The sequence below is a fragment of the Bacillus sp. OV166 genome (assembly GCF_900177675.1).
Taxonomy (GTDB): domain Bacteria; phylum Bacillota; class Bacilli; order Bacillales; family Cytobacillaceae; genus Neobacillus.
In genome coordinates this window covers 2,865,964-3,096,649 of record NZ_FXWM01000001.1, presented here as the reverse complement: position 1 = coordinate 3,096,649, position 230,686 = coordinate 2,865,964, and the positions used below count along the sequence as shown (strand labels likewise).

Genomic DNA, 230,686 nt, shown 5'->3' with positions numbered 1-230,686 from the left:
GTTTGCACTTTCCTTTGCATAATACCAAGCATCCCAGACTGTATACACAAAGAAGCCTGGATAAAATAACATACCATCATAAATAACTACCTCTAATGCTTGTTGATGGAAACCATTAAAATCAAGTTGAATAGCTTTGTTTATTTTTCCAAACATATTATCAAAATGTTCAATCCCCACGAAAATAACACCTTTTAAAAATTGTCCATTATATATTTGCCCAAACCCTGGCATAAGTATTGAAAATAACGCTGAAATATTCCTCATAACAAGCATTTCCTTTTTTTGTATTTTATTGTTATCATCTCCTAATTTTTTACATTTTAAAATAACTGTTACAAAACAAACCTGTATCGTTAGTGGAACAAGTAAAAAGAGCTGCCTCGATGACAGCTCCGTTCTTCAACTCAAGCACCCGTTAGTTGAATAAGGGTATCTTCATATTTCAAGGAATCTCTTTGTGTTTACCTCTTCCTGTCCTTCCTTGATGGTAGCCGAGAACGTAACAAACAAGTCCTAAGATACAAAAAACAACATCCTCAGAAACACCTATCTCTCCAACAAACAAACAAATACAAAAAATGATTACAATAACAATTATCGAAATAAAGGTAATTTTATTTTTTTCTCTGATGGACTCCTTGTGTTTACCTCTTCTTTTCCTTCCGTGACGGTAGCCTATAAAGCCGAGAACCAGTGCTAAAATACCAAAAACATCCTCAGAAATGCCTATCTCTCTAAGCAATAAACAAATACAAATAATGATTACAACAACAATAATCGATATAACAGTCATTATTTTGCTTTCTCTAATGGATTTTTTTATATTTTTTCGTTTCGCCACACTCCTTCACCCCTCTCCTGAAGTATACGAGTGTATTGAATAAATAACCCCTTTTATTAGGCAAATTTCTTTGTTTCTAGATATAACTAACCTGCTTCGTTAGTGCAATAAAAATAGGGATCGCCGCAGCCATCCCAATCTTTAACTCTTGCACCAATTTACTTTAAGTACATTCCTTCACAATGTCTTTGAAAAGTTGTATTTGAATCATTTTAAGGTCAAAAATTATTGGGTCCGAAAGGATTTTCTGGTGGATATTCCTCTAACTTATCAGCTGTTCTTTCATCTGGTGAAGTCGCCCCAGATTTTTTGTCAAAATAAATGGCTATTCCAACCAATATAATGATAGGTGTAAATATATAAATCCAAATCATCATAACACCTCCAAACTAACCAAAGAATTACTTATATTATATTACAAATTTAACTTTTTTTTACAATATTTTTTAACAAAACTGCCCCGTTACTTTAAGTACATTCCCTCACATTCTTATGCTCTGAGTAACCATTTCTACGATGCTGTTTATTGGCACAAAAAATGATCGTCTTTTTGCCGTTCCTTTTGTGACTAACGCACCAGATAGTTTAAGTACAATGTTTCACAATCAATCAATTATTCACTGTGGATTTCAAAACAAAAATAACCGAATGCCAAGTCTTCATCAGTAAGCTTCAAGTCAATCTTCGCAGATTCAAATAAACGAGGTAAAATCATATCTAAAAACTTACAGTATCCTTCGAGTAAGGATTTATAAGTTTTGGGGTCATCGTATCTGCACAAGGGGGTAAGAATTTTCCCTGTTTCAAATTCATCGGATGTTACAGTATTAGCATCCAAATTTTCTAAAATATGAAATTTCTCATCTTGGACGGTAAACTGTTCCCTACATTCCAAATAGAACATATATTCATCAAATTCACGTTGTAATTTAACCTTTTCATTTAAATAAAATGGTGTGATTCTGATGTATTGGGTTGTAACTTTGGAACGAATAATTTTATTCAAAAGTAAATACAAATCTGAAATGGTTGGGAAGATACTGTACTTCCCATTACGATAAGAGGTAAATTCATAGACAATTTCATTGATTGTGCCTTCTCTTTTTTCCAACATACAAAGAATCACCTTTTTGTTTGCAAAATTGTAAAGCCCATTAAGACAAAAGGAAAATGCCTTTTTACCAATTATTATTCTATTCTGCCCCGTTAGCACAAGAAGAAAAGCCGCCAAAATGGCAGCTTCAATCTTAAATTATCGCACCCGTTACTTTAAGTACAATACTTCACAATCTGCTTTGTTGAAAAGACCAAAATAGGCGATGCCTTGTTTAAGCATCGCACGCGTTAGTTCAAATAGTTTTACCATTCTCTCCATTCTTCAGTTATGTCTTCTTCAGACTCAAAGCCAGCTATTCGTGCTGCTTCAGTAATAAACTCATATAGTTCTTCTCTCTCCATTGTCTCAATAAAGTAATCATAATTTTCATTTAGTTCATTTAAACTGATAACTACTTTTTTAACACATTCTAATATTTCTTCCTCAGTCGGATTATCTCTTAGAACTTTTAGGCTATTGATGTATGAATCAAGAACCTCATTAGTTGCATTTATATTTTCGTCAGTAAATAGGTCATCATCTTCATCCATTCTTTGTTTCCATTCTAGCGTTGGTTTGTTTTTAGTTAACTCTTCAAAAGTCATAATATCCTCCAAATTTTTTACTTCTTGTTTTGGATTTTCCTCACCCTCGGCGGATTCCTTGTTTTCGCTACAAGCCCCTAAAACTAAAACAGATGATAAAATAGAAATTAATAATAGCTTTTTCATAGTTGTAAAACCCCTATTATGTCTTATACAAAAACAATTATAAGTGAACTTTTTGGAAAATGGTACAAACTCTTTTATCAAATTTCACTTTAATTTTTCTTATTAAACCGCTCCGTTAGTTGAACAAGCACCTTCTCTTCTATTGCACATTCCTCGAAATACGTATTAATGTTATTCATATTTAATTTGATTTCATTTATAATGAAATCAATAAATTCAAGGGAGAGAACAGAAAAAATTATGATAGATATTCTTTGGTATTGCTACTTAGTAATTTTAGCAATTGCTGCTATTGCAATACTCATAACTGGCTATAAAAAAACTCTTGGTATAATAGATTTTCTATTTTCCGTAATTACTTGGATAGGTTTATTTGGTTACGTTACTAATACACAGATTCTTACTCCTCTTGTATGGAAATTTGTATTTGTAATTGGTTTGATATGGGATGTTTATTTTAGTTTCAAAAAGTTCAATGAAGAGGTTGAAGGTGACGATGATACACCTCAATCCATTAAACTAGCAATTATCGGAATTACATTAATTTTCTTAGTTGGACCTTTATATTTCGGCTTATTTAATTATGCGTTTAAATAAAGTGTTTATTTTTTCTCGGTCACTAATACTATTATTTTAACCACTACCAGAGTACCCCACAAGGGTACTTTGATTATTTATTGAGATTTTATTTTGCTCCTTCACAATATGGTTCAATTCGAAATAATAAGACTTTCCTTGTTGAATTAACCTGCTTACGTTAGTTGAACAACAGAAAAAAGACCCTACTCCGTATTGAAGTAAAGCACCCGTTAGTTGCACAAGACTCTTACTCAATCATCTGGATTTTTTTTAAGAACCCAAGGCATTTTAGCATCAAAGCTTACCTGTAGGATTGGGGTTGGGAATCCTTCTGGCACAAACTCTAAATCCTCTGAGAATCCAACTGTGAAATTCTCTATCTTATAAGTATTCATTTCATTAAAGTTAGTTAATGTACACAATTCTCCTTCTAACACTCTTCCTACTAGATGATAATGCCCAAAGTACAACCTTTTACTCTCTTCCTCGGTAGGTAGTTCAGAGAGATGTGCTGGTTTTGCTGGATTTATCCCAAGTTTGGTGAATACATCAGAAACAGAAGTCTTTAAATTCTTACAAGCTTCAACATAATTTTTACAGTATAAGCAATTACAGACTGGTATATCTTTGCTGTAAAATTCTCGTGTCTTATCAATATCAGCTTCTATTAACCATTTTCCTATTCTAATCTGGTGTAGCATTTTCATACCTTCTTCCTGTCAAATCCCCGAATATTCTCCTTTTAACAAATATAAAATTCGACGACTCGAATTAACAATCCTTCTTGAGCTAACCTGCCCCGTTAGTGGAAGAAGCAAAAAAAAGCCCACCGAAAGCAGGCTTACAATCTTCAACTATTGCACCCGTTAGTTGTAGAAGAACGCCTCTCAATAATGAGTAAATCCTAAAAACTACCCTTTGGAAAAATATTATTAACTATATCTTCAATGTGCATTTTCTTCTCCGCGTTTATACAAGATCGGTTATATAAATTAATTTCTTCTTTTAAATTTTGTATAGCATCTTCTTCGTTACGTCCAATCCCTTTGCACCTATTGTATCCATAGCTTCTGGCAGTATAAAATTCATCTTCTTTTTCAATTAAAACAGGCATAAAAATTGGCATTTCAACGATTCGAACTGTTGTCATACTTTCCAGTGTATCTTTAAATAAATCAAACACTTCTTCAGGTAAAATTGGAGAATTCTGTTTGGACCTATCTGAAATTTTTTTTGCTACCTCCTGTAAAAAATCCAGGTCTTTTTGACTCTCTTTCATTTAGATACAACTCCCTTTAGGGCTTAATTATTCATATAATATCACTTTTCACATAATTTTTATTAAACTAAACTGCCAGTTAGTTTAAGAAGAGACGTTGCTTGAAATGGCAGCCGGAACTAACCCTTTAGTTGAAAATGATATTTAACAGTTCTTTTCCCATTGCTTTAGTAATTCAATAATTTCTGTTTGGATATGATCATCCCAACCTTGTTTTGCTCTTTCTAAACAACCATCCATCTTTGCTCCGTTTTCTAACAAATATGAAGCAATGTCAATAAAGCCGAAATAACACGCAATTAACAACGGTGTCCTGCCTAAACGGTCACATAGGTTCAAATCAGCACCTTGATGAACCAATTGTTTTATAAATTCAAAATTATCGCTATGAACTGCCCAGTATAAAAGACTTTGACCTTGAAATTCCTCATTTACATCGTGTGTTTTTAAAAATTTATTTAGACCTTCACTATCTTTTCTATGTAATAAATCGGAATAATTCATTAGTAACCAGCCTCTTTTCTTAATTATTGCAGCCCCTTCAAACTAAATCCTACCATAAACTTCACCTTTCTTATTAAATTAACCTGCTTACGATAGTTGAAGATTGCCGTACTGTATCAAAATTAATAATCAGGTCAATAATTCCTCTAAAAATAGAATTTTTAGGGAGAGATGTATTTTGCTAATATCAAAAGCCTGGGAAATTTATGAATCTGATAAACGAATTGAAGGGTTCTCCCAACAGACTTTAAAGGCCTATAAACTTCAAGCGTTGTTGGTGATACGGTATTTTGAGGATGTAAAACTCGAAACCATTACTACTATCAAATTAAAAGAATACTTGGCAAAGTCAAGTGAAAATCTAAAGCCATCCAGCTTAGCTCACCGTATTCGTTTTATAAAATCACTTTTCCGTTGGTCACACGAGGAAGGACATATTTTAAAGAATCCGGCTGCTAAATTAAAAGAGCCTAAAGCAGGAAAACGAATCCCCAAATTTTTAACGGAAAGAGAAATCGAATACTTAAGGGAAGCCTGTGCCACTCCTATGGAAAAGGCATTATTCGAATTTATGTTTTCAACAGGTTGTAGAATAGGTGAAATTGTTTCGCTAGATAAGAACAGGATCAATTGGTCAAACCGATCAGCGATTGTTCTAGGCAAAGGTGATAAAGAAAGAGAAGTATATTTTAATATTCGTTGTGAAATTTGGCTTAAACGGTACTTAGATAATCGTCAGGATAATGATCCGGCCATTTTTGTTACAGAACGTAAACTACATAGAATGAGCATTGCTCAAATGAGATACATTGTTAAGCGGATTTCTGATAGGGCAGAGATTAGTAAAGTAATTCATCCACACCAACTTAGACATAGCTATGCAACACATTTGTTGAATAATGGAGCACCTCTTGATGTTATCCAAAGTCTACTTGGTCACCAGAAGAGCGAAAACAAAAATTTATGCCCAATTAAGTGGTAGTCTTAAACAAGAATTGTATAGAAAATATTTTTAACCAATGGCTCAAATATGTACAAAAGCAACACCTTTAAAGAGTGTTGCTTCGTTTAACTCTTTTATAATAACCACCAAAATGGTAACGGGGTGTTAAACTCTTGCACCCGTTAGCTTATGTGAAATGGTTCACATATCACTTCAATTATCTCGCCTGAATAAACCTTCAGTTTTTCATTAGCAATTGCCATTGCACTGTTTAAGTTGTCAGTAAGTGAAAAGCTAGTAGACTTTTGAAGCCAAGTTTCCCATTCACTATCCCAAAAATAAACGTCAATTTCTAAAAGTCCATCTCTCAAACGTTTATAAATTTCCACTTTATATGCCTTACTAGGTGAGTATATTTCTTTAACAAGTTCAAGCATTATTCTAAACTCCCCTATGAATATGTTTTAACCGCAACTCCTTGTTCAACTCTGTCACCCGTTAGTTGAACAACTCTCCTCTATAATAACCGTTTCCAATTAAGGTCTTTAACGTCTTTTTCATTAGGTTTTCTTACAAACTCAATACACCTTTCTTCACAAGCTCCATATACAATAAAGTTTTTTTGTGCTTGCCTTAAGGATGGAATATTAGCTCCTCCTTCATAATCAGGGTCATCAAATTGAACTCCATCATCTTCCCAAAAACAAATTTCACATATATCGTAAGTACCTGGTGGTTCTTCGTCTAATGTTTTATATCCACAACAAGGACAAGTATATTTCATATAATCTCTCCGACGCTTTTTTAATTGAATTTTATCATACTACTTATGCAACTAAACTGCTTCGTTAGTTTAAGTACAGGATTTCACAATCTTACTATAATAATGGTTCACTTTGCCTGAATTGACAGCTCCTCCTCTCACATTAAATAACAGACCAGACCAACTAGTTGAATAGCAGTCATACCTACCTTTCCGTTGCAACAGTAGTAATGGCTGTTAATTGCTGTAGTATTTCCTTAGTTATTACTGTATTTATCTCGGTTTTATTAATAGTTAATGCCGGTATTAGAAGTAAGACAACTGAATGTCTGATTTTCAACATGTTCCCATTAAAATTAGAACGTAAGTAGTTCTCTTTAATCGAGTTTTTTACAATTGATTTACCCAATCGGTAGCTTGGCTTGCTAATATTTTTTAAAAACTGCTAATCGAACCATTCTATAAAGATAAAAGACCCCACTCCCAAAACTTACAACCTTGTGCAGCGAAAAAATGGTCAAATCATTTATCAAATTAAAGTTTAAATAGCCGTTTGAATCAACTAATGTTCCACCATTATCTAACCAATAAAGTGAACCTTTATTCTCAGTATCTGGTTTAATAACTAGACTGCAACCATCAAGTCCATCCCTATTGGATACCATCCAGGAGGATAATCTATATATTTGGGAATAACTCCGATTAGTAAAGACGCAAAGAAAGACAGTTACTGATACCACTCAAAATACGGAAAAACAGCCTTATCGCTAATGGACAAGGCTGTTACTCTCATACCAATTCAATTTTCGCCACAGCCTCACAATGTGCAGAGTGTATGTAGCAACACAAGGGTGCTGGTGGGTTTATTACATTCTTGAGACCTTTTTCTTTCAGAAAACAGACTTTATCAAAACAAAAGTTGCCGGCTGCAAAGGAACTTGAAACTGAATAAAATAAGTACACATGAGTTGATGTGATTCATTTTTACTCTAACTTTTTGAGAGTTACGTCATTTCACTGTCCCCGTCCCATCAACATTCTTTTCCAAAGTTATCAAGCAATCCACGCACTTCATCTGTTGATTTCGTGTTCATCAATTGATTTCTTAATTCACCAGCTCCACGGAATCCTTTGACATAAATTTTGAAAAAGCGATGAAGCCCTGTGATTGAACGTGGCAGTGCTTCCGCATATTGATCTTGAAGATCAAGCTGCAGTCTTAAAAGATCAAGGTACTCTTTACTGCTATGCTCTTTTGGCTCTTTTTCAAAAGCAAAAGGATTTTTAAAAATACCTCGCCCAATCATAACGCCATCAATACCATATTGTTCAGCAAGCTGCAGCCCAGTTTGACGGTCAGGAATGTCTCCATTGATTGTTAGTAGCGTATTTGGTGCGATACGGTCACGTAATTTTTTGATTTCCGGAATTAGCTCCCAATGCGCATCTACTTGGCTCATTTCCTTTCTTGTACGTAAATGAATAGAAAGGTTCGCAATATCCTGTTTTAAAATATGCGTTAGCCACTCCTCCCACTCATTTACATCCTTATTGCCAAGTCGTGTTTTCACGCTGACAGGCAGTCCGCCCGCTTTTGCTGCTTGAATAAGTTCTGCCGCAACGTCTGGACGCAGAATAAGGCCACTACCTTTCCCTCTCGAAGCCACATTCGGTACAGGGCAGCCCATATTAATATCGATGCCTTTAAATCCTAGCTCTGCCATGCCAATACTCATTTGACGGAAATATTCTGGATTATCCCCCCAAATATGTGCCACCATTGGCTGTTCATCTTCTGTAAAAATCAAACGACCACGCACACTTTTCATGCCCTCTGGATGACAATAGCTATCCGAGTTTGTAAACTCTGTGAAAAATACATCCGGTCGACCGGCTTCACTTACTACGTGACGAAAAACAACATCTGTCACATCTTCCATTGGTGCAAGTACAAAAAATGGTCGTGGTAAATCACGCCAAAAATTATCTATCATTTCAAACTCAAATCCTCTCACTATGGATACAACTTCAAACTCTCGGGCAAAAAATATAAAGCCAAATGTTCCACTTCTTTTACACTTATATCATGCTAAATAACTTATTATCAAACATAAGTACATTTGGACATTTATAATTTGTGAAAAGCGGCAATGTTTATTTTAACGAAAATCGGTCCTGAATGGTATTTTTATTAACAAAAAAGCAGATGGTATAGATTTTTTCTATATCAAATGCTTTTCTATTATACAAACTCCAACCACGCGACCGCTTCACAATGTGTGGAGTGTAATTGACAACACAAAAGGGATTTTGGTCGGTTTATCAACATTCTTTGAATTTTTTTAAAACAAGTACTTTTTCAATAAAAGCACCCGTTAGCTAAATAAGAAATCAAATTAAATTTGCTGAGTAGAGAGCAAGTATTGCATCAACAGCGTGACTGCTCCATTATAATTGAAAGTTTATTCTCATTTCCAGATAGCCTCTTTGTGTTATTTTTTCTAAAGCAAAAAAACAAGTTATTTTCATAGCTTGTTTTAAATGCTTTCTATCATTCTATACCCAACACCCATTTCAGTTAGAATGTATTTTGGCTCAGCAGGATTTGATTCTAATTTTCTGCGGATATTTGCCATATTGACTCGTAATGCTTGCGTTTCATTGGTGTATGGTCCCCATATTTTCTTAATGATAAAGTCATGTGTTAACACTTTGCCAGCATGCTCAGAAAGCAAAGTAATGATTTTGTATTCAATTGGAGTAAAATGAACTTCCTTCCCTTTGATAAGAACTTTTCGCTTCTCAAAATCGATTTCAAATTCTCCAACGCTAAACTTTTTGAGACTTTGATCATCACTTTCTATAGCTTTCTTATTTCGCCTAATAGCAGTCCGAATTCGAGCAAGCAACTCTGAAGTGCCAAATGGTTTAGTAATATAATCATCCGCACCCAGGTCAAGCGCTTCTACTTTTTCCCGTTCATGCCCACGAGCTGAAACAACAATAATAGGCACCTCGCTCCATTGTCTAATCGCTTTTAAAACCTCGATTCCATCAATATCTGGCAATCCTAAGTCCAACAAAATTAAATCAGGCGAATGAGAAGCCATCATTGAAATGGCTTCATTCCCCTTTTTAGTTTTTATGATTTGATAATGATTTGAAGTTAATATTGCAGAAATAAAATTGCTTATACCTGCTTCATCTTCAACGATTAAAATCAAAGTTTTATACACCATTTTACACAGCCCTTCTTTAGCTTACCTATTATTTCTGAACCTGGTTTACTTGTTATGATAGTGGTAAATAAAATCGGAATACTGCTCCACCTGACTTTCGGTTTTCTGCACTCATTTTACCTTGATGTGCCTTAATAATTGACATACAGATGGAAAGACCTATTCCCATCCCTCTTGATGAATCGGCACTTTTCTTTCCATTTGGTACAAAACTTGTAAATAAATATGGTAAATCTTCAGCGGCAATTCCTTCTCCGTTATCAATTACCTCAATTACTGCATAATTCTTATTCTTTTTCACATTTACATCAATTGCTGTATTGTTTTGTGAATGTTTGACCGCATTTTCAAGAAGATTAATCAGGACCTGTGCAATTAATGTGCCATCCATGGGAACAATTAAAAGTTCATTAGGTACCTTTACAGAAATATTGCTCTCTGGAAATCTCTTTCTAATTCGACTTACTGCTTCTGCAACAATTTCCTCTACAGCCTCCGGTGATTTGGAAACATTCATTGTTCCTTCATGGATTCGTGTTACAGACAACAAGTTTTCTACCATTCGAATTAACCATTGGGAATCTTCTATTATGTTCGCAATCAAATTGTTTTTTGTAGACTCATCAAAAGATGCTTGATTTTCGAGAATGGCAGAACTCGCACCTAGAATAGCTGTTAAGGGTGTTCTTAAATCATGTGAGATTGCACGCAATAGATTACTTCTCATTTTCTCTTTTTCAGATTCTACCAGAATTATGCGCTGTTCATCTGATAAATACTGGCGTTCTAAGGCCATTGCTACTTGTGCAGTAATCATTTGTAAAAAAAGACGATCATCATGATAGAGAAGGCTTTTTTCACAGGATATTCCCATTACACCAAGTATCTTTTTTTGTGATACTACAGGAAAATAATAAGCTTTTGCTCCCATTAGTGTGTCAGCTCCAGCTCCAGCTGGTTTGTGGTTGACAAATACCCAATGTGCGACTGCTTTTTCACTCTCAGATTGTAAAATGTCGTCCTTTATCTCCTCTGAAAATTGCTTCAAGTAACCTATTGTCCCGTTTTCGGGATCTTCTGTGTAAAAAATTACTGTTCGATTGAACAGTTTAACTACATATTCATTTGTCAGATTCACAATACTATCAAGCCCTCTGGCAGCTAACAACTTTTTGTTTATTTCATAAAGAACCTCTGTCCGACGCTCTCTTTCTACAGCAAGTCTTGCTTGTGTTTTAATACGAACCGTCAAAGCACTTGCAAACAATGCGACTAACAACATAATGAAAAAGGTAACTGGATATCCTGCTTGAATAGCATTAAATGTGTAATAAGGTACAGTAAAAAAGAAATTAAATGCTAGAACACTTAAAAATGAAGAAACTATACCATAGAGATACCCTATTGTGATTCTAGAGATAACGAGTACCGACAGAATATAAACCATTATCACATTTTGTTCACCGATTCCAAGCGCACGAAGTTCAATTGAAACAATAGTTGCTAACATTAATAATACAATAGACTTAAGAACATCTCTCCAAAAAAACTGTACTTGACTACGGAAATGAAATCTTCTCGTTTTTCTATAAGGTCGGAGTGTGTTACTATCAGGAATGATATGAATCTCCAAACCTGGTAAAAGCGATATAAGCTGGTCTTCAAAATCCATTTCAAAGACGTTCTTAAATGATTTCTTATTTCGACTCTTACCAATCACAATATTCGTGATACCTGATAGCTTTGCATATTCTGCAACAGCTGTTGCAATATTGTCTCCATTAATTGTTACAATTTCAGCACCTAATTTCTCTGCTAAATCCATATTCATCCTAAGCGATTTTTGTTGTTGTTCTGTAAATCGACCACTATCCATATTTTCTACATAAACAGCTACCCAAGGTGCATGAAATGCTTCAGCCGTCCTCGCAGTCCATCTAATGCATTTCGCTGACGAAGGAGAGGGACCAATACAAACTAGAAGTTTTGTATTGGCCATTTTAGCGAAACTACGTCGTGTATTCAGGTTCTCATGGCTGATTCTATCCGCAACTTTCCGCATGGCTATCTCACGTAAAAGTCGAAGATTTTCCACTGTAAAAAAGTTATTAATAGCTGTTGCAACTCTGTCAGGGCTATATATTTTTCCTTCTTCAAATCGTTTTAATAATTCTACAGGATCAATATCAATCAGTTTTACAGAATCTGCGCGATCAAAAAAGGTATCTGGTACAGTTTCTCTTACAGTAATCTTTGTTATATCTTGAACAATATCGTTCAAGCTTTCAATATGTTGGACATTTACGGTTGTATATACATTTATTCCAGTATTCAAAAGTTCCTCAATGTCCTGATATCGTTTTTTGTTACGAAGACCATGAGCATTAGTATGAGCAAGCTCATCAACTAAAATGAGTTCAGGCTTCCTGATTAAAGCTGCATCTAAATCAAATTCCTTCAGCTCTATGTTTCTATAAGAAGTCTTTTTTGAAGGTAACATTGGCAAACCTTCAAGAAGTTGCGTGGTCTCTGGTCTCGTATGCGGTTCAACATATCCTACTAAGACATCAACACCATTGCCAAAATGTTCTCTTGCCTCGTCTAACATCGAATAGGTTTTTCCTACACCTGCTGCATAGCCAAAGAAGATTTTTAGTTTACCAACTTTCTTTTGTTGTTCAAGTATGTCTTCTAAAAGCTTATCCGGATTTGGACGTTTATCTTCTTGCATCATACGAAATCACTATCCTTTATAGAGACCATCAAGAGCTAAATTTACCTTTAAAACATTTACCCCAGGTTCTCCAATGAATTCTAGAAATCTGTCGGTAGTATATTGATTGATGATTTTTCTAACATTATATTCACTTATTCCTCTTGTTTTTGCAATTCTTGACACCTGGTATTCAGCTGCTGCTGGTGAAATATATGGGTCGACTCCACTACCTGAAGCTGTAACTAAATCCATCGGGATATCAGATTTGTTGTCTGGATCAAATTTATGCCACCAATCAATTCGCTCTTGGACAAGTTTTTCTTGTTCAGCGCTAACAGGTGAAAGATTTGTTGTACCTATTGATCTCCCAATTAAATATTTTGGTTCAGTAAATTTTTGAGCAATTAATTCGGAACCAACGTCCTTCTTTGTTCCATCTTTTAGTGTAACAGTGACAATGCTTCCATTTGATTGGTTTGGAAATATTAGTTGAGCAATTCCAGTTACAACACTCGTATACACCACACCACAAAGAATTGTCATTGCAATAAAAATAAATAAAGCTGGTCTAAATGTTTTTGATATGTTTGTCATCAGTACCACCTCACACAAGACCGCTTACGGTCAGAATCATATCTATCATTTTGATTGCCAAGAAAGGTGCAATTACTCCACCCAGACCATAAATCAAAATATTTCTTTTTAGTAGCTTTCCAGCTGGCAATTCACGATATTTAACACCTTTTAATGCTAATGGGATTAAAAAGACAATGATTAACGCATTGTAAATGATCGCTGACAATATCGCGCTCGTTGTACTTGTGAATCCTAAAATATTTAGCGTTGTTAACTGTGGAAATATACCAAAAAACAGAACTGGGATAATGGCAAAATATTTTGCCACATCATTTGCCACACTAAATGTGGTTAAAGCGCCCCTTGTCATTAAAAGCTGTTTTCCAATTCTAACTATGTCAATCAACTTCGTAGGACCAGAATCTAAGTCAACCATATTTCCTGCTTCTTTCGCTGCTTGTGTACCAGTATTCATTGCCACTGCAACGTCTGCTTGCGCCAATGCAGGTGCATCATTCGTTCCATCACCCGTCATTGCTACTAAATGTCCCTTTGCTTGGTAATCTCTAATCAGTGCTAATTTGGCTTCAGGTGTTGCTTCTGCCAAGAAATCGTCTACACCTGCTTCTGCTGCAATCGCTGCAGCTGTCATCGGGTTATCACCTGTAATCATGATGGTTTTGATACCCATTTTACGCAAGTCACCAAAACGTTCCTTAACACCGTTTTTAACAATGTCTTTTAAGTAAATAACACCCAACACTTTTGTGTTATGTGCAACAACCAACGGTGTACCTCCAGCTCCTGCAACTCGTTTGACAATTTGGTCACATTCAGATGGGTATTCCCCACCCTTTTGTAGAACATAGTTTTTAATTGCGTCAACAGCCCCTTTTCGGATTCCATTTCCCCCAAAATCAACACCACTCATTCTAGTTCTTGCTGAGAATTCAATGAAGTTTGCATTTAATTGACTAAGATCTCGACCACGAATATCAAACTTTTCTTTTGCAAGAATAACGATACTTCTGCCTTCAGCTGTCTCATCTGCTAAGGAAGAGAGTTGAGCTGCATCAGCTAATTCTCTTTCTTCAACATTGCAAACTGGAATAAACTCGCTTGCTTGACGATTTCCTAGTGTAATTGTCCCTGTTTTATCTAATAATAGGATATCCACATCACCTGCAGCTTCAATAGCACGACCACTCATTGCTAAAACATTCGCTTGATTGAGTCGGCTCATGCCTGCAATACCTATTGATGAAAGTAAGGCGCCGATTGTTGTAGGTGCAAGACACACTAACAGAGCAATAACATTTGTAATTGAAATCGCAGTACCCGAACCTGCTAACTTACTTACAAAGTTCGAAAATGGGAGTAGTGTAGCTGTTACAACAAGAAAAATAATCGTCAATGTAACCAAAAGAATTTGGAGTGCAACTTCATTTGGCGTTTTCTTTCTAGATGCACCTTCCACCATAGCTATCATTTTATCAAGAAAGCTTTCACCTGCCTCTGCTGTTACTTGAATAATCAACCAATCTGAAACGACTGTTGTACCTCCTGTAACAGCACTTCTGTCCCCACCAGATTCACGAATGACAGGCGCAGACTCGCCAGTGATCGCACTCTCATCAACAGATGCTGCCCCATCAATTACCTCACCATCCATTGGGATCTGATTACCAGCACTGACAAATACAAGATCACCTTTTTTCAATGTGTTGGATAATACTTCAGTGTACTCATCGATATTAGTTGCTGATTTTAACTTCTTTGCTTTTACATCCTTTTTTGCACTGCGTAGACTATCTGCTTGCGCACGGCCACGTCCTTCTGCAATCGACTCTGCAAAATTAGCAAATAAAACTGTAAACCATAAAATGAGAGCAATGGCTAAGGTGTACCATGAATTCTCATCTTTGATCCCCATGAAAGAAAGAATGTATAGAAATGTTGTAAAGATTGCTCCAATATATACCACCAACATGACAGGGTTTTTTAACTGTACACGAGGTGATAGTTTTACCAAAGACTGACGAAATGCGTCATTTAAAATACTCTTGTTATTATGCTTTCCATTCATCGTTTTCACCTCAGATTAATGTGTAAAATAATCTGCAATCGGGCCCAAGGCTAAAACAGGTAAGAAACTGAGGGCTCCAATTAAAAGAATGACTGAGACTAATAATCCAACAAACATGGTATTACTAGTTGATAAAGTTCCTTCACTTGCAGCAGTTGTTTTCTTCCGAGCAAGATTTTCTGCCAGATAAAGAATAGCTCCAATTGGAATAAAGCGAACCAATAACATCACAATTCCACCAATAATGTTTGTGAAAACTGTATTGGATGTGAATCCACCAAATGCACTTCCATTGTTATTAGCCATTGAAGAAAAATTATAAAGGATTTCTGAAAATCCGTGTGCTCCTGAATTGTTAAGCCATGACGAAGCAGCTGGCATAGAAACTGCAAGTGCTGTACTTAATAGTGTTAAGAGCGGTGGTGCAAGAACAATTAAACAAACCATCTTCATATCAAACGGTTCAATTTTCTTACCTAAATATTCAGGGGTTCGCCCAACCATCAATCCTGCGATGAAGACAGTCAACATTACGAAAGCCAACATTCCGTAAAGCCCGCTTCCTACACCACCAAAGATTATTTCCCCCAATTGCATAAGGAACATGAGGACCATGCCAGCGAGTGGAGTAAAACTGTCATGCATGGCATTCACGGAGCCATTTGAAGCTGCAGTTGTTGCTGTACCCCATAAGGCTGAAGCACCTACACCATGAATGACTTCTTTTCCTTCTATACTTCCTGAAGTTACTACTCCATGAAAAACTGGTGCAGCAAATTGCTCACTGATGGTTACAGCTACGATTGATACCACAAATAGAATCAGCATGGTAATGTATAGTGATTTACCTTGTTTGCTATCATTTACTGCTTTCCCAAATGAAACACAAAGTGCAGCAGGGATAATTAGTATAGATAGCACTTGTATAAAGTCGGAGAACGATGTTGGATTTTCCAATGGAAAAGCTGAGTTCATTCCAAAAAATCCACCACCGTTTGTACCAAGTTGTTTTATTGCAATCTGACTTGCGGCAGGTCCTAATGGAATAATTTGATTTACCCCATTCTCCAACATCGAAACAACTTTATAATGGGCAAACGTTTGCACCACACCTTGTGAAGCAATAAGTAGTGCCACAACTAGCGACAGAGGAATCAAAACATAAAGTGTTATTCTCGTGATATCTACCCAGTAGTTACCTATCTTTTGTTCTTTTTTGAGAATGAAACCTCGAATCAGTGCGAATAGAACAGCGATACCTGTTGCCGCTGAAACAAAATTTTGAACTGTCAGTCCAATAGACTGGGTCAAATATGATAGAGTGCTCTCGCCAGAATAGGCTTGCCAATTCGTGTTAGAAACAAAACTTGCTGCTGTATTGAACGCTAGATGCCAACTAGTCCCCTTCATCCCTTCAGGATTTATAGGAAGGAAACCTTGAATCATTTGTAATCCCCAAAGAAAGAGTAGCCCTATTGTGCTAAAGGTCATAACAGAAACTAAATATTGTTTTGCTCCCATGCCTTCTACATTCCAATTACCGATGATTTTATAAACACAATTCTCTACTGGCGATAAAATTTTGGTCAAAAATACTTTTTGACCAGTCATCACCTTATAAATATAAACACCTATTGGAATTGATAATCCGACTAAAACAGTAATAAAAAAAGTATCTTGTAAAATAATATTGGTCATAGATTTTCACCCTTAAATAAGATGTACAACAAGTAAACAAATAACGACATACCAACAATTCCAGCGAAAAGTAAAACAGCATTCACCTTTACAACTCTCCTTTTCAATTTTTCCAACTTCACGAAATCGTCGGAAAATTAATCAATTTATCTTCTTGTAATGATTTTATTGAATTTGGAATAAAGATAGTGTTCAGATACTGGAGGATGGTGTAAAGATTCTGTTAAGACTTGATAATAAAATTAATAAGTACACACAATTTTTTCTTCAAGCAACCTATTATGAAAGAAAAAAACCAGTAGATTATTCTCTACTGGTTTAACACCTATATAGCCACCACAAAAAACGGTATGTGTTCAGTTTATGAAATTGGTACCACCGAAGGTTAGAAAATCATTGGGATACTAGCAATGGAACGTACCACTCCATTATTGTTATAAATTAACTCAACTGGATCAATCGCCAATTTTAAATCTGGGAAGCGGCTAAGCAAAGTACCAAAGGCAACTTTTGCTTCCAATCGGCCGCCAGGGGGCTGACCGTTGGGTGTCGTGGGTTGAGGGCGGGCGTACCAGGGGCGGGCTCGGTGTTAGTCTTCGATTGCCTGGTAGACCGTGGTCCAGAAGTCGTGGATAAGCCACGATGAATCCGGAGTGGACGCCCCGACCTGGGTGAGCAGGATTCCGGTGAGCTGTTTGTCCGGGTCGGCGTACGTCGCGGTGCCGCTTCCGCCGTCCCAGCCGAACTGGCCGATGGACGCGTAGTCACCACGGTAGGTGCGCACCGCCATCCCGAAGCCCCAGCCGCCGTGTTGCCCTTGGCCGAATGACACATGGACGTTGTTGCTGGCCATGGCGTTTCGGGCGGCTTGTTGCTCGGGCGTGAGGCGGTTGGTGGTCATCAGCTGGACAGCGGGCTGGGACAGGATCCGTTCGGTCCCGTGCATCCCGTGATTCAGCAGCATCCGGAAGTAGGCGTGGTAGTCGTCGACGGTGGAGACCAGTCCGCCGCCGCCGCCCTGGAACGCCGGAGGCTGGCTGTAGCGTCCCCCCTTGGCCTCGTCCCACACGATGAACTCTCCGGTCTGCGGGTCGGGGGCGTAGAGGGTTGGCAGCCGGTCGATCTTGTCGGCGGGCACGTGGAAACCGGTGTCCTTCATGCCCAGGGGGTTGAAGATGCGTTCGCGCAGGAACGTCTCGAACGACTGGCCCGTGACCCTGGCGACGAGCACGCCGAGTAGATCGTTGCTGATGTGGTACTGCCAGCGCTCTCCGGGCTGGTACATCAGCGGAAGCGTGCCAAGGCGGCGCATCCACTCATCCGGCTCGGGCACCGGCTCCGGTAGATTGGGCGTGAGCCCCTGCTCGAAGATCGCGTTCATGATCGGAGTGCCCAGCGACGTCATATCCATGCCGAGCCCGAACGTGGAGGACAGCAGGTCCCGTACGGTGACCGGCCGCCGCGCCGGCACGGTATCGTCCAGCGGGCCGTCGATCCGCTTCAGCACCCGCCGGTCGGCGAGTTCCGGCAGCCACTGCTCTACCAGGTCATCCAGCCGCAGCCTGCACTCGTCGAGCAGGATCATCGCCGCCGCGATCGCAACCGGCTTGGAAGTCGAGGCCATCCGGAAGATCGTGTCCCGGCGCATCGGCGCGCCACCGTCATGGCGCATCGTGCCGATGGCTTCGACGTGTGTCTCACCGTGTCGGCTGACCAGAGCAACGAGCCCAGGAATCTTCCCGGAATCGACATACCTTGCCAGCACGTTGCGCATTCTGCGCAGCCCTGTTTCGGAGAATCCGCTGTTGCTTTGTCCCGTTGTAATCTTTTTCATTTGGTCTCCCTCTCTTTACTTTTTTATCAGCCCTATTGTTCTACAAATTCTCTTTTGTTATCAATGCTTGAAAGCGTGTTCGATGCATCAAAGAGACCGAATATTGGCAATCAAAAGATGACTCACTTCCTGTTCTGGGTGATCAGAATCGAGATATTTCCTGCACTTAGCATAGAGCCATATGTTCATCGGACGTTTATTCTCGGTTTCATCAAATTCAAAGTCACCATTATTCCGTAAGTAATCTTCTTTGACAACCGTTGTCTTGCCCGCCCCATTGGAGCCGAGCAGGGCGAAAATACTGCCCTTATCCATAAGCTCCCACCTTCACATTCCCTAATTATGTATATTCTAGAAGTAAATACATATTCCTTCTTCAACTATCCTGCCACGTTAGCGGAACAAGGAAAGCGACTGCTATTATTGAACAATCGCACCCGCTACTTTAAGTACAATTCTTCACAATCTGCTTTGTGTATCAAACCAGAAAAGGGCGATGCCTTGTTAAATCATCGCACCGAATATGGAATACGTAAATACACCAAAACTAGATTAACCTTGGGATATATAAATCGTTTTTAACCTTTAATTTTCAATAGGCGTAGAGCATTTAAAATTACAATTATGGCAGCACCAGTATCACTTAGCACTGCTATCCATAATGTTAGCCATCCAGGGAAAATTAAAGCTAGGGCAATAAACTTTACAATTAATGAAAACCAAATATTTTGTTTAATTATTTTTAATGCTTTTTTACTTAGATTGATTGTATGGGGTAGCTTTTCGAGATTGTCTGCCATTAAAACAATATCAGCTGTTTCCATTGCTGTGTCTGTTCCGGCACCACCCATAGCAATCCCCAAATCAGACGTTGCAAGTGCTGGCGCATCATTTATGCCGTCACCAACCATTGCTACTTTATAACCTTCATTTTTTAATTTTTTAATAGAATTTACTTTATCTTCTGGCATTAATTCAGCAAAATAACGGTCAATTGGTGTTTCAGAGGCAATCACTTTAGCTGTTCCTTCATTATCTCCAGTCAACATTATGGTTTGATTAATGCCAACTTGTTTTAAAGCATTTAAGGCATTAACCGTTGTCTTACGTAAAGTATCAGAGACAGCAATTATACCCAATAACTTTTGTTCACTACCAATAATAACTACCGTTTTTCCTTTTCTTTGAAACTCTTCTGCTATGGTTTTTATATTGCCTAATGAAACATTCATTTCTTCAAACAGTTTAAGATTTCCTGCATAATGAATGACTCCACCAATAGTAGCCTGAACCCCTTTACCAACTATACTTTTAAACAACTGGCCATTCTTTGATTGTATGCCCTTTTCTTTTGCATAGTTTACAATTGTTTTAGCTATTGGATGAGTTGAATAATCCTCTAATGTCAAAGCAAGGGATAATAACTCGTCTTCTGAAGTGCCTAGAGCCTTTATTTCAGAAACCGTAGGCTTTCCTTTAGTTAATGTACCTGTTTTGTCAAAAGCAATGGCATTTATAGATCCTGCGATTTCTAAGAATGATCCACCTTTAATTAGAACACCATTTTTCGCTGCATTGCCGATTGCAGATACAATCGTTACAGGTGTCGAAATAACCAGAGCACAAGGACAAGCAATTACTAATAGTTCCAGTGCCTTATAAAACAATTCTCCCCAAGTACCTAATCCAAGAAGGGGAGGTATCACCATAATAGCTATTGCTAATACGAAAACAATAGGTGTATAGATACTTGCAAATTTATCGACAAATGCCTGAGTAGGTGCTTTTTGTTCTTGAGCCTCTTCTACCAAGTGAATAATCTTTGATATAGTAGTATCTTCAACTAACTTAGTTACTTTAATTTCAAGAGAGCCACTCTCATTTATCGTACCGGCATAAACTGTATCACCAATTGCCTTATCAACTGGTATTGACTCTCCTGTGATAGGAGCTTGGTTTACGCTGGATACACCTTGAACAATTTCTCCGTCTAATGGAATTTTATCGCCTGGTTTAACAATGATTATCTGACCAATTGAAATCTCTTCAACTGGCTTTTTAACCAATTCAGTGCCAATTAACACCCACGCTTCTGGTGGAGCTAAATTCATTAAATTTCGAATAGAATTTCTTGTCTTCTCGATTGATCGATTCTGTAGAACAATTCCCAAAGAAAATAACCATACAACGGTTGCTCCTTCTAACCATTCACCAATTAATGCAGCACCAATTGCCGCAGCTGACATTAATACATTCATATCAAGTGAACGGCTTTTTAAAGCATAGTAAGCACTCTTCACAGGCTTATATCCAGTTAATACGATTACTATCGCGTACAAAATATTGCTCATTAATGTTGAGATACCATTGTATGACCCAATAAACCCTAGAGCTATTAATACCCCAGAAAAGATGATTAAACCATTTCCTTCGAAATTTTTAGGAGCTTCGGGAGCTTTGCTACTCTTCGTAAGCAAGGACGCTTTATAACCGATTTTAGCTACTTCTGAAATGATATCTTCAACGCTATTGTCGTGATCAACCTTCATTTTTCCAGTAGAAAAATTCACACTTACTTTTCTTACTGAAGGTAAAGTATTCAAATGGTTTTCGATACTTTTTGCACAACTACCACAATCCATTCCTTCGATAGTGTACGTCATCATATTTTTGTTCCGTTCAAGTGATTCGATCGTATAACCAAGTTTTTTAATTTGATTTTCAATTTGATCAAAAGAACCGATATCTCCAACCACCTGTAGTTTTGCTGTGCTGTAGTTCACTGTTACATCTCTAATCCCTTTTAAAGCACTTAACCCTTTTTCTATTGTGAGACCACAAGCTGGACAATCCATTCCGTGTACACGATATACAACTTTTTCTTCAGAAGTAGCTGGCGAAAGAGGAATGTCTTTTGATAGTTCTTCAACCATGTTGCTACAACAAAAGCTTTTTGGACCGTTAGGTTTTTCTAAGGCAATTGAATCACTGCTACAGCAAGAGCTTTTTGCCTCATTAGGTTTTTCTAAAGCAAGAGATTCACTGCTACAGCAAGAACTTTTTATCTCATTAGGTTTTTCTAAAGCAAGAGATTCACTGCTACAGCAAGAAGTCTTTACTTCCACAACATTTTCTAATGCTTTTAAGTTATCGTTGCAACAACTTTTATTTTCATCTATTTCATTTTTCTGTATTTCTTTAGAACTGCAACATTTATCAGCCAAAGTACTTCACCACCTTAATCGATATGATTCTCACAACAAGCTATATCAGTTTGCACTTCTTCGAACACTGTGTGGAACATTTTTAGCAACTCTCTTACTTGTTGATTTCGTAAGCTATATTTAATGTATTTTCCGTCTTGTCTGCCAACAATAAGCCCACATCCTTTTAAACAAGCTAGATGTTGAGATATATTTGATTGCTTGCCATTGAGGTCCTCTACAATTTCTGAAACAGTTTTTTCTTGTTCTTTAATTGATTCAAGAATTTGAATCCTTGTTTTATCTGAAAATCCCCTTAGAAACTTTACCTTCAAATCAACATCTGTTTTTGCCATCGGTAACTTTACCTCCAGTCATATTAGATAGCACTAATATGTTCTAACATTATCATATTAGCAACCACTAATATGTGTGTCGAATATTAAGTGAAAATTGGAATAATTGTTTTTGTTCAGTTACAGTAGCAGTAGATGTCAGTGGTGATGTGAAATAAAAAATTTGGGAACTACTCCTACTCCGGTGCCAAAATAATAACAAGCAAAAAAGCACTCACAAAATTGTGAGTGCTATTAATATGTACCCTTTTTATAAAATTTTTTGAATGCTTATGAGATAAAGAAAAGTAACTATTTACCTCGCTGTATATACTGCTAGTGAGGAATTTCAATGTTTAACCCCCCATTTATCTTCAAATTACTTGTACAACTCACTGCACTTTTACTTCAACAAAAAGGAGCAGTTCTCCTTCTTGAAGAAATGCACCCGTTAGTATAAGTTCAAAGTTTCACAAAAACATAATAAAGAAAGGTCCTTCAAGATAATTCTCATAGGACTTCTTAAGAACAAACTTTTTAAAAGAATTTTTTCACACTTTCCAACTAATTTTAAAAAGCATCCAAGGAATTTCGATAAACTACCCCTGGTTGACAATAGTTCGATGGTTGGAGGAAATAATTCTTCCCCACGACAACCTCGTAGAAAATTAATTGGTCAGATAGAACTCTAAATGTTTTTTTATATAAGTTGGTAACAGCTTCATCACTTAGGTAAGTTTCTATCAATTCTTTTTCGCCATTAATTGCTTCCCCTCTTGCTTTTATAACAGCTTGTGTAATCTCAGCTGAGTGGTCGTAAATTGTCTTGTACATAGTAATCACCTCCACAACTATATGGATAAACAAATCTACTCTTATTTACCTGTTTTTTGGGTAGTAGGAAAACCCGGGATATTTCACAACTGGCCATTTCTCCTTGCGTAGAGAATCGAGCAATTCTGATCCAACCTTTAAGTTGCTTTGAACTAATTCTTTAGAAGTCAGTGCCATCCATTGGTTCAGCGACACATCTTCAAAGCGGTCGCTTTTGAACATCTCTAAAAACCATAATGTTTCTGTACCGGTGTTTTGAATATAGTGTCCAGTTGCAAAGGGTACATATCCGACATCACCAGCCCTATAATCAAATGTACGTGCTGCACCGTTTCCAGCAAACACAGTCATTCGCCCTTGTCCGGTAAGGTAATACTGCCACTCGTCGTTATTGGGATGCCAATGAAGTTCTCTCATTGCACCCGGTTCAATCTCAACAAGTGCTGCTGCGATTGTTTTTGAAATTGGAAAGTTGGAAGAATCCACAATTCGTACACTACCACCAGGCGTTTTGATTGGTGTTTGTTTCAACAGCTCGTGCTTAAAGGTTAAAGGGACTTCTCCGTAGGGTGACTGGACTTCTTGACTTTCCAGTGAACCTGGTACCTCCCCCTGATAGATATATACCTGTTCAGACGGAATGGAGTTAAACGCACTCTCTGGTACTCCAAAATTTGCCGACAGAACATCTTTTGGAGTATGAGCAAACCAGTCGGAGATGGATAAGGTGGAAAGATCGGAAAAGTTTCCGTCATCGAAGACGAGCAGAAATTCGCAATGTTCCAACCCTTGAATCGAATGTGGGATACCTGGGGGGAAGTACCAAAGGTCACCAGGACCCACGTCGGCAATAAAATTTCGTCCTTGTTGGTCAACCGAGGTTATACGTGCCCGTCCCAACAGCATATAAGACCATTCTGCCTGTTTATGCCAATGGAGTTCACGAACTCCGCCGGCCGTTAAGCTCATATTTACTCCAGCAAGAGTAGTCGCTATCGGAAGTTCCCTGGCGGTGATCTCCCGTGACCATCCCCCGTGATTTAATGTCATAGAAGTGTCTGAGAATGAGAATTTCAAGTTAGGAACTAATCCTGCATCTGTAATAGGTGGGACGAGCATATTCGGATTTTGAAGATCCCTCAGGATATTCCGAGGTCCGGAGTCTATCGTGCCAGCTCCATCACTACGGATAGGTTGTGGCACTTTTCCGTTCACTTGATTAATTGTTCGGTTGTCCATCAAAATGCACCTCATTTATGGGATAGTTCAGGAAAAATCTTTTATCGTATTCTTATGAGTTGGGCAACGAATATGTGCCTATTTCAACCAACCTACTTTGTTAGCACAACAAGAAAAGAGATTACCGCTTGCAGTCCCCCTCTTTAACTAGTTGACCTTTTTTCATTTGGTCTTAATATAACTTGGAAAAACTGGTCACCGACCTTCGGTTGTTTTGGAGATATACAATACTAAAATTTTTTCACAGTGAACTCTTTTTTGATACCTCCTAAGCCCAACATGCATAACTTAATAATAGTTCAAGAAAACAAGGAGTATTAAGTATGAATGTTATTTCTGATGGAAATGCAAAAGCATTATAGATTTTCTAAAATTGGAAGGGCAAAGGTTCGCATGACGGGAATTGAAAAAATGAGAAAATGGGGGAATCTTAATGAATATTAATGATGGCATTTCTCATAACTTGCACAACTTATCCAAACACAGTACCAACCCGTACTGCAAAAATCCAAATTGTAAATGTGGAGATCAATGTAAATGCACACCAAATAACCATTGTGGTAGTAAGGAAGCAAATCCGCCAAAAATAATTCTCACTAAATTTGTAGACGAACTTCCAATCCCACCTGTTTTAAAACCTCGATGGACAGATCAGTTATATACGTATTATGAAGTGAATATGACGGAATTTAAACAATCTCTCCATAGTGAGTTAAATGATACAACGGTATGGGGCTATGAAGGCAGCTATCCAGGTCCTACCATAGAAGTAGAAAAAGGTAAAATTGTATTTATCAAATGGATCAACAATCTTCCTGATAAGCACCTGTTTCCTGTAGATCATACGGTGCATGGTGCCCATATGGACGTACCGGAAGTACGGACGGTGGTACATGTACACGGAGCTTGTGTTGAATGGGAAAGCGATGGCTATCCAGAGGCTTGGTTTACAAAAGGATTCAAACAAGTCGGTCGATATTTTAGGAAGCAAATCTATCGATATGATAATTGCGGGCATGATTCCACACTTTGGTATCATGACCATGCCCTAGGTATCACTAGGCTTAATGTTTATGCTGGATTGGCGGGATTCTATTTAATCAGAGATCAACGGGAACGCATCTTGAATTTACCAAGTGGGAAATACGAAATCCCTATTATGATACAAGACAAGACATTTAATAAAGATGGATCCCTTTATTACCCAAAGCAGCCAGATAAACCAATCCCGGAATTAGAAACGTCAATCATTCCTGAATTCGTGGGAAAAACGATTTTAGTGAATGGCAAAGTACATCCCTATTTAGAAGTCGAACCATGTAAATATCGATTTAGGTTGCTAAACGCATCCAACACTCGTTTCTTTAGAATTAAACTTGGCTCAGGACAACTTATGTATCAAATTGCAACGGATGGAGGATTTTTACAGCACCCGATAGGTGTAAAAGAAATTATGTTAGCACCTGCAGAACGAGCAGAGGTGATCATTGATTTTACCAATCTTGAGGGTAAGAATATTATCATGACAAACGATGCGCCTGCTCCATTTCCAACCGGAGATCCAGTTGATGAAAATACAGGCACAGTGATGCAGTTTAGAGTAACTCATCCATTGTCTAGTGTGGATACGAGTGCTATTCCGGCTTATATAATGCCTGTTCCCAAAATAAATGAACAGTCAGCTTCCAAGATACGATACCTAACATTAAATGATAATATGGATAAGTACGGTCGTGAATTTATGTTATTGGATAATAAACAGTGGGATGCCCCCATCACTGAAAATCCAAAATTAGGATCAACTGAAATATGGTATCTCATTAACTTAACTACGGATACACACCCTATTCATCTTCACTTAATTGATTTTCAAATCTTAGATAGGAGAAATTTCGATGTAGAAAAGTTTAACAAGGAGAAAATGATCCATTATACGGGTCCGGCGATTCCTCCGGAACCATACGAACGAGGATGGAAGGATACCGTTCGAGTAAATCCTAACCAGATTGCTAGAATTATCATGAAGTTTGGTCCTTTTACCGGATTGTATGTATGGCACTGTCATATCTTGGAGCACGAGGATTATGAGATGATGAGACCGTTTATAGTTATCGATAAATAGACTGTGTTCTGTCAAATTGAATTGCTTAAACACCTTTATTTAATTTAAAATAATGCCTTAGATTTTCCGGAAGTACAAAATTAATCTACAAAGAACATTGGGATTTAACACCCAATGTTTTTTACTTTAATAATCTAACCTGATCCTTTAGTTCAATAAAAATAGCAGCCTGACTTGGCAGCCGTATCTTTAAGAAAAACAAATTTGATGTAGTTTAATTGTTTTTCTTACGGTGAGACAGGAGATTGTTGTTTTTCCCAATTAGTTGGTCCCTCAACTTGATATGATCACTACGGATCAATTAAAAGCTTATTTAGCAAAATCAAGTGAAAGCCTTAAGCCTGCAAGTTTGCCATAAATAATATCCTTTCAAATAAGTTTTACTACAAAATTCAACGAATAAATAAACTTTCCTTCTTCAACTATCCTGATCCGTTAGTGCAATAAGAAAAAGCCACCAAGACTGGCAGCTAAATCTTCAACTCAAGTACCTGTTTGTGTGGTTAATAGAAAACTAAATCTCAGCAAATTTATTTACTCTACTCAACTTGTGACAAACAAGGTAAATTAAACAATATATCGGAAATGAATAAAAGAGACTCCACTTTATCAGAACATAAAACCCTAACCATAAAAATAAAGGTTCTCCTATGAAAGCACTAACTCCTGCAAAGATTAATGCCTTAAGAACAGGAGATGTGTTAGGTTTATACTGGATAAGGAACATTGCAAAAACAGGAAGAATAGAAGTATCCCAAGGAATATAACAAGGCATAGTTGGTACAGCTTTACCTGAATATAGCCAGAATCCATACATAGATCCCAAAAAATCAAGCCACGAAGTTATCATTAATACAAAAAAACCAACAAATAATAAACGGCTGGTGCTTTCCTTTTTTCTAAATATTAACCATAAAACCCATGGTAAAAATGTTAAAAATAAAGATAAGAAAAAATCCCAGTGAAATAAAATGTGGTTAAGCCAATAGTCTAAAAATTCATAATGTGCATCTGATAATTTTTTATAAAACTCTTCAGTTACTCTAATCGTTTGAGGATTCTCTAAAGTTTTCATTTCTTTCTCCCTAGCTATATTTACATTTTTATCCTATCCACACGCTTCCCAAACAATACTATAACCGACTAGTTTGTTGGACTGATTTGTTTTCCCATTTGTTGTCTAAATTTATTTAGATCGCTATCCATCTGAATTAGTTAACAACAACTTCCTTACTGGAATTTGTCTAAACCTTAACGGTGTATGTTTTATTTAACTGCCGCGTTTGCCTAAAGTGACATAAATGAGTCATTTCTCTACTTCAACTAAACTGCCAGTTAGCTCAATAACAAAAAATGATCGCCGCAGCGATCATTTCTTAAACACAAGCACCCATTAGTTTAAGTGAACTTATTCACAATGGCACATTTCTATTGCAGAATGAGAACAATGTCATTTATCTTTAAACCTTAAACATATATAACCCCGTCTAGGTTACATCTATTTCTACATAAAGTTACTGCTGCAATATCTGAATAAGGTTGCCGCATGTATCGTCGAAGACAGCAATTGTGACTTCGCCCATTTTTGTCGGCTCCATAGTAAACTTCACGCCGTTTTCCAATAATCGTTTGTACTCTTTATGAATATCTGCAACGCCAAACATTGTTGCTGGGATGCCCTCTTCAAATATCTTCTTTTGATACTCCTTTGCGGCAGTATGCTCATTCGGTTCGAGTAAAAGCTCGGTACCTTCATGAGCATCGGGAGAAACAAGCGTAATCCACCTAAATTTTCCCATGGGAACGTCATGCTTTTTTACAAATCCCAGCTTTTCTGAGTAAAATTCCAGTGCCTTGTCTTGGTCTTGTACGAATATACTGGTAACAATGATTTTCATAATGTTTTGCCTCCTTTGATATTTACCACGTTGGTGGCCTGCAAACAATCTGGCTCCAAGCAGAAAAACCCCTACATTCGTCAGAAGTTTTTAAATAAATTACTCTATCCATCCTTTTAGCAAATTTTTAAGTGGTTCGTTGTTAAATATAACTACTCGATATTTTCCCTTTCGTTTTGATTTTACGAGCCCTGCATCTTCCAGTACAGAAAGATGTTTAGCTATCGCCTGCCGCGTAATAGAAAGGTCGTGTTTCGTAATGAGACGTACCGTAAGTTCATACATCGTCTGCTCGTTGCGTTCGGAAAGTTCGTCTAATATTAGTCGCCGAGTCGAGTCGCCAAGTGCTTTGAATATAGCATCTCTGTCCCAATTCATATATCGAGTATAAGCAACTCTACGGTTGCTTGTCAAGTATAAGCAACTGAATGGTTGCGTGATAAAGGAACCGTATCATGCAACCATTAAAGTCACATAATAGTAGTTTGATCCATTATAGAAAAATAAATTTTTAACACTTTTCCTATTCAACTAAAGCACCCGTTAGCACAAAAAGAAAAGCCGCCAAAATGACAGCTCCGATCTTTAACTCTTGCACCCGTTACTTTAAGTACAATCCTTCACAATCTCTTTTATTAACATAAATATCGGCTTTACTAAAAAATTAATATGGTTTAGGTTGATAAAAATAGTTGGGCTTTATAATTTCATTAGTATATGGTTTGTGAAAAATATGTGTTGTAGCTGGTGCTAAGGGTGGAATGAGCCAAGTCCAATCGCCTGAAACTGATCTTCCAATCTCCATTTCTTTTTCTTCAAATTTTTTAAACTGTTGAGCAGCCGTATGATGGTCTACTATACTAACCCCATCTTCCTTAAAAGAATGTAAGACTGCTGTATTCAATTCTAAGAGTGCCCTATCCTTCCATAAAGATATATTACTTTTAGTATCCAATTCCATTAAATTTCCAATTTGAGGAAGCATATTATACCGCAATTCATCTGCTAAGTTTCGTGCTCCTATTTCCGTGCCCATATACCATCCATTAAAGGGAGCCGCCGAATAAGTAATGCCTCCAATTTCAAGAATCATATCCGAAATAATTGGTACTGCATACCACTTCAAGTTTAAATCTTCAAACCATTTGTATTGAGGATGACGAATTGGAACATCAAGAAGAAGTATTTCTGGAATCTCGACTAATTTTGGATGATTCTCATTAATTTGAATGACTAAGGGCAAGACATCAAATTTTCCAAACTTCGGTTCCCATCCTAGATGATTTATACATGTCTCTGTAAAGGATACGGAGTGTGGATCCCCTAAAACACCTTGTTCAGTTTTATAACCTGCATAGCGAACCAATTGGTGATTCCATATACGTACGGTTTTATTAGGAGCTTTCTGTGAAAAAATTGTAATTGTAGGGCGTATACGACCCTTATTAGTTGCATATTCGATGTGCTCAAATAAAGCTTCAATAATTTCCTCTTCAGTATTTACGCTCCTCTTATCGATAACGGTTAAATGATCCCAAAATAATCTTCCTATACAACGATTACTATTACGCCAAGCCACTTTTGCCCCATATTCTAGTTCCACGGCTGTGTGTCCATAATAACCTTGGCTTAGTATCTGTTGATTAATTTCATCCAACCTATTTTCCAGTTCCTGTTCAGTTTTATTTAATTCCCTAAAACAAGAACGAATAAATTCCTCTGCTTCCTTAAGTAAATCGTTAATCAAAATAAATCCTCCTATGATAAATTATGTTCTAATAATATCATAGTGGAGTTGAATAATAACAAACCCTATTTTTTTGTAAAAATCATCATTACCATATAACACCAACCAGATTCACTTTTTTTAACTAACCTGACAGTTAGTTCAACAAGAAAAAAGCCACCAAGAATGGCAGCTTGCTCTTCATCTCTTGTTCACGTTAGTAAATTAATTTATTACATTCATTACTCCTACATATCTGATGCTTTTTTCTCTAATTTCTTTAACTCATTCAAGTAAAGCACTCCGTTAGCCATCTATGCAGCACAAAATCAGTGCTGCACCACAGAGAATGAAAATGGTTAGGTAGTGTCAATTCTGTTACTGACCTTAATCCAGTCAACCCTAATCCATAGACTTATTAATTATCGCTCTCCTCTTTTTTTTTAACGATTGAGCAGGTCTTTTTAAGTTTTGTCATTTTTCTTATCTTGAAGAAACTTATTTTCATGGTAGAACATCATTGGCCCGTGTTACTTAATCGTTCCCATCCCGGCAATTGTTACACGTACCTTGACGTTTACATCAGCCTTCGAAAAGGCTTTCCCCCATTGATTTTGGACTTTTTTCCACTCGGGATACGTATAGGCTCTTGCATAAATCCCAAATCCAAACGGGTCAATGGTGGCGGTTTGCGTTTTCTTTATTAAGCGCTCGAAATCGGCTTGCAGTTTCGTTTCTATACTCTTTTGCAGTTTCGCTGTGTCCTTCCTTACATTGAATGGAAAAAGCCGTTCTGTAATGGCAATTCTCATTTTTACGTCTGTGTCAAAAATAAAATGACCGTCATACCTTACCTTTGTTTTTACCTTGACGTTCGGCGTACTAAAGCTGATCCAATGTTTATCCTGTCCATTCGATTCCAAAGGGACTGAAATGGTAAATGGGAAATCACCTTTTGTTTTATGCTGCAGGATGCGTAATAATTTGTTTTGATGCGGTTTGATGCTTAACTTATATCTGCTCTGTTCATCCAGCAGAGCCGTGCCGGTCAACATGATTTTGTGGTCTTTTTTCATTTCGGTGATGCTTGCTGTCATCCCTTTTTCCGTCTTTTGCTCATGAAATTCTTGAATGGTGGTTTTTACAGTGACATTTCTTCTGTATGCCGTATCCACTAAATTTGCCAAATACAAAGGTAGACGCGGCTTGTCTTTTGGCCTAAAAAAAATGACGTCAGAAACAGGCCCATCTACGGCGACGACTCTTGTGGTTACCGTATTTTTGGGGTCCCGGTAAAAGGGATCGATATAATCAATCCAATTTTTTCGTTTTAGCAGCTTTTTCCCGATTAAGATTAATTGCGTTTTGCTTCCTGATGTCAAAGCCATTACCGTCGTATCAAACAGTTCCCTGGAATCTCGAATCGTAACAGCTTTCACCTCGACCTTCTCCTCTTTGAACTCTGCTTCTTTATTAAACACCGGACTTGACATGAACACCACTAAATGATCCTCCTCATCCAAATCTAAACCTAGGATGAGTGACAGAGTGACATCTTCAATATTTATTTGGTCCACGCATCCGGTCATCATCATAGCCAAGAGCGATAGGCAAAGTAGTATCTTCCTTTTCAATGGCTTACCCTCCGACGGAACTTTTCATATATCCAGCTATAGATCCATAAAAATGGAGGAGCTACGTATGCCAATTGCAGCCCTCCTTTGGCAACCATTTGCTGCCACTTTTCCGATTCATTCCAAGTAGGATCACGCCAAAAGACCAATCCAATAATGATCAATAATAAGATAATGACGTGCCGGCTGTGATCCTGTTTTCCCAGCAATTGACTAGAACAAAAGGCAGTAAAGAATACACAAGATATCCAGGCTGTGGAAACAACAATCAGATAAACAGCCAATAAAACCATGTCAAAACGCTCCAAAAAACGAAATTCAATTAGTTTAAGCAAATTCATGACGGGTTGATTAAATTCGATAATCCCATCGGGGCTAAAATAGGCAAAGCAGGCAATCGTCACTAAAACATAAAACAACATCGTTAAGGTGTTCGCAATCGTGATTCCGAGAACCGCATGCTGCTTTTTTTGCAAAAAGGGGTACAGGAAGAAAGCGACTTCAAATCCCAAAAAGGAAAAAACAGTGGTCGGCACAGCGGATAATACTGGTCTCCACCCTTCTTTAAGTACCGGAAGAAAGTGCAGCCAATTTCCGTCCCTTAGCGGTATCAGGAAAAACAAAGGAAGCCAAATGACCATGTAAAAAGACAGCTCGGAGTATCTTGCTAAAACGCGAACCCCGTTACGGGCTACAAAAAAAGTAGGAATCGAAAATAACAGTAAAATGATATAATTAGGGGTTTTAGGCATGAACCATGCCTTGATATATAGACTGCCGTTCACAAAAATGGACCATGAGTAAAAAGCAAAGTACATCATGTAAACGATGACGACTGCTTTTCCCACAATTTTTCCGAATAAACGGATAAGAATTTCGATAAGGGTTTCATCAGGATATTTTTCGCACGTTTTAACCAAAATAATGCTGGCAGCGGCAGAGAGAAACCAGCCAATCAGGATAGCGATCCACCCGTCGGTTCCTGCTTTTTCCGCAAGTATGCGCGGGAGAGATAGGACGCCTGTCCCGACCTGTGTTCCATTTATCAAAAAAATATACTGCATGAGAGTGATTTCATTATTGGCATATTTTTTCATCGTTTCACCTTTTAGTGCGATTTCGCCCTTGTCGAATAGTTGAAATAGCTCCTGTGCCTTTAGGGCGACTTTTCATTACCCATAAAGGAAAGCGCAGAAACGCATCCTTCATATCGGCGAATCGGAAAGGAGCTAGAGGAGTTCCATAGGGTGTTCCTAATGATTCAAGACTAGCCAGGTGACCAACTATGGTCATCCATCCGATCACAATCCCTACAATTCCAAACATGGCAGCAGATAACATCATAGGAAATCTTAATAGTCTAATGGACGAACTCATATCATAATTAGGGATGTTATAAGAAGCAATCGCTGTAACAGCAACGACAATAATCATTATGTTGCTGACAATTCCCACCTGAACAGCCGCCTGCCCAATGATAATGCCGCCCACAATGCCAATGGTCTGACCGATTGGAGTCGGCAGCCTTAGTGCCGCTTCCCTCATCAACTCCAGGATCATTTCCATAATCACCGCTTCCAGCACGGGTGGGAACGGAACTTGTATCCTTGATTCTGCAATCGAAAGTAAAAGCTCCATCGGGATAACTTCAAAATTATAGGAAATAAACGCAACATAAGTGGCGGGCAAAAATAAGGCAATCATAAAGGCAAAAAAACGCATTACCCGGATAAAGGAAGAAACTAACCAACGGGAACCGTAATCATCCACAGCCTGAAAAAAGGAAATAAAGTTTGTCGGAGCAATCAATACGCTCGGAGAACGATCCATAATAATCACAAATCTCCCCTGAAGAATTTGGGATGCAGCTGTATCAGGTCTTTCAGTCAACATAATTTGCGGAAAGGGTGAATAAGGATTGTCTTCAATGAACTCGATAAGTTCGCCAGTATTAATGATAGCGTCCACTGTAATATTTTGAATCCGTGTTTCCAGTTCTCTTAGCACGTCTTCAGAAGCAACATCTCTCAAATATAAAAGGGAAACCTTTGTTTTCCCTCGAATACCGACGGTCATCTCTTTCAATATTAATTCCTGGTGGGGAATATACCTGCGAATTAGGGCGATATTTTGACTCCCTGTTTCCACAAATCCTTGATGAGCACCTTTTAGAGATATTTCATTTTGAGGATTATTAAGCTGTCTTTGCGGCCACCCTTTTGTATCTAATTGATACCCGGTGATTTGCCCGTTTAACAATAAAACGCTATCTCCTCCTAGAATCGCATTTTCGATCTGCCCCCACGTATAGACCATATCGATCTTTCCTATTGTGATTGGCAGTTCCTTATTAGGATCGAAGGAGCTATGCATCAATGGCTTTAGAACATAATTTTGGATCGCATCTTTATCCGTCAATCCGGGCAAGTACACCAAAGCGGCCTCCGTTTTACTCGCTGCGATGGGAAAGCGACGAATCACTAAATCCGGTGCTTGAGAAAATAGCAGTTGGAGATTCTCTGTATTTTGGGATAAATCAGAGTCCAGGACATCATCTTCCATATTTTTTTTATGAAGATTAGAATTATTGCTTGTTTGATGGAACCGAGAAGAGCGCTTTCCTCTTAAAAACTTCAGAAAATAAGACATCAACTCCTTCCCTTTCTGCATTTGCTTTAAATTATGTTTATAGTATGCATTGTCTAAGGAAAAATATTCTAATCCTTCCCCTGATTCATCATTCAAGAACAACAGTGAGCAGTTGACAAGTTTACTATTTTAGACATCGCTTTTTATTTTTGCCATTATAAACTACTTCAATTAAAGAGGGTTAATTCTTGTAATTAGCTATGTTCTTCTATCTTGACATGTGTAATTACTTGAATCGTTGTTTTTTAGACTCTAGTTGATTTTTTGGAAAAACGGGTACATACCCAAAGCCTGTCCTATTCGTGATACATATAAATACAGTACAACAACACAAGAGGGATAGATGGAAGGGGGGGACAAGAGTGGACTAACTATTGAGGGGGTTAGGTCGTCTCATGGAACCATCATGAAAAACTAGCTAGAAAGAAGGAGAAAAAAATGCAACCAATGGTTTGGATAACCGTTTTATCTTTTTTGGTTACCCTCGGATTGATTCTTTGGAGACCTAGAGGCATTAATGAAGCTATACCTGCCACGATAGGTGCGATTATTGTCATACTCAGTGGAAGTGTTTCTCTAACAGACCTCGGTATAATTGCAGAAACGATAAGCGGTGCTGCGATAACTATTATGGCAACGATTGTAATGGCGATTGTCTTAGAGAGTTTTGGATTCTTTAACTGGGTGGCAGAGAAGCTTGCGGAAAAAGCAAATGGGTCTGGCATCAGATTATTCTGGTATGTCAATCTTTTATGTTTTCTCATGACACTCTTTTTTAATAACGACGGCAGTATTTTAATCACAACTCCAATCCTAGTCATGTTATTAAACAACATGGGCTTAAAAAACCATCAAAAAATTCCGTATTTGCTGTCTGGAGCCTTAATTGCGACTGCTTCGAGTGCTCCAATAGGTGTAAGTAACATAGTCAATCTGATCGCTCTAAAAATCGTGCATATGAGCTTGTATTTGCATACGGCGATGATGTTTGTTCCTGCCACGCTTGGTTTACTACTGCTGACTTGGCTCTTGTTCCTTCGCTTCAAAAAAGTCTTACCGAAAACCGTTCCTACTAAGATTACTGGGCGGTCACTCCCTTCTTACCATCCACTTAAGCCAAGTCCTATGAAACATGGTACAGAGAAGGAACGTTCAAGGTTTATGCGAAACGTCCTCCTGTTTGTATTTGCAGTCCGTGTCAGTCTATTTGTAGCTTCGTTTCTTTCCATTCCAGTCTCTCTTATGGCTGTAATTGGCTCGCTGGTCCTTTTAGGATGGAGATGGGCTTATTTAAAAATACCTCCAACTGATATGCTGAAAAAAACGCCGTGGTATATTATCGTGTTCGCTTTTAGTATGTATGTGATTATTTACGGTCTGAATAATATCGGACTAACAGACTGGTTGATCCAATTTATGCGTCCAATGGTTTCTGGAAGCCTGCTCAATGCAAGTGTGATGATGGGTGTACTTCTATCAGTACTCTCAAATATTTTTAATAATCACCCTGCACTCATGGTTGGAACCCTCACGTTGACGCATATGAATCTAGATCTACTCTCCTTGAAAATCGCCTATCTGGCGAACGTCATTGGCAGCGACATGGGTTCCTTACTACTTCCTATGGGAACGTTGGCTACGCTGATGTGGATGCACATTGTAAAGCGTGGAAAAGTAAGAATCACTTGGTGGGAATATATAAAAGTAACAGCTGTCGTTATACCGCCTACTGTATTATTCACATTAGTGGTTTTATATTATTGGGTTTCTTGGCTCTTCGGTGGAGCACTCCAAGGATAATTTGAGAAAAAAGGAGAATTAAGATGCTTATAGATTTTATAGATTCAATAGGAATTCAAATTGAGGTTGAAATTTCAGGAGGCGTTATTCACAAGGGAATCCTAACAGATGCTGGGTTGGACATCATTGTTTTATACGATGGCAGGACCGATTCATACCTCTATATTCCATTTGTTCATGTGCAAAGATTGAAAGAAACCATTTTAGATGAAGAATATACCTCTTATAACCCTCCTTCAGAAAAACCAATTGAAACGGATGTAATATCGTTTCGTAAATCATTAACGATTGCTAAAGGTTTGTTTGTCAAGGTTTACGTCACAGGGAATAAATCAATTCATGGTTATATAACTAGCATTATGAACGACTATTTTGTCTTCCACTCCCCTGTGTACAAAACAATGTTTATTTCGATGAATCATGTTAAATGGCTAATTCCGTATCCCCCTAATACAATACCATATTCTTTAAACAAGGAAAATCTACCCCTTGTGCCTATACCCACTCCTTTAGCCAGATCCTTTGATGAACAGTTGAAAAGATTAGAAAATCAACTAGTTATTATAGATGGTGGAGAAAACACTGAAAAAATAGGCTTACTTCAAAAGATTCGTAATAACAAAATGATTCTTATAACAGCTGAAGGGGAAACGGTTTGTCGCAATTTAGAGCATATCAAAACAATACAATTACCGTAGATACTTTATGTAATAGATAAGGAACTTAATAAACTCATCTTTAACCAAAAATAAGTAAGTAGGTGATGTCCACATGAGAAAACAAAAGAAACAAAAAAAATAATCCAACCAGAGTTTGCCGACGAGGATGGATTACTCAATCACTTCTAAAGTTGTTTGTTAGACCGTGTCGTTCAAGTCACGGTCTTCTTTATGGTGTACCACATATTGTATTATATGTTGTTTGGTTTAATTTTGTTTAAGGTAAAAAAATATTGTAGTTCTATCTTGCTGTATTATCTCCCCTAAACTAATAAAGTCAATCTTAATTGGCACACCTAATAAATTAACTTTTGGAAATCCCTCGTATTTAAATATTTATGCATTTATTCTTCAACTAAACTCCTCTATATAGAAAGGAAAATATTGAGATACCATCAACAATGAAATTGGGATAGACTTGAAAAGCTTAATATTTCCCCTTTCTGGTAAAATAACTTCAAGTAATCCCTTCTCATCCTTTTCACCTCCCAGTATGAAAAATTACTTTCCCTTCTTAAACACTCCTGGACCGTAAATACAATAAGAAAATGCCGCTTATACTTAATAGACACTTAAGTTAATTTTAATCAGTTTTTAATAAATAGCCCCCCGATTTCTATTATAGTAGAGAAGTAGAGACTAACATCATCACAAATGAAAATGAGCGATGGAAACAATGACTACTTCCAAAAAGGAGATGAGTTCCTTTTTAAGAAAACTCAGCATTTTCTGAACAAACTGAAATAGTCCAACCTTCAGATCGGTAAATGATAAGCAAAGAATCACAAGTCACCATATTTTTTGAAATCGTCAAGATTATAGCAACCATTGTGGGAGAAACAGCGCGGACTTCCTAAATGATAAACCTAGATTTGGATAGGTATCCTTATTTAGAGAGAGAAATAAAATTAAGTTGTGGGCAACCACTTTAAAGAAAGGAAATTATATATGCAAGAAAACCAAAATAAAATGAAAATTTTACTTAACAAAGTGCCACAAGTGACGATTTTCTTTTGGATCATCAAAATTTTGTGTACAACTGTTGGTGAAACATTTGCTGATTTCATCAATTTCAACATTGGACTTGGTTTAACTCTTACAACCATTATTATGGGAGCTGCATTTTTAATTACATTGTTTTTTCAATTTAAAGCAAGCAAATATGTTCCAGCGATTTACTGGGTAACAGTTGTTCTTATAAGCGTATTTGGAACATTGGTAACGGATAACTTGACAGATAATATGGGCGTAGCACTTGAGGTTAGCACAGCTGTTTTCTCGGTGCTACTAGGACTGACTTTTCTATTATGGTATCTTAGTGAAAAAACACTATCGATCCACTCGATTTTTACTAGAAAAAGAGAGGTTTTCTACTGGCTTACGATCCTTTTCACCTTTGCACTTGGAACAGCGGTCGGCGATTTATACTCCGAACAACTTGGTTTTGGTTATCTTAACACAGGAATAGGCGTTGTTATTATTATTGCTCTTGTGTTCTTAGCTTATAAATTTTTGAAACTTGACGGAGTATTAGCTTTCTGGATTGCGTATATTTTAACTCGTCCGCTTGGAGCGTCAATTGGAGATTACCTATCTCAATCAAAAGTAAATGGCGGATTAGGACTCGGGACAACCGGTACGAGTGTGATTTTTCTTATCGCTATTTTAGCGATCATCGTTTTCCTTGCCGTTTCAAAAATTGATACAAATGTTAAAAGTGATATAGCGGAAACAAACCAAAGAAATGCAAATAAGAAACATGTGCTAACACAAACGATTGTTGTACTCGTAATTTTCTTAGTTGTTGGTATAGGTGGTTATAACTGGCGCAGTAATAATATTGCATCACAAGGTGCTGAAGAGCAAGCTACATTAGCAGGTCAATTAAACGATTTTGTTAAAATTGAAAATGATATGCTAAACGCTGTAAATAAAAACGACTTTGCTTCAGCGAAAAATGGGGCAGATGAATTAGAACATCAATGGGACACACTGGAACCTAAGCTTCGAAAAATCGATGGCGCTACATGGACAAATATTGATGGAACAATTGATGTTGTATTAGCAGCAGTTCGTTCATCGAATCCTGATGTAAACAAGTGTAAAACAGCACTTAACAATTCATTTAGTACCCTAAACGTAGAAAATAAATAATAATCTTAGGAATCGCCAATCGCGGTTCCTTTTTAAATAGAACTCTTTTTAAACTGCTTCGTTAGTTCAACAAATACCTTAGTTTCCTAACGCCAATTGAATAAAAAGAAAAATTAGCCAATAATTTCAATTTATTCGTTTTAATTTATCTCTCAACAAAACCCCGTTCCTTACATATGGTAGTTTATGTTCTCAAAAGGTGGTGTTAAATATGAGCGAAGGTACTAATTTCGGATCCGGATTTGCTTTTATTGTTGTACTGTTTATTCTTTTAATCATCGTAGGTGCATCCTTTGTTGGTGGTAGCTATGGCGGTGGCTACGGTGCTGGCTACGGTGGCGTTGGTTATGGTGGAGGCTTTTGTTGGTAATCCCCTCACGTCAAAACAACGTTAAGATTTCGTACTCTGACAGGTCGTTATGACCTGTCTATTTGATTAACTTTAAGGTACTTTAACATGCTTTCCGATTCCTCTTTTGAACAAATCAATCTTTTAGTTTACATAATTTTTATTTCAAAATTAGGTATCAAACTAGTCCACACAATAAAAGTTCACATAGACTAATGATGTAACAAGACAAATTCATATGGAGGTCATTTAATGATGAATAGACAAAGTGGGTTTGGTGGTTTTCCACCCAATATAATGCCAAATCAGATAGCTCCATTACAACCGATGCAAGCCCAATACTTTCCACCACAAGGATGTCCACAATACTGCCCACCTCAAGTGTTTCCTGCTCAGTATGATCCACCGTTGGTTTCACCAGGACAACAATATGTTAAGACAAATATATTCAATAAAGTTGTAACGCATTTACATCCTTCTCACACTACTACAGTCAATAAGCAAATGATTAATCATCAACACTATTTCCCACATACCGAGTCATGTGTAAATGAATGTTGTGAAACACATACAATGTGCGGAGTTCCATACAATCCTTGTTGTCCGCCAAGACCATTTTAATTCTAGCTTCTTTTATCCCCCCGGTTAGGGGGGGATTTTGTTAGCAAATACAAAACAATTGCATATTCTTTAAAAGTTCTGAGAAACAAATTCTCCTTAAGTACCTTTTTTACTGAAAATTAATAAGTCGTTCTTCTTCACAATATGGGTCAATAGGAAGAAAAATAAAACAATACAGTTCCTAAAAAATTTCAGCTAAGGTTGTTGCTAATCCCATATAAGTACTGGTTTTGACCGTACTATACTTCTAAGCCTGCAATTCCGATACCACCAGGTCCAGCATGTGTAGAAATCATTGCGCCTGCTTGAATCCATTTTACATTTTTGAAACCTGTTTCTTTTGCGAATTCATTCATCCCCTGCTTAATACTTTCATCAAGTCCGATAGAGTAAAGTAGATAGAGTTGTTCTCTATCAATTTCGTATTGATTTAAATAATCTCGCATAAGTTTCTCGGAAACAACATCCATTTTCCCACGATATTTTTTTGTTGAAACAAGATTTCCATCAATTAGTTCAATACGCGGCTTTATTTTTAACAAAGCCCCACCGAGATAAGCTAGATTACTGACTCGTCCTCCTGCCCTTAAAAATTCTAAACTTCCGGGAACGAAAGCCAGTCTTGATTTAGGAACTTTTGATTCAATCTTCTTTACTAATTGGGCAGGGTCAATTGAAGGTTCATTCGCTAATAAGGTAACCGCATACATTACAATCGCAGTTAATCCACCTGTTACGTTCAAAGCATCAATTAGAAAAATATCATTCAAATCTTCCGTTGCGATGATTGCATTTTGAAAGGAAGACGATGCCTTTGACGTATAACCAATATGTATAATGATGCAATCTGGAAAATCATTTTTTATCTTCTTGAAAAATTCAAGATATTCATGGGAATTTGTCGATGTTGTAGAGGGTATTTTCTTTGTCCGCTCGTAGTAGTCATAAATATCCGTTACAGGTATCGTTCCATCTAAGTAATCCTGCCCATCGATAATCACGTGCATCGGGACCACCTGGACATTATGTTTATCAGCTAATTCTTCAGGTAAATCCGCACCACTCTCTGTCGACAAAATAATTCTTCTCATAAATATCCCCCATTTCTTACTTTAATTTCTCTCCAGTCCTTCGGAGACATCCTTGGAATGTTTACGCAATACTGGGACCTAACGGTGTGAATGTATTTTTGCCATTTCTATTTTCATTACTTTTCTTATGATTTTTACACATGTAATCACACCCTGTTCTCTTTACGGCTCAAACCCTTTCTGGCTCAGATAAACCTGATTTTCCGGAAAGATATCTATAAATCTCTTATATACTTTTTTAATAACTTGCGGTCCATACCATTCTTCTAAACCAAGTTGGGCATATTTTTTCTCGATTCTAAGTTTTCTTGTGCGTTTTCCTCCACTGCCATCCCCCATAAAGTAGTCATCCATACATATCCGATCGACGAATGGCTTCAATTTCTCAGGAAAATATTCTCCACTCGGTAATATGGGTGCAATCGCCACTTGGGTTGGTATACCTGCATCCACTAATTTTTCCAATGTCTTGAAGCGTGCCTGAATAGGAGGGGCCTCTGGAGTAAAATGTTTACGTATCGTTTCCGAATCCGTTTCAATCGTCATACTTACCCGGACTTTATCTTTTAAATGCCGCAGCAAATCGATATCTCGACTTACAAGTGGGCTTCTCGTCTGTACTAATAAGAATTCAGGGGGATCTTCTACCATAACCTCTAGTAAAGAACGTGTCACTTTTTCCTTATGCTCTACGGGTTGATACGGGTCTGTACTTGATGACATGAAAATGGTTACATTCCCTTTGGCTTTGGCGCGATGAAGCTCCTTCCTTAATAAATTCGCAGCTCCGTTTTTAACATCAACCCAATTTCCCCATTCCCCTTCTCGAAAGAGGGATACAGGCATTTGACGTACATAACAGTATGAACACCCAAATGAACAGCCTGTATAAGGATTTAGTGAATGAGTATATCCAGAAAGAAAGCCTGTACCTTTATTAAGTATGGTTTTCGGGGTTTTATAGAACAATTCACTTTTCATTTTGGGACCTCCTTTCCATTCAATGTACCTAAATAATCACTTATTGCTGGATGAGATCTGTCTTTCCAGATTCAAATGCAATTTCTTCACTTCTAATTCACCACGATAGCTGGTTAATGATCGATACTTAGAGGGTTGGTTTATTCTTTGATTCCCTTTTACATTTTCTCCATTTTACTCATTTGACGAAATTGTGCTGGTGTATGTCCGGTTTTCTTTTTAAATAATGTAATAAAATAGGACGCATTAGGCATACCTACACATATGGCGAGATCCGCAATCGCTTTATTTGTGTGAATCAAATACTCTTTAGCAGCGTTTACTCTCACCTGTTGGATATATTCAACTGGTGTGATGCCTTTAATTTTTTTAAACGTTCGATGCAAATGATAGGGACTCCCATGAGCAATATTTGCTAATGTTTCTAGAGTTAATTTTTCTATGAAATTTTTATCAACGTATTCAGTGATAAAAGCCACCCACTCACTATCAGGCAATCTCTCATTAGTAGGCTTGCATCGTTTACAAGGGCGAAAATTTGCACGGAGCGCTTGTTCTGCGTTTAAAAAAATACGTATATTTTCTTTTTTGGGAATGCGAGATTTGCAAGATGGTTTACAGAAGATTCCTGTGGTCTTTACAGCATAGAAAAATTGATTATTGTACGAAGCATCATTGTCTATAATTGCTTGCCACTTTTCATTTGTCATCATGTCCACGTCAGTCAAAATTCCATGTTCTTCACACTCTTGTAATTCATTACTGATACGATCCGGCATTTATCTCACCTCTCCTTACATTATACCCCCTATAAATTCAGAATTTACAATTCTAGGAATGAAATAGCAAGATATAAAAATTTAATATTTATTTTGAATCATGAAAAATGATTCCAAGACCGTATCGTTCTCCAGAGGTAACCGTACTTACTCCGTGACGAACCGTATTTTTGTAATACCCTTTTTTACCAAGAGCAGGTCTATGGTTACTAGGAAAGATTAGAGCACTGCCTTGTTCTAGAGTAATCACATGCCCCCTGCTCTGAGCACGAGGAATTTGTTCCACTAATAAGGACTCTCCACCGCAAAAGTCTTTATCTCGTTGATTTAATACAAATACTACTTGAAATGGGAAAAATACATCTCCATATAAATCTTGGTGCAAACAATTAAACCCGCCTGTTTCATACTTTAATATTAGGGGTGTCGGTCTAGTTTGTTCATATTCTTCACATGTTCTCAAAAATTCTTGAAGATGATCTGGAAACAGTTCTGGTTTCTTTAAATAGCCCAACCATCGATTTGCTGTTTTAGCCAACTCTGGATAAAAGGACTCTCTTAAACTTTGGATGATCTCAGGTAATGGATAGGAAAAATATTTATACTCCCCATTCCCAAAGCGATATCTCGTCATATTGATTGTCGTTCTGTATGACTCTTCCTTACTATAAAGTTTCATGAAGAAGTCGCATTCCTCTTTTGTTAATATTGCTGGAAGCTTTGCAAACCCTTGCTCATCTAATTCGTTTTGAATTGAATCCCAATTTAAACTTTTTACACGTGTTTTTATATCTTGGACCATTTTTATCGCCCCTATTTAGCTTTCTTGATGATTTATACTATAGCCTAATAAATAGAAAAAAATAAGGTGTTTAGAATATAATAGCAAGATAACAAAGGGCCATGGTGACGGTTCCTGTGGACTTAAAATTACATCCTTTGAGCCATATGAGAGTATTTCTGGTAAATAAAAAAGTTCCTTACAAAATGTAAGAAACGTTGAAAAATAAGCTTTTCTTCTTTTTACTTATTTTCCAGCAAAAGATAATTGTTTTCCTTTAAGAGCTTCATTCAGTATTCGCACCGCTTTCGGTCCAACACCATGTAACTTCAGTATTTCTGACTCAGTAACCTTGGTCAATTGATCAAGTTTATAGTAGCCAGCATTGATAAGGGCTCTTGTAGCAGGTTTACCAATATTGGGGAAATCATTTTCTAGTGGTATATTATTGAATTTGTCCATATTTTCTCCTTTCATTATTGAAGAACTAAATATTTATTTTTTTACTTCGTTTCTCAGTAATATATCAAACTAAATCTATAAATAAAGAACTAAGGTATCGATTTTCACACATCCAATTCAATCCCTTAAATAATCATATTAATGATGTTCCAGGAATTTTATGGCTGACCGAATAGACCGAATAAGACTTGGTCCGATTAATTCTGCTATATCCAAAAAGATATCAAGGAATTCCCACCATATGGATTCCTTTCCTTCTTCTTTTCTCTTGTCTCTTCGGGCTTTTCTTCTCTCTTTAAAGGTATTCACCGTACTCCTCTCCTATCTCGTATCTATTGTTTTAACATTAATAAAAGTATATTTTTGCAATTTTTATTTTTTGTTTGGCATGTGAAATAAACCTATGACCAATTTAATTATATGGTAAATGTTGAGAATTTCAAAGCACTCATTTATAGTAAAAATAGATAAGTTAGAAGGAGGAGTATATATGAACCTGGGAGCTTTTTCAGTGAGTTTAAACGTTAAAGACATTCATCTATCTAAGTCATTCTACGAAAAACTGGGATTTCAAGCTTTTGGTGGTGACATTAGTCAAAATTGGCTTATTATGAAGAATGAAAATTGCATCATTGGGCTATTCCAAGGAATGTTTGAAAAGAACATTCTGACCTTTAATCCAGGATGGAATGAAAGTGCCGAAAATCTTGAATCGTTTACGGACATTCGAGACATTCAAAAACAACTTAAGGCTGAAGGAATAAAAATGCTGACTGAAGCAGCTGAAACAAAAGAGGGACCAGCACATTTTATCATTGAAGATCCAGACGGGAATCAAATTCTTGTCGATCAGCATCGGTGAAAAAAGAGGAAATAAAGGCAGAAGAGTTTTAGTACCTTAAACTTCTATTATTTCTAACAGTTTAATTCTTGAAAGGAAAGGATGATTGAAATGAGTACGGATCAGCAGTCTACATCGAACTCAAAGAGAAAGCTGTGTCTTTTCTACAGCTCGTAGCTTCAGGGAAAGTTCGTGAAGCATACCAGACATACATAAGTCCTGACTTTCGTCACCACAACCCCTATTTCCGTGGCGATGCAGAATCACTCATGCTTGCGATGGAAGAGAACTCAACTATGAACCCTCATAAAATACTTGAGGTCAAACTTGTACTTCAAGAGAGAGATATGGTTTCAGTTTACTCTCATGTGAAACAAAATCCAGAGGATCTTGGAGGAGCTGTTGTACATATCTTCCGTTTCCAAGATAACCAAATCGTTGAATTGTGGGATATAGGACAACCCCTACCAGAGGATTCCCCTAATGAAAACGGCATGTTCTAACTTAATTAAATGGATGTGCTGCTAAAACACGTTTATCCTTTTTGTTACTTGTTTGTTCCGAAATTTAATCTGACAAATTAGGAGATTACGTGGATTCGTTTTTCATGAAAACAGGTAACACATTTAAGCAAATGCTTATGTAAAAAAGGTGCATTAATCCGTTTCTGGATTTAAGCACCTTTTTGTTCAACTATTTGGACTAACCTTTCCAATAAACATTGGATATTCCTTTTATCAAAATTCAAACCAAACGGAATTCAATGTGTAGTTTTAAAGTACTCCATTAACTAGCTGCTTCATCGCGTTTAATTCCGCAGAAAGCGCCAAAAACCATTCCTTATCCCCTGTTGATAAAGCCAGATCTAGGAGGAATTCAATTTGTGACTTGTTGGTTACATTAGAAACAGGCAGTTTTTTCACCCGTTTACTTAAAAAAGGAATTGTTTTGCCAATCGCTTGATTATTGTCACTTGTAACAACCGTTACCTTCACTATTCCTTCTATACTTGACAGTGATTCAATATAACCAATGATTAATTCGCCCTCCAGTGATTCTGCCTTAATCCAATCCCCTGTTTTTAAAATCGTATTATTATTGGAGAACATAGTTTTTTTCACCTTCTTAATTTTTTTTCGTTTAATCCTAGGATATGCCAGCATTAATTAATCTGTAATCTTTTTTATTACATTTTACTTAAAGAAATCTGCAGTTCTAATCCGGGCACTCACGCTTATTAACAAAATGACAATCTCTTTGATTGAATACACCTTTAAATATTCTCCCAGATGTTCTTCTACTCCGAAGAAAATGTTACAGAGAACTCTTTTAAAATTAATAACGTACTGGTCTACTAATCATTACAGATTGGCAAGTCAAGAATATAGCTTTTCTAAGTCCGTGGATATGCCGATTTATTTAAATCTCCCATTGTTTTTTGACTTGTTCTTCTGCGATCCGTTTAATTTTTTCCCATGTCATATCTTTTTCCGCTAGGACATTGGTATGGTAATTCCGATTTTTATAATTTACTGTCACGAAAACTTCAATCATCCGGTATTCCTCCTTTTAAAAACATATATAAAATTTAATATATTTTGGCTTTAGTTTTAAGTGTAAAGACTAAGGATTTTGCCCTTATTATTTCAATTTAATTGGCCTCTTTTTGCAATTCGGTGTACAAATAATTTCGTATCCTACGGGGCAAAAAACTACGAATTTCGTCCTCGTTATATCCAACCTGTAATCTTTTTTCGTCGAGGATAATTGGCCGGCGCACCATTTTAGGATGCTCCATTATTAATTTATACAATTCATTAAGCGGAAGAGTTTCAATATTTACGTTTAATTCTTGGAACGCCTTCGAATTAGTTGAAATAATTTCGCTCGTCCCCTCTTCCGTCATGCGAAGAATCGATTTAATCTCATCGACTGTAAAGGGCTGAGATAAGATGTTTCTTTCCATATACTCAATTCGATGCTCTTCAAGCCAAGCTTTCGCTTTTCGGCAAGAACCACAACTCGGTGTGGTATAAACAGTCACCATACTTTTACACACTCCTTAGTGTATTTTGGCAAGTATTTTTAAATGTAATAAAAAATCTTACAGTTACCATACTGTAAATTTAATCGATACAGTTCATTTTGTCAATTGTAAAGTTTTGGATTGATTATCAAATGTATATGGAAGACATTTTGACAAAGCTATCATTATACCATCTATAACCATCTTCGGTTTTAGTTTTTCATCAATATTTATTGAATGTTTGCCGAAGGAAGAAGACGATTTAGTAGCAGGATAACCTCCATCTACTATGCGGAAGTTATTAACAAATAAAGGCAAAACGAAACAAACTTCAATAACTAGGAGGATTCGTTATAACAATAAAAAAATACATCTCGACTTATTGTAATAATGCACCCCGTTAGCTGAATAAAGCATAATATTTTTTCTTCCTTATTTTTCCTTAGAATGGATTTTCCCCTTTTATAAAAGTGATAAAAACTACATATATTAACGGTCTTTTTGATTTCCATTCTTAATATTTTGATTTTATAGAGGAGTTTGCTAACATGTTAATAGGAATAGCCAATTACAATTAAATGGAGGGGATCGCATGGCGTTAGAAACTCAGTGGGTTCGTTATGGAAAAAACAAAGAACATATTGGATATATGGCAAAGATGGATCGTGCAAATGAAAACCTTCCAGCTGTCATTGTTATCCAAGAAATCTGGGGTGTGGATGCACACATTCAGGACATAACCAATCGATTTGCACAGGCTGGATACCTTGCGTTTGCGCCTGATTTATATGCCAATGACGGAGAGAGAATCGAGGATCTACGGACGGAACGAGTGGAAGAGGTTAAGGCATTTCTGGACTCTTTACCTCATTCCGCGTGGAACAATCCAGGCGAAAGAGATAAAGCGTTAGCTGAACTGGATGCAGAAAAACAAGACCGTGTGACCAAAACCTTTGAAAGAATGTTTGGAGGCATGCACTCTTCTGACTATATCGAGAAGCTTTTAGCCACCACGAAATACATAAGGGAAGAAAATACTTCGACCAAGGGTCAAGGTGTTGTTTCGATTGGATTCTGTATGGGTGGAGCCCTATCCGGACTTTTGTCCTGCCGTGATGAGCAGTTAAATGGAGCGGTTATTTTTTATGGGAATGCACCGTCTGAGGACGAATTACAGAATATTAATTGCCCGGTATATGGATTTTACGGGGATCAAGATAAACGTATTACGGACAATGTTCCTGCTTTTGCAGAACAGATGAAACAAAACGGTAAGACTTTTGACTATCAAATTTATCCTCAAACAGGACATGCGTTTTTTAACGATACACGAGCATCCTATAATGTCGTTGCAGCTAGGGATGCTTTCCAAAGAGTATTAAGCTTTTTCCATGGAATTTTGAATCCGAAAGGGAATAATATTGGTTAAAGTAAATAAAACACCACATAAGTGAAGTGAAGTGAACCAAAAAAATTAGACATATATATTTTAGGCAACCTGTTGGACCTGAGACCTGTATTCTACTGGGCTCAGGTCCATTAACTTTTTCTTCATGCGGATATTGTTGTAGTAGTGAATATAATCATGTAATTCCTGTATAAAATGCTCAATACTTTCAAACTCCTGGAGATAGAGAAGTTCTGTCTTAAGGATGCCAAAGAAGTTCTCGATAACGGCATTATCGAGACAGTTTCCCTTTCGGGACATGCTTTGTGTAATATTCCGGTCTTCTAGAGTTTTCTGGTACTTGGCCATCTGATAATGCCATCCTTAATCTGAGTGGAGGATTAACTTATCTTCTGGAATTAAAACCTCTAAAGCTTGTTCCAGCATGTCGCCTACTAACCGTGCTTGCGCTATTAACGCACACGGCTCCTCCTAGTTATCATTTACAGAATGTAGCTAATCTCTTTTCTTAAATCATATATATTCACTTTTATTCTTGGTGATGGAAGTGGATATTTATTAAGAAATAGACTGAATTTATCCCATGTAAAGGATTTCCTTTGGCTTCTTCTATTGAGCCACTTAAACAATAACTTTTCGATTTTGTCTTTGAAGTTGTTAACATTTTGGGTATTATCAGAGATGCAATAATAGTTGTAATAACCTATTAGTGAGCGTTTAAATCTATCCATAATCGTATGAATATCTTTACTTCTATTACTCTTCAGCCATTCTTTCGTTTCTTTTAGTTTACCTTGTACTTTCTTTCTACTTGATTTCCGTTTTACTCGAAATTTCCCTTGTTTACTTTTCCCACAATAGTGTGTAAACCCAAGGAAATCAAAAGTTGCTGGTTTATTTCTCCCCTGTTGATTTGCATTTTGCTCCGCAAACCGCCCGAAAGGAATAATTTTGGTTTTATCCTCGGCTATTTCTAGATTAAATTTCTTTAATCTAAACTTTAATGAATGGAAGAATTGCTGGGCTTCACTTTTATATTGAAAACAACAAACAAGGCAAGTAGGCCACTGGAACCTCCCCAGTAGCCCCTCTCAGAACCGGACGTGAACCTCTCAGCTCATCCGGCTCCCATTATTCAGCCGTAGGCTTGATACCTATTTCCCAATGTTTAAATAGTTTTGGAATCTGTTTTGCAATTCTACCTAATAAGTATTCAGCTCTTTTCTTGTGACGAGCTAACCTTTTGTATTTCTTCCTTGCCCACATTATTAAGGCTTTATTGATGTGTCTTAATGTTGAGTACATTTCAGATTTGTAGAACTTGCCATAGTAATTAATCCACCCTATAATCTGTGAGTTAAACATATTTGATAGGTCCGTAAGGTCCTTTTCGGCTTTTAACTGTAGCTTCCAGTCCCTTACTTTTTGCCGAATTGATTTCTTAGACTTATTACTAATCGCTGGTGTAAAATTAATAAAATGCTTTCCCCATCTGTTTTTGGAACGTCTTGGTCTGAACGTATATCCAAGAAAATCGAACGAAATATTTTCGTGATTTTCTTTCCTATCTGCATCTTTACAATACACAATTCGTGTTTTGGTTGGATGTAGTTCCAGTTTACATTCCTTCATCCTTTTGTTAAGTGATATAAGCAATTCTGTTGCCTCAGCTTCTGATTCGCAGTGGATAACTGCGTCATCTGCATATCTCGCAAAAGGATTATTTGTATGGTTTATAGTCATCCACTTATCAAATGTGTAATGAAGAAATAGATTTGCTAGAACTGGACTTATAACTCCACCTTGCGGTGTACCAGAAGTCCGTTCTACTATCCCTTCTTTTGTTTGAAAAGGTGCCTTTAGCCATCTATTAATATAGAGTTTTACCCATTTATTACTTGTGTGCTTTTCCACTGCTTTCATTAGTAAACCTTGGTCAATGTTGTCGAATAGTCCTTTTATATCGAATTCTAGAACCCAGTTGTATTTCCAGCACCTTTTACGGGTTATCTCTAATGCTTGAATTGCACTTTTATTGGGTCTATAACCGTACGAATCCTTGTGAAAGAAAGGTTCCACCGAGGGTTCAAAGTACAACTTCACGACCATTTGTGCAATTCTATCTTCAACAGTTGGGATCCCTAGTGTCCTAGTACCGCCACCTTTCTTCGGTATTTCTACAGCTTTTACTGCTGGAGGAAAGTAGCTTCCTGAGGACATTCTGTTCCATAGTTTGTAGAGATTATCTTTTAGATTCATTTCGAATTCTTCAATCGACTCTTCATCAATACCGGCTGACCCTTTATTTGCTTTTACTCTTAGAAAGGCTTCATAAACTACCTTTTTGGATATCGCAAACGACTTTGTTTTATTCATAAGTTCCTCCCATTTAAATGGTTGACTTGGTCATAAAACTGAATAACATAACCCCTTTGCTCCTCCTCCGTTAGGAGGTTTCATTACTACTACGGGTTATTCCGCCCCTATACATGGCATTGGTACTCTGATTCTTGTGGTGCATCCACTTGAATTTCTCCCTTGGCATCCATGTCGTAGGTTCCCACGTTCCACACTCAAGCCTGTATTAAGTTCACGCCGCCTTTATACCGGTCACCGAACGGACAGTAAACAGGTTCCCTCCGAACTAATCCTGAGTTAACGACTCCCCCTCAGTTTTGATGACATCACTACGCTTTCGATACTTCCTCAGCGGTTCAATGGTTTTCGTCTCCTTAATACGTACCTGACAAAGTCTTGCTCTGCCTTTTCCTTAACGCTCAATACCATAGCTTTTGACTAAAGCACCTTAAGGTGGTTTGCAACCTCTACCTGTATAGCGATTGCGAGAGGCCTACTCTCATCTTGAGTGCAGCACAACTAGTTGATTGTGCCTTTCAGGCACACCTCGCCAGTTTTCGTGGCACACAATCATCTGCATATCTCACTATGTATGCTTGTCCCTTGCACTGTTTCCTTTCCCTTTTCTCAAACCATAGGTCGAGGACATAATGGAGGTATACATTGGCTAATATCGGAGATATTACTCCACCTTGCGGTATGCCATTGTCTGTTTTACATTTCTTACCTTCCTCCATGTATCCACCTTTAAGAAACCTACCAATTATCCTTAGTAGGTTAGGGTCAGCGATTCGCAGTTTTAAGAACTCCATCATCCAAGTGTGGTCAACGTTGTCGAAGAAACCTTTGATATCTACATCTACTACATAATTTACTGCCCTCTTTTCAATATAGTGGTTCAGTATTTTCAACGCATCATGGCAGTTGCGATTTGGACGGAATCCAAAGGAACAATCTAGAAAATCATTTTCATAAATGGTATTTAGTATCTTTGTAATACCTTTTTGAACAATTTTATCTTCATGTTCTGGTATTCCCAATGGTCTTTTCTTGTTTGAATTGAGTTTTGGAATATACATTCTCCTTACTGGAACAGGACGATAACTTTTGCTTTTGAGCCTACTTACTAAATCCTCTATGTTTTCTTCTAAACTCTCACCGTACTGCTCTTTGGTTGTACCGTTAATCCCAACTGCCTTCTTATTGGGTAGTTCAAGATGGCATTTAACTAATGCTTTTTTATTTAATAAATGTACAAGAGATGTAAATTTCATTTTAGGATCAGATTTTGCTAATTCTGCTATCCTTATTAGTTTTGTTTCCATTTATTATACCTACCTCTGTGTGTAGTAAATGTGTCCCTAGTAAGGGTGATAACTGGTAGCTAGCCTTTCCTCCATCGGCATTACCCAACTTCATTGGTACTACGCTGCTATCCGACTCCCTACACGGCATTTGGTTTCCTCGCTTTTTATCACTTGTAGAACATACTCTTCTATTAAAATAAGAAAAGACCGGTAGGGTCTCCCGAGTTGCCGTATCATATCAATGTATAACGTGCCAAGGTCACTGACTCCAGAGAGGTTTTATCCTTCTTGCCTTTAACGAATGATAAAATGTAGCTTTCTGCAGTGCTTAAAGCATCAGCCCTCTCGGTTTACTAACATTATGGAGCTCAATCCCTTCAACCATTTGGCTTTCGGCCCGTCACCTAACTGTCTACGCTTAAAGACTAAAGTTACCTTTAGCCCTCCAAGACTCGCTACGAGCGAATGGCTAGTTCTTACTCGACGGGAATCCCACCTGCTATATGATACGACCTAGGCTCGGCCGCACAAGCACCCGTTTGTTTAAGTTCAATCCTACACAAATTAACATGTATTCTTGAGAATAACTTGAATGTCAGGAAAATGAAGGTAGCTAATTGAAATTTTCATTTATAATGGCATTTTCCCCAATTTAAAACAAGGCTCTTCCAACAGGAACAAGCATCCATGTTATCCAATAAAATGATATTAGCTTAGCTAGTACGATTTTATGGATCTTTAACCAAGGGAGTAGGTAAATTTGGGAATCATTAATGGAAAAAATTTTATTGATCGTTTAAATAAGTTGGAAAATGAGATTTGGTTTGATGGTGAAAAAATTAAGGGAAAAATTTCTGAGCATCCTGCCTTTAAAGGGATTATTAATGCAAAAGCTTCCCTTTATGATTTACAAAATAATCCCGTTCTAAAAGATGAGATGACTTTCTTTTTACCTGATAAAGAAGAACCTATTGGACTTTCATATTTGCAGCCCAAATCGAAAGAGGATTTGAAGAGAAGAAGAAAAATGATCGAAAATTGGGCAATACACACTCATGGAATGATGGGAAGAAGTCCTGACTATATGAACACGGCTGTAATGAGCTTTGCCTCCTCTGCCTCACTAATAAAAGGTAGAGAAAATTGTTTTCCTGAAAATATTAGATTTCTATATGAAAGAGCGATGGAACAAGACCTCTCGTTAACACATACATTTATTACTCCCCAGGTAAATCGTTCCCAGCTTTATTTGGATTTTTCTGAAAAGCCTATTTCCGCTAAGATTATTGATAGAAATGAAAAAGGAATAGTCATAAAAGGTGCCCGACTGCTCGCTACTCAAGGCGGGTTAACTGATGAAGTATTGGTTATTTCTGCCCCAAGATTATTTGATAGTGAAGAAGCGTTCGCCTTTTCTATCCCTTCTAACACGAAAGGATTAAGATTTATTTGCAGAGAATCTTTTGTGGGAGGAGAATCTTCTTTTAATCATCCCCTCAGTTCAAGATATGAAGAAATGGATTCAATCGTTGTCTTTGACAATGTATTAGTTCCATGGGATAGAGTATTTTTTTACGATAATATTGAAGCTGCTACTGACTTCATGAATCAAAGCTCTTTTTACACCTTTGCATACCATCAAGTTGTAACCAGACAAATTGTAAAAACAGAATTTATTCTTGGGGTTGTTCAACTTCTTGTCGAGACGATTAATGTTAGTGAGTATCAACATATACAAGAAAAACTTTCCGAAATGATTATTGGTCTTGAAACAATGAAAGCACTATTAGAGAAATCAGAAAATGATTCAGAATTAGATGAATGGGGATATATGCGACCTAGTATGATACCATTACAAGTCGCTTGTAACATCTTTCCTAGAATTTATCCCCGCTTCAGTGAAATTATCCAATTAATTGGAGCTAGCGGAATGGTTTCCTTACCTACTGAGAGGGACTTTGATTCTGATATTAGAGAAGACCTGAACCAATACCTTCAAGCGGCAAACAAGACAGCTAATGATCGGGTTAAAATTTTCCGATTGGCATGGGATCTTTCGATGAGTTCATTTGGTACAAGACAAACCCAATATGAAAGATACTTTTTTGGTGACCCCATTCGATTATCAAGTGCTTTATATAAGAACTATCAAAAAGATAAATATGTTGAAGAAATTAGCAAATTTTTAGATCTAAAAAATTAAGAGTGTCTGGTCAAATTGTCATAATACAGTATCGACCAGTAATAATTTGTCAACTTTTTCCATCCCTTACAAGAAACAGGCGTTTCTACAATTATGGAAACATCCTGTTTCAGAGAAACTTCATCCCATTATTATTTGGAAGTTTTTATGAGATAATTTTAATAATGGTGGTAGTACGGGTAGTGGTGGTGGTGTGGGTGCGGATAGCCAAAACCAAGTCCTGGATAAAAACCAAATCCTGAACCTGGTCCACCTAAGCCAAGACCTGGAGAGAAACCAAAACCTGAGCCTGGTCCTCCTAAACCAATACCTGGATAAAAACCTGGTCCTAATCCTGGTCCAAAATCCTTATTGAATCATCACTCCCGTTATGCAGTAATATTCAACGTTATTATTTTAGGTTTGCTATCATTAAAAATGAAATCTGTTGCTCATCTGTACTTGAAATCTGTTCCAATTGATTAACAATTAACTTTTGTCGCTCCGATGAATGGTTTTGACTTAACTTTGCTTTCCCTTCTATTTTGTTGATTTTTATTTTGAATCCTTGAACTCCCTTGTTCATGCCAGCGAGAAACTCACCATCAACATCTTTTAAATTGTATGAACTGTCAGGAGCTTCGTACTTCAATACCATATCATTTAAGGAGTTCATTAACTCATGTTCATCCTCTAATAGTTCGACTTCTCCGTAAACATGAACAGTTACATAATTCCATGTTGGTACTGCTTTATTCGTCTCATACCAAGATGGTGAGATATAACAATGAGGACCATGAAAAATAGCTAAGACGGTTTGATTTTTGATATCTTTCCACTGAGGATTAGGACGAGCAAAATGTCCATATAAGTATGAATTATCCTTGTTCAAAATTAACGGTAAATGAGTCGCAAATGGCAACCCATTATGTTGAGAAAAAAGAGTCGCAAAACTATGTTCCTTCATAATGTCGAAGGCAAGTGTTTCGTCTTTAATTTTAAAATGTGCAGGAATATACATCTTTTTTTTCTCCTCTCAGAATCTTTTCTTATCATTCAATTAATAATTCCCTATACGATAACCGTTTTTTAACCACAATCCTAATTATCAATGAAAACTTCTTCATCTACTACAATTCGGTCATTCCATAAGCTATGCTATAAGATTTATTCCTTTTCAGATTTAATTTTTTAGCTATGTCAATTAAACATGAAGTTAGTTTTTCACTGATACAGAGCCTTTTTTTGATACGCGAGCATTTTTGCCTAATATACTGAAAAAACAACAATCACTGCTATTACAAGAGTGAAAAGTGTGATGGATTCATCTAGAAATACTGTTGCAAATAGAATCATCAAAAATGGTTGTAAGTATTGAATCTGACTAACTCTTGCTATTCCGCCCATAGCCATTCCGCTATACCATGCAACATATGCTAGAAACTGACTAACCACTGAGAGATAAATAAAACTAACCCAAGCTTGTAAAGGTGCATGGAGCATTTCAGTTGTAATGTTTAGCCCAACTGGAATAATGAAAAATGGAGCACCGATCATAATTGCCCAAGCAATCACTTGCCAACTACCTAATTCTTTCGCTAATCTTCCACCTTCTGCGTAACTAAGTCCAAGTATAATTACTGCTGTTAGTAAAGCTAAATCGGCAAATTGTAATTGACCGAATCCAAGATGAAGTGCATACATAATAACAGCTAAAGAGCCGATTATACTTGAAATCCAGAATTTGAGAGAAGGGATTTCACCTGCTCTAAACATAGCAAATCCTGCTGTTGCTTATGGTAACAGGGCTAATTCCACAGCTCCATGAGAAACAGGCAAGGACTCCATAGCCCAAGAAGTGAGGAGAGGAAATCCTAAAACTGCACCAACAGCAGCAACAATAAGTAGACTTTTGAATTGGCGAGGAGAAGGTAGTTTTTCTTTTCGAACAATCAATACCCCAGCTACTAAAATAGCAGCAACAACTGTTCTTCCTAAACCGACGATCGTAGTCCCAAAATACTCTACTGCAATACTTGTAGAAGGGAGCGTTAAGCTAAAACAAATGACACCTACTAATCCCAACAATAATCCAAATTTCTCGCTGGTTTCTCTCTGCATCTTATCCTACCCCTATTTTTTATTTTGTTTCAAATCTGTACCATTTTTAATTTCCTTAAAAAACAGTTCTGATATAATTAAAATATTAATAGGTACACACACTAAAAATAAACCATTTTTTTACCCATCTGTCCTGGTTCAGTTAAAGGAGGATCAATATATGAGCTCAAAATATATTAAGCTAATGGAAGAAATTAAGCTTCAGCTATCAGATGGATCGCTCATTGCAGGTAGTAAACTCCCTTCTGTTCGTCAGTTATCTGAGTATTTTTCATGTAGCAAAAATACGGTCATTAAAGCATACGAAGAACTAGAAAAAGAGCATTTAGTTTATTCTGTTCCTAAAAGTGGCTACTATGTTGTGAATGAATTACAAAATGCGACGAAAGAAAATGAGGTGATTGATTTCTTATCTGCTGGTCCAGATAAAAACGTAATGCCCTATGTTGAATTTCAACATTGTATGAATCAAGCAATTGAACAATATAAAGAAGAGCTTTTTACATACTCTGATCAACAAGGGCTTTACTCATTACGAGTACAGGTAGTGAAATATTTGCAGAATTTACAGGTGTTCACTCAACCTGAAAGAGTAGTCGTTGTATCTGGCTCGCAGCAAGCCCTAAATTTATTAGTTTCTATGCCGTTTCCAAATGGAAAAAACAATATTCTAATTGAGCAGCCTACTTATTTCGGGTTTATTGAGTCCATCAATCTGCACCAAGCTACTACTTTTGGAATTGAGTTATCGATGGAAGGGATTGATCTTGATCGTCTGGAATACATTTTTCGAAATAATGATATAAAATTTTTCTATATTATCCCGAGATTTCACAATCCTCTTGGACATTGTTACACGAATAGTGAAAAGAAAAAAATCGTTGAGTTAGCTGAAAAATACGATGTATATATAGTGGAAGATGATTTTTTAGGAGACCTGGATCCAAATGCAAAATCAGATCCTTTATTTTCTTTTGATCCTTCTGGAAGAGTGATTTATATTAAAAGCTTTTCGAAAATTTTTCTCCCAGGGTTAAGGATTGCTGCTGTCGTTCTTCCTACATTAATGATTAACAATTTTTTACGATATAAATTTAGTTCGGATTTTAATAGTTCAGCACTTTCTCAGGGTGCATTAGAAATCTATTTAAAAAGTGGTATGTTTAATAGCCATCTCAAAAAAATAAAAGAGGTTTACCGTACTAAAATGCAAATCCTTCAAGAAGCCTGTGAATTATTGCTACAGGATAATACTCATTTTTCTAAACCGACTTCAGGATTCTATCTTTCCATCAGTTTGCCCGAGAATGTAACAGCAAAACAGGTAGTTCATATGCTAAACGAGCAGCATATATATGTCGATGATGCCTCTAGAATGTTTTTACCAGAATATAAAAAGGAAAATCTCCTTCGATTAAGCATCTCTCAAGTGAAAGAGAGTCAAATTAAACTAGGAGTAGAGCGATTGGCTCAATGTATTGCTTTAATTAACAGTAGAAAAAATCATATTACTCCGAATAACTTTTTACTCTTTTAGTATGGGTAAGTGTATATAGAGGGTAGCATCAGGATTATGCGGATTTCCAACTTTTAAATAAAATAAAACCTTCTCAAAACGATGATTTTTGAGAGGGTTCTTCAATTAACTTGCCTCCGAAGTATTGAAAAACTGCTCCGTTAGTAAAAGAAGTTCATATAAAAACTTAATTTGTTTAAGAAATTTTACTTATCTTCCCTTTCATTCAATAATCTTTATTCCATTATAATTTGCCCATATACGAAAAAGACGCGTTCCTAAATAAACGCGCCCTATAATGGAATAACAACATATAGAAATAGATACTACTTAGCTTATTTTTCTTCAAGTAATGCCTCCGTTAGTGTAATCAAACGGTAGTTTAAAAAAGTTGTGAAAAATATGACTTTATTAAATTAAAATTAGTGACAAAAGGTTATTTAAATACTACTACGGATAGATGAAATAAGAGAATTAAGAACTGCTTTTAACTGTTCTTTCGTAGTAGAATCTAGGATTTCTGCTTTACTATTAATCTTGGCCCCAACGACACCAAAGCAGTGATGAACCCCTCGCCGCGCTCTGTGGATGCCTCGTACTCTTTCGCTCCCATTGAGAGCAGCTTCTTAAAAGTTGATGTTACATCGTCGACGTGCCAGTAGACTATAGCACCTGCCGGGCCGGTCGCTGAACCATCGGGCACGTAGCGTTTTTCGATCAGGCCCAGCTCGTACTGGTAATCGCCGAGGCGAAACTCGGCATATCCTGGACGTTCAAAGTATGGTTCGATGCCCAATAGCTCGGCGTACCACTTCCCTGCCGCTAAGTAGAACATCCGTCCAAAAATTGACTGTAGCAAGCCCTCGTATTGTCTGTCTGTCGCTCATAATCGATTTCCTCCTTATGTTGAAGAGAGGTAACCAAAGTAAAAAAGACTTTTAATGATCGAGCTAAAAACTTGAAAAAGGCAAGGCGTGCTGCGGAACTTTTGGATAAGCGTCGAGAAAAAATCTAAGTGTTTGAGTGAGGAAATTTCCCACTCTTTTTTTATTTTTCAACTTTATATTAAACTGTGTGCAAAAGAAAAAGCGATTGAACTTAAAGCTGCGGCGTCCCGTAACCCTTTTGAAAAGACAGTTTATCAGAGTCATATTTTAAGCCTTGGTATGTATATAAATATGATTCTTCAGTAAAAAAAACATCTATCAAAGTAAGAGTCGGAGATAGATGCCCTCGCTAAGGAAATTGAAGAATATAATATCCTCAAATCTATCCCTGGTATCGGAGAAAAGATCGCTGCAACGATAATTTCTGAAATTGGAGAGAAAGATCGGTTTAATGATACCAAGAAGTTAGTTGCATTCGCTGGAATAGATAGATCCTAGTTTGTGTACTCTTCAGGAAAGTTTACTGCATCGGTAAACCGTATAACCATACATGGCTCGTGTAGATTTCTCCACGCCTAGTATATGGCTGTTCAAATTGGTATTCGGGATGCCTGTAAAAAGAAAACGACTGAGGAGATCATTCCACGCAATAGACGACTACGAGTTTTACGATAAGAAACGAGAAGAAGGAAAACCCTTTATGCATGTGCAAACAAACTATTAACTGGTTTAGCTCAAATTAAAAATAACTAGTATAGTTAGATAATTTCGATACCTAATTCCATGTACTTGTTTAAATTATGACTTAGTGGACCGTCTTCCGTAATTAAGTAATCAAGTTCTGAAACGGGACCAACCAAGTAATTGGAAATAGTATTAAGTTTACTTCTTGTTACCAGGGTTGCGATCTTATTTGAACTTTTAATCATCTGACGTTTAGAATGAGACTCTTCTATATGAGGGATGCTGATACCAAAGTCAGGGTGCAGGGAATACACTCCTAAAAAACAGAGATCGGCTCTAATATTTTTAAGCACATCAATTACATCCAATCCTACAGTCACAAAAGATTCCTTAAAGAAGGTTCCGCCCAAAAGGATGATATCTGTATTTGGATGCTTTGATAATGCCAAACTAATAGAGGGACTATTCGTAATAATGGTTCCTTTAAACTCCATTGGAATTTCTTGAGCCAGAAAAAGATTTGTTGTACTTCCATCGATTAAAAGAACTTGTCCATCTTTAATAATTTCCACTGCTTTTAAAGCCAATTTTTTTTTTGCATCTATATTTTCTTCCGTTCTTTCAGAAAAAGTTAAAGCACTCGCTGATGCAGGAAATGCCCCGCCGTGTACTCTTTTGAGAAGACCAAATGAATCCATTTCCCTTAAATCTCGTCTAATTGTGTCCTCGGAAACATCCCATTTCATGCTTAATTCTTTAGCAACGACTTTCCCTTCCTTTTCAAGTATTTGTAAAATTTTGCTTTGCCGTTCTTTTCTAAGCATAATAATGATCAGCCTCCGTGTTTTTGCATGTTTTTTCTTATATTATATTATTTTTTCTGGAATTCACCAATTTTAAAAAAATTTCACGAAATTATTCTTGTTTTTTCTTGTTTATAAAGATAAAATATTCTCAAACACGAAAAAACTGGCTTTAAGATGCAAAAACAAGAAATTATTCGAGGCAAGAAATCTAATAACTGACATTTTGTACTAATTTTAAAATTACATGAATAAAGAGGAGGAAAAAAAGATGAATTACAGTATTGAAACACTAGCTGTAAATACGATTCGTACCTTATCAATTGACGCGATCAACAATGCTAATTCCGGTCATCCAGGGCTTCCTATGGGGGCTGCTCCAATGGCATATGCACTCTGGGCACATCATCTAAATCATAATTCTGCAAATGCAAAATGGTTTAATCGAGATCGATTTATTCTTTCTGCCGGACACGGATCTAGTTTGTTGTATAGTTTGCTTCATTTAGCTAGGTACAATGTATCTTTAGAAGATTTAAAAAGTTTTAGAAAGCTTAATAGCAAAACACCTGGTCATCCCGAATTTGGTCACACAGAAGGTGTTGAAGCGACAACTGGGCCTTTAGGGCAAGGAATTGCAAATGCAGTAGGAATGGCGATGGCTGAAGCGCATTTAGCTGCAAAGTTCAATCGGGATGGATACTCTGTTATTGACCATTATACATATGCTCTAGTTGGCGATGGAGACTTAATGGAAGGCATCTCTTATGAGGCCATGTCTATGGCCGGTCATATGAAACTAGGGAAATTAATTGCATTATATGACTCAAATGATATTTCTTTGGACGGTGAATTAAACCTTTCATTTTCAGAGGACATTCAAAAAAGAACAGAATCTGCTCATTGGCAATATTTACGAGTAGAAGATGGCAATGATGTAGCAGAAATCTCAAAAGCTATTACATTAGCTAAACAAAATACAAACCAACCAACTTTGATCGAAATTAGAACCACTATCGGTTATGGAAGTCCCAAAGTTGCAGGAACAAACAAGGCACATGGAAATCCCCTTGGAGCAGAAGAAGCTCGTGCAACAAAACAAGTATATGGCTGGCACTATGCAGAGGATTTCTTTGTACCGGAAGAAGTTAAAGCCCATTTTGAAGAGCTAAAACAAAGAGGAATTAGCCAAGAACAACAATGGAATGCATTATTCCAGTCTTATCAAGAGACATATCCTGAATTAGCTAAGGAACTGCAACATGCCATCACGGGAGAAGTTTTAATCCATACGGAAGACATCCTGACATTTGATACGGGTAAAACAATTTCAACTCGTGTAGCCAGCGGAGAAGCCATTAACCATTTTGTAAAATCAGTTCCTTCTATTTTTGGAGGAAGTGCGGATCTTTCTCACTCCACAATGACAGATATAAAGGAAGACGCAGCATTCGCAGTAGAATCATTTAGCGGACGAAATATCTACTTTGGTGTTCGGGAACACGCAATGGGAGCGGCTGGCAATGGTTTGGCTCTTCATGGCGGGGTAAAGCCTTTTGTAAGCACATTCTTTGTTTTCAATGATTATCTCAGACCGTCAATTCGTCTGGCAGCCTTGCAAAAGCTTCCAGTCACTTATGTATTTACACATGATTCGATTGCGGTTGGTGAAGATGGTCCAACTCATGAGCCAATTGAGCAGCTAGCTTCTCTTCGTGCGATCCCAGGGCTAACTGTGATTCGCCCATCAGATGCAAACGAAACAGCAAGTGCTTGGGCTTATGCACTACAACAAATAGACGGCCCGGTTGCCTTGGTACTAAGCCGTCAAAACCTGCCTGTGTTCCAAGGAACACAAGCCAATATAGACAACCTTTCTAAAGGAGCTTACGTATTAACGCAAACAAATGAACAACCAGAGGTTATTTTGATCTCTACCGGTTCAGAAGTGTCATTAGCCATTAACGCGAAAGCTGAACTTGAAAAGGAAAATGTGTCGGTTCGCGTTGTCGCAATGCCAAGCTGGGAACTTTTCGATCGTCAACCGAAAGAATACAAAGAGCTTGTCTTCCCTGCTTCTATTACGAAGCGTGTGGCACTAGAAATGGGTATCTCTCTTGGATGGGAACGCTATGTAGGATCAGAAGGGAAAGTATTATCTATTGAAACATTCGGTGCTTCAGGAACGGGCACTGCAGTCATGGAGCTATTTGGATTTACGACAGAAAATGTTGTTCGAACTGCAAAAAGTCTACTGAAATCTTAAATTGGAGGAAATATACGATGAAATTATTTATTGATACTGCAAATCTTGTTGATATTAAAAAGGCATATAAAATTGGCGTTTTATCTGGTGTTACAACCAATCCTTCCCTAGTTGCTAAGGAAGGCGTAAAATTCGAAGACCGCATTGAAGAAATCTGCCAAGCAGTTCCACAAGTAGAGTCTGTTTCCGCTGAAGTAACTCCAGAAGCCATTACAGCTGATGAAATGATTGCCCAAGCTGAAGAGCTTATTAAAATTAACGGCGGAGATGAGAAAATTACAATCAAGCTTCCTATGACTTTAGCTGGCTTAGAGGCTTGCCGTTATCTTGCTGATAAAGGCGTTAAAACAAATGTCACACTTATCTTTACAGTAAACCAAGCACTATTAGCAGCTCGTGCTGGTGCAACGTATGTATCTCCATTTTTAGGCCGCTTAGATGATATTTCCGAAGACGGTGTCCAATTAGTATTAAAAATAGCTGAATTGTTCCGCATTCATAATTTCGACACACAAATTATTGCAGCATCTGTTCGTCATCCTGATCATGTAACTCGTGTAGCAATGGCAGGTGCACATATTGCAACGATTCCATTTTCAGTCATTGAGCAAATTTCTAAACATCCACTTACTAATCAAGGAATCGAAAAATTTGCTGCTGATTGGGAAATTACTCTTAAAAACTAAGTTAAATAAAAAACACGACAGGAATTCTGAACTGCCCCCCGTCAAGTAGACAGTGGAAATAATAAAAATGCACTAAGCGGCTTTAGCTCTATATTCCATAGGGCTAAGGCCGTTTAGTCGTTTTTGATATCTTTCATAATTATAAAATTTAATGTAATCGTCTATCGCAATAGAAAGTTCTTCGAATGTCTCATACTTATGTAAATAATACTTTTCACATTTAAGTGTTCCCCAAAAAGATTCCATTGGCCCGTTATCAATACATCTACCCACCCGCGACATACTATGCGTCATCTCTTCGGCATCTAACTTTCGTTTAAATCCATGAGAGGTGTATTGATACCCTCGATCACTATGAATAAGTGGTTTGTCTCCATCTAAATGGGTTATTGCTTGGTCTAGTGTCTTAAAGACAAGGTTATTATTATTTGAATGTCCTAAAACATAGCTAACAATCGACCCATCATATAGATCACGAATCGCACTTAAATAAGCCTTTTTTGATTTGCCATATTTAAATTCGGTGACATCCGTAACCCATTTTTCATTCGGTTTTTCCGCTGTGAACTCACGATTGAGCACATTTTCTGCAACGTGTTGGGGAGTTGAGGGCTTATAACGTTTCTTCTTTTTCCGAATGACGCTTTCAAGGCCAGATATCTTCATTAGTCTATAAATTCGCTTATGATTGAGGTCCTCCTCGAATTTTCGATTCATATTTAAAGTCATTTGACGGTATCCATAGATTCCATCAACTTTCTCATGAAGAGCCTTCATTTCCTTTATAATTTCTTCATTTCGAATCTCACGAACAGAAGGTGTGCGATTTAGCCACTTATAATAAGCAGATCGTGCAATTCCTGCAACCTCACAGAGTAAGACAATAGCGAGATTTTCTTCCTGATGTAGCTCTTGAATTGCGATATACTTATCTTCAAATCGAATTTGACTTATCTTCGCCTCCTTTCGATCTCCTCTAACTTTTTTAAGAATTCGTTCTCTGCACGTAAACGTTCATTTTCTTTTTCCAGCTTTCGCATCTCGAGTTTAACCTTCTCTTCTGGAGAAAGCTCTGCTTCTACTTTATTCTTTCCTCGCTTATCCCTAAGCGCTTCGTCTCCACCATCTTCATGCTTTTTAACCCACTGATATACTTGTTGATAAGAAACTTGATAGGTCTCGGCTGCTTTTTGATAATCTTTACCGTTCTCCAAGCAATAATAAACAATTTGTTTCCGTTCATCTAAAGTGGTTTTTCTTCCTTTAGTCATAGAGCTCGTCCTTCCGTGTGACGTATCCTTTAATTCACTATGACTATTATACTTGTTAATCCATTTCCTGAGGACCGATAAATCCGATATTTCATACCTTCTTGTAATCTCTCGTAAAGAATATTTACCAGAAAGGTAATCCCTTATGGCGGATAGTTTTAGTTCCTTAGAATACCTTTTCCAAGTGGAAGACTCCTTTAGACCGTCCGTCCCATACTTATCAAATTTATGTTTCCATTCCAAAATAGAGGAGTGGTGTACTTTATAAATTGATGCGACTTCGTTTATCGAATATTGATTATCCTCCAACACTTTCAATATCTCGAATTTTTCTTCTACAGAATAGGACCTTTTAGACATAATAAATACTCCCCAATAAGTAGCCAGATTTTTTATTTTTTAATCTGTCTACCTATTGGGGAGCATATCATTCCCCTGTCGTGTTTTTAATACCTAATTTGTTATATAAGATTTTCAATTGCCGCTCTTTCAATTTCAAGTCCGTTGGAATAACGTTTCATAAATTGCTCAAAGCCCTCCACATCCTTAGAATCAGGAGACATAATCTCACCAGCTTTTTCTGCAAATACTATCTGACTTAAATACGTTTCCAGTGTTTCATTATCAGCTTTATTAATCATATAGGATGCAAGCAAAGCGATCCCCCCATGCTCCGCCTCTTAGAGCGTGTGCGATTCGTGCCGCTTATGAAGCGCCAAATCGTCAGAAGGATAATGAGACTCTTTTTCAAGTCCTATCTATAGGTACCATATTATTTAATCTTGGCCTCTTTTTTATTTCATCGTATCGAATATAAGTTACTTTCCTCATTCTAAACTCCTTTTAAATAAAAAAATCCGAGAACAACCATACTATCAAAGTATGGTTGTTCTCGTGATTTCAGATTGTAGACAAAAGGCATCCGGATGCCTTTTTGTTGTCCTTTTGCTCGTAAGAGCAAAATTTAGGCCTATCCTATGCCTATTATTACGCCAATTCTGAACTTTTTCATGTACAGGTTGCCATCTTTTCGAAGCTCACCAAAAATCCCCAACTGGCGTCCATTGGTAAGTTTCTTTATAAGTTTTTCTATTCGATCTTCCGAAACATTCATGGCTTTGGCAATTCTAGGTACCTGTGCCTTAGCTGCTTCCGGAGTTAAATCCGGATCATAACCAGAACCGGAAGTTGTCACTAGATCTGGTGGAATCGTGTCACCTAAATTTCCATTTTCCTTTTTTAATTGATTCACATTGTCTTTCACTGTTTGAATGTATTCTTTTGATGCAACGGCTGCATTCGTTGCTGCAGATGCTTTTGGGTCATATTTTGCCGCGGATGCTCTTGGATAGAACCATTGCGGACCCTTAAACTGTTGAGCCAAATGCTCTGAACCCTTAGTCGATTGACTAGCCAAATTGTGTAAACAAAATGCAAAGATAACGATTTAAGACTCCCAATTTGATCAAGCTCGCTTTTGTGCCAAAAAACCTTGGTTGACTATCTTTTTATTATTTAAGAAACGTGATAATCCAAATGTTGTAATACTTGCAAACACAATACTTAACGCACTGAACCATGTAATTGATGATAATGATATTTGCCCCACAATTACTCCACCTAAACCTGCACCAACTGCAAAACCTAATTGCATCATCGATTGGTTCAGACCTAGCAACACATCTGAGGATTCAGGTGATATCGTTGCTAAATTATATTGCTGAGTTGCACCTGATGACCATCCTGCAAATGACCAGACTGTCAATATAATAAATACTGCAATAATTGAATGTGATGTGAATGAAAGCACGACTAAAGATGTTCCGTTTACAAGTAACCCTCTTTTTAATGTAAAAATTACGCCTCTTTTATCTGCACTAAAGCCACCTAGCTTAGAACCAAATAAGCTTGCAACTCCAAGAACAAGTAAAGTAATGCTTAAAAGATGATCACTCATACCTACAGTATTTACAAGGAATGGAGATAAATAAGTAAAAATAATCCCGTAACCTGTCATTAAAAAGAAGGTGATTGATAATGCTAAAGCAATTTTTGGTTTTTTGAACATAGCAATTTGTCTCGTTAAAGAGATTGAAGCTTCACCATTCATTTTTGGTATTGTATTTAAAATAATAAAAATCACAAGTAAAACTAATAATGCGATACCGATAAAAACAAATCTCCATCCATACATAGATGTAATAAAACGTCCAATAGGAACACCAATGATTAATGATCCGGTAAATCCCATGACAACTGTTGCAATTGAACTTGCCTTTTTATTAGCAGGTGCAACCTTTGCTGCGATACTTAAAACTGTAACGACCGCTACACCTGTACTTAAAGCCATAATAATGCGAGCAATCATAAATAATCCATACCCTGGAACAATTACTGAAAGTAAATTTCCTATAATAAAAACAAATAAAGTATAGATCAGTAATTTACGTCTTTCCATTTTAGCCGTTAATACCATTAATATAGGTGTACCGATTGCATAGGCTAATGAAAAGACTGTAATTAATTGACCAGCCGCTCCAATTGACACTCCTAGGGCATCTGCCATTTTATCCAAAATACCTGAGATGATGTACTGAGAAGTACCAACTAAAAAACTTATCAAAGCTAAAATATAAATCTTTGCTTTATTTGACATGTGAAATTTCCTCCTCAATATCACTATTAATTTCTATATTTCTATAAACACTGAAATAATAAACAAAATGAAAGAAGCTATTTCAGCTTCATTCTATTCTAATGCTTTAAATTAATGTATTAAGATGCTTCTTAACATCGTATTCTTCCAATTCTTTACCACTTTTTAAACGATGAATAAAATCAGGATTAGAAATTAATGGACGTCCGAAAGCAGCGACATCAATTATTCCCTCTTCAATCGCCTGATTCGCCCTTTCTGGACTTAATGTACCTACCCCAATAATGACACCATCCCAGTATTTTCGGACTAATTGATGCATCGTTTTTCCATTTGCAAGCACTCGATCAAATTGCATAATTGATGGGTGAATCATTGTTGCACCCGCTTCCTTAAATGCCTCAACAAATGTACGAATAGCCATTTCTGGATCTTCCCACATGTAATTTGATATATCTGCTTTATGAGCAGAGAATCGGATCATTGTTCGTTCTGTACCGATTGCGTCGATAACTGCTTTAATTACTTCCTTCATGAACGTTAATCTTTGAGCAAGGTCACCCCATATTCGTCTGTACGATGATTTGTTATATCTGAATTAAATTGGTCAATTAAGTATCCGTGGGCACCGTGAATTTCCACACCATCAAAACCTGCTGCTATTGCATTTTTCGCAGCTTGCGCATATTGATTGATTACTTCATTAATATCTTCAATTGTCATTTCTTCAGGAACATCATATGGCTTTCGGAATCGAGAGACTAGGCCTTCAGCTGGAATAGCTGATGGTGCTTGAGGAGGCAGATTTCCAGCAAGCTCGTGATGAGATAAACGACCAACATGCCATATTTGAGCGATCATTGTTCCTCCCTCTTTATGCACAGCATCAGTTACTTTTTTCCATCCCTTAATTTGTTCGTCTGAATAAATGCCTGGAATTCCAGGATAGCCTTTTCCACGAGGACTAATGACGGTTCCTTCTGAAATGATTAAACCAACTCCATCGGCAGAACGTTTTCGGTAATATTCAACAATATCCTCTCCTACTACGCCCGTCTGATCATCTGCAAAGGATCTTGTTAACGGTGCCATTGCGATACGAGAGCGTAAATTCCAAGCTCCGATTTTTATCGGTTCAAACAATTTACTTTCTATCCCATTTTTTAAATTTCTCCAAGAATTTGTTTCTTTGCTAATATGACCCATACATTTTCCCCCGTTTATTTCAATTATACGGTATTTCTATAAATACTGAAATAAAATTAAAATTATTCCGCTTTAACATTAAAGTAAAGCGGGAGCGTATTGTTCAAGGACTTCTCGTTGTAAACTGTAATATCTGAAGGTTCCCTCTCTGCGAACTGCTAATAATCCGCAATCGAGTAATGGTTTTAAATGATGTGTCAATGTTGAATTGGCAGGGACTTTTAATTGATTTGCCATTTCCAGGCAAGCTAACTCTGATTGTTGAGCAAGTAATTTTACGATTTGTAAACGAGTCGATTCACCTAGTGCCTTATAGACTTTTACTGCAATATCATCACTCACCGATAAAAACCTCCTTTCAGCAATTCTTATTTCAGTATTTCTAGAAATATTGTATTTAATCAGAGATGCTCTGTCAAGATATATATATATTATATGTCTAGTTAAATACACTCATTAAGGATTAGAACAAACCTACAAAGAGTTGCTCAATTTTTTTATTAATTAGATTCGGGTTGTACCCCACAAAACTATTAAACAAAAAACCCTGTCAGATATACTTACAAGAAAGTTAATAGAAAGTCCACAAAGTTGTATATTCAATTTAAGAAAAGCAGAAAGATGCCGAAAGTCGACCATCATAATTAATATAGTTTTTTATCCTTAACAAAAACAGCATAATACTAAGGGAGTTGCTTAATATGGCGTTCTTAAAAAGCGCTTTTAATTTTACCATTTATTTTAATAGTCTTATCACTAATGCTTCTACCAGTTTTACTTTTAACAGATAATGTAAGTGCTTTTCCATCCTTAATGGATCTTTAGGTGTTGTATAGTCCTTAATATTAGGCTCATCCAAAAAACCTTATCATCACTTGTGATAAGGTTCAGCGTAAAAGCGGTAAGTGCAAAAAATCACCTGACAATAAAAAGCAAGGGTATACATTTATACACTTGCCTATAAATTTCGCGTTTAATAAGATTAGCCGATGAATGCTAATTCGTCATTTTCTATTGTCTAATTTTCATAACTTTATTTATCCGAACTGTTAAACATATAGTCAAGTCTGAACCTGGCCCTTGAGCTTTCCTCATATTTCCACGTGGCTATTTCATCATCAACCTAGTCAAATCTTAGATGTTTTACGTGATTTTAAAATTCAAGGTGGTAAGAAAGAGAATGCTAAGCGAGCCATGTTTATCAGCCCGATGGAGTTATCGATGTTGGATGCCGTCATCAGGTTAGCACGATTGCTAGACAATCCGACCGATATTCTGACACTTGCTCCTCTATTTACCAAGGAAATTCTCTATATCATTAAACATTAATCTTTTTATACCAAATCAAATTAAAGTATTAGTTACAAGACATTGTGATGGGAGCAATGAAAAGAACCTCCATTTCTAGAGGTTTCTCATTCATTAAATATTATAAATAAAATCCTCAGGTATGACCCGTCTTAAGAAATGCTGGGTTCTTTCTTCTTTTGGTCTTGAGAAAATCTCCTTTGGAGAATTCTCTTCTACGATCACACCGCCATCCATAAAGATGACTCTGTTGGCTACATCCTTTGCAAAAGACATTTCATGCGTCACCACTAACATGGTTGTTCCTTCTTTTGCAATATTTTTCATGACGGTTAAGACTTCACCGACTAATTCTGGATCCAGTGCAGACGTTGGTTCATCAAATAAAATAATATCTGGATTTAACGCAATCGCTCTAGCAATGCCAACCCGCTGCTGCTGCCCGCCAGACAGTTCACTAGGGTAGGAATTCAATTTATCTGCCAATCCGACCTTCGCCAAGGCCTGTTGCCCCAGCTCATTGGCTTCTGCTTTCGGCACCTTTCTTCCAATGATAAGACCTTCTGTCACATTCTCTAAAACTGTTTTATTCGTAAACAGATTATAATTCTGAAACACAAAAGCAATCTTTTGCCTGATTTGATGTATTTGTTTTTTGGTTGCCGATTTAAGGTTTACATAAATATCACCAAAAATGGCTTGCCCCTGATCGGCTCGTTCAAGAAAGTTAATGCACCGAAGCAATGTGGTCTTACCAGAGCCACTCGGGCCAAGAATGACAACCACATCACCCCTATCAATCTGTAAATCTACTCCTTTTAAAATCTCATTCTTACCAAAGGACTTGTGGATATTTTTAATCTCTAACATGACTTTGCCTCCAATCATGATCTTAGGCAGCGGCTGCTTTATACTTCCTTAACCGTTTTTCATACAGCTTAAATAAGGTTTCCACTAAGCTGCATAAAATGAGATAGACAAGAAAGATATCGATGTACGCTTCAATAAAATTGTAGCCAACATTGGCTGCCACTTGAGCTTTTAACGTAATCTCTCTCAATGACAAAGCATAACCCAAAGAGGTAGCTTTAATAAGATTGACCGTTGCTGTACAAATATTGGGCAATGCCACCACTAATATTTGTGGAATGAGTATTCTTCTAAACGCTTGCACATTGTTCAACCCAACAGAATAAGCTGCTTCCAGCTGCCCCTTACTGACCGTGCTAATAGCAGAACGAAATACTTCAATTAAAATAGCCGTTGTATTCAACGAGAAAACAATAAATGCGTACCAAATCGGATTGATATCGTAGATACTCGTTTTAACATGATACTTCTCGAATATGGGAGCCAATAGTAAAGGAACACTTGTAAAAATAATAAAAATTTGAACAATAACAGGAGTCCCTCTCACAAATGAAACATAGACTCGTGCCAACTGGCTTATCACTGGAATTCTATTAATCCGCGATAAGGCGAGCAAAAATCCTGAAGGCAGAGCAATGAGTAAGGAGACAATCGTAATGAGTAAGGCTATAGGCACTCCAGATAATGCAACAAAAAAGGTTTTAACTAAAAATGAAACATCCAATCCGACCGACATGCTGTCACCCCCTATGTCGTTTTTATAACCAGTTTACCTTTACTAAAAATCTTTTCTAAATTTGAAAAGAACTGTTCAATCAAAATGGATAAAACCCAGTATATAAGAGATAAGGCAAGATAAATTTCTAACGAATGAGAATTATAGTTATTTGAAATAATAAGGCTTGCTTTCCCCATAATATCAACCAAACCAATGGTATACGCTAATGATCCTTCTTTCATTAATTCAAGGAGGCTGTTGCCGAAATTGGGCAATGCGACAACAAATGCTTGCGGCAACACAATTCTCCGAAATGCTTGGGCAGGACTAAGCCCGACACTAACCGCTGCCTCATATTGTCCACGGTCGATCGCTTCATAGGCCGTTCTCATCACCTCAGACATGAAGGCCCCAAATTGCAGCGAAAAGGTAATCACAACATAAATCAAAGTGTGAAGATGATTCAGTTCTGTACCAAAGTTACTGGCTATTGCCGGAAGCCCGTAATACACTAAAAATAAAAGAACAATAGAGGGGGTACACCTTAAAATGGTGGTATACCCATTGGCGATTTTTCTGGCAGCCGTACTCGTTCCGAGTTTCATTACGGCTAAGATAAAACCTAGAATCGTACCGAACAAAACCGATAGACCTGCAACCATAAAGGTTACGTGTAGAAACGAAAGAAGTTGTGGCAATGCTCCCCAAATGTAGGTACTATCAAAATACGTTTGCATATTCCACCTCTTTTTAGATGGTTACCTTTTAACAGTATCCAATAGTTTAAATAAATCAGTATTATAGAACTTAACCATCAGTTTGTTTGTCTTCTTTTCCTCTTTTATTTTCTTGATGGCTTGATCATAGGCATCTGCAAATTCTTGTTCTTTTTTGTTGAATAATGGCCACGTTTTGACAACCGCAAACTCATTATAAACAAGGTCATTTGCTAAATTATGATAAGGACCATCCTTTGCAAGAACTTGCTTTTCATACGTTGCTCCCAAATAAATGCCTCCATCTACACGTCCTTCATTTACCCATTGAACGACATCCACTGAGAATGCATCTCCTGCTTCCAGTTTAACTTTATTGTCTGGATTGGCTTGGTTATATTCATCTACAATGGTATATTGAGCATTACTTGCCGCAATAGGTGCTAACGAAAGCTTAGCTTTAGCAAAGTCTGATAAGTCTTTTATATTATCGTTTTTCTTTTTTAACAAAATGCCAACTCCGCTAAGTCCGAGGAATTCTTTCGGAAAAATATAACTCTTCGTTCTTTCCTCTGTGAACCAGGCATTTTTTACCCCTACTTGATATTTTCCTTGCTGCACCCCTACCAATAAATCTTCACTGGATGTTGGCACATATTCGAATTCATATTCTGGCAATGCTTTATCCACTAATTTCATGACTTCAATTTCATATCCGGTTGGGTTGCCCTTTTCATCTAGGTATCCGATTGGTTTACCGCCTTGATCAAACGCTACTTTTACTTTTCTTACTTCTTTCTTAGCAGCTCCCTCATCCGATTTTGCCCCAGTTGTTGACGTTGAGCCGCAGCCCGCAATGAGGGTTACTAAAGCGATTCCTGTAGCTGCGATTTTAAAAAACTTATTCATTTTCATTGTCTTTTCCTCCCTTAGATTCATATTGTTGAATAGCTGTTTGAGCTAATTTTAAAATAGTTAGATCATCCATCGGCGGATTATGCAGGCCTGCCCGGACATCTCGGTAATAACGCTGCAGTGGATTGGTCAGCTGTAAGCTTTTTGCTCCGACTAATCGCATAGCTTTGTCGACCACGGTAATCGCGGAATTGGTCACAAGATGTTTGGCTACAAGTGCTTCATTTGTGATATCCCGTTGACGATCCTCATCAATGTAAGCCTCTGCCGTACCATATAGGGCAAATCTTGCTTTGTATAATTCCAAGTCCATCTCGCCTAATAAAGCCTGCACGTTCGACAGCTGAGCGATTGGACCCTTAATACTATTGGGCGAATGGGTATTGGCAAATTCGAGTGCATAGTCCCTGGCCGCCTGCGCGATCCCTAAATAGGTGGCAGGAATCAGCAGACCCCAGCCATTCAGTTTAAACCCCGTATGATAACTGGGAATTTCGACTAAGTCCGACTCATCCACTTCCACGTTTTCTAATACTAGATCATGGCTGCCGGTACCTCGCATCGCGATTACATTCCAATTTTCCTCGATGGTTAGTCCTTCCGCTTCTTTTGGAATCAGCAAAAAGCCTACCGTTCCTTTTTCTTCGATCCAAGCAGAAGTTAAAAAATAATCCAGTTCCGGTGAACAGGTTGTATAGTTCTTCCGCCCATTAATCACCCATTTTCCAGCTGCCCGCTTAGCACTTGTTCCGGGCCGGCCACCGCGAATGGGACTGCCTGTAGCCATTTCGCTTACTGCTCGGTTAATGATGGCCCCATTGTTCACCTCTTCAGCAAAAAACGCTAACTTTTCTGGATTCCAATACCGATTTTCAAATAATTCTCCAACGGTCATTAATGTCCATCCAATCGATAACGCGGTGCTGCCATCATAGCTTCCCAGCTTTTCTTGTAAGAGAATGGAATCGTATAGAGAAAATCCTGACCCGCCAAATTCCTCTGGTAAGGTCAATTTGGTATAACCGATTTTTCTTAACGCTTGGATATTCTCTCTAGGGAAGCTGCCCTCCTTGTCGATTTGCGAGGCTTGTGCTTTAAAGTCCGCTTCTAATGGGTACAGCCGTTCAAGCCACTTACGCTGCTTGCTATTTTTTACAAATAAGGCATGCATGCTCTTTGCTCCCTCCTAACATTTAATAAAAAAGACTGCCCCCATTTAGAATGGAAGCAGCCTTCAGTTGACTGATAAGCTAAGCTCACAAGTTTTTATATACATTATTTGGAATATTATGTATCTATTACATTATAATAAGCATATTAATCCAATGTGTCAACTAGGAATTTAAATTTGAATTTCCATTAACTAATTTACATACTCCAGATTCATATGAATCATCAAGAAGATCTGTACCGTATTGAGATTTTAAATTTTCAATTTTATATAGGTTCTCTTTATTATCTCCATACTGAATATACTTCTTAATAAACGCACGAGGTTTGCACGCTTGTCCCTTTACAAATACTGGAGCCTCATCTATATAATATTGATAAACCTTATCGGTAAGTGGATCCTTCTCGCCTTGATCAATATAATTATGTAAGTAGGCACAACTTTTGAACGAAAAAGGCCATGAAAACCGTCCCTGTGGTCCTTTAACGTCTAATTATATTTGCCATTACTAAACTAAATTAAAAACGGTAAAAATTTTTTACCTAGTAGTAAAAAATTTTTACCTCAAATTGTATTTTTCCAATTTATAATTTAATAATTGTTTGGAAATTCCTAATCGTGTTGCCAGTTCTGTTAATTTCCAATTTGTATTTTTATATTCACTAATAATGATCGATTTCTCAAACTCCTCAATCGCATTTTTTAGAGTCCATTCCTTGGTATTCTTTTGATTACTTATTGCTGCCTCATTGTATTTTCTAATTCTCTTAGGTATATCCTCAATAGAAATCTGATTAGAAGTAGCATTATTATAAGCTGTTTCGATTGCATTCTTTAATTCTCTAATATTCCCTGGCCATGGATACCTTTTAAACCATTCCAACACTTCGGGTTTTACACCTTCAATAAACATATTCATGTGATTATTGTAAAAATGAATATAATACTCAAGCAATGTTTCAATATCTTCTTCTCTTTCAGCTAAAGTAGGTAAATCAATTTGGACAACTCCCAATCTGTAGAAAAGATCCTCTCGCAATCTTTTTTCAGAAACTAGGATTTCTGGATCTTCATTTGTTGCCGAAATGATCCTTATGTCAACATAAATATTTTTGTTCCCGCCAATTCTTCTTATCATTTTTTCTTCAATCGCTTTGAGCAGTTTTGCCTGAAGATAATAATCTAAAGAATTAATTTCATCCAAAAATAATGTTCCACCTTCAGCTTGTTCCATTAATCCTGGCATATCTGTGGAGCCTGTAAAACTTCCTCTCACCGTACCAAACAAAGTACTCTCCAGCAGGTTAGGTGGAATCGCACTGCAGTTTAGTGAAAGAAAAGGAGAACCATATCGATCACTTAAATTGTGTATCGACTGGGCAACAACCTCTTTTCCTGTGCCGGTTTTACCATTTATTAGGACAGTAGAATTGGTTTTCGCAATTTTCTCTATCTTATTCTTAATGGCTCTCATATTTGGATTGGCAGTAATAATATTTTCAATTGTATAAATGGTATTATTTTTTCGATAAACTTTATGGCTTGCCATTTTTTCCAAAGACTGAATATTTTCCTTGGAATAAATGTGTTTTGAGAACTCAATTGCTCCAACCACTTTATTGTTGTCAATAATCGGATATGTGGAGTTTATTGACTCAAAATGATTTCCACTTTTTGTAACCAACAGTTGTCTAACATTACTTTCGGCTTTTCCACTTTTTATTACTCTCATAATGGTGCTGTTTTCATTTGTAAGGTTTTTATAAAATGAGGTAATATGTTTTCCCATAAATTCCTCAGGTCTAAGACCAATTTCTCTAAGTACATTTAAATCGGCTAGATCAAAAAAAATGATTATTCCTTTTTTATCGGCAACTAATATATTATCATAATCCACTAATTTTTCGATATTTCTGATATCTATTTTCAAGATTCGACCTCCATTCCTCTATTGTTAAAGGAAGAACACAATCCTTATTCAATTTTTCAAAAAAGTTATATTACCATTATTATAGGGTATATTTAAATTCAAAGGAATACAAAGAACAGCCCTTTTTAAAGAGTAGAAAAAGATACCTTTTCACTTTGATTTCTTTAGTAATAAGGTATCTTTCATTTAGGAAAATATATTTTTAGTTATTATTTATTGGAATAATGGTTCAACCAATTTATGGCTGTCTGAACAACGACTGCTACTCCCAATGGAATGACGCCTTCGTCCATTATAACGTTCGGATTATGGAGCGGATAATTGTTCTCTCCTAAACCGTTGGCACCAGCCCACATAAACATCGTTGGTACAATATTGCTGATATAGGAAAAATCTTCTGTGCCAGCCAACGGCTCCTTGTTGACCTCCAAATTGTTCTCTCCAATGACTTCTTTTACATAAGGTGCCATTTGCTCACACAATTCCTCATTATTAAATAAAGAAGGGGTTGAGACTGTTTCAAGGCTGTAGGTACCGCGTAACATTTTAACAGTTGCATCAATAATCTCTGGAACTCTTTTAAATAAATAATTCCTTACTTTCGGATTAAATGTACGTAAAGTGGCATCAAGGTGGGCAGAATCAGGAATAATATTTGCGACAGTTCCTCCACCCATCTTCCCGATAACAAGAACGGCCATTTCTCTTGGGTCTACTTCTTTCCCAACTAAACTATTTAATTGCGTGTAGACCGCATTAATAATCATTAAAGGATCGATGGCTTTTTGTGGTTCAGAGCTGTGCCCGCCTTTTCCCTGTACTTTTAGGAAAAAGCCATCCAATGACGATGCTGCAATCCCCGGCTTATATCCGAATTTTCCGACCTCTAAGCTTGGATCAACATGCAGGGCCAGTGCCGCATCTACTTTTGGGTTTTCCAATAGCCCATTCGCCACCATATCCTTAGCACCTGCGCCAATTTCCTCGGCTGGTTGGAACATGATCTTGACCGTTCCGTTAATCTCATTTTCTTTTTCCTTTAATAACTTTGCCGCACCGAGCATGAATGTCGTATGGATATCATGACCGCATGCATGCATAAATTCATTAGTGGATTTAAATTGCAGATCTGTATTTTCCTTTAGAGGTAAAGCATCCATGTCTCCTCTTACCAAAAGAGTTTTACCTTTTCCCTTACCAATAGTTACAACTAATCCCGAGGTCCCTACCTTTATAGGTTCAAGACCCATGTTATTTAAAATTTTTTCCACGTAGGCAACCGTTTTTGGTAAATCAAAGCCGATTTCAGGATTTTGATGGAGATATCTACGATATTTGATTAGTTCCTCTTTTATTTCCTCTGCACGTGATAAAATATAATCTTTTCCTAGGGTTCTATTCATAGAAATGCTCCTTCACTTTTTGCTCTATCATCATTAAAAGTATTTAATTCAAACTTTGGTTTTATTTTAGCTGCAATGGAAAATAATCCAAATTGGACAATAGAAAGAACCATTAAAACAGTTAGAAGTGAACCGTATGAATGGCTTATATGGTAAAGAGCACCTGACACGATTGGCGTTATGGCTGCACCTAATGAAATAAAAATGGCTACAACTCCATATTTTGCACCAAATTCCTTCTCACCAAAAAGAGCTCCTGTCATGTAGGCAGGTGTAACGGTAACCGCTGTTGAGCCAATTCCTGAAAAAACAGTATAAAGAATAGCTGGTAAGATTATGTTTGCTTTCATTAAAAATAGAAAACTTACCATACTTCCTGCAGATATAATAAGTAATGTTGTGACTAATCCCAACTTGTCAAATAACCGACCTACTACCAGTTTTCCAACAATTACCATTCCCGAGCCTAAAGATAATAGCAATGCAGCTGTTTTGGCAGTTGTACCTATACTAGCCAGATAGGGGGCAAGATTGATTAGCATTGCGTTAACAACGAGCCCGCCAACTAAGATAGCTAAACAAAGAGTCCAAAATGATAGGGACTTTAATGCTTCGCCCTGAGTTGTACCTGTTAATTCTTTCTTTTGTGTACTTATTAAAGTGGATTCTTCACTAAGTGGTGATAGACCTTTGTCAGCTGGATCTAATCTTATTACAAATACAGCCAACGGAACTAATACAGCAGCTATTAAAATTCCTAAGACTAGATAAGCTGATCTCCATCCGTAGGCTGTAATAAGCCAATTAACTAAAGGGCTAAGGATTACGCCCCCAAATCCGCTGCCTGACAAAGCAATTCCTAAACATAAACCACGTTTTTTATTAAACCAATTGGTGATGAGAACGGATGCTGGAATCATTGCTCCTCCTGCCATACCTGCCCCCATTAGTATGGCAAATAGATAAAAATGAATGAGTTTAGTTGAAAATGAAAAACCAACAAATGCAACAGAAGCAATTAAAATAAATAATGTTAGATATACTCTTACATCCATCTTTCTCATTAATCTACCTGCTATTGGACCTACAGCCATGGCAGCTAAAGCCATTATGGTAAAATATAGCATAAACTGAGATGGACCAAATCCGAGTTCTTTCGTAACAGGCAGAATAAATAATGAAACCAAGTTGGCAATCGGAGCATAAATTAAAGTCATAATCAAAAAGGTTGCTACAACAATCCACCAACCATAAAAAACCTTCCCCTTTTCTTTCATACCATCCCATCCTCTTTTAATTGAAATTTTAGGATTCTACTACTAATTTTTCGATTGAATCTAATTTATAAACCAAATTACCAGCTATATAGGTTTCCACTACTTGTATCTGATCAATTTCCTCCGGATCTATGACCAATAAATCTATATCCAAGACAATGAAGTCGGCATGGAAGCCTGGTTTCAGCTGGCCAACATTTGGGATCCGGATGATTTCCTGTGCCGCTCGGGTATACAGCGTAATCGCTGTTTCAACATCTACCCTTTGTGTTTTACCGGTATCTGTTCCGTCATGAGCAAGACGGGTAACGGCCGATTTAATTCCGACGAAAGGATTTACGGGCTCAGCCCATGCGGTGGCGGGAGCATCGGATGAAAATGCTACTTTTATTCCAGCCTCTAACATAGCTTTAAATGGATAGGTTTGCTTAGTTCGTTCCGCACCTAAATTACGAAGATAGGTTTCAATTTCTGCGAACAGGAAGATGGGCTGCGAAACAAATGCAATTCCCGTTTCTGCTGCCCGCTTCAGTGTACCTGGTGTTGGCATGGCCGCATGCTCAATTCTGATCGATGGTGCGTCTGTCAGCCAGCCTATTTGCCCATAGAAGGTAGCAACAATCAAATCAATTGCCTGTTCACCCATGGCATGGATCACAAGCTGGATGTTATGTTTTTTTGCTGCTTCTGCGGCAGCCAATAATTCTTCCCTGGTAGTCATTTGGATGCCATAATTTTCTTCTTCCCCTAAAAATGGCGGGTTGACCCAGGCTGTTTGGCCGGAGACACTTCCGTCAGAAAACAATTTAATTCCGCCAATGTGTATTTGATTTTCTCTTACCATTTTTTGCTGTTCAATGAAAGGATGTTCTTTTAAATCTTCCCAAATATAATAAAGAACGGAACGCTGCTTTAGTCCTTTTTCAGTAGCCAATTGATACATTTCTAAGTAATCATTTGGCTTTGTCCGCCCCATTAATTCCGTAATGGCTGTAATCCCGTGTGAAAGTAAAACAGGGCTGAGTTCTGCAAGTAATGCAGCATCATCTTCCAATGTCGTTTCAGGCATGACTTGATTAACAAGATCTTTGGCATTCTCACGTAAAATACCTGTGGGCTCACCGTTTTCATCACGGTCAATTTTGCCGCCCTGCGGGTCTGGAGTATCCTTCGTTATTCCTGCCAATTCCAATGCTTTACTGTTGACTGATATGATATGGGCGCAAGTTCGAGTAATGACAACCGGAACATCGGGTGCTGCCAGATCCAAATCCCTGCGAGTTGGGGCTCTTCCTTCTAATAACTTACCTTCGTCATAGCCCCAGCCTTGAATCCAGGAATCTTGACTTTGTGATGCACGCACCAAACGAATTTGTTCTTGTAAATCTGATATTGAATGAATTAGAGGCTGGGTACAGGCTATTTGCTTGGCAGCTCCAGCCAAATATAACGGATGTAAATGTGCATCAATCAATCCGGGCAGAACTCTTTTACCATAAAGGTCGACACACTTTCCTTCTATATTTTTCAAATCTTCTTCTTCACCGATCCAGGCAATCCTGCCATTACGGACGACCATGGCACTGGCATAAGGCTGTTCTGGATTGGATGTAAAAATTTTCCCATTAATAAATGTTAATTCATTGCTGCTTTGGCTCATGTTTTCTTCTCCTCTCATTTTGTCAATACCGAAATCGTTTACATAGGAAGGATGAAATCATCATTTGCTCCTCGCTTTTAGATATTGCAATAATTGTGCCAACTTTTTAAACATTATTTGTAGATTTTGTGAATGTTCTTCTTACAACCTTAAAATCTTTTATTCTCGGCAAAATTAATCACTCAATTCCCGAAGATTTAGTAAATTAAAACAACAAATATACCAAAAAATTTGAGACTCTGTAAAATATTTTTGATTTTTCGTAAAAAAATTTTTACCAACAAATTTGCGTTTCAGGTAAATCAATTTCCCATCCTAGGTGTTCTAATAATTCTACCGATGCCTTTCCTACTTTACTTTGAAACATGTCTACTAGACAGGTAGCAAATAGCAACCAAAGCAGCATAATTGAGTGATTATGACACACACCAACTAAATCCCCACTTTGTCACAAAGTTCGGCCGGCTCCAGATATTTAATTTCTCTCTTCTTGCCAGACTCTCATCGTCTCTATATAAATCTAGATATCTATAGGGTGGCTTCATAATGTACCCCACTCGTGCGAATCCTTCTTTTAGCAAGGTTTCTTGCACCGATTTGCCATCGACATAAACATAGGCTAGTAGTCGTCCGTAAGAATCCTTAGTGTTCTCCTGCTCCAGTTCTATCGTTAGAATTCCACTCTTTACTAACTCGTCATTCCTTAAGTAAGCTGCCATTGCGTAAGGCTGGATACACATGTCTGGCTTTTTTGATTCCGGTGTATCGATTAATAAATAACGAACCGTTTCGATTTTCCCCTTCACTCTTACCTTTATGGTATCACCATCAACGGTATCGACGAATGTGACGGGTACTTGTCCTATCGGGATGACCAACGCTTCATCCATACGTGTGGTACTCGCTGGAGTCTCATCCTGCTGTAGGCTGACCCTTGGTTTTATTTCTTCTTGCTGAAATGATGGCGGATGTAAGGCTAGAAGCGTGGCTGCTACTAATGCGACTCCTGTTATTCTTTTTCGCAAAATAAATACCTCCCTAATTTCAAGCTTACAAGTCTACAAACTGTCCATAGGATTCGTCCAAAAATCAGTACGTACCATTCTAAACTTTGCCATCTTCCACCACTGCCTTTCTTCTAATAAAATTCCTTCATCTTTGATATATAGATTAATGAGGTAAGTGGTCATATGTTATTCATTAGAATATGAATAGTTTATGACACTCCTTCATCACCTTGTCCTTTGCGAGGGCTTTATGTAAAAGCCTATGTCTATTAGCACTTCTACCATATCGAGATTTTGAGAGGTAAAGCGAATTTCACTTTTTCGAATTTGAGGGCACTTTTAGCGCTCAACAGCAAAAAAACGCCTTCAAATTTCACATTTGAAGGCGTTTTTTGCAATTTAGGACGAATTTTGAGCTTTTTTTGTGAAGACGTTTATCTTTCTTAGGTTATGTGAAAATCTTGTTTCTACTATTCTTTTAACCTTACTTTCATTTATAAGTGGTTTATATTCATCTATACCAATAAGGGACGACAAAAAGTATGATCCTTTTGCCCCGTTTGAACCATTTCAGCCTTCATCCGCCGATTCCAGACGATGGTCAAGTTTCCTTCGAGCCATGACGGAATCTGATCTAAACTTGTAAGCGTTATGCCTTTCTCGTTTACCATCACTTCGGTCTGAAAAGATTTGCTCTTATTTTTCAATGTTACATCATATCTTCCAGGAGCAGGGAGTGTATAGTGTGAATACGGAGTTAAAAAGGTTCCAGCGCCTTCGCATATTATTTCGTAAGAGTGCCCGATCAGATAGGGCAGCTCCTCGACATTCCCATCTAACAGTAGTTGTCTGATACGAGTCGAACTGATTTTTTCCCTTTTGTGCTCCACCTTGTCGACCGTAGTTATATCAATCCGATCTCCGGAATCTTGTTTTAGTGTATCCATATTTCCTGCACCTAGGCTTCCATAAGAAAAGTCATATCCCGCTACTGCATGAATAACACCCAGATTAACCAGGTATTCCTTAACAAATGCCTGAGGTGACAACCCTGCAAAGTCACTATTGAACTCCACAAGGTAAAAAGTATCAACACCTAGTTCACAAAGCCTTTTTTCTTTTTCGGACTGCGGCATTAAATAGTGAAAACACGCTTTCCCCCCGATGACCGTTTTCGGGTGAGGAAAGAAACTCATGACTGAGAGAGAGACTTGTCTTTCCTTTGCTTTCTGCCATGCGGTTTGAATCACTTTTACATGCCCATGATGGAGACCGTCAAAACATCCAAGTGCCATAACATTTGCGCTTGCCATTTCCTGATAAGCAGCCAAATTCTCCTTATTTAAATAGATTGTTTCCATCCAGTCTCCTTTCATGTTCCAAAAATGAAGTCAGCTTATACTTCTGCCAATGCACGATATTTTCCGTTGAAGAACACAAGTGGTTCCTTCTCTTCAAGGTGAATATCGGTTACTTTTCCTATAAACAAAGTATGATCTCCTTCCACATGCACCACGGATACTTCACAAGCAACCTGTGCACACGCTCCATCTAACACGGGTTTACCATCTAAACGATCAAAAACAACTTCACGAGGTTCCTTGATTTGTCCCGCAAAAATCATCGATAGCTCCTGTTGATCTGCAGCTAAAATATTCACGGTAAAGATCTTGCTTTCCTTAATCTTATTTAATATTTTTGCTCTTTCTCCAATTGAAATGACAACGAGCTTTGGATCAAGGGATACAGACATGAAGGCATTTGCTGTCATACCATGTATATCTCCATCAAGTTCTGTAGTAATCACGGTTACCCCTGTTGCGAATTTTCCCATTGCCGTTCGAAATTGGCGATCATCCATCACTATAAACCTCCCAAGATTATTTTTATCATAGTGGCAATATTGATATTGCCCATTTTACTTTTCGAAATCCTCCATCACTCGTAGGGCTCATCTTTAATAGATTCATCATTTAATAAATCTTAAAATATTCTCCACGAACGGCTCAGTTTTTTCGATTTGTGTCCAATGCCCGCACTCATTAAATACATGTAGTTCTGCATGCGGAAGCAATTCAATAAGACGATAGCTTGTGTCTGCAATGGGGATAACCTTGTCATTCAAGCCATGGAATAATAGTGTTTGTACGTTTATGCTTTGAATTTGTTCATCCGTTAACGCCAATTCGTCCAGTTTTTGTTGGCGAGGCTCTGGGAACATGGCCGAAAATGCCTCTTTCCCCTCAGGTTCAATACTAGCTTCATAGCGAAGACGGACTAATTCTTCATTTTTCGCTGCTTTTTCATCGTACGAGAATAATTCAATTAATTCTCGCATGGACTCCAAACTTGGCTCATACCCCCAAACACGTTCTAATCCTTCTGAAATTTGGTGCTTGATGCCAACACTACCCATTAAAATTAATTTTTTCACAAGGTCCGGTCTTTGATAGGCAACATGAAGCGCTAATGCGCCGCCCATTGAGTTACCGACTAGGTACACAGGCTCATCCGACACGGATTCAATAAAGCTAATTAAATGTTGTACCCACAATTCAACGGTATATTGATGATTGGGGAGTTTATCCGTTTTACCAAAACCAATAATATCTGGTGCAAATACATGAACGGATTCACTTAAGCGTGGGATAATTAAGCGCCAGTTTGCGAAGGCAGATACACCTGGTCCTGAGCCATGTATTAAAATAATATTTTCTGCTCCTCTCCCCTCCTCATGATAGTGTGTGTTAATCCCATTCACATCCATATATTTTGAGATAATCGTCATAACGCATTGCTCCTTCCATCTATTAATAAAGATAGAGGAAACTATCGAAAGCTTCCTCTATCTTTTACATTCCATACATGGTGAGCTTGTACATTGGAGAAGCTCACCTGTAACTATTCACCAGCATTTATTTTAGTGGTGCAACTGCCTTTTTCTTCACTGGTGTTCCATATTCAAAGAACTCCTGTGGTAGATTAGAGCCGTACCAAATAATTGCATGCTCTAAATCTTTCCCTTTCCATTCAACCGTTTTCCAGTCTGGGTCAAAAATTTGATAACCCGTGTCACCAAATAATTCAACACGATTACCCCCAGGTTCGATCACATATAGGAAGTAAGCCTGAGAGACACCGTGCTTGCCAGGACCTGCTTCAATTTTAAACCCATGCTCCACCAATAATTCACTTACATCCATTAAATGTTGGGGATAGCCGTACCAGTAGCAAATATGATGTAATCTTCCTTTTTCAGCCAATGCGTCTCCCATGATGGCAACTTCGTGCACTAATGAGTTGGAACTTAACCATGCTGCTACATCTGTATTATCATCATTTAGAATACGTTCGCGCACTTTAAATCCAAGTGCATTTTCTAAGAACTCAACGTTTTTATTTGTTTCGCTCGCCAGGACATTCACATGGTCTAATCTACGTACTGGCACACCGCGACGTGGACGCCTTTGTGGACGGTTTAAGAGTGGTGTAGCTTGGTCCTCATTCGCTTTGAAATATTCAACCTCCCAAAGAATTTCCATTTTATGCCCATCTGGTGTGGTAAATTGATAGGCTGGTCCATGACCGACATCGCCTTCAATCCACCCCATACCATAACCTGTCGCTTCGATTTCTCGTACACGACGCTCTAGAGCTTTTGGTGAAGTGGCACGCCATGCCACATGCCCAAGACCCGCTTCATCATTTTTCGTAATGATCAATGTATGATGATAAAAATCCTCGTAAGCACGCATATAAACAGACTCACCTTGACGGTGCGATTCTTCCATCCCTAAAATTTCTTTAAAAAACCAAACAGACTCTTCTACTTTAGGACTATAAATTTCAATATGTGCCAGATGTGCCACATCAAAAATAGGTTCTTTCATCATTTCACATTCCCTCCAAAGTTTTATTACCAAATTGGGTTTCCTTTAAAGCCAAAGATTGACTTGCCATATGAGCCAAGCGCATCTTCGTAATGGTGCGTCGGATGAGAAGCCGCTGTCATAATGTCACGCACAAACAGTTCAGTAGGTTGTCCTTTAAATACGGAGTTTCCACCTAAAGTAAGTAAAATACGGAGCGCCATCTCAGAAGTCGTTTTTGATATATGCCCACGAATCCCAAACAATCTTTCACGCTCTTCTTCATCCAATGTACGAATACGATTTTGTTGATAATACGTTAACCTTTCTACATAATCCTTTGCTAAGCCTTTTAAAGAACTTAATTGTAGTTTTAATTCCGCCATTACGCGTTGACTACTAGCTGCTTCTTTTTCATTTGAATTATTGTTAAAAATACGAATACGATTTTCTGTTTTTTCTTGGAAAATATCAATCAATCGTTCAATGCCACCAATCTGAATAAATTGGAAGCCCATTAAGAACCATGGGATATATGGTACATTGAAAATTTGATAGTCAGGCTCAAAATTACCATCTACTGGGCCTTCACCGTTAATGACACGTGTAGCATGGAAAATTCGATTCGGCGGTATGTAAACGTTGTCAACTTTCACCGCGTTACTTCCTGAGCCACGCAAGCCCATTGCATCCCAGTTATGGACGATTTCCGCTTCCTCTTTATTCAAAATAAATAAACAATATTCCGGCTCTGTCCCATCCTTTAGCTTGGTGATTGCGCCTAGTCCAATCCAATCACTCCAAAGCACTCCACTACAGAAGTTCCATTGCCCTGAAAGGCGATAGCCTTCGCCATCTTCTGTTACTTTCCCGACAGGGGCAAATACATCTGCCATTAAGCCACCATGTCCATACAATTCATCACGGCTTTCTTTTGGTAAAAACGCAACCCAGGTTTCATGAATAACAAAGAAATAACTTAACCATGCAGCGGCGATACTATGATTCGCGATCGTGCGGATCATTTCACCAAAAGTAAAGTAATCTAAATCTTGGCCGCCATATTCTTTTGGTCGTAAAAGTTTATGAAACCCAGCTTCTTTTATTTTTTCAATTACTTCATCTGGAAGCTTTGAATCTTGATCTGCCTTTAAAGCGTATTTTTCAGCTAATAAACCAACCTCCTTTGCCATCATAAGAAGTTCTTCTTTGTTGGGAGTCTTTTTAACTTCTAAAATATTAACTGCCATATACCTTCCTCCTCTTAAGTAAACGTTTTCAAATCCTATCATGCATCTACTACTGATTTGAATTATAATATTTAGAATATTTTAAATATACCTACAGAAGATACTGAATTTAGATTGTTTTTAACACGTTTTCTATTAAATATTTTCTTTATATATTTAATTGGATTGCGTAAATCATGATAAGTTTATATTTCTAACCGTTACAAAAGAAACGGAGTTAGTTTGATAGTTATTGTAAAATGATGAATCAAACAAACTTTTTTCATTATTTAACTACGAAAAAGCCTTGTCCATCAACAAGTTAATGGGCAAGGCTTATAGTTACATCTCAATTTTTCCTTTTGCTTTTAAAATATTGATTGCTAAATAAAGTGTGAAGGCATATTTTGTATCATTAAGATCATGGTTTAAAATCTCACTAATTTTGGCCAGTCGATAGCGTAATCCGCTAATCGACATGGATAATTCCTTCGCAGTATCGTTAATACTGCTTCCATTATCTATATATGCAAATAACGTTTTTATTAACTCAAATTCATTACTATCTACTTCTAACAACCTACCAATATGTTGATTCACAAAGCGCTCAATCAACACATCATCCTGTATTTGGAATAAAACACTTTCAATGCCTAGCTCTTCGAAGTAATATACATTTTTTCGATTGTTAGTTGCACGTAATGCCGCCAATGTTTCATTGTATAGCGTGACAGTTTGTGAAAACTCTTGGATGACAGAGCTAACACCGACAGAAATCCTATATTTTGGGAAGCGCCGTGAACAATGCTTTAACAATTGATCAATAAACGTAGACTGTGATATATGCAAACTTTCAAAAGTTGGGTACTCAATTAATATAATAATTTTGTTGAGTTTTTGTGAAACGATTGAATTGATCGTTCGCTCTTTCAAAAATAGATGAATATGACGAATCAATTCTTCATTAAACGCTATTTCATGTTCAATTTTTGGTTCCTTTACAAATCGTTCAAACGTTAACATCCAATAGGTCGAGGAAGGATTGAAATCTAAATAATAGGCGATTTTATACATTTCTTCCTTTGCTAATCGACCTTCCAAGATATCATTTAAAAAGCTCCGTTTAATCGTTTGCTCCGTAGTAACTTTTATACTTTCATTCAATGATATAAGCGAAGAGGTTATTGCTGCCTTTTCAATAATCATATAATCAAGCTCATTCGGCTGATTCTCTCCAGTATAAACAAAAGAACAATAGCCTTTAATTTGCTCTCCATAAAAAATTGGGGTGCGTAACAATGAAAGCTTTTCTGAATAACGTACAAATGTAGTGTTCGAATCTCTAAATGTATTTAAAGAAAGCGGATTCGGAAGGTTTCCTGATTTTACAATGATTTGATTATATTCATCTTCAATAAAGACTGTTAAACCAGTCGTTTCAAATAAAATATCAACAACTTTTTGTAACCCTTGGTTCGACAGTAGTTCCTCAATTAATTGCCGGTGTATATCGCTCGCTTTACTTAAATGGTCCCGTTCCATTTTTAATTTCGCTGTTATTTCATCGAGTTCCTTGATCATGCTATTCGCTTGATAGTAACTCAGGTCACTCGTAATTTCTTCTCCCCATTTTTCAATTGGCATACAAATACATTTGCATTGCTCGTGGCCCATCGCGCGACATTCTACTTCCTTAACAAGGATGGGCTGTTGCAACACTTTTGACAGGTAACCGCTTGCATATCCACACAAGGTGTGACAAACAGGCCCTTCACTGAGGCCTTTGTCTTTTAAATATTGAGACGCTTCAAACGTATTAATCCAAAGGACTTCAATAAAATTGCATTTCTTTTGCTCATCAAAGCTCATTTCCAAAATTTCCACTTTATCTAAGTAACCATGCAACCTGTGAAATTTAGGACCTGCATTTACCAAATCCATCTCATCGTCCCATTGCAATGACATGGCTTTTTCCGCATCACTCACACCACAATGCCAGCCGTAGCGAATAAACACGCCCCTTGTTCGTTCATCGCCAATGACGGTAATGAGCTCATTTTTCAAATTTGTTCTTGCTTCAATAGGGATTGAAATAATTCGTTCATAAAATTCATTTAAAACGGTTTCTTTAGGTAATTCAAAAGCATCTTTTATGTGCATTTGGTTAAAACTCATATTTACTCGACCCCTTAGTCTGTGCTCCTGAAAAAGTGCCTGTCCCACTCGAAATTTGTAGCATTCGACAAGTGACAGGCACCATTTTATATTTCATGTTTTTTCCTAAATTAATGATGGAAAGACTTTCATTATGTAATATGTAATTATTCAAACAACTAAGAATAATTAATTATTTTAAAAGTATTATAGCATAATATTCATAATATTATTTACTTTGTTTGAATAGTAGGCTTTTTGAGTATCTCTTTTTAGCTGATTAACTGAATTTGACAATTTATTTCACTCCTATTTTTATATTTTTTAGCCTTGAATAAGGTTATTTTTTCCCCATGGTCCGATGATAGATCGTTATTCCCTTTCTCTTTTATTGAAAAAATAAGAGGCCCTCATTTCAAGATAATCTCACCTTGAATTGAGATCCTCTAGTTAACCAGTCGGCATATGAATTAACTACCGCCTTCATCAATGTCCAGTATTGATATCGTTTTCATCCGTTTTACCCCAATGGCTTGTCAGTTGGTCAAGTCTTTCCATACAAACTTTAATTCGATAAACCTCAGTATGGAGTAAAGAAATATGGTGGTGTAGACTAGCTTCTCTTTCCACAATGGCCCGCTTCATTTCCTTCGGTGCTGGTCCACCAGGCAGCGACCGAGTTTTAACAAAGTGTTCTGGGTCCATTGCTGTGCGAATGATCTCCTCCGGTAAATTCAACGGAATTCCGACAACTGCTTTTGCCGCTTCATCCACGAGTACAGATGTGACATGAGTAGCATTCAGTCCTCTGGCCAAGGCAATTTTCACCACCTGGCTGGCAATGGAATGAGAGGTTCGAAACGGGATGTTTGCTTCCCTAAACAGGGTGTCGGCTAATTCCGTTATCGTCGAAAAACTTTCTTGGGCCCTTCTTTTTAACAGTGCTTCATTTACTTCAAGTGTTCCAACCACCACGTTTGTTAACCGAAAAACTTGATCAATAAGGTGCAGGCCCTTCCATAAATACGGCTGAAGGTCATCCTCGGTATCGTTTATATCTCCGTATGGTGTGTTATGTAACATTTGAAGTACGGTTTGGGCATTCCCAATTCCGCTAGAGCTTAATGCACGAATATGCTCTAGTGAAACAGGATTTCTTTTTTGCGGCATAATGGAACTCGTTTGAACATAGGGGTCTGCCACACGAATCGCTGAAAATTCCTGGCTGGACCATAAGAGAAGGTCTTGTGAAAACCGGCCGAGATTGATAAAGGTTAATTGTATCGCTGTTGCAATTTCCCCTAAATAATCGGCACCGCCAATCGCATCATAGGCACTCTTGATGATTTTCGGAAATCCTAATAACTCTGCGACTGTATTTCGGTCAATCGGAAATCCAGTCGTAGTTAGGGCCGCCGCACCGAGAGGACTAGCATTGCATGTATCATAGGCTGCTTTCAATCTTTTTAAGTCACGGTCAACGACATCGTACATACCCAGAAGATAATGGGAGAACGTCATCGGCTGGGCTTGCTGCGTATGGGTATGCCCAAGGACAATGGTTTCCTTATAGGTGTCGATCACCCTCAAAAGTGTTTCTTGAAAGGAAAGCAGCGCCTCGATGGCGAGTAGAATCTTTTCCCGAAGAACCATCCTGTACATTGCAACACCCATATCGTTCCGGCTCCGAGCAAGGTGCAAACTCCCACCCATTTCGCCGGCAACTTTCATAATTTGACTTTCTACAAGGAAAAAGAGATCCTCATACTGTCCATCATAGGTGGATTGGAGAATTCTCTCCTTATCAAGTGCGCAAATAGCTGCAAGGATTTGGGAACCCGCACTCTCCTGCAACAACCCTTGTTCCACCAGCATAATCAGGTGGGCTTTATGGATTGCTATCATCGGCTCTAGTAAAGATTGCTTGGCGTGCTCATAAGCAGGTGCCAATACTACCTCTGAATAGGTCGCTCCAGGAAACTTCCGACCTTCTTTTTCCAATATGCTCTCCTTAATATTCATCACAATACCCCCAATATTCCCCTATCATGGTTAATTCGGTAAAAAAGGCTACAAGAATGATTAAACCTTAAATGACTAGTAAACTTTTGAAAATAAAACAGGAGAAAAAAGTTCACAATCTTTTGTTTATTTTATGTCTCCAGCCTATTTATGTTAATAAAAAAAGCATGAACATTGTATGTTCATGCCATCGGTTGTCCGGAAGACAGTAAATAATACTTTATATCTCTACGGTATTTATAGATTAATTGAGTTTTCTTATACAATACAAACTGATAACGAAATGTATCAACTGTCAAATTGATTAAGGGAAAGCCTTGATAAACAACGAGTTAGGTTGATAAATTTTTGTATCAATCAAATGAATTTTTGTCACAAGTATCTGACCCTCGTTGTCTGCCTTCCATCAAGTTTGTTTGCCCTCATAAATTTGCGGACAGAGAGAACGTTGATTCCAAGATTAAAAGATTCTTTTCTGCCCCAACATTGAATTTTTTAATTTTCTTGCCAAAAAAAGACCGCAGGTGTGGAAACACCATTCAGTCTAATGTATCGTAACCATATTTATTTTATATCCACTGAATAGATCCAAACTCACCATGCGGATGGTTTTGAAATTTAAATCTTCTATACTCATATTCTAATTTCGATAGTGGCAACTCATAAAGCTTTTGATCGTCTTTGTTATAGACGTTTAAAAAAATTAATTTATTGATAAGTTTTTGTCGCTTTTTTTCATCATTATTTCTCAACAGAAACACTCCCTTAGTTTTACAAAAACTTTCCCTTGAATACAACCACTTTTAATTTCATTTATTAGATTTATTAGATTAATTTTATTATAAACCTATAATTCCTATCAGTAAAGTATGAATTAAAATTAAATAAAGAAGACACTATCATCATGACAGTGCCTTCGCGATATTCAATGACAAGCGGTATGGACCCAATCAGTTAAATATTTATAACTAATCGATTAATAATTTGTGCCAATCGGAAACAAATTGTTCGTCATATACAGCAATCAGCAGATCATTGTTGTACTGGAAGGATTTTCTTCATTCTATCTGCTCCTCGTATAGCTAAGCCTTTTACCGATCTATAAGGATTTTCTATTGTTACCAATCGATTCGTTTTCCATCTCTGAAGAATCCCCCGTTTGGTCCTTCAGGTCCAATTGTCGCTAACCACAGGATAGACTCAGCTGCTTGCCTAGGAGTTCTTGGAGCAGTTGGTCCACCCATATCTGTACTTACCCATCCCGGATCGACTGCATTTATTTTGATATCACCATTGATTTCTGCTGCTACCAATCGTGTCAATCCATTTAGGGCAAATTTAGACAACTTATAAGCACCTACTCCTTGATAAGACATCTCGCTCATCGCCCCATATTCTGAAGAAACATTAATGATTCTCCCATAGCCTTGTTTTTCCATGACGGGAATAAAGGAACGGATAACATGGTAAGCGCCGAAGAAATTGGTTGTCAGTGTTCTCTCCAGAATGGAAGGGTCCATTGCCACTAACTTTTTATTCTCATCCAGATACACGCCAGCATTATTAATCAATACGTCTAATCTTCCATACCGCTCATTTACTGTAATTGCAGCTTGATGGATGCTTTCTTGATTATCTATATCTATCACCACAAATGAAACGTCCAGATTTGATTCCTTAAGTCTTTGCGTAGCTTCATGCCCCATTTCTGGGTCACGACTTGCCAAAATGACCTTAAAACCATTCAACGCCAATTGCTTGACCAACTCAAATCCAATTCCTCGATTCCCGCCGGTGACAAGTGCAACTTTTATATCTTTTGACATTTAAAATCCTCCATTTCTAGTTCTCAGATTGAGTGGTATCTAAAAATCCTAATCGGGATACTCCTTATTTTGAAAGTTGTTGTGTAGGGGTAAACATGTAGTTTCTTAGTAAAATAGTTACCAAACTTAATATTAATGATAAGAATCCCACCAATACGACGTAATGTGTGCCCATATCCGATATAATTAACCCGCCTACAGCTGCGCCAAATGTTGTTCCTAAATTAGCAGATGTTAAAAATAAGCCATTTGCGAAATCAGGTGCTTCGGGAGCTGAAGACGCAATCCAGTATTGGTTAATATTGCCCCCTATTCCAGCTAAAATTCCCCAAATTAAAGTAATGATAGCCATTGGTACGGTAAATTGTCCAAAAAAGAATAATAGGATGTAGACAACTCCCAATGCAAAAGGAAATGTCATTACAGATTTGATCGCATTTTTAGTAAGTAACTTCCCTGCGACAATGCTTCCAATAATATTGGCTCCGCCGTATATGAATAATATTAGACTAATGGTATTGGAAGACATATTCGTAACAGTTTTCAGATAATCTGCAAGATAACTATAAACTCCAAATACGGCTGAGTTTAATAAAATGACAGACACAATCGAAAGCCAAGTAATAGATTTTTTTAATACCGATAATTGTGCTCCGTAAGAAAGGCTTTCCTTAACAGGCATTGAGGGTACAAATAGTAAGGTAGCAACGAAAGCCAACATATTTACAATAGCAAAGAATACCATTGCCATTTGTAAAGAAGTTGTACTAGCAATAAAACTTGCGATTGGTACACCGACTACCATACCGGCAGATACTCCTATAAATACTTTGGAAACAGCTTTTGGAGCTTCTTCTTTACTTACTAAGGCAACCGCTACTGTAAATGCCAACGAACAATAAATTGGATGAAAAAAGGCTGGAATTATCCGAGCCATTAATAGAATGGTAAAGTTAGCTGTAAAAATGGATACAATGTTTCCCAAAACGAAAACACCTAGCACAAGTAACATGACCTTCTTCCGATTTATCCCTGAAAACAATAAAGGCATCGTTGGACCAGATACTGCAACAACAAGGGCAAAAAAACTTACCAGCCATCCTGCTTTTGATACACTGACATGAAAATGATCAGCAATGGAAGGCAATATCCCAATAACCCCCATTTCTGTATTTAAGATGCCGAAGACTCCGATGGTTAATATAAAAATCAACAGATTATTTCGTTTAGTCAAAAAAACAACTCCTTTCTACTGTTGTTATTACTGTATATTCTAGCTACGGCCCTTTGATATAGCCAATGCTTATATCTTATATCATGATATGCTTGATGGGTATTTCAAAAACGTATATACTAAAACATCATAAAGGAGGGTGTTTTTTTGGAACTAAGAGTTTTGCGCTATTTTCTTACTGTTGCAAGAGAAGGAAGCATGACGGCTGCTGCTGAATTTTTGCATGTTACACAGCCAACCTTGTCAAGACAATTAAAAGACCTTGAACAAGAGTTAGGGAAAAAACTATTTATTCGCAGTAGTCACAGTATTATTCTTACAGATGAAGGAATGCTTCTGCGAAAAAGATCAGAAGAAATCATAGATATGGTCGATAAATTAGAGACAGAGTTTAGTTCCATGGAAGAAACAATTAGTGGGGATGTCTTCATAGGTGGTGGAGAAACAGATGCTATGCGACAGATTGCACGGGTAGTAAAAGATTTACAGTTAAGTTACCCCAATATCCGGTATCACCTCTACAGCGGAAACGAAGACGATGTGACCGAAAGGCTTGATAAAGGATTGCTTGACTTTGGTATTTTAATTCAACCAGCTGATTTATCAAAATACAATTATTTCAATATCCCAGGTAAAGATGTTTGGGGCGTTGTTATGAGGAAAGACAGTCCTCTTGCCTACAAAGATTCTATACAAGCAGTGGATTTATTAAATGTTCCGCTGATCTGTTCACGACAGGCTATGAAACAGACATTTTCTAAAAATGAATTTGCGGATTGGTTTGGTGAAGATTTTGATAAATTAAACGTCGTGACTACCTACAATCTTGCCTATAATGCTGCCATTATGGTTGATGAGGGCATTGGTTATGCAATAACTCTTGATAAAATAGTGAATACGTCTAGTGATAGTAACCTTTGTTTTAGACCGCTAGAGCCAAGACTTGAATCTGGTTTAAATATTGTTTGGAAAAAGCATCAGGTTTTTTCCGCTGCTGCTGATATGTTTTTAAAAGTAATTCAGTCGAAATTTTCAAATACCTTAAATTGACGAAAGCCTCTACTTCTGTTGGGTCCGTAATATCCATTTTCAAAAAATAAGAGAGTAGTATGAATACTACTTTGAAGCAACATATATAAAAGGATGTCCAAAAAGCTAGGCTTTTTGGACATCCCTCGAAACTAACATTAGAATTTATCATTTAACTCAAATTGTGCTGGTGTCAATCACAAATCGATACTTCACATCTGAAGCTAATACGCGTTCGTATGCTTCGTCAATTTGGTCGGCTGAAATTACTTCAATCTTAGGAACAATGTTATGTTCTGCACAGAAATTTAACATCTCCTGAGTCTCACGGATTCCTCCAATCATTGAACCTGCAAATGAACGGCGATGACCGATAAGTGAGAATACGTTAACTGACAACGGCTCCGCTGGTGCACCGACATTGACCAGTGTACCATCCAGCGTTAGCAGTGAGAAATAAGCATTAATGTCAATTTTTGCACTTACAGTGTTAATAATTAAGTCAAACGATCCGGCAAGTTTCTCGAATGTTTCTGGGTCGTTTGTGGCATAGTAGTTGTCAGCCCCGAATTCCAAGCCATCATCCTTTTTCTTCAATGATTGTGACAGAACAGTAACCTCGGCACCCATGGCATGTGCAATTTTAACAGCCATATGACCAAGACCGCCCATACCAACAACCGCTACTTTCTTACCTGGACCAGCTCCCCAATGGTTTAAGGGAGAATATGTCGTAATACCTGCACAAAGTAATGGTGCTGCCGCGTCTAGCTCAATGCTATCAGGTATTCTGACTACGAAATCCTCAGTTACGACAATGTGGGTAGAATAACCACCTTGAGTTGGCTCGCCGTATTTGTCAACACCAGCGTAGGTGGGTACATTTCCATTGAGACAGTATTGTTCTTCTCCTTTACGGCAATTTTCACAATCGCCACAGGAGTCAACCATACATCCGACTCCTACCCGGTCACCGAGCTTGTACTTTGTGACCTCTGCTCCTACAGCTGTGACAATACCTGCAATCTCGTGTCCAGGTACGAGAGGATAGTTCACAGGACCCCATTCGCCATGAGCAGTATGGATGTCAGAATGGCATATACCTGCATATTTAATTTCAATCAGAACATCATGCAAATCAAGGTCTCGTCTTTTAATTTCAGCAGCTCGAAACGGTTTGTCTGGACCGTCTACAGCTCGCGCTTTAGCAGTTATCATAAAAAAACCTCCAATAATTTATATTTTTCAAGAGAATGGCTTGTACTGGATATAAATGAAGAACTCAGGTTAAAATTCCCCTTCATTCCCTTCTATCCCTACTTTTCTCTCCTGCAAAACAATATTAATCCTTATAGTTAACTCTAGGTCAAGAGATTAGTTTAGATTCTTTTTGAAGATCCCCTGACCACAATGGTTCCAAACCATGTCAATAGGCCTATAACTACTATATTCTTTTATTACTAAGTATTTCTCCGTAAAACAGAGACAAGTTATAATTTCCTGTAAGGTGACTTTGACATTATGAAAATACCATGATAAAATCTCGTCATTCATAGAGTTAACTCGAAGTCTATATCATTAAGAATAGGAGAAAAAGGATGAAGACATATTCAATAAGCGAAGTTGCAAAAGAATTAAATCTAACAGTTTATACCTTGCGTTACTACGACAAGGAGGGTCTAATTCCTTTTGTAGAACGGACACCAAGCGGAACACGAGTGTTTAAAGAGTCCGATATCGACGCTTTAAAAGTAATAGAATGTCTGAAAGCAACCGGGATGCCAATTAAGGAAATTAAAACTTTCATTGATTGGTGTTCTGATGGGGATTCCACGTTGCAACAAAGATATGACATGTTTTTAGACCGAAAAGCTCATGTAGAAGCACAGATGGAAGAACTAAAAAAAACAATGGAAATCATCGAGCATAAATGCTTATATTACAAGACTGCATTAGATGCCGGAACAGATGATATTCATAAAAATACAAAAATAGGAATTTCCATTTCTAATTAACAGAAAGTCCCCTGATATCATAAATGTGGATATGAAATACAGGGGACTCTATTTTATAATTACTACCAATTAGGAAAAGGATTTGGCACAGACATTTAGATATTTCGAGATCATAAATAGAAAAATTTAAATTGTTGATTATTATTAAACCAGCTAGGAAAACCTATTCTCTCAACAATGGTTTAGACAAAAAAACCAACAGAAAAATACTCTGTTGGCTTTTTTTGTTTCTCCATGGAGATTTAGTATTTGTTTAGCTCCTGAATCGGAGTTTGAATGATGACTGGATTCTTTTTCGGATTCAACCATTTCAAGATGTTTACAACATTCTTTTGAGAAGTTGAGGTACATCCGAGCGTGTAGCCACTTCCAATGTGGAAGAAGATAGCACTCCCTTTATACGGAGTTCGTTGTGTGTTGTAGTTGATAACGAAACCGTAGGTATAAGCTGAGATATTCATGTTTTCAGCACTCTTCCATTGACCTCGTGTTTTACTTCTTGATTGCCAAGTGTTGTAAAGTTTTGAAGTTGGATCATCTACCCAAACATCATCGATTGTGATTTTTCGGTAAGGCATTTTGGTTCCCGGATTTCCATAACGTCCAAATGCTGTTCCAATTGAATACTTACCAATTGGAGACTTTTTACCGCCTTCATGCATATTTGCTGCAGAGGCAAATCCATATTTACCAATATGGCCTGTTGTGGTTAAAACAGGAACCCATTTACCTTGGATATTTCTTTCAAATGTACGAATTTCAGCATTAGAGGTATTGTAGCCATTAGAAGTGACAAGAATTAATTGTTTGTTGCTTCCTACTGTCTTTAAACCTTCCGCCAAATTCTTAGGCGGTGTAGGGGCTGCGGGTTTTTTAGTCGTTAGGTATTGATTGGATGCCCAACCTGTTTTACCACCAACAGTTACTCTATCCCAAGACCCTTTAGTTTGTGAAACTGTTACAGCTAGGTTTTTCTTAATAGTTGTTACCACTTTGTAGGTCGTTCCCGGACCAGTTCTGACATTCAATGCATTCGCTGTGACATATTTTGTTACGCTTGTCGCAGCATGAACCGGTTTAACCACATGAAATCCTGTAAATAAAACAAACATTGCAACAAAGATTGCAAATCCCTTTTTAAACATATACTTTCATTCTCCATTCTAGTCATGATAACTTACTTAATTTTTGTTATATAACGATTATATCATTCTATTTCAATAGGAATTAAAGCAGTAGGCGAAATAATTGTTTAACTAAATTAGAGGATAATAGCTGCATTCATAACGGCAGCCACATAGACCCATTGTCCTCCTTTCAACTAATAGGCAAAATTCATTGTCTTTAATTCTTTATTTATTTTTCTTTTATTTTGAATTTCCATAAAGGATAATCAGTGGTGGCACCCGTAGCAAAGTTACCAGCAGATGTAGCAACAGGTGTAAATATTAATAATCCTAAATTACCACCAGTAACATTACCAACATTAACACCAGAAACAAAAATCAAACAAGAACTACTAAAGATGGATGCTGAGCACAATCTTGGTAACATAGAAAATGGTACAGTACGATTTTGGTATGAAGATTTATGGATTTCTGGGTTGTATCCGCAAGAATTCTACAGATACCAAAAAGAGATCATTACAATTATTGAAAAAAATACAGGTAAGAAAGTCTCTGGATTTTACATCAACTACGCTAATTCAAAATTCACCTTAGGTGTTAACCAGAATGAATAAGAAAATTGTATCAGTGCTAGTCTTCACTTAGAAAATGACAAAATAATTCCCCTTATTAAAGTTAAACAACTTATTGAGTATGAATTGAAAAATTAAATAAAACCAATGTTTCTATCCCAAAAACTTCATTCACAAACCTGTGACAAAAATCACGTTTACTATACTTAACGTTAAGGAAATGACGCCTATCCTACATATAGGGGGCGTATCAATAAAAATAAGGATAGTATACCCTAAGCAAAAAAGCCGTCCATTAATGGTCGGCTTACTGTATACATATTTAGATTTTAATGATTAAGCAGTAGGGTAAACAGTTGTTGTAAAACCTTTTTATTTTATTTACCTTTTAATACCTATTCACCTAAATTTCACTTATTCCATACCAAGAACAAATTGAAGAATAAGCTTTTGAGCTTATATTCTTTTTACTTACCTATTTAATTGTTTCACTTTCATAGGCTTTTTTTCCTTGCTTACTTTGATGATTTCACCAATAATACTGATGGCAATTTCTTCTGTTGTTTCCGAACCCATTTCTAAACCAATTGGCGAATGGACCTGATCCAACTGTTCTTGCGTGACTCCTTCACTTTTTAATTTTTCAAAAATGGTTATGACCTTGCGTTTGCTGGCGACCATGCCAACATAGGCAATCGGAAATTGCAGGGCTGTTTTTAAGACAATATCATCACCATCTTTTGTAACAATTACCACATATGACTTTTCATTTAAGTTGGCTGCGAGTAAGGCCTTTCCAATATCCTCGTTCACAAAAAGGTTTTTCGCATTAGGAAAGCGTTCCTTCGTACAATAGCCCACGCGATCATCGACAATGCAATATGGATATTCAAGGGAATCAGCCAGCTTTGATAACGCATAGGCTAAATGACCGGCTCCAGCGAGAACGAGTTCAGGCCTGCTTGTATAAACTTCAATAAACACCCTCAACGTTCCCCCACAACTCATTTGAATTCCATCTTTTGCATGTCTATTTAATTTGTATTCAACGATTTTCGATTTACCCATTTGGAGTGCTTTAACACTCTCTTCGATGATATAGTGTTCAGCCAAGCCACCTCCGACCGTGCCTTCAATTGACCCATCACGGTATACAATCATTTTTCCAACATGCCTGGGAGTTGAGCCCTTTGATTCAATAATCATGGCTAAGGCAAAGATTTCGTTTTGACGGTTCAGTATGGCTACTTTTTCCATCAGTAGCATGAATAGCTCCCCCCTTTTTTTAATATTGGCTTTGTTATATATCACTGATGATAAGATGGAGCAATCGAACTCTTATTGACCGTTTCAGTGATTTATAAGAGGAAATGGGCTTTATAAACCATTCTTATTGACCACTTCTGTGTTCCATAAGTGGATACAGGCTTTATAAAACGTTCTTATTGACCACTTCTGTGCTCCATAAGTGGATACGGGCTTTATCAACCATTCTTTTTGACCACTTCCGTGTTCCATAAGTGGATACGGGCTTTATAAACCGTTCTTATTGACCACTTCTGTGTTCCATAAGCGGAAACGGCTTTATAAAACGTTCTTTTTGACCGCTCCATTGATTTATTAGTGGGAAGTGCGCAATAATCCCTTTTTCAATAACCTTGCATGTTTTTTTCTTAATCGCATTGGTTTAAGAATAATCAACATTCATCCTTAAAATAGCCTAAACATTAATTCGGTTGATATTGCTTCTTGCTGAGGAAATAACGTAAAAGGTTTAACGCAACAGTTTTTCTGTAAGTCGCAGTGGAGCGTTGATCGTCGATTGGTCGAATGATTTTATCAAAAGCTGCCATTACATGAGCGATTTCTGTATCGGCTAATGGTATGGTCTTTCCAACTAGCTTCCTTTCAATATCAATGGAACGAACCATTGTAGGTCCGACTGCCCCAAAGGCAAAGCGCACATCTTCGATTCGAGCATCATTGATCCGGATATATCCTGCAAACCCTACTTTGGCAATAGCATCTGCGTTGCGGTTGCCGACTTTCTCAAAAACAACATGTGCACCTTCTGCTAATATGGACGGCAAAATAACTTCTACCAAAATCTCATTTTGATAACGTTGTACCCTTCTTGGTCCTTGAATAAAATCGCTAATAGCTACTACACGATCACCATTTACAGAGCGCAACAGAAGCTTTGCATTGTATACATATAATAAAGGAAGTGTGTCACCTGCTGGAGAGGCGTTGCAAATATTCCCACCTAATGTCCCTCTGTTTCTTATTGCCGGGGCCGCAATGGTTTTAATGGCGTTCTTTAATGGTACCGGGATTAACGGATGTTCAAGTAATTCACTATAGGTACAGCAAGCCCCGATGTGAAGATCCTTCTGATTTTGATACACCCGCTTTAGTTCAGAAAGATGATCAATAAAAACAAGAGGTTTTGGGAGTTTCAGAGGTACTCCCCTACCACTTTTGTGAAGAACCATGACATCGGTGCCGCCGGCCATGATTACACAGTCTTCTCTATTCAATTGACTCAACGTTTGGTCTAAACGATCGAACCGATACGCGGCTAATTTCTCTACCATAATCCGTCACCTTTTTTAGCTGCCTGATTGATCGCATCAACAATCATATTGTAGCCTGTACATCGGCACAGATTTCCAGAAATACCTTCACGGATTTCAGCCTCTGACGGATGAGGATTTTTAGATAACAAAGCTGCACTTGCCATAATCATCCCCGGAATGCAATAGCCGCATTGTACTCCCCCTGCTAAGCTATAGCTCTCATCTAAAATCTTAAATTGTTCCGTTTCAAGTATCCCTTCTATCGTTTGAATATCGGCACCAGCAATCGAGCCTATGGGAATTAGGCAGCTGTTTTGCAGGAGATTATTCACAAAAACACTGCAGGCGCCGCACTCCCCTTCACCACAGCCTTCCTTTGTACCGATTAATTCAAAGTCATCTCTTAATAAATCTAGTAATCTTGCAGTAGCAGGGGCGTCCGTTTCTATGGTTCTTCCATTTAGGGTAAATTTAATCAACCTTCCCACCTTCTTTCATCCAAAGACTTTCAATAATGACTTCTGGTGTGATTGGAATTTGCTGAAATGAAGTTTGCAGTGCATCCTCAATCGCTGCTTGGACGGCCGGAGCGCCGCCGATTAACGTTAATTCACCTGCGCCCTTCGCCCCGTATGGACCGTCAGCATAAGGGTTATCAAAGACTTTACTTTCGATAGGAACAACGTCCAATGAAGTCGGCGGTCCATAATCCGATATGCTTTTTTGTTGGATCTTGCCTTGCTTTGACGTCATCTTTTCTAAATAACCGTACGCTAACCCTTGAGCCAAACCACCGTCAATTTGGCCTTTCATAATCCGCTCATCGATGACCTTTCCGACTTCATAATTACCGTATACCTTTTCTAACTTTACATTTCCTGTTAACGTATCCACTTCCAACTCAACGAAATTCACACCCCAGGAATAAGCCGGGTAAGCATCTCCCGTGAAGGTCATCTCGTTCCACGGGATCATTTCACGGTGAACATAATGCTCTACTACTTCCTGTTCCACCCCTGTTTGCCACTGAACCTTCAGTTTTATTGCGGCCCGTTCCAGCAATTTCCCGACAATCATTGTCGTCCTGGAAGCGACGGTCGGACCAGAGTCTGGAACCTCTTTTGTATCGGGATAAGGGTACAAAACATCTTCATAAGGGAGGTTTAGTTCTTTGGCGACAATTTTACACAGCGTCGTCAAAATGCCTTGTCCCATATCAGAATTGGAGATTTTTAGAGATACCTGGTCGTCCTTTGATTTAACCAGCTTCACTGTTGCTTTAATATGGTCTCGTTCGCCACTGCCTGTAAATCCACAGCCGTGGAGGAACAGCGAAGTTCCAATGCCTTTTTTATAGCGCTGACTTTGTTGATTGAAACGCTGAAACTCCTGTTTCTTCTTTTTGTATTCCGACGAATTGAGCAGGTCCTCAATCATTTCTTCTACTAATATTGGATCGCGGAATATTCCTTTGGTGATGGTGGGGTCTCCTTGTTTAACGAGGTATTTTCGTTTATATTCAAGTGGGTCGATGTTTGCTAGTTTACTAAGATGTCCGATATGGCTTTCGATTCCGGCAAAGCTTTGTGGTGCACCAAAGCCTCTGAAGGCGCCATTCGGAACGGTATTGGTTTTTAAGACATAGCCTTTTGCATGAAAATGAGGAATTTTATAAACGCCTGCACTGTTTATTAAGGCGCGCTGCAGCACGACAGAACTCAAACCCACATTCGCTCCGCCATCGAGATAGATTTCAACACAAAGGCTCAAAATATTTCCTTCCTTATCTAAGGCAGTTCGATAGTTGAGTTTGGCCGGATGCCTTTTTGTCGTAACCACCATATCCTCCGAACGGTCGAACACAAGCATCACCGATTTTTTGACTGCCTTTGCCGCAACGGCTACGTGACACGCCATCATCGAAGGAAAGTCTTCTTTGCCGCCAAAACCTCCGCCGGTAGGGCTTTGAACCACTCTGACATCATCGTCACCACAGGCTAACGCGCTTAGCAAGGCATTTTTTATATAATACAGACATTGCATCGATCCCTGGACTTCAATTTCATCATCCTTATAAATGGCAAGCATTCCTTGTGGCTCAAGGTAGACATGCTCCTGATAACCCGTATCATATTCTTCTTCGATGATTTGATAAGCTTTCTGCTCGATCGCTGAAATGATCTCTAAGCTTTCCCCAAATTCATAGCTTGCCATATTGACCCCGGCTGCAGATTTTTGCTTGATCGCTTCGTCCAATGTATAGATAGGCGGATGTTCTTCAAATTCAATCTCTACTTCATTTAACAAACGGTACAAGATATTCAGGTCTTTCCCAACGAGCATAAGAATCGGCTCACCAATATAATTGACCCACTCATTGGCAAAAATGGGCTGATCTTCTTTGATAATTTTGACATAATTCGGTCCAGGGATATCCTCTGCGCCAACTGCTTCATACCCTTCCGGAAGGTTTGGTAATTGGATGGAGCTGATTTTTCCATATGCAATCTGAGACCGAACCAAAACACCATAAACCATATTTTCCACTTTCACATCACTAATATAGGGCAGCTGGCCCGATACTTTTCCTGTATGATCCTTTTTGGGCACTGAGGTACTTATGTCTTTGAGACTCATTGCACAACACCCTTCGACTCATTTTTTATAGCGGACACATTATAAATAGAGAAACCTCTTCTTTCGATTTTATAAATGTGAAAGATATTTTATGATTAATTTCATTCAAGAATATCGTTGTTTTTAATTATATTTTTATTTCGGGCAGCTTTACCTATTTATGTAAGAATTTTTGACAAAGTATTTTCATTTAACTTGCTTGTTCTTTTCCGTTTCAATCAGTCAAGGTAGAATTAAACAACTTATTAAAAAAAGCCAAAATATACAAGCGGTGAAGTCGATTATCAAACATTCCGTATTTTACTATAACAAATCATAATGTTTTTAATTTTTACATAACTTTAACATCAATAATTATACAATTAATGGTATAATTATTGAAAAGGCTTACAATCTTTGGAGTTTGAGGTGAATAAAAAATGGATTTCTATGAAAAGTTACCTGAAGAGTTATTAATTCGTTTTTACTATGAAATTATTAATAATATTGAAAAAGGTATTCTTACGAAAAATATGTATTATGAAATAGGAATAATTATTTCTGTTGCTAATCGGAGCGGAATTTCCTTAGACCATCCTTCTGATTTTAATGATGTGATTAATCAGCAAGCCTTAAATGATTTATTACAATCAGAACAAGTTGGTACAAGGTGTAGTTCTCAGATTGCCTAGCCCTTATTTTGTTTAATGTTATAATTTAACTAAATTTACTTCCATAAATAAAAACTGACTTTTAATTATAAAAATGGGTGCTGCCAGATAAGGTAACACCTTTTTTTGCCCATCTTTTTGGTAAAGCACTCCGTTAGTTGAACAAGGTCGGTTCAAATAAGGTGCTACCAATTAAAGGTAACACCTTTTCCCGTTACTTATGTTGGTAATCTAATACTTCTACCTTAAAGCCGTGACTACATCCAATTTTCGGAAAATAACCTTACCTATTCACAACCTTTTTCAACTAACCTGCCCGTTAGTCGGATAAGAAAAAGCCACCAAAATGGCAGCTGAATCTTCAACTCTTGCAAATGTTAGTTAAACAACATCTTACGATAATTTGTCAATTAAGGATTTTTGGGAGGTGAAAGCACTAATACAGAGTTTGCTTTTGTGTCCCATCTGTTTTTATTCGATATACCATTTTCTCTGTTCTTGTGTAATAAATCCAATCGTCGAAAATGTTTATGTTCGTTACAAAATGTTCATTTAAAAAAGTTTTACCTGTTCCATCAAGCTTCATTTTGTAGAGATCACCACCAGGTACATCTACAGTGGTATAGTATATCCAACCTTTGGACACGTTGAAGGTTGAAGTAGGAACATCGCTTAATTTGATTTTATTTGATCCATCCAAAGTCATCTTATAAATTCTATTTTCATCTGCTGGATTTCTGAAATAAATCCAATAGCCATTTATTTGAATATTGTAGGCACTTGTATCATTTAGTTTTGTTTTTTCCGTTCCATCAATTTTTACTTTGTATGGTTTTTGGCCATCTGATACATTTTGGTAATAAATCCAATTACCAATTAGGTTAATGGCGGAGGATTGATCTTCATTTAATTTTATCCTTCCTGTTCCATCTACGTTTAATTTATATAATTTAGCACCGTCCGACTGATTTGCATAGTAAATCCAATTACCTGCAACCATAATATCGGTAGAACTATCATCCGTTAATTTTGTCCTTTCTGTACTATCAATTTTTATTTTGTATATCTTCCCATTATCCCTGCCATTTCGATAATAGACCCATCCATTTAAAACATTAATATAGGTTGGATCATCATTGGCCATTAACGGTGTATCCATTGTCAAATCTGTTTTAATTTTAGATAATGTTCCATACAACGCTGTACCTTGCCGTTTATTATAATAAAGCCATTCGTTTTCTTTACCAACAATGCCACTGTTCAATATATTACCTGCTGTATTCCCCAGCCCCTCCATAGACAAATCTTCAGTAAGTGATAATAAATATTGATTCTCCTGGGTTAGGACATTGACTCTATTTTTCAATTCATCATAATCAGAAGTAACCCTAATTACCTGATTTGTCTCATCCCATATAACCTTGGCCCCAACCCTGCTAAACTCGGCAATTGGAACATAAATAAAAGGGTAGGTTGCACCTGTAGGTTGAAAATTTAATACAGGATATAGCCCAGTATTAATATCTACACCATTAACCAATATAGGTCTATCTGCTGTGTACGCTGTAACAGGTTTGTATTGTAATTGCCTAGCTTCAATACTCTTTTTTGAAGCTAGTTCGGGAATCAATAGCGTTTGGCCAATATATATGATCGGGCTTACGAGATGATTTAAGAAAACAATACTTTCCACAGAAGTATTGAACTTCAATGCTATTGAATATAAATTATCAACTGGTTGAACAACATAACTAAGATTAAGGTTTCTGTTCATTATTGCACCCTCCTTATGACAGATTACATTATTTATCGTATTATTCTGTAAAAGAAAAAGTGCCTAATTGATTTTACATCCGTTAGTTCAATAATAAAAGGAGATGCCGCAGAGCACCGTTTAACTCTAGCACCCGTTAGCTCAAGAGCAAATGAAATACAACTCGTTAATTCTCCCAAAGCTCGACCAGTCGACCTTCAGGATCTTCAATCCACATAAACTTTCCAAATTCACTAATCTCTTTTTTCTTTGCAAGAGGTACACCAATATGTTCAAGATGCTTAATAGTCTCGTTTAGATTATGTACTTGGAAATTTAACATCACTTGTTGTTCTGTTGGAAAATAACTGTCATTCTCGGTAAAGAAAGAAAAGATAGTCTCATTTCCTAATTGGGGTTTAATCACAGTCCCATTCCAATTTTCTATTTCATCAATCTTCAACACTTCATTGTACCATTTTTTTATAACATCAAGATTCTTAGTTCTCCAAAATATTCCTCCGAAACCTTTTATTATCGTATCTAACTCCTGTCTGTCTTTAAATTTTTAGTTTTTCGATTATTGTTAAATTCCTTCTTCAACTCCCTCAGTTTGATACGAATATCTCTTGAATGCTCACTTATTCGCAGGATTTCATACCCCTTGTAATTGGATTTACGGGTAATTGAAATTAGTTCAGATCATCTTGGCTTCGTGAAGGCATAGTTAAATAAAGGAGCCAGCTTCCACTCCATATTTTACCATATAATGCACATCTCCACGCCGCCCCTGGAGGCTTTCCCTCCCATGTCTCAACGGGTCAATTGCCCTCTCATTCCTTCGTCATGCCTATCCAAGGGGTGGAGGCCAGTTATGCTAAACTGATGGGTCACAGTGCCCTTTTGTTGAAGAAACCTGGTACTCCGTGCATATTTGAAATCCTACGAATAAGACAACCTTCAAAATTAAAGTTAACTATTTTAATTGATACATTTTATATAGATCATGTTTTATTTCTATGCTACTAAAGGGACTAATACTTGGACTTTATTTGGACAGTAAGACTCGTTTCGTCGTGCTATTCCTACAAAAATCCTTGCTAGTTTACCTATCAGTTTCAATGAAGTTCTCTCATTGCACCCGGTTCAATCTCAACGAGTGCTGCTGCGATTGTTTTTGAAATTGGAAAGTTGGAAGAATCCACAATTCGTACACTACCACTAAGCGTTTTGATAGGTGTTTGTTTCAACAGCTCGTGCTTAAAGGTTAAAGGGACTTCTCCGTAGGGTGACTGGACTTCTTGACTTTCCAATGAACCTGGTACCTCCCCCTGATAGATATATACTTGTTCAGAAGGAATGGAGTTAAACGCATTCTCTGGTACTCCAAAATTGGCCGACAGAACATCTTTTGGAGTATGTGCAAACCAGTCGGAGATGGATAAGGTGGAAAGATCGGAAAAGTTTCCGTCATCGAAGACGAGCAGAAATTCGCAATGTTCCAAACCTTGAATCGAATGTGGGATACCTGGGGGAAAGTACCAAAGGTCACCAGGACCCACGTCGGCAATAAAATTTCGTCCTTGTTGGTCAACAGTGGTTATACGTGCCCGTCCCAACAGCATATAAGACCATTCAGCCTGTTTATGCCAATGAAGTTCACGTACTCCGCCGGCCGTTAAGCTCATATTTACTCCAGCAAGAGTAGTCGCTATCGGAAGTTCCCTGGCGGTGATCTCCCGTGACCATCCCCCGTGATTTAATGTCATAGAAGTGTCTGAGAATGAGAATTTCAAGTTAGGAACTAATCCTGCATCTGTAATAGGTGGGACGAGCATATTCGGATTTTGGATATCTCGCATAATATTACGCGGGCCTGAGTCAATCCCTCCAGCTCCATTACTTCGGATAGGTTGAGGCACGTTCCCACCCACTTGATTAACAGTTCGTTTATCCATCATTACGCTCCTCGTTTATGGGATTATTAAGGGAAAATTCTTTTTCATAGTGTATGACTTGGGCTTCCAATGGTTACTGTGCCTATTGATAAAATATACAGGGGCATCCCTTAATGAAGAAATGCTCCCTTAGTTTAAAATTAATATTAGAAACCACTTCTAAAATTTTTGTTGTTCAACTAAACTGCCACGTTAACATAATAAGAAAAAGCTGCCACTTAGACAGCACTGGTTTTTCGTTAAATCAACAGTCAGTTCAATAAAAATGCAGTTGAGAATCTTAAAAAGAGCAATCAGGCTAATCTCATTTGCTCTTTTTTCATATTATTGATTAGCCTGTTTAACCCATTTGGCACCCATTTTGTGCGTTTACCTTGATCTTAACATCTGCTTCCACATCATACCATATCGCCGTTTTGCACTACTGGTACAATTGTTAAAACGGTTTTTCCCGACATAAATAGCAGGATAAGTGGAAAAATCCCCGATAAGACAAATGTTCATTTTTAAAATAATGTCATGTGCAAAATTAACTAATATTAATTAAAGAGTCTAGCAAGAGCCATCTCTAACAGCAGCCACCATATCCATGATGGAATGGATAGCCGCCATATCCATGATGGAATGGATATCCACCATATCCATGATGGAATGGATATCCACCATATCCATGATGGAATGGATATCCACCATATCCATGATGGAACGGGTGACCACCATAACCATGATGGAATGGATAACCACCATAACCCATGCCATAACCAGGATAACCTCCATAACCCATACCGCTTCCAAAGAAATCTCTTTCCATTTTATATCTCCTCCTCAAATTGTTTCAAAAATAGTGTATGTGTCCATTTTTAAAGAGGAATAGATATTTGCCTATTTGTAAGTGTCTTCTTGGCTGTTATTTTAATTGCGGTATAGTCATAACTCCTCATGGTACTAGTGTTAATGCTTTTTTATATCGTGGGTTTTATTTCTTCGTATGTACCTGTGCGTACAAAAGATAAAAATAAAAAAACCCTTTGGGCTTGGCTTTAATAATCAGCACTTGTCCCATTCAGCTTTAATCTGAGTGCATATGTTATTATTAAGCCCGCCAGACATATATAATTACCTCAGAAAAGGCGTTTGCATGTATTGCAGACGCTTTTTTATTTTTAGAAATTGTTTAAGCAAAACGCATATTTTGTCCTAACCATTATGACAATTGTCCAATCCATCCTTGTCTTAAGAAATATATATACATAGTGAGAGTTTTTTCCTTCAGATATTCCAATAGGAGGTGAAATGATATGTGGGGCTTATGTGGCGGTTACGGTTATGGCGGCGGTTATGGTTATGGCGGCGGTTATGGCGGCAGTACATTTGTATTAGTCGTTGTATTGTTCATTCTGCTAATCATCGTACTTTCTAGTTTTTGCTAATGTTTGATAAACCAAATAGAAGGATTTTGGCTGAGTAAAGTAAATTTAAATAAGAATAGTTGGAGGCGTTATACATGGGTGATGGAATGGGAAGTGCTTTTGCGTTAATCGTTGTATTGTTCATTCTGCTTATCATTGTCGGGACTTCTTTCATGAGCGGCTACTAAATTGTACGGAACAAAGGGCGGGTTAAGTTAATCTGTCCCTTTGTCATATAGACTTCTGAAATGAAAGGAGGATGAAGCAAATGCCATTTGATCGAAGAGATCGATTTTTTCGTGATGACTTTAGAAGAAGACGATTTTTCCCCTTTTTCCCTTTTTTTCCCTTTTTCCCCTTTGAACTCGAAAGAGAGAGTAGAAGAAGACGTAGATTCTAGTAAGCAAATGATTTAAACAGTGTTTCCATAGGCCTATGGTAAGAACTTGCTGCCATCAAAGGCTGTTGTTCTTATTGAGCTAAGAATCTGGCTGAAGAAGGCTATTCTAGGACCTAAATGGGTCCTTTTTGTTTTGAGTAATTATCAACATTATTATTTAACAGAGTTTTTATTAAAAGGCTTCATACAAAATAGCCTGAATATTATTTATGCTGTAATCCGCTTACAAATTTGACCAATGACAGCATTTAAAATCATTACCAATAGTTTCGTATTCTGATATATTTAAAATGTCATACAGGCTAAATATAAAACATCCGTTCAAATGAGGATAGCGAAGATAGTAGCATCATAGATGCCGATCTTAAGGAAAAATAAAATTAAGCACCAAAATATAAAAACTGCCTTTAACGTCGAGGCAGATTTTTTTCTGATAAAAGAAAAATAAATTTAATTACTTCGATTTCTTCTTCAACTAACCTGCTAGTTAGTTCAACAAGTAAAAAAGCTGCCTAAATGACAGCTCGGATATCTAACTCTTACACCCGTTAGTGCAATAAACCCCAAAAGGAATATATTCCAAATAAAAAAATGATAAGACCCGATAATCGGTTAATCCATATTAAGGTTTGTTTTTTGAGAACTTCCTTGAAAAGCCCCACAACAAAACAGAGTATAAGCCACCAAATTCCTGAACCAAGAAATACACCTAAAACCAAAGTGACCACTGATCCTACATTAACTTGAGTGAGTCCCAATCCTGAAAAAATGCCAACAAAAGATATTATCGTCATAAGGTTTGTCAGAGTAAGGAGAAAAACTGAGGTATAATCCCCAAATAAATGCTGACCTTGGACTCGTGCAGGGTTTTCTGATGCTTTAGATATTGCTATTTTTATTCCTAAATAACAGAGGAATGCTCCCCCTGCTAAATGAACCCAAAACTGATGACCTATAAAAAAATTTGTAATAAAGGTTAAACCAAGCCCTGCAATAAGTCCATAAACTGCATCCGCACTTGCTGCCCCAACTCCCGACACAATACCATATATTCTCCAAACGTTCTTTTAATAACCAGTACACCAATAGGTCCTACAGGAGCAGCAATAGAAAAACCAATAACTAAACCTTTCAAAAATACAAGAATCTCCATAGGTGGGTATCCTTCCAAATAAAGTATCTATAGAAGATGTTAAAAAGAAGTTGTTTTATATATGTACAGTATTCAAGAATTAGTGGACATCATCGATTAAGAAATGCTGAAAACTGAAGAAGAAATGGAGTAAAAAGAGATGTTGTTATTAACATCTCTTTCTTTAACTAACCTGCCACGTTAGTTCAACAAGAAAAATCTGTTAGTCACCTAACTTTCCCCTTTACCTTAATAAGAAAAGGCGATTACTCTTTGTTCAGTAATCGCTCCTTTTCTTTTCTATTCAATAAAGTTTATTTTATTTTCCTGACACCACTCAAACGCAATTTGTTTAAAATACTCGTCCCGGTATGAATACCATTGATCTTCCATTTCAAAATCTATTAATTTGTCCTTAAATCTTCTGAAGGCACCCTTTCCCTTAATTTGACCATCCCAGACTTAGTATATAAATGAATGGCTCTTTGATTAGTAGGAGCTTCACGCAAATGATATTTAGAAACATTAGATTTTCTGAAAAAATTTTCTGCGTAGCGAATTAATTCCTTTCCAAGCCCTTTACCACGATATTCTGGTGTAAGATAGAATAAATTTACATAGCCAATTTCCTTCCCATCGAATTCCAGAATTTGAAGTTCCATTTGCCCAATTGATATATTGTCTTCTTCAATGATTACCTGTCCATTTGCGAATTTATTGACTCTTTCTCTTATCCGATTAATATAAGCAATTTCATCTCCAAAACCTTCCTCAGTCCCAAAACTTGCAACTGGATCTTCAACACAAGCACCCGTTAGTTCATCAAGAAACTACTCAACTAATCATCTAAAAGGTTTAATTCCAAAGAAATGCATACCTATTTCTCTATTAGTAAAAAATACTGAGGAGGTGAGAACAAATGGAAAATGATAATTTAAAACTTACATCTTCTGAAATAGGAACACTATGGGGGGAGTATGTAAACGGAACAATGGCCGAGATAGTAAATAGGTATATGATTTCTATTTTAGAAGACGAATCAATAAAAAAAGTTTTTGAAATAGCCATTGAGACATGGGAAAAGCAAAAGAAGCAGCTTGTTTCCTTCATTGAGAAGGATGGATTTCCAGTTCCCATTGGATTTACTGAGTCCGACCTTAATAAAAGTGCAGAGAGATTGTTTTCTGACACATTCTGCTTAAATTATTTACATATTATGACTATACATGGTTTGTTGGGTCATACCACTGCTTTTAGTGTTTCTGTCAGAAAGGACCTACGGGAATTTTACAATTCATGTGATAATGATGCAAAAAGTATGTACGATTTAACCATTGAGTTATTGCTTAAAAAAGGAATATTCCAAAGAGACCCCTATTTCTATCCTAACGAGAGCCCTGAATTTATTTCTACCAAAGATTTTACTGATGGATTCTTCGGAAAAGGGAGACTTTTATCTGCTACAGAAATTATCAGTATTTCTCTTAACATTAAAAAGGGCATTATGGCAAAGGTCCTTTCAATCGGATTCAGTCAAGTCACAGAATCGAAAGAAGTAAGAAAGTTTTTTGAGGAATTAGAAAAAACCGCAGATGAAAACCTACAAGCACTTTCAAAAATAATGCACAAGGATAATTTGCCAGTTCCAATGTCGTGGGAATCAGAGGTTACAACGTCAAAAGACTCTCCTTTTTCAGATAAATTAATGTTGTATCATATGGGTTTCTTGGCTCAAACTGCACAAGTATATTACGGGACAGGTCTAGCAGGAGCCATGCGAACAGACCTAGCTGTAGCTTATGAAAAAGCAATTCTAAAAACATTAGGAGTTACCAAAAACTGGTTCGATATTATGGTGAAAAACAAGTGGTTAGAACAGCCACCACTTGCTCCCAATAGAAAAGAACTGGCACAAGATAAATAAGATATACCCCTCATTAGTGAGGGGTATATTTTTAATTAGCTTCTTAATTTAATGGATAATTCCAACATAAAGTAGCTATTCCTTCTTCAACTAAACTGCCCGATAGTTTAAGTACAATACTTATCGATAAAAAGGAATAAAATGTGTTAAATACTTATAAAAGCGTCCGCTACTACGAATTGATTAATTTATAAAATTAGGTCCGCAATCATTTGGCTAAAGATTTACACAGCTAATCTTCGGCTGCATGGTTCATAAAATATGAATTTTTTTATTTTTTTAAGTCATCCTACTTATATATAGGAGGCGAAATTATGGAAAAACGTCAAGAATCTGTCATCGCGGTCCGTAAGAATGGAGATGACGATATTATTGAATTAAAGTTGTCAAACGGTCAAGTCGTTGATTACAAAGAAGCACAACAGATGGCAAAAAGTGGGTTAATTGTAAACGTCAATGTTTTCATGGGTGGCGATGGAGAGGAACATCTTCGGAGCAATCCGGACGGTGATCCGACCAACAACCTTGATAATCTCCCCCAGTTCTGACGGAAATATTAAAAAAGAGTCTTTTAGTAACGGGTTCTATTATGAAGTACAAAATTCCAATTAGTGGTTAAAATCAAGGGAGAATTAACATTAGGATTAACAAGAAAATTAACAAAATAATCGGCATATAAAAATATGCTCAGAGCATATAAACTCTGAGCATTTTTCTATATATTAGCTTATTGAATTATAGCACCGGTTAGTTGAAGATCATTGCTGATTTTTAATGAAGGAAAGCACCCGTTCGCCATCCATGAAGCTGATTTTTAATGAAGGAAAGCACCCGTTCGCCATCCATGAAGCTCATTTTCAACACAGAATATGTAAGAAAATATCGTTCTTAAATGGTAGTAAAAAGGAGTACCCCTTTACATAGCCTAAATAAAAAAGAGAAGGAAACAACGTTCCCTCTCCATAGCATTCTATTTTAGTATCAGTAATTTAATTTATTCTAATAAAATGCAGTCTACTACTCCTTAAAATAAAAATACTTAGTTTTTACAAATAATACTCAATCATTTTTGCAAACTTTTCTTTCAGTTTTTCTTTTATAGATAATTGATTGACGTCAGAGGATGTTACTCGCTTTGAATTTTGGATGTCTTCATTGATGACTGGCTTTATTTTAGAAATAAAGACAGGGTCATGGATATAGCAGTTCATTTCTTCATTTAAATGAAACGAGCGCGAATCAAAATTTACGGTCCCTACCATCAATACGTTTTTATCAATCAAGAATACTTTACCGTGTATCACTCCCTTTTTATAACCGTATACTTCTATTCCCTGTTTTAATGCTTTTCGAATATATGGATACGCTGCCTCTTTAACTAACAGTGCATCCGAATGAGGTGAGAACAGAATTTTAACACGAACTCCTCTTTTTCTTGCATCCATTAATGAGTTCCAAATAGTTCTGTCATTTAGTATAAAATAAGGTGTTACTATAATGATGGACTCTTTTGCTTGATGAAACAGCATTGCATAATCTTGCCCAAGTTTTTCTCCGCTATAATATGCAGTAAATCGATGCGAGGTTGCTCCCTTTTCCTTTGTCGCGCTGTGTATAGGAATCTGTTGCTCTGTGTTTTTCTTCCAGTCTAACACAAATTGATGTTCTAGATCTTGAACTCCTTCTCCTCGTATTTGAAGGTGATAATCTCTCCAGTGACCGAGTTTTACTTTTTCTCCTAAATACTTCTTGCCGATGTTAAATCCGCCAATGTACCCAATCCTTCCATCAATAATTGAAATACGGCGATGATTCCGACGATCCAAAGAAGCAAAAAGATAAGGAAAAGCAGGCTTATTGTAATACGTAAAATGCACTCCTGCTTTAACCAATAATTCTCTTTCCCTTTTCTTTAGTAAAATTCCACCCATCCTGTCCACTGCATAATATACTTCTATACCTTCCTGGCTTTTTTGTCTCAATAAATCTAGAAATTGATGACTTACTTTATCATCAGCAATAGAGAAAAAGTTGATATGCACGTAATATTTTGCTTTCCTTATATCTGAGAAAAATTGATTGTTTAACTGTTTCCCGTCCGTATACATAGTAATATTACTTTGACGAATCGGGTATTGAATGGGCTGCTGGTCAAATACCATCCTTTTTTCGGCTGCTGTTCTGTCAATTTTACCCCAAACAGGCAAAACACAACATGCGCCGATAAATACAATTAGGAGTACTTGAAGGATTTTCAGTATCTTTTTCAGCATATGTAATCTCCTTTATATATTATCGTTTTCATTCTGTTAGTTTATGTTATCGGGACAAAACTATCCCGTTAGCCCTCCATGGAGCGGAAGTTTCGTAATAATTGTTGTACTGTTTATTCCACTTATTATCGTAGGTTCTGCCTTTGTTGGTCGAAGATATTATTAATTTATAAAAATGGGGGATTTTAAATGCTTTGTTACTGCGGATATGGTTATGGTGGTAACGGCTATGGATGATATGGTTACGGCGACCGTTCAACATTAATCCCATACCATATAATATAACTACCATTCGTTTAAACAGAGTTACAGATATCTTTCCTAAATTTCCCTCTATTATCCAAATCTTCAACAAGCAAAAGCATAGAAAAAGTACAAAAGTGAAGAAGAAAATTGTATCTTTTCACTGACTCACTTTTGCACTTTTCCGCTTTTAACTTTAGTTAACCCTTCTTCAGCTAACCTGCTTCGTTAGTTCAACAAGCAAAAAGATCGCCGCAGCGATCTCCATCTCTAACTCTTGCACCCGTTATTTTAAGTACGTTTCTTCACAATCTTTTTTTTATGCTGTTTTCTCAAGTACTGTTGCACAGGATCAACATGCTGTGTGAAGCATTTTTATGTATTCGCCCAACTAAGATTAATATTTGCTCTTTACATAGTAACTAAATGTGTGTTCCACATATTCAACTACCGTACCATCTATAAAAAAAAGGCTTCCTTTAATTTAAGGAAAGCAGCCGTTAACATATCCACATCCTATCTCCTAACAATTCACTTTTTTTAATTTTTTTTATGATTATCTTTATATTTCTTTCTTACATTTTACAATTATAAATTTTATTGGAGGTTTATTTTTCATGTTCTTACTTGGCTCGTCAATTTCTGAAAACTCTACAAGTCCATATTTTCCAAATTCTTGTTTTATGGAGTCAGAATCATAAAAAAACATTTTTACGCCTTCCATTATCTCGAAATAGTCTTTATCCAATTGTTTGCCCTTACCAAACATAGGGGCTTTTTTTGAAACAATTGTAAAAATCATATATCCATTTGGCTTTAACTGATTATAGCAATCATTAATAAACTTATCTCTCTCACGATTATTCAATAAGTGAATAAGTGCATAACAAAATATTCCATCATAAAGTTTGTTATCAAAAGGCATGTCAGTCACTGAACCATGAAAAATACTAATATCAAGCCCATTTTGCCTCGCCAAATCAATCGCTGTTTTTGAAATCTCAATACCAGTAACATTTATTCCATTTTCAATAAAAACCTTTGCATTTCTACCATACCCAATACCTGGTACTAGTATATCTTTAACATTCCTTTCAATGAAAAAGTCCTTTGTTAAGATTGCGGAGTCTGTAGGTTCAAATCCCCACATCGTTTGTTTTTCTATAAAACTTGATTCCCAGAATTCCATTATATCTCTATCTCCTTTATGTTTTATTTTAGTTTGGCTACTATGTTGCTTGACGTTAATGTTTATTTTAATTAAAGACATAATGAGTTTTTAACCCACATTTATGCAGCTAATCTTCAACTCTTGCACTATTACTTTAATAAGAAATTTATTGACGTGGTGCAAACAAGATTACCGAAGCACCAATTAAACATATTCCTGCACCCACCCAATCATATAAATCGGGTGTTTTTTTATCTATGCCCCATCCCCATAAAACAGATAGCACTATAAACACTCCACCATAAGCAGCATAAACTCTACCGAATGAAGGGAAGGTTTGAAATGTAGCTATTATACCGTATAAAGCTAATGCTATCCCTCCACTTATTCCCCAATAAACCGGCTTACTTTCTCTTAACCATAACCAAATTAAATAACCTCCGCCAATTTCAGCTAATCCTGCAAGAATAAACAAAACAATTGCATTAAAAATTCAGACCACTTCCTAACCATTAATCAATATTCAAAGTAAAACATACTCTTATTCAATTATCCTGCTTCGTTACATTAAGTACAACATTTCACAATATATTCTGTGGAAAAAGAAAAAGGCGACCTTCATCTTGAAGTATCGCACCCATTAGTTGAACAAAAAACCTTCAAACATAAAAATTATTTATCTATAACAAAAGATAAGATTTCTATACATCATTCTTCATACTGTAAGGTATTAAGCAATTACAATATTTCGATATACCCTTCTGTCCCATTCACGCGAATTCGTTGCCCGTCTCTTATCAGTTTGGTAGCATTTTCTACCCCGACAATTGCTGGCAAGCCATATTCACGTGCGATAACTGCTCCATGTGTCATCAGTCCACCAACTTCGGTGACTAGGCCTTTTATGGATACAAACAATGGTGTCCAGCTAGGGTCAGTAAAGGCGGTGACTAATATATCTCCATCTTCTAAATCAGCATCTTCCATATTTAAGATGACACGAGCACGTCCCTCTATAACTCCGGAAGAAACAGGTAGACCTACAATAGCTTCGGCTGGGAGATTTTCTCGTTTGTATTCACCTACAATGATTTCACCATCAGACGTGATAACACGTGGGGGAGTTAGTTTTTCATATAATTTGTACTCATCTTTTCGTTTACTGATGATCTGGTAATCCAGTTTATTTGTGCGTACGACTTCGTGAAGTTCTTCAAAATTGAGATAGTATATATCTTCTTTTTCATAAATTACGTTGGATTTTAGGAGTTGTTCGGCTTCTTTCAGTAAAGCCTGCTTATAAACGAAGTAGCGATTAATCATGCCATATTTTGGATATTCACGATAACCGATGAAATTCCGGATTAGATCGATCATTCGTTTTGTCTCTTTGGCCTTTTGTTCACCATCCGGCAATTGCTTCAATCGATCTAATAACTCTTGTTCTTTTTTCAAAGCTTCCTGTCGCCCTTGCTCAAATTTCCGATTGCCGGCATTAGGCTCAAAGTTTTTGATGTTATTGAGAATCATGGGGACAAGTGTAATTGGTTTTTCACTCCATCGTGTTCTAGTAATATCGATTTCTCCGGCACATCGCATTCCGTATTTGTTGAGAAATGCATTGAAAGCGTTTCTAGCTTCCTGTCCAACATCAAAATTAACTAGTTCATCCAAAAAGTTATCATCTTTTACATGTTGTAAATAATCAATTACTTCTGGATAAGGACGAATCACATCTGCGACATCCAATAGTGCTAGACCCATTTCCGAAGTAATATTATTTGGTACAGATTGAGATAGCGTGTCTGCTGCGTTTTTTTCACCTAACCACTCGTTCATTTTTTCATTGATCCATGTTGAAGCATTTATAGCAGCCATAAATACAGCTGAACTTTGTGGGTCAAATAAAATCTTCTTTAATTCCTGTATATCTTCTAGAATAAAATCAAATAAATCTGAACGTATTTTCGTTTGAATGTTTTGTTTTAACTCTTCTATAGATGTTTGGCTACGATTAATCAAATCAGAAACGATTGATGGATTGTTTTCAATTTGTTCCAGCATATCTGTATTGCCTCTGCTGGGACTCGGTGCTTTAATATCATTTGGTAACGATTTTATAAAATCTCCACGCTCAATGATGTTCATAAGTGCGTCTTTCATGAGCGGATCGTGTTGTCCCATAGCATTTAATAAAATGTTTCTACTGACAGGCGAAGCCAGTTGATGTGTGACATCAACAAACAACCTTCCACCAGCTTTCCGCATAGGTGCAGGAGTTATTAACAGGTGAAAAGACAATCCCAATGGTTTTATAGGGTCTGTCATCATTTGTTGATGACCGACAGATACATAGACGTGATTTTCTTGATCATTCGCTTTAGGGATGGGGAAAAGCGTAGTGATTGGCCGACTCTGGACAATATAAAATTTATCATCAACCAAACACCATTCGATATCTTGTGGGCAACCAAAATAAGCTTCGATCTGTCTTCCGATGCTTGCTAGTTGTAATATTTGTTGTTCAGTAAGTGTTTGAGTCTTTTGCTGATCAGGATCGATTTGCTGGGTCTCTGTTCCGCCTTCTTTTCGTCCATAGATAGCCAATTTTTTGGTTGCTATCCTCTTATCGACGATTTCCTCTTCCTGTACTTTATAACAATCGGCAGATACTAAGCCAGAGACCAGTGCTTCTCCAAGTCCAAAACTGGCATCGATTGATAGCAGCTTTCGGTTAGAAGTAATCGGATCAGCGGTAAATAAAATCCCTGAAGCCTGTGGGAAAACCATCCTTTGAACGATAACCGATAAATAAACTTGACTGTGGTCAAATCCGTTTTGCATTCGATAGATTACCGCACGATCCGTAAATAGGGAAGCCCAACATTTGCTGATATGCTGCAAGATTGCTTCTTTTCCGATGATATTTAAATAGGTGTCGTGTTGACCAGCAAAAGAGGCATGTGGTAAATCTTCAGCAGTCGCACTAGAACGCACTGCATAAGCATGTTCATCGCCAAACTGGGAGAGATAGTGAGCAACTGCGCACGCAATATCTGAAGGAATTTCTACTTCAATAATGAGTTGTCGAATTTTCCTACTGATTTCACCAATTTGATCTCGATCCTCTACTTTTAGCTTTGTTAGTTGATCCAACAAAGCTTGAAACGTTTCGTTTTGTTCGATGGCTTTTTGATATCCCACTGTTGTAACACAAAATCCTTCTGGTACTTGTATTCCTTGAATTTTTGATAATTCCCCTAAATTTAACCCTTTTCCACCAACGAGCAAAAGCTGTGTTTTTTCCATTTCCTGAAAACCGAGAACCAAAGAACTCATTCTACATCTCTCCTACCCATTATATTTCTTTTGGATTCTTTGATATATTTATCCCACTCATCTAATTCAAGTTCTATTGAATTTTAGCAGTAGAAAATGAGAAAAAACAGTCTATTTTGACCATTTTTAATATGCTATAATTATATTAGGAAGAAGAGGAGTTAAAGTTCAATTTTCAAAAAATAGCTAGATCTTACCTTACAGTAACTTGAAACTCATCCATTTCTTGTTCCATTATTAAAGTTGTATATCAAAGTATTTGGCTAAAATCTCTCCTTTCAATGTTTTAACACTGTTATTGAATAGTGTTTTTTCTTTATTACTTAGTTCCAGTTCAATAATGCTTTGAATACCTTCTCTATTAACCACACAAGGTACACCTATGTAAACATCTTTAGTAGCATATTGACCATCTAAGTAGGCTGAAACAGGAAGTATGGCATTTTCATTTCGAAAAATTGCTTTAGTAATACGTAATAACCCCATAGCTATTCCGTAATATGTTGCCCCTTTCCCTTCAATAATTTTGTATGCTGCATCTCTTGTATCAATAAAGATTGCATCTAAGTCTTCAAATGAATATTCATTGTTATTATCAATCAATTTAAGAATATTTGTGTTTGCTACACTGGCTGTACTATAAACAGGTAATTCACTGTCACCATGTTCTCCAATGATATAAGCATGAACATTGTTAGGTGATACATTAAAGTATTGTCCGAGGTTGTAACGTAATCGAGCTGTGTCAAGAATTGTTCCAGAACCGATAACTCTTTCTTTAGGCAGCCCACTGTATTTCCAAACAGCATAAGAAAGAATATCAACAGGATTTGTTGCAACCAAGAAGATTCCATCAAACCCGCTTTCCATCACACTGTCAACAATCCCTTTGAAGATTTTTAAGTTTTTATCAACAAGGTCTAAACGTGTTTCCCCTTTCTTTTGAGCAACACCTGCACAAATTACAACTAAATCAACGTCATGGCAATCATTATATGTTCCGTATTTAACATCTGTAGGATGTGGTGCAGCTATCATCCCATGATTCATATCAGTTGCATCTGCTTCAGCTTTTTCTGAATTAATGTCAATTAGAATAAGTTCATCGACAATTCCTTGATTGATTAATGCAAAGGCATAACTTGAACCTACAGCACCTGTTCCAATCAAGGCTACCCTATTAATTTTTGGCATTCTAATTTCCTCCAATGTAATTATATTATTCACATAAAAGTAGTATCACCCTGGATAGGGAAATTTACCCTTAACACCGTTACACTCTTGAAGTCCTCATATCTTCTATAATTATAACGAAAAAAAAGTTCGATTTTTGATGTGCTTTTTTATATTTAAAGCTTAAATGACAAACTTTTTGACATAGCTTTTGTTATATAAAAATGCAAAAACTCGGCACAAAAAAATGTGCGAGTTTTTATGCAAATGTTATTCACAACTTTCCTCAACTAAGGCTGCTTTTTGGGCAGCCAGTTCTATGATACTGAACACCTTTCCATCGGATATACTTTATTTATTCTCCTTTGCTTTCCAAATCAATTCTGGAATTAATGGAAGATTATGAAGCGAAACACCAGCGGCCAAGGACAATGCGTTACCGAGGGCCCCAGGCATTCCCATTAACCCTAGTTCTCCTATTCCACGAGCTCCATATGGTGCATCAATCTGTGGAGTTTCAACAAAATCAACCAAGTAATTAGGATTTTCTCCATAGCGGAGCGGGCGGTAGGTCCGAAGCTGTGGATTCAAAACCCTCCCTAACTTATCAAAATAAAATGTTTCCCTCCCAGCAAATGCTAACCCCATACTCATTGCCCCCATAACCTGACCTAATGCTGCTTTTTTATTCATCACCCTGCCAGCGTCCAGCACCGTCGCCGCATGAACAAGTCGATAAGTATAATCTTTACGGTCGAATTCTACCTCTACACCATATGCTGCAACAGACCATTCCGGACCAGGCTTGCCTGCTCCAGTTTCAGGATCCAAGTGAGTTAGATGACGTAATATATAATTTCCTCTGCCAATGATTTGACCACCAATAGCGTTACCATTTGGATACTTATAACCATAGCCAATTTCTTTAAAATGGAGCCCAATGGATGGATCATCTTTTAAAAACACCCGACTATTCGCCACTTCAAGATCTTCCTTAGGTGCTCTTAACACACATGAAGCCACTTCTTTTAATTGCTTAATCACATCGTCTGCAGCATTTAAGGTAGCCCTACCTGCCATAAATGTTCCCCTACTAGCAACGGTCTTAAAATGTTCTGGCGTTGTCTGGGTATCCACTTCCATTCGAACATGAATTTCATCGATATCCATTTTTAGTCTCTCAGCAAGAATTTGAGCAAGCACAGTTTTGGTTCCTGTTCCAATTTCGATAATACCTGACATTAAATTGATACTTCCATCCCGATTAAATGTTAATATAACGCCTGAAGGAGCGTTAGTATCAATCGTAGACGTTTTCCAGCTGCAGCTAACGCCTTTTACTCTAACAAAACGTTCATCTATCACTTTAATTGGACCTTCGTCCCACTTGATTAACTCTTTTACTCTCACAATACATTGTGGTAAGTTTCCTAAATTGCTTTTATTTAAAAGAACCCTTGTCGGAGTCGTATTTCCCGGCCTAATGGCATTTATATAACGGAGCTCAAGCGGATCCATCTGCAATTTTTGAGAAAGTAAGTCCATTGTTCTTTCAACCACAAAGGAAAGCTCGGAATGAGAAAATCCTCTAAATGGGGTTGCATAAGGATGATTGGTATACATACAGTACGAATCACACCAAACATTCTCAACATTGTAGGGACCTGTGCAGTCGACTGCACCTGATCTCGTTACATCAATCGCTTTATCGGAATAGGCACCCCCATCCCACAAATAAAGGATTTCCATCACTTTAATTTTCCCTATACGGTCGGTCCCAATTTTAACTGTTGCATCCAAGCCAATGTGACATGGAGATGTAATGATATCCTCTTCACGGGTATTGAAAACCTTTACAGGTCTGCCACCAACAGCCTTAGATGCTAAGTAGGCAAGTATTTCAAGCTGAACGGGTGCCTTTCCACCGTAGGCTCCTCCAACAAACGGCGTGTGAACCACAATTTTCCCTATATCCTCACCAAAGTAATCAGCTATAAGTGTTTTGACCATAAAAGGTGCCTGAGAAGAAGTCGTTATATTGATTGTCCCATCTGGTAAAATCTCACAAGTCGAACATCTTGTTTCCATTGCGGCATGGTCGGAAGGCGCAAAGGAATAACTTGCTTCTACTGTTATTTCACTGTCAGCCCATCCTTTATCCATATTGCCCTTTCTAATTTTCGTAAGGTGAGCTATGTTTGTTCCCGGAACCGGACCTGAATCTTCCTCCTTTTTATATTCGCCTAAATGTTCATGGACGAGGGGAGCATCCCTTTGGAAGGCTTGTGTTGGTGAATTTACTACAGGCAATAATTCATAGGACACATTAACCAGTGAGGCTGCTTTCATAGCCTGATCTGGAGTATCTGCGACAACTAATGCAACTACTTCCCCGTGATAACGTACTTTATCAACAGCAATTGGTGGGCGATCGCGAATCGCCTCACCTGTGAGAGGAAAATTTTTTCCTGCGATAATCGCCCTAACTCCAGGTATTTTTAACGCTTCAGTCGTTTCAACCGAAGTAATCCTAGCGTGCCCATATGGACTGATGACCTTTTTACAAGAAAGCATCCCGATCGATTGGTAATCATCTGTGTATTTCGCCCGGCCCGTCACTTTATCCCACGCCTCTTTACGTATGACACTTTTTCCGATTACATCCAAGTCGATCCCTCCTAACCGCCGAATTTCATGAAACCTATCCCTGTAAATTAATATTCGCGAACATAAAGATAAATACAGATACGTAGAAATAAACCTTATGATGATTTCTCCTTAATCTAATCTACAATGAACCGTTAGTGGAAAAAGAAAAGCGACTGCTCTAATTGAACAATCGCACCCGTTAGTTAAACAAGAACAACCTATTTGCTATGAAGAAAGCTGTTCTTCTTCTTATGTTGTATAAAACAGACAATAGTACAAATTTATTTTACATAATGTTTTTTAAAATCTGAGTGAATTGAGAATTTATGGCGTAAATTCACGAGGTTTTCCCCAAAACTTTCCTCTAAAAGTTCTCTATGTTTCTCCATAATTTCCATGAGATACAAATCATGAATCATGACTTCTGTAATTGGCATGACTAAACCTACATGCCTTGTCCATGCTGCACGGCTATCTTTCCCCAGCGAGACAATACCTGCTACTACTTCTGAATCATCTGCACTAATAACAATCCATCGTCCACCATACTCTTCTGTAATTTCATGACCCATATAATGAAGGTAAACATTAGCAAAATCAGAGGCGATTTCCCCATAAGCAATAATTGTTACGTTGACCCCTCTTTTTGCTGCCTGCCTTAGTTCAGACTCCAATTCTTCGAATTCCTCTTTCCAAATCTCTAAGAGAATTCTTTTTTTTGCAGATAATATACAATTTTTTACCTTATCGAGTATTTCATTACGTCCCGTGATATTCCAGATATTTTCACGGTCATTTGCAGAACGTTCGAACTCCGCTAATGATTTTTCTGCCAGTTCAAAATTCTCTTCTGCTTCCCTTCGGCGGTTTTTAATTAGCTCCTTTGCAGGAACAGGAGTATACTGTGGCGTGTTTCCAGGACTAACCAGAATATCTCCTCGTATGGCGAGACTATCTAGAACTTCATATATTCTTGAACGTGGTACACCAGAATTTTTCGCTACTGCATATCCAGTTAATGGAGATTCCTCCAATAAGGTAAGATACGCTTTCACTTCATATTCGGTAAAATTTAGATTCTTTAATGTTTCAAAAATGATTTCTTTCATAAACCCTCCAACATAATATTAGTCGCTACCTTAGTAACTAATATTTTATCAAAATCTGTTGATTATTTCCAAATGCTTCTGATATACTCATATAAGTAGTTACTTTGGTAGTCACTATTGGAAAGGAAAGGGAGAAACAACATGGATAGCTTACTAACATACATTTCAATTGCTGCAATGATGGTTGTTATACCAGGAGCAGATACTATGCTCCTGGTGAAAAACACGCTCAGATATGGTCCAAAAGCTGGACGTTATACGGTTCTCGGAATGGTAACGGGACTTTCTTTTTGGACGCTTATTGCTATTCTTGGATTATCTGTTGTCATTGCAAAGTCTGTAATTCTTTTTAGTACAATCAAATATTTGGGGGCCGCTTACTTAATTTATTTGGGTATAAAAAGTTTTTTTGCTAAAAGTGTGTTTTCTTTAGAGGAAATTCAAGCACAAGCGAATGCACCTACCAATTCTTCAAGTCGGCATAATAAAGAGTCCTTTATGCAAGCATTACTTAGTAATGTTCTTAATCCAAAGACTGTTTTGGTTTATATAACTGTCATGCCTCAATTTATCGATTTGAACGGAAATGTAAATCAGCAATTGATAGTGTTAGCATCAATCCTTACTTTACTTGCTGTATTGTGGTTTCTAACCCTTGTTTATGTAATTGATTACGCAAAAAAATGGTTGAATAACTCCAAATTCCAGAAAGTATTCCAAAAATCAACTGGCTTAATTTTACTAGGTTTTGGCGTTAAAACAGGGATTTAAATTTCATTTATTAACACTCCTAATTCAACTTTCTCCGTTCAGACAACTGAACGGTTTTTCTTTTTTGTCCTCATTTGCTTCAAACATGTAACTTACATCATTGTTCAACTAACCTGCTTCGTTAGTGGAACAAGAAAAAAGAGCTGCTTACCGCAACCCTTTGTTATATATAAGCACCCCGGTAGTTGAAGAAAAGTCCTTCTTTATAAAAGGAATCTAATGAATTTTACTTAACTTTTTCCTGATCATAGATATCTTCCTGCCATAACTGATAAAGATATAGAATGACGGCTAGTATTGTCATTGTCAAAAGATTTTTGAGTGGAGAGAAACTACCAGTTTCTCTTATCTCTAGCTTGTTTAACATTTTAGTAAGACCTATCCCGTAGAAGAGATCGATTATTAAATTAACAATAATATATATCCAAAATTTACGAAATGTAAAATAAAATATCCATATTGTCCCAACTAGGAATATGCTATATACAGTAAATAATGGTGCTATTTTGTCCCAGCTAAAAAGAGTCTCTTTAAATTTCCACCAGTTATATGTCCAAGCCATTTGTGCCAATATAGTGTTGAGCACTGTGGCAAATAGAGCAACAGGCATATATCTTCGAATTGCTGAACGGTCTAAAAAGATCAAAGAAATCCAAGGAATAATAAATATAGACCAAATAACCACTTTAACCATTTTATAAGTCCTTTCAGTATCAACTTATATATAACGTGTCCTCTTTTGCTAAATAAAATGCATCTTCTTATTCAACTATCCTGCATCGTTAGTGCAATAAAAAAGGGATCACTACAGCTATCCCAATGTATACCTTGCACCTTGTTAAATTAACAAGCAACTTTTTTTACACATTTTGTTCGAACTGCGTAGTAAAAGCCCCTTTATTAATAGCTACCTAGGGACTCAAAAAACAATCACCTGTAATTTTTTAAAGTCATAAAATATATAAAACCCTTAGAAAGTTGTGATCTAATGCCTGTTGTTATTACCGGTACGGATAGTGTCATATATCAAGGCTTTCCTGCTCCCCTTTTTGGAAACTGGGGTCTGCCTATTATGGGTAGCCCCCCTTATAATTACTATATAATTGGACATACCAAATATTATTTAAGTCCAGGATCAATACCTGTTTTTCCCTATTGGGCTCCATTTCGCTGTTACACAGTTTAAGTCTAAATTTACTTTGTAATTTTCAACCAGACCTATATAATTAGGGTATTAAACGAGAGGAGAAATAAAAATGAAACAAGTTGCTCTCCATCAATGGCAAAAGGAACATAATAAACGAATAGCAAAATTTCATAAGAACCACGAAATGAAAATACAACGTGGTGAAAATGGAAACGGTTTGTTGGCTAAATGGGAAAGATTTTTTTATAACAATGTCATTTCCCCACTTAAAAAATAAAATACTTATTAATTGAACTGTCTTCATAGTACAGTTCATTTTTTTCGCAATTTGTGTCAAATACGACGTTAATGAACAATTCCTTCCTCAACTAAGCTGCTACGTTAGCTCAATAAGAAAAAGGCTACCGTTTTTGGCAGCCATTTCTTAAGGAAAGCACCCTTTAGTCTAACAAGGGAAAAATTTTTTAATTGAAAAGAATATTTGTTAAATTATTAACTTAGAATATTCCTCAAAAGTTTCTTTCGTTTTTCCATTTGAGGGGTTCCTCATTCTATCCGTTAGTCAAAATAAAAAGGACACAGATAAAAATATATATTGTAGAATCTTATTTTCTATTTATTACTTTACTAACAATTTGAGTTACGGCAGCTCTACTCATTTTTTCCTTCCCTTCTGTTAAAGCATCAAGTGTACCATGAGCAAGTGCTATCGGGATTTTACAAAAATTAAGGATCGGACCGGGTTTAATATCCTCTAAATAAACGTCAGCCAATGCTAGGTTACGTCGGGCGTACATAAACATATCTTCTAACTCCCATCCATCGGGAAAGAAATCAACACCGCGTTCTAAATCTTCAGAACGATTGCGAAGAATATTGACAGACTGTAAGCCACGACCAAAGGCTATAGATAGTTCCCTGTCCGTTTCAACAGCATCATACCACTTCCAAATATCAGAGAGCATAACTCCTACCAAACCTGCAACGTAGAATGTGTATTCATTCAAATCTTCTTCATTCTTAATCCGCCACTCTTTTAAAGCCCAGTCTGCCATCCCCTTCGCCATAGTAGATGTGGCATTCGAAATATTCTCTACAATTGTCGGTGGACAAAGATTTATCCAATCGCCAAATCGTAAGGTAACCTCCGGTAGGAGGGAGTGGTATGGGTGAAATAAAGCCATTAACTCCTTATTATTGAAGGGGTTTTTCAAGAGCGAGCTGATTGAATGTAATAGATTATGTTTGGAATCCAATCGGAGTTGGGGGTGGTCTTCAATCTCGTCAATAGCTCTCATGCATAAGTAAGCGGATGTAACAGCTTCTTGTAATCCTGACGGTAGATGACTAATAGGAATAAAGAAGGTCCGGCTTGTCGCCATCAACATGTTTATTGCACTTCTATGTAAATTGATTGCTTCACTCATCTTGTATTGCCCCCTTTTTTGTCAACATGCAAATTTTCTTTAATTGAAGTGGTATTATCCCCACTATATAAAATATCTAATAATAAAGTTCTAACACGGAATTCAAGCCCTTGTTACTAAATAAACATGCTGCTTTATTTGTAAAAAAACAAGCAAACCTTCATTATTGAAGCATCGCCCAGTTAGTTCAACAATCTTTTATACAATAATATAATAATTCCGCAAATAACAGCCACTCCTATAAATGTTAATAGAGAAAGAACAGGAGAAATGACCATACCAAACGCTACTTCATTTTGAAGTGTATCTATTTTATCCCACTCACTTGCAATATCAGGTTTATAAAGGCACGTTTTTATATAACCTACTAAAAATATACTGGAAAAATAAGTTACGTGAATTATTACTGAGCAAATAAATGCTTGGAGAACTATGCTCTATAGACACCCCCTCAAAATCCAATTATACCATAATCACCCATTTGTGTTATTCCACTAACCTGCTAAGTTACTTGAATAAGAAAATGCCTTACCACCATTGAAGTAAAGCACCCCGTTAGTGTAAGTACATTTCTTCACAATGTTGTTCAAGTTCAAACCTTTTCGATTCCCTTTCCAGTAAAACAAAATGTGAACTATTATCTTTTCTGTTAAAGAACCTCCAGTGTTCACTTTGTTCATCTTCCTCTGAACTATCTGGAAAAGCCTCAAGTACATATCCATCAGAAAAGATATCTTTAATCCACCAACATCATCCGATTCAATTTGTACTACTGTTAATCGTCCATTGTCCTTTATAAAAGTTTTAATTCTTTCATCAAATCGATTCTTACCTTGGGTATCTGTTAGTTGAAGAACAAAATTCAGAAAATGTATTTATGTCTTCATTATCACAAGGAAGGAAATGTTAATCCATTGTATTTTTCAATTTTTTCTTTTTATGTTCCATACTCCATTCGTGCATTGAATCTAAAATCGGCTTCAATGTCATTCCATATTCGGTTATAGAATATTCCACTTTAGGTGGGACTTCACGATATACCTCTCGACTTATGAGCCCCTCCTCCTCTAGTTCTCGTAATTGATTTGTTAGCATTTTGGGGGTAATGCCTACAAGTGCTTTTTTTAATTCTCCATATCTCATTGTGCCTTCCGACATTAGATACAATAAGATGATAGGCTTCCATTTCCCAACCAAGATGGAAAGAGCATCGTGTACTTTACAATATTCAGGTTTTATTTTCATCTTTACCTCCAATAGTATCTTTTTACATACTATATATCTTCAAAGTGCATACTTATATATTTGATTTTAATGGTTTATTATGATTATGAAAAGGGGGCAAATAATATTAAACGTCGTGAAATAAAAAAAGTATGGACAGTAACCGAACAAAAAATAAGCAACATTCATACCGCAAGTCCTATCCTTGCACCTGGCAACTGGGTAGATTATGACCCGTTCTTATTACTAATGGAAGATAAATTTCAAAAAGGAGCATTTAGTGAGCATCCCCATCGTGGTATAGAGACCTTAACATTTATCATTGACGGAAGGCTTAATCATTATGACAATGCTACGGGGGCGGGTGGAATCCTAGAAAAAGGGGACCTTCAATTTATGACTGCTGGTAGAGGAGTGATCCATAATGAATCACCACTTGACGGTGAAACAGTTCATCTTCTTCAGCTTTGGGTTAATCTACCTCGTAAATATAAAATGGTAAAACCCCGTTATCAAAATATGCACACAAAAGATATGCCTGTTCGTCAAGAGAACGGTGCCTTAATTCGAGTATATTCAGGTTCGTCTGGAGATGTTGTATCGAACACCCTGAATTACGCACCTGTCACGTTTGTAGAAATGGTGTTGGAAGAAGGAGCATCCATTAGTCAAGACCTTCCTGGTACCTATAATGGCTATATTTATGTATTAGAAGGAAGTGGAACATTTGGTGAAAATAAAGTTGAGGCGAAAAAAGGGCAAGCAATGTGGCTAGGTTCCGTAAATGATGGGGAAATGAGCAGTATTCACATTTCTGCAAACGAAAAATTACGACTTGTTCTTTTTGCAGGTGAACCTCTCAGAGAACCTGTAGTAGCATATGGACCTTTCGTAATGAATTCAGAAGAAGAAATACGACAGGCTTATCGGGATTATCAGGAGGGTAAATTCGAAACTCCAGTAGATTAAAGATTTATGGAAATAGTTGAGTGAATTTGATTAACTCATCAACGAACAAATTAAATAAAGATAATTAAAGATAATTAAAGGAGCAAAAAGATGATAGGGTTAGGTTTATTGTTAATACGCTTAGTAATTGGATTGTCATTCATAGCTCACGGAGCCCAAAAGTTATTCGGCTTTGGTGGCGGCGGTGGTTTAAAAGTAACTGGGGAGCATTTTGAAAAATTGGGAATAAGACCAGGGGTAACAATGGCGTTACTCGCTAGCCTATCGGAATTAATAGGTGGAGCTATGTTTGCGTTAGGGTTACTTACCCCTCTTGCAGGTATTGTGATTGCTGGAACAATGGTAGTAGGGATTTTAAAAGTCCACGGACCAAATGGTTACTGGATTACAAAGGGTGGATATGAATACTGTCTTGCTGTATTAGTTGTAGCAATTGGTGTAGCTCTTACGGGTGCAGGACAATATTCACTCGATGCTATTTTATTTTAAATTATATCCATTTATAACGGCAAATGTTTTGGATTCAAGGAATCAGACGCTCAGAAGCTAATTCTGAGCGTTTGTTGTGAAACCATCATTAAGCATTTCTATAATGGTTAAAAGGTCTTTGTATGGGACAGGCAGCGACATTCTTTATTCAACTAAACTGCTTACGTTAGTACAACAAGTAAAGGGATTGCACAGCAATCCCAATTTTAAACTCTTGCACCCGTTACTTTAAGTACAAGTTTTCACAATCTTTCAATATAGCTCTTTTTAATAAAGCTTTTGAATGAGTCTATTAATAATCATGCAGAATAATTAGTCAATTGTTAAAACAAGTTTACCATTTCCTATACCTTTTGCTAGCTGTTCAAAGCCCTGCGATGCTTGCTGGAGTGGCAAAGTTGTACCAATAATCGGACTAAGTGCGCCACTTTTTAGCATGCCAATTACACCATGAATGCTTTGTTCATATTCATCTTTTGGTGCGTTCCAAAGGGCTGTTGCTAAAATATCACATTCCTTTTGCATTGCAAGACGTGGATTTATTTCTATGGAACCACGATTTCCAACTATTACAATTTTACCAAATGGTGCAATCAGCTTTAAATCTGTTTCTAAATTAATATTTGCTAAAAACTCAATAATTACATCAGGTCCATTGCCATCAGTTAAGGCTAACACATCTTCAATCGTTGCTTCTGTCACATGATCAATGACAACATCTGCGCCAGCTTGCTGAACCATTTTTTTACCCTCTGATTTACTTGCTGTTCCAATCACTTTAGCACCGTGAGATTTCGCCATTTGCACAACCTGTAATCCAACCCCACCACTGGCTCCATGAATAAATACGGTCTGACCAGGCTTCAGACAGGCACGTTGAAATAATGCACGATATGCAGTCGATGCAGGTACTCCTAATGCTGCACCTTGTTCAAAAGATACATGGTCTGGTAATGAATGAACCAAAGTTGCATCACATACTATTTTTTGTGCAAATGTGCCTGGACTTTTACTTTGCATTAAGGATGCAATAAATACACGATCACCAACGCGAACATTTGTGACTCCTCCTCCAATAGACTCCACAATCCCTGCACCGTCTAAGCCTGGGGTATAAGGCAACTGAGGTATACAAAACGCATATGTACCTGTTAATGTGTAAGTATCACTCGGATTGACACCCGCCGCATATAAACGAACACATACCTCTCCCTTTCCTGCTACTACATCCTCAACGTCTGTATATACTAATTTCTCAGGTCCACCAAATTGTGTAACTTGAATTGCTTTCATGTTACCAACCTCCTCGTAGTTATTATATATCGAAAGATTAGAATTCACAGTAATATCTAGGATTGAATTACTAGTTCTCACAAATTCGGATATTAAATTACTACTTCTACTCTTTAAAAAACGATTGCTTATTCTACTAACCTGCCCCGTTAGTGAAACAAGAAAAGCTGCCTAAATGACAGCTCTGGTTTTTAAATCAAGCACCCGTTAATTGAAGAACAGGTCTAGCATGAGTGTAGTGGCTAAATGAGCTGCCTTAAGTAAGGCTTGATGATAATAACCATCTATTTCAATTATTATTAATTATCACTTCTGCTAGATTTTGTTAAGGCGTCTTTTCCATACATACGTTAAGGTAATAAAGATGTAGATGCAAAGTGTAATGATCGTTACGATGATGGATGTCGTGAAAATGATTCCGATCAGGATCGTAATTAAAGCGATGATTGCAGCCCAAGTCGTATACGGGAACCATTTAACTGAATAGGCACTTGTTTTTCCGGGCTGTTGTTTACGTGATTTCAAATGGGCGAAGGCTATGATCAACCAGATGAATAATACGGTATATCCCAGCGATCCCATCAGGAAATCGAAGGTCTTGCTTCCAGCAAATAAGGAAATCAGTACACCGCCAAATAAAGTGGAAGTACACATTAATATTGCGTAAACAGGAACTTTCTTCTTGGATAAACTTGAAAAGATTTTCGGAATGCGACCGTCCACGGCTTGTGTATACAGAACGCGGGATGAACCATACAATCCAGAGTTCATCGATGAAATAATCGCTATTAGAACAACGGCGTTCATAATATGGTCAGCACCTGGAATCCCTATCATTTGAAAGACCATCACAAACGGACTTTCAGGCACCCCGTTTACTTCGTTCCAAGGAATTAAACTAACGATGATGAAAAATGGAATGATATAGAAAGAAATGATCCTGACCAATGTACTGCGAACGGCTTTTGGAACCACTTTTTCGGGATTTTTCGTTTCTGCCAATGTGACCCCGATAATTTCTGTACCGCCATATGAATAAATTACCACCAGCATCGCCGTGATTAAACCTGTTAATCCATTCGGGAAGAAACCGCCATGGTCAGTCAAGTTAGAGAAACCGACTGCTGTATGATCACCAAAAGTCACGAGCAGCAACAATAATCCAGCCATGATGAACACAATGATGACGGTAATTTTAATTAAAGCAAGCCAGTACTCCGTTTCAGCAAAAACCTTTACTGATAGCAAGTTGATTGCTGTAACTAACACCGAAACAGCTAATGCAAGTATCCAGATTGGATATTCAGGCACCCAATATTGAATGAAAATAGCCGCAACGACTGATTCGGCCGTGATGTTCAATACCCACATTTTCCAATAGATCCAATCAAGGAAATAGGCAGGATACTTTCCTAAAATAGATTGGACAAGATCCCTGAATGTTCTTGCACCGCTATTACGCACCGCCATTTCAGCTAAACCTTGCATGATGAATAATAGGATGATGCCCCCTATCAAGTAAGCAATTATTACGGATGGGCCTGCCATATCAATTGCTGAACTGCTTCCTTTAAATAAACCTGCCCCAATGGCACCGCCTAATGCCATCATCGTAATATGCCTTGAAGTCATTGTCCTCTGTAAATTCCGTTTGTCCGTTTCCATATCCTAACCTCCCAAAAAATCATAAAAGGCATATCGTCTCTTTCTTCATAATCAAATGAAGAAAGAGACGATATGCCATAAGCTTACCGCGGTACCACTCTTATTGGCTCTTTTCGAACCCTGCTTTAAAAACCTTGTAACGAAGGTCAATCGTTAAAACCAGAGAATAGATTAACTCTAATCTTTCGCTTTACCACTCCCAGGCAAGTTCAAAGTATCATTGGACTGCGTTGCACCAACCCGCAGCTCTCTTTACCGAATAATGAGCTTTTACTACTCCTGATCTTTGCGTTTTGAAAATTATATCTGAATATTTTTTATAATATCCAATACTATACGGATGAGAAGTAAATTTGTCAATATTTTTTAAAGATAATAATTTTAAAGAAACAAATCATAGGAATATGTGATGAAATAGCTATATAAATCAGTAAAATACTATTAAAAATATAATATGATGCCTAATCTCTTGGGAGAACTTACGAGTGGCAACAAATAAAGCATGCGTTAGTTGAATTAACCCCCTACTTTTTCCCCGAGCGACCTTCCTATTGAAGAATCGCATTCGTAATTCACCTTTATTTCAATGTCGGATATTGCTTTCCATATCTCACTAAAACGTGCCACAATAGTTTTAATTCCTGAAGTACCTCCTTATAAGTTCCGCGATCACTCCAAGTTTCAGGATTGCGGTTTAAATCCAATACGGCAGATCCAATTATCTTTGCATCGATAAAATTATTTTGTGCAATGCGTTTTGCCAAGGAAGGCATTGATGGACCTCTAAAATCAGAAGGAACTTCATCTACCATAAGAGCAAAGCCCCTGTGCCAATACAGATCAATGGAATACTTATGGCATATTTGTTCCAAGATTCTCCCTACATAAGTTTCCTTGAAAGAAGGATCTGCAACAAGCACTTCCGCGTCTTCTTTGAGTGATATATCACCATGAACCTGGGCTTCAATATAGTGATTAAGATTGCGGTTAGGCTCTTTGTTTGCTGGGTCCGTAAATGGTCTTTCAAGATTAACCAGCAAATGATTGATTAAACTTGCTGGTGTCAGATTTCTTTCGCCAATTGCAAAATCTCTTAAGAACGCCTCTTCCAAGAGTGCAGCCAAAATGAGGTCAAACTCTTTATTGGTACCCTTTTCTTTTGGGCCTTGATGCGAATCTAAATAGGTGTAAGTGGAACGATATGAAACCTTGGGGGATAGAAGAAAATAGCATGATCCAAAACGTGGAGCAGGTCCATCTGGGTGCAACATCAAATTTAGTGCCCCATATTTAGGACGTTGGTTATTGGTTGTGCCCTCCAGTTGATATGCTCCACCAAAAATTCTCTTCTCCCAAAGGTCGCGTTCCCCACCTGGGTATGCGGATACGCTGCCATTAGATATAAATGTTTCAAACTGGCTCTTATATATTCCCTGCTCCAACAGTGCTTCAGCAACGCATTTCATAGTTGAATCTGGTCTATCTGGATGAAAATGTAATCCTATCTTTGCGTGAGCCTTTATTTTAACAACAGCATTTTCAAATATTTTATCCGAGATATTAGACATTTTAAGTATGTGATTAATTGTTTCTTTAGCTTCATGTCTATTGTTCCTTGCATACCTTGTAATATTCTCTAAAGCCAATAATTGAGACATTGATAATTCCATGAATATACGATTCTCTCCTTTCATCGAATTTAACCTAATATTCAACAAAAGTTTCTTTTTTCCTTCTCAACAAACCTGCTTCGTTAGTGGAAGAAAAAATAGACCGCCGCAGCGATCCTTCTTGAGCATTAGCACCCGTTATCTTAATAACACCTCTATATATTTAATTAATGGTTCATTAAAAAATTCACCATTTCACTAAATGCTTTTTGTGCTGATTTTTCATTATATTGTGGAGAGTAAGGGTCACTGAATCCGTGTTTTCCGTTAAATTTATGTATTTCGATATTTTCTAAAGTTGAAATTAACTCGTCCACATTAAATGATTTTTCTTCTTGCGGAAAGAATAGCATTGTAGGACATTGTGGTGTTAATTCCACATAATTCCTAATACGTGAACCATAGTATCCAACTACTCCATCGACACATTCTTCGTCACTACACAACCAAGCAACAGTTGCCCCTACACTAAATCCAATGATAAATATTTTTTCGTATTCATCTTTAACATCTGATAATATATCTTTTATTTTATGCAAAGCGTAAGCGAATCCAACGTTATCCATAAAATTACGATAAGCAACTTCCTCTTGAAAATAATCGAAAGGTGTCTCTCGTTCTAATAAATTTGGGCAAATGACATCAAAACTTTGTTTTGATAATAATTCACAAAAACTCTGCATATGTTGGTTAATTCCATAAATTTCGTGTATTACAATGATTACAGTACCAGACTTTTTGTGTATTTGAATCATTTTGTAACTCCTTGAACAGCTACTCCCATTATACAAATTAATACCATATTATATCATTTCTTGTTCAACTAACCTGACAGTTACTTTAAGTACATTCCTTGACAATCTCAATTATTTACATAAATATCTAAATTAACTACCAAGTGTTGTTCAACAAACTGGCCCGATAAAAAAGACGCTTTCCATGTTCCAGAAAAGCGCCCGATTATTGAAGAAGCTTGGCCTCGTATGATTTACTCATTAGCCACACAACCATTGTATTTGCAATTGAGTAAGCCTCCTGGCCATTCGCGAATAGGAGGCTTTGTTTGTTGGTGGAGCGGAAGTCTGTTTGTTATTACTGCGGTTGCTCTCCTGGGACATTCACGTTGAAAGTAACGCCGAACTTGTCCTTTACTTGCCCGTACAAGGGGCTCCAATCCGTCTTCTGAAGGGGCATAATGACTTGTCCGCCGTCTTCCAAAGCGGCGAAGATTTCTCTAGCTCTAGCCTCTTCTTTGGGATGGATGGCAATCTGAATCGTATCGCCTGGCTGATAAGGCATGCCTGCGAACGTATCGCTGAACATGAGATCCGCGTCGCCTACTTTCAAGTGTGCATGCATAACGCGATCCTTCATGTCATCCGTAAACGGATGATTCGGGTCCGCCGGCAATATCTCCGTACGTCATGATACCCATCACTTTCCCGCCAAGCGCTTTCTCGTAAAAATGGACCGCTTCTCTCGTGTTACCGTCAAAAAACAAATACGGGTTCAAACTAATTGACATCATTCAACAGCTCCTTAGTTCTAACTTTTTTTACAATGCTTAAGAAATTTCCAAGTGGCAGTAACCACCAACCATTATTACCCATAAATATACTTTAAATCACAGAACGTACGTTCGTCAACAAAAACATAACTGAATACTAACAATTTTTTACGTTACACTTACATTCTTTATTAGATGATCGCGGACGATTATAGAAGATCCAATCTTATTAAAGAAAAGCGCCCTTTAATGGAAGATCAAAATAATGATTATGAATTTTGCCTTTAGCTTGTTCAACGAACGCACCCGTTAGTTGAAGTGCGTTTATTCACAAACTTTTTGCTAAAACAAGCCGTTTCCCATAAGGAAACGGCTTGTTTATTGTTAACCCTCTAATTTTGGTTTTGTGTTTTGTATTTTATTGAATTAAGTTTTAAAGCAGAAGCTAGTATGATTACCATACTTACTGCTCCAATCCATACAAGGGTAGATACGGACGAACTCCAAGTTAATCCTTTTCCGAAGAAGAATAAATCACGCAAACCTTGTATCATAAATCGCATTGGTAACCAAGAATAAATCCAATCTCGATAAAATGGAGACATCATTTCTGGAGCCATTGAAAGCAATGGTGCCCCAAAGAATAACAATAAGGCAAAAATACCGATACTTCTGATTCCCAACCACGAAAGTACCGCTGAAATCATTAGGAAAAAGCAAAAGGAAGTAATCGAAAGGAATAAAGCTGTGTCCGTAAACTGTGGAATATGGAGTCCTACCATATCACCTGCCAGCCAAGTTAAACCAAATCCAACGACAAGGGAAACGACCACACCTATTAAAATCTGTCCTATCTTTGCGATAAGGTTCTCTTTCCGATTTGTAATTGATAATTTACTAACAGCGATAAAGATAATAGCAGCACCTGCCAAGCTTCCTATCCATAATGGCTGAAATAAGGAAACAGGAGAATTTCCGCTTGCACTATTAGTACCAATTTCATTAACATTTGTGACTTTTTTTGAAATAGGAGTTGCTAAACTTGCAGCTTGTTTTGCTGTTAAAGGTGCACCTTGTTTTTCAAAACCATCAAGTAGTTGGGTACGAATTTTATTGTTCATATTGTCAACTACTCCATTCAAGACCTGTCCTGCCATCGTTGAAGCTGCTGTATTCATTCCCTGATTGATATATATTTGAACTTCAGGTGAAGAAGGTGCTTGTGTCCTTAATGATGCCTGCTTAGCACTGAAATCCTTCGGAATGACCAATGCTGCATAATATTTTTGATTATCCATTCCTTTTTGTGCTTCCTCTGCTGTTATTACTTCAACCCATTTTACAGCAGTGTCTTCATCTGTTGTTGCTTTTGAATTTTTTTGCATCGCTTCAACGATGGTTTTACCCATATTCATTTCAGGTTGATTAGGGATTTGCACTCCCTCATCCTCATTTACGATTGCAATAGGCAGATTTTTGGGTTGTGGCTGTACTGATGGAAATAATGTTAGTGAAAAAATAAAAATAACAGCCAATGCAATGATTGGTGACAGCAATACCAGTTTGTTTTTGAACATATTTTTTATCCTCCTTGGTTTTGCGTTATAATAATGAACAACTTGTTGTTTATTACATTCAAATTATAAAGTGAAATCAAGTTCTGTTTCAATAATCAAAAATGGCAGATGTGTTGGTTATGGAACATCTTTAATAAATGTGTTGGATAAAATTAAGGAGGAAGTAGCTTGCGAGATAGTAATACGGATTTACGGGTCATTCGGACAAAAGAATCAATCCGAGATGCACTAGTTGAGTTGATAGATGAAAATGGTTTCGATACCATTACTGTTAAGGACATAACAACTAGAGCAAAAATTAATAGGGGTACATTTTATGCACACTATCAAGACAAATTTGATTTAATCACCAAATGCGAAGAAGAGATTATGCTTGAGATGTCCAGACTTGCAAAAAAGAACTTACCAGGTGTTATTGCTGCACTTGAAACTAACTCACCGAATGCAACACCATTTTCCCTTGCAGTTTTAATATTTGAGTTTCTTAATGAAAATAGTGGTTTTATGAAAGCTGTGTTAGGTCCAAAAGGCGATTTAACCTTTCAAACAAGGCTGAAAGATTTTATGTGGAAAACGCTGTTTGGAAATGATCCAAACGCACTTATTAAGGAGGAAAATTTACTTGTGCCAGGACAATATTTAGCTTCTTACATTTCGTCTGCACATATAGGTGTAATTCAACAATGGTTGAATAGTGGCAGGAAAGAATCTCCTCAAGAAATGGCTCAAATCCTATCAACCATAACAGTTAATGGACCCTTCTTTGCAGCTGGTTTGAAAAAGTAAATCCTTCGATGAAAAAGGGAGATTACCTTAGAAAAAACAGGTAGTCTCCTTTATGATTTATTTGCTTATTCAATTAACCTGCCCTTTTAACTTAATAAGAACTGAGTGCGGTTTCAATTTCGTGAAACAGGTCAATAATTCCTGAAAAAAAGAATTTTTTGGGGAGAGATGAACTTGTTATTATCTCAAGGATGGGAAACGTATGAATCTGATAAACGTCTTAAAGGCTTTTCGACGCAAACATTAAAAGCATAAAAACTACAGTCCGGCTTACTTATACGCTTTTTTAATGATGTTCAACTTGATACGCTCACTACGGATCAATTCAATTAAAAGCTTATTTAGCAAAATCAAGTGAAGTCCTTAAGCCTGCAAGTTTGGCTCATCGAATTCGTTTTATGAAATCTTTATTTCGATCGTCTCATGCAGAAGGGCATATTCCCAAAAACCCAACAGCTAAAATAAAGGAACCCAAAACCGGGAAACGAATTCCTAAATTTAGTAGTTACCGTTATAATAGAAAAGACATTGCTATTTTCACAAGCAAATTAGTATTCACTTATTTTCTTCCACTCAAAATCATTGCATTTCCTAATACTTTTTTGTTTAATAACAGCTTTGGCAATTTCATTACTTTAGCAAGTTTGTAGCCATTCATTTCAGATACACCATGGTTCTTTAAGACTTTTAAGAGCTCTTTTTCATCCACAAATATTTTTTCATCCATAAACAAATCTAAGAAGACAAATTCACCACCAGGTTTTAACACTCTTAATGCCTCTTTAATTACTTCAGTTTTATTTCTTCTATCTTTTACTTCATGAAATGTTAGACAACTTACAATTACATCAAAATCATCATCATTAAAAGGGAGCTCTGCAGCACTTGCTTTCAGAAAATCAATCCTATCAGAGACCCCTTCTATTTCAGCATTTTGTTGGCATTGAGCTTTCGAATATTCCCAATTCCCGCCCCAATAATCAATTCCAGTTAAAAAGGACTTAGGAAAAGTCATTGCCAGTTTAATAATCAGTGAACCACTGCCTGTTCCTATATCTAGTATTTTTCCTTTTCCATCCCAATTCACCTTGGCAACAATTAAATCATGTATTTTTGACTGATAATTCCCCCCAAATGCTGCGAATTGGTAAACAGAATAAGAAAGTATAAATGCTATATAAATAAAAGGCAACGCTAAAATCCCTGACAGGACGCGCAGATATAAATTAACCTGTAAAAATGTAACCAAGAGAAGAATGAGTGAAATAACCAAAAAAATAAGTAGTTTGTAAATTCGAATCCAAGTTTGATATTTAGCTTTTGTTTTCAAGTTATCAGCCATCCTTAAATAATCTATTTTTTGTTTGTTATAATTATAAAGGAATTTAATAATCCTCTGTTAAATCTTTAAAGTTCCTATAATCATAATAGCTTTCAAAAACGATGAAACGGCCTTAGCCCTATTGAATATAGAGCTAAAGCCGCATTAATCACTTTTATTATTTCCACTATCTATTCTGCCCGTTAGCCATAATCAATCCGTATTTTTAAGTCTCTTCATCGCTTTTGTACTCTAAAATATCTCCAGGTTGACAATCCAAAGCCTTACATATCGCTTCTAATGTTGAAAAACGAAACGCTTTTGCTTTCCCGTTTTTCAGAATGGAAAGGTTCGCCATTTTAATCCCAACCCTCTCCGAAAGTTCAGTTACGCTCATTTTCCTTTTAGCCAGCATCACATCAATATTGATTATAATTGCCAAGTTATCCACCTCACACTATTAAATCATTTTCAGATTTTATTTCTACGACTTCATGTACAAGCCTTTGGAGGACACCAGCAAAGGTTGCGATTACGCTTAAAGCAAAGGTCGAATATAATCCCATTGCTATGACACCTGCTCTGTCACCTTCCATATATATAGCGACGAATTTAATTCCTGCAACAATCAAGGCACTGATTGTGATGGCACAGCACTTGATAACCTTCAAAGCTCTAACAGATAATTCAGAGAAAGCCTTGTTTTTATCAATGTAAATTAATAGTTTAAATGCTTTATACAGTGCGATGAAAAATGGAATAGATAATAAATAGGCTGATAGTAAAAAGGGATATTGCAAGTAAGCAGTCTCTGGATGCGCTTCTGCATCTCTACTGGCTATCTCAGGCGCCCAAAATATACACAATGCAATTGCCACAATTCCAATAAGAAGAATAACTCCCTTTAGGAAAAAAGTTGCCCCTCGGTTCATAGAAAACACCTCTCTAATAATGTCCATGCGTTCCTTACGTTTTCAAATCAATTACCTTTATTTTTCTTTTAGTCAGCATCACTTTGATCCTGATTATATTTGCTATGTTTTTGCCTTATACCGTTAAATCATTGTCTGATTTTATATCAATCGCTTCTTTTAAAAGCTTTTGAAGAACAGCAGCAAAAACGGCAATCACCATGGAAGCAAAAGGTACAACCAATCCGACAAAGATGACTCCTGGGGCGTCGTCTTTCTCCGCAAAGAGATAGAAAAACGGCAAGACTAGTACATGCAAGATACTGATTGTGATGGCACAGTTTTTGATTTTCTTTAAAGCTAATACAGAAATTTGCGAGAAGGCTTTATTTTTGTCAATATAACGTAATAGTTTGAAAGCCTGATACAAAGCAAAGTAAAAAGGAATCGCCGATGCATAAAAAACGATGGAAACGAGATATTTTATATAAGCAAACTCTGGAAGCAATTTTGCTACAACATTCCCTATCTCAGGCACCAAAAAGATACACAAAGCAAGAACCGGAATTCCAATAAGAATATCAGCTATCTTTAAAAATAATGTTGTTCCTCTTTTCATAAAAGCACCTCGCTAATTTATTGTTAATTGGATTTTAATACACTTTTTATCGTTTTTCAATAAATTTTTATTATTTTTAATAATATTTTTGTTGTGAAACAATTATTAATTTTAGACAAAGATAAAAAGCATTCCTATTACAAAGAAATGCTCTAGAAACTTAAACTATAAAATTTATAAATTGTTCAATATAAAAAATAATTTTAATTCAATTAAATGTATCAAATCTAGATTCTGTATCGAAATATATCATCCTTTATAATAATCTAAGGCTTTTTGGTAATCCTCCAGTGTATCAACATCCATTATTACTCCCGGGTCATCTACATTTATGTACATTTTTTCGAAACCGCCCAGGACCGCACGCAAATTGCTTTCTGGATTGGTTTCGAGAATTTTCTGTTTCACTTCGCTTGATAATTTGATGGGATGGCCGCCTTTATAATGAAAGCTGGGAATAACGACGTTCCCTTTGTGTTCTGATATTAGATGAACGGTCTCTTTTTTAACAAGCGGACAATCTCCGGGTGTTATAAAGAAGCTTGGTTCAGTTACTTCGTTACAGCCCTTTTGAATGGAACTAAACATTCCATTGTTAAAGTCTTCATTATGAACAAACTTGATCTGAAATGAATAGGCATTTTTACTGGTGATTTTTTCCATTTTCTCTTGGATGAGTTCCGCTTGAAACCCAGCTACGACGATGACCCTGCTGCATAATCCTTCAAATTTAGATAAGGTATGCTCCAATATGGACATTTCCCCCAGAGGCAATGTCATTTTAAATGTATTCGCTCGGCTGGAATATCCAGCAGCTAAGACGATTGCTTCCATTTTATGTCCCCCTCTACCTATCGTTTAATCTAAGTCTTCTATTAGTCTTGTAACCCCACTTTTCAATTACATTTTCTTTAATACTTATTCTATATGATTTTTAAATAGACTATTAAGCCTCACTTGCTTTTTCACGAACATGGTCACGGGAAAGGTTCTAGTTGCCATCTACTTCATAGAAGTCACAAAGTTAGTCAAAAGTAGTACCTCAACACTTCTAACCCCGTTCTAAGAAAGAACGGGGTTAGAATAAAGTTTTTTATTTTTGATTTTAAATACTTCGTTTCTTTTGTATTATCATTTTATGAAACCCCTCGCTTTAGTGATGGGGAGATTCATTCTGATGGCAATTCGTTAAAGAACGCTACATCCTCAATAGGAAGACGTGTAGTAGGATGTCCTGGTTTTGTTGCTTTCCCAATTGCAATGAGCATAACCGGCACAAATTGTTCGGAAATTCCGAAAGCTTCTACGAACTTCGCTTTATCGTACCCTCCCATCGGAACAGTGTCGTAACCTTTGGATCGGGCGACAAGCATGAGTTGCATCGAGATAAGGCCTCCATCAGTATATACGATTTGACGAGCCACTTCAGACGGCAAGTTTGAGTACATGCCAACTGTTCGTTCGATGAATGATTTAGCCGTATCAGCCGGCATAAAGCCGGCTTCAACTGCCTGTCCATAAATTTTTTCGGCTTTTTTGTAGCTTTCCACATCGCCAAGCACAGCAATAACGGCAGAAGCTTCGACTACTTGTTGTTGGTTAAACGCGATTGGCAAAAGCTTTTTCTTTAACTCCAGTTTATCGATGACTAGAAACCGCCATGGTTGCAGGTTCGAAGACGAAGGAGCCAACGTTGCTAGCTCCAGCATTTCGGTCATTTCTTCGCGTGAGATCCGCACTGTTGGATCAAATGTACGAACAGATCGACGTTCACGGATAACATCTAAGAACATTTGCTGTTCGAGCCTATCTATAGTTTGAGAGTTTGACATAATAATTCCTCCTAGTAATGATAGTTTACTTCATCTCTACTACGAACATTTTAAGGAAAATTCATATATAGTAAGAGTTTTTAACCCTATCATGAAAAATGTAATAAAAGATACTTCATACACTATTGTTTGCAACTTACTAAGTTACCTTACTCAAATTGAACTAAATTGTCAAAAATAATATAATAGTAACTTTAACCATTAACACTGCTAATCCCCTTTAATTTGGGAGGAAAAAAGACGATATCCACTACTTAAGGGGGGGCCGTCAGGAAAATGCGGATTTACAACGTTAAGGAAATTCTTAAATAAATAGCCCAATTTCTCAGCATTAAAATTGAGAAATTAGGCTTTTTCGTTACTCGGACATACCCCAAGTGAAGTCGCTGTTAAGGAAGTAAAAGAAGAATCGGGATTTAATGTGAAACCAATCAAAATATTAGCTGTAACCGATAAAAAGTGCCACCCACATCCTCCTTCTGCTTTTCATGTTTATAAAATATTTATTCAATGTGAAATAATTGGCGGGCAGCCAGCTAAAGGAATTGAAACAAGTGAAGTGAAGTTCTTTGCTGAAAACAACCTGCCTCCTCTGTCAACAGCTCGGAATACAAAAACACAAATTGAGATGGCTTTTAAATACTTAAAAAATCCCCATGAAGCAGTTTATTTTGATTAAGTTTATTTTATAAAAGTACTTCCTTTTTTTAATCACTAAATGTTTAAGACCAAGATGTATTTGAAATCCCTCAAAATACATCTTGGTTTTGAATTTCTATTTTCTTTAAAGCCCCGAATCTTTACACTAAAAAATTTAACCTCATATTTTTCAAGAACTTTATCATGTGTCTTGTTTGAACTTCACTTTTTATCTTTATCATTTGGCCACTGCATCTTAATAGATTCTCTGAATTGGTCCATATTAAAGTTTTTACCTGGACAACTTTTTGTGACCCCTTTTAATTCACGATGTCCCAGAATGTGAGTAGTTGATAAATTAAATTGATGTAAAAGGAAAATGCATAGTTTACTCAATGATTTTAGCTGCTCTATTGATGGAGTATGAATATCAAAATTACCAGCTAAACAAATACCTATTGATTTTTCATTATATGAATATGCGTGTGCTCCAACATGGTATCCTCTTCCTTTAATAATTTCACCATTTTCCTCAATAAAAAAATTGTATCCTATTCCACTCCATAGACGATGATCCTGATGAAACCTATGCGTCTTATTAATATCCCAACCTATATCTTCTGTATGGTGTACAATGATGTACATGACATCTTTTAAAGCAATAAGCGGTTCTTTAAACGATAAATTAAGATCTTTAATCATTCCCGGTTCTACTTTCATGTAGACTTCTCCTCATCACATAAGCTTAATCATGATCCCCGTCTTATCATCTGAACGAAGATTATTCCTTTTCTCATATTGTTCTAAGGCACAAGAATATACTTGTAAACCGATTCTATGTATCTTTTTAAATGTTTCTTCAATTGAATAGTTTGGATGAAAAAGGCCATCTGTTATCATTAATATTGTTTTGATTTCACTGATATTTACTTGACCATGCTGAATAAGATTGAAAACTTCTTTTTTTCCATTAGCTACAGTGTAACCATATTCCTTATTAGCTAATGAACGATTAAAGATAAGCTGTTGAGTAAGATCCTGATAATACTCCTCATCTGGAATTTTAAGTCCTTGCTTTCTTTGTTGTTCACGCCATGCCTTCGCTCTATAACTTATATCTTTTACGGTATCCCTTGTTAAGGCTTTTATGGTTCCGTTTTGATACTCAGCAATGATCATACAATCACCAAGTTGAGCATAAGAAATCTTTCCGTCTTTTTCAATCTTTATAATTGCAGCACATGTTGACCAAAGATTTTCATATTTTTCCTGATTCACCTTGTATTTTCCCATGTGTTCTCTCAACATTCTATTAGCAGCCATGATTCCTTCAACTAATGAAAGGTTACTTCGGTAGAGTCTTAAGAAATAATCTTTAAATATATTTGATGCTAAATAAGCACCGTTCATTCCGTTTTCATCTTTGAATGGCATTAATGGAGTTGCCCCATCAAAAACCCCATAGACATTTATCTTTTCATTTAATACGATTGAATCTTCACTTACACTTTTATGAGGGGCAGCACATAAAAAAGACTCAACTTTCATTGGTTGTCCACCTTCTTTTTTATCAAAATTAACAGAAAATCGATTAAATTTTTTAAGATATTATATGATGTAACAAGAATTTTTATGGTACAGAAAACGCTCTGAGCAAATAAAGCTCTGAGCGTACTTTTTAACCAACCTAAATATATTAAGTGTTCATTTATAAATGACTAAGACTCGATTTCTAAAAACAATCTCATTAATAATAACCATGGATTTAAATTTAATATCTATTATCTCTACATCCTTTGTTTCTTTTAACCAATCATATAATTCTTCTAAATCTTCAAATAATTCCACTTGAATAGATGAAGCATACGCATTACATAAACCCATCAAAATCCTCCAAATAGTTACTTAACAAAACAGTTAGCTAAAAAAACCCCTAATGAAATATTTTCATCTTGGGGTGTGAATCAGCAAATCATGTGAGTTTCTTGTTAAAGTGTAAATTAATAATGATTTATTATCTATTTGTCCTAACAAGTACTTTTGTGCTTTCTTTTAGAAGATTTACTAGCATTTTATGATTGTTTTTTGCTATTTTCACATATTCATTGCTTACTTTTTGCAAGCCACTGCGGCCTTCGCGTGAGTAGTGAATGTAGGTTTCACAACTCTCTTCAACGTTCTTTTCTAAACGTTCGATTAGGTCAACAGTTAATTTGATCGGCGTTACAGCCAATTTCTCTAAACGTTCAGAAGCTTCTTCTACTCGATTTGTAAGCTGAGCCGATTCTTGATTCAATAGGTCATTTTTTGCAAAATTGCTGGATACACCTTTAACGATTTCATTATTAATCTTTCTTGTTCCTGTATATAAATTAGCGATTGATTTTCTATATTCTTTATTGAACTTAATGACATCTTTTACAGTCTTAAGATAAGCTTCTTCACTACTATCGTGGAACTTTCTTGCTCGATCCAATATTTGCTCGTATTGGTTCCAAAGTGTTTCTACATATGTATTAGATGGAACTACTTCTTCTTGAACTTCAGCATTCATTTGTGTTTTCGTTTCTACAAATAGCGTAGATTCAATTACTTCTTCTTGAGCTTCTGCTTGTGTTATTGTTTCTACTACTGGATTAGATACAATAACTTCTTCTTGATGTTCACCTTCAATTTGTGTTTTTACTACTTGACCTTTTTTGCTTTTCATTGTCGCGGTTGAATTCATTTTTGTTCCTCCTCATTATTTACATTCGTTTCTCTATGGAATCCTTCTTTTGAAATGAAGGGATATAGAGCTAAAGTATACTGAAACTCTTCGCTATCTTTTGTCAACTTATATCTTTTATTTGAATATATATGTATTTTACACCTATAGGTCGAATTTTGTCAATCGCTGAATCCTTTTAACAAATCGAAATTTGTAAAGTGTGAATTTTCAGAATGAAGGTGATACCCCATATACACCTTTAAAAGTTCGCCAAAAATTCTCTTCAACATAATATAAGAAAAAGGCTGCCATTTTTTTCAAGACCTAAATAAAAAAAATCCTTAAAAAATAAAGAAGAGCACATATTATACATGACTAATATGTGCTCTTCTTTATTTAATTAATGCGCCATTTAACTGAATAAACGACTTCATATTTTAGCTCTTATTATGGAGGAGAAAATGTAACTAAAGCATGTGTCAGTTGAATAACAGGGTGGGAGAAAAATACTTCTAATTTAATTATTTTGCTCAAGGCAATGATAAACTGCCATCATATCTTGTTTATTTAACTCACGAATACGATTGAAAATTGGAATATCAGCGACAGCTTCTGTATATAAGCTTTCATCAACAACATCACATGTGGCATAACCTTTTATAAAATTTCCTTTACATCGGGTACACTTTATATATTTACTGTCCTTTTCTAAATTTCAATTAATGATTATCCTTGCAAATCCTAGATTAGCTTTAGGCCACTTACAAAGATCAATACAGCAACAACCGTACGCAGCGGTCTTGTCGGGACCTTTGCAGAAATGCTACTGCCGATCAATACTCCTGGAATGGAGCCAATGAGTAAATTACCCACAAGCATATAGTTAACATTTCCATAACCAATATGAAGCAATCCTGCAACGGTTACCAAAAGAAACGCATGAGTAATATCAGTACCAACCATTTCTGATGTCTTCATTTGATACAGATAAATCATTGCCACAGCGAATAGAGAACCTGAGCCTAAAGAAGTTAGTCCGACAATAAACCCAAAAAGGCAGCCAATTAAAATGGTTAGCATTTTCTTTTCTTTCAAAGGTTTTAATTGCCAACGATTCGGTCTTAATTTTTTCTCCACAAAGGTTCTGATAATGATAGCCAGTGAAACAGCTATCAGAATGTATCCGAGGGAATGCCTAATAATCTGTTCTTGATTATGGTAATAAGCTTCAAAATAATGAAGGGAACCAATTGCTACCACCGCACTAGGAATACTTCCTATCGCTAATAACTTAACCATCTGAAAATTGACTGTTTTTTGTCTCCAATGTTGAAAAAGTCCGAAGAATTTCGTAATTGAGTTATATACAAGGTCTGTACCAACAGCAATTGAAGGATTAACCCCTATTAGAATTAATACGGGGGTTAGCAGTGCTGCTCCTCCTACACCCGTTAACCCTACCAAAAAACCTACAAGTAAACCCATCAATGTAATCCCTATACTCATATGCTCACGCCCTATCAATTCCAAGTATTTATATAGGGATTATATACATTTATATGAATCTTGTAAATAACAAAATATTTATTAGATTCTGAGAGTTTGTAACCGGTTATTTTCATTATTAAAAAGCTTATTTTATTTGAGCTTGTAACTTATTTTATTTCATTAGAAAAACTTAAAAATTTTGAATGATAATAAATAAAATACATAATCATGAAGTAGCAACTCTATTTTAAAGGAGGTATTTATATGAAAAATTCTCCTCTACCCAAAGTTAGCCCCTATCTGATTACAAAGAAGTTAGATCCTGAAAATCAGGAAACACCCATACATTTTAATAATTCCGATATTGTAAATGAAAAACTCTTTTATAGAAGAAACCATTTTCCTTACCCCAAGTTCGCCTCATCCTTCTATTTTCTTCCAATTGAGGGATTAGTGTACACCCCAAAAGTCTTTTCTTTAAAGGAAATTTACTCATTACCATCAAAAACAATAAAACTTGTTTTAGAATGTTCAGGTAATAAGCGAGAGTTGTTTAACCCAAAAGTGTTTGGAGAGCAATGGGGAAAAGGTGCGATAAGTCAAGGGATATGGAAAGGTATATCTTTAAGATCCTTATTTCAGTACACAGGATTGCTTGATACTGCCAAAGAAATTGTTTTTGAGGGTTATGATTATGGAGAAAGACCTGATTCTAACCAACTTTTTAATTTTTCGAGGAGTTTACCCATTGAAAAAGCCCTTAATCCAGATACCATTATTGCTTATCAATATAATAATCACCCCATCCCCTTCAAGCACGGATTCCCTCTGAGATTAATTGTCCCTGGATGGTATGCCATGGCATCTGTAAAATGGATAAAAAGAATTATTGTGATTGATAACGAATTTAAAGGTCCATTTCAATCTATTGATTACGTTTACTATCCGAGCAAAGAAAGCGATACTAGCAAAACTCCTGTCACTTCAATTAATGTTAACTCAACCATACTATACCCACTTAATATGCAACTAATGCGTACGGGAGTTTATGAAATTAATGGCATTGCTTGGGCAGGAACAGGCCAAATTACCCTGGTAGAAATTAGTTTGGATGAAGGTCATACTTGGAATACATGCCAATTGACTTCATCATCCGAGAAATATGCTTGGGTACGATGGATATATAAATGGGATGCTCTTAATGAAGGAGAATATACCATAAAATCAAAAGCAACTGATTCTTTAGGCAATATTCAACCATTGGATCCAATGTGGAACAGGAAGGGCTATGGTTATAACGCAATTGATTGTATAAAAGTAAAAATAGAGTAACCTGGAAAAGCACAATTACGAAGTAGATAAAATTCTTAAAAATATAAAAAGTCACTTCCGTTTTATTGGAGGTGACTTTTAGCGTTTTTGTATCGTCCTATGTAATAGCCCACACAATTTCACTAGTTATGGCTGCTGCGTTCCCGCCCTGACCAGTTTCCTAATGTCCTTGTTGGACTATAACTCCGCAGGTAGGACTCGAACCTACGACCGATCGGTTAACAGCCGATAGCTCTACCACTGAGCTACTGCGGAACAATTCTAACTACCTATTACATGATCATCGGATAATGAATCTAATTCAAGCTGTTTGTTGGTTGGTTTTAGTGGAAATGACGGGAGTTGAACCCGTGTGCAAAGATATTGGCACTTATACTTCTACGAGTGTAGTCAGTAGAATTGATTTCACTTACTTCGTTAGCCTACTGACAAGCATTGAAGCAGCTAGTCTGGTTCGTCTCTTCCTTCATCCTCAGACGGTGGAATTCGGCGTAGTCCACTTATGATGAGTCCCTTACCCTACCACATGGACGATGGAGGGAGGAACCGCTATCGTCTGTTATTAGGCAGCGAAAGCGAAGTTGTTGTTTTGTTTGCCAGTTATTAGGCTTTATCGTTTTTACGAGGACGATTCCCTCGACTCGCCATATAAGCTCAAACTATCCCTGTCGATACCATGACATCCCCATAATATAATGGCAGAGAAGAAGGGATTTGAACCCTCGCACCGGTTACCCGACCTACACCCTTAGCAGGGGCGCCTCTTCAGCCTCTTGAGTACTTCTCTGTAATAAAAGCTTACGCGTTAGTTCCGTTAAGAACTTACAAGAGAAATATATCATGTCTGCCAAATGGATGATAGCTGTAAATTTCGGTAGTCCAAAAGACCTAGTTGTATCATTGTTTTTTTCTACTTCAATCACTTGCAATTAAGTGTAAAACATTCCGTTTAAGGTTGAAAAAAGCATTACAATTATCAGTTTTATAAAAATTACAGAAGAAATTAATTATCGTTAGTGGACAAACAATGAGTTTGACACTTAACCTCGCCATAAGAAATAACTCCTTCTTTAGTTTTAGTTTTTAAAGGAAGCCACTTTTATGAAATATCCCTTTTTAATAAATTTCTTCTCTTCCATAAAAAATAAATCAATATTGAAAGGACCAATAAGCTCGTAATTAAATAAATACTATATTTCGATATATATAGTTCCACACTAGTCCAATTTTCCCCTAATATTCTTCCTAGTGTGATAAAAGTAATACTCCATATTAATGCACCCATAAATGCGTAAACCGCAAATTTTCTAAAGGGGAAGAGATTGACAGCAGCTATATATGCTGTAAGATGACGAACCCCAGGTATAAAATAACCTAGTAATAAAAGATAAGGTCCGAATTTCCTGAATAATTTCTTTGTTCTATTAATTTTTTGCTCAGTAATGTGAATTTTTGGTCCAAACTTTTCTAATAAAGGCAATCCAAATTTATAACCGATGAGGTAACTAAGCGAAATCCCCCCGTGGCCCCTACAAAGGCACTTACTATTGACATTATGTATGATAATTTTCCCTGAAACACATTGTAACCAATATATGTAAGAAGAACCTCATCGGGTATAGGAAGTCCAACAATACCACCGATCAAGGCGAAGGTTATTCCGAAGTACCCATAATGTTCTAGAAGGTAGTCAATATGGTTCTGCATTTAAGTGAGCAAACTGTAAGAGTGGAAAGAAAGTATCTTCTTTTTTATTTATTAAAATACTTCTGATAATAAAACTTATCTTAAAGGTGGAATGAGAAAAACTGTCGCTTTATTAAAAAAGCCACCAAATGGCAGCAGGTCTTCAACTCTTGCACCCGTTTGTTAAACAAGCCCCTTCTCTTATACTGCACATTTTAATCGTATGGTGTGAGCCGCTCAATTGTTTAACTTTTGTACTCGTTACTTTAAGTACAATTCTTAATAATCTGTTTCGTTAATTAAATCAAAAATAGACGATGCTTTATATTAAAGCATCGCACCTGTTAGTTATACTAGTCCCTTTTTAAACCAATATACAAATTTTTTAACAATATATAAAAATTGGATGTGACTTTTAGGGTATCTTTTAGAGATTTTGTTTTGTCCTATGTAATAGCCCACACAATTTCACTAGTTATGGCTGCTGCGCTCCCGCCCTGACCAGTTTCCTAATGTCCTTGTTGAACTATAACTCCGCAGGTAGGACTCGAACCTACGACCGATCGGTTAACAGCCGATAGCTCTACCACTGAGCTACTGCGGAACAATTCTAACTACCTTTTTACATTATCATCGGATAATGAATCTAATTCAGTTGGTTTTAGTGGAAATGACGGGAGTTGAACCCGTGTGCAAAGATATTGGCACTTATACATCTACGAGTGTAGTCAGTAGAATTAATTTCACTTACTTCTTTAGCCTACTGACAGGCGTTGAAGCAGCTAGTCTGGTTCGTCTCTTCCTTCATCCTCAGACGGTGGAATTCGGCGTAGTCCACTTATGATGAGTCCCTTACCCTACCACATGGACGATGGAGGGAGGAACCGCTATCGTCTGTTATTAGGCAGCGAAAGCGAAGTTGTTGTTTTGTTTGCCAGTTATTAGGCTTTATCGAATTTACGAGGACGATTCCCTCGACTCGCCATATAAGCTCAAACTATCCCTGTCGATACCATGACATCCCCATAATATAATGGCAGAGAAGAAGGGATTTGAACCCTCGCACCGGTTACCCGACCTACACCCTTAGCAGGGGCGCCTTTTCAGCCACTTGAGTACTTCTCTGTAATAAAAGCTTACGCGTTAGTTCCGTTAAGAACTTACAAGAGAAATATATCATGTCTGCCAAATGGATGATAGCTGTAAAATTTGGTAGTTCAAAAGACCTAGTTATGTCATTAAAACTTTATGGTTAACTTATATTTGATGATGATTGATGATTTCGTGTGAATTTGATTTCCACATTAAAATACCCATTAATTTTAGTTTAATACTATTTCTTGTATAAAGAACAAATGTTCGTGTATAATATAAAATATGACCACTACTGCTGTTAATAGAAGCACCATGGCTTACCTAATTTAATGACAAAGGAGAAAGTAAAATGATTAAACCCTATTTAATGTTTAACAGAGAATGCGAAGAGGCTTTTAAATGGTATCAAAAAGCATTTGATGGAGAAATGATTTTAATGCAAAGATACGGTGAGATGCCGGCAAATCCTAATTTTCCTATTCCTGAAAGCCATAAAAACCTTGTGTTGCATGCACAATTGAAATTAACGGATTCGGGTATTATTATGGGTTCGGATGGAAATCGAGACTTTCCAAATAGCGAGAAAGTGGTCATCAGTGTCGAACTTGACTCTGAAGAGCGTGCTAAAAATGCATGGAATGTGCTTGAAGATGGCGGAACCATTCTTATGGATCTTCAACCAACTTTCTTTGCCAAGCTGCATGGTTCTGTGAAGGATAAATATGGAGTAAGTTGGATGTTTACAGTAGAATAGATACGGCATCCCCATGTTACAAAAATGATTATTCTAGTTTAAGATAACAACAAAAAAAATCCCCTCCAAGTCTAGAAATCTTTGATGATTCTTTAGACTGAGAAAGGATATTTTTCGCTAGTCATTCACTCTCACCTATTTTCTTTTCAACATTAATGCTCTTATTTTCTATTTTTTGTAAATTATCCATTGAAATGTACGTGATGATAAATAACAACAATGCGGCGATCTCAAGATTAATATAATACATAATCCCACTGCCTAAAAATGATAATATTGTTTTTGTTTCTGAAGGGTTCGCTAAGAAGAAAAAATTCGTTCCAAGCTTTTGATTCAAGAAAAAAATAGGTACGGCGATAATGTTCACAGTTAAAAAGTTAAATAAAACCCCTTTCCTAGGAATCCTGTAACCTTCAAAATGGATAAAATACAATACGGACAATGGAATAGCTGAATGTTGAAGGAAATATCTTATGAATCGAAAATGAGGAAATTGGTTGACAATACCAGGAGTAATCATACTTAAAATAGGAGGTAGGGTACCGATAAAAAATAACAAATTAAACGCTTTTTGATTGTTTTTCAAGTATAAGAACAGTGCTAAAAAGGTACTAATTGAACAAAGCTGTAATGGAAGATCATCGACTTCCCATTTATTTGTTAATATTAACCACAAATGCTGTGATATCTCACAAACAAGCAAAATACCGAATAGTATCCATTTTATAATTGGCTGGTATGGTTTAAGTTTCTTTTTGTAATAAACTAAAGCGCAACATGTAATAAAGAAGAGAATTAACGTAACAATATGGGGAATAGAAAACAACGTGAAATTCCTCATTTCTGTAACAGAAAACATGATTTCATCACCTCTCACTGTGCATATAAGGCGGAGAGCTAAATCTAATTCTTTTCATATAAGCTGCTTATTGCCGCTACATCTTTTTAACCTCGGTTTTACTTTATATCCATTTCCTTTATATATATTTTTAATTTCTTGTACTAATTCTCAAAATTCCTCATTACACTGAACACAGCTAGTATTAAAATGTTGTAAACAATAATTCTCCCACGTAAATCACCTCTTAGGTTAATATACTATTGAGTATTAACAGAAAAGGGTGTCCTAAAAACTACACCCTTTTATGGTTACAGGACTCCCTAAAAAATAAAACACTTCACTTATATGAACTGTGACCCATAAAATGGACAGTCTAAAAAAAGACCGAATATTTTAAGCTGCTAATAAGTGACTCCGGTATTGTGCCGGAGTCATTTTATTTAGGCTCCATTGATATCTGTTGGTGTTGTACTCCTCAATATAGGTTCCTATCAATCCCTGTAATTCCTCAAAGCTCTGACATGAAGAATAATCTACTTCATCCTTTAAATGACCAAAGAATGATTCCATTGGGGCGTTATCCCAGCAATTTCCCTTACGGGACATAGACTGAGTAAGCTTTAGCTTTTTCACTCTTTTTTGAAATTCTGGATGCGTGTAATGGAATCCCTGGTCTGAGTGAATCATAGCTTCCGGATGAACTAGATCACCAAGTGCTACAGAGAGTTTATCCAATGTACAATAAACAAGATCCATCTTTAATGTTCTGGACAAATGATAAGCAACAATTTCCCTTGTCGAGGAGTCCTTTACACAAGACAAATAAGCCGGTTGCGCTGCTCCATAGTACACATAAGTAATATCCGTTAGCAATACTTTTCCAGGCTCACCTTGGTCAAATTCTCGATTTAATAGGTTAGAGAGAGTCTTATGTTCTTGGGTAGCTTTAGCCATTTTTTTGTAAGGATTAATTTGGCGAACCTTTGCCACTAAATTAAACTTCCTCATAATCCGTCGGATTTTTTTGTGATTCATTTCCACAAAATAGTCATTCTCTAAAATCATTTTGATAGTAAGTGCTCCAGCGAAACCCTTTTTCTTATCAAATATTTCCTTGATTAACTCATAATCATTCCAATCATTCTCTTCTCGATCAGACCGCATGCTTTCAGCCTTTACCCAAGCATAATATCCACTTCTGCTTACCTCTGCCTTCTTACAGAGGAATTTCACCATATGTATAAGCCCAAACTTTCTAATAGTTTGTTCGATAAGCATATACTTCTCTGAAACGGTTACTTTTTCTTCTTCTTCGCCTGCCTTTCTAGTTCGTCTAACTTTTTTAAGAATTCAAGCTCCGCTTCTAGGAATTTAATTCGTGCTTCAGCTTTCTTTAAGTTATCCTCAACTGAAAGAGGCTTTGAAGAGGGTCTACCAGTGCTTGCTTTTCCACGCCTTTCTGTGAAGAAACCATCCTCCCCAAACTGCTCAAATGTTTTCCTCCAGCGTTTTAAACATTCACTAGGTTTATCAGACCCAATCATTTCTAAGTCAAATCCATGTTCAATAAAAATTTGGGCAGGTCCTTTACCATTTGAATTTTCTTTAATTGCTTCTACCTTAAATTCAGGCTTATATGCGATAGAACGATCCGATACGTGTTGTACATTTGGATTCTGTTCTAGTAGTTTCATTTGAATTTCATTAAAAATAATTTTACTCATTATATGTCCTCCGCTCACATCATTGAGTTTGATTATAAACGGGTTTTTGTGAAATGGACACAGAAAAACCCGAATAAGGGACTTTTTATAAAGTGTCCATTATTCGGGTTATAGTTCAATATTTTTAGTGGAGTGTTTTGTCTGTTTTATTTATTAAATGCTTTAAAATTCTTCGTATACTGCAGGATCTTGGTTGTTTATTCTGCCATAAGGGCGAGTTAATCCTGATAGGATACTCATTTCTATTTCATCTAGGGAGAAGTCAAAAATAGATATATTTTCAAGCTGCCTTGCAGGAGATGATGATTTAGGAATGGCAATGGCCCCAAGTTGATAGTGCCAACGTAAAATAATTTGTGAAATAGACTTGTTATGATGATCGGCAATCTGTTGAATGGTATCATTTTGTAAAACTTCATTTGCTCGAGCTATTGGGCTCCAGGATTCCGTTGTAATGTTATTTTCTTCATGCCATTTTCTTTGTGGTGCTTGATTGAATAATGGGTGTAATTCGATTTGGTTAAGGCTAGGTTTCACACCTGTTTCTTTTTCTAAACGCTCTATATGTTCAGGTAAGAAATTACAGACACCGATCGAACGAATAAGCCCCCATTTTTTAGCATCAATTAATGCTTCCCAAGCTTCCACGTATATGTCCTGTTTCGGATTTGGCCAATGAATGAGATATAAATCATAATAATCTAGATTTGCCCGAAATAACGATTCTTGAATGGTCGCAACCGCCCTGCCATAGGTTTGATAGCGACCTGGCAGTTTCGATGTAATCTTTAATTTTTCTCTTGCAACAGAACTGCGTCTAACAGCCTCACCAACCGTGCCTTCATTTTCATAATTATAAGCAGAATCTATTAGTCTATATCCCATATCAATTGCGCTTAAGATGGAATGAACACCATCATTCCCTCTTAGCTTATATGTACCCAAACCGATCACTGGCAAAGTTAGCCCATCATTAAGTGTAATTTCTGGAATTAATTTATCCATCACTAATCCTCCTTTCCATAATAATAAAGCTTAGCATAATTTTGGTAACTTTTCATGGAAAGACTTCATCGCCAGCGGTTGTCATTACCCTAAGTATCGATGGTATAGTGCCTTTGCTTCGGAAATATCCTTGGTTCCGTGGACTAACACCCTTCCGTCTTTAAAAATGACTAATCGGTGCGGATCCACTGAATAAGATAATAGATACGGATTTCGCTGTACTGTTCCCCCTTGATTTGCCAATAATTTTTCTAATGCCACCAAGTCACGCAAGGCGGGAAGCGCAGGACGTATCTGAACAGAATCTCTTCCACAGAGGACAGCTGTCTTGGTTTGATTTTCAAAAGCTAAATAGGGGAAGAATCGTTCTTCCCCACAGGTTGGACAATCTTCTTTTTTCAATTTATCTACTTGGATCGTACTATGTTGATTTTTCCACAAGTCAAAAGACACGAGTTTGTTCCGCAGCGAATCCGCATCTCCGACCAAAATCTTCAAGGTCTCACTTATTTGATACGCAACGACCATGTTCACAGCTGGACTTATTATTCCAGCTGTGTCACAAGTTAATCCGCCTAGCGGAACGGTTTCAAGTAAACAAGCAAGGCAGGGTGTTTTTTCTGGAATAATCGTGTAGGATATTCCGTAGCTTCCCACACATGCCCCGTAAATCCAAGGGATGCCCACCTTTTGTGCTACATCATTCATGATCATTCTTGTTTCGAAATTATCGGTTGCATCAATCATCAGATCTACATTTTGAGCCCAGTCAAGAAGCTCTGTAACGGAGGCATCGCCAATGATGGCCTCAATCAGCACCGAAGAGTTAATCGCTGTTAATCGGTTTTTAGCTGCGATGACTTTGGGAATTCGGTTTTTGGCATCTTCTTCAGCATAGAGCTGCTGCCGCTGTAAATTCGACCATTCGACATAATCACGATCCACAATGGTGAGCTTCCCAATTCCCGCGCGGACAAGTGCTTCGGCACTTCCTGAACCGAGTGCTCCCATTCCGATGATGAGTACATGTTTCGTGGAAATTAGCTGCTGCCCGTCTTTCCCAATCGGTGAAAATAGTTCCTGTCGTGAGTAGCGATTCACCCGATACTCATTCCTTCCTTGGGACTGCTGGCTGTCGCATATCTCTTTTTCTCGATTCGTCCGGCTTCAAAGCCTAATCGTCCCGCTTCGATCGCTAAACTCATGGCTCGAGCCATTTTGACCGGATCATTTGCTGCTGAAACAGCCGTATTTAATAACACCCCATCAGCTCCTAATTCCATCGCCAATGCTGCATCAGCTGGGGAGCCAATACCAGCATCCACAATCACAGGCACGACCGCTTGCTCGATAATAAAGCCTAGGTTAACAGGATTGATGATCCCTTGACCGGATCCAATCGGCGAAGCCCCTGGCATGACCGCATGACAGCCCACTTCTTGGAGCTTTCGAGCTAAAACCACGTCATCGGATGTATAGGGGAGGACAATAAATCCTTCTTTCACTAATTCTTCCGTTGCTTTAAGGGTTTCAATCGGGTCAGGAAGCAAGGTATGATCACAGCCAATCACTTCCACTTTAATCATATCGCATAGTCCTGAAGCTTTCGCTAGTTTTGCGATCCGAACCGCCTCTGCTGCTGTTTTTGCTCCAGCAGTATTAGGCAGAAGCTTATATTTTTGAGTGTCGAGCTGTTCTAAAAAATTCGGCTGGCTTGGTTCAAAGATATTCATTCGTCTCACCGCAAACGTGAGGATTTCTGCTTTCGACACTAGCACTGCTTCCTTTTGGATTTCAAAGCTTGGATACTTTCCCGTACCAAGTAACAAACGAGATTGAAAGGATAATGAACCTATTTTTAACATGTCAACCGCCTCCTACAAAATGGACTATTTCGATTCGATCTTTATCTGATATTCTCGTACTTTGGTGCTCTAACCTGGTTAATATTTCACCGTTTACTTCCACAACAACGACCTTATCTTGGATGTCATAATATTTGAGAACATCTGAAACAGATACGATATGGTCGGGTAATTGGATCCACTCGCCATTTACTACTACCTCCATGGTTTTCCTCCTAACTAACCGTTTCTTTGTGCCGTTCTAGGTGAAAAGCAGAGAGTAGTTCCTGATTTAGTAATCTACCTGACACTAGGTCCGCAACTAGTTCCCCTGTCATCGGGCTTAATAAAATTCCATTTCGAAAATGGCCTGCTGCCACGAACAACCCACGCAAGCTTGGATGTTCGCCCATATAAGGAATTCCATCGCCTGTCTGCGGTCTGACTCCAGCCCATACTCGCTCCCATGCTGCCTCCTTAATCTGTGGAACTAATTGAGTCGCTCTTTCTATCAATGTAGCAATCCCTTCAGGAGTTACCTTGGTATCAAAGGTATTTTCAATCATAGTCGCACCTATATAAATTTCCCCATTTCGTTTCGGTACTAAATAACAACGTTTGTCGGAGAAAATGGTAGTGTTGATGATCGGCCTTTCTGTTCTAATCGAAAAGCATTCTCCTTTAACCGGATACACAGGAATATCGATTCCTGATTCTTGCATTAATTTCGCCGCCCAAGCTCCAGTGGCAACAACCACCTGTTCACAATGGATGACGCCCTTGCAGGTGGTAACCCCTTTAACCTGACCGTTTTCATAGACAAAAGACAGAACCTCCGTCTCTTCACATATTTGGGCACCAAAATGTTCCGCGGCTTTTGCAAAGGCTTGTGTTAACTTTGCTGGTTGCACATGCCCATCATGAGGGAGATACATCCCTCCAGCTACACTTGGTGAAAGAGATGGTTCCAGCAACCGTACTTCCGATGCATCGAGCCAGGTAATGGTTGGATCCCATTTTTTTTGGAAGGTGATCTGTTTTTTTACCTCGAGCGCTATTTCTTCGGTTTCGGCAATTTTCACCATTCCTTTATTCACATACTCAATATCAATTCCCGTATATTCAAATAACTCACTTGCGAGCGTTGAAAACATCGCTTGACTTTTTAAAGCTAGCTGGAATAAAGGACCGTCTTGTTCCAGCTCTGCTTGTGCTGCCAACATTCCTGCAGCCGCACTGGACGCTTGGCAAGCGACTCGTTCCTTCTCAATTATGATGACTTTTCTTCCCCTTTTTGCAAGCTGGTAGGCAATCGAGGACCCGATAATTCCGCCTCCGATAATGGCCACATCAAATGATTTTTCCACTTTGTTCATCTCCATTTAATACATTTAGGTAAGCCTTAACTGCTGCTAATGGATCGTGAGCACCTAAAACTCCTGACATGACTGCGATCCCTTTTGATCCTGCTTGAAGTACCTGCCCCGTATTTTCAGGTGTGATCCCGCCGATGGCTATTACCGGGATGTCTAATTGGGTAAGCCTTGCTAATTCCACTAGTCCTTTTGGGGTCTTACCCGGTTTTGATTGCGAAGGAAAGATATGGCCATATAGCACGTAATCAGCACCATTCTCTTTTGCTTGTTGTCCTTCCTCGTAGGAGTGGATGGAGCTCCCGAGGAAAAGCTGAGGAAAATTTTCTTTCACAAGCGCTGCATCTAAACTATGGAAGGCTAATTGAACTCCTCTAGCCCTTGTAACGCAGGCAACATCGACTCGGTCATTAATGATAATCTTTGATAGTGGGATGTTTTCATTTGTTAACCGTTGGACGGCTTGGAAAAGTTCCTTGGCTGTTTTTTGTTTTTCCCGCAAATGAATCGCGGTTATATAAGGATGAATTTCGCTTACAATTTCACATAACTGTTCGATTGGAATTTTCCCATTGGAGATAATATGTAACTCTTTATCTTTTATACTAGTTGAAATACCCGTCCCTCCTTTTAAGCAGATTCCGAAGATCTAAGGCTTAAAGTGAAAAACAAAAAACCACTTTCTTTAGGTAAGAAAGTGGTCGAAAATTCGAAATAGAAACATACGTTCTTCAAATATCCCGTTTTCCACTTCCCTACGCTGGTATTACCCAGATCAGGTTCATAGAGTCCCGAAGTAGTACTTCAATCTCAGCCCTTTAAAAAGGCACCTCTAGCGGATTTGCTTCATCTATTTAATTGTCATGTAATGATTTCCCTGCATGGATAATGTTAACACTTCAGGTAGAAATGTCAAATGTTTTTCTTTTTTTTATGGTAGACTAAACCCTATAGATGTTAACCAAATTACAATTATAGTTTACTTTTAATATCAAAAGGGAGTAAACAAACTGGGGGAGAATAATGTATAAGCTACGAGGACATCATCTTTTTTGCCTTCTAGGCTATCGGGGAATGGGCTATTCCCAAGAATACGTGGAAAATATGACTCTTTTGCATCAAACCTTGAGAAGCAACCCAAAAACGTTGATTATGCTTGTAAAGGGACCAGATCAGTTGTGTGAAAAGTTCCCTAATTCAGGTGAATACCATTGCCAAGACGACCAGATCTTTGAAAGAGATGCCGTTATTTTAGACAAAATGAACCTTACAATCGGACAAATTCTTAGATGGGAGGAAATTGAGTCCCGTATCCTAAAACATGTCATCCCCGCCGATATTCAAGTTGTCTGTGAAACTTGTTCTTGGCGTTCTTACGGGGTTTGCGAGGAAGGTATTCGAGAGATTCATGAAGGGAAGGGCTTAAGAAAAATTCAATAAACTTCATCTATTCAATGTCCACATGCCCACAGGGACGGTTCTTTTGGCCTTTTTTAATCTCTTTCCTTGTCCAAAAAAGCCAGTAGAACCGTCCCCATGATCCCATGGTCCTTCATGGTCCCTGTCCTTACACGCCCCGCTTATTTCCCCAAAGAAGTGCATGCAATTGTGGTAATACTTTTACATCATTCAATTGAGGGTCCGAAACCACACAATTGACTAACCACTCATATTTCAATAGTAGTTTTTGAATCAATTCATTATTATTGAAATTCGTAATATCATCGTTCCCAACCTGGAGATAAAAAGGAATATCTGCGTATCGGCTATGAACCTTTTTCGCATACTCAAGATCGGCTTCATCAAAGATGACGACTTTTAGACTCACTTGATGTTTAAAATCATTGTCGTTTAAATTTTGAAAAATAGAATCTAATATTTCGAAATTGGTTACCATGTTAGAGCTCGGCGGCTTTGGTGAAATGGTCAGTTCATTGACGTTTAGGAACCAGTCCTGCCATCTGCTTCCTTGTGTTTCGATGCCAATTTTGATGTCTTTTTCTTTTAATAAATCGATAAACACATCTAAGTTTTTCAATAGCGCCGGATTTCCCCCTGAGATCGTCACAAACGAGAAATTGTCCCCACCGACTCTTTTTAATTCATCCCAAATTTCTTCAGCGGTCATTTGCTGAATATCCTCTTTGGCACTGCCATCCCATGTAAAGGCAGAATCACACCAGCTGCATGAATAATCACAGCCGGCTGTCCGAACAAACATCGTCTTTTGACCAATGACCATGCCTTCTCCTTGAATGGTTGGGCCAAAAATTTCTAATACAGGAATCTTACTCATTCCTCCATCCACTCCCTTCTCGCTTCTGCGTAGCTTGTTGGGGTTTCAAACAGACGGACAAATTCCACTCTTGCACCATGATATTGGTTCCTACGTTCTTCTGTTGCTAAGGCATCTTTCATTTTCTCATATATCCAGACAACCATGTTTTCGGCTGTTGTATTCATCGATGGAAGGGTTTCGTTTAGGTATTGATGATCAAGATAGATTTCGATTTCATTTTTCCAAATGTCTTTAATATCGCCAAAGTCGATCATTAAGCCGCGTTCATCAACAAAACCACTTAATCCAAAAATAACTCTGTACGTATGGCCGTGCAAATTCTTGCATTTCCCTTCATAGCAATGCAAGTGGTGTGAAGCATCAAAGGTAAATTCCTTGCTCACTAGCACACGTTTCGAATGATATTTTAATTGATGAGGTTGAATGTCCTCATTTATTTTTTGAAGTTTATCGACGATTCTGAAACCCATCGTTTAAAACCTCCCATTAAGAAAGTCATCAAGCCCTCTTTTTCTTAAGACGCAAGCTGGACACTCTCCACATCCATCCGAAATCACACCATTGTAACAGGTTAATGTTTTTTCACGAACAAATTCAAACGCTCCTAATTCATCTGCCATTGCCCATGTTTCAGCTTTGTTTAACCACATTAATGGCGTATGAATGACAAAATTATCGTCCATCGATAGATTCAAGGTGACATTAAGTGATTTAATAAAAATATCGCGACAATCTGGGTACCCGCTGAAATCTGTTTCGCAAACACCAGTGACTAAATGCTTGGCACCGATCTGACGTGCTAAAACACCTGCGAAGGTTAGGAATAACAGATTACGACCTGGCACAAATGTAGACGGCAGTTCCCCTTCGCCGCCATCAGTCACCTCAATATCTGAACGTGTTAACGCATTAGGGGCTAGTTGATTTAATAATGACATATCTAAAATATGGTGTTTCACACCAAGTTCTTTGGCTATATTTTTGGCACATTCAATTTCTAAACTATGCCGTTGATTGTAATCAAATGTAACTACTTCTACTTCTTTAAATTGCTTTAATGCCCAAAATAAACATGTGGTGCTGTCTTGTCCACCACTAAACACAACAATTGCCTTTTCGTTTTTCAACATGTATATCGAATACTTCCTTTCAAATAGAAAAAAACAGCACCCCAAGATAGAAGTGCTGCTTCATCTTAGTTTTTTTAATGTGGGGGGCTAGAACCACTTTCGCAAAATGCGAACTATATAATTTTAAATGACTAAATGATTATAAACCATTTTTTCAATTTTTTCACCTATTTGTTCACATTTTTAGAATCAATGACTTGAAGTATTAACGAAGTCACCAGCATAATTCTTCCTGCCAGCAGCGTGGTAGTCACCAATCAGTGGAGTTCCTCTTGGTGAGAAAGGGTTCAATCGTTACTTCTTTTGTTACTTCGGGTACTTCTTGCTCATTTTTTGCGTTGATTATTAAATCTAGTGCCACCCTGCCAAGTTTTTCGTAATCATGGTTAATCGAGGTAAGGCTCGGCGTCAAGATATCTGCGACAAACGAATCATCATAGCCTACAAAGGCAAATTTCTTGGGATTGATCTGTTGCTGATTGCACGCAACTAAAGCTCCGGAGGCAATCATATCATTCATACAAATAATGGCCGTTGGCAGCTCCTTGTTTTCTAACAGCATGTTCATCGCTTTTTGTCCGCTTCCTACCGAAAAACCACTGTAAATATGCCATTCAGGATGATAAACTAGACCCTTGTCCACCAGGTTCTGCCTGAATCCCTCTACTTTTATATCGGTTGAAGTGATCCCCTGCTTTCCTCCCAGCAAGCCAATTTTTTTGTGCCCCATTTCGACTAAATGCTCGACAATCATCTTCATACCCAACAGCTCATCGGATTTCACTTTATAACAATCGACACCGTCCATCTCTCCGTTGACCATCAAAATAGGGATCTTTTTCATAACCTCTTGCACCTCAGCGGCATCTTCCGCATCCGTTAACGATTTATTAATCCGGCCGCCCATCATGATGATCCCTTCGACCTGGCGTTCCGAGAGAACCTTTAGGTAAACGGACTCCATCTCGCTATCGTTCATAGAATTACATAAGAATATCGTATATCCCTTTTTTTGAGCGTATTTCTCCAATTTCATGCAGAAGCTTGAAAAGAATGGATTCGTGATGTCTGGCAAAATCAGCCCGATCATCTTTGTTTCTTTTTTTGATAAACTTCTTGCAATACTGTTTGGCTGAAAATTATATTCCTGTATTTTCGCCAGCACCTTCTCTTTTGTTTTTTTGCTGACTGGATAATTGCCATTTAGGACCCGCGATACAGTTGCCGGAGATACATTTGTGGCTTCGGCAATATCATAGATGGTAAACGTTTTTTTGTCCAACTGAAGCCCCCCTTCTTAGAGATATAAACCTAAATATAGTAATCGGTTTTATCTTAAGTATCTTTCTTCCAATTGTAATCTATTTTAATAGAAAGATGGTAGTCGATAGGGTGAACGTGAAGGCGGGGGAAAAAATGGCAATAAAAAGTCATAGTTGTGGACTACAGCATCCTCAACTATGACCAATTGGATTATCTAAATTTAACCGTATAGGTTTCAGTCCGGAGCCCATCCTCCGATTTTACTGTGATCACAGCAGCGTCCTCTACTTCAGATACCTGATAAGAGGCAAATAGGTCGTTGGTTACTGCAGTAACAACAGGAGAATTCGATGCTTTTTCCTTCACATCATAAGTAAATTGGTCAGGTTGGAAATCCTTTAGCGGCTTCCCATCGATTAAGATGCTCTCAAGTGTTGCATCATCGCCAATGCTTGGTTCAGCCTTCGTGACATCTCCTTTTCCAAATACCTCAATTTCCGAAATCGCAATGCATGTATTCGGCATCGCTTTCATCACCACTCGGACCTTCGATGTGGTTACTGGTGCAAAATTCACCGTTAAGTCCTTTTTCGCATTCACATCTAATTGGGTACCATCGATGGCCTTCCATTCGGTACCATCCCAGTACTCAAGCTGTAGGGATGCTGGTGGTCTCGTTCCACCCCCATCATCATAAAAATGCAAATCGAGTGTAGAAATCGTATCTTCACTCCCAAAATCAATTGCTACCCAATCTTCTGACCTCCAGCTGTTTGGATCCCAATTCGTCCAGCGAATGGAAGAGATTTCACCATCGTTAACATTTGCGGCTTTATCATACTGTCCTGTAAAGGAAGCGGTTGCCTTTGGAAACTCCTGATCAGAGCCTGGAAGGTTTAAGGCAATGTTCTGCAATGCCGGTTTGGTGACTTGCACATTGGCAGTTAATTTAACCGGACTATACGGAATCGAGCCTTTTACGGTAAATTTGGCAAGCGTTTCATACTTGCTTGGGTCAATTGTTTCCCAATTCACACGTACGTTTCCTTCTGTACCGATTTTAAGTTTAGCAGGAACAAATTCAGGCAGTTCCGGCGCTTTACCTGGAACAGTTTTCACTTTAATTGGTTCGACACTTTCCACTTTGCTGACGGTAACATTGGCAACTGCTGGGATGTTCGTTCCTTCTACCGTGCCCTTCACGGTAAAAAAGGTTTCCCTGTCATATTGATCAGGTACAACCGGCTCCCATTGGACCGCTTTTTGCACTTTTATCCCGTCACCGTAAATAGCAGTTATCTCCTGTGGCAGTTCCGGTGCGATTTTTTTCTTCGTGACAACGACATTGGCAGGCTCAATTTCTACAATTCCGGACTTGTCGATTTTCCAACTCTGATTCTTTCCAGCATTCGCTGACCAGACGTCCACACCAGCATCTTCTATTGTTGACGCGCCGCCAACTTCCAGCAGCTGACCGTTTGCTGCGTTAATGAAAGTGTATTGCTGATTGCCTGAGGTGGATAACATCCACTTTTGGCTGACAGTGTTTTGATAGGTTTGTTCCACAGCGGACCCATTTTCTACACCAATTACTTTGCCACTGTTGGTGTCGACGATTTTATATAATTCCTTGGAGCTGTATCCATTGGTCACTTTTTGAAGGCTCCATTGCTGGCTCGCTTTATCGCGGTCATAGGATTTTTGCACAATCTTGCCATCCTGAGTGATATCCAGGACCTTTCCACTATTTAGATTGCTAATTTTGTATTTATCATGATTATTTAAGAATCCGGCATCCTTGTTGACTCCAGAAACACCGGATACGACGAATGTTGTAATCGATTGTGCGGGAACCACCGCTGCTAATTTTTCATCCTTTACCTTGATGTCTTCTTTTTTCTGCAAATTATCGGTGGCCGATGTTACATATGGCGTTGCCGATGCTGTACCATTTATCGTTTCAAATCCAGATAAGTCTAAGTTGACTACTTTTTGTTCCGCAGTTGAATTGGTATAAACGACGACAACGGAGTCATCTTTCGCATCAATGGCGGCCAAGGTATTTTGGTTGTTTGTGTTGATAAACTGGTCGCCAGGGCGGATAAATTTACTGTAGTTGCCCACTGCGTAGTATTTTTTATTTTTGTATATTTTAAAATTGCTGAAATCCTTTGCGGCAAAATCAACCTGAATCAAACCCCAGTTGCCATTTTCATGCTCAGGCCTCATGTTTACTTCATCTTCAACTGCTTGCCAAAGCACCCATGCTTCCGGCTCGAGCTGCTGGATATCCGCCTGGATTCTTTCTGATATAGCAATCCCTGGCTTGATGTCCTCATGATTCTGGCCGCCGACACTTAGATCAACCTCGGACATCCATAGTTTTTTTCCCGCACCCTTGGCAATATCTCTGGCACCATTTCTTTCTCCCGTTCCGTACGTATGTACATTCAACTGTCCAATATTATTGCGGGTTTCCGTATTGTAGGCATCCCAATTGGATCGGAATTTTGATGGATTGGTTTCGTCCATTGACGAGACAACGGTATTCAAACCTTTTTCGGTTAATTGTGTTTTCACCTCATTAATCATTTTCGCTTGTGATGCCGGTGCCCAGTGTGATCCTTCCTGTCTGCCTTTGGCTCCCCAATAGTTAGTATTGGGTTCATTTACCGGTGAAAGCGTTTTAAATTTAATCCCTGTTTCTTGCTGTAAATGGTCCACAACTCCCGTTAAATAGCTGGCAAAATTCGTGTATTGATCAGGCTTCAGGTTATCTTTGTTTGCATCCCAGTTTCCGGATACGTATCCACTTTGCGTCATAAAGTATGGTGCCGAATTTGAAAAGGCTTCAAACGTATCAGCCCCTCTAGACTTAGCTGCTTTCAGCCACCATTGCTGGTTGGCATCAGCGCTCCAGTTCCAATGGTCAGGGTTTTTAGGGTCCCACCAATTCTTCGGCTCTGTCCAGCCTGCTGTGTTACCATTGGGCGGTCCAAATTCGGCCGGCCGATTCCAATAACCTGGGACTGCTCCGCCAAGACGCATGTACGGAGTGGTCTCTGGTGAATCACCACCGCCTATATTATATCGAGCAATATTAAAATTAAGTCCATCCTTGCCATAAAGGGCATCGGCTAATTGATTTTTTACTTCATCCGGCCAGCCTCCCGTAATATTAGCAAACCATACAAGTGCTGTTCCCCAGCCATCAAATGGTGCCTGTTGATAACTTGGGTCTAATTTCACCTTCTCTGTTACAGTGTTCGATTGGGCTTCTTCGGCGGCAATTGCTACAGGTGCTGCAGGTGCGAGCAAACTTAGGGTAAGGGCCGTGGCCGAACCGCATGTTAAAATCTTTTTAGCCATTTGTTTAAAATTAGCTTTTACCATGTTATATCCCCCTTTTACTATTTTCCTAGATTGAGACAGTTACTTTTATGATTACCTCCTAAATTTGTTGGTATAGAAACCGGTTTCTATATTAGCGAAAAAAAATATATCTAGTAGTTTTGTATGAATAAATTTTAAGTAAGGATACGTGCTGTTATTTTTTCAAATAGAAACCGGTTTCTATTTGAAATAGATGTCTGTTAATTCTGAATACTTATCTTGAGTATTAATATAAAATTTGCCATGGATGCTGTCAATATGAAAGGATAATTTTAGTTCATTGTTCCTATATAAAATAGGACTTAGGGACTACAAAGACATTTGCTTAATATAAAAAAAGAAACAGAAGAACTCTCCTCTGCTCCTTAAACATTTATTTTTCTTTCTCCAATTTCCTTAAGGCCAGCACGGATGAGCAGGAAGACAACTACCCATGAAGCTAGCATTAGAAAAATCTGTCCGAAGGGGAACATTCCTGTTATAGGAGTGTCCCATAATGCATGCATCAGAACCACTAAGATAAAGACGCGTAAAAACCTAAAGCGGAATAGCATGTTAAGATTAAATGGATGGTCTCCTTGTACTCTACAGAATGCTGCACCAGTCAGTGCTGCCCAGGCAATATGGCCGCCGGGTGCAAAGATCCCTCTCCATAGGATCGTGTTGTAGAGAGTTGCACCATCCCCAGAAAGCAGTGCCCTTAGAGCATATCCAGCTGTTTCAAACGCGGCAAAACCGGCTCCAACTGCAGCACCAATGAGAAGGCCGTTTAGAATATATCTATATTTTCGGTATCGAACAAACGTAATGACCGTAATTGCTTTGGCAAGTTCCTCAGCAATTCCAATCGTTATCGGATTGATATTGTTTTTCAATATATCGAAAAATACAAGTGCGACTAACATGGAGAGAATCCCACCGATCATCACGACGTATATCACTCGATAAAAGGCAATATTTTGCGGAGCATTCATCTCCCAGAAGAAGATTAACGTTGTAAACGGAACAGCAAAAGCACCAACAATAATGAGTCCGGGTATAAAGTTCACATTTCTAAAATAGCTCACACCTATATAAAAGCCTACGAATGCAAGAAGCGAAATGATGAATACCCTTGCAAAAAGCCATGGTTTTGGCCAAGTGTCTTTCACTTCCGAAATTTTTGGTGTCGTAAGCGCAGTTCCTACGATAAACAGCCGGTCCGCTTCCAGTTCACTATGATTACGGAAAACACGCGAAAATATGTTTTGAAATTTTGGTTCAATCGATCGTTGGAATCTTGGGACCATATCAACGTAATGGGCAAACTCATAAAAAAAGCTATTTTCATCCTCTTGTGTGTTATTTTTAAAAAACTTTTCTCCGCAGCTTAGGCAGAACTTCACTCCATCTGGATTGGTATAAACACATTGCGGGCATTTCAAAAAATTTCACCCCTCTTGGTTAGCAAAAACATCCTCAAATAGAGGATGCCCAATAATAGGTAAAATATTTGAATACACGTTCTATCCACAAAAATCCGCACCTGCCAAGGCAAGTCACCGGTTACCTGTGCAGTTAGAGAATATCCTTTTTCAGCGAGCTTTTAATCAGCTTCATTTCTCCTTTTTTAGGGATGAATTCACTGATGTTTTCGTATTTTTCTTCCCTTTTTAAATGGTTTTGGTCCTGGGCCAAATATTCCTTAAAGGAGTAGCAAAAGAGTTTACGGGCAACTCTTCCTTTATCACCAATGAGGTTGAACCAATTTTGCCCAACATAAAATGAATTCGTTACTTTTTTATCAATGAGATCATTAATACGATCCTTTTCTTCCACTGGATTAAATTTTGTTTTAGAAGAAAGGGCCAAGATAAAATAGTTTTTATACTTATCAAATTCTAGTAATTGAAGATGGTACTTCTTACGCTCCATTTGATTGAAATCCCTCAGGACTATTTTGATACTTTTTTCAACATCAATTTCAAATTTACTTGCATCTTTCCAGGTCGATAAACGGGAATCAAAAATGGACAATGTTAGTATATAAAAGGCTTCAAAATTTTTGGGATCAAATACTTCATTTCCAACTTGTTTTTCATCTTCCGGTACAACAATATAGTTTTTATAATCAGCAAAGAAATTTTCATTCATATCGGATACCCTCTTTCATATCTTGATAGAATTGATGAATAATTCGAAATTATATAGAATATATTCCTTTATTTAAATCAAAAATCCTGCTAATTCTTTCAAAATTCCTCACCTTTCATGGTTTTTAATTATATAGTCCCATAATAGAATGAATAATTTGTCGTGTATTCGAAATGCAGCCTTAATGATATCGAATTTTTGCTTAAGATTTTCGTCATAAAAAAATGGCTCAGTACAGTGAATACTAAGCCATTTTTATTTTATTGTTTTAAAGCTTCTACATCATGTATGGAGCTCTCATTCCCAGTTAGAGAAGTTACACTACAAACTATGCTAACACCTTACATATTTGCGTTTGAAACCAAGTTTCCCTCGATCAATTTCCTTTTGAATATTTTCGGAAGCAAGCAGAATACTGCTTTTTTTCTTGTCCCGCTTGATTTCTACTGGGCCTACTGCCTTTGCAGTTTCAACCGACTTATCATGGAGCGGCAAATAGGAAATTCCGACTGTGTAGATAAAATTATTCATAGCGGATTTTGTTCGTTCAGGAGAATCGTGAATCATATTTTCCACCTGATCAAGCATACTGGCAATCTTGCTGGCGCTAAATTCACTATCCGGTCGATTACCCAAAAGCCAGCAGTAACAGCTCCAGCCTGCCGACATTTTAAGTTCTTCCCCACTTGCAATCCATTTATCGGCAACATCTTGCGCAATATCAGTTTCAGCCAACGTTACAGCAACCACATAATCGGAAAGCATATAAAAATACGCCCCATCCATCCAACGCTCAAAATCAGCCTCAGTCATTACCATTGGGTCCGCAATGATGCCTGCAAAATACATGGCATCGTAGTTCCCGGTGGCGTAAAGCTGATCGGCTAAAGGCTGATTTTTCTTGATTTTCTTTGCGAGCGGCTTCATGGCACCTGTAGCTACCCCAAAAACCGGCTCGTGTGCACCATTGCTTATGTAAGTCTTTTTCATTCGTTCCTTGCTAAGCGTTTCGAGTTCCTGCATAACCATTTCGAAATCCATCGTTTTGCCCTTCCTTCCTTTTCATCCATTAAAATGAACTATCCTACTTTTTATCCTTTTGATCATGCAAATCAATTACACCATTTTAATAAATTTTACTATGAATTAAGCGAAGTGAATAGAGTAAGGCTACTAGTATGTGTTTTTAGATTAAAAAAGGACACCTGTATACTTCGCAAAAAACACCACAATTCAAAATTTTGGTTAAACATAGATGGTTAGAAAAACAACCGTAGGCAGTTGACAGAAAATCTCTGTCGCAAGGTTAAAAAATGAGCAAAAACAGCCAGTTCGATAAACTGGCTGTCTTTAAAACGAAAAATGTGAATCATTCCAGTCTTGCCTATTAAACAAGCAAGGCCGATTGGCCCTGCTTGTTATTTGACAATTACTTTTCCAGCCATACCTTCCTGGAAATGGTACCTACATATCAGGTCATATGTACCGGGACTATTCGGTTTCACGGTAATGGTTTTTTCTTTTCCCGGCTGGACTTCGGTGTCAATACTGAGCTTTTCCACTGTGAAGGTGTGCTCTTTCTTACCTTGGTTTTTCAAAATCAGCGTTGTCGTAATTCCATTCGGAATCGTGATGACTCTCGGATTAAAGGAATCATCGAGCAACTCGACCTCTATCGCTTTCACTGTCTCAACAGGCTGTGTTACGACGCCGGATTCAGCGAATACATCGAGTGAGCCTGGAGTTGTCATCACAACAATCATCGCAAACATAACGACCAATCCAGTTAACCACTTTTTCACATACATTCTCAATCCCTCCTTTCCTAAGCACTATTGTTTTCCAATTCATAAAATATTATCACTATAAATTGGGTTCCAATACTTCAATTAGTAAATCTTTTATCTGAAACAGCGACAAAGAAAAAAGATCGACGCTAATGACGATCTTCTACAATATGTTTCCAGTCTAGTTGTTCTTCGTAATCCTAATACACCAGCATTTATACATTAATTTACTGTGGAGTTTTTCTTTTTTACACTTAATAAATTGTTTCTATTCAATTTGATATTTAATTTTTCGGAACCCAAGAGCATTATTGCAATAAAACCTGCAATGACAAATGGGAAGATTCCAATTGACGAGTGTACTGCAATGAAACCAAGAAGAGGCGGCAGGAACGTACTACCTGTATAAGCAATGGCCATTTGATACCCCATGATTGTTTGGGAATGTTCCTGCCCAAATCGTGTTGGCGTTTCATGCAACATACACGGAAATATCGGTGCCAATCCTAATCCAACCATAATAAAGCCGACAAGCGAGAAAGTGGAAGGCAAAGGTAGGAGTAGGAATGCGGCACCAGTTAATGCTATTATTTGCCCCACCCGAATAAGCATACGGTTACTCATTTTCAAGGTAATAAAGCCTGTAATAAATCTTCCGATTGTGATACCCGCGTAATACAAGGAAACCCACTTTGCCGCTGCATCTACGGATAATTCTTTAACATTTATCAGGAAACTACTTCCCCAAAGTCCCATAGTTGACTCTGCACCACAATAAAACAAGAAAGATATCAAAGCTAGCTTAACTCCCCTAATTTGCAAAGGTTTTCGATTTTTAGCTCCTGCTCCATATAATCCATCATCTGTATTTTCTGTCTTATTAGTTGAGTTCACAATGCTGTTTCCTCTAACCTTATTCCATAAAGGCAAAGTGAAGAAAAGAATGACAACTAATGCAAACTGCAGACCAGCGATGGCAAGATACCCGTTTCTCCAAGAATGTTGCCCTGAAATAAACTGAGCCATAATTACGGGACCAAGTGTAGCCCCAACTCCCCAAAAACAATGAAGCCAACTCATGTGGTGTGCTTTGTAATGTGTCGCTACATAATTGTTTAATCCCGAATCAACGGCACCTGCACCTAATCCAAGTGGTATGGCACAAATAAATAGCCAAAAAAGCGAAGGAGCAAAATAAAACCCAAGCAGTGCTCCTGCAGTCATTAAACAACTGAAAAATGTGACAATGCCAGTTCCGAAGCGTTTAAGTACAACTCCACTAGCAAAACTGGAAATGATCGTTCCCCCAGCGATTGTCATAAAAAGCAATCCGGCTGTCTCAAAGTGAGCTCCAAGTTCCGATTGCATCAAAGACCATGACACTCCCAACAATGAATCAGGTAAACCCAAGCTGATAAAAGCCATGTAGATAATTACTAAAAAGAATGTAGCCAATATAACCCCGCCTTTAAATTTTTATAATAGGTATTGATTTGTCTTAGTTGTTTATTCCGGTGATCATGAGATCAAGACCAAGACTTTGTAATCCAAATAAATAATCTTGTTTCCAATCACTCATTATCAGTTCTGGAAGATGCTCTGCTGGAATATACTTTGAACTTCGGTCTAAAATTTGGTCTAGGATAAATTGGTTGACTTCATCATCGCAAAAAATAATGGTATAAGGATTAATAATAGATACAAAGGAAGCTACTAATCTGCTAATGGCGTCAATCTCATATTCCTCACATATAAATGCTCCCTTAGTCCTTTTTTCATTTTGCAAAGCCTGGCCAAAGTTTTGGTTATCGTACTGTGGAACAAATGACACCTCTCCTGAAAAATTAGTACTGCCTCGTACCACGACTCCATTGACCATAATTCCAGCACCTGGACCATTTTGACCTGAATATAAATAAACAAGGGATTTATCTTTCTTATTTCCCTTACTATCGTGATATCCAAGCACCGCCGCATTCATATCGTTCTCGATTACAACAGGTATTGAGAAACGACTTTCCAAATATCCCTTCAAATCTAAGTTTTGAAGGTGTTCATACCCTGGTATATAAATAATCCGTCCATTATCTACGGAACCAGGTACACCAATGGATACACAACTTATTTTTGGATATTTCCCCCTTATCTCTTCAACACAGTAGGTTAATAATCGTAAATTTACATCTACTAAGAGACTTGAGGTTTTTCCAACATCCTTCACTTCACCTAAACAGTTAAAGACAATATAATTTGTCTCTGTCCTCTCTAAAAAGATTGCCAAACCTAACATATACTCTGGATTATATGTATATCTTTTTGCCCTTCTTCCTCCACTCGAATCATCAAGACCGACTGGAATCAGTTCACCATCCTTTTCCATCTGGGTTAAGAATTTACTTATGGTAGGAAAACTAATTCCTAATTTATCGCTAAGTTCAACTTTTGTTGCACTCCCAAGTTCTAAAAGAGATTTACGAATACCGCGAAGGATTTCCTTCCCTATCGATTTTGGAGTCGTGTTCATAAGGGTCACCGCCTATTAGAATGCACTTATTAAAGAACTTTAATAAGTATCGATCAAAAACTTATTAAATCTCTTTAATAAGTCATGTTAATAATATAGCATATCATTTTACCGGAAACAATGGAGATCTTTAATGGAATGGCTCTGTATACAAGCGACCCTTCTTTGAGCGCTAGCACTCGTTAGCCATCCATGAAGCGCAAAAATCAGTGCTGCATGAATGGCTAACGAGCAATTTAGTTTAATAAGCATTTAATTTTTTTAGGATATAACTTTTTGTTTTACCCTTTTTATCAACATGCCGTGTTTTGCAATTATTATTTATTACATCGAATGTAAGATTCATTTTTAATTACTTTTGAGATAGCCTTGATCATGCCTTTTGGTCCACTTCTTTTTAATTTTTGAAAATTCTACTCAAGAATTCACCGATACCGCCGGACTTTGCTTCCTTATGCTCTGTATTATAGGATAGTCCAAAACCGTAACGATACTTGTCACCAGATTTTGCTTGGTATGCATAGGAAGGGGCCTCATCAAAGCCTGGTACGTCCATCTTGTCGTTTGCCACGGCTTCCTGATTTGCTGGAATTGTTAGAGGCAGTTTCCCCGTCGGATTAAATTTCCCACGAATCACATCAATTAAAGCTTCCGTTTTCACTCCGAACGTTCCAATGACAGCTGCAGCATTCGGTTCAATTTCTTGAATCAGCCAAGGACTACTAAAGTTGATGGCAGTAATAGTCGGTACAGTTTTCTGTATTTTGATCATCCGATTTTTATTATAAATATGCGTATTCGATCCTATGGAAATCAATGGTTGCTTTGAAAGAAGATCTTGTTTGGGAGTTATCCAAACAAGTGCATGTGTGGCTTCTTCCAAATGATCCGTCAAAGTGATGCCCGGATCATATTTCTGAATGGTTTCTTTAAATGCAATCGTATTTGCATTCTGTACACCAGCTGGGAACGACTCGACATAAAGTTTCAAATCTTTTATTTTTTTATCATTTAGGGGCAAAAGATTCTGATCATTGCGTAATAAGACAATAGACTTCCGATGGGCTAAGTCTGCCTTTTCTTTTGATTCCGGATTATTTACCACTTGAAGTGCCCTTTTCGGTTCCACATAGGGGTTTTCAAATAAACCTAAATCCATCATTTCGGTGAGCAAATATGCCACGGACCGATTGATTTTCTCCTCACTTACCAAACCTTGTTCTACTGCATTTATTAATGGCTGTGTATCATTCTGTCCGGAAAAAATATTTGCTCCAGCTTCCAATGCTTTAGCAATTCTTTCTTCCTTCGACAATTGTTTAGCACCCCATGCCATATCAATTATTGCCCCCATATCTGAGTTGACATATCCTATAAAACCAAGTTTCTCGCGCAATATGTCGGTTAAAAAAGCTTTGTTAAAAATAAAACCGACTTCTTCAAATTGCTGTTTTTCGTTATAGGGAGGAAGCCCTTGATTTGCACTTTTATTACTTGGATATGCATAGTAAGGTAGTATTGAAGTTGTTCCAGCTTCAATGGCTGCTTTAAACGGTGGCAGATGATACTTTTGCAAGCTACCTGTTGTTGGATAAATATTAAAATTTCCTTCCTCAAAATGCGGATCTTTCCCCAAATATCTTGATCCCCCACCAGGAAAATGCTTTGTAGTCAAAGAAACACTGTTTTTGTCAAGTTCTTCACCTTGAAAACCTTTGATTAACGAATAGTTTATATCTGACACAAGTTTAGGACTTTCTCCAAATGTTTCTAAGATCCTTGGCCATAACGGTTGTGTTGCAACATCAGCATTGTAGCCATACATTTTACGAAGACCAGAAGATGTCCATTCTTTTCGTGCAATTTGAGCAAATTCTCTAACCAAATCAAGGTCTCTGGTTGCAGCGAGTCCTAAGGAATCTGGCCATATGGAAAAATGACCAGGACCATCTTTTGCGGGTACATAGTAATCTTCTACTTTTTTTAAATCTGTAATATCTGCGATCATAGTGAAATGGTTTCGGGGATTTGAAATAAGGACTGCCGGTATTCCTAATCTTGTTCCCTCAGTCCTTTCTTGCAGTATATTATTTGTATTGGCAATAACATCAGCACTAGATGTCTTACGATAAACAAAATAACGTGCATGTTGATCAATCATATTATTCGGCTGTTCCATCATTGACCCTTCAATTTCATGAAATTCAGGTATAATCATTAGGCCGGCTTTTTCCTCAAGTGTCATTTGGGATACAAGATCAGCAACTCGCTTTTCTATTGGTAACTCCCAGTTTTCATAATCATCAAGTTTTCCATTTGAATTTAAATCTTTAAATACTTTTCCATTGACAGTAAGTGTTTCTTTTACTCGTACCAAGACCTCTGGGTTAACATTTTGGGCATCCACCGAAGGTATGATAAAAAGAAAAGATAAAACCATTGTAATTAAATAAGTGAGAACCTTTCTTCGTTTCAAATTCATCCATTTCCCTCAATTCAATCATTCATGTTGGTTGATGTTTTAGTCTCCCTTTTCTACCTAATTTTTTCTTTATTAGAAAAAATTATCCTCTCAACTCGAGGCAAAACGAAAGAATTGTGGAAAAATGAAGGCTCTTTTCTGCTAATAAAGGCACTTGCGGGTGCGATTCTTCAACATCGAAGGTCTTTTTTTTCTTCTTCAAATAACGGGGTAGGATAGTTTAGTAAAAAAGTGACAGTTTTGGAGATCCTACTACAATAAAATCAAAATTTTTTATGTTGGAGTTATGTATTTTTTGTCTAAAATAAAAGGCAACTCTAAATAAAGTAGAGCTGCCTGAAAGAATTGATATTTTTTATAGTCTTTATTTTTTTAAATGATAAGGAACAGTCGTGATAATTACATTTCTCCGAAACAGTAAGAAGGCCCGAATCAGTAAACTTGATTGATTATGCAGAATATTGTGCCAACCTTTCTTTGTAATAAATTGTGGGATGATTACTGTGACTCGGTAATTCGATTCACTAGCTTTATGTTCAATAGTATCAACAAATTTGGTAAGAGGATTAATGATACTTCTGTAATGCGAGTGAAGCGTCACCAGTCTTACATCTGGTTGCCACTTCTTCCATTTTTCTTCAAAGTTTTTCTCGTCATCTCTTTCAAAGGAGACATATACTGCAATAATTTGATCTTGAGAAAGTGATTTTGCATAGTTGATCGAATTCGCTACCACATTAGTCATGCCAGCAACAGGAACTATTAGTACATTTCCTTCAATTGGCATCAATGGTTCACAAGTTGTAAGGCTAAGCTGGGCACCGACTGCTTCATAATGCTTTCTAATTCGGTAGAAAACAAAAAGAATAATTGGTAAAAAAACTAAAACCGACCATACTTGAGTGAATTTAGTTAAAAAGAACATCATTGACACAATAAAGCTAATAAAGGCCCCTATTGCATTTATGATTAGTTTTGGAAGCCACCCCTGAGGCTTCTCGCGAATCCATTTAACGATCATTCCGGTTTGGGACAAGGTAAATGGAATAAACACACCAACAGCATAAAGAGGAATTAGATGCTCTGTTTCTGCCTGAAAAGCAATAATTAAAATGATTGAAGTGATGGCAAGTATGATAATGCCATTTGAGTATCCCAATCGGTCTCCTCTAACAAGAAACATCCTTGGAATAAACTTATCTTTTGCAAGATTAACTGCCAGTAATGGGAAAGCAGAATAACCAGTATTTGCAGCAAGGATTAAAATTAATGCTGTAGTACCTTGAATAAAAAAGTACATGAAATTCCGTCCGAAAGTCTCCTCAGCAATCTGTGATACAACGGTTACCTCTGCGCTTGGCGTAATCCCATAATAATAGGCTAAATAAATAATTCCTGAAAATAATATGGCAAGTAATGCGCCCATCATCATTAACGTTTTGGAAGCATTATTAGGTCCGGGATCTTTGAAGTTAGGAATTGCATTGGATATAGCTTCAACCCCAGTTAAGGCGGAACTTCCCGAGGCAAACGCCCTTAAAAGTATAAACAAACTGATTCCGGTAACAGGTGTACCAATTGGGGGATGTAATTCAGGCGAAACTCCTCCTGTTAGAATATTATAAATTCCCACACCAATTAATATGAACAACGCTAATACGAACAAGTACACGGGGTAGGCTAAAATTGATGCGGACTCCGTTACTCCTCTTAAATTTAAAATTGTAATTAAAATGACGAATACAATCGCAATTTCGACATTAAATTTATGTAAGGTCGGAAAGGCAGATGTTATCGCGTCAGTACCAGCAGACACACTTACAGCAACAGTTAGTATGTAGTCTACCAATAGAGAGCCTCCAGCTATTAAGCCAGGATTTACACCTAAGTTATTTTTTGAAACCACATATGCTCCCCCACCGTGAGGATACGCGAAGATGATTTGCCTATAAGACAAGATAAGAGCTGTTAAAAGTATTAATACACCAACTGCGATAGGAATTGAATACCAAAATGCAGCTGCACCAACTGTAACTAAAACTATCAGTATTTGTTCAGGACCATATGCAACCGATGATAGAGCATCAGATGAAAGGATAGCTAATGCCTTCGTTTTGTTAAGTTTCTGTTCTCCTAATTCATTGGATTTTAAAGGACGTCCAATTAAAAACCTTTTTAAGGCTGAAATCATTAAATACTCACCACCCAATAGTGTTAATAGTTTTATATTACCCTTTAAACAGTAATTTCCACAAAAAAAACAATTTTTTTATATAAATAAAAAAAGTGCCTACAAGCCATAGTAAATAGACCTGTAGACACGTCATTTATCTTGTGTCACAAGCTCCACCTTCCTTCTCATTTAACGCTTACGAGGTTAGCTGTCGGATTCGGACCATTGAGTAGCCCTACCTTAAAAGGATTCACCCCGTGGATTAAATAACAACCCACAAAAATGGTTCCCCCGTACCATATGGTTTCAGCGACTTAAGAATTTGAAACTGTGATTATATTACTCCTGTAAATAGCAAAAGTAAATGAAATTTATGTAAAAAGATTAAAACTTTAGGTCAGTGGTAATGTTAGTAATAAAGATTTTATTTCAACCTCGTAGAATATTTTAAAATTCCACACGGAAATGAGGAATTATATGTTCAAAGAAAATAGTCCCTTTTTATCTGATGACTTTTTAGATGAATTAGCTAAGGAGATTAACAAACAATTTGGAGGTCCTACAAATGAACAATATGTAGAGCCTACCAACAATGATATTGATTAAATTGCACGCTAAGACGGTATAACTTAAATATTGAATCTATAAACCGCATTAAAGCGGTTTTTTTGTTGTCCTCTGCTTATACACTAACCTGACCGTTAGCTGAAGAAATATAATATAGAAGAACAATAAGGGATTTCTCAAACAAAGATTTCCCTTTCATATTTACCAGCCATAAATACAGCGAGTATTGTGATTATTGCTATCAAAATAGGTTTCAATTTATTTTTCATTTACTCACCTTGATTCAATTTGTATATTTGAAGTTTTCTTTAGCATTCCCTAAAGTCCTTCTTGCACTAACCTCCCCCGATAGCACAACAAGAAAAACTGCCAAAAATGGCAGCTGGAACTTCTAGTATTGCACCCTTTATTTTGAGTACATCTCTTCAATATTAGAGAAGGAATTATAAGAATAGGGATAAGAATAGTCGTTTTCAGGTTTTAAAGGTGGCTTGTGTTCGAACTCAATGGTAACGGCATTAATTAACAAAAATGAACCCAGAACTTGAAACCAGCTGCCAACCAATAAAATTTGTTCCCCTATTACATTTTTTTTGTTTAAAACATAGATATTACCGATCGATCCTAAAAAAGCGCCAAAGAAATGAAACCACCTCCAAATATTGTAAGTGTCCTATAGTCCGATTCTTCTAAAAGGGTTGCACCTACAGCTTCAAATGCTGCACCAAGGCCTTGTATTCCGCTACCAAGGGTATCTATCACTGTTCCTTCCTCTTCAGGACCGTATATTTCAATATCTACACCAACTGCATTCGTAGTGTTACCAGCAGCCTGAAGCCAGGCACCTAAGATGGTATATATTTGTGATAGTTCCCTCTTTGGTGTTAACAACTTAGTTCTCCCGATGGCTTGTAAGGAATTTCCGAAAGCTTCAATTCCATTTCCTTTTGCGATTAAATCTTTACCCTGGTCGCTCCCCGATAAACTTTGCTGTGTTTGCCCGATTGCATCAATTAGTGAGCCAACACCCAGTATCCATTTTCCTGCAATGACAAGGTCCTCTCCTTGAAAATCCATATTCCTAAACACTCCTTCATCGAGGTATTATTATGTTATTCATGAAATTGTATTAGTTAACATAAAGATACAAATCAATGGATTAGTAAAGAATTGACGTCCTAGATTAAACACAAGCCATTTTTTTATTAAAATATGAATGGTCGCTATTAACGTCCAATAAAAATTTTTCTTTATCAGAGTTTGATTCCTTAAGAAAAATATCTTGCAAATGGTTCGCAACGTAAAGTTTTTATTTTGAATTACTGCAATGATATCATCTAATCGATTAATGGCTTATTAAGTTTTCTCTTCTCTTAGTTCATAGCTTTTTAGCCTTATTTCTATACAGTATTGAAGTATATTAACCTGTCAACTCAATAATGACCAGTCAGAAGGCTTAGCCTTTTTTAAAAAGCATTTTTACTGGGTCTATTTTGTTTTGCTCTTTTTTGGGTTTTGTGCTTTTTAAATCTTCATGGGAGTTGAACATGAAAAAACAACTACATAAGATTTTAATGTGAATATCTTTTCGCATTATTTCTTACAAATTCAATGATTAACTTAGATATTATTAACATTAAAACTGTAACTAAAAAAGAATAAAAATAGTTCCAATTTTCTAACTTGTACAATCCAAAATAAACAAATATGGGTACCCCAATGAAACAAATTATTGCTGATATAACAATAGTAGCGAGAAAATAGGCTTTCCATTTACTAAAGAATTGATAGGTCAAAGTCATAATTACTGGAACCGCTGCAAAATCTACCGCATTAAAACGATGTGATAAAACAACTAACTGGTGGGGATAACTCCAAAAATCGAAATTATTGCCTATTTCATTTCCAAGCCCCACAATTTCAAAATTCACTAAAAAAGCAAAAGAAATTAACAACCTTCTATAACGGTCCATTAAAAATAAGAACAAAATAAGACATAAAACATTAAAGATAACAATACCCCACCATCCAGGACTAAATAAATCGTGATGAAGCCATATATCTCTTTGTATTGAATTAAATTTGCTTCCCATTTTGTCAATTTGAGTGTACATTTTTACTCCTCTTTCTTCATCATCTGATATCCTTTCATTAAATTAACCTTTTTTCCCAGCGTTATACTGTTTCTTTCTATCTAATCTGCGAATAAATTTTAGATTCTTAACAACAGAGTATATAAAAAAGGATATGGAATAACAGATAACCAAATATTCGAATTTATTAACATATATGTACCCACATTTTAGTCAGAAAGGTTCGTAAAGAGTAGAAAAAACAAACATAATATATAATAAAAAAATACCACAAACACATCCTATACTTATCAACAGACAAAAGAGGGAGATTATGTGGTATCTTTATGTTTCTGTATTGACCTTTAATACCGTAGCCGTATTAACCAAAAAGAAGTTACAAGCTATTGTATATTATGCTTCGATCTTCTGGGGGCTATTCTCAGCAGAATTTACTGACAGATGGACAGATAAATGGGACTGGTACGGATTCTTTGAACCACAGGTTATTGATTGGGAAACTACCCTTATTATTCTAGGTATTTATCCAGCAGCTACAATTCTTTTGATTAATTGGTATCCTTATCAACGAACCAGGAAAGTCAAGGTTACTTATATCCTTGCGTGGTCTGTATTTTCAACTGCATTTGAGTATTCTTTTTATCTTTCTGGATATGAACACTTTCACGGTGGATGGAAATGGTGGCATTCAGCTTTATGCTATCCATTCTTATACGAGATACTATTTATACAAGTATGGTTTGTAAGGCGACTAATAAAAAAGGGGTAAAAATCCTCTGGATATACCGAGTGTTTTTTTGTAAATAATAAGATTGTTAAATAATAAAATGCGGAGGAATTCTATGCAACGGGAACAAGATAAAGAGAATGTGGGTTCTATTATGAGACCGGAATTTGCCGGTACTGATGCACAAAAAGTAAAACAAGAAATTCAAAAGGATGTAAGTCAAGGACAAGGTGCAATGACTTCCCGAGAGGCAGGAGCAATGCAAGATTAAAAAACCACTCTGAGTGGTTTTTTATTTTTCCTTCACTCTTTCACCCGTGGAGTAAACTCCCCCGTTAGCGTAAGTCCAATGATTCACAATTAAAAAAGCTGCCCCAATATAAAAGTGGGACAGCGTTGTTTTGTATAATTAAATATCGAGTTTCCTTGTACCAATCCATTTCACCATTTCAGGATCTCTATGTGAAAAGAACAAGCTCTGTTTCGTGTCTAACGTAGAGATCTTCTCCATATCTTCTTGGCTTAACTCGAAGTCAAAGTTATTGAAGTTTTCGATGATTCTTTCCTTGCGAACAGACTTTGGAATGACAACGACTCCTCTTTGTGTCAGCCAACGTAAAATCACCTGGGCAACAGATTGATTATGCTTTTCCGCAATTGAAACTAACAATTCATTTTGGAAGATATCATTTTTACCTTCAGCAAAAGGTCCCCAAGACTGTATTTGGACATGATTCTCTTTCATGAATTGAGCACTTTCTATTTGCTGGTTGAAAGGATGTGTTTCCACCTGGTTAACAGCAGGAATCACTTCATTATGAATGATTAAATCGATCAAGCGGTCTGGATGGAAGTTACTCACTCCGATAGACTGGATTTTACCTTCCCGATATAATTCCTCCATCGCACGCCAAGAACCGTATACATCACCAAATGGCTGATGTATTAAATACAAGTCTAAATAATCCAATTGCAGTCTTTCTAGTGAATTTGCGAATGCTTTCTTTGTGCTCTCATAACCAGCATCCTGAACCCATAGTTTTGTGGTAATGAACAATTCCTCTCTTGGTACACCACTCCGCTTAATTGCTCTACCCACTGCTTCTTCATTTAAATAAGAGGCAGCTGTATCAATCAGACGATAGCCTGCCATAAGAGCATCGTAAACGGCTTGTTCACATTCTTTTGGATCATTCATTTGAAACACACCAAAGCCAAGAATAGGCATCTCTACGCCATTGTTTAAGATTACTTTTTGCATCTAAAAATCCTCCCATTTTATAATAATATTCGTTAAGACATTCATTTTCATTAAAAGAATGTAATTACTCCGCTAGGAATTGTACTTTATTATTATGCAACAAATGATAAGGCAACTGATATCCAATTCCTATCAAATCATTGCCTAATCCTCTCGCCACCACTTTCGCCCATCTAAAGAGGATATAAAACGCCTGAAGGAATCCTATAAATAGAACAAGGAGCAGCGGCCTTAGACCACTGCTCCTTGTTTAATTTATTGCCCATTTACATTTCCCACCATGATGATACAGGAATAGAGATCGATTCGACTAAAGGAACCTTTTTCACCTGCTCTTTTTTTTCAAATAATAAAGACTCCTTTTTATTTCCTTTTCTACTTTTTGAAAAAACGTCTCCAAACCCTTATTAGCTCCACCCTCTAACACCCGCTGACCTGCTAAAGCGAGGGCACCTGTTACCTGTGCTTCAGCTATACAGTTTAGTTGGGTCGCCTTTTGTTGATCTTTAAGATAAAGTTCAGCTTTACCGGAAATTTCTCCGATATTACCACTTCCAATTACTTGTAATTGAAGGATGGAGGATGGCTTCTTCTCATGGAGTCGAATCTCTAGGACAAAATGATCTTGAATGGGGCCCATTTTTATCTCCACTTCAGCTTGGTATACACCTCTGGCCACTTCTGAAAAAGACTTACAACCAGGGAGTGAGTTCCGGAGCACCTTTTCATCCTTGATATATTTCCAAACAATGTTCCTTGGCAGCCCGAATGCGTATTCGTACTCGAATTTCACTGTTCCCCCTCCAATTGCCACAAAAATTACAATCAATTATATGTATTCAATTGGATTGTGAATGGTTAATAGAAACTGAATATGCTGTTTAAGGAAAAGATACCTGCTCTTTATTATCATTCCTTTTTTATGATTGGCCATCTAAGCGGTAGGAAAAACTAATCTCGCCGCAAAACCAAGAAATTTGTCTTTCACAACTATCACGATAAGGAATTCATCTCTTATTCTCCTGTTTTTTGTAATAAAAAACCTACTTCCACCGGGAAATAGGGTCTTACTCTTTTCAAATGAGTAAATGATATTTTATTGTGAGAGTAGCTGCTGCGCAACAATATAACCTGATCCGCCATTCACTCCATGCCCAGGCCAGGTTGCGGCACCGAGCATATAGACATTTGGAATAGCTGTCTGATGACCCGGCTGCCCTTGTAACTTGAAGCATAAAATTGCCACTATTTGAAGCATATAATTGCCATAATATTAGGGATTTGGGTTCAAAGTATATATAAATTGAATCATAATATTGCCAGAAGACTTTTTTTGAAGCATATAATTGCCAACGATCTTTTTACTACAAAAAAGAATGTGCCTCACTTAGGACGCACATTCCGCATTTTTCTTGGTTTTATCGATAATTCATGTAATGTATGTTCAATATAGTTTCTATACACTTGGTTTAAAGAAATAGGCCTACCGATTTTTTTTTCAATTTTTCTATAAGCTGGATACTTTCCTTCTGAAACTAATAATTCTATGGCTTCGTAAATTTCTCTTTTAATGGACTCATGCCTTTTTACTACCTCTTCAATTCTATACTCTTCGTGACGAATAATTATTTGCTTGCAAAGTTCAGGGAAAAGTTTCCTTAAAGCTTTGTTTCGATATTTCAAACCTAGTCTTTCATGAGTTTCTTTAAAGGAGATTGGCGGGTTTAAATTTAGGATAACTTTCAATTCCTCTTCTATTTTTTCGTAATTATATTTTACAGAAATAGAGTTAGTACTCTGAATTTCAATAGGTACTTCACTTAAATGTGGTGTAAAATTAAAATCTCTAGAAAATAAAACATCCACAAGATCAACATTCAAGTAGTAACATAATTTTAAAAAATACTTTAGACTAAATCCCTTACCCATTCTCCAATCTCTTAATGTACGTCTATTTATATTTGTATTTTTACTAATTTCTATAATACTTATATTATAACTTGTTAAAATCTCAAATATCTTTTTAATATTTCTACCATAATAACTTTCTAATTCAGTTTGATTAATTAAAAATAATAATTTTAGATTTTTATTAACAAAACGATTCCATTCAAGTTCATTAAATGCAAAGTTTTTACTATACTCATTTCTCCCCAACCATTTTTTACATTTCGCACAATAACCTATCCTTGCATAGTTGCATAAAGGTAACAAGGGGGCATCACAATAAAAGCACTGATTTATTAATCTACATTCATGTAGCTCACACATATCTACACAAACCAAATTCCAAACAAGTTTTTCGTAAATCACATTACCAAAACCCCCCATTTCCTCTATGCATATGGGGCACAAGTTTATTGTTTTTTTTAAATCTTTTGTATTAATAATATTCTTAAATGGAAGTAAAGTTAAATTATTAAGGCCCTGAGTTGTTGTTAATTTTTCAAGGATACTACTAAAAAATTCAGCACTATCAGAAATATTATTAATAGCTGAACCAACCTTGTATTTACCATGACAAACTCTTCTAGTAGGGTAGAAATTCTCTGAAATATATTTCATTAGCCCTCCTATTGTTATAGAATGTTGCTCACATAGTCTTGTAATATAACTAGAAAGACTTTCAATGTCCATCCCTTGTCCCATAATTTCTAATCTGTAAAATGCACTCCTTTCAGGAAAACTAATTGAATCGTGTTTTTCCAATGTAATAGGTTCAAATTTAATCACCATCTCCAACACCCACTTTATCCCTCTTAGGATTCCTTAAACCTACGTCATTTCTCTTCCCTTTTGATTTTTCCTTAGCACTAATTTCTTTGGCTTCTTTTTTAGGCATTCCTAATTTCTCTCTTACTTCGAGAATTGTATTTAGTTTTTCCTCAAGGCGTGATTCTCCTTCTATTATTTCTTCTAACATTTTAGATACTTTATTAATTGAAGGAGCGGCACGTTCTATATGTTTAAATTTTAAGGTTATTAATTCCTGTTTTTCATTCTCCTCTTTTTCCCTCTTATATTCACGAACTGCGGTTCTTACACTTCGCTTTAACCAATCCTTTAATACTCCAGTTAATCCAAGTGATCTTTCAAAAAATAAATCTTCATATTCTTCGTCGTTCAAATCAATTTCGATATAAAAATATTTTTGAATACGTTCCTTGAAGTGGGTTATAATGGCTCTAAAAATTTCAAGATCCTTTTTATTACGAATATCATATCTTGGAAAGTGAATTTCATCGCTCCGTCTACTTAATTGGCCGCTTAAATTAACAAAATTTAAAAGCTCATAAGTACCTATACATACAATTACGGCATTCGTTACGTTCGCTAAAGATTTAATGGTATCCAGTTGATCTTGAAACCTTCTTGCTGTACCCATTTTAGCAATATGTTGTGCCTCATCTATAATAATTATCTGAGTCCTTCTATGCTTAATTGCATTTTCAAGTGATCTTCTAAGTTCTGGTGCTGTGTAGCCATTTTCCGCAGGAAACTTTCTCTTTTTGGGTCTAAAATTATTATCATATTCTTCGTAATCTACCTTTTTATCAATTAAAGTCTCATTTAATTTTGCCAAACATCTGACATAAAAGTCTTTCCAATTAAACACTCCAGAATCTGCAGCAACTGCTTCTATCAACAAATAAGGAATAAAACTTGGATCTTCAATGATTTGTTTTTCAAACAACTTAAACAATCTCTTTTCAAGTGACTGACTTAATGTAGTCTTTCCGACTCCACTAGGTCCAATTACGTTAAAAATTTGAGTACTGTTATCCATTCTAGCTTCTAAAACTAATTCATATACCTCGTTAATAGAATTAAGTAAGCTTGGGTGAGCAACCATATATTCTGCAAAATATGTTACTCGTTCGTCCTCTACCTCGTTTAAAAGCACCAATTCACCACAACTCCCCGAAAGATAAAGGTTTTTTCTCTTTTTTCTCCTTTGTGTTATCAATTGTTGCAGATGATACAGAAGATGGTTCGTCTATAATTTGGGTTTCTTTAATTTGAGTTTCTATAATTTCGTTTTCAATAGCTTCTTCAACAGAAGCAGTTTTTTGAAGTGAGTTAATACTTGTTTCAACTTTTCTATTCTCACGGTCCTTGATTTGTTGTAACTTTCTCTCTTCAGAAAGCTCCGAAGACTTAATAAATTGAGCAATTATTTTTGCATTTATCTTTTGTATATTTCCATTAAAATGTCTTTTCTTATTTAAATTTTCTTCCGTAATAATCTTTAATTCCTTCTCAGTTAAACCACTGTAAGCAAGATATTGTTCTGAAAGACACTTCCTCCAGGATTTGTTTGCGAAAACATAAACATAGGATAAGTCGAATGGGTCGTATTTTACTTTCACTTCTGAACCCTCAACCTTCGGGTCATGAAAAACATCGTTCCAATAAAATGAACTTTTAAACTTTACACCTTTAGTTGGAACAACTTTACGAGTTGGCTTATCACTTACAAAAGGTAATGTCAGGATAATTAAGCTTTCATTATAAGGTATTATTCTATTCTTTCTATTTCCTGATAGTTTAGAGTCATTTTCAAAGAGCTGCCTAGGTGAAGTAAGTAATGTTTCATGATAAACTTTATCGTAGACTTCATAACAATATTCGCATAATTTTTCAAACAAATCCGCAAGGCTCCATATCGCATGATTTTTAGGATTAACGCTTTTAGTAACCTGCCTTACATTTTTAGTGATTTGAGTGTTACCTGAGAGGTTATAAATAAACCTTTCATTTGTTGTTTTAAAAAGCCGTTCAATGACAGAACCGTAACGAGCTTTTGCAGAGGGCCGTTGAAATTTGGTTACTTTTAAACTTGCAAGCAAAGTTTCAAAACTAGTACTCTGAAATTCTTTACCTCCATCAACTACTAATCCATCGGGAACTCTGTTATGCCGCCTTACACATTCACGAATTACCATCATATTCGAACGGTATGATGGTGGATTATAAGTCAAGTATAGGGCTAAGATTCTTCTTGAATAGGCATCAATTAAAAATGTAAGGTAAGGTCTACCTAGAACTTTATTAGTTATTGGGCAAATTAGTTCAATATCTAATTGAGTGTGATCTATATGTCCAATTTCAAACGGCCTATCGCCATGACGCGGAGTAGTAAATTTAAGATAATATATTCTTTCCTTTTGATAAGCTGCTCTTTCACCTTTTCTTTTCCTTTCAGTATTGGCTGTTGGTCTATTTTGAATTTGAGTATAAAAAGTTCGGAATGAACACGGTTCAATCCCTAGTTCATCACAAGCTAAGAAAAATAAGTTATAGACTGCTAGAACTGACGATTGCTTTATCGTTTCATATCTTTCATCAATAAATTTGTCTATCAATGCTATGGTGTCATCATTTAATTTTCTATTGTAATTTCCTCGCAACGACTGCTGAGTAATAAGACCAACAAATCCATTCCCATATCTTTCTTCAGCTTCTTTGTAATTTTTCACCCAATAACGAACAGTTCGTTCTGATTTATCACCAATCTGCTCCTTATTTAAATATTTCTGAACATACTTATATTTCAAATTTGCTTCTTCTAGTTCTTGTTCACTCGCACTACAAAGGATTTCATAAACTTCTTTTTCTATTTCATTTTCATTGGCAAGTTTTTGAAGTGCAGTAATTTGTCCACTTGATATATAAGATTCAAATATTTCTTTATCAATGTCGATTGCTTTTCTCTTTTCAGAATATAAAGAAATATTACTAGATCCTATATTAATGATTCTCCATAAAACAGAGTCCCATATTATTTCTTCACCGACTTCAAGATTAACTACTAAATTTATTGAATCACTTTTTTTTTTAGGAATTGCTTTTGCAAAAATTTCATTAGCATATACAGAAGTTTTTGAATATTCAGAAATTAGTTCTGATTCTAAGTCTATAAAGATTTGTTTTGTGGCAATACATTTATAAATTTCATCCGACTTGCCATCGAATTCATCTATTAAATTTATTAATTTCACCCCGAAGTTATCTGTCACATAATTCACAATCTGTTTTTTTAAATCAGGTGAAACAGGTTCATCATTTTTTAGGTAATCCTCTAAAAACCTAACGTTCCTTATATACGTGTAATTAAGTAATGATGAGGAATTGACTTTAAATTTAATATCATACTTCTCCAACGCTTCCTCTGCTGGTGGGCATCTCCAACCATGTTCATCTTTTATGTAACGGTATGGAGATTCTTTTGAGAGTTTTTGTAATTCTTCCTCCGTTTTCCATTCTTCAAGATATACTCCATCTTTTCTAATTACCAAAAAATCGGGAGTATATTGGTGAGCAATATCACCTCCTTTTTTTGTACTAAAGTACTTTATTTTAAATTTGATCGGTTGATCATAGTATTCATATACGTCGGTGTCAAATTCCATCAATAAAATTGCAGGCAATTCTACAGTTCTACTTTCAAATTGGATTGTTAAACCCATTTTAGTTGATGTGTATCTTCCTGGAACATTTCTTGCTCCTCCGCCAACTCTTCGAACTGGTTGTGATTCTCGAATTTTCTCAACATATTTTATAGTTACTTCCGAGAGATTGAGCGTCTTATATAATTGAGAAAGTTCTTCCTTTTCCATTCTCATCACCTTTCAATTATTAAATTTTGAGTTCATAGTTTTCCAAGAATTCATTTCAAGAATGGAGGAAAGCTAATAGATAATTAAGGAAGCAATTAATGATTGCATCTTCTCATAATTATCTAGAAATGAGTTATTGATCAAGTCTTGTAATATTTCATTTTCAACTCCATATACTTATATTCTGTTTTAACTACACTCCTACCAATTATACATATTAAGAAAACGCACCATTTGTATTTCTTGTTTTGTATTTCAGTCGATAAACACCCCTCTATAATTCTTATAGAAAAATACTTTTATAACGATTCACCAAACAATTTTTCCGAAAATAAAAACTATTTGTATTATTATCTTTAGTGTTTTTATCATACAAAATCTTTTTAAAAAACACAACAAATTTATTGTCTTTTTTTTTATATATGATATGATGATTAGATGTACATTTTTATGCACATTTAATACACATAAAATGTACATTTAAATGTTGAAAAAAATGATAAAAAAGACCAATGATAGACATGGCCTTCTAAGTTTTGCTTACTATTTTGTTTCAAAAGAAGGTTGGATTGAATTCGAGTCGATCCCACCATATCCCATTTCCCTAACCTTGAATACTTTTGCACTCACTTTATGTGTATAAGTATCAAAACTATTCTATAAACAAGAGGAATTTTCTACTCACTAGCTATACTATAAAGACATTACTGCTCCAATTTTAGCTGCCTTTTAATACTATTTACGGTCGACGATTTGCGTTTCCTCCTATGTTCAGGGTATTTTGAGTAACATTTTGATGCCCTTAATTGAATTCAATGTTACGTTATGTAAAAAAAGAAAGAGCGAGCTGTAAGCCCACTCTTTCAACGAATAAATCCCTATAAGCCCCCTTAGTGAGCTTTCCGATATTTTAATGAATTCTAAACCCAAACATAATTCACCTTAGATATTCGTTCGTTTTAAAATTATATTTGTACTTTCTCCGTTACCATTTCAACAATTTCTTTTGTTATTTCCGTTTTCCTTTTAACCCAATCTTGTGACCAAATCCGATAAATTTCCCAACCTAAAGACTCTAAAACGCTTTGTCTTAATCGGTCTCTGTCACGTGCTGTTTTTGTAGAATGATAAGTTGCACCGTCACATTCAATTCCCAATAAGTACCGCCCTGGATTATCTGGGTCAACAACAGCCATATCAATTCTATAACCTGAGCAGCCAATCTGGTTACGTATTTCAAGTCCAGCTTTAATAAGCGTATCATAAACATCTTCCTCGAATGGCGAATCAAATTCCCCATTGTTCATGATTCCATCATTAAAGTTAAACTCTCCACTTGTTTGAGCAAAGTATAGAAATTTCTTAAATAACTGGGGTCCCTTCTTCTTCAATCTGCTATCATCTAAGTCCGAATGTTTAATACTTGAAACAACAATTAGTTCATATTTTGCACGGGTTATGGCAACATTGAGTCTTCGTTCCCCACCGTCATTGTTTAACGGTCCAAAGTTGTAGTGTAAAATACCGTTGGAATCTTTACCGAAGTTAACACTTAAAATAATTGTGTCTCGCTCATCACCCTGAACATTTTCTAAGTTTTTAACAAAAAATGATTCCATTTTTTCTTCATTTAGTAATGCTTCATAGACAGGATTATTCCGTGTTAGTTCATCTAACTTATCCCGTATTGCTTCTTGTTGATATTGGTTGAAAGCAATAACTCCCAACGTTCTCTCAGGTGTTTCTTTAAAATGATTAATTACTAGTTCTGCTACTCTTGCAGCTTCATTTAAGTTCTTTTTTGACCGACCTCGATCGTATAGACCATTCTCCACATACACATGAGAAATGCCATCTCTTTTTTCATTAGTTGAACTAGGAAAGGTATATAACTCATTTTTATAAATTTCTCTATTGGAAAAAGCAATTAATGACTCATGTTTGCTTCTATAATGCCATTTTAAGAACATCGGTGGCATAATCAACAGTGATTCATCAAGAATGCTTTCAAAGCTTTCATATGCCTCTTCTTCCTCTTCATTAATAAATTCATCATCCATTTCAATTTGCTGAGCAAAAAATGAAGTTGGTGGCAATTGTTTATCATCTCCAGCGATGATAACCTGATTTCCCCTCATAAGTGAGCCAATTGCATCCTCTGGCCTTATTTGTGAAGCCTCATCAAAGATGATTAAATCAAATTTGATGCTGTTTGGATCGATAAATTGGCTAACTGATAACGGACTCATCATCATACATGGCTTTAAAGTCAAAAGAAGTTGCGGTATTTCAGAAAACAGTTTCCTTATTGGCTTATGTCTTTTTTGTTTTTGTATTTCACGGGTTAATATCGCCAGATCGTTACTTTTATATTGGATATTTTTCAGGTAATCTTCTTTTTTCTTCAATAGCTTCCTAGTTAATCTAGAGCTATTAGATTCAAGAAGGTTTTCATCCAAGTTTTTAAAATCGTTAATATAATTTAAATGAGTTTTTAAATCAAAGCGTTTTAAAATAGGTAACTTCTTATAGGTGGAATCCAACCAAAGCTTGTAAAATCGCTTTAAAAAAATATCCTGGTATAAATTATTTGTTTGTTCCATTAACACTTTATGGAGAAAATCGGTTAATCCACCTTCTACTGCCTCAGCTTTAACCCTTTGGGAGACAATCCATTGCTGCAGTTTATGTGTGGAATTAGCGAAAAGTTTTAAAATGCTGCTTAATTCCCTCAGCTCCGTATTTAAAAAATCGTTGTTTTCATATTTTATTAAATTAAGTGGAAAGATTTTTGTATAAAAATTAATATCCTCAGTTAAATCCTTCTTTTTAGCTTTTAATTGTTCACATTGGGATAAAAAGTGTTCTAGTTTACTATTGTTATTTATTACATCAATAAACTTTTCAGGGAAACGGCCATTAAAATTATTGTCGGCACCTATTGTCCAGTTTATTGACTCTTCGATTAGCTTCCAATCGGTATCAATGCCTTTATATAACTGGCCATAAAGGGAATTAAAAACTACCCTTTGTTCATCAACTTCTTTTTGAACATCTTTAATTTTATTTATTTGAAGAACCAAAGCATTTATTTGGTCAAAATTAAATGATTGTTCAAACAAAAATTTTGAAAGCAAACCCTTTGCATCTAAAATCCTTTGAATTCCCTTTTCTAGCTCGTCGATTTTTGGAATCATTACTAATAAATTTTGGTCCTGTGATTTTATATTTGTAATCCTTGAGAAGCAGACTTTTTCAAGCTCATCTAACGATTGGTCGATTATTACTAATTGGTTGTTTAATGATTGACTTAATTCAAATAAGTTTTGTTTATCCTCTGTTTGGTACGACAACAAGAACTTTTCGAATTCTGCTTTATTTTCGCTATCTTTAAGCTTAGCTATTAAAGCATAGAATTCTGTAAGAACTTTTGTTACCCTTTCCCAGTCAGTCTTCTCCTGTTGAAAAATCTCTCCGAACATTTCTTTCCATTGATTTCTTTTTGAATCAATTTCATTTTGTAATTCCTTTAACCTTTTCAGTGACCTTAAGTCTTTTATGATTTCATCAACTTTAATGGATTCTTTGTTTCTTTTTAAGGATTTAAGAAGATTTTTGTCCCTTTTATAGTTTTTATTGAAAATCCTCATGAAGGAAGAATACTCGTTTATAAAACGGTCCAACATTCCATCTATATCCTCAATTACAAGTTCGGGTAAGTACACGTCTTCAATGATTTTTCGTTCAAATAAATACTTATCATAAACCTCTTTGCACTCAACAATTGTGTTTTCTATAACTTCCCTTTGTACACTATCGAACCAAAGCTGAGTCGGTTTAGAATTATTTGTTATATAGTTAGAGATTAATTCAATTTCATTTATTTTTTCAGGTGTTAGTTCTAACCCATTCATTTGCAGCTGGCTTTTGATGGACAAAGATGCTTTGTTTACGGTATCTAAGCTTAATTTCAATTCCGCCACCTTGTCTAATATGAGTTGCTCATTTGAAAACAAATTATTTATAAAATCTTTATAAGTATCAATGTAATCATTAATGGTTTCATTATTTCCATTTAAAATGACGTTATTGACTTCGCTTAAATCCTGTTCAAGTATTTCTTCCTTCGATTGTTGTGACAGGGATTCCCTTAGTTGCAAATATCCCTCAAAGATTACTTGATGCCCTTTATAAGAATCTTTTGCTTCATATAAGATCTTGTTATTGCCTTCTATATACCAAACCTGTGGAATTTCAGGCTTTAATGAAAGCATCTCCCCTAACTTTAACAATTCGTCTAAACCCGTCAAAGTAAGTAAGCCTTGAAAATTAACAAAATTAAATGCTTCCTCAAATAGAACATACAGTTCAAATAGTTTTTTACTCAAAATTGTAAACTTTGCCTTAATCTCAGATTCACTTTCAAAGCTATTTTCCTCTATTAACGTGCCAAACCATATATGGACTTCTTCATTTGATAAAACATCCCGATAAGTTTCTATATCCTTTATTTGTTTAAGAACTTTATTTAACTTTTCACTTGAATACGAATCAATATTGGGAAGCTCAAATAATACCTCAATAACATCATTTAATTTTGAGAGTCTTCCGAGAATGGTATGAGTACTACATTCCAATGGATTTATTACAGTATGAAGTGCATCAACATAATCATTTAAATGCTTTTTAATGAAATCCAAATCAGTCAATGGACCTGTTGCTCTTCTAGGAATTTCCCTATTGGTTAGTGAATGTCTCAGTTCCTCTAAAACTGCCTTTTTGTTGGAGTTATGGCTGTGTAAATCTAAACAAAAATCATCTAACCCTTTATCACTAATTCTTTTTTTCACCACATCTAAGGCTGCCTTCTTTTCACTAACAAAAAGAATTTTTTTTCCTTGGGCTAGTGTTTCAGCAATAATGTTTGTGATTGTTTGGCTTTTCCCAGTTCCTGGGGGTCCTTGCATCACGAAGGAAACTCCATTTTTAGCAGCAAGAATTGCTTTTTGTTGACTAGAATCAGCATCTAAAATTTGATATGACTCCAAGGACTTTCCGCTTCGATCAAATTCTTTTATTGAGACAATTTTCTCTCTTCCACATATATCTTCATCGTGTTTAACACCAGCTAATTCTTGAATAATAGGGTGGCTTTCAACCGTATCTTGGTATTGTTCAAAATCCTTATACATAACCAACTTACTAAAGGAAAAAACCCCAATGTAAGAATCGTCGGTTACTTCCCATGACTTTTCTAGTTTCAATTCTTGTTCGTAAAAGTGTAAGATTTCCTCAATATTTTCATAATCTAATTGCTCGATAGGCGTAATTGATACTCCAAAATCCAGCTTTAATTTTTGTTCCAGTACAGGATTAAAAACAATGTCTTCATCCAATTTAAATATGTAATAAGGGTCTCTTGCAGTTTCTCTTTTTAACGTAATCGGAATAAGAATTATCGGTGATGAAAAAATGTCTTTACTATATTCCACTTCCGTCCATTTGAGAAAACCCATGGTTAAATATAGAGTATTAATTCCTTTTTCTTCAATTGATGACTTACCTAATAACCTGATTCCATTTAATTTTTTCTCTAAGCTTTGTCTGACCTTCTCTAAATTTTGTTGATATTTTATATCCGCATCAGATTGGTCAGGATCTTTGGTCAAATTAACTTTTGCCGTTTTGGTGGTTAATTGCTGGGCCATTTTGTTTATATCAACAATGGAGCTTACCATAATTCCTTTTGACCGTGAAAAAACGTTAAAAATTTCTTTAATGTCCCCATCTAATTCTAAAGTAGAACTTTTTGATGCCTTAAAGTTTAATAACCTGTTTCTCTTTGTTAGGTCAATTAACCTAGATTTCCAGTTATTAATCTTCAATTCCATTTTTCCCTTGTCCACCACCAAAGTCCCCTTTCGCATGACCTGTATGTAATTAAATGTATATGTGTTTGTTCAAAATAGAATTAATAAAATAAAGGTTGTTTAACTTTTATATTAGCACAAAATTCCTATTTATTTGATAAATAATAACAATTATCTACAAGCTTATACCTTTCTTCATTTATCTCGATTTTGAACGGTCAGCATTGTTAATACATTACAAATGGTTGTCTTAAAAGTCCTGTAGTAGTTATTCGAAAAATCTCTTCTAATGGTTCTGTAGATATTTTTTTCAATTCCTTATCCAATTCCTGAACAAGTTGGTCAAGGAGACTATATTCCAATAATTTGTCATTTCCCAAAAATGAATTTTTCTTTTTAATATCTACTCCATAGCAAATAACCATCGTTCTTTTCTTTTCCATAGGTCACTCCAATGATTGATTGATTTATAGACTGAGATTAATACCGTTTACCCATTTTGTGTGAGCAAAGTACGATTTTTGATAATAAAGGTTTATGCTGATTTATTGTTTTGTATGGCGATAGAATACTATAATCTTATAGATCCAATCCTAAAAGTACATACGGATTAATGGGTTCTTGGGAAATCTGAACTATTTATATTAAATTTTCACGTATTGAAAATTGCAATTTGTGTGTAATTTGTATTTGTTTTTTGATTTTAAAAGAGTTTTATTATGAGACTCAAAACTCGTAAAAATACGTTTTGATGATAAAAGAAGATAAAATTTATAGTATTAAAACTATGAAATTGATATAATGTGGTAAAAAAGGAGTATTTTCCTATTGGCAAAAGTATAGGGCTTTAAAATGGCGTGAAGTGCGTTTCTGGGGAAAGTAATTTAAATATTATAATTTTCAAGAAAGTACATAATTTTAAACAGGAAGGGTAATGAAATGGCACGTATTTTTCTTTCACATAGTAGTAAGGATTGGGAAACAGCAAAAAAAATAAGTGATGGGTTAAAAAGTTTTAAACATGAGATTGTAGTTGAGCCAGAAGAAATTCCACCTGGGGAGAATTGGAGGGAATTTCTTTTTACTTCATTAATGGAATCAGATGGAGTAGTTGTAATTTATACAGAAAATACTGCTAACTCACAATATGTAATGAGTGAGATTGGAACTTCTAGAGCTTTTATAAGAGCTTCAAATAATAAAAAGTTTTTGATTCCTGTCGTTATAGGGAATATTGGTATACCTGATGTTGTTTCCGATATTTTTTGTATCACAACATTAGACGAAGACGAGTCGGATCTTTCAAAAACTATAGAGAAGCTAAATGACGTAATCTCAATTCACGAGGTCAAAGTAGCCGCTCAAATAGAGAAAGAAAACCTAGAGAAAGTAGAAAAAGAAGAAATTATAGATAGAATGCGTAAAAATCCAACTATCCTCGAAACAATTAAGAGATTGGAAAAGAGGGAGATTGAAAGTAGATCTCTAGCTTTTACTTGCTATTTCATTAGTTTAATAGCTCTGTTATCGGGAATTTTATTCACTTATTCTAATGTTCTTAACATACAACATGATAAAGCTATGTATTACTACATAACTTTAGGTGCTAAAAGCCTAGTCGTCATAGGTTTAATAACAGCAATTTCTCGGTATGGCTTTACTTTAGGAAAGGCTTTTATGAATGAAGCGTCAAAACATGAGAATAGATTACACTCAATTAATTATGGCTTGTTTTTTATAGGATCATTTAAGGCACAATTAACATACGATGAAATGAAGGATATTTTTCTACACTGGAAAAATATCGGTAGTAACGGGGATTTTATTATTAATCCAGCAGATCAACAAACAGTAGTATCCGAAACACTTAGTCAGACGAGTCAAGCGTTGGAACAATTAACCAAACTTACTGATACAGTTAAAAAATTGGTGGTAAAATAAGATTTTAATGCATAACACACCCTTTTGATCGTTAGTATTATTGTTGAGAAATACACAACTAGCAAGTCTTTTTCGACCTGCTAATTGTGTATTTTTTCCTTTTTAACGATGGTTAGACCACATTACCAAAGCTTATTGTTATTCAATATTTTTCATTGTTAATGACCTTCTCCCAGGTAGCATTAACAAATTTCCCTGTATCATTTCTGACCTGGCATTTGACTAACAACCATTGATCAGCATACTTTTTTGCATTTGTATTACACAACAAGGTTTTGCATTTTTAGGAGAATATTTAGTCAATTTAATACCTTAATATTTCGGTTTTGTAGTTCCCAAATGTGGCAGCTAAGCTTAGAAAAAAGAAAGCTTTGTCTAGGTTATTTTGGTGTAAAGTGGTATCTTATTAATTGTTTAATATATTCTTTATCTTCAGAGTACTGTGCTGCTTCATGGGTTCTATTACCTTTGTTTGAAAGGACATTATAACTACCTTCTACATAAAAAAATTCATCACAGATAAATAATTTGTAGTGGGAGTTCTTACGACAAAGAAACAAAGTTCCATCCCCATTTTTTCTTTTTTTCAGCTTTTCCTCTAATTCCCTGGCTACAATATCACTTCTGTCACTACGACTCCAATCTTCTTTCTTATGTGAACTATTTTCATCCATTCCATAATTTATATGAATATTTACTCCTCTCGTAATGGCTTCCCTCATATATTTCAGCATATTATCCTTATCGGATAAAAGCCATTCTGACAGCCAAGGAGATTGAATATACACATCTTTTTTAGCAATCTCCAACGCAAAATAAAGCTTATGTTTAATTTGTTCATTCTCAAGATGTTGGCTATTAGAAAAGTTTATTCTTTTTTCTTGTAAACTTTGAATTGCCAACTCCATTATTTCAAATGTCGTTTGTTTGTCCCTTTCTTTTATTTTCTGCTCCACTTCTTGCTGAATTTTATCACCGTTTGTTTTAAAAGCAAGTTTAAAATCAGACATAATCGCTTCTAGCTCTTTATTTTGAATTTGACTATGTTTTTGAAGTTCTCTAGCGAAATTTGTTTTTATATCCTTACTATTATCCTGAATTGCGGCAGCAATTTCCTTTGTAATTTCTGCTTTAAATCTTCTCCAGGTTTCTTGCTGATCTAAAAGATTAGTGTCAGAAATTTGCTGCTGTTTTTTCAATCCGTCTATATATTCATCCAGCTTTTTAAAAAAGCCTTTTGCAAGATTTTCAAACGATTCTTCTTCCTCTAGCTTTGTTATCTTTCTTGAAGTTGTTAAAGAGGTATCAGGTCGACTAACTTGCGGTATAAGGAAATGACTTATTACCGCAACTCCAATAAAAAACAAAGAATTAAATATGCCGCAAAGTGTGTTTATATTCGTAAAGAGCGTTAAGAAAAGAAAAACTGCCCCTACTCCAACATAAACATAAGGCTCTTTACTAGAAGCATTTTTCTTTAATTCTCTATATAATAGAATAAAAAATATTATCCCCATAACAGTAAGAACTGCCAAAGCAACATATGTTGGCAAAAACCAAGGGAGAATAGATAAAGTAATACTAAGTATAAATATTTGAATTTTACTCATCTTAGGTCCCCTTAGTCTACTAACACTTTATCAATTACTATTTCTAATTGACCTTCATAAACATCCACCATACCTAAAATACGAATTGCAAAATGAGCTTTATTAGCATTAAGGATACGTTGCTTTCTGCCCGTATTTTCCTGAGAATCTGCCCTAAAAAGGACTGCTTTAATTTCAGCTCCATTGTTTTCCATTGTAAACATTACATTTCCATCATCTCTTGGTTCTATACTCTTTACAAAACCATTAGTGATTACCATTCTTCCTCTATCACTGCTACCGATGTTTTTCAATTCAACATTCTGGACTGATAGGTCGTTTCCTTTTTTAAGAATACTTATATCATTTAATGAAGATGGCACTATCTCTAATTTTCCTTTATATTCTGTTACTTTTCCATGAAGTTCAATTAAAGACCCTATCGGATAATTATCAGAGTTTGGTTGCAAATTTTTAAAGAGAGGAATGTCCATTTCTTGCTCATTTTCCAGTTTTAAAACAATAAATAAATGTCCTGTAGGATGAGCATATTTAGATATAATGGTTCCCTTAATATTTTTTTCTTTACCAATATCACTTTTAGTGATTTTTTCACTTTCAACTAATTTTATATCTTCCGCTTTTTCAGGAATTACCTCTACTTTTCCATTAAAAACATCTACTTTACCTTTAACTTGAATTATTTTTCCATTTTGATAATCATCGGTATCAATTTTTTTATCAGCGAAAATAGGAACCTGAATCTCTCCAGTTGAGTCGGATAATGTGAGAAAAACATGCCCTTTACTATGATCAATTCTATTGCTAATCGTTCCTTTAATTGTTTTAATACTTCCTTTTGATTTCGGATTGATAGAAGCAATATCCATAATAGTTGTAAAATTAGAACTACCTTTTGAAGTGCTGACAACTTCCTTTTTTGCCTTAATAGTTTTTGGAGAAAAAACACCTTGTTTGTATGCGTATCCTCCACCAGCTAATAGAATAATAAAAATTAGTGTTGCAAAAAATTTTAAATTACGACTCATCCCGCTCATACCCTCTTTGTAAAAAAATAAAATATAAATCTAAATATTCCCACATAAAATCTATCATTGTTTTAAATGATTTTCTATATTTTCTCAAAAAAATAATACGGAAATAATTAGTAATAACCAAAAAAATAGCGATTTTTCCACGATGGTTTTCTCTATCCATTTTTCACGCAATAACACTTCCCCTTGTTTGTTAGTTAACTTGTAGAAAATTAAAAAATGAGCAGGTCTTAATGACCTGCCAATCATGATTATTTAAAAATAATGTCTAAAACTTACCTTAATGGACAAGTGTACCATTAATGGCCTCAATTTCTTTTTCCAATATGTCTTGTGCAATTACCTTACACGAATTAATGGCACGCTTGCCCATAAAAAATGTTAAGGAGAACCCTGCACCAGCCCCCAAAACAGGAATAATTTGACCTGCTCTTGCAGCCACTACTTCTGGTGCGAACCTTTTCAACAAAGGTAAATATAATTCTTTAGCACCAATTCCATGTTTAAGAACGTTTAAAAACACGTTATATTCCTTCATTTTTTCCGTTTCTTGTTCTTCTAAAAGAGCAAGACGCTTTGGTGTTAAAGCAAAATGGTTACCAATTGCCTTAATCATTTTTATATTTGATGGAATATCAATTAGTATCCCCGCACCAACTGGCACCAAGCCAGCACCTGCACTTAATGTAGAGTACCAAAGCACTGTCTTTAGCGAAGCTTTCTCTTTAGCCACCAAAAAGGATTGCGAATAGGCTTTTGCATTTCTATAGAACTTTTCTTGTAAGTCAGAACTGAGACGATTGGCAATGGTGTCTTGTAATTCTGCAAGCCCTTCTCCTGTTCGTGAACTTACAAATAAAAGAGTAAATTGAGGCCCAAATAACTTCTTAATATAAGTTTCCTCTATTTCTGCCTTTAATTCTTCTACACTTAGCTCATCATCATAAATATCATCAGATTTACTTCTAACAAAAATTACATCTTGTGCATGTTGTATTGCTAATTTAAAGAAATGAGCATCATCTTCAGTTAACTTGTTTGAAAACATGCATATTAGAATATCCATTTCTTCTAAGTTATGAAACTCCCAATATTGTTCTACATTATGTTCTTTAGGTAATCCATTATATCCTGGCAAATCCCAGAATACGATTGAATCGTTCTCCCCCCAAGCAAAAGGTGTTACTTTAACGCCTGGATTAACACCTGAATCAGCGATCTTCCTTCCAGCAATCTTGTTCATTAGTGTGGACTTTCCCACCCCAGGTGAACCTATAAATCCTATGTTTAAGACTTTATCAAATTCGTTTTTTAATTTTTCATGTATCGCATCTATTGGGCTACCATCAACACCCAAATCTTTTAAAATTTCATCTAATTCTTTATCCCACTCTTGATTTTCCATCCTTAGTCACCCCTGATATAATTATAGATATATTATACATCATTTCCCAAATCAGGAAAAAGGTATTAGTAATAAAGAATGGCGAATTATTTAATAGACTCTTCTCGGTTATAGCTTCCGTTCAAAACAACTATAAGGCTTTAAAGGATTCCACTAACTAGCATTTTAGTGAACATGAAAATGAAAAATGAATTCCAAAGATGGCAAAGGTGGTTAATGAAATGAAAAAGATGCTAGTTGGTTTACTAGTTTTACTTGGGGTAGTCCTTTCTGGATGCGGAAAAACAACTGATGAATCAACCAAAACTTCTTCAGAAAGTTCGGAACAGAAAATAGAAACGGCTGAAACAACACCACAAACTAAAAGTTCAACATCTTCAGAAGTATCCAAGGTGAATGAGGATGTCGGTGGTGTTTGGAAGGCAACGGGTAAAGAGGATGGGAAAAGTAGCACTTGGTACATTAATAGCAGAAAATTAGTAGTTAATTACGTGTATAATTTTTCTTATATGGTCGCTGAAAATAAAGATCCTAATGGGTATACTGTTGTGACGATAAAAAATAATGAAGGCAAAGCACATGCCTTATTGTTGAAAGGTAATGGCAACAATCTTGAAGGTATAACTGTTGAAGGCGAAGCTTACGACAAATATTTAGCTGATGGAACGGTACCAAATGGCCAGCTTATCGAATTTACTTTTCAACAGAATGCATTGGGAAGTATGGATGAAGCAATTTATTTTTGGGAGAAGACACATAAGAATGCTGAAAATGAGGCTTCTAAAGAAATTGCATGGGAAAATTACCGAAGAGATTTGTGGAGTTTAGTCAAGGATGGAACTTCAGGCAATACGATAACGTTACACTTTACTAATATTAGTGGTGCTGGTGGAAGCTACGATCAATTTGTTAAAAATGATGAAAAAACAGTAATCACGTTCTTTGATGGAAATGCATCGTATCCAAAAAACCCCGCCATTAGGTTTACAGTTCAGAATGCAGATTATAAAGTGATTAGGACAGAAGAATTGTGGAAGCATTAGTAATGAAAAAGGCATAAAAAACAACATTGGAAAAGGAGCCATACTGGGTTCTTTTCCAATGTTGTTTTTTATGCCTTTAAACAAATGAAAAAAGAGTCAATAAAAGACTCTAACTAGGAAATATATTCAACGAACGATGGGATGCGTAATAACCCCTGTTTTGTATAATTTCTAAATTTTACTCGGCACTGTATTTCTGGCTTGATAAAAACAAACTTCTTATCTTCCCCGATTATTAAATCCTGGTATCTAGCATAGAACTTCATCTTTTCCTTTTGGTTAATAAATTCCATTACACCTGAAGGTTTTAGATTATCCCCTTCATAAGTGCTTAATAGCAAGCCAAAATCATCTTTCCTTAACCCTGTTATATAGACATCTGCATATTTATAATTAATCACTTTTAACCAGTCGTGCGATCGTTTATTAACTTGATACGTAGAATTGGCTCTCTTAAGCACTATTCCCTCTAAATCATGCTGCTGAACAAGATTAAAGTACTCTTCCCCCTGTCCGACCATCCACTGAACCATGACGATCTCATTTGATTGAGGTAAGAAAGAATCCAATAGTTTTTTTCTTTCTACTAAAGGCAGGTTGGTAACTTTGTCACCTGCATAATAAATAACATCAAAAACACAATATTGAATTCTAAGATTAGACTTATTAGACTGAAATCTCTCCATTGCTGCCTCAAAATCAGGCTTTCCATCTTGGTCTGCTACGATCAGCTCCCCATCCAAAACTGTCCCATCAGCAATATCGATGTCTAGTAACTCAGGAAACCTGGCTGTGACCTCATTTTTGTGTCTAGTATATAATCGTACCTTTCCATTTAACTTGGAAAGTATTAAACGAATCCCATCTAATTTCAATTCTGTAATGAATTCTTCATCATTAAAGGCATTTTCACTCCGCTGAAGAAGCATTGGTGCAACAAACATAAAATCACCTCTATTGTAATTTTATCATGGTTCCACCGTTTACTAATCTGGTAATAAAGTGAAAAAACCTGAATGAGAAACCCCTAAAAGTGTCAAATATTGCTCACAATTTCAAATTTTATCGATGGGACTTCCCTCTTCTTGTGTCGAATATTGTTAAATAAAAGGAGGGATGTTCGTGAACAATCATTTATTAGCTATTAACGTTGAAAAAGCAAAAAAAAGATTAGTAAAGTTACAAAGCCAGGTTATTGATTTAGAAGTCTTTATAGGTGAAGCCGAGACATACAATGCGGAAAGTTTTGAACAGAAAGTGATAAAAGAATACGCTTATCTAGGCAGTTTGTTCAAAGTAACCGCAAAACTGAATAAAGAGCTACTTGAAATGGGTGAAGAAGGGAAACTAAAGATGTCTGATATTTCTAGTATTATTGAGAGCCAGCCAATTGATGAGCTCCATAAAAATGTCAGGAAAATTTATAGAACAAATAAGAAAAATTTGCACTGAAAGAAACGAGTCAGCATTTTGAAGATTATGAAAAGGTCTTTTTGTTTAGGGTCCTGAGAGTGTTTGGCTCTGTGTTCAGTCCAATATTTCAACAAAAGTGACACAACTGATGTTAATAATGAGGGTTTTATTAATAAAGGGTCGTCATTAGATGATCCTTTTTTCTGAGGATTAAAATTGTTTACTTGGCGATGATATAAAAAAAGACACCGAGGAGGTGTCTGATGTGTTTTCAAATTAGCTCACCGATAAATTGGAATTTTTCTTTGGGATATTTACCAGCAAGAATCAATTACCTCTCTTCAGTGTAACTTCCTTGCCGCAAAAGTTCCTTGGCCTCGCTAAGGCGTAAATCCCAATATTTTTGCAAAAGATAAATGATTTTCTCATCTTCAACTTCGGCTTCCTGCAGAGCCGCAGTTGCCTTTTCAATCCCAATGACTCTTTCTTCAAAGACAGCTTCATCTAGCCATGCATTGCTATTTTCTCTTATTCGTTCCAACAGTTCACTACCAAATCCCGAAAGGGAATCTCTAATAGAACGGGCCATATATATTCCTCCTTTAAATTGAAATTTGCCAAAATATTTGCCTGTATAATATCATATGTTTGCAGGAAATTACAAACTAACAGGGGTTTTGATCCAAGAAGGATAGATGCCTATTTAGTGAACTCCTTATTGAAGTAAAGGGGCAGCATTCCTGTAAAATTGAAAAAGAGTTCAAGTTTGTGAAGTATAGCACTTAAACTATCGGGGGCTTTACTTGAAGAAGCCAAAAAGGACCTAAATGGTCCTTTTATATTTGGTAATAAAATACGAATTTCATTTATTGTATTGGAAATACTATCTGTCGAGGTGAAATAAATGAGCAGATTTAAAGTTGTGTTTGAGAATACAATCCAAAGTGGTGGGTTTTCATTGGAGCAGTATTTGATAACATTACATCAAGAAAAAGATATGTTGGATTCATTTGATGGTCATGATGATTACGAGTTGGACATGAGGTTATTTGAAGGGGAGATACAGAAAGTTAACCGATTGTTGGAGAGCTAAGGCTCTCTTTTTTATTTATAAAATAAAGATTTTATTTTCTTCTTCAGCTAACGAAGCAGTTAGTGTAATAACAACTTGAGCCGATTAAATAAAAACAAACTTATGAGAGAATCAAGAAAAATTAATATAGACCCCAACAATGAAGTAAGGGTCTAAGGTAAATTCCATGAAAGCAGTGACCTACCAAGGAATCAAGGTCTGTTTTTAATTTACCCAAACAACCCAAAAAAAAATAACGTGTTCCGTTGAGGGAGAGAAAACATTAAATAGCAATCGATTTAGCAGACCATTTCGCATAGCGTTTTGGTCTTTATTTTTAATTGTTAAATCAATGTTTGTTCCGATTTTACTATAAAAATAAGTGGTATTAGCAACCTAATTATCAAGTGGACAATAGTTATTGTCCTCTGTAAAATTGACACGTTAATTAAGTAACTAATGCAAGTTCTCATCTCCCACCTTTAAGAAAAACAGGATGATTTTTAATGTTATTTGGAATTTTATGCTAAGATATTATTAATGTTGTTTAAAAAAAGAGAAAGTTCAAAAAAGGAGTGGGAGAATTGTTTCCAACACTAGAAACAGAAAGACTTATATTGAGAGAAATTGTAAACAAGGATGCTCAAGGCATTTTTAATTGTTTTTCTAATACTGATGTTATTCGTTATTACGGACAAGACGCTTTAACAAGCATAGAACAAGCAGGACAGTTTGTTGAGTTTTTCTCTAAAAGTTACAAAGAAAAACGAGGAATTAGATGGGGAATTGAATTAAAAGAAAAAGAAGGAATTATCGGGACAATTGGGTTTAATGTTTGGTCTCCTAAACACAAAAGGGCTGAGATAGGTTATGAACTTCATCCCCTTTATTGGAGAAAAGGGTACGCAACTGAAGCTGCATCAAAAGTAATATCATATGGCTTTAATGAAATTGGATTAACACGAATTGGTGCTGTTGTTTTCCTTGGAAACAAGACATCTAATGAATTATTAAAAAAGCTGGGCTTTGAAAAAGAAGGTGTTTTGAAAAGCTATATGTATCAAAATGGTGTTCCATATGATACCAATGTTTACTCATTGTTAAAATCAAATTAAAAAAATTTATAATAAAACGCTCAGAATAGGCTCTGAGCGTTTTTTACAATTATTGTGTTAATTTGGATGCTAAATATGTTGTTATTCAGTGTGTTATTTAAGAATTTCTCTCCCAAAACGGAACCCGTTAAAAAAAATTATAGGTTTTTTATTTAGTTTGAAAAGTGGCTGAAAAAGAACGAAACATACATACAGATATAATCAAACATTTTTGTTAAATCAACAACCTGCTGTGGTAGAGGTGGAAGAGGCTTTATTACCCAACAATAAATTTTGACTGAAAAAAAGTAAATATTTGAGTTCTAAAAAAATGAAAGGAGTTTTATCACCTTCAGTTTTATCCGATATGTAAGCGTTATTTGTATAAAACTGGATTTATTGCGAAAAATAGTCCTTAACCGAACAAACACAAATCAGTAGGTGAAAATAATGAAAAATCCAAAAGTGTTTATGATAGCTTTGTTAGTTGTTCCTTGGTTAACGGTACCTTTACTAGGTAGAAAAGCATTTAAAAGATTTCTTCCAACTGCTATATTTATGTGTACGTTCACTAAAGCTTTAGATTTTTATGGTGAGAAGAAAAATTGGTGGAAATTTTATAATGGCATCGGACCTTTTGATAGTATGAACTTTATGAATTTCGGTGCATACCTTGTAACTAGTCTATGGGTGTTAAAACTGACTTTTGGGAAATTACCATTATTCATCATTTCAAATACTCTTCTCCATGTTACATTTATCTTTGGAGGATTAAAATTTGTAGAAGGCTTTAAAATATTTTCTTTAGAACAATTAACCAAATTTCAATACTTGGTTTTAAGCTTTTTCAGGTGTTTGATTTTATATGCTTTTCAATATATAACGGAGCTGAATCCTCTCAAGAAATCGTTTTTTTATAAAAAGTGGATTCGATAAACCTTCAAACACGAAGGTTTTTTATTTTGCTTAACAGTGTCATAAAAAAGATTGTGAAAAAATGTACTTAAGCTAACGGGTGCTTTACTTCAATTAGGGGTAAAGCCTTTTTCTTATTCAAGTAACGAAGCAGTTTAGTGGAAGAAGGAACTGTTATGATTTGGGCGATTTTGGTATCCTTAAATTAATGCTTTGTTTGAAATGAGTGATAAAAGTGAATGAGTTTAAAATTGCTGGTAAACAAGGATTCATACAAATTGAATTAAACGAAGTGTATGGTTTTCCTAATGAAACAAGTTATTTAGGTGGTTATGATGTTAAAGGCAAAATCAACATAAAGAGTAGAAATTATTATGTTAAAGATGCTGAAATATGGTTTTCCACTGGTCAGGTATATCAGTTCTTCATTCAGTTGCAGAACTGTTATAACGAATTAAAAGGTAGTGTTACCTTTTTAGAATCAGAGAATAATCTGAAAATCGAACTTAATTTTAATAGGTTTGGTCAGATAAACATTCAAGGATATTTTCAAGAAGTGGCACACCAAGAAAATATTCTACATTATGAGTTTGAAAGTGAACAAAGTTATTTAACCTCAACATTACGCCAGTTGAATAGTATTGTTGAACAGTATGGCGACTTAAAAGGTATAAAATAAGTTATTCCTTATTGTGCTAACGGGGTGCTTTACTCCAAGAGGAGTAGAGCCTTTTTGGTTGTTCCACTAACTGGCAGAATAGTTTTAGAAGGAATGGTATAATATTTATTTAAGATAAAATACCAAAAAGTGAGTGAAATTTTATGGGCAAAAGAGTCTTTATTTCTATATTTATCGCTGCAATTCTTTCCGTTGTTATTCGTTTCATACTTCGTGCCAATGGTATCCACAATTTTCTTAGCGAAGATTTAGGTGGTCAAGCATTAATATATTTGGTCATTTGTTTATTGATTTTCTTTGTTTTTAAAAAGAAGTCTGAAAGATAAGACTTATGCATTGTTAAAATCTTGTTCACCTAACGGGTGCTTTAGTTAAGGATCAGCTGCCATTCTCGGCAGCTTTTATTATTGAAGTAACGGAGCTGGATAGATCAAGAAAGATAATGGTGAAACTAAATTGGAGGCGAATTTGTGTTTCAAATGAACCTAATAAAGAATTTAAAAACTTCTTATGAAATAGTGCTATCGAATGACAAAAGGTTATTGTGTCATACAATGGGTGGAAAAACTGTCATTTTTGAAACCGAGACTTGGGAAAAAGTTATAGAGCTTACAAAGCCCAATAATCCAGACACTCTCCACTTTTCAAAAAATGACGAACTTCTTTACATAAAAAACACAGTTGGCACAATCTGTGTTTACGATACTAAAAATTTTCTACTTATTAAGACCATTAAATCTAGAAAGTCTTTTCAGATAGAGGAAGGGAATTTTGCACTGTTAAATAAACCATTTACTATTCTAGATGTCCTTAAAATTAACGATCGAAAACAGGTTTGTGCTCTTAACATAGAAACAGGGAATTATGAAATCTTAACAGAACTTGAGGGAACACATATTGAATTTAATCAGTCTATACCATATGATAATTCCTATTTATTTACCTTAAGTTATTTGGAAGGGGTAAAAGGTTATTTAAAATATAAGTTAGTTAAGGTTGTAGACCCTTCGGTAGAACGATCTTATTCTATTGTGGAAAATCTAGGATTAACAAATTGGGATTTGGTTTATTATGAGCCAGTTCATCAAGTTTATATTTTTGTTCATAAGGACTATGAATTAACAATTATGGACGCTGAATTAAAAACCGTCTTAAAAAAAGTAAATTTAACCGAAAATGGAGTTCAAAGTACCGATGAGTATTTTGTCCATATAGCTGCTTCTAACGATGGCAGTTACATTGTTCTCACTTCAAGTGATAGGGTCTTTATATTAGGATTTGAAGACTTAACCCCTATCCAAATTGAAGAATTGGAATACACCTGTTTTGCAGAATTTAGCAAAGATGATACTTATTTTCTTGTTGGTACTTGGTCAAAAGGCTTTGTATTTGAGAATAATCTTAAGGGATTAAAAATTTAAATCATCCTTATTCAACTAAAGGGTGCAAGAGTTAAGGATCGGGATGGCTGTGGCTATCCCTTTTTCTTATTGCACTAATGGGGCAGTTTAGTTGAATAAGAATACGGAAATTTTTGTATTAAACGAATGAACCTTATGTTACAATTAGTGTAATATTACACATTAGTGTTTTTAAAACATAGGGGGTTCTAAATTTGAAAAAAATAAGCATTGGTATCTTTTTAGTTATTTTATACTGTTTTCCATTTGTATACTTTTCTATGAAACAAGACTTTGCTAACCGTTCTATGATAGGTTATCTTATAATGATTGTGGCAACCTCCCTTCTTGCATTCCTTGTGAAATATTTTTGCAATTTCATCCCCTTTATAATTGGAAATATGTTATCTATGATGGTTTCGTTTTATTTTAATGGAGGTATGTCGGATACAGAAATGTGGGATGGTGGTTACTTTAAACCATTTTCTTCTTCTCAACTAATAATAGTAGTAAGTCTATTGAATTTAATTCCTCAGTACATAGCAATGATTTTAGCAAAAAAGGTTCATAATATTAATAAATTTTAAAGTCAAAAGGAATCTTGTATTTTAGGATACTTCATCCGTTTGTGAAAAAATTCACTTAAAGTAACGGGTGCGATAATCCAGGAGGATTATCGCTCTTTTTGTAGAATATCCTTATTTAACTTAAGGGCAGGTTTGCTTAATGAGGAACCAGAAAATAAGGAGTGGTTTTTATTGAGAAAACTATTTGTGATTTGTATATTACTTGCATTAACTGCTTGTACTTCTGCTGAAAAAAAAATGGACATTATTCAACAAGTTGAAAGAGACTTGGAGAAAATGGTAACTCCAAGTGATGTTAGCAAATTGTCTTCAAACCCAAATGATTATATTAACGCTCATAAAAATGAATTTAATAATATTGTTGAACAAAAGCATATCGCTCTTAACCATTTTTTAAACAAGTTTGCCAAAAGCAATGAGGATGGATTGGAGGAGTACATAATGGCATCTGCGTGTTCAAAAATTTTAGGTGAAAAAAATCCAGTAAAAGAATGGTCAACGGGAAAAGAATGGTATGAACAATATATTGAAGCTACTGAAGAGTAGTTAAAATGAAAGCCGTTTCGATATGTCACTAACGAGGCAGCATTCCTGTAATAAACCTAAGTTTGTGAATTTTTGTACTTAAACTATCGGGTGCGTTAATTCAAGAAGGATTAACGCTATTTTTGTGGAAATTATAAAGCTAACGTGCAGGTCAGTGGAAGAAATAACAATTAGGTGTGACTGGGAAATTGACGATGATATAAAAAAAAGACACCTAAGTGTCTTATGTACTTTCAAATCAAACTCACCGATTAAATAATTCCAGCAGTTTTAAGAAATTTTATTTCCTTTTCGTATGTATTACAAGTATACGGAATTTCAAATAAAGGTATATTATGTGACTTGGCATAAATACGTTTTAATTCGTCATTCTTTAATTGAGACTCATATTGTGAAACACCACCGAACTCAGCTACAGGCTTATAATGCTGTTCACCTTGACATTCAATAAGACATTTAATACTGTCATCTGAACCGAGAACAGCAAAATCATAACGCAACAATTTCTTATGCCCTACACCATATAGGTCTTGAAACGAAACTTCAACTCTATATGCCACATTATGTTCTCTCAATATTTTTATAGTTCGCCATTGAAATGATGAAATGTTATGACAGTCACAACAAGTATCACAATAATATCCTTCTGTCGCTCTACGTCCGTATGCATCAATTTTTATTTCAAAATCTGATGATTTATATTGATATTCTTTGCCGCACAAATAGCAACGACAATTATATAGTTTAAATACTTTACATTCGACACCATTCTTTTTTCTTCTATCAATTACAACAAACCCTTCTTCATAATTTTCATTAATACATTCTAATATCTCTAATGATTCATGTATGGTATTGGAATAATCAATATCATAGCTTTTATCCTTTACCCTGGGATATGAAGCTAATCTCTTTTTCTCACGCTCTTGCTTTAACGCACAATTTTTTTGTTCTCCTATCTCTCCAATTCCTTCACAATCTCTCCGTTTCTTGAAAAATAAAGCACTTTCACTTAAATAAACTATTCTTCCACATTTACACTGACATTTGTATTTCTTTCGAGACTTACAATCTTGTATCCATTTATCAAAAGTTTCTACAGATTCAAAATTATTATTAGGATTTTTTTCCCCATTTATAAACTTTTGCTTGTCTTGTTCTAACTCTTCAATTCTTTTTTTAGTAACTTTTTCTTGATATTCTTCAAAACCCCCGATTATAGTAAAACATCCGTTTTTCGTTCCAATAGGCAATGATACGTTTTCCATGTTTTCAAGACTCCCCCATTTTTAATATAGACATAACGATCTATCGAATACTTATGTATAATATAGCATCCATTTACACCCTCTTGCTCTTGTAATGCATTAATTTACTTTGCCCATTATCCATCTTAATACATTGATTTCTTTATCTCTTCAAATTCTAATTTGTCTGTCTATGATATGGACGGGAAAGAGTTGCTGCTCGCTGAAGCATTAGAGAAATTAATATGGTGTGGGATGCCATTTATCATTTCTTGTATCCCCAATAAACTAGTATATTTTCAGGGAGAACAATCCTATGGTCCTCCCCAAAGGTCTATTTTAAAAAGGTGATATTTAAATAATGTTTTACAACTAAGGGGTGCATTAGCTAAAGTTGATGATCGCTGCAGCGGTCTTTTTCCTTGTTGTACTAAAGGGGCAGTCTAATGGAATAAGGAGTTTTACCATAACTAGGTTAATAACATTAAGGATTATCAAATGGGGAATATAAATTTATTCGTTTTTTGAAGTATTTTAGCAGTATAATAGTATTGGTATTTCTACAAATGTTTACAAAAAGGGGACAATTTATGAAGAAATTAACCTACTTATTTATTGCGTTTTTATTAGTTTTCCTTGCAGCTTGTTCATCAAATGAAACAACTAGCAAAGAGGAAAATGCCCCAAAAAATAAAACTCAAGAAGTAAGCAAAAAGAAAGCAGCCACTGTTGAAAGCAAAAAAAGTACACCTGACGATGAAGCGGAAAAAACGACTACTGAAAGTTCAGTCAGTCCAAGTGTTCCTGCCACTAGTACACCAACGATAACAAGTGTTAATGGTGACTTTGACTACAGTAAATATACACTAATTGAAGTAGATGGCGGAGATATGTCAGGTTATAGAAAGCCAAATGTCAGAGTTGATGTTGGGTTTGGTGACAGAGAATATTGGGCTTTTACAAATGAATACGGTCAGTTAATTCGTGTTGAGGCAAAAAATATAACACTTCAAAATTCGAATACTGAACATGTTACGTCATCAGGTAGATATTACTCTGATGAAGCAAATGTTCCTGGTACAGAGAGTCCAACCTTGGATAAAGGACATGTGATTGCTGACTCGCTTGGGGGAGTATCAAATGCCTATAACATTACACCTCAAGACAGCACTCTCAATAGGCACGGCGACCAAGCTTATATGGAAAAAGTGATTCGAGATGCAGGAGGTTGTACAGATTTCGTAGCAGTGATTCAATATCCAAATACTCAGACGCAAATTCCGAACCATTATAAATTCACATACAAAATTCAGGGCAGAACAATTACAGATGAATTTGACAATGTAAACCCAGATGAAGTGAACAAAAATTTAGGGGCAACAACAGGTACTAAGAGTACGCCACCGAAAACAAACAATGTACCAGCAAACCAAACGGTAAGTAGTGATGAAGATGTTAGTAAGGTAGATACCAATCATAATGGACAAGTTACGATCTCTGAAGCTAAAGCTGCTGGCTTTAAAATGCCAATTACACGGGATTCATGGCTCTATAAATATATGGATGATCGAGATGGTGATGGCTTAGTAGGTGAATAAATGGGGTTATGCGGCGATTCTTTTCTTCTTATCGAAGTAACTGGCAGGTTAGTTAAAGAAAGGTTGTGTATCGTTTACACAACTTTTCTTCAATTCAACCTAGAAAAAAGACATATATATTAGTCGGGATAAAAGATAATTATGTAGAATCTAACCATTTCATCCGAAGAGTTTATATAAATGTGTTCAGTATTTGCATTAAATTTAATCGACTCATCAGGGTCTAATACAAACTTCTCACCTTGGACTTCGATTGTAAGTTTACCTCGTTGTATAAGTACATATTCCTCACCAATATGTTTTTCAGATATATGACTAAATCCTGGTTTTAGGTCTACAGTAAAAATCTCAAACTTTTTATCTGGGTTAAATGGGAAGATAGAATATACAAGATAATTTCCATCATTATCAATCATTGGATTAAGTTGATTAATGTTTATTTTTTCAATTTGTGGTTTTTCATTTTCCTTTAAAAATGCAGAGAAAGCAACAAGTTTTAGATATAGAAGCTCAGGAGTGGAAAAAGATTAACGACAATGGGGTTTTGCCTTTTTAGAAATAATAAAACTATGACCTAAAGTCCGTCCAACATAAATGGTTGCTTTACCACAATAAGGAGTAAAAATAATGAGCCTAAAAGATGCGAGTTTTTTATACATTACATGCATCTTTTGGGCTTTTTTAAATTCAAAAATGCATAAACAGCATTTTTTAATTGCTAAATACACGTCTTCCGTAAAATAACCTAGAAGTATATTTTGTTTTCCTCAATCGTCTAATGACAAGTATTCCTCTACAAACTTATTGAGTTCTTTATAATTTATAAAACCTTTCCTCCGTTTTTTCTTTACAGATCTAAAGTGAATCTTAATTTTATCCATACTCTGTAAATCTTTTACGACTAAGTCTCCATTTAATAGTCTTTTTGCCATTTCCTTGACTTCTTCATCAGAAGTTTCATTGAATAGAAGATAAGCCCAATTTATATTTAGGTTATTAAAGTAAAATAGTTAATTATAAAGGGACCATACAAATTGGACATGTCTAATTTGTAGTCCTATTTTATCCCAATACTAACCTTCCAGTTTAAGTACAAACCTTCACAAAGTTATAGATAAAAGCCGAACTCCACATATGGAAATCGGCTTCCTTTTAATATATAAATTCGATTCATAATTTATTATACCATTCGTCATCAACAGGTTGTAACCATTCAGTTTCCCCTGGTGTCATTGCTAAGTGTACAAACCAACTGTCTTTTGTGGCACCATGCCAATGTTTCACATTCGGCGAAATGTTGACCACATCCCCCGTTTTGAGCAAACGAGCTGGTTTTCCCTCTTCCTGATACCAACCTTCACCACCAGTAACTAACAAAACTTGCCCAACTTTGTGTGAGTGCCAGTTATTGCGGGCTCCTGGTGCAAAGGTTACATTCCCGATTGATGTGTTGAGTGGTTTTGGATCGGTAAATACCATTTGTAAAAATGCAGCACCGATAAAGTTTGCTTCAACTTTTTGTCCCAATGGAAAGATAGTGCTATTACTCAATTGTTCATTTTTCATTTTTAATTCCTACTTTCTTTTAATGTAAAAATTTTATTAATCCCGCTTTGTAACATACTTCATCCATAACCCACCATGGTCCAGTTTTTCTATGTCCTTTAAATAGAAATTTACTGGTTGAGTTTTATTTAAATAAGAACTCGTCTCAAATAGTGTCACAGAGTTGGATGCAGCATCTGCAATTGGAACTAAAACGAGGCTTAATTCATCAATTAACCCTTCATTTAAAAAGGAGCCGTTTAGAAAACCTCCACCTTCTAACATTAACTTATCGATGGAAAATAGCTTTTTTAGCTTTTCCACTACTAGACTAAAGTTTAATCGCTCTTTTCCACCAAAAATATAAGAAATTCCTATCTTTTTCAGATGAGCCAAGTATGCATCAGATACTTGCTCTGTAAGGACTTCTACTATATGGTCTTCAAACTTATGCTCATTCCATGGTGCAATTGAATTTTCGGTCCAGCCTAATTTCCCAGAGGGATCTACTGCTACGACGTATGTTTTAGCATCTTTATTTGCTACGTAATCAATTCTAGGGATTGTTTCTATGTCTTCTTGTACTAAATCTAATATATTTCCAAAAGTAAAGTGTTCCTCCATGGTAACCCTGCCACACATCCATGCTTTACATCCGTACCGTCCATGAATTTTTTCGTATTCGTCTGTAAAAAATGCTGCTCGTTCCACCTTCAAGTAATCTCCAATGATTTTCCCATCCAATGAGGTTAGCATGTGACAAATAATATATGGCCTTTCCATGTCCTTACTCCTTCTTCACCTAGAATTCAGCCTAATTATTAAGGTTGGCTTACACCCAAGCTGTTCCGAACTTCCATTCCTGTGTTAGAGCCAATTTAACAACCAAATCCGCCGAGATACATCATGTCCTTTAAATGGTTCGCTATTCTGAGTTCTCATATCTGATTTCATCTTCATAGGTAAACCACCGTGGCCACAAACTCGTATAGTCAAGGTCTGAGGCCAATAATGGCAGCTGAATCTCGATGAGTATCTAATGTAGTACGATACCTCTCTCCTGGGACTGACAAGCCTCATTTCTAATTAGGCGGCTGCATTTTGAGATTCTTGTCATTATTCTTCTGGTTTTAGTGGTCCGTAAAAATAGGAAGCCGTCGCTCCACCGTCAATAAGGAAATCAGACCCTGTGATGAAAGCTCCCTGCGGCATCATCAGCAGCTCAGCCACATTTGCAACCTCATCAGCTGTTCCAGGTCGTCGGGCAGGGCACTTGGCAAACATATTCTTATAGAACTCTCCTTTTGGACCATTGAACTCGTCTATAGCAAGCGGCGTTACGATAATCCCTGGAGAAATGGAATTGATACGAGCGTCTTTTTCTCCCCAGCGTATAGATTCAAACATAACACGCTTTACATTGCACCGTTTCGCCATTTGATAAGCGTGCAACGTATCCTTGATATTTTCTGGCCGAAGGAATTCCAAACTAAGGAGCTCGTCAGTTGGTGTCGTTGCCAGCTGCTCGTCAATTTCAGTTCCCAATTGAGGCATTCTGTGTCCAGACTGACTGGAAATTGTTACACCAACACCTCCAGGAGCTATAACTTTTCCTACTTCCTCCAGTAATACTGCCGTTCCGTACAAATCCACCTTCAAAATGGTTTCAATAGGTGCCTGACTAGGTGATACGCCAGCTGCATTGATAAGAGCAGTGATTTCACCATACTTCTGACCTTCTGCAATCAAATTTAAAATAGATTCTCTGGAGGAAATGTCCGTTTCGACTGGTTCGACATCAAATCCTGCTTCTTCCATAATTTTTGCAATAGCTTTGGCATTATCTAGGTTTTTATCACCAACAATAATTCTCTTACCAAAACCGATTCTTCTAGCTATCGCCATGCCAATCTGTCCAGCACCTGTCCAAAGTACAACATCTTTCATTGTATGTCCTCCTTACTTTTATTCTAGAATCAAGTTACTTTATAATGGTCTTACCGTTCCTGTGATGTTGGACGGATGATCATTTCATTTATTGCTACATCAGCTGGCTGTTCAATAGCAAAAGCAATGGCACGAGCAATCGCATCAGCATCAATCGCACCTTCATAGATTTTATCTATTCCTGGTTTTAGGTCCATATCTGTAATTGTATTGGTTAATTCAGTCGTTACTGCTCCTGGTGAGATAATGGTGGAACGAATATTGTTCCCAGCCTCTTCTTTACGAAGACCTTCCGAAATCGCACGCACAGCATGCTTCGTTCCAGCATAGACAGTACTACCAGCTCCTACAACGTGTCCTGCCACCGAAGAAACGTTAATAATATGACCTGATTTTTGTTCCCTCATCGTTGGAAGAACAGCAGCAATAACACAAGTACGCCTTTGATATTTACATCTATCATCTTGTTCCAATCATCCACTTATTTCTTATAAAGAAATGAGTGTGGCATAACTCCTGCATTGTTGACTAAAACATCGATTTTTCCATACTCTTTAAGAGCCAACTCAGCCAGCTCTTCCATTTGTTCATGAGAAGTTACATCTGTTACCTTGTAAATAGCTTGATCGCCATTATTTTGAATCTCTTCTTGCAATTTCTTTAATCGATCTTCACGGCGAGCTGATAAAACCAATTTCGCACCTTTAGATGCAAGTTCCTTTGCAGTAGCCTCGCCAATCCCACTAGAAGCACCAGTAATGATTACAACTTTTTCTTGAATACTAGACATATTACATACCATCCTTTCAGCAAAAAAGATAAATATTAATACATTAATGAACTCACGTCTATTATTATAAATAGATATAGGATACTTACAATTGTTAAATTACCGCATTTTGTTAATTAATGAACAAAGCAATTGAAATTGTTAAGTATCTTATTAATAAATTGGAATTAAAGCATCACAAGATTTACGTAAATAAACCGCCTCTTCTGAAGCGGTTTAATTTCTATGGAGTTATAAAACCATTTACCGTTTACTTCCTTTTTAAATTAACATTATTGTTATCAATGAATTGAGTATCATTTTCGGAAGCAAACTCCTGACCAATGTTGTTAACATTTTGTTCATGGTTGTTATGTTTGTCGGTGTGATTTAAGACGAATTTTGCGAAATTCCCATTGTTAATGTTTTTATCTTGACTCACGAGAAGCCCTCCTTAGTGTTGGGTTACATAGTTGATATATCAATAACGAATCGATAGCGAACATCACTACGCAGAACACGCTCATACGCTTCATTTATTTGGTCAGCTCGTATTATTTCGATAATTGGCTTAATTCCATGTTTAGCTGCAAAATCCAGCATCTCCTGTGTTTCACGAATCCCTCCTACAAGTGAACCAGCAATGCTCCGACGGCCCATGATTAGAGAAAAAACATGGTACTTATCTGCTTCAGCAGGAGCACCGACATTTACAAGTGTTCCATTTACCCGAAGCATAGATAAATACGCATCAACGTCGAGATTTGCGGAAACAGTGTTTAAGATAAGATCGAAACGACCAGCCAATTCTTTGAATGTATCGGGGTCACCAGTTGCGTAGTAATGATCAGCACCTAACTTGATGGCTTCATCTTTTTTTCTCATGCTTTGGCTTAAGGCAGTAACTTCGGCATCCATGGCATGTGCAAACTGAACAGCTACGTGTCCAAGGCCTCCAACACCCACAATGGCAACTTTTTTACCTGAACCTGCGTTCCAGTGTTTCAAGGGAGAGTATGTAGTGATTCCTGCACACAGTAGTGGGGCCGCCGCATCCAAACCTAGAGCATCTGGAATACGAACAACGAAATCTTCTTTCACAACAATTTTTTGGCTATATCCACCGTATGTTGGATTACCATCATAGTCTAGTGAATTGTATGTACTGACAACACCTTTTGTACAAAATTGCTCTTCACCGCTCTGGCAGTATTCGCATTCCCCGCATGAGTCAACAAAACAACCAACACCAACATGGTCCCCAACAGCAAATTTTGTAACTTTGTCTCCAACCGCTGCCACAACTCCTGCAATTTCATGACCAGGTACCATTGGGAAAATTCCGCCACCCCATTCATCGTAGGCACTATGAATATCGGAGTGACAAACACCACTAAATTTAATATCAATTAAGATGTCGTCTGCTCTTAATGCTCTACGCTCAATGGTAGTGTGTTCGAAAGGTGCTTTTGCCTTTGGAGCACTTAAAACACCAGTAGTAGTTTTTGGATTATTAGACATAAAAGACCACTCAATCCTTTCTTAAAGACACCAAATGATTCCAATTAACAATAATAGATTTACCCCTATCCTGTACTATATACATACAATAATGAACACTTTGATAGGATTTGTTCATTATTAGACAAAACAAACAAAATCATCAATTATCTTCAAGAAAGTTTGTTTACCCTTTAATGACTAAAGTCGAATTAAGCATAGTCAGATTCGGGGCGGTTATAAGCTTAGGTCGCTTGGTTCTACAATTTATTGTGCCGTCTTATTTAATAAAACGCTGGTTTATCGCCTTTCGTATTTGGTTTGTTAACACCCCAACTGCGACGAACACCCCATTCTGGAGATTCGGCTATTTTGACAACCAAAGCGGCAATACTTTTGCGGGAAACCTCGGTTCCCAAGAGAGGTTCACCCTTTTCCGTTATTTCGTAATCCACTTCGTTTTTGTTGGTGAACCAAGTACATCTTAAAATCGTGTAATCAATATCCGAGGCTTCAAGAATATTGGCAGCTTTTCTCCAATATTCCATTCCTCTGCCGACCATATATTTATTCCATTCACCGAACTTGCCAGGTACTTCGTCGTAAATCCCTAAAATATTAATAAAAATTCCCCTTTTAACACCAGTGGCGTGCATTGCATCGATTATGTTTTGAGTTTTTTGAACAATATCTGAGCCGCCAATGTTAGCATAAACAACATCTTGTCCATCCATCGCTTCTTTCAACTTAGCAACATCGTTCACGTCACCTTCTATGACACGTTCTCGACCTAAATCAACGATTTTTAGTCTTCTTGAGTTACGTAGATAAAGAGTCAACTGAGCATCAGTTTCCTTTAAAAATAAATTAATAGCAATATGTGCAACTTGGCCATTTGCACCAAGGATTAAAACATTAGTCAACATAAACCCTCCTCCATTTATTTTTAAAGTCTTAAAAATAGAAAACAGTCAAAACTGCTTTTAGAAAAAATTAAAGACGGGTCAACCAATAGATTGATCCATCTTTAATTAAACAAGACTATTACAATGTAGACATGTCAATAACGAAACGATAACGTACATCGCTACGAAGAACACGCTCATATGCTACGTCAACTTGGTCTGCATTGATTACTTCAATCATTGGGGCAATGCCATGTTCAGCAGAGAAATCGAGCATCTCTTGTGTTTCCCTAATGCCGCCAACGTTTGAAGCAGCAATGCTGCGACGACCAGCGAATAGGGAGAAAACATTGTATTGATCTGGCTTGTTTGGCAACCCTACATTTACAAGTGTTCCATCTACGTTAAGAGTTGATAGATACGCATCGACGTTAATATTGGCAGACACTGTATTTAAAATAAGGTCAAATCGACCAGCCAACTCAGTGAACGTAGCAGGATCGCTGGTTGCATAATAATGGTCTGCTCCAAAGCCAAAGGCTTCATCTTTTTTATTCATAGTCTGGCTTAGGACAGTAACTTCAGCACCCATAGTATGGGCATATTGTACAGCGAGGTGACCAAGACCTCCCATTCCTACAATCGCAACCTTCTTACCAGGACCGACATTCCAGTGTTTCATAGGAGAGTAGGTTGTGATACCTGCACACAATAGAGGGCTTGCCACAGCCAGATCCATGCCGTCAGGAATACGGACAACAAACTTGTCCTTAACTACGATTTTTTGGCTATATCCACCGTATGTTAGTTCACCATCGTAGCCCATTGAATTAAATACCACGACAACACCTTTTTTACAAAATTGCTCCTCGCCTCTAAGACAGAATTCGCATTCTCCACAGGAGTCAACAAAGCAACCGACACCAACACGGTCACCAATAGCAAATTTTGTAACTTCTGATCCTACAGCAGATACAACGCCTGCAATTTCATGACCAGGCACCATCGGGAAAACACCCCTGCCAAAATCATTATGTGCATTGTGAATATCGGAGTGGCAGATTCCGCAATACTTAATATCTATTAAAACATCATCTGGCCGTAAATCTCTTCGTTCAATTGTCGCCTTTTCAAATGGTGCTTTTGCACTCGGAACACTTAGCACACGGGTTTTAATGTTTTGATGATTATTACACATAAGATAAAACACATTCCTTTCTTGTAAACACTTTAAATTTGGATATACATTAATCGAAATTCCTAAAATATGAACAACAATACCTTAATGTACATATGTTTATTATTATAAATGGATTCTTCATGCTTACAATGGTTAAATCAATGTCCTTTGTTAATTAATGAACATATCAATTGATATTGTTCATTAACTTTAAGAAAATTTTCGTTAACCAAATTGTCTTCATACGCAAAAAGCCCACTATGCTAAAAATTATCATTTAATCTTTTTGTTTAAATTGCCTGCAACTTAGTCCACTTTTCACTTATATATCTTTGGACGAAAATCATCGCCTTGATAATCCAATCAATAAACATAGCTACCCAAGTACCGAACATTCCCATATGGAAATAGATGCTGAAAAGATATGCCAAGGCAATACGGCAGCAAAACATGGATAAAATCCCAACGTACATCGGGAATTTGGCATCGCCTGAAGCACGGAACGTTACAGGTAAAGTGTATGCAAGCGGCCAAATGATGACTTCAAATGCTGCATGCCACCAAACGATTTGTGTAGTCAATGATCTTGCAGTTTCCGATAATCCATAAACATTTAATATTGAAGGGAGTAAAGCAAGTACGAATGCACAGCTTATTACTTGTGCAGCATACACAATATCCATAATCTTTTTGGTGAAATATTTAGCCTGTTCATAATCCCCAGCACCAACACATCTTGCTATAATAACAGTCAGTCCAAGCCCAATTGCCATACCTGGCAGGACTTCAAACATAACGATAGTGCCTCCCACCGCATTAGCTGCAATAGCTGCCGTACCAAAAGTAGAAACAAGGCTGAGTACAACAATTCTTCCGAAATAGAACAAGCCGTTTTCTAATCCATATGGAACACCAATGCCTAAGATTTTTTTAATCATTGACCAGTTAAATTTATGCTTTAAACTTTTCTTTATATATAGTGGCTGCTTTTTGTTAAAAGCCAATGTAATAATAATTGCTGCTGCCGCAACACGTGATAGAAGGGTTGGTATCGCAACGCCTTCCACACCAAAGTTGAAGCCATAAATAAGAATGGCATTCCCCACTGCGTGAGCAATGTTCATGGCCAACATTACATACATGGGCAGTTTTGCATTACCCATCGTCCGAAATATAGCAGCTCCAGCATTATATAGGGCAAGGAATGGAATCGATATGCCAGTTATGATTAAATAAGTATTGGCACTTGTGCGTACTTCATCGGAAATCTCTCCAAACAGTCCATTTAATATTAGTGGCTTGATTAGATAGATAATCAGCATGATGATAATAGAAACTGCACCAGCAAACCATACCAGTTGATTGGCTGCTTCTCTTGATTTTTCCAGCTGCTTTCTCCCCATGTATTGCCCTGCAATTACTGCCCCACCTGTTGCTAGAGCAGCAAACAAACTAATAAGCAAAGCCATAACAAAGTCTACAAGGGAAACCCCAGATACGGCAGATTCACTTACGTGGGCTACCATAATGGAGTCTGCCAATCCCACCAGATATTCTAAACCTTGCTCTATAATAAGTGGCACAAATAATATGAATAAATCCCTATTTGTAAATAACTTTGTGGATGGCAACGCTAAAGATTTCTGTTGCAAGTTAATCCCCCCGATTTTATTGCAAATTTCCATAACTCTAGTTGTTTTTAAATTAAATATTGATTCATTAATGAACAACTGTATATAATTATAAACGGATATAGGATGCTTACAATTGTTAATTCAACTCAATATGACTAGTAATGAACAAATCAATTAAAATTGTTCAATATCTTTTAAGAAAGTTTGGTGAATCTTAAAATGCCTAAAGTAGATAGAAGAATAGCAAAAAGCCAAGAAGCCATAAAAAAAGCCTTGATTGAGCTAATGTCTGAAAAAAATTTCGATGACATTACCATTCAGGACATTTCCGATCACGCAAATGTTAGCCGAGGAACCATCTATCTTCATTACGTGGATAAGTTTGATCTGCTGGATAAGCTCATTGAAGAACATATTAACGAAATGGGAGAAATCTGTGAAGCAACCTCCGCTGAAGAATATAAAGATGCGAATCTGCCTTGGTTCGAATACCTTGAAAATCATTTTTTATTCTTTTCAACGATGTTAAAGAGTAAGGGAGCTCCTTCATTTCGTAGTCAGTTCCATGAGTTTCTTATCGAAGAGTTTAAGGATGAAGTTGATACTTCACAAGGAAAGAACCATGAATTAAATGAAGATGTTCTTCTTCAATTTATTGTCACTTCATATGTTGGGATTGTGGAATGGTGGATCAACAATGGGATGCCTTATCCACCTCAAGTCATGGCAGAACAGGTGGGAATTCTGTTAGAGAGGAATCTATAATAAGCATTGAGTGATTGCTTCTAAAAAATGACTATATCGAGTTTTTTATAAAAGAAAAACCTAAATCACAAAATAGGAGACTTCAAAAGCCTCTCTTATTTAGCGATTTAGGTTTTTTCTGAATGATCAGTAACAATCCATTTGGTTTTGCCTGTATCCACTATAATTATAAACAGAAACAAAATGTTTACAATTGCCAAATAATCTTGTTTCGTGAAATAATGTACAAATCGATTAAATTTGTTAATTATCTTTCAATTAGCTTATTTTAATTAGAAATGTGTTTCGTCAATATCGATTTTAGATAAAGCAAAATTTAGGCTATCTAATTCTTCTTTTGTTAATTCTATATCAGCACCGCCTAAGTTTTCTTCCAGTCTGTGTAATTTTGTAGTACCTGGGATTGGAATAATAAATGGTTTTTGAGCTAATTCCCATGCTAAAACAACTTGAGCAGATGTTGCATTTTTGCTTTCAGCAACTTCTGCAATTATATTTAATAACTCTTTGTTATGGTCAATGACTTCAGGTTTGAATCTACCCATGAAGCTTCTAAAGTCGCCTTCTTTATAGGTTGTATCTTTTGTATATTTTCCGCTTAGGAAGCCATTTCCAAGTGGACTGTAAGCAACAAATGAAATACCTAACTCTTCACAAATATCAAATAATTCTTTTTCAGGTTCCCGCCACATCATGGAGTATTGATTTTCAATGGCAGCAATTGGACATACAGCATGTGCACGTTTCATATAATAAATTGGTGCATTCGATAATCCCCATGCTTTAATTTTACCTTCATCCATTAATTCTTTCATCGTTGCTGCAACAGATTCTGGTTCTACATTTTGGTCAATACGATGTTGATAATACAAATCAATGCAATCTATTTTCAATCTTTTTAAGGAACCCTCCACTTGTTCTCTAATGGATTCTGGTGTGCTATTTAAAATATGTTGAGGACGATCATTTACAATTTCTGTCCCAGTGATTCCAAATTTAGTCGCAATCACAACCTGTTCTCTAACTGGTGCAAGTGCTTCGCCCAGTAATTCTTCATTGGATTCTCCATAAACAACAGCAGTATCAAAGAAATTGCAACCAAGTTCAACAGCTCTACGAATTAATTTCACCATTTCATCACGATCAGCAGGCTTTCCATAAGCATGATCCATTCCCATACAACCTAAACCAATCGCAGAGACTCTTAAGCCGCTGTTTCCTAATTCTCTCATTTTCATTTTACTCATCTCCTAAAGAAGCATTTTCTGCCCATGTGTTTAAATCACATATCCCCAAATAGCATATTTTAAATGTCGATAATCAAAAAGGAAGCCCTACTAGCTTCCTTTTCTTCATGGTCTTTATTGTTTATCTAACTAGTCCTGTTATCATTTCAACTGTTTCAGGAGCGTAATGTGAGAAGAATAAACTTTGTTCTTGATCTAATTTCGCAATTTTATCCATATCTTCGTTTGATAAAGCAAAATCAAAGACATCAAAATTTTGAATCATTCGTTCTTTTGTTACCGTTTTAGGAATGACAACAACATTCCGTTGAATGAGATAACGCAGGGCCACTTGAGGAACCGATTTACCATATTGCTCACCAATTTCTTTTAGGGTTTCATTATTAAAGAAATCATTTCTTCCTTCTGCAAAAGGTCCCCAAGACTCGATTTGAGTCCCGTATTTTTCCATTATTTTTTGAGCTTGTTTTTGTTGGTTAAACACATGTGTTTCTACTTGGTTAACCATTGGTGTGATTTCACTAAACTGAGCAATATCAATGAAACGATCAGGATAGAAATTACTTACACCAATTGCTTTGATTTTTCCCGCCTTATAATACTCTTCCATAGCACGATAAGTACCATAGTAATCATTAAATGGTTGATGAATCAACAGTAAATCAATGTAGTCTGTTTGCAACTTTTGTAAAGACTCTTCTATTGATGCTTTTGCTTTCTCATAGCCAGCATTGGAAATCCAAACTTTTGTGGTAATGAAGAATTCTTCACGAGGTATGCCACTTTTACGAACCGCATTCCCTACAGCTTCTTCATTCCCATAAGCTTGGGCAGTATCGATAGAACGATACCCCACTTCAATTGCTTCACTCACGACACGTTCACATTCTTCAAGCTCAGGAATTTGATACACTCCAAAACCTAAAATTGGCATCTTAATTCCATTAGATAAAGTAACAGTTTCCATTTACAAATTCCTCCTATATGGGATTACTTACTTTTGGCTTCCATGCAATCAAAAATGACTCTTAATTTTGTTCCCATCGATTTATTAAGTAACATCTGTGTATAATTTTAATACAAATATGAGATGCTTCAAATGGTTAAATTCGGACGATTTGTTTATTAGTTCACAAATCCAATAAAATTGTGTACTAAATATAATGAATGCTATTCCTCAATCATTTCAATATAATCTTCTCAATCCGTGTTCATTAACTTTAGGAAAGTTTTCTTTTCCTACTAATACTGCCTTATAAAAACTTTGTTCAGATCCTATTTCCTTTATTCTTTTTTACAGACCCCGTAATAATCCCTGAAAGAATAACGAGTAGAATCGTTACGATAATTAAAGAGAAATATGTCTTCGTGAAATTAGATAGGAATCCGCATATCACTAGAATTATCCCTCCCACTACTCTGTAATATTGGACTTTCCTAGTTATATACCAGAGATACCATCCCTGCGATATAAGGTAGAGGATGGGACCACCAAACAGAAGAGTGGTCATTGATGCCGATGCCCCCGAATAAGGGTGCTCAATCACCAACTCAATTCCTACCGCAAACAAAATTAAACCTGCAACAGTTACTATTAAACCGTTCATCGCAAGTCTTGCAGCTAGAATTGGATTTGTAGTTTCCTCAGTATAATGTAGCACCAAATGTTCTGATCCACCGAAGTAAATAGCCCATAACGCTACAATCGATGCGATAGAACATATTCCTGTAAGAAGCGTGATATGATTAATTGGAGCTGTTGATATGGCTCTACCCGTCGTAAAAACAATCTCTCCCAGTGCAATAATTAAGAAAAGCCTACATCTTTCAACCATATGTTCCGCATCAAATTCTACATTTTCGGATCTGAGAACACGACCAGGTAATGGATGGGCAAACCACGTTCCTAAGATGTCAATTCCTGCTGCAATGCCCCACCATATAAGCCTCTCTTTGCTATCTGCAAACGAACCTATAATCCAGAGTGGTGTAGTAGCAAGAATCCATCCAAGCATTCTTGAGTAATGAGCTTAAAGACCAGTTTCAGCAAAAGTGGTAAATAATCCATTTCCTATCTGACATACTAGAAACGGAGTTACAAATGTCCACGCCTCTACTCCAAATGCACGATGAATTGAGGCAAACATGAATAGCCCTAAAAGCATCACGATAAGCATCATCCACTGAGTCTGAGTCTTTCCGACATGTATGAATGTGGCTCCAAAGCTCGTATATGACCATACATTATATACCGCAATCAGCAGGGCTATCATTTCCGCCAGACCATACCAGTTGAGATGAAGTAGTAAATGTTCTGACAGCTGGGACAATGCAAACACAAATCCCAAATCGAAAATCAGTTCAAGAGGTGAAATCTCATACTTATCTGTGGATGTTTTTACATTATCCTGCTTTAACTCAATTTCCTCCTGTTAAGTAGAAAAAAAATAATAACTAATTGTGGAATAACAAGTTAATGTTCCCCCCATTATCACACTGATATGCAGAAATCATAAACCCTATTAAATCCTTGTCACCATTGCGACTAAACAAGGTTTTAATAGGGTTCCCATTTTTTGAAATGTTAAATTATGTCGTTGTTATCTTATTATCTCTGTTTTTTATCTACTTGTTGCAATAGTCCTTACAGGATACCAATTGTCTCCACGTTTCTCAAAATGCATTTTCATTTGCATACTCCAAGTGTTTCTAAAACCATAAATTCTAGCATCAAGTTTAGTATCACAAATAAGAGTAGCAGTATTACCTTCTATTGTAATTGTTGTTTTTTGCGGCATGGTTTTGTAGTATTTCATTTGTTCACTATCTATTTGTTCAAGCCATTCTCGCTTAGGTTGATGATAACCAGTCATGTGAACTAATACATAATTGTCATCAAGGATGTTTTCCAAGCCTTGAGTATCTTTATTAACCATTGCAGCATCAATCTGTTGATAAATTGCAAGGATTTTTTGTTTATCTTCACTCATTTTTTTGCAACCTCCTAAATAACGTTTTTTTTATCTATTGAGAACTTGCTTATTATTCGTGCTGTTTTCGTTTTCCATTCTTTCACTCATGAACGGTTCGGATACAATAACTTTCAATAGTTGGACTTAGTGTAGACAATATAAATAAATTCAGCATCGTGTAGCTAAAATATACCTTTCGATACTCGACAACTGAAAATACTATACAATTCTTTTTCTGCTTTTTACTGCTCTATGTGCTACAACATTAGGCTTATATTGAGTAGAGTTTATTTTTCTTTTTAAAGGCAAACAAATATTGTTGGATTTAGTGAACGCTACATTCTGTTTTTTATTTCCATCATCCTTTTGAGAGAACATCTTTTTAAACAAGATGGGTGTTACTACACAGGAGATGACGGCAACCAGAATAAGGGTCCCACTCATCTGCTGGGTGATTACGCCTATTCTTTGTCCAACCGTAGCGGCAGCAATTACAACCGAAAGAGTTGAAGTCAGAAGCAACCCTGAAGAAATAACTGTCTTTATGTCATACCATTTTCTTAGAAAAATCGCTGGGATTAATTTGGACAATAACAGTGCAATAAGAAGAAGTGGTATAAGCATCAGCATTTTTTTCTCACTCAACAATGACCATAAATCTAATTTCACACCAATCATCACAAAAAAGATCGGGATGAAAAATCCATACCCAAATGAGTCTAATTTAAGAACCATTTCCTTGTTAGGCGACAGCAATGATACAATTACCCCTGCCAGAAACGCCCCTAGGATGTTTTCAGCTCCAACAATTTGAGAAATAGCGACAAACGCAATTAATAAGGTAAATACTGCCCTTGTCCCAATCTGTGTCGTTCCTGCTGCCAATACTGAAAAAATCTTTCGCTTCTTTAACCAGTTGGCGATAAAATAGAGTCCAGCACCTACAGCAAACAAAATAAGAAGCGTCCAGGTATGTCCACCATCTTTACCAAATAGAGACTCAAACACAGCAAGAGAAATCATTGTAACCAGATCAGCAATAACTGCAATAAGCAAGATAATCTGGCCAATGTTTGTTTTCATTAAATTCGCTTCTTTTAATGTAGGGACAACAACCCCAAGAGAAATCGATGAAATAATTAAAGTCATTAAGAAAACATTATGAATAAAGCCTGCTAGAACAAATAGATAGGATAATCCAAAGGAAACAATAAAAATCCCAGCAAAAATGATGCTTGAAATCAGAAAGGTATTCGGTTCAACTTTCTCCTTTATTAGTTTCTTACCTTGTTTCATGGAAAAACCACGAAAGTCAATTTCAAGTCCACTTAAAAACATAAGAAATAAAAATCCTAGAGTAGAAAGAATTCCTAGCCATGTGTCTTCATGCACAAGATTAAATCCACTCTTTCCAATAATTAAACCCATAATAATTTCTGCAACCACTACGGGAACAAAATGTAATTTAAAACGGTGCAGCAGAATAGGTGTTAAAAATGCGACAATACTTACAATTAAAAGTGAGATAATAGAACCTTGTTGTTCCATCCAATCCCTCCTCATCAATTTTAATAAAAGATAAAAACACAAGAATGAATTAATGCTCTCATGTATATTATTATAACCATATGCAATATATCCACAATTACTAAATAATGATGATTCGTGTATTAGTGCACGAAT

General features: G+C 36.6%; 202 protein-coding genes, 4 tRNA genes, 4 other RNA genes, 17 pseudogenes, 2 riboswitches and 1 other annotated feature (1 of these 230 cut by a window edge). Of the genes and pseudogenes, 51 read left to right on the top strand and 176 right to left on the bottom strand.

Annotated elements, in window-relative coordinates:
- From CCK98_RS14935 to CCK98_RS14920, 5 genes are all read right to left on the bottom strand, one after another.
- Positions 1-267, bottom strand: the 5' portion of a protein-coding gene (locus tag CCK98_RS14935) for a hypothetical protein (RefSeq protein ID WP_088090418.1). It extends 153 nt beyond the left edge of the window; only the first 267 of its 420 coding nucleotides appear in the window; the start codon lies at positions 265-267; its stop codon lies off the left edge, out of view.
- A gap of 178 nt (positions 268-445) precedes the next feature.
- Complete coding sequence (locus tag CCK98_RS14930; protein WP_088087303.1) at positions 446-844, bottom strand: hypothetical protein; 399 nt, start codon at positions 842-844, stop codon at positions 446-448.
- A gap of 218 nt (positions 845-1,062) precedes the next feature.
- Positions 1,063-1,221: a hypothetical protein gene (locus CCK98_RS35380; protein ID WP_179195808.1), complete on the bottom strand. Its 159-nt coding sequence runs from the start codon at positions 1,219-1,221 to the stop codon at positions 1,063-1,065.
- A 236-nt stretch (positions 1,222-1,457) separates the two neighbouring features.
- Positions 1,458-1,958, bottom strand: a complete 501-nt coding sequence (locus tag CCK98_RS14925; protein ID WP_088087302.1) for a hypothetical protein — start codon at positions 1,956-1,958, stop codon at positions 1,458-1,460.
- A 245-nt stretch (positions 1,959-2,203) separates the two neighbouring features.
- Complete coding sequence (locus tag CCK98_RS14920; protein ID WP_088090417.1) at positions 2,204-2,545, bottom strand: hypothetical protein; 342 nt, start codon at positions 2,543-2,545, stop codon at positions 2,204-2,206.
- 366 nt (positions 2,546-2,911) lie between these two features.
- Between CCK98_RS14920 and CCK98_RS14915 the strand changes: the two genes are divergently transcribed.
- Entirely contained in the window at positions 2,912-3,268 is a 357-nt protein-coding gene (locus tag CCK98_RS14915) for a hypothetical protein (RefSeq protein WP_088087301.1), read from the top strand.
- A 233-nt stretch (positions 3,269-3,501) separates the two neighbouring features.
- On the opposite strand, the gene CCK98_RS14910 is transcribed toward CCK98_RS14915, so the two are convergent.
- The 3 genes from CCK98_RS14910 to CCK98_RS14900 all read right to left on the bottom strand — a co-directional run bounded on the left by CCK98_RS14910 (position 3,502) and on the right by CCK98_RS14900 (position 5,033).
- Positions 3,502-3,951: a hypothetical protein gene (locus tag CCK98_RS14910; protein ID WP_142292158.1), complete on the bottom strand. Its 450-nt coding sequence runs from the start codon at positions 3,949-3,951 to the stop codon at positions 3,502-3,504.
- 203 nt (positions 3,952-4,154) lie between these two features.
- Complete coding sequence (locus CCK98_RS14905; protein WP_088087299.1) at positions 4,155-4,529, bottom strand: hypothetical protein; 375 nt, start codon at positions 4,527-4,529, stop codon at positions 4,155-4,157.
- Positions 4,530-4,673: 144 nt separating this feature from the next.
- Positions 4,674-5,033: an ankyrin repeat domain-containing protein gene (locus tag CCK98_RS14900; RefSeq protein ID WP_088087298.1), complete on the bottom strand. Its 360-nt coding sequence runs from the start codon at positions 5,031-5,033 to the stop codon at positions 4,674-4,676.
- A 178-nt stretch (positions 5,034-5,211) separates the two neighbouring features.
- On the opposite strand from CCK98_RS14900, the pseudogene CCK98_RS14895 reads away from it, so the two are divergent.
- Positions 5,212-6,049 (top strand): annotated as a pseudogene (locus tag CCK98_RS14895) (tyrosine-type recombinase/integrase).
- Between the two features lie 109 nt (positions 6,050-6,158).
- On the opposite strand, the gene CCK98_RS14890 reads toward CCK98_RS14895, so the two are convergent.
- From CCK98_RS14890 to CCK98_RS14815, 15 genes are all read right to left on the bottom strand, one after another.
- Positions 6,159-6,413: a hypothetical protein gene (locus tag CCK98_RS14890; protein ID WP_088087297.1), complete on the bottom strand. Its 255-nt coding sequence runs from the start codon at positions 6,411-6,413 to the stop codon at positions 6,159-6,161.
- 80 nt (positions 6,414-6,493) lie between these two features.
- Positions 6,494-6,760 carry a CPCC family cysteine-rich protein gene (locus tag CCK98_RS14885; RefSeq protein WP_088087296.1) on the bottom strand — a complete coding sequence of 89 codons (267 nt, stop codon included), beginning with the start codon at positions 6,758-6,760 and terminating at the stop codon, positions 6,494-6,496.
- Positions 6,761-7,770: 1,010 nt separating this feature from the next.
- Positions 7,771-8,733: a tRNA-dihydrouridine synthase gene (locus CCK98_RS14875; protein ID WP_088087294.1), complete on the bottom strand. Its 963-nt coding sequence runs from the start codon at positions 8,731-8,733 to the stop codon at positions 7,771-7,773.
- Between the two features lie 543 nt (positions 8,734-9,276).
- The gene (locus CCK98_RS14870) at positions 9,277-9,978 is read right to left on the bottom strand and encodes a response regulator (protein ID WP_088087293.1); all 702 of its coding nucleotides are present in this window, start codon (positions 9,976-9,978) and stop codon (positions 9,277-9,279) included.
- 52 nt (positions 9,979-10,030) lie between these two features.
- Positions 10,031-12,709: a sensor histidine kinase KdpD gene (locus CCK98_RS14865; protein ID WP_218780183.1), complete on the bottom strand. Its 2,679-nt coding sequence runs from the start codon at positions 12,707-12,709 to the stop codon at positions 10,031-10,033.
- Positions 12,710-12,721: 12 nt separating this feature from the next.
- Positions 12,722-13,288, bottom strand: a complete 567-nt coding sequence (gene kdpC / locus CCK98_RS14860; protein WP_088087291.1) for a K(+)-transporting ATPase subunit C — start codon at positions 13,286-13,288, stop codon at positions 12,722-12,724.
- A 10-nt stretch (positions 13,289-13,298) separates the two neighbouring features.
- The gene (gene kdpB, locus CCK98_RS14855; RefSeq protein ID WP_088087290.1) at positions 13,299-15,356 is read right to left on the bottom strand and encodes a potassium-transporting ATPase subunit KdpB; all 2,058 of its coding nucleotides are present in this window, start codon (positions 15,354-15,356) and stop codon (positions 13,299-13,301) included.
- 15 nt (positions 15,357-15,371) lie between these two features.
- Complete coding sequence (kdpA, locus tag CCK98_RS14850; RefSeq protein ID WP_088087289.1) at positions 15,372-17,054, bottom strand: potassium-transporting ATPase subunit KdpA; 1,683 nt, start codon at positions 17,052-17,054, stop codon at positions 15,372-15,374.
- Between the two features lie 385 nt (positions 17,055-17,439).
- A complete protein-coding gene (locus CCK98_RS35970; RefSeq protein WP_218780161.1) occupies positions 17,440-17,574 on the bottom strand; it encodes a cytochrome P450 in 135 nt (44 codons plus the stop codon).
- Between the two features lie 69 nt (positions 17,575-17,643).
- Positions 17,644-18,888 (bottom strand): serine hydrolase, encoded by a 1,245-nt coding sequence (locus tag CCK98_RS14840; protein WP_088087287.1) that lies wholly within the window; start codon positions 18,886-18,888, stop codon positions 17,644-17,646.
- A gap of 87 nt (positions 18,889-18,975) precedes the next feature.
- Positions 18,976-19,203, bottom strand: a complete 228-nt coding sequence (locus CCK98_RS35375) for a hypothetical protein (RefSeq protein WP_088087286.1) — start codon at positions 19,201-19,203, stop codon at positions 18,976-18,978.
- Positions 19,204-19,466: 263 nt separating this feature from the next.
- The gene (locus CCK98_RS14830) at positions 19,467-21,953 is read right to left on the bottom strand and encodes a heavy metal translocating P-type ATPase (protein WP_373408533.1); all 2,487 of its coding nucleotides are present in this window, start codon (positions 21,951-21,953) and stop codon (positions 19,467-19,469) included.
- A gap of 173 nt (positions 21,954-22,126) precedes the next feature.
- Positions 22,127-22,447 carry a helix-turn-helix transcriptional regulator gene (locus CCK98_RS14825; protein ID WP_088087285.1) on the bottom strand — a complete coding sequence of 107 codons (321 nt, stop codon included), beginning with the start codon at positions 22,445-22,447 and terminating at the stop codon, positions 22,127-22,129.
- Positions 22,448-22,996: 549 nt separating this feature from the next.
- Positions 22,997-23,260: a hypothetical protein gene (locus CCK98_RS14820; RefSeq protein WP_088087284.1), complete on the bottom strand. Its 264-nt coding sequence runs from the start codon at positions 23,258-23,260 to the stop codon at positions 22,997-22,999.
- Between the two features lie 45 nt (positions 23,261-23,305).
- The gene (locus tag CCK98_RS14815; protein ID WP_088087283.1) at positions 23,306-24,499 is read right to left on the bottom strand and encodes an oxalate decarboxylase family bicupin; all 1,194 of its coding nucleotides are present in this window, start codon (positions 24,497-24,499) and stop codon (positions 23,306-23,308) included.
- A gap of 586 nt (positions 24,500-25,085) precedes the next feature.
- On the opposite strand from CCK98_RS14815, the gene CCK98_RS14810 reads away from it, so the two are divergent.
- Positions 25,086-26,621, top strand: a complete 1,536-nt coding sequence (locus tag CCK98_RS14810) for a multicopper oxidase family protein (RefSeq protein WP_088090415.1) — start codon at positions 25,086-25,088, stop codon at positions 26,619-26,621.
- 514 nt (positions 26,622-27,135) lie between these two features.
- Here the strand turns inward: CCK98_RS14810 and CCK98_RS14805 are convergent.
- The 7 genes from CCK98_RS14805 to CCK98_RS14775 all read right to left on the bottom strand — a co-directional run bounded on the left by CCK98_RS14805 (position 27,136) and on the right by CCK98_RS14775 (position 34,528).
- On the bottom strand, positions 27,136-27,696 hold the full coding sequence (locus tag CCK98_RS14805) for a CBO0543 family protein (RefSeq protein WP_088087282.1): 561 nt from the start codon (positions 27,694-27,696) through the stop codon (positions 27,136-27,138).
- 439 nt (positions 27,697-28,135) lie between these two features.
- The gene (locus tag CCK98_RS14800; protein WP_088087281.1) at positions 28,136-28,519 is read right to left on the bottom strand and encodes a VOC family protein; all 384 of its coding nucleotides are present in this window, start codon (positions 28,517-28,519) and stop codon (positions 28,136-28,138) included.
- A gap of 99 nt (positions 28,520-28,618) precedes the next feature.
- Complete coding sequence (locus CCK98_RS14795) at positions 28,619-28,897, bottom strand: helix-turn-helix transcriptional regulator (RefSeq protein ID WP_088087280.1); 279 nt, start codon at positions 28,895-28,897, stop codon at positions 28,619-28,621.
- 286 nt (positions 28,898-29,183) lie between these two features.
- The gene (locus tag CCK98_RS14790) at positions 29,184-30,266 is read right to left on the bottom strand and encodes a nitric oxide synthase oxygenase (RefSeq protein WP_088087279.1); all 1,083 of its coding nucleotides are present in this window, start codon (positions 30,264-30,266) and stop codon (positions 29,184-29,186) included.
- A 509-nt stretch (positions 30,267-30,775) separates the two neighbouring features.
- Complete coding sequence (locus CCK98_RS14785) at positions 30,776-31,879, bottom strand: Ger(x)C family spore germination protein (RefSeq protein WP_088087278.1); 1,104 nt, start codon at positions 31,877-31,879, stop codon at positions 30,776-30,778.
- Complete coding sequence (locus tag CCK98_RS14780) at positions 31,876-32,976, bottom strand: endospore germination permease (protein WP_088087277.1); 1,101 nt, start codon at positions 32,974-32,976, stop codon at positions 31,876-31,878. The genes CCK98_RS14785 and CCK98_RS14780 overlap by 4 nt, the downstream gene beginning before the upstream one ends.
- Positions 32,977-32,980: 4 nt before the next feature.
- Positions 32,981-34,528, bottom strand: a complete 1,548-nt coding sequence (locus CCK98_RS14775) for a spore germination protein (RefSeq protein WP_088087276.1) — start codon at positions 34,526-34,528, stop codon at positions 32,981-32,983.
- A gap of 447 nt (positions 34,529-34,975) precedes the next feature.
- On the opposite strand from CCK98_RS14775, the gene CCK98_RS14770 reads away from it, so the two are divergent.
- The 5 genes and pseudogenes from CCK98_RS14770 to CCK98_RS14750 all read left to right on the top strand — a co-directional run bounded on the left by CCK98_RS14770 (position 34,976) and on the right by CCK98_RS14750 (position 40,171).
- Positions 34,976-36,328 (top strand): arsenic transporter, encoded by a 1,353-nt coding sequence (locus CCK98_RS14770; RefSeq protein ID WP_088090414.1) that lies wholly within the window; start codon positions 34,976-34,978, stop codon positions 36,326-36,328.
- A gap of 23 nt (positions 36,329-36,351) precedes the next feature.
- On the top strand, positions 36,352-37,026 hold the full coding sequence (locus CCK98_RS14765) for a DUF2642 domain-containing protein (protein ID WP_088087275.1): 675 nt from the start codon (positions 36,352-36,354) through the stop codon (positions 37,024-37,026).
- Positions 37,027-37,995: 969 nt separating this feature from the next.
- Positions 37,996-39,201, top strand: coding sequence for a hypothetical protein (locus CCK98_RS14760; protein WP_088087274.1), 1,206 nt, complete (start codon positions 37,996-37,998; stop codon positions 39,199-39,201).
- Between the two features lie 211 nt (positions 39,202-39,412).
- Positions 39,413-39,505: pseudogene (locus CCK98_RS37045) on the top strand (YjcZ family sporulation protein); the annotation flags it as partial.
- 297 nt (positions 39,506-39,802) lie between these two features.
- Positions 39,803-40,171: a CotD family spore coat protein gene (locus CCK98_RS14750; RefSeq protein ID WP_373408493.1), complete on the top strand. Its 369-nt coding sequence runs from the start codon at positions 39,803-39,805 to the stop codon at positions 40,169-40,171.
- Positions 40,172-40,410: 239 nt separating this feature from the next.
- Here the strand turns inward: CCK98_RS14750 and CCK98_RS14745 are convergent, their stop codons facing one another.
- From CCK98_RS14745 to CCK98_RS35370, 6 genes are all read right to left on the bottom strand, one after another.
- Positions 40,411-41,262 carry a DegV family protein gene (locus CCK98_RS14745; RefSeq protein ID WP_088087272.1) on the bottom strand — a complete coding sequence of 284 codons (852 nt, stop codon included), beginning with the start codon at positions 41,260-41,262 and terminating at the stop codon, positions 40,411-40,413.
- A 162-nt stretch (positions 41,263-41,424) separates the two neighbouring features.
- Positions 41,425-42,243, bottom strand: a complete 819-nt coding sequence (locus CCK98_RS14740; protein WP_088087271.1) for a radical SAM protein — start codon at positions 42,241-42,243, stop codon at positions 41,425-41,427.
- Positions 42,244-42,401: 158 nt separating this feature from the next.
- Entirely contained in the window at positions 42,402-43,022 is a 621-nt protein-coding gene (locus tag CCK98_RS14735; protein WP_088087270.1) for a bifunctional transcriptional activator/DNA repair enzyme AdaA, read from the bottom strand.
- An 88-nt stretch (positions 43,023-43,110) separates the two neighbouring features.
- Positions 43,111-43,824, bottom strand: coding sequence for a 2OG-Fe(II) oxygenase (locus tag CCK98_RS14730; protein ID WP_088087269.1), 714 nt, complete (start codon positions 43,822-43,824; stop codon positions 43,111-43,113).
- A gap of 225 nt (positions 43,825-44,049) precedes the next feature.
- A complete protein-coding gene (locus CCK98_RS14725) occupies positions 44,050-44,265 on the bottom strand; it encodes a DNA-binding protein (RefSeq protein WP_088087268.1) in 216 nt (71 codons plus the stop codon).
- A 138-nt stretch (positions 44,266-44,403) separates the two neighbouring features.
- Complete coding sequence (locus tag CCK98_RS35370; protein ID WP_179195807.1) at positions 44,404-44,574, bottom strand: hypothetical protein; 171 nt, start codon at positions 44,572-44,574, stop codon at positions 44,404-44,406.
- A gap of 181 nt (positions 44,575-44,755) precedes the next feature.
- Here CCK98_RS35370 and CCK98_RS14720 point away from each other — a divergent pair, with 181 nt between their 5' ends.
- The gene (locus CCK98_RS14720; RefSeq protein WP_088087267.1) at positions 44,756-45,127 is read left to right on the top strand and encodes a VOC family protein; all 372 of its coding nucleotides are present in this window, start codon (positions 44,756-44,758) and stop codon (positions 45,125-45,127) included.
- A gap of 134 nt (positions 45,128-45,261) precedes the next feature.
- The gene (locus CCK98_RS14715) at positions 45,262-45,609 is read left to right on the top strand and encodes a nuclear transport factor 2 family protein (protein WP_256942352.1); all 348 of its coding nucleotides are present in this window, start codon (positions 45,262-45,264) and stop codon (positions 45,607-45,609) included.
- A gap of 270 nt (positions 45,610-45,879) precedes the next feature.
- Here the strand turns inward: CCK98_RS14715 and CCK98_RS14710 are convergent, their stop codons facing one another.
- The 3 genes from CCK98_RS14710 to spxA form a co-directional block, all read right to left on the bottom strand.
- The gene (locus tag CCK98_RS14710; RefSeq protein WP_088087265.1) at positions 45,880-46,215 is read right to left on the bottom strand and encodes an IDEAL domain-containing protein; all 336 of its coding nucleotides are present in this window, start codon (positions 46,213-46,215) and stop codon (positions 45,880-45,882) included.
- 310 nt (positions 46,216-46,525) lie between these two features.
- Positions 46,526-46,660 carry a BA3454 family stress response protein gene (locus CCK98_RS14705; RefSeq protein WP_088087264.1) on the bottom strand — a complete coding sequence of 45 codons (135 nt, stop codon included), beginning with the start codon at positions 46,658-46,660 and terminating at the stop codon, positions 46,526-46,528.
- A 97-nt stretch (positions 46,661-46,757) separates the two neighbouring features.
- On the bottom strand, positions 46,758-47,153 hold the full coding sequence (spxA, locus tag CCK98_RS14700) for a transcriptional regulator SpxA (protein ID WP_088087263.1): 396 nt from the start codon (positions 47,151-47,153) through the stop codon (positions 46,758-46,760).
- A gap of 571 nt (positions 47,154-47,724) precedes the next feature.
- On the opposite strand from spxA, the gene CCK98_RS14695 reads away from it, so the two are divergent.
- Entirely contained in the window at positions 47,725-48,561 is an 837-nt protein-coding gene (locus CCK98_RS14695) for a dienelactone hydrolase family protein (RefSeq protein WP_088087262.1), read from the top strand.
- A gap of 60 nt (positions 48,562-48,621) precedes the next feature.
- Here the strand turns inward: CCK98_RS14695 and CCK98_RS14690 are convergent.
- The 4 genes and pseudogenes from CCK98_RS14690 to CCK98_RS14675 form a co-directional block, all read right to left on the bottom strand.
- Positions 48,622-48,978, bottom strand: a pseudogene (locus CCK98_RS14690) (transposase); the annotation flags it as partial.
- Positions 48,979-49,022: 44 nt separating this feature from the next.
- Entirely contained in the window at positions 49,023-49,487 is a 465-nt protein-coding gene (locus CCK98_RS14685; protein WP_256942555.1) for a group II intron maturase-specific domain-containing protein, read from the bottom strand.
- Positions 49,488-49,671: 184 nt separating this feature from the next.
- Positions 49,672-50,916 carry a group II intron reverse transcriptase/maturase gene (gene ltrA, locus CCK98_RS14680; protein WP_088087260.1) on the bottom strand — a complete coding sequence of 415 codons (1,245 nt, stop codon included), beginning with the start codon at positions 50,914-50,916 and terminating at the stop codon, positions 49,672-49,674.
- Between the two features lie 518 nt (positions 50,917-51,434).
- Complete coding sequence (locus tag CCK98_RS14675; RefSeq protein ID WP_218780160.1) at positions 51,435-52,223, bottom strand: reverse transcriptase domain-containing protein; 789 nt, start codon at positions 52,221-52,223, stop codon at positions 51,435-51,437.
- A gap of 742 nt (positions 52,224-52,965) precedes the next feature.
- Here CCK98_RS14675 and hpaB point away from each other — a divergent pair.
- Positions 52,966-54,408 carry a 4-hydroxyphenylacetate 3-monooxygenase, oxygenase component gene (hpaB, locus tag CCK98_RS14670; RefSeq protein WP_088087259.1) on the top strand — a complete coding sequence of 481 codons (1,443 nt, stop codon included), beginning with the start codon at positions 52,966-52,968 and terminating at the stop codon, positions 54,406-54,408.
- 391 nt (positions 54,409-54,799) lie between these two features.
- Here the strand turns inward: hpaB and CCK98_RS14665 are convergent, their stop codons facing one another.
- Together CCK98_RS14665 and CCK98_RS35365 are read right to left on the bottom strand one after the other, a co-directional pair.
- The gene (locus tag CCK98_RS14665) at positions 54,800-55,408 is read right to left on the bottom strand and encodes an FMN-binding negative transcriptional regulator (protein ID WP_088087258.1); all 609 of its coding nucleotides are present in this window, start codon (positions 55,406-55,408) and stop codon (positions 54,800-54,802) included.
- A 195-nt stretch (positions 55,409-55,603) separates the two neighbouring features.
- A pseudogene (locus CCK98_RS35365) lies at positions 55,604-56,508 on the bottom strand (DMT family transporter).
- 160 nt (positions 56,509-56,668) lie between these two features.
- Between CCK98_RS35365 and CCK98_RS14655 the strand changes: the two are divergent.
- On the top strand, positions 56,669-58,045 hold the full coding sequence (locus CCK98_RS14655) for a PLP-dependent aminotransferase family protein (protein ID WP_088087257.1): 1,377 nt from the start codon (positions 56,669-56,671) through the stop codon (positions 58,043-58,045).
- 529 nt (positions 58,046-58,574) lie between these two features.
- Here the strand turns inward: CCK98_RS14655 and CCK98_RS14645 are convergent.
- Positions 58,575-58,911: pseudogene (locus CCK98_RS14645) on the bottom strand (VOC family protein); the annotation flags it as partial.
- Positions 58,912-59,091: 180 nt separating this feature from the next.
- Between CCK98_RS14645 and CCK98_RS14640 the strand changes: the two are divergent.
- Positions 59,092-59,664, top strand: a pseudogene (locus CCK98_RS14640) (transposase); the annotation flags it as partial.
- A gap of 5 nt (positions 59,665-59,669) precedes the next feature.
- Here the strand turns inward: CCK98_RS14640 and CCK98_RS14635 are convergent.
- Positions 59,670-60,419 (bottom strand): DeoR/GlpR family DNA-binding transcription regulator, encoded by a 750-nt coding sequence (locus CCK98_RS14635; protein ID WP_088087256.1) that lies wholly within the window; start codon positions 60,417-60,419, stop codon positions 59,670-59,672.
- A gap of 250 nt (positions 60,420-60,669) precedes the next feature.
- On the opposite strand from CCK98_RS14635, the gene tkt reads away from it, so the two are divergent.
- Complete coding sequence (tkt, locus tag CCK98_RS14630) at positions 60,670-62,664, top strand: transketolase (RefSeq protein WP_088087255.1); 1,995 nt, start codon at positions 60,670-60,672, stop codon at positions 62,662-62,664.
- Positions 62,665-62,681: 17 nt separating this feature from the next.
- On the top strand, positions 62,682-63,350 hold the full coding sequence (gene fsa, locus CCK98_RS14625; RefSeq protein WP_088087254.1) for a fructose-6-phosphate aldolase: 669 nt from the start codon (positions 62,682-62,684) through the stop codon (positions 63,348-63,350).
- 72 nt (positions 63,351-63,422) lie between these two features.
- Here the strand turns inward: fsa and CCK98_RS14620 are convergent.
- The 6 genes and pseudogenes from CCK98_RS14620 to CCK98_RS14595 form a co-directional block, all read right to left on the bottom strand.
- Positions 63,423-64,981 (bottom strand): IS3 family transposase gene (locus CCK98_RS14620; protein ID WP_088087253.1). Its coding sequence is split into 2 segments (ribosomal slippage): positions 63,423-64,348 and positions 64,348-64,981, totalling 1,560 coding nucleotides; the frame shifts between segments, so codons are not numbered across the junction.
- Between the two features lie 101 nt (positions 64,982-65,082).
- Positions 65,083-65,277: a hypothetical protein gene (locus tag CCK98_RS14615; protein ID WP_256942351.1), complete on the bottom strand. Its 195-nt coding sequence runs from the start codon at positions 65,275-65,277 to the stop codon at positions 65,083-65,085.
- Between the two features lie 314 nt (positions 65,278-65,591).
- Positions 65,592-66,038: a potassium-transporting ATPase subunit C gene (locus tag CCK98_RS14610; protein WP_256942350.1), complete on the bottom strand. Its 447-nt coding sequence runs from the start codon at positions 66,036-66,038 to the stop codon at positions 65,592-65,594.
- Between the two features lie 48 nt (positions 66,039-66,086).
- Positions 66,087-67,277, bottom strand: coding sequence for an MFS transporter (locus tag CCK98_RS14605; RefSeq protein ID WP_088087251.1), 1,191 nt, complete (start codon positions 67,275-67,277; stop codon positions 66,087-66,089).
- A 106-nt stretch (positions 67,278-67,383) separates the two neighbouring features.
- A pseudogene (locus CCK98_RS14600) lies at positions 67,384-68,483 on the bottom strand (alkene reductase).
- A 78-nt stretch (positions 68,484-68,561) separates the two neighbouring features.
- Positions 68,562-68,825 carry a helix-turn-helix transcriptional regulator gene (locus CCK98_RS14595; RefSeq protein WP_088087250.1) on the bottom strand — a complete coding sequence of 88 codons (264 nt, stop codon included), beginning with the start codon at positions 68,823-68,825 and terminating at the stop codon, positions 68,562-68,564.
- 780 nt (positions 68,826-69,605) lie between these two features.
- Between CCK98_RS14595 and CCK98_RS14590 the strand changes: the two are divergent.
- A pseudogene (locus CCK98_RS14590) lies at positions 69,606-69,797 on the top strand (AraC family transcriptional regulator N-terminal domain-containing protein); the annotation flags it as partial.
- A gap of 108 nt (positions 69,798-69,905) precedes the next feature.
- On the opposite strand, the gene CCK98_RS14585 reads toward CCK98_RS14590, so the two are convergent.
- From CCK98_RS14585 to CCK98_RS14485, 21 genes and pseudogenes are all read right to left on the bottom strand, one after another.
- Complete coding sequence (locus tag CCK98_RS14585; protein WP_088087248.1) at positions 69,906-70,661, bottom strand: amino acid ABC transporter ATP-binding protein; 756 nt, start codon at positions 70,659-70,661, stop codon at positions 69,906-69,908.
- 22 nt (positions 70,662-70,683) lie between these two features.
- Positions 70,684-71,397: an amino acid ABC transporter permease gene (locus CCK98_RS14580; protein ID WP_255286639.1), complete on the bottom strand. Its 714-nt coding sequence runs from the start codon at positions 71,395-71,397 to the stop codon at positions 70,684-70,686.
- 11 nt (positions 71,398-71,408) lie between these two features.
- Positions 71,409-72,116 carry an amino acid ABC transporter permease gene (locus CCK98_RS14575; RefSeq protein ID WP_088087247.1) on the bottom strand — a complete coding sequence of 236 codons (708 nt, stop codon included), beginning with the start codon at positions 72,114-72,116 and terminating at the stop codon, positions 71,409-71,411.
- A gap of 21 nt (positions 72,117-72,137) precedes the next feature.
- The gene (locus CCK98_RS14570; RefSeq protein WP_088087246.1) at positions 72,138-73,010 is read right to left on the bottom strand and encodes a transporter substrate-binding domain-containing protein; all 873 of its coding nucleotides are present in this window, start codon (positions 73,008-73,010) and stop codon (positions 72,138-72,140) included.
- Positions 72,997-74,181, bottom strand: coding sequence for an acyl-CoA dehydrogenase family protein (locus tag CCK98_RS14565; RefSeq protein WP_088087245.1), 1,185 nt, complete (start codon positions 74,179-74,181; stop codon positions 72,997-72,999). The genes CCK98_RS14570 and CCK98_RS14565 overlap by 14 nt, the downstream gene beginning before the upstream one ends.
- 559 nt (positions 74,182-74,740) lie before the next feature.
- Positions 74,741-76,111, bottom strand: a complete 1,371-nt coding sequence (locus tag CCK98_RS14555; RefSeq protein ID WP_088087244.1) for a sigma-54-dependent Fis family transcriptional regulator — start codon at positions 76,109-76,111, stop codon at positions 74,741-74,743.
- A gap of 209 nt (positions 76,112-76,320) precedes the next feature.
- The gene (locus CCK98_RS14550) at positions 76,321-77,514 is read right to left on the bottom strand and encodes a M20 family metallopeptidase (protein WP_088087243.1); all 1,194 of its coding nucleotides are present in this window, start codon (positions 77,512-77,514) and stop codon (positions 76,321-76,323) included.
- A complete protein-coding gene (locus tag CCK98_RS14545; protein WP_088087242.1) occupies positions 77,511-78,791 on the bottom strand; it encodes an MFS transporter in 1,281 nt (426 codons plus the stop codon). The genes CCK98_RS14550 and CCK98_RS14545 overlap by 4 nt, the downstream gene beginning before the upstream one ends.
- Positions 78,792-78,819: 28 nt before the next feature.
- On the bottom strand, positions 78,820-80,451 hold the full coding sequence (locus CCK98_RS14540; protein WP_088087241.1) for an amidohydrolase: 1,632 nt from the start codon (positions 80,449-80,451) through the stop codon (positions 78,820-78,822).
- Between the two features lie 280 nt (positions 80,452-80,731).
- Positions 80,732-80,857, bottom strand: a pseudogene (locus CCK98_RS34845) (hypothetical protein); the annotation flags it as partial.
- Between the two features lie 10 nt (positions 80,858-80,867).
- Positions 80,868-81,476, bottom strand: a complete 609-nt coding sequence (locus tag CCK98_RS14535; RefSeq protein ID WP_306298942.1) for a thermonuclease family protein — start codon at positions 81,474-81,476, stop codon at positions 80,868-80,870.
- A gap of 497 nt (positions 81,477-81,973) precedes the next feature.
- Positions 81,974-82,819, bottom strand: coding sequence for an FAD synthetase family protein (locus CCK98_RS14530; RefSeq protein ID WP_088087240.1), 846 nt, complete (start codon positions 82,817-82,819; stop codon positions 81,974-81,976).
- A gap of 35 nt (positions 82,820-82,854) precedes the next feature.
- Positions 82,855-83,319: a flavin reductase family protein gene (locus tag CCK98_RS14525; protein WP_179195805.1), complete on the bottom strand. Its 465-nt coding sequence runs from the start codon at positions 83,317-83,319 to the stop codon at positions 82,855-82,857.
- A gap of 108 nt (positions 83,320-83,427) precedes the next feature.
- Complete coding sequence (locus CCK98_RS14520; RefSeq protein ID WP_088087238.1) at positions 83,428-84,246, bottom strand: alpha/beta fold hydrolase; 819 nt, start codon at positions 84,244-84,246, stop codon at positions 83,428-83,430.
- A 127-nt stretch (positions 84,247-84,373) separates the two neighbouring features.
- Positions 84,374-85,351 carry a catechol 2,3-dioxygenase gene (locus CCK98_RS14515; RefSeq protein ID WP_088087237.1) on the bottom strand — a complete coding sequence of 326 codons (978 nt, stop codon included), beginning with the start codon at positions 85,349-85,351 and terminating at the stop codon, positions 84,374-84,376.
- A gap of 23 nt (positions 85,352-85,374) precedes the next feature.
- Positions 85,375-86,577: an acyl-CoA dehydrogenase family protein gene (locus tag CCK98_RS14510; RefSeq protein WP_088087236.1), complete on the bottom strand. Its 1,203-nt coding sequence runs from the start codon at positions 86,575-86,577 to the stop codon at positions 85,375-85,377.
- Between the two features lie 321 nt (positions 86,578-86,898).
- A complete protein-coding gene (locus CCK98_RS14505) occupies positions 86,899-88,731 on the bottom strand; it encodes a XylR N-terminal domain-containing protein (protein ID WP_088087235.1) in 1,833 nt (610 codons plus the stop codon).
- 465 nt (positions 88,732-89,196) lie between these two features.
- Positions 89,197-90,732 carry an argininosuccinate lyase gene (argH, locus tag CCK98_RS14500; RefSeq protein ID WP_088087234.1) on the bottom strand — a complete coding sequence of 512 codons (1,536 nt, stop codon included), beginning with the start codon at positions 90,730-90,732 and terminating at the stop codon, positions 89,197-89,199.
- Positions 90,733-91,301: 569 nt separating this feature from the next.
- Positions 91,302-91,493: a Fur-regulated basic protein FbpA gene (locus CCK98_RS14495; RefSeq protein WP_256942349.1), complete on the bottom strand. Its 192-nt coding sequence runs from the start codon at positions 91,491-91,493 to the stop codon at positions 91,302-91,304.
- A gap of 357 nt (positions 91,494-91,850) precedes the next feature.
- Positions 91,851-92,558 carry an SDR family oxidoreductase gene (locus CCK98_RS14490; protein WP_088087232.1) on the bottom strand — a complete coding sequence of 236 codons (708 nt, stop codon included), beginning with the start codon at positions 92,556-92,558 and terminating at the stop codon, positions 91,851-91,853.
- Between the two features lie 64 nt (positions 92,559-92,622).
- Positions 92,623-93,792: an MFS transporter gene (locus CCK98_RS14485; RefSeq protein ID WP_088087231.1), complete on the bottom strand. Its 1,170-nt coding sequence runs from the start codon at positions 93,790-93,792 to the stop codon at positions 92,623-92,625.
- Between the two features lie 147 nt (positions 93,793-93,939).
- Here CCK98_RS14485 and CCK98_RS14480 point away from each other — a divergent pair, with 147 nt between their 5' ends.
- Complete coding sequence (locus CCK98_RS14480; RefSeq protein ID WP_088087230.1) at positions 93,940-94,842, top strand: LysR family transcriptional regulator; 903 nt, start codon at positions 93,940-93,942, stop codon at positions 94,840-94,842.
- Positions 94,843-94,998: 156 nt separating this feature from the next.
- Here CCK98_RS14480 and CCK98_RS14475 read toward each other — a convergent pair whose 3' ends face one another.
- Positions 94,999-96,039 (bottom strand): NAD(P)-dependent alcohol dehydrogenase, encoded by a 1,041-nt coding sequence (locus CCK98_RS14475; RefSeq protein WP_088087229.1) that lies wholly within the window; start codon positions 96,037-96,039, stop codon positions 94,999-95,001.
- 380 nt (positions 96,040-96,419) lie between these two features.
- On the opposite strand from CCK98_RS14475, the gene CCK98_RS14470 reads away from it, so the two are divergent.
- Positions 96,420-96,836 carry a MerR family transcriptional regulator gene (locus CCK98_RS14470; RefSeq protein ID WP_088087228.1) on the top strand — a complete coding sequence of 139 codons (417 nt, stop codon included), beginning with the start codon at positions 96,420-96,422 and terminating at the stop codon, positions 96,834-96,836.
- A gap of 242 nt (positions 96,837-97,078) precedes the next feature.
- Here CCK98_RS14470 and CCK98_RS14465 read toward each other — a convergent pair whose 3' ends face one another.
- Positions 97,079-97,981, bottom strand: coding sequence for an SH3 domain-containing protein (locus CCK98_RS14465; protein WP_088087227.1), 903 nt, complete (start codon positions 97,979-97,981; stop codon positions 97,079-97,081).
- A 254-nt stretch (positions 97,982-98,235) separates the two neighbouring features.
- On the opposite strand from CCK98_RS14465, the gene CCK98_RS14460 reads away from it, so the two are divergent.
- Entirely contained in the window at positions 98,236-98,577 is a 342-nt protein-coding gene (locus CCK98_RS14460) for a hypothetical protein (protein ID WP_088087226.1), read from the top strand.
- A 429-nt stretch (positions 98,578-99,006) separates the two neighbouring features.
- Here the strand turns inward: CCK98_RS14460 and CCK98_RS14455 are convergent, their stop codons facing one another.
- The 4 genes from CCK98_RS14455 to CCK98_RS14440 form a co-directional block, all read right to left on the bottom strand.
- Complete coding sequence (locus CCK98_RS14455) at positions 99,007-99,801, bottom strand: XdhC family protein (protein WP_088087225.1); 795 nt, start codon at positions 99,799-99,801, stop codon at positions 99,007-99,009.
- Positions 99,802-100,262: 461 nt separating this feature from the next.
- Positions 100,263-101,132 (bottom strand): xanthine dehydrogenase family protein subunit M, encoded by an 870-nt coding sequence (locus tag CCK98_RS14450; RefSeq protein WP_088087224.1) that lies wholly within the window; start codon positions 101,130-101,132, stop codon positions 100,263-100,265.
- Positions 101,126-101,602, bottom strand: a complete 477-nt coding sequence (locus tag CCK98_RS14445) for a (2Fe-2S)-binding protein (RefSeq protein WP_256942348.1) — start codon at positions 101,600-101,602, stop codon at positions 101,126-101,128. The genes CCK98_RS14450 and CCK98_RS14445 overlap by 7 nt, the downstream gene beginning before the upstream one ends.
- On the bottom strand, positions 101,586-103,751 hold the full coding sequence (locus CCK98_RS14440) for a xanthine dehydrogenase family protein molybdopterin-binding subunit (protein WP_088087222.1): 2,166 nt from the start codon (positions 103,749-103,751) through the stop codon (positions 101,586-101,588). The genes CCK98_RS14445 and CCK98_RS14440 overlap by 17 nt, the downstream gene beginning before the upstream one ends.
- A gap of 419 nt (positions 103,752-104,170) precedes the next feature.
- Here CCK98_RS14440 and CCK98_RS14435 point away from each other — a divergent pair, with 419 nt between their 5' ends.
- Positions 104,171-104,422 carry a hypothetical protein gene (locus tag CCK98_RS14435; RefSeq protein WP_088087221.1) on the top strand — a complete coding sequence of 84 codons (252 nt, stop codon included), beginning with the start codon at positions 104,171-104,173 and terminating at the stop codon, positions 104,420-104,422.
- A gap of 415 nt (positions 104,423-104,837) precedes the next feature.
- Here the strand turns inward: CCK98_RS14435 and CCK98_RS14430 are convergent, their stop codons facing one another.
- From CCK98_RS14430 to CCK98_RS14415, 4 genes and pseudogenes are all read right to left on the bottom strand, one after another.
- Positions 104,838-106,175 (bottom strand): DUF5050 domain-containing protein, encoded by a 1,338-nt coding sequence (locus tag CCK98_RS14430; RefSeq protein WP_088087220.1) that lies wholly within the window; start codon positions 106,173-106,175, stop codon positions 104,838-104,840.
- Between the two features lie 166 nt (positions 106,176-106,341).
- On the bottom strand, positions 106,342-106,692 hold the full coding sequence (locus CCK98_RS14425) for a VOC family protein (RefSeq protein WP_088087219.1): 351 nt from the start codon (positions 106,690-106,692) through the stop codon (positions 106,342-106,344).
- Positions 106,693-107,275: 583 nt separating this feature from the next.
- Positions 107,276-108,112 (bottom strand): annotated as a pseudogene (locus CCK98_RS14420) (cupin domain-containing protein); the annotation flags it as partial.
- A 568-nt stretch (positions 108,113-108,680) separates the two neighbouring features.
- On the bottom strand, positions 108,681-108,923 hold the full coding sequence (locus tag CCK98_RS14415) for a hypothetical protein (protein ID WP_088087218.1): 243 nt from the start codon (positions 108,921-108,923) through the stop codon (positions 108,681-108,683).
- 487 nt (positions 108,924-109,410) lie between these two features.
- Between CCK98_RS14415 and yjcZ the strand changes: the two genes are divergently transcribed.
- Both yjcZ and CCK98_RS14405 read left to right on the top strand, forming a co-directional pair.
- The gene (gene yjcZ / locus CCK98_RS14410; protein ID WP_088087217.1) at positions 109,411-109,542 is read left to right on the top strand and encodes a sporulation protein YjcZ; all 132 of its coding nucleotides are present in this window, start codon (positions 109,411-109,413) and stop codon (positions 109,540-109,542) included.
- 86 nt (positions 109,543-109,628) lie between these two features.
- Positions 109,629-109,709: a YjcZ family sporulation protein gene (locus tag CCK98_RS14405; protein WP_269320614.1), complete on the top strand. Its 81-nt coding sequence runs from the start codon at positions 109,629-109,631 to the stop codon at positions 109,707-109,709.
- A 760-nt stretch (positions 109,710-110,469) separates the two neighbouring features.
- Here the strand turns inward: CCK98_RS14405 and CCK98_RS14400 are convergent.
- The 4 genes from CCK98_RS14400 to CCK98_RS14390 form a co-directional block, all read right to left on the bottom strand.
- Complete coding sequence (locus CCK98_RS14400; protein ID WP_256942347.1) at positions 110,470-110,961, bottom strand: LysE family translocator; 492 nt, start codon at positions 110,959-110,961, stop codon at positions 110,470-110,472.
- The gene (locus CCK98_RS36275; protein ID WP_256942602.1) at positions 110,898-111,074 is read right to left on the bottom strand and encodes a hypothetical protein; all 177 of its coding nucleotides are present in this window, start codon (positions 111,072-111,074) and stop codon (positions 110,898-110,900) included. The genes CCK98_RS14400 and CCK98_RS36275 overlap by 64 nt, the downstream gene beginning before the upstream one ends.
- Positions 111,075-111,353: 279 nt before the next feature.
- Positions 111,354-111,446 carry a hypothetical protein gene (locus CCK98_RS36270; protein ID WP_256942346.1) on the bottom strand — a complete coding sequence of 31 codons (93 nt, stop codon included), beginning with the start codon at positions 111,444-111,446 and terminating at the stop codon, positions 111,354-111,356.
- 11 nt (positions 111,447-111,457) lie between these two features.
- Entirely contained in the window at positions 111,458-111,787 is a 330-nt protein-coding gene (locus CCK98_RS14390) for a GNAT family N-acetyltransferase (RefSeq protein ID WP_256942554.1), read from the bottom strand.
- Between the two features lie 185 nt (positions 111,788-111,972).
- Between CCK98_RS14390 and CCK98_RS14385 the strand changes: the two genes are divergently transcribed.
- Positions 111,973-112,977 carry a DUF3231 family protein gene (locus CCK98_RS14385; RefSeq protein ID WP_088087215.1) on the top strand — a complete coding sequence of 335 codons (1,005 nt, stop codon included), beginning with the start codon at positions 111,973-111,975 and terminating at the stop codon, positions 112,975-112,977.
- Between the two features lie 314 nt (positions 112,978-113,291).
- Positions 113,292-113,525 carry a DUF3892 domain-containing protein gene (locus CCK98_RS14380; protein WP_088087214.1) on the top strand — a complete coding sequence of 78 codons (234 nt, stop codon included), beginning with the start codon at positions 113,292-113,294 and terminating at the stop codon, positions 113,523-113,525.
- 498 nt (positions 113,526-114,023) lie between these two features.
- On the opposite strand, the gene CCK98_RS14375 is transcribed toward CCK98_RS14380, so the two are convergent.
- On the bottom strand, positions 114,024-115,250 hold the full coding sequence (locus CCK98_RS14375; RefSeq protein ID WP_088087213.1) for a phosphatidylserine/phosphatidylglycerophosphate/cardiolipin synthase family protein: 1,227 nt from the start codon (positions 115,248-115,250) through the stop codon (positions 114,024-114,026).
- 82 nt (positions 115,251-115,332) lie between these two features.
- On the opposite strand from CCK98_RS14375, the pseudogene CCK98_RS14370 reads away from it, so the two are divergent.
- A pseudogene (locus CCK98_RS14370) lies at positions 115,333-115,416 on the top strand (YjcZ family sporulation protein); the annotation flags it as partial.
- Between the two features lie 639 nt (positions 115,417-116,055).
- Here the strand turns inward: CCK98_RS14370 and CCK98_RS14365 are convergent.
- The 6 genes from CCK98_RS14365 to CCK98_RS14340 all read right to left on the bottom strand — a co-directional run bounded on the left by CCK98_RS14365 (position 116,056) and on the right by CCK98_RS14340 (position 124,934).
- Positions 116,056-116,682, bottom strand: coding sequence for a bifunctional 2-polyprenyl-6-hydroxyphenol methylase/3-demethylubiquinol 3-O-methyltransferase UbiG (locus tag CCK98_RS14365; protein WP_088087211.1), 627 nt, complete (start codon positions 116,680-116,682; stop codon positions 116,056-116,058).
- Positions 116,683-116,830: 148 nt separating this feature from the next.
- On the bottom strand, positions 116,831-117,157 hold the full coding sequence (locus CCK98_RS14360; RefSeq protein ID WP_088087210.1) for a YnfA family protein: 327 nt from the start codon (positions 117,155-117,157) through the stop codon (positions 116,831-116,833).
- Between the two features lie 245 nt (positions 117,158-117,402).
- Positions 117,403-120,003, bottom strand: coding sequence for a phosphoenolpyruvate synthase (gene ppsA, locus CCK98_RS14355; RefSeq protein WP_088087209.1), 2,601 nt, complete (start codon positions 120,001-120,003; stop codon positions 117,403-117,405).
- 237 nt (positions 120,004-120,240) lie between these two features.
- A complete protein-coding gene (locus CCK98_RS14350; protein ID WP_373408492.1) occupies positions 120,241-121,197 on the bottom strand; it encodes an L-lactate dehydrogenase in 957 nt (318 codons plus the stop codon).
- Positions 121,198-121,527: 330 nt separating this feature from the next.
- Positions 121,528-123,843 carry a xanthine dehydrogenase family protein molybdopterin-binding subunit gene (locus tag CCK98_RS14345; protein WP_088087208.1) on the bottom strand — a complete coding sequence of 772 codons (2,316 nt, stop codon included), beginning with the start codon at positions 123,841-123,843 and terminating at the stop codon, positions 121,528-121,530.
- Between the two features lie 263 nt (positions 123,844-124,106).
- On the bottom strand, positions 124,107-124,934 hold the full coding sequence (locus CCK98_RS14340) for a TrmB family transcriptional regulator (RefSeq protein WP_088087207.1): 828 nt from the start codon (positions 124,932-124,934) through the stop codon (positions 124,107-124,109).
- Positions 124,935-125,075: 141 nt separating this feature from the next.
- Here CCK98_RS14340 and CCK98_RS14335 point away from each other — a divergent pair, with 141 nt between their 5' ends.
- Positions 125,076-125,705 (top strand): homoserine/threonine efflux transporter, encoded by a 630-nt coding sequence (locus tag CCK98_RS14335; protein ID WP_088087206.1) that lies wholly within the window; start codon positions 125,076-125,078, stop codon positions 125,703-125,705.
- A gap of 226 nt (positions 125,706-125,931) precedes the next feature.
- Here the strand turns inward: CCK98_RS14335 and CCK98_RS14330 are convergent, their stop codons facing one another.
- The gene (locus CCK98_RS14330) at positions 125,932-126,399 is read right to left on the bottom strand and encodes a hypothetical protein (protein WP_088087205.1); all 468 of its coding nucleotides are present in this window, start codon (positions 126,397-126,399) and stop codon (positions 125,932-125,934) included.
- 562 nt (positions 126,400-126,961) lie between these two features.
- Here CCK98_RS14330 and CCK98_RS35360 point away from each other — a divergent pair.
- Positions 126,962-127,129 carry a hypothetical protein gene (locus CCK98_RS35360; RefSeq protein ID WP_179195804.1) on the top strand — a complete coding sequence of 56 codons (168 nt, stop codon included), beginning with the start codon at positions 126,962-126,964 and terminating at the stop codon, positions 127,127-127,129.
- A 328-nt stretch (positions 127,130-127,457) separates the two neighbouring features.
- On the opposite strand, the gene CCK98_RS14325 is transcribed toward CCK98_RS35360, so the two are convergent.
- Together CCK98_RS14325 and CCK98_RS14310 are read right to left on the bottom strand one after the other, a co-directional pair.
- Positions 127,458-128,279 carry a squalene/phytoene synthase family protein gene (locus CCK98_RS14325; RefSeq protein WP_088087204.1) on the bottom strand — a complete coding sequence of 274 codons (822 nt, stop codon included), beginning with the start codon at positions 128,277-128,279 and terminating at the stop codon, positions 127,458-127,460.
- Positions 128,280-129,185: 906 nt separating this feature from the next.
- Positions 129,186-129,524, bottom strand: coding sequence for a helix-turn-helix domain-containing protein (locus CCK98_RS14310; RefSeq protein WP_088087201.1), 339 nt, complete (start codon positions 129,522-129,524; stop codon positions 129,186-129,188).
- A 69-nt stretch (positions 129,525-129,593) separates the two neighbouring features.
- Between CCK98_RS14310 and CCK98_RS14305 the strand changes: the two genes are divergently transcribed.
- Together CCK98_RS14305 and CCK98_RS14300 are read left to right on the top strand one after the other, a co-directional pair.
- The gene (locus CCK98_RS14305) at positions 129,594-130,472 is read left to right on the top strand and encodes a pirin family protein (RefSeq protein WP_088090409.1); all 879 of its coding nucleotides are present in this window, start codon (positions 129,594-129,596) and stop codon (positions 130,470-130,472) included.
- A gap of 90 nt (positions 130,473-130,562) precedes the next feature.
- Positions 130,563-130,961, top strand: a complete 399-nt coding sequence (locus tag CCK98_RS14300) for a DoxX family protein (RefSeq protein ID WP_088087200.1) — start codon at positions 130,563-130,565, stop codon at positions 130,959-130,961.
- Between the two features lie 312 nt (positions 130,962-131,273).
- On the opposite strand, the gene CCK98_RS14295 is transcribed toward CCK98_RS14300, so the two are convergent.
- From CCK98_RS14295 to CCK98_RS14270, 6 genes and pseudogenes are all read right to left on the bottom strand, one after another.
- Complete coding sequence (locus CCK98_RS14295; RefSeq protein WP_088087199.1) at positions 131,274-132,254, bottom strand: NADPH:quinone reductase; 981 nt, start codon at positions 132,252-132,254, stop codon at positions 131,274-131,276.
- Positions 132,255-132,569: 315 nt separating this feature from the next.
- A complete protein-coding gene (locus CCK98_RS14290) occupies positions 132,570-133,919 on the bottom strand; it encodes an amino acid permease (protein ID WP_088087198.1) in 1,350 nt (449 codons plus the stop codon).
- Positions 133,920-133,979: 60 nt separating this feature from the next.
- Positions 133,980-134,215 (bottom strand) — a binding site (T-box leader).
- Positions 134,216-134,497: 282 nt separating this feature from the next.
- On the bottom strand, positions 134,498-135,589 hold the full coding sequence (locus CCK98_RS14285) for a DUF3626 domain-containing protein (RefSeq protein ID WP_088087197.1): 1,092 nt from the start codon (positions 135,587-135,589) through the stop codon (positions 134,498-134,500).
- A 167-nt stretch (positions 135,590-135,756) separates the two neighbouring features.
- Positions 135,757-136,344, bottom strand: a complete 588-nt coding sequence (locus CCK98_RS14280; protein ID WP_088087196.1) for a dienelactone hydrolase family protein — start codon at positions 136,342-136,344, stop codon at positions 135,757-135,759.
- A 337-nt stretch (positions 136,345-136,681) separates the two neighbouring features.
- Positions 136,682-137,114: pseudogene (locus CCK98_RS14275) on the bottom strand (VOC family protein).
- A 374-nt stretch (positions 137,115-137,488) separates the two neighbouring features.
- On the bottom strand, positions 137,489-138,673 hold the full coding sequence (locus tag CCK98_RS14270) for a YhgE/Pip domain-containing protein (RefSeq protein ID WP_088087195.1): 1,185 nt from the start codon (positions 138,671-138,673) through the stop codon (positions 137,489-137,491).
- Between the two features lie 168 nt (positions 138,674-138,841).
- Here CCK98_RS14270 and CCK98_RS14265 point away from each other — a divergent pair, with 168 nt between their 5' ends.
- Positions 138,842-139,459 (top strand): TetR/AcrR family transcriptional regulator, encoded by a 618-nt coding sequence (locus CCK98_RS14265; RefSeq protein ID WP_088087194.1) that lies wholly within the window; start codon positions 138,842-138,844, stop codon positions 139,457-139,459.
- A gap of 559 nt (positions 139,460-140,018) precedes the next feature.
- Here CCK98_RS14265 and CCK98_RS14255 read toward each other — a convergent pair.
- The 6 genes from CCK98_RS14255 to CCK98_RS14230 form a co-directional block, all read right to left on the bottom strand.
- Complete coding sequence (locus tag CCK98_RS14255; RefSeq protein WP_088087193.1) at positions 140,019-140,801, bottom strand: class I SAM-dependent methyltransferase; 783 nt, start codon at positions 140,799-140,801, stop codon at positions 140,019-140,021.
- Positions 140,802-141,006: 205 nt separating this feature from the next.
- Positions 141,007-141,222: a helix-turn-helix transcriptional regulator gene (locus CCK98_RS14250; RefSeq protein WP_088087192.1), complete on the bottom strand. Its 216-nt coding sequence runs from the start codon at positions 141,220-141,222 to the stop codon at positions 141,007-141,009.
- Positions 141,223-141,232: 10 nt separating this feature from the next.
- Positions 141,233-141,712 (bottom strand): DUF2975 domain-containing protein, encoded by a 480-nt coding sequence (locus CCK98_RS14245; protein WP_088087191.1) that lies wholly within the window; start codon positions 141,710-141,712, stop codon positions 141,233-141,235.
- A 115-nt stretch (positions 141,713-141,827) separates the two neighbouring features.
- Positions 141,828-142,310: a DUF2975 domain-containing protein gene (locus CCK98_RS14240; RefSeq protein WP_088087190.1), complete on the bottom strand. Its 483-nt coding sequence runs from the start codon at positions 142,308-142,310 to the stop codon at positions 141,828-141,830.
- Between the two features lie 249 nt (positions 142,311-142,559).
- Positions 142,560-143,144, bottom strand: a complete 585-nt coding sequence (locus tag CCK98_RS14235; protein ID WP_088087189.1) for an NTP transferase domain-containing protein — start codon at positions 143,142-143,144, stop codon at positions 142,560-142,562.
- A gap of 335 nt (positions 143,145-143,479) precedes the next feature.
- A complete protein-coding gene (locus CCK98_RS14230) occupies positions 143,480-144,142 on the bottom strand; it encodes a nitroreductase family protein (protein WP_088087188.1) in 663 nt (220 codons plus the stop codon).
- 361 nt (positions 144,143-144,503) lie between these two features.
- Between CCK98_RS14230 and CCK98_RS14225 the strand changes: the two are divergent.
- Positions 144,504-144,821, top strand: a pseudogene (locus tag CCK98_RS14225) (NUDIX domain-containing protein); the annotation flags it as partial.
- Between the two features lie 182 nt (positions 144,822-145,003).
- Here CCK98_RS14225 and CCK98_RS14220 read toward each other — a convergent pair.
- From CCK98_RS14220 to CCK98_RS14195, 5 genes are all read right to left on the bottom strand, one after another.
- A complete protein-coding gene (locus CCK98_RS14220) occupies positions 145,004-145,501 on the bottom strand; it encodes a peptidoglycan recognition family protein (protein WP_256942345.1) in 498 nt (165 codons plus the stop codon).
- 15 nt (positions 145,502-145,516) lie between these two features.
- On the bottom strand, positions 145,517-146,329 hold the full coding sequence (locus tag CCK98_RS14215; RefSeq protein ID WP_088087187.1) for a protein phosphatase 2C domain-containing protein: 813 nt from the start codon (positions 146,327-146,329) through the stop codon (positions 145,517-145,519).
- Between the two features lie 156 nt (positions 146,330-146,485).
- Positions 146,486-146,665: a hypothetical protein gene (locus CCK98_RS14210; protein ID WP_088087186.1), complete on the bottom strand. Its 180-nt coding sequence runs from the start codon at positions 146,663-146,665 to the stop codon at positions 146,486-146,488.
- Positions 146,666-146,795: 130 nt separating this feature from the next.
- Complete coding sequence (locus CCK98_RS14205) at positions 146,796-147,509, bottom strand: hypothetical protein (RefSeq protein ID WP_088087185.1); 714 nt, start codon at positions 147,507-147,509, stop codon at positions 146,796-146,798.
- Positions 147,510-148,232: 723 nt separating this feature from the next.
- On the bottom strand, positions 148,233-148,997 hold the full coding sequence (locus CCK98_RS14195) for a sulfite exporter TauE/SafE family protein (protein ID WP_088087184.1): 765 nt from the start codon (positions 148,995-148,997) through the stop codon (positions 148,233-148,235).
- Positions 148,998-149,243: 246 nt separating this feature from the next.
- Between CCK98_RS14195 and CCK98_RS14190 the strand changes: the two genes are divergently transcribed.
- Positions 149,244-150,311 (top strand): sulfite oxidase, encoded by a 1,068-nt coding sequence (locus CCK98_RS14190; RefSeq protein ID WP_088087183.1) that lies wholly within the window; start codon positions 149,244-149,246, stop codon positions 150,309-150,311.
- 98 nt (positions 150,312-150,409) lie between these two features.
- Here CCK98_RS14190 and ffs (CCK98_RS14185) read toward each other — a convergent pair.
- The 9 genes and pseudogenes from ffs (CCK98_RS14185) to CCK98_RS14145 form a co-directional block, all read right to left on the bottom strand.
- Positions 150,410-150,495, bottom strand: an RNA gene (gene ffs / locus CCK98_RS14185) — signal recognition particle sRNA small type.
- Positions 150,495-150,566 (bottom strand) — tRNA-Asn (locus tag CCK98_RS14180). The genes ffs (CCK98_RS14185) and CCK98_RS14180 overlap by 1 nt, the downstream gene beginning before the upstream one ends.
- Positions 150,567-150,635: 69 nt before the next feature.
- Positions 150,636-150,998: a transfer-messenger RNA gene (gene ssrA, locus CCK98_RS14175) on the bottom strand.
- Positions 150,999-151,007: 9 nt separating this feature from the next.
- Positions 151,008-151,098: transfer RNA gene (locus tag CCK98_RS14170), tRNA-Ser, on the bottom strand.
- Positions 151,099-151,410: 312 nt separating this feature from the next.
- A pseudogene (locus tag CCK98_RS37040) lies at positions 151,411-152,018 on the bottom strand (DedA family protein).
- 426 nt (positions 152,019-152,444) lie between these two features.
- An RNA gene (ffs, locus tag CCK98_RS14160) (signal recognition particle sRNA small type) lies at positions 152,445-152,530 on the bottom strand.
- Positions 152,530-152,601, bottom strand: a tRNA-Asn gene (locus CCK98_RS14155). Before CCK98_RS14155 ends, ffs (CCK98_RS14160) begins: the two co-directional genes overlap by 1 nt.
- Before the next feature lie 58 nt (positions 152,602-152,659).
- Positions 152,660-153,022, bottom strand: a transfer-messenger RNA (tmRNA) gene (gene ssrA / locus CCK98_RS14150).
- A gap of 9 nt (positions 153,023-153,031) precedes the next feature.
- Positions 153,032-153,122: transfer RNA gene (locus tag CCK98_RS14145), tRNA-Ser, on the bottom strand.
- Between the two features lie 319 nt (positions 153,123-153,441).
- Between CCK98_RS14145 and CCK98_RS14140 the strand changes: the two genes are divergently transcribed.
- Positions 153,442-153,846, top strand: coding sequence for a VOC family protein (locus CCK98_RS14140; RefSeq protein ID WP_088087182.1), 405 nt, complete (start codon positions 153,442-153,444; stop codon positions 153,844-153,846).
- A gap of 121 nt (positions 153,847-153,967) precedes the next feature.
- Here CCK98_RS14140 and CCK98_RS14135 read toward each other — a convergent pair whose 3' ends face one another.
- From CCK98_RS14135 to CCK98_RS14100, 8 genes are all read right to left on the bottom strand, one after another.
- Positions 153,968-154,705 carry a TIGR02206 family membrane protein gene (locus CCK98_RS14135; RefSeq protein WP_088087181.1) on the bottom strand — a complete coding sequence of 246 codons (738 nt, stop codon included), beginning with the start codon at positions 154,703-154,705 and terminating at the stop codon, positions 153,968-153,970.
- 375 nt (positions 154,706-155,080) lie between these two features.
- A protein-coding gene (locus CCK98_RS14130) for an IS3 family transposase (protein WP_088087180.1) occupies positions 155,081-156,411 on the bottom strand; the annotation gives its coding sequence in 2 pieces (ribosomal slippage) (positions 155,081-156,039 and positions 156,039-156,411; 1,332 coding nt in all).
- A 162-nt stretch (positions 156,412-156,573) separates the two neighbouring features.
- On the bottom strand, positions 156,574-157,416 hold the full coding sequence (locus CCK98_RS14125) for an aldo/keto reductase (protein ID WP_088087179.1): 843 nt from the start codon (positions 157,414-157,416) through the stop codon (positions 156,574-156,576).
- An 84-nt stretch (positions 157,417-157,500) separates the two neighbouring features.
- The gene (locus tag CCK98_RS14120) at positions 157,501-158,517 is read right to left on the bottom strand and encodes a thiazole biosynthesis adenylyltransferase ThiF (protein WP_088087178.1); all 1,017 of its coding nucleotides are present in this window, start codon (positions 158,515-158,517) and stop codon (positions 157,501-157,503) included.
- On the bottom strand, positions 158,514-159,281 hold the full coding sequence (locus CCK98_RS14115; protein WP_088087177.1) for a thiazole synthase: 768 nt from the start codon (positions 159,279-159,281) through the stop codon (positions 158,514-158,516). Before CCK98_RS14115 ends, CCK98_RS14120 begins: the two co-directional genes overlap by 4 nt.
- Before the next feature lies 1 nt (position 159,282).
- Positions 159,283-159,486: a sulfur carrier protein ThiS gene (gene thiS, locus CCK98_RS14110; RefSeq protein ID WP_088087176.1), complete on the bottom strand. Its 204-nt coding sequence runs from the start codon at positions 159,484-159,486 to the stop codon at positions 159,283-159,285.
- Positions 159,487-159,496: 10 nt separating this feature from the next.
- Entirely contained in the window at positions 159,497-160,627 is a 1,131-nt protein-coding gene (gene thiO / locus CCK98_RS14105; RefSeq protein ID WP_088087175.1) for a glycine oxidase ThiO, read from the bottom strand.
- On the bottom strand, positions 160,611-161,213 hold the full coding sequence (locus CCK98_RS14100) for a thiamine phosphate synthase (protein ID WP_373408532.1): 603 nt from the start codon (positions 161,211-161,213) through the stop codon (positions 160,611-160,613). The genes thiO and CCK98_RS14100 overlap by 17 nt, the downstream gene beginning before the upstream one ends.
- A 155-nt stretch (positions 161,214-161,368) precedes the next feature.
- Positions 161,369-161,477: riboswitch (TPP riboswitch) on the bottom strand.
- A 179-nt stretch (positions 161,478-161,656) separates the two neighbouring features.
- On the opposite strand from CCK98_RS14100, the gene CCK98_RS14095 reads away from it, so the two are divergent.
- A complete protein-coding gene (locus CCK98_RS14095) occupies positions 161,657-162,073 on the top strand; it encodes a DUF1284 domain-containing protein (RefSeq protein ID WP_088087173.1) in 417 nt (138 codons plus the stop codon).
- A 127-nt stretch (positions 162,074-162,200) separates the two neighbouring features.
- Here the strand turns inward: CCK98_RS14095 and queE are convergent, their stop codons facing one another.
- The 13 genes from queE to CCK98_RS14030 all read right to left on the bottom strand — a co-directional run bounded on the left by queE (position 162,201) and on the right by CCK98_RS14030 (position 179,835).
- Positions 162,201-162,929 (bottom strand): 7-carboxy-7-deazaguanine synthase QueE, encoded by a 729-nt coding sequence (queE, locus tag CCK98_RS14090; RefSeq protein ID WP_088087172.1) that lies wholly within the window; start codon positions 162,927-162,929, stop codon positions 162,201-162,203.
- Positions 162,926-163,402, bottom strand: coding sequence for a 6-carboxytetrahydropterin synthase QueD (gene queD / locus CCK98_RS14085; protein ID WP_088087171.1), 477 nt, complete (start codon positions 163,400-163,402; stop codon positions 162,926-162,928). Before queD ends, queE begins: the two co-directional genes overlap by 4 nt.
- Positions 163,403-163,405: 3 nt before the next feature.
- The gene (gene queC, locus CCK98_RS14080; protein WP_088090407.1) at positions 163,406-164,059 is read right to left on the bottom strand and encodes a 7-cyano-7-deazaguanine synthase QueC; all 654 of its coding nucleotides are present in this window, start codon (positions 164,057-164,059) and stop codon (positions 163,406-163,408) included.
- 253 nt (positions 164,060-164,312) lie between these two features.
- A complete protein-coding gene (locus CCK98_RS14075; RefSeq protein WP_088087170.1) occupies positions 164,313-165,344 on the bottom strand; it encodes a LacI family DNA-binding transcriptional regulator in 1,032 nt (343 codons plus the stop codon).
- Between the two features lie 191 nt (positions 165,345-165,535).
- Positions 165,536-168,718 (bottom strand): glycoside hydrolase, encoded by a 3,183-nt coding sequence (locus CCK98_RS14070; protein ID WP_088087169.1) that lies wholly within the window; start codon positions 168,716-168,718, stop codon positions 165,536-165,538.
- 365 nt (positions 168,719-169,083) lie between these two features.
- Entirely contained in the window at positions 169,084-170,142 is a 1,059-nt protein-coding gene (locus CCK98_RS14065) for a PrsW family intramembrane metalloprotease (RefSeq protein WP_088087168.1), read from the bottom strand.
- 133 nt (positions 170,143-170,275) lie between these two features.
- Positions 170,276-170,851, bottom strand: a complete 576-nt coding sequence (locus CCK98_RS14060; RefSeq protein ID WP_088087167.1) for a hypothetical protein — start codon at positions 170,849-170,851, stop codon at positions 170,276-170,278.
- Positions 170,852-171,184: 333 nt separating this feature from the next.
- Positions 171,185-171,892: a DNA alkylation repair protein gene (locus tag CCK98_RS14055; RefSeq protein ID WP_088087166.1), complete on the bottom strand. Its 708-nt coding sequence runs from the start codon at positions 171,890-171,892 to the stop codon at positions 171,185-171,187.
- A gap of 377 nt (positions 171,893-172,269) precedes the next feature.
- Positions 172,270-172,659 (bottom strand): cupredoxin domain-containing protein, encoded by a 390-nt coding sequence (locus CCK98_RS14050; RefSeq protein WP_088087165.1) that lies wholly within the window; start codon positions 172,657-172,659, stop codon positions 172,270-172,272.
- A gap of 201 nt (positions 172,660-172,860) precedes the next feature.
- On the bottom strand, positions 172,861-174,093 hold the full coding sequence (locus tag CCK98_RS14045; RefSeq protein WP_088087164.1) for a sugar MFS transporter: 1,233 nt from the start codon (positions 174,091-174,093) through the stop codon (positions 172,861-172,863).
- A 43-nt stretch (positions 174,094-174,136) separates the two neighbouring features.
- Entirely contained in the window at positions 174,137-175,162 is a 1,026-nt protein-coding gene (locus CCK98_RS14040; RefSeq protein WP_088087163.1) for an ROK family protein, read from the bottom strand.
- Positions 175,163-175,559: 397 nt separating this feature from the next.
- A complete protein-coding gene (locus tag CCK98_RS14035; protein ID WP_088087162.1) occupies positions 175,560-177,644 on the bottom strand; it encodes a glycoside hydrolase family 3 N-terminal domain-containing protein in 2,085 nt (694 codons plus the stop codon).
- 364 nt (positions 177,645-178,008) lie between these two features.
- Positions 178,009-179,835, bottom strand: a complete 1,827-nt coding sequence (locus CCK98_RS14030; RefSeq protein WP_088087161.1) for an APC family permease — start codon at positions 179,833-179,835, stop codon at positions 178,009-178,011.
- Positions 179,836-179,994: 159 nt separating this feature from the next.
- A riboswitch (cyclic di-AMP (ydaO/yuaA leader) is annotated at positions 179,995-180,139 on the bottom strand.
- A gap of 155 nt (positions 180,140-180,294) precedes the next feature.
- Between CCK98_RS14030 and CCK98_RS14025 the strand changes: the two genes are divergently transcribed.
- On the top strand, positions 180,295-180,423 hold the full coding sequence (locus tag CCK98_RS14025) for a hypothetical protein (protein ID WP_088087160.1): 129 nt from the start codon (positions 180,295-180,297) through the stop codon (positions 180,421-180,423).
- Positions 180,424-181,008: 585 nt separating this feature from the next.
- Here CCK98_RS14025 and CCK98_RS14020 read toward each other — a convergent pair.
- Positions 181,009-181,461, bottom strand: coding sequence for a hypothetical protein (locus CCK98_RS14020; protein WP_088087159.1), 453 nt, complete (start codon positions 181,459-181,461; stop codon positions 181,009-181,011).
- 494 nt (positions 181,462-181,955) lie between these two features.
- Positions 181,956-182,498: a hypothetical protein gene (locus CCK98_RS14015; RefSeq protein ID WP_088087158.1), complete on the bottom strand. Its 543-nt coding sequence runs from the start codon at positions 182,496-182,498 to the stop codon at positions 181,956-181,958.
- A 292-nt stretch (positions 182,499-182,790) separates the two neighbouring features.
- Between CCK98_RS14015 and CCK98_RS14010 the strand changes: the two genes are divergently transcribed.
- Both CCK98_RS14010 and CCK98_RS35355 read left to right on the top strand, forming a co-directional pair.
- Positions 182,791-183,246, top strand: a complete 456-nt coding sequence (locus CCK98_RS14010; RefSeq protein ID WP_088087157.1) for a hypothetical protein — start codon at positions 182,791-182,793, stop codon at positions 183,244-183,246.
- Positions 183,247-183,319: 73 nt separating this feature from the next.
- On the top strand, positions 183,320-183,475 hold the full coding sequence (locus CCK98_RS35355) for a hypothetical protein (protein WP_179195803.1): 156 nt from the start codon (positions 183,320-183,322) through the stop codon (positions 183,473-183,475).
- Between the two features lie 138 nt (positions 183,476-183,613).
- Here CCK98_RS35355 and CCK98_RS14005 read toward each other — a convergent pair whose 3' ends face one another.
- From CCK98_RS14005 to CCK98_RS13975, 8 genes are all read right to left on the bottom strand, one after another.
- Complete coding sequence (locus CCK98_RS14005) at positions 183,614-184,465, bottom strand: aldo/keto reductase (protein WP_088087156.1); 852 nt, start codon at positions 184,463-184,465, stop codon at positions 183,614-183,616.
- Between the two features lie 325 nt (positions 184,466-184,790).
- A complete protein-coding gene (locus tag CCK98_RS14000) occupies positions 184,791-185,258 on the bottom strand; it encodes a CoxG family protein (RefSeq protein WP_088087155.1) in 468 nt (155 codons plus the stop codon).
- A 303-nt stretch (positions 185,259-185,561) separates the two neighbouring features.
- A complete protein-coding gene (locus CCK98_RS35350; protein WP_179195676.1) occupies positions 185,562-185,723 on the bottom strand; it encodes a hypothetical protein in 162 nt (53 codons plus the stop codon).
- 125 nt (positions 185,724-185,848) lie between these two features.
- The gene (locus CCK98_RS13995) at positions 185,849-187,201 is read right to left on the bottom strand and encodes a TniQ family protein (RefSeq protein ID WP_088087154.1); all 1,353 of its coding nucleotides are present in this window, start codon (positions 187,199-187,201) and stop codon (positions 185,849-185,851) included.
- Positions 187,191-188,369, bottom strand: a complete 1,179-nt coding sequence (locus CCK98_RS13990) for a TniB family NTP-binding protein (protein ID WP_256942553.1) — start codon at positions 188,367-188,369, stop codon at positions 187,191-187,193. The genes CCK98_RS13995 and CCK98_RS13990 overlap by 11 nt, the downstream gene beginning before the upstream one ends.
- A gap of 4 nt (positions 188,370-188,373) precedes the next feature.
- Positions 188,374-191,085 carry a TnsA endonuclease N-terminal domain-containing protein gene (locus CCK98_RS13985; protein ID WP_179195802.1) on the bottom strand — a complete coding sequence of 904 codons (2,712 nt, stop codon included), beginning with the start codon at positions 191,083-191,085 and terminating at the stop codon, positions 188,374-188,376.
- Positions 191,086-192,050: 965 nt separating this feature from the next.
- Positions 192,051-196,991, bottom strand: a complete 4,941-nt coding sequence (locus CCK98_RS13980) for a DUF4011 domain-containing protein (protein ID WP_179195801.1) — start codon at positions 196,989-196,991, stop codon at positions 192,051-192,053.
- A 191-nt stretch (positions 196,992-197,182) separates the two neighbouring features.
- The gene (locus CCK98_RS13975; protein ID WP_088087150.1) at positions 197,183-197,398 is read right to left on the bottom strand and encodes a hypothetical protein; all 216 of its coding nucleotides are present in this window, start codon (positions 197,396-197,398) and stop codon (positions 197,183-197,185) included.
- A 496-nt stretch (positions 197,399-197,894) separates the two neighbouring features.
- On the opposite strand from CCK98_RS13975, the gene CCK98_RS13970 reads away from it, so the two are divergent.
- Complete coding sequence (locus tag CCK98_RS13970) at positions 197,895-198,896, top strand: toll/interleukin-1 receptor domain-containing protein (RefSeq protein ID WP_088087149.1); 1,002 nt, start codon at positions 197,895-197,897, stop codon at positions 198,894-198,896.
- A gap of 380 nt (positions 198,897-199,276) precedes the next feature.
- On the opposite strand, the gene CCK98_RS13965 is transcribed toward CCK98_RS13970, so the two are convergent.
- From CCK98_RS13965 to CCK98_RS13955, 3 genes are all read right to left on the bottom strand, one after another.
- A complete protein-coding gene (locus tag CCK98_RS13965) occupies positions 199,277-200,506 on the bottom strand; it encodes a hypothetical protein (RefSeq protein ID WP_088087148.1) in 1,230 nt (409 codons plus the stop codon).
- Between the two features lie 11 nt (positions 200,507-200,517).
- Positions 200,518-201,534 (bottom strand): OB-fold nucleic acid binding domain-containing protein, encoded by a 1,017-nt coding sequence (locus CCK98_RS13960; protein ID WP_179195800.1) that lies wholly within the window; start codon positions 201,532-201,534, stop codon positions 200,518-200,520.
- 286 nt (positions 201,535-201,820) lie between these two features.
- Positions 201,821-202,945, bottom strand: coding sequence for a GTPase (locus tag CCK98_RS13955; RefSeq protein WP_088087146.1), 1,125 nt, complete (start codon positions 202,943-202,945; stop codon positions 201,821-201,823).
- A 221-nt stretch (positions 202,946-203,166) separates the two neighbouring features.
- Between CCK98_RS13955 and CCK98_RS13950 the strand changes: the two genes are divergently transcribed.
- A complete protein-coding gene (locus CCK98_RS13950; RefSeq protein ID WP_088087145.1) occupies positions 203,167-203,988 on the top strand; it encodes a hypothetical protein in 822 nt (273 codons plus the stop codon).
- Positions 203,989-204,101: 113 nt separating this feature from the next.
- On the opposite strand, the gene CCK98_RS13945 is transcribed toward CCK98_RS13950, so the two are convergent.
- Positions 204,102-204,932 (bottom strand): RNA ligase family protein, encoded by an 831-nt coding sequence (locus CCK98_RS13945; protein WP_088087144.1) that lies wholly within the window; start codon positions 204,930-204,932, stop codon positions 204,102-204,104.
- 178 nt (positions 204,933-205,110) lie between these two features.
- Here CCK98_RS13945 and CCK98_RS13940 point away from each other — a divergent pair, with 178 nt between their 5' ends.
- Positions 205,111-205,440: a hypothetical protein gene (locus CCK98_RS13940; RefSeq protein WP_088087143.1), complete on the top strand. Its 330-nt coding sequence runs from the start codon at positions 205,111-205,113 to the stop codon at positions 205,438-205,440.
- A 292-nt stretch (positions 205,441-205,732) separates the two neighbouring features.
- Here the strand turns inward: CCK98_RS13940 and CCK98_RS13935 are convergent, their stop codons facing one another.
- On the bottom strand, positions 205,733-205,990 hold the full coding sequence (locus CCK98_RS13935; protein WP_088087142.1) for a cell division protein MraZ: 258 nt from the start codon (positions 205,988-205,990) through the stop codon (positions 205,733-205,735).
- Between the two features lie 315 nt (positions 205,991-206,305).
- Between CCK98_RS13935 and CCK98_RS13930 the strand changes: the two genes are divergently transcribed.
- The 8 genes from CCK98_RS13930 to CCK98_RS13900 all read left to right on the top strand — a co-directional run bounded on the left by CCK98_RS13930 (position 206,306) and on the right by CCK98_RS13900 (position 211,694).
- The gene (locus tag CCK98_RS13930; protein WP_088087141.1) at positions 206,306-206,494 is read left to right on the top strand and encodes a hypothetical protein; all 189 of its coding nucleotides are present in this window, start codon (positions 206,306-206,308) and stop codon (positions 206,492-206,494) included.
- 563 nt (positions 206,495-207,057) lie between these two features.
- The gene (locus CCK98_RS13925) at positions 207,058-207,588 is read left to right on the top strand and encodes a GNAT family N-acetyltransferase (RefSeq protein WP_088087140.1); all 531 of its coding nucleotides are present in this window, start codon (positions 207,058-207,060) and stop codon (positions 207,586-207,588) included.
- Positions 207,589-208,017: 429 nt separating this feature from the next.
- A complete protein-coding gene (locus tag CCK98_RS13920; protein ID WP_088087139.1) occupies positions 208,018-208,503 on the top strand; it encodes a hypothetical protein in 486 nt (161 codons plus the stop codon).
- Positions 208,504-208,717: 214 nt separating this feature from the next.
- Complete coding sequence (locus CCK98_RS13915; protein WP_088087138.1) at positions 208,718-209,161, top strand: hypothetical protein; 444 nt, start codon at positions 208,718-208,720, stop codon at positions 209,159-209,161.
- A gap of 143 nt (positions 209,162-209,304) precedes the next feature.
- Complete coding sequence (locus tag CCK98_RS34840) at positions 209,305-209,487, top strand: hypothetical protein (protein WP_142292154.1); 183 nt, start codon at positions 209,305-209,307, stop codon at positions 209,485-209,487.
- Between the two features lie 144 nt (positions 209,488-209,631).
- Positions 209,632-210,582: a hypothetical protein gene (locus CCK98_RS13910; RefSeq protein WP_088087137.1), complete on the top strand. Its 951-nt coding sequence runs from the start codon at positions 209,632-209,634 to the stop codon at positions 210,580-210,582.
- Between the two features lie 194 nt (positions 210,583-210,776).
- Entirely contained in the window at positions 210,777-211,148 is a 372-nt protein-coding gene (locus CCK98_RS13905) for a hypothetical protein (RefSeq protein WP_088087105.1), read from the top strand.
- 171 nt (positions 211,149-211,319) lie between these two features.
- Positions 211,320-211,694, top strand: a complete 375-nt coding sequence (locus tag CCK98_RS13900) for a hypothetical protein (protein ID WP_088087136.1) — start codon at positions 211,320-211,322, stop codon at positions 211,692-211,694.
- Between the two features lie 251 nt (positions 211,695-211,945).
- Here the strand turns inward: CCK98_RS13900 and CCK98_RS13895 are convergent, their stop codons facing one another.
- A complete protein-coding gene (locus tag CCK98_RS13895; protein ID WP_088087135.1) occupies positions 211,946-212,962 on the bottom strand; it encodes a hypothetical protein in 1,017 nt (338 codons plus the stop codon).
- A 569-nt stretch (positions 212,963-213,531) separates the two neighbouring features.
- Here CCK98_RS13895 and CCK98_RS13890 point away from each other — a divergent pair.
- Entirely contained in the window at positions 213,532-214,539 is a 1,008-nt protein-coding gene (locus CCK98_RS13890) for a DNA/RNA non-specific endonuclease (protein WP_088087134.1), read from the top strand.
- A gap of 119 nt (positions 214,540-214,658) precedes the next feature.
- Here the strand turns inward: CCK98_RS13890 and CCK98_RS13885 are convergent, their stop codons facing one another.
- The 10 genes and pseudogenes from CCK98_RS13885 to CCK98_RS13845 all read right to left on the bottom strand — a co-directional run bounded on the left by CCK98_RS13885 (position 214,659) and on the right by CCK98_RS13845 (position 224,037).
- Positions 214,659-214,955 carry a cupin domain-containing protein gene (locus CCK98_RS13885; RefSeq protein WP_256942344.1) on the bottom strand — a complete coding sequence of 99 codons (297 nt, stop codon included), beginning with the start codon at positions 214,953-214,955 and terminating at the stop codon, positions 214,659-214,661.
- A 754-nt stretch (positions 214,956-215,709) separates the two neighbouring features.
- Positions 215,710-216,105, bottom strand: a complete 396-nt coding sequence (locus tag CCK98_RS13880) for a cupin domain-containing protein (protein ID WP_088087133.1) — start codon at positions 216,103-216,105, stop codon at positions 215,710-215,712.
- A gap of 36 nt (positions 216,106-216,141) precedes the next feature.
- Positions 216,142-216,867, bottom strand: coding sequence for a dihydrofolate reductase family protein (locus CCK98_RS13875; protein WP_088087132.1), 726 nt, complete (start codon positions 216,865-216,867; stop codon positions 216,142-216,144).
- Positions 216,868-217,200: 333 nt separating this feature from the next.
- Complete coding sequence (locus CCK98_RS13870; protein ID WP_088087131.1) at positions 217,201-218,031, bottom strand: SDR family oxidoreductase; 831 nt, start codon at positions 218,029-218,031, stop codon at positions 217,201-217,203.
- Positions 218,032-218,081: 50 nt separating this feature from the next.
- Positions 218,082-218,821: pseudogene (locus CCK98_RS13865) on the bottom strand (SDR family oxidoreductase).
- A gap of 250 nt (positions 218,822-219,071) precedes the next feature.
- Positions 219,072-219,242, bottom strand: coding sequence for a hypothetical protein (locus tag CCK98_RS35345; protein ID WP_179195799.1), 171 nt, complete (start codon positions 219,240-219,242; stop codon positions 219,072-219,074).
- A gap of 23 nt (positions 219,243-219,265) precedes the next feature.
- Complete coding sequence (locus tag CCK98_RS13860; protein ID WP_088087130.1) at positions 219,266-220,321, bottom strand: NAD(P)-dependent alcohol dehydrogenase; 1,056 nt, start codon at positions 220,319-220,321, stop codon at positions 219,266-219,268.
- 263 nt (positions 220,322-220,584) lie between these two features.
- Positions 220,585-221,223, bottom strand: coding sequence for an SDR family oxidoreductase (locus CCK98_RS13855; protein WP_088090406.1), 639 nt, complete (start codon positions 221,221-221,223; stop codon positions 220,585-220,587).
- Between the two features lie 121 nt (positions 221,224-221,344).
- Positions 221,345-222,403 carry an NAD(P)-dependent alcohol dehydrogenase gene (locus CCK98_RS13850; RefSeq protein ID WP_088087129.1) on the bottom strand — a complete coding sequence of 353 codons (1,059 nt, stop codon included), beginning with the start codon at positions 222,401-222,403 and terminating at the stop codon, positions 221,345-221,347.
- Positions 222,404-222,675: 272 nt separating this feature from the next.
- Positions 222,676-224,037, bottom strand: coding sequence for an MATE family efflux transporter (locus CCK98_RS13845; RefSeq protein ID WP_218780159.1), 1,362 nt, complete (start codon positions 224,035-224,037; stop codon positions 222,676-222,678).
- A 201-nt stretch (positions 224,038-224,238) separates the two neighbouring features.
- On the opposite strand from CCK98_RS13845, the gene CCK98_RS13840 reads away from it, so the two are divergent.
- The gene (locus CCK98_RS13840) at positions 224,239-224,784 is read left to right on the top strand and encodes a TetR/AcrR family transcriptional regulator (RefSeq protein ID WP_088087128.1); all 546 of its coding nucleotides are present in this window, start codon (positions 224,239-224,241) and stop codon (positions 224,782-224,784) included.
- A 272-nt stretch (positions 224,785-225,056) separates the two neighbouring features.
- On the opposite strand, the gene CCK98_RS13835 is transcribed toward CCK98_RS13840, so the two are convergent.
- From CCK98_RS13835 to CCK98_RS13810, 5 genes and pseudogenes are all read right to left on the bottom strand, one after another.
- Positions 225,057-226,022, bottom strand: coding sequence for an aldo/keto reductase (locus CCK98_RS13835; RefSeq protein ID WP_088087127.1), 966 nt, complete (start codon positions 226,020-226,022; stop codon positions 225,057-225,059).
- 130 nt (positions 226,023-226,152) lie between these two features.
- Positions 226,153-226,998, bottom strand: coding sequence for an aldo/keto reductase (locus tag CCK98_RS13830; protein WP_088087126.1), 846 nt, complete (start codon positions 226,996-226,998; stop codon positions 226,153-226,155).
- A 301-nt stretch (positions 226,999-227,299) separates the two neighbouring features.
- A pseudogene (locus CCK98_RS13825) lies at positions 227,300-228,406 on the bottom strand (low temperature requirement protein A).
- Positions 228,407-228,652: 246 nt separating this feature from the next.
- Positions 228,653-229,021, bottom strand: coding sequence for a nuclear transport factor 2 family protein (locus CCK98_RS13815; protein ID WP_088087123.1), 369 nt, complete (start codon positions 229,019-229,021; stop codon positions 228,653-228,655).
- 207 nt (positions 229,022-229,228) lie between these two features.
- Positions 229,229-230,551: pseudogene (locus CCK98_RS13810) on the bottom strand (cation:proton antiporter); the annotation flags it as partial.
- Between the last annotated feature and the right edge of the window lie 135 nt (positions 230,552-230,686).

What these genes read in the sequence shown, in the direction of transcription:
- CCK98_RS14010 (WP_088087157.1), top strand. Translation starts at nt 182,791, where the DNA reads ATGTGGTATCTTTATGTTTCTGTATTGACCTTTAATACCGTAGCCGTA.
- CCK98_RS14435 (WP_088087221.1), top strand. Translation starts at nt 104,171, where the DNA reads ATGGATTTCTATGAAAAGTTACCTGAAGAGTTATTAATTCGTTTTTAC.
- CCK98_RS14215 (WP_088087187.1), bottom strand. Translation starts at nt 146,329, where the DNA reads ATGAAAGTTGAGTCTTTTTTATGTGCTGCCCCTCATAAAAGTGTAAGT.
- CCK98_RS14115 (WP_088087177.1), bottom strand. Translation starts at nt 159,281, where the DNA reads ATGTTAAAAATAGGTTCATTATCCTTTCAATCTCGTTTGTTACTTGGT.
- CCK98_RS14580 (WP_255286639.1), bottom strand. Translation starts at nt 71,397, where the DNA reads ATGTCGGTCGGATTGGATGTTTCATTTTTAGTTAAAACCTTTTTTGTT.
- CCK98_RS34840 (WP_142292154.1), top strand. Translation starts at nt 209,305, where the DNA reads ATGGGCAAAAGAGTCTTTATTTCTATATTTATCGCTGCAATTCTTTCC.
- CCK98_RS14060 (WP_088087167.1), bottom strand. Translation starts at nt 170,851, where the DNA reads ATGAATGAAAATTTCTTTGCTGATTATAAAAACTATATTGTTGTACCG.
- CCK98_RS14575 (WP_088087247.1), bottom strand. Translation starts at nt 72,116, where the DNA reads ATGCAAACGTATTTTGATAGTACCTACATTTGGGGAGCATTGCCACAA.
- CCK98_RS14875 (WP_088087294.1), bottom strand. Translation starts at nt 8,733, where the DNA reads ATGATAGATAATTTTTGGCGTGATTTACCACGACCATTTTTTGTACTT.
- CCK98_RS14735 (WP_088087270.1), bottom strand. Translation starts at nt 43,022, where the DNA reads ATGCCGGATCGTATCAGTAATGAATTACAAGAGTGTGAAGAACATGGA.
- CCK98_RS14730 (WP_088087269.1), bottom strand. Translation starts at nt 43,824, where the DNA reads ATGGTCCAAGATATAAAAACACGTGTAAAAAGTTTAAATTGGGATTCA.
- CCK98_RS13835 (WP_088087127.1), bottom strand. Translation starts at nt 226,022, where the DNA reads ATGAAAATGAGAGAATTAGGAAACAGCGGCTTAAGAGTCTCTGCGATT.
- CCK98_RS14030 (WP_088087161.1), bottom strand. Translation starts at nt 179,835, where the DNA reads ATGATTTCAGCCTTAAAAAGGTTTTTAATTGGACGTCCTTTAAAATCC.
- CCK98_RS14765 (WP_088087275.1), top strand. Translation starts at nt 36,352, where the DNA reads ATGCTTATAGATTTTATAGATTCAATAGGAATTCAAATTGAGGTTGAA.
- CCK98_RS14865 (WP_218780183.1), bottom strand. Translation starts at nt 12,709, where the DNA reads ATGCAAGAAGATAAACGTCCAAATCCGGATAAGCTTTTAGAAGACATA.
- CCK98_RS14310 (WP_088087201.1), bottom strand. Translation starts at nt 129,524, where the DNA reads ATGAAAATAAAACCTGAATATTGTAAAGTACACGATGCTCTTTCCATC.
- CCK98_RS14520 (WP_088087238.1), bottom strand. Translation starts at nt 84,246, where the DNA reads ATGACGATTATCTCAAAATATATGGATGTGAATGGGATTAACACACAC.
- CCK98_RS13860 (WP_088087130.1), bottom strand. Translation starts at nt 220,321, where the DNA reads ATGTCTAATAATCCAAAAACTACTACTGGTGTTTTAAGTGCTCCAAAG.
- CCK98_RS14295 (WP_088087199.1), bottom strand. Translation starts at nt 132,254, where the DNA reads ATGAAAGCAATTCAAGTTACACAATTTGGTGGACCTGAGAAATTAGTA.
- CCK98_RS14605 (WP_088087251.1), bottom strand. Translation starts at nt 67,277, where the DNA reads ATGTCAAATAAAGCAAAGATTTATATTTTAGCTTTGATAAGTTTTTTA.
- CCK98_RS14905 (WP_088087299.1), bottom strand. Translation starts at nt 4,529, where the DNA reads ATGAAAGAGAGTCAAAAAGACCTGGATTTTTTACAGGAGGTAGCAAAA.
- CCK98_RS14005 (WP_088087156.1), bottom strand. Translation starts at nt 184,465, where the DNA reads ATGCAAAAAGTAATCTTAAACAATGGCGTAGAGATGCCTATTCTTGGC.
- CCK98_RS14565 (WP_088087245.1), bottom strand. Translation starts at nt 74,181, where the DNA reads ATGCATGCCTTATTTGTAAAAAATAGCAAGCAGCGTAAGTGGCTTGAA.
- CCK98_RS14900 (WP_088087298.1), bottom strand. Translation starts at nt 5,033, where the DNA reads ATGAATTATTCCGATTTATTACATAGAAAAGATAGTGAAGGTCTAAAT.
- CCK98_RS14020 (WP_088087159.1), bottom strand. Translation starts at nt 181,461, where the DNA reads ATGGATTTTCAAGGAGAGGACCTTGTCATTGCAGGAAAATGGATACTG.
- CCK98_RS14665 (WP_088087258.1), bottom strand. Translation starts at nt 55,408, where the DNA reads ATGTATATTCCTGCACATTTTAAAATTAAAGACGAAACACTTGCCTTC.
- CCK98_RS14910 (WP_142292158.1), bottom strand. Translation starts at nt 3,951, where the DNA reads ATGCTACACCAGATTAGAATAGGAAAATGGTTAATAGAAGCTGATATT.
- spxA (WP_088087263.1), bottom strand. Translation starts at nt 47,153, where the DNA reads ATGGTGACTGTTTATACCACACCGAGTTGTGGTTCTTGCCGAAAAGCG.
- CCK98_RS14285 (WP_088087197.1), bottom strand. Translation starts at nt 135,589, where the DNA reads ATGGAATTATCAATGTCTCAATTATTGGCTTTAGAGAATATTACAAGG.
- CCK98_RS14635 (WP_088087256.1), bottom strand. Translation starts at nt 60,419, where the DNA reads ATGCTTAGAAAAGAACGGCAAAGCAAAATTTTACAAATACTTGAAAAG.
- CCK98_RS14235 (WP_088087189.1), bottom strand. Translation starts at nt 143,144, where the DNA reads ATGGAAGCAATCGTCTTAGCTGCTGGATATTCCAGCCGAGCGAATACA.
- CCK98_RS14465 (WP_088087227.1), bottom strand. Translation starts at nt 97,981, where the DNA reads ATGTTTAAAAAGGGATTTGCAATCTTTGTTGCAATGTTTGTTTTATTT.
- CCK98_RS14525 (WP_179195805.1), bottom strand. Translation starts at nt 83,319, where the DNA reads ATGGATGATCGCCAATTTCGAACGGCAATGGGAAAATTCGCAACAGGG.
- CCK98_RS14710 (WP_088087265.1), bottom strand. Translation starts at nt 46,215, where the DNA reads ATGTTCTCCAATAATAATACGATTTTAAAAACAGGGGATTGGATTAAG.
- CCK98_RS13995 (WP_088087154.1), bottom strand. Translation starts at nt 187,201, where the DNA reads ATGGTGATTAAATTTGAACCTATTACATTGGAAAAACACGATTCAATT.
- CCK98_RS14545 (WP_088087242.1), bottom strand. Translation starts at nt 78,791, where the DNA reads ATGAAAGAAAAGGGGAAGGTTTTTTATGGTTGGTGGATTGTTGTAGCA.
- CCK98_RS14230 (WP_088087188.1), bottom strand. Translation starts at nt 144,142, where the DNA reads ATGTCAAACTCTCAAACTATAGATAGGCTCGAACAGCAAATGTTCTTA.
- CCK98_RS13920 (WP_088087139.1), top strand. Translation starts at nt 208,018, where the DNA reads ATGAAAAATCCAAAAGTGTTTATGATAGCTTTGTTAGTTGTTCCTTGG.
- CCK98_RS14055 (WP_088087166.1), bottom strand. Translation starts at nt 171,892, where the DNA reads ATGGATTTCGAAATGGTTATGCAGGAACTCGAAACGCTTAGCAAGGAA.
- CCK98_RS14405 (WP_269320614.1), top strand. Translation starts at nt 109,629, where the DNA reads ATGGGAAGTGCTTTTGCGTTAATCGTTGTATTGTTCATTCTGCTTATC.
- CCK98_RS13935 (WP_088087142.1), bottom strand. Translation starts at nt 205,990, where the DNA reads ATGGCCCGTTCTATTAGAGATTCCCTTTCGGGATTTGGTAGTGAACTG.
- CCK98_RS14920 (WP_088090417.1), bottom strand. Translation starts at nt 2,545, where the DNA reads ATGACTTTTGAAGAGTTAACTAAAAACAAACCAACGCTAGAATGGAAA.
- CCK98_RS35380 (WP_179195808.1), bottom strand. Translation starts at nt 1,221, where the DNA reads ATGATGATTTGGATTTATATATTTACACCTATCATTATATTGGTTGGA.
- CCK98_RS13950 (WP_088087145.1), top strand. Translation starts at nt 203,167, where the DNA reads ATGAAAAAGATGCTAGTTGGTTTACTAGTTTTACTTGGGGTAGTCCTT.
- CCK98_RS14770 (WP_088090414.1), top strand. Translation starts at nt 34,976, where the DNA reads ATGGTTTGGATAACCGTTTTATCTTTTTTGGTTACCCTCGGATTGATT.
- CCK98_RS14760 (WP_088087274.1), top strand. Translation starts at nt 37,996, where the DNA reads ATGCAAGAAAACCAAAATAAAATGAAAATTTTACTTAACAAAGTGCCA.
- CCK98_RS14220 (WP_256942345.1), bottom strand. Translation starts at nt 145,501, where the DNA reads ATGAAAGTAGAACCGGGAATGATTAAAGATCTTAATTTATCGTTTAAA.
- CCK98_RS13885 (WP_256942344.1), bottom strand. Translation starts at nt 214,955, where the DNA reads ATGATTGATAATGATGGAAATTATCTTGTATATTCTATCTTCCCATTT.
- CCK98_RS14375 (WP_088087213.1), bottom strand. Translation starts at nt 115,250, where the DNA reads ATGCTGAAAAAGATACTGAAAATCCTTCAAGTACTCCTAATTGTATTT.
- CCK98_RS35355 (WP_179195803.1), top strand. Translation starts at nt 183,320, where the DNA reads ATGCAACGGGAACAAGATAAAGAGAATGTGGGTTCTATTATGAGACCG.
- CCK98_RS14245 (WP_088087191.1), bottom strand. Translation starts at nt 141,712, where the DNA reads ATGAACCGAGGGGCAACTTTTTTCCTAAAGGGAGTTATTCTTCTTATT.
- CCK98_RS14190 (WP_088087183.1), top strand. Translation starts at nt 149,244, where the DNA reads ATGAAAAATTCTCCTCTACCCAAAGTTAGCCCCTATCTGATTACAAAG.
- CCK98_RS14300 (WP_088087200.1), top strand. Translation starts at nt 130,563, where the DNA reads ATGATAGGGTTAGGTTTATTGTTAATACGCTTAGTAATTGGATTGTCA.
- CCK98_RS14750 (WP_373408493.1), top strand. Translation starts at nt 39,803, where the DNA reads ATGATGAATAGACAAAGTGGGTTTGGTGGTTTTCCACCCAATATAATG.
- CCK98_RS14240 (WP_088087190.1), bottom strand. Translation starts at nt 142,310, where the DNA reads ATGAAAAGAGGAACAACATTATTTTTAAAGATAGCTGATATTCTTATT.
- CCK98_RS14455 (WP_088087225.1), bottom strand. Translation starts at nt 99,801, where the DNA reads ATGCTACTGATGGAAAAAGTAGCCATACTGAACCGTCAAAACGAAATC.
- CCK98_RS14815 (WP_088087283.1), bottom strand. Translation starts at nt 24,499, where the DNA reads ATGGACAACCGAACAATTAATCAAGTGAACGGAAAAGTGCCACAACCT.
- CCK98_RS14925 (WP_088087302.1), bottom strand. Translation starts at nt 1,958, where the DNA reads ATGTTGGAAAAAAGAGAAGGCACAATCAATGAAATTGTCTATGAATTT.
- CCK98_RS14335 (WP_088087206.1), top strand. Translation starts at nt 125,076, where the DNA reads ATGGATAGCTTACTAACATACATTTCAATTGCTGCAATGATGGTTGTT.
- CCK98_RS14015 (WP_088087158.1), bottom strand. Translation starts at nt 182,498, where the DNA reads ATGTACACTCAAATTGACAAAATGGGAAGCAAATTTAATTCAATACAA.
- CCK98_RS14885 (WP_088087296.1), bottom strand. Translation starts at nt 6,760, where the DNA reads ATGAAATATACTTGTCCTTGTTGTGGATATAAAACATTAGACGAAGAA.
- CCK98_RS13965 (WP_088087148.1), bottom strand. Translation starts at nt 200,506, where the DNA reads ATGAGTAAAATTCAAATATTTATACTTAGTATTACTTTATCTATTCTC.
- thiS (WP_088087176.1), bottom strand. Translation starts at nt 159,486, where the DNA reads ATGGAGGTAGTAGTAAATGGCGAGTGGATCCAATTACCCGACCATATC.
- CCK98_RS14840 (WP_088087287.1), bottom strand. Translation starts at nt 18,888, where the DNA reads ATGAAAAAGATTACAACGGGACAAAGCAACAGCGGATTCTCCGAAACA.
- CCK98_RS14475 (WP_088087229.1), bottom strand. Translation starts at nt 96,039, where the DNA reads ATGATAACTGCTAAAGCGCGAGCTGTAGACGGTCCAGACAAACCGTTT.
- CCK98_RS14550 (WP_088087243.1), bottom strand. Translation starts at nt 77,514, where the DNA reads ATGAATAGAACCCTAGGAAAAGATTATATTTTATCACGTGCAGAGGAA.
- queD (WP_088087171.1), bottom strand. Translation starts at nt 163,402, where the DNA reads ATGGGTTTCAGAATCGTCGATAAACTTCAAAAAATAAATGAGGACATT.
- ltrA (WP_088087260.1), bottom strand. Translation starts at nt 50,916, where the DNA reads ATGAATAAAACAAAGTCGTTTGCGATATCCAAAAAGGTAGTTTATGAA.
- argH (WP_088087234.1), bottom strand. Translation starts at nt 90,732, where the DNA reads ATGAATATTAAGGAGAGCATATTGGAAAAAGAAGGTCGGAAGTTTCCT.
- CCK98_RS35350 (WP_179195676.1), bottom strand. Translation starts at nt 185,723, where the DNA reads ATGCTTCAAATAGTGGCAATTTTATGCTTCAAGTTACAAGGGCAGCCG.
- CCK98_RS14095 (WP_088087173.1), top strand. Translation starts at nt 161,657, where the DNA reads ATGTATAAGCTACGAGGACATCATCTTTTTTGCCTTCTAGGCTATCGG.
- CCK98_RS13850 (WP_088087129.1), bottom strand. Translation starts at nt 222,403, where the DNA reads ATGTGTAATAATCATCAAAACATTAAAACCCGTGTGCTAAGTGTTCCG.
- CCK98_RS14305 (WP_088090409.1), top strand. Translation starts at nt 129,594, where the DNA reads ATGGTTTATTATGATTATGAAAAGGGGGCAAATAATATTAAACGTCGT.
- CCK98_RS14795 (WP_088087280.1), bottom strand. Translation starts at nt 28,897, where the DNA reads ATGAATTGGGACAGAGATGCTATATTCAAAGCACTTGGCGACTCGACT.
- CCK98_RS14870 (WP_088087293.1), bottom strand. Translation starts at nt 9,978, where the DNA reads ATGGTGTATAAAACTTTGATTTTAATCGTTGAAGATGAAGCAGGTATA.
- CCK98_RS13985 (WP_179195802.1), bottom strand. Translation starts at nt 191,085, where the DNA reads ATGGAAAAGGAAGAACTTTCTCAATTATATAAGACGCTCAATCTCTCG.
- CCK98_RS14035 (WP_088087162.1), bottom strand. Translation starts at nt 177,644, where the DNA reads ATGAATTTGAAACGAAGAAAGGTTCTCACTTATTTAATTACAATGGTT.
- CCK98_RS14290 (WP_088087198.1), bottom strand. Translation starts at nt 133,919, where the DNA reads ATGGAAACGGACAAACGGAATTTACAGAGGACAATGACTTCAAGGCAT.
- CCK98_RS14540 (WP_088087241.1), bottom strand. Translation starts at nt 80,451, where the DNA reads ATGAGCCAAAGCAGCAATGAATTAACATTTATTAATGGGAAAATTTTT.
- CCK98_RS13895 (WP_088087135.1), bottom strand. Translation starts at nt 212,962, where the DNA reads ATGGAAAACGTATCATTGCCTATTGGAACGAAAAACGGATGTTTTACT.
- CCK98_RS14585 (WP_088087248.1), bottom strand. Translation starts at nt 70,661, where the DNA reads ATGTTAGAGATTAAAAATATCCACAAGTCCTTTGGTAAGAATGAGATT.
- CCK98_RS14915 (WP_088087301.1), top strand. Translation starts at nt 2,912, where the DNA reads ATGATAGATATTCTTTGGTATTGCTACTTAGTAATTTTAGCAATTGCT.
- CCK98_RS14280 (WP_088087196.1), bottom strand. Translation starts at nt 136,344, where the DNA reads ATGATTCAAATACACAAAAAGTCTGGTACTGTAATCATTGTAATACAC.
- kdpB (WP_088087290.1), bottom strand. Translation starts at nt 15,356, where the DNA reads ATGAATGGAAAGCATAATAACAAGAGTATTTTAAATGACGCATTTCGT.
- CCK98_RS14805 (WP_088087282.1), bottom strand. Translation starts at nt 27,696, where the DNA reads ATGAAAACTTTAGAGAATCCTCAAACGATTAGAGTAACTGAAGAGTTT.
- CCK98_RS13975 (WP_088087150.1), bottom strand. Translation starts at nt 197,398, where the DNA reads ATGGAAAAGAAAAGAACGATGGTTATTTGCTATGGAGTAGATATTAAA.
- CCK98_RS13930 (WP_088087141.1), top strand. Translation starts at nt 206,306, where the DNA reads ATGAGCAGATTTAAAGTTGTGTTTGAGAATACAATCCAAAGTGGTGGG.
- fsa (WP_088087254.1), top strand. Translation starts at nt 62,682, where the DNA reads ATGAAATTATTTATTGATACTGCAAATCTTGTTGATATTAAAAAGGCA.
- CCK98_RS14140 (WP_088087182.1), top strand. Translation starts at nt 153,442, where the DNA reads ATGATTAAACCCTATTTAATGTTTAACAGAGAATGCGAAGAGGCTTTT.
- CCK98_RS14205 (WP_088087185.1), bottom strand. Translation starts at nt 147,509, where the DNA reads ATGAATTCAACCGCGACAATGAAAAGCAAAAAAGGTCAAGTAGTAAAA.
- CCK98_RS14415 (WP_088087218.1), bottom strand. Translation starts at nt 108,923, where the DNA reads ATGGAAAGAGATTTCTTTGGAAGCGGTATGGGTTATGGAGGTTATCCT.
- CCK98_RS14450 (WP_088087224.1), bottom strand. Translation starts at nt 101,132, where the DNA reads ATGGTAGAGAAATTAGCCGCGTATCGGTTCGATCGTTTAGACCAAACG.
- CCK98_RS14705 (WP_088087264.1), bottom strand. Translation starts at nt 46,660, where the DNA reads ATGATTGAAGTTTTCGTGACAGTAAATTATAAAAATCGGAATTACCAT.
- CCK98_RS13875 (WP_088087132.1), bottom strand. Translation starts at nt 216,867, where the DNA reads ATGGAAAGGCCATATATTATTTGTCACATGCTAACCTCATTGGATGGG.
- CCK98_RS14515 (WP_088087237.1), bottom strand. Translation starts at nt 85,351, where the DNA reads ATGATGAAAGAACCTATTTTTGATGTGGCACATCTGGCACATATTGAA.
- CCK98_RS13970 (WP_088087149.1), top strand. Translation starts at nt 197,895, where the DNA reads ATGGCACGTATTTTTCTTTCACATAGTAGTAAGGATTGGGAAACAGCA.
- CCK98_RS14720 (WP_088087267.1), top strand. Translation starts at nt 44,756, where the DNA reads ATGAACCTGGGAGCTTTTTCAGTGAGTTTAAACGTTAAAGACATTCAT.
- CCK98_RS13890 (WP_088087134.1), top strand. Translation starts at nt 213,532, where the DNA reads ATGAAGAAATTAACCTACTTATTTATTGCGTTTTTATTAGTTTTCCTT.
- queE (WP_088087172.1), bottom strand. Translation starts at nt 162,929, where the DNA reads ATGAGTAAGATTCCTGTATTAGAAATTTTTGGCCCAACCATTCAAGGA.
- CCK98_RS14325 (WP_088087204.1), bottom strand. Translation starts at nt 128,279, where the DNA reads ATGAGTGAAGCAATCAATTTACATAGAAGTGCAATAAACATGTTGATG.
- CCK98_RS13830 (WP_088087126.1), bottom strand. Translation starts at nt 226,998, where the DNA reads ATGGAAACTGTTACTTTATCTAATGGAATTAAGATGCCAATTTTAGGT.
- CCK98_RS14380 (WP_088087214.1), top strand. Translation starts at nt 113,292, where the DNA reads ATGGAAAAACGTCAAGAATCTGTCATCGCGGTCCGTAAGAATGGAGAT.
- CCK98_RS14340 (WP_088087207.1), bottom strand. Translation starts at nt 124,934, where the DNA reads ATGAAAGAAATCATTTTTGAAACATTAAAGAATCTAAATTTTACCGAA.
- CCK98_RS13880 (WP_088087133.1), bottom strand. Translation starts at nt 216,105, where the DNA reads ATGAAAAATGAACAATTGAGTAATAGCACTATCTTTCCATTGGGACAA.
- CCK98_RS13815 (WP_088087123.1), bottom strand. Translation starts at nt 229,021, where the DNA reads ATGAGTGAAGATAAACAAAAAATCCTTGCAATTTATCAACAGATTGAT.
- CCK98_RS14255 (WP_088087193.1), bottom strand. Translation starts at nt 140,801, where the DNA reads ATGGCTGATAACTTGAAAACAAAAGCTAAATATCAAACTTGGATTCGA.
- CCK98_RS13945 (WP_088087144.1), bottom strand. Translation starts at nt 204,932, where the DNA reads ATGTTTGTTGCACCAATGCTTCTTCAGCGGAGTGAAAATGCCTTTAAT.
- tkt (WP_088087255.1), top strand. Translation starts at nt 60,670, where the DNA reads ATGAATTACAGTATTGAAACACTAGCTGTAAATACGATTCGTACCTTA.
- CCK98_RS14570 (WP_088087246.1), bottom strand. Translation starts at nt 73,010, where the DNA reads ATGAAAATGAATAAGTTTTTTAAAATCGCAGCTACAGGAATCGCTTTA.
- CCK98_RS14825 (WP_088087285.1), bottom strand. Translation starts at nt 22,447, where the DNA reads ATGGCAAAAACAGATGTTGATTTGAAGGTAAAGTTTCTAAGGGGATTT.
- CCK98_RS14270 (WP_088087195.1), bottom strand. Translation starts at nt 138,673, where the DNA reads ATGTTCAAAAACAAACTGGTATTGCTGTCACCAATCATTGCATTGGCT.
- kdpC (WP_088087291.1), bottom strand. Translation starts at nt 13,288, where the DNA reads ATGACAAACATATCAAAAACATTTAGACCAGCTTTATTTATTTTTATT.
- CCK98_RS14695 (WP_088087262.1), top strand. Translation starts at nt 47,725, where the DNA reads ATGGCGTTAGAAACTCAGTGGGTTCGTTATGGAAAAAACAAAGAACAT.
- CCK98_RS36275 (WP_256942602.1), bottom strand. Translation starts at nt 111,074, where the DNA reads ATGGAGATTCTTGTATTTTTGAAAGGTTTAGTTATTGGTTTTTCTATT.
- CCK98_RS36270 (WP_256942346.1), bottom strand. Translation starts at nt 111,446, where the DNA reads ATGGAAGATCAATGGTATTCATACCGGGACGAGTATTTTAAACAAATT.
- CCK98_RS14040 (WP_088087163.1), bottom strand. Translation starts at nt 175,162, where the DNA reads ATGAACACGACTCCAAAATCGATAGGGAAGGAAATCCTTCGCGGTATT.
- CCK98_RS14430 (WP_088087220.1), bottom strand. Translation starts at nt 106,175, where the DNA reads ATGAACAGAAACCTTAATCTTAGTTATGTTGTTCAACCAGTTGATAAT.
- CCK98_RS14330 (WP_088087205.1), bottom strand. Translation starts at nt 126,399, where the DNA reads ATGGTTAAAGTGGTTATTTGGTCTATATTTATTATTCCTTGGATTTCT.
- CCK98_RS14470 (WP_088087228.1), top strand. Translation starts at nt 96,420, where the DNA reads ATGAAGACATATTCAATAAGCGAAGTTGCAAAAGAATTAAATCTAACA.
- CCK98_RS14070 (WP_088087169.1), bottom strand. Translation starts at nt 168,718, where the DNA reads ATGGTAAAAGCTAATTTTAAACAAATGGCTAAAAAGATTTTAACATGC.
- CCK98_RS14385 (WP_088087215.1), top strand. Translation starts at nt 111,973, where the DNA reads ATGGAAAATGATAATTTAAAACTTACATCTTCTGAAATAGGAACACTA.
- CCK98_RS14890 (WP_088087297.1), bottom strand. Translation starts at nt 6,413, where the DNA reads ATGCTTGAACTTGTTAAAGAAATATACTCACCTAGTAAGGCATATAAA.
- CCK98_RS14050 (WP_088087165.1), bottom strand. Translation starts at nt 172,659, where the DNA reads ATGTATGTGAAAAAGTGGTTAACTGGATTGGTCGTTATGTTTGCGATG.
- kdpA (WP_088087289.1), bottom strand. Translation starts at nt 17,054, where the DNA reads ATGACCAATATTATTTTACAAGATACTTTTTTTATTACTGTTTTAGTC.
- CCK98_RS14745 (WP_088087272.1), bottom strand. Translation starts at nt 41,262, where the DNA reads ATGAGAAGAATTATTTTGTCGACAGAGAGTGGTGCGGATTTACCTGAA.
- CCK98_RS14530 (WP_088087240.1), bottom strand. Translation starts at nt 82,819, where the DNA reads ATGGAAACAATCTATTTAAATAAGGAGAATTTGGCTGCTTATCAGGAA.
- CCK98_RS14135 (WP_088087181.1), bottom strand. Translation starts at nt 154,705, where the DNA reads ATGTTTTCTGTTACAGAAATGAGGAATTTCACGTTGTTTTCTATTCCC.
- CCK98_RS14365 (WP_088087211.1), bottom strand. Translation starts at nt 116,682, where the DNA reads ATGGAATTCTGGGAATCAAGTTTTATAGAAAAACAAACGATGTGGGGA.
- CCK98_RS14775 (WP_088087276.1), bottom strand. Translation starts at nt 34,528, where the DNA reads ATGTCTTATTTTCTGAAGTTTTTAAGAGGAAAGCGCTCTTCTCGGTTC.
- CCK98_RS13870 (WP_088087131.1), bottom strand. Translation starts at nt 218,031, where the DNA reads ATGAAAGATGTTGTACTTTGGACAGGTGCTGGACAGATTGGCATGGCG.
- CCK98_RS14490 (WP_088087232.1), bottom strand. Translation starts at nt 92,558, where the DNA reads ATGTCAAAAGATATAAAAGTTGCACTTGTCACCGGCGGGAATCGAGGA.
- CCK98_RS35360 (WP_179195804.1), top strand. Translation starts at nt 126,962, where the DNA reads ATGAAACAAGTTGCTCTCCATCAATGGCAAAAGGAACATAATAAACGA.
- CCK98_RS14820 (WP_088087284.1), bottom strand. Translation starts at nt 23,260, where the DNA reads ATGTACAAGACAATTTACGACCACTCAGCTGAGATTACACAAGCTGTT.
- CCK98_RS14780 (WP_088087277.1), bottom strand. Translation starts at nt 32,976, where the DNA reads ATGAAAAAATATGCCAATAATGAAATCACTCTCATGCAGTATATTTTT.
- yjcZ (WP_088087217.1), top strand. Translation starts at nt 109,411, where the DNA reads ATGTGGGGCTTATGTGGCGGTTACGGTTATGGCGGCGGTTATGGTTAT.
- CCK98_RS13960 (WP_179195800.1), bottom strand. Translation starts at nt 201,534, where the DNA reads ATGAGTCGTAATTTAAAATTTTTTGCAACACTAATTTTTATTATTCTA.
- CCK98_RS14195 (WP_088087184.1), bottom strand. Translation starts at nt 148,997, where the DNA reads ATGAGTATAGGGATTACATTGATGGGTTTACTTGTAGGTTTTTTGGTA.
- CCK98_RS14125 (WP_088087179.1), bottom strand. Translation starts at nt 157,416, where the DNA reads ATGGATAAATTAATTCCAGAAATTACACTTAATGATGGGCTAACTTTG.
- CCK98_RS13955 (WP_088087146.1), bottom strand. Translation starts at nt 202,945, where the DNA reads ATGGAAAATCAAGAGTGGGATAAAGAATTAGATGAAATTTTAAAAGAT.
- CCK98_RS14510 (WP_088087236.1), bottom strand. Translation starts at nt 86,577, where the DNA reads ATGGCAGTTAATATTTTAGAAGTTAAAAAGACTCCCAACAAAGAAGAA.
- CCK98_RS14440 (WP_088087222.1), bottom strand. Translation starts at nt 103,751, where the DNA reads ATGAGTCTCAAAGACATAAGTACCTCAGTGCCCAAAAAGGATCATACA.
- CCK98_RS14025 (WP_088087160.1), top strand. Translation starts at nt 180,295, where the DNA reads ATGTTCAAAGAAAATAGTCCCTTTTTATCTGATGACTTTTTAGATGAA.
- ppsA (WP_088087209.1), bottom strand. Translation starts at nt 120,003, where the DNA reads ATGAGTTCTTTGGTTCTCGGTTTTCAGGAAATGGAAAAAACACAGCTT.
- CCK98_RS35375 (WP_088087286.1), bottom strand. Translation starts at nt 19,203, where the DNA reads ATGGATAAGGGCAGTATTTTCGCCCTGCTCGGCTCCAATGGGGCGGGC.
- CCK98_RS14800 (WP_088087281.1), bottom strand. Translation starts at nt 28,519, where the DNA reads ATGAAAATCATTGTTACCAGTATATTCGTACAAGACCAAGACAAGGCA.
- CCK98_RS14350 (WP_373408492.1), bottom strand. Translation starts at nt 121,197, where the DNA reads ATGCCAAAAATTAATAGGGTAGCCTTGATTGGAACAGGTGCTGTAGGT.
- CCK98_RS14675 (WP_218780160.1), bottom strand. Translation starts at nt 52,223, where the DNA reads ATGGAAACAAAACTAATAAGGATAGCAGAATTAGCAAAATCTGATCCT.
- CCK98_RS14740 (WP_088087271.1), bottom strand. Translation starts at nt 42,243, where the DNA reads ATGAAAAGTGAATTGTTCTATAAAACCCCGAAAACCATACTTAATAAA.
- CCK98_RS14725 (WP_088087268.1), bottom strand. Translation starts at nt 44,265, where the DNA reads ATGGACAAATTCAATAATATACCACTAGAAAATGATTTCCCCAATATT.
- CCK98_RS14210 (WP_088087186.1), bottom strand. Translation starts at nt 146,665, where the DNA reads ATGGGTTTATGTAATGCGTATGCTTCATCTATTCAAGTGGAATTATTT.
- CCK98_RS14655 (WP_088087257.1), top strand. Translation starts at nt 56,669, where the DNA reads ATGAGCTCAAAATATATTAAGCTAATGGAAGAAATTAAGCTTCAGCTA.
- CCK98_RS14505 (WP_088087235.1), bottom strand. Translation starts at nt 88,731, where the DNA reads ATGAGTTTTAACCAAATGCACATAAAAGATGCTTTTGAATTACCTAAA.
- CCK98_RS13840 (WP_088087128.1), top strand. Translation starts at nt 224,239, where the DNA reads ATGCCTAAAGTAGATAGAAGAATAGCAAAAAGCCAAGAAGCCATAAAA.